Source organism: Bauldia litoralis (assembly GCF_900104485.1).
Taxonomy (GTDB): Bacteria; Pseudomonadota; Alphaproteobacteria; order Rhizobiales; family Kaistiaceae; genus Bauldia; species Bauldia litoralis.
On record NZ_FMXQ01000005.1, the window covers coordinates 1 to 230686 of the forward strand.

The 230686-nt window shown below is 66.1% G+C and carries 202 protein-coding genes, 1 tRNA gene and 1 pseudogene (1 of these 204 cut by a window edge); 94 read left to right on the forward strand and 110 right to left on the reverse strand.

Annotation, left to right across the window (positions count from 1 at the left end):
• Window positions 1-75: 75 nt before the first annotated feature.
• The 4 genes and pseudogenes from BLT60_RS12470 to BLT60_RS24045 all read left to right on the forward strand — a co-directional run bounded on the left by BLT60_RS12470 (window position 76) and on the right by BLT60_RS24045 (window position 2356).
• On the forward strand, window positions 76-1140 hold the full coding sequence (locus BLT60_RS12470; RefSeq protein ID WP_090876805.1) for an ATP phosphoribosyltransferase regulatory subunit: 1065 nt from the start codon (window positions 76-78) through the stop codon (window positions 1138-1140).
• Window positions 1137-1817 (forward strand): annotated as a pseudogene (gene hisG / locus BLT60_RS12475) (ATP phosphoribosyltransferase); the annotation flags it as partial. The gene BLT60_RS12470 and the pseudogene hisG, both read left to right, overlap by 4 nt.
• A gap of 201 nt (window positions 1818-2018) precedes the next feature.
• Window positions 2019-2180, forward strand: a complete 162-nt coding sequence (locus BLT60_RS12480; RefSeq protein WP_090876807.1) for a DUF1127 domain-containing protein — start codon at window positions 2019-2021, stop codon at window positions 2178-2180.
• 14 nt (window positions 2181-2194) lie between these two features.
• On the forward strand, window positions 2195-2356 hold the full coding sequence (locus tag BLT60_RS24045) for a YjiS-like domain-containing protein (RefSeq protein WP_139167824.1): 162 nt from the start codon (window positions 2195-2197) through the stop codon (window positions 2354-2356).
• A gap of 72 nt (window positions 2357-2428) precedes the next feature.
• Here the strand turns inward: BLT60_RS24045 and BLT60_RS12485 are convergent, their stop codons facing one another.
• Window positions 2429-3064, reverse strand: a complete 636-nt coding sequence (locus BLT60_RS12485; protein WP_090876808.1) for a DNA-3-methyladenine glycosylase I — start codon at window positions 3062-3064, stop codon at window positions 2429-2431.
• A 298-nt stretch (window positions 3065-3362) separates the two neighbouring features.
• Between BLT60_RS12485 and BLT60_RS12490 the strand changes: the two genes are divergently transcribed.
• The 3 genes from BLT60_RS12490 (at window position 3363) to BLT60_RS12500 (ending at window position 6463) form a co-directional block, all read left to right on the forward strand.
• Window positions 3363-4016, forward strand: a complete 654-nt coding sequence (locus BLT60_RS12490; RefSeq protein WP_090876809.1) for a L,D-transpeptidase — start codon at window positions 3363-3365, stop codon at window positions 4014-4016.
• Window positions 4017-4325: 309 nt separating this feature from the next.
• Entirely contained in the window at window positions 4326-4862 is a 537-nt protein-coding gene (locus BLT60_RS12495) for a L,D-transpeptidase (RefSeq protein WP_244521268.1), read from the forward strand.
• Between the two features lie 119 nt (window positions 4863-4981).
• Window positions 4982-6463, forward strand: coding sequence for an MDR family MFS transporter (locus BLT60_RS12500; RefSeq protein ID WP_090876810.1), 1482 nt, complete (start codon window positions 4982-4984; stop codon window positions 6461-6463).
• 7 nt (window positions 6464-6470) lie between these two features.
• On the opposite strand, the gene aceB is transcribed toward BLT60_RS12500, so the two are convergent.
• From aceB to BLT60_RS12530, 7 genes are all read right to left on the reverse strand, one after another.
• Window positions 6471-8081: a malate synthase A gene (gene aceB, locus BLT60_RS12505; RefSeq protein WP_090876811.1), complete on the reverse strand. Its 1611-nt coding sequence runs from the start codon at window positions 8079-8081 to the stop codon at window positions 6471-6473.
• 154 nt (window positions 8082-8235) lie between these two features.
• The gene (gene sbmA, locus BLT60_RS12510) at window positions 8236-9516 is read right to left on the reverse strand and encodes a peptide antibiotic transporter SbmA (RefSeq protein WP_090876812.1); all 1281 of its coding nucleotides are present in this window, start codon (window positions 9514-9516) and stop codon (window positions 8236-8238) included.
• A 161-nt stretch (window positions 9517-9677) separates the two neighbouring features.
• Entirely contained in the window at window positions 9678-10937 is a 1260-nt protein-coding gene (locus BLT60_RS12515) for a YbiU family protein (RefSeq protein WP_210185608.1), read from the reverse strand.
• 31 nt (window positions 10938-10968) lie between these two features.
• Window positions 10969-12279: a glycolate oxidase subunit GlcF gene (gene glcF, locus BLT60_RS12520; RefSeq protein WP_090876813.1), complete on the reverse strand. Its 1311-nt coding sequence runs from the start codon at window positions 12277-12279 to the stop codon at window positions 10969-10971.
• 9 nt (window positions 12280-12288) lie between these two features.
• Window positions 12289-13488 (reverse strand): glycolate oxidase subunit GlcE, encoded by a 1200-nt coding sequence (gene glcE / locus BLT60_RS12525; protein WP_090876814.1) that lies wholly within the window; start codon window positions 13486-13488, stop codon window positions 12289-12291.
• Window positions 13489-13513: 25 nt separating this feature from the next.
• On the reverse strand, window positions 13514-13678 hold the full coding sequence (locus BLT60_RS24365) for a hypothetical protein (protein ID WP_175478413.1): 165 nt from the start codon (window positions 13676-13678) through the stop codon (window positions 13514-13516).
• A 69-nt stretch (window positions 13679-13747) separates the two neighbouring features.
• The gene (locus BLT60_RS12530; RefSeq protein WP_090876815.1) at window positions 13748-15190 is read right to left on the reverse strand and encodes an FAD-linked oxidase C-terminal domain-containing protein; all 1443 of its coding nucleotides are present in this window, start codon (window positions 15188-15190) and stop codon (window positions 13748-13750) included.
• Between the two features lie 146 nt (window positions 15191-15336).
• Here BLT60_RS12530 and BLT60_RS12535 point away from each other — a divergent pair, with 146 nt between their 5' ends.
• The 3 genes from BLT60_RS12535 to BLT60_RS12545 are packed head-to-tail and all read left to right on the forward strand — an operon-like array spanning window position 15337 to window position 18212.
• The gene (locus tag BLT60_RS12535) at window positions 15337-16116 is read left to right on the forward strand and encodes a (Fe-S)-binding protein (RefSeq protein ID WP_090876816.1); all 780 of its coding nucleotides are present in this window, start codon (window positions 15337-15339) and stop codon (window positions 16114-16116) included.
• Window positions 16117-16119: 3 nt separating this feature from the next.
• Window positions 16120-17547: a LutB/LldF family L-lactate oxidation iron-sulfur protein gene (locus BLT60_RS12540; RefSeq protein WP_090876817.1), complete on the forward strand. Its 1428-nt coding sequence runs from the start codon at window positions 16120-16122 to the stop codon at window positions 17545-17547.
• Window positions 17544-18212: a LutC/YkgG family protein gene (locus BLT60_RS12545; RefSeq protein WP_090877144.1), complete on the forward strand. Its 669-nt coding sequence runs from the start codon at window positions 17544-17546 to the stop codon at window positions 18210-18212. Before BLT60_RS12540 ends, BLT60_RS12545 begins: the two co-directional genes overlap by 4 nt.
• A gap of 30 nt (window positions 18213-18242) precedes the next feature.
• Here BLT60_RS12545 and BLT60_RS12550 read toward each other — a convergent pair whose 3' ends face one another.
• The 4 genes from BLT60_RS12550 to BLT60_RS12565 all read right to left on the reverse strand — a co-directional run bounded on the left by BLT60_RS12550 (window position 18243) and on the right by BLT60_RS12565 (window position 21186).
• The gene (locus tag BLT60_RS12550; protein WP_090876818.1) at window positions 18243-19217 is read right to left on the reverse strand and encodes an AraC family transcriptional regulator; all 975 of its coding nucleotides are present in this window, start codon (window positions 19215-19217) and stop codon (window positions 18243-18245) included.
• Window positions 19218-19357: 140 nt separating this feature from the next.
• On the reverse strand, window positions 19358-19639 hold the full coding sequence (locus BLT60_RS12555; protein WP_175478414.1) for a PAN domain-containing protein: 282 nt from the start codon (window positions 19637-19639) through the stop codon (window positions 19358-19360).
• A 38-nt stretch (window positions 19640-19677) separates the two neighbouring features.
• Window positions 19678-19935, reverse strand: coding sequence for a hypothetical protein (locus BLT60_RS12560; protein WP_090876820.1), 258 nt, complete (start codon window positions 19933-19935; stop codon window positions 19678-19680).
• A gap of 288 nt (window positions 19936-20223) precedes the next feature.
• Window positions 20224-21186 carry a YHYH protein gene (locus tag BLT60_RS12565; protein WP_090876821.1) on the reverse strand — a complete coding sequence of 321 codons (963 nt, stop codon included), beginning with the start codon at window positions 21184-21186 and terminating at the stop codon, window positions 20224-20226.
• A gap of 45 nt (window positions 21187-21231) precedes the next feature.
• Here BLT60_RS12565 and BLT60_RS12570 point away from each other — a divergent pair, with 45 nt between their 5' ends.
• On the forward strand, window positions 21232-21690 hold the full coding sequence (locus BLT60_RS12570; RefSeq protein ID WP_090876822.1) for a MarR family winged helix-turn-helix transcriptional regulator: 459 nt from the start codon (window positions 21232-21234) through the stop codon (window positions 21688-21690).
• A 16-nt stretch (window positions 21691-21706) separates the two neighbouring features.
• On the opposite strand, the gene BLT60_RS12575 is transcribed toward BLT60_RS12570, so the two are convergent.
• From BLT60_RS12575 to BLT60_RS12600, 6 genes are all read right to left on the reverse strand, one after another.
• Complete coding sequence (locus tag BLT60_RS12575; protein WP_090876823.1) at window positions 21707-22540, reverse strand: amino acid ABC transporter permease; 834 nt, start codon at window positions 22538-22540, stop codon at window positions 21707-21709.
• Between the two features lie 181 nt (window positions 22541-22721).
• Complete coding sequence (locus BLT60_RS12580) at window positions 22722-23516, reverse strand: transporter substrate-binding domain-containing protein (protein ID WP_090876824.1); 795 nt, start codon at window positions 23514-23516, stop codon at window positions 22722-22724.
• 84 nt (window positions 23517-23600) lie between these two features.
• The gene (locus tag BLT60_RS12585; protein ID WP_175478415.1) at window positions 23601-24671 is read right to left on the reverse strand and encodes a fatty acid desaturase; all 1071 of its coding nucleotides are present in this window, start codon (window positions 24669-24671) and stop codon (window positions 23601-23603) included.
• A gap of 91 nt (window positions 24672-24762) precedes the next feature.
• Window positions 24763-25014 carry a hypothetical protein gene (locus tag BLT60_RS12590; protein ID WP_090876825.1) on the reverse strand — a complete coding sequence of 84 codons (252 nt, stop codon included), beginning with the start codon at window positions 25012-25014 and terminating at the stop codon, window positions 24763-24765.
• 46 nt (window positions 25015-25060) lie between these two features.
• Window positions 25061-25357: a hypothetical protein gene (locus BLT60_RS12595; RefSeq protein WP_342028592.1), complete on the reverse strand. Its 297-nt coding sequence runs from the start codon at window positions 25355-25357 to the stop codon at window positions 25061-25063.
• A 43-nt stretch (window positions 25358-25400) separates the two neighbouring features.
• Window positions 25401-26099 carry a type 1 glutamine amidotransferase gene (locus tag BLT60_RS12600; protein WP_090876827.1) on the reverse strand — a complete coding sequence of 233 codons (699 nt, stop codon included), beginning with the start codon at window positions 26097-26099 and terminating at the stop codon, window positions 25401-25403.
• A gap of 83 nt (window positions 26100-26182) precedes the next feature.
• Here BLT60_RS12600 and BLT60_RS12605 point away from each other — a divergent pair, with 83 nt between their 5' ends.
• Window positions 26183-26905 (forward strand): metallophosphoesterase, encoded by a 723-nt coding sequence (locus BLT60_RS12605; RefSeq protein WP_244521269.1) that lies wholly within the window; start codon window positions 26183-26185, stop codon window positions 26903-26905.
• Window positions 26906-26968: 63 nt separating this feature from the next.
• Here BLT60_RS12605 and BLT60_RS12610 read toward each other — a convergent pair whose 3' ends face one another.
• Both BLT60_RS12610 and BLT60_RS12615 read right to left on the reverse strand, forming a co-directional pair.
• Window positions 26969-27628 (reverse strand): peroxiredoxin, encoded by a 660-nt coding sequence (locus BLT60_RS12610; protein WP_090876828.1) that lies wholly within the window; start codon window positions 27626-27628, stop codon window positions 26969-26971.
• Between the two features lie 172 nt (window positions 27629-27800).
• Window positions 27801-28679, reverse strand: a complete 879-nt coding sequence (locus BLT60_RS12615; protein ID WP_090877147.1) for a LysR substrate-binding domain-containing protein — start codon at window positions 28677-28679, stop codon at window positions 27801-27803.
• A 168-nt stretch (window positions 28680-28847) separates the two neighbouring features.
• Here BLT60_RS12615 and BLT60_RS12620 point away from each other — a divergent pair, with 168 nt between their 5' ends.
• The 12 genes from BLT60_RS12620 (at window position 28848) to BLT60_RS12675 (ending at window position 40627) form a co-directional block, all read left to right on the forward strand.
• A complete protein-coding gene (locus BLT60_RS12620) occupies window positions 28848-29159 on the forward strand; it encodes a DUF1127 domain-containing protein (RefSeq protein WP_175478416.1) in 312 nt (103 codons plus the stop codon).
• A 137-nt stretch (window positions 29160-29296) separates the two neighbouring features.
• Window positions 29297-30049, forward strand: coding sequence for a 16S rRNA (uracil(1498)-N(3))-methyltransferase (locus BLT60_RS12625; RefSeq protein ID WP_090877148.1), 753 nt, complete (start codon window positions 29297-29299; stop codon window positions 30047-30049).
• Between the two features lie 87 nt (window positions 30050-30136).
• The gene (locus BLT60_RS12630) at window positions 30137-30976 is read left to right on the forward strand and encodes a hypothetical protein (protein ID WP_139167826.1); all 840 of its coding nucleotides are present in this window, start codon (window positions 30137-30139) and stop codon (window positions 30974-30976) included.
• On the forward strand, window positions 30954-31556 hold the full coding sequence (locus BLT60_RS12635) for a hypothetical protein (protein WP_090876831.1): 603 nt from the start codon (window positions 30954-30956) through the stop codon (window positions 31554-31556). Before BLT60_RS12630 ends, BLT60_RS12635 begins: the two co-directional genes overlap by 23 nt.
• Before the next feature lie 90 nt (window positions 31557-31646).
• Entirely contained in the window at window positions 31647-33017 is a 1371-nt protein-coding gene (locus BLT60_RS12640) for a glutamate--cysteine ligase (protein ID WP_090876832.1), read from the forward strand.
• Window positions 33018-33113: 96 nt separating this feature from the next.
• Window positions 33114-33965 (forward strand): universal stress protein, encoded by an 852-nt coding sequence (locus tag BLT60_RS12645; protein ID WP_090876833.1) that lies wholly within the window; start codon window positions 33114-33116, stop codon window positions 33963-33965.
• Window positions 33966-34227: 262 nt separating this feature from the next.
• Window positions 34228-34785, forward strand: a complete 558-nt coding sequence (locus BLT60_RS12650) for a glutaredoxin family protein (RefSeq protein ID WP_090876834.1) — start codon at window positions 34228-34230, stop codon at window positions 34783-34785.
• Window positions 34786-35286: 501 nt separating this feature from the next.
• The gene (locus BLT60_RS12655) at window positions 35287-36132 is read left to right on the forward strand and encodes an ATP-binding cassette domain-containing protein (RefSeq protein WP_090876835.1); all 846 of its coding nucleotides are present in this window, start codon (window positions 35287-35289) and stop codon (window positions 36130-36132) included.
• Window positions 36129-37187 carry an ABC transporter permease gene (locus tag BLT60_RS12660; protein ID WP_090876836.1) on the forward strand — a complete coding sequence of 353 codons (1059 nt, stop codon included), beginning with the start codon at window positions 36129-36131 and terminating at the stop codon, window positions 37185-37187. The genes BLT60_RS12655 and BLT60_RS12660 overlap by 4 nt, the downstream gene beginning before the upstream one ends.
• Before the next feature lie 109 nt (window positions 37188-37296).
• Window positions 37297-38295 carry a substrate-binding domain-containing protein gene (locus BLT60_RS24585; RefSeq protein WP_210185609.1) on the forward strand — a complete coding sequence of 333 codons (999 nt, stop codon included), beginning with the start codon at window positions 37297-37299 and terminating at the stop codon, window positions 38293-38295.
• A gap of 242 nt (window positions 38296-38537) precedes the next feature.
• Window positions 38538-40085: an exodeoxyribonuclease VII large subunit gene (gene xseA, locus BLT60_RS12670; RefSeq protein WP_090876838.1), complete on the forward strand. Its 1548-nt coding sequence runs from the start codon at window positions 38538-38540 to the stop codon at window positions 40083-40085.
• On the forward strand, window positions 40085-40627 hold the full coding sequence (locus BLT60_RS12675; protein ID WP_090876839.1) for a hypothetical protein: 543 nt from the start codon (window positions 40085-40087) through the stop codon (window positions 40625-40627). The genes xseA and BLT60_RS12675 overlap by 1 nt, the downstream gene beginning before the upstream one ends.
• On the opposite strand, the gene BLT60_RS12680 is transcribed toward BLT60_RS12675, so the two are convergent.
• The 4 genes from BLT60_RS12680 to BLT60_RS12695 form a co-directional block, all read right to left on the reverse strand.
• A complete protein-coding gene (locus BLT60_RS12680; protein ID WP_090876840.1) occupies window positions 40628-41194 on the reverse strand; it encodes a GNAT family N-acetyltransferase in 567 nt (188 codons plus the stop codon).
• Between the two features lie 33 nt (window positions 41195-41227).
• Window positions 41228-41473, reverse strand: coding sequence for a c-type cytochrome (locus BLT60_RS12685; RefSeq protein ID WP_090876841.1), 246 nt, complete (start codon window positions 41471-41473; stop codon window positions 41228-41230).
• A 135-nt stretch (window positions 41474-41608) separates the two neighbouring features.
• On the reverse strand, window positions 41609-43690 hold the full coding sequence (gene pbpC / locus BLT60_RS12690) for a penicillin-binding protein 1C (protein WP_090876842.1): 2082 nt from the start codon (window positions 43688-43690) through the stop codon (window positions 41609-41611).
• 65 nt (window positions 43691-43755) lie between these two features.
• On the reverse strand, window positions 43756-49251 hold the full coding sequence (locus BLT60_RS12695; RefSeq protein WP_090876843.1) for an alpha-2-macroglobulin family protein: 5496 nt from the start codon (window positions 49249-49251) through the stop codon (window positions 43756-43758).
• A 434-nt stretch (window positions 49252-49685) separates the two neighbouring features.
• Between BLT60_RS12695 and urtA the strand changes: the two genes are divergently transcribed.
• From urtA to urtE, 5 genes are all read left to right on the forward strand, one after another.
• Window positions 49686-50918: an urea ABC transporter substrate-binding protein gene (urtA, locus tag BLT60_RS12700; RefSeq protein ID WP_244521270.1), complete on the forward strand. Its 1233-nt coding sequence runs from the start codon at window positions 49686-49688 to the stop codon at window positions 50916-50918.
• An 83-nt stretch (window positions 50919-51001) separates the two neighbouring features.
• Window positions 51002-52612, forward strand: coding sequence for an urea ABC transporter permease subunit UrtB (gene urtB, locus BLT60_RS12705; protein ID WP_090876844.1), 1611 nt, complete (start codon window positions 51002-51004; stop codon window positions 52610-52612).
• Window positions 52609-53799, forward strand: coding sequence for an urea ABC transporter permease subunit UrtC (gene urtC, locus BLT60_RS12710; protein WP_090876845.1), 1191 nt, complete (start codon window positions 52609-52611; stop codon window positions 53797-53799). Before urtB ends, urtC begins: the two co-directional genes overlap by 4 nt.
• 4 nt (window positions 53800-53803) lie before the next feature.
• Entirely contained in the window at window positions 53804-54556 is a 753-nt protein-coding gene (urtD, locus tag BLT60_RS12715) for an urea ABC transporter ATP-binding protein UrtD (protein WP_090876846.1), read from the forward strand.
• 313 nt (window positions 54557-54869) lie between these two features.
• Window positions 54870-55565, forward strand: a complete 696-nt coding sequence (gene urtE, locus BLT60_RS12725; protein ID WP_090877150.1) for an urea ABC transporter ATP-binding subunit UrtE — start codon at window positions 54870-54872, stop codon at window positions 55563-55565.
• A 23-nt stretch (window positions 55566-55588) separates the two neighbouring features.
• Here the strand turns inward: urtE and BLT60_RS12730 are convergent, their stop codons facing one another.
• The 3 genes from BLT60_RS12730 to BLT60_RS12740 all read right to left on the reverse strand — a co-directional run bounded on the left by BLT60_RS12730 (window position 55589) and on the right by BLT60_RS12740 (window position 58478).
• Window positions 55589-56869 (reverse strand): TRAP transporter large permease, encoded by a 1281-nt coding sequence (locus BLT60_RS12730; RefSeq protein WP_090876848.1) that lies wholly within the window; start codon window positions 56867-56869, stop codon window positions 55589-55591.
• Complete coding sequence (locus BLT60_RS12735; protein ID WP_175478419.1) at window positions 56869-57372, reverse strand: TRAP transporter small permease; 504 nt, start codon at window positions 57370-57372, stop codon at window positions 56869-56871. The genes BLT60_RS12730 and BLT60_RS12735 overlap by 1 nt, the downstream gene beginning before the upstream one ends.
• 125 nt (window positions 57373-57497) lie before the next feature.
• Window positions 57498-58478, reverse strand: coding sequence for a C4-dicarboxylate TRAP transporter substrate-binding protein (locus tag BLT60_RS12740; RefSeq protein ID WP_090876850.1), 981 nt, complete (start codon window positions 58476-58478; stop codon window positions 57498-57500).
• A 232-nt stretch (window positions 58479-58710) separates the two neighbouring features.
• Between BLT60_RS12740 and BLT60_RS12745 the strand changes: the two genes are divergently transcribed.
• Window positions 58711-59487: a GntR family transcriptional regulator gene (locus tag BLT60_RS12745; protein WP_090876851.1), complete on the forward strand. Its 777-nt coding sequence runs from the start codon at window positions 58711-58713 to the stop codon at window positions 59485-59487.
• Here BLT60_RS12745 and BLT60_RS12750 read toward each other — a convergent pair.
• Window positions 59446-60459 carry an NAD(P)-dependent alcohol dehydrogenase gene (locus tag BLT60_RS12750; protein ID WP_175478420.1) on the reverse strand — a complete coding sequence of 338 codons (1014 nt, stop codon included), beginning with the start codon at window positions 60457-60459 and terminating at the stop codon, window positions 59446-59448. The genes BLT60_RS12745 and BLT60_RS12750 overlap by 42 nt on opposite strands.
• 112 nt (window positions 60460-60571) lie before the next feature.
• On the opposite strand from BLT60_RS12750, the gene BLT60_RS12755 reads away from it, so the two are divergent.
• Window positions 60572-61459 (forward strand): LysR family transcriptional regulator, encoded by an 888-nt coding sequence (locus BLT60_RS12755; protein WP_090876852.1) that lies wholly within the window; start codon window positions 60572-60574, stop codon window positions 61457-61459.
• Window positions 61460-61468: 9 nt separating this feature from the next.
• On the opposite strand, the gene BLT60_RS12760 is transcribed toward BLT60_RS12755, so the two are convergent.
• The 6 genes from BLT60_RS12760 to BLT60_RS12785 all read right to left on the reverse strand — a co-directional run bounded on the left by BLT60_RS12760 (window position 61469) and on the right by BLT60_RS12785 (window position 67767).
• The gene (locus BLT60_RS12760; protein WP_090876853.1) at window positions 61469-62263 is read right to left on the reverse strand and encodes an enoyl-CoA hydratase; all 795 of its coding nucleotides are present in this window, start codon (window positions 62261-62263) and stop codon (window positions 61469-61471) included.
• A gap of 18 nt (window positions 62264-62281) precedes the next feature.
• A complete protein-coding gene (locus tag BLT60_RS12765) occupies window positions 62282-63931 on the reverse strand; it encodes an acyl-CoA synthetase (RefSeq protein WP_090876854.1) in 1650 nt (549 codons plus the stop codon).
• A 107-nt stretch (window positions 63932-64038) separates the two neighbouring features.
• Complete coding sequence (locus BLT60_RS12770; RefSeq protein WP_090876855.1) at window positions 64039-64992, reverse strand: ring-cleaving dioxygenase; 954 nt, start codon at window positions 64990-64992, stop codon at window positions 64039-64041.
• Between the two features lie 70 nt (window positions 64993-65062).
• Entirely contained in the window at window positions 65063-65692 is a 630-nt protein-coding gene (locus tag BLT60_RS12775; RefSeq protein WP_090876856.1) for a 2-dehydro-3-deoxy-6-phosphogalactonate aldolase, read from the reverse strand.
• Window positions 65689-66636 (reverse strand): 2-dehydro-3-deoxygalactonokinase, encoded by a 948-nt coding sequence (locus BLT60_RS12780; protein ID WP_090876857.1) that lies wholly within the window; start codon window positions 66634-66636, stop codon window positions 65689-65691. The genes BLT60_RS12775 and BLT60_RS12780 overlap by 4 nt, the downstream gene beginning before the upstream one ends.
• A 105-nt stretch (window positions 66637-66741) precedes the next feature.
• Window positions 66742-67767: a substrate-binding domain-containing protein gene (locus BLT60_RS12785; protein WP_090877152.1), complete on the reverse strand. Its 1026-nt coding sequence runs from the start codon at window positions 67765-67767 to the stop codon at window positions 66742-66744.
• A 394-nt stretch (window positions 67768-68161) separates the two neighbouring features.
• On the opposite strand from BLT60_RS12785, the gene BLT60_RS12790 reads away from it, so the two are divergent.
• The 9 genes from BLT60_RS12790 (at window position 68162) to BLT60_RS12830 (ending at window position 78008) form a co-directional block, all read left to right on the forward strand.
• Window positions 68162-69520, forward strand: coding sequence for an ABC transporter substrate-binding protein (locus BLT60_RS12790; protein WP_090876858.1), 1359 nt, complete (start codon window positions 68162-68164; stop codon window positions 69518-69520).
• A 142-nt stretch (window positions 69521-69662) separates the two neighbouring features.
• A complete protein-coding gene (locus BLT60_RS12795) occupies window positions 69663-70664 on the forward strand; it encodes a carbohydrate ABC transporter permease (protein ID WP_090876859.1) in 1002 nt (333 codons plus the stop codon).
• 1 nt (window position 70665) lies between these two features.
• Window positions 70666-71817: a carbohydrate ABC transporter permease gene (locus BLT60_RS12800; protein ID WP_090876860.1), complete on the forward strand. Its 1152-nt coding sequence runs from the start codon at window positions 70666-70668 to the stop codon at window positions 71815-71817.
• 15 nt (window positions 71818-71832) lie between these two features.
• A complete protein-coding gene (locus BLT60_RS12805) occupies window positions 71833-72930 on the forward strand; it encodes an ABC transporter ATP-binding protein (RefSeq protein WP_090876861.1) in 1098 nt (365 codons plus the stop codon).
• A 182-nt stretch (window positions 72931-73112) separates the two neighbouring features.
• Window positions 73113-74570: a siroheme synthase CysG gene (gene cysG, locus BLT60_RS12810; protein WP_090876862.1), complete on the forward strand. Its 1458-nt coding sequence runs from the start codon at window positions 73113-73115 to the stop codon at window positions 74568-74570.
• Window positions 74571-74588: 18 nt separating this feature from the next.
• On the forward strand, window positions 74589-74921 hold the full coding sequence (locus BLT60_RS12815; RefSeq protein ID WP_090876863.1) for a DUF2849 domain-containing protein: 333 nt from the start codon (window positions 74589-74591) through the stop codon (window positions 74919-74921).
• A gap of 78 nt (window positions 74922-74999) precedes the next feature.
• Window positions 75000-76661: a nitrite/sulfite reductase gene (locus BLT60_RS12820; protein ID WP_090876864.1), complete on the forward strand. Its 1662-nt coding sequence runs from the start codon at window positions 75000-75002 to the stop codon at window positions 76659-76661.
• Window positions 76648-77403, forward strand: a complete 756-nt coding sequence (locus tag BLT60_RS12825) for a phosphoadenylyl-sulfate reductase (protein WP_090876865.1) — start codon at window positions 76648-76650, stop codon at window positions 77401-77403. The genes BLT60_RS12820 and BLT60_RS12825 overlap by 14 nt, the downstream gene beginning before the upstream one ends.
• A 98-nt stretch (window positions 77404-77501) precedes the next feature.
• Window positions 77502-78008, forward strand: coding sequence for a DUF934 domain-containing protein (locus BLT60_RS12830; RefSeq protein WP_175478421.1), 507 nt, complete (start codon window positions 77502-77504; stop codon window positions 78006-78008).
• Window positions 78009-78030: 22 nt separating this feature from the next.
• Here the strand turns inward: BLT60_RS12830 and edd are convergent, their stop codons facing one another.
• Complete coding sequence (edd, locus tag BLT60_RS12835) at window positions 78031-79845, reverse strand: phosphogluconate dehydratase (protein ID WP_090876867.1); 1815 nt, start codon at window positions 79843-79845, stop codon at window positions 78031-78033.
• A gap of 163 nt (window positions 79846-80008) precedes the next feature.
• On the opposite strand from edd, the gene BLT60_RS12840 reads away from it, so the two are divergent.
• Window positions 80009-80257: a hypothetical protein gene (locus BLT60_RS12840; protein WP_139167827.1), complete on the forward strand. Its 249-nt coding sequence runs from the start codon at window positions 80009-80011 to the stop codon at window positions 80255-80257.
• A gap of 1 nt (window position 80258) precedes the next feature.
• Here the strand turns inward: BLT60_RS12840 and zwf (BLT60_RS12845) are convergent, their stop codons facing one another.
• A complete protein-coding gene (gene zwf, locus BLT60_RS12845) occupies window positions 80259-81737 on the reverse strand; it encodes a glucose-6-phosphate dehydrogenase (RefSeq protein WP_090876869.1) in 1479 nt (492 codons plus the stop codon).
• Window positions 81738-81853: 116 nt separating this feature from the next.
• Here zwf (BLT60_RS12845) and BLT60_RS12850 point away from each other — a divergent pair, with 116 nt between their 5' ends.
• From BLT60_RS12850 to BLT60_RS12860, 3 genes are all read left to right on the forward strand, one after another.
• Window positions 81854-82750 (forward strand): SMP-30/gluconolactonase/LRE family protein, encoded by an 897-nt coding sequence (locus BLT60_RS12850; RefSeq protein WP_090876870.1) that lies wholly within the window; start codon window positions 81854-81856, stop codon window positions 82748-82750.
• 137 nt (window positions 82751-82887) lie between these two features.
• Window positions 82888-84315, forward strand: coding sequence for a hypothetical protein (locus tag BLT60_RS12855; protein WP_090876871.1), 1428 nt, complete (start codon window positions 82888-82890; stop codon window positions 84313-84315).
• 21 nt (window positions 84316-84336) lie between these two features.
• The gene (locus BLT60_RS12860) at window positions 84337-84657 is read left to right on the forward strand and encodes a YciI family protein (protein ID WP_090876872.1); all 321 of its coding nucleotides are present in this window, start codon (window positions 84337-84339) and stop codon (window positions 84655-84657) included.
• Window positions 84658-84714: 57 nt separating this feature from the next.
• Here the strand turns inward: BLT60_RS12860 and BLT60_RS12865 are convergent, their stop codons facing one another.
• A complete protein-coding gene (locus BLT60_RS12865; RefSeq protein ID WP_090876873.1) occupies window positions 84715-85479 on the reverse strand; it encodes a calcium-binding protein in 765 nt (254 codons plus the stop codon).
• A gap of 184 nt (window positions 85480-85663) precedes the next feature.
• Window positions 85664-86899 carry an OmpP1/FadL family transporter gene (locus tag BLT60_RS12870; protein WP_090876874.1) on the reverse strand — a complete coding sequence of 412 codons (1236 nt, stop codon included), beginning with the start codon at window positions 86897-86899 and terminating at the stop codon, window positions 85664-85666.
• A gap of 203 nt (window positions 86900-87102) precedes the next feature.
• On the opposite strand from BLT60_RS12870, the gene BLT60_RS12875 reads away from it, so the two are divergent.
• Entirely contained in the window at window positions 87103-88527 is a 1425-nt protein-coding gene (locus tag BLT60_RS12875) for an MATE family efflux transporter (RefSeq protein WP_425285004.1), read from the forward strand.
• 54 nt (window positions 88528-88581) lie between these two features.
• Here BLT60_RS12875 and BLT60_RS12880 read toward each other — a convergent pair whose 3' ends face one another.
• From BLT60_RS12880 to BLT60_RS12920, 9 genes are all read right to left on the reverse strand, one after another.
• Window positions 88582-89496 (reverse strand): c-type cytochrome, encoded by a 915-nt coding sequence (locus BLT60_RS12880; RefSeq protein ID WP_090876875.1) that lies wholly within the window; start codon window positions 89494-89496, stop codon window positions 88582-88584.
• A gap of 106 nt (window positions 89497-89602) precedes the next feature.
• Entirely contained in the window at window positions 89603-91060 is a 1458-nt protein-coding gene (locus BLT60_RS12885) for a multicopper oxidase family protein (protein WP_090876876.1), read from the reverse strand.
• 92 nt (window positions 91061-91152) lie between these two features.
• On the reverse strand, window positions 91153-92322 hold the full coding sequence (locus tag BLT60_RS12890; RefSeq protein WP_210185611.1) for an ABC transporter permease: 1170 nt from the start codon (window positions 92320-92322) through the stop codon (window positions 91153-91155).
• Window positions 92323-92698: 376 nt separating this feature from the next.
• A complete protein-coding gene (locus BLT60_RS12895) occupies window positions 92699-93649 on the reverse strand; it encodes an ABC transporter ATP-binding protein (protein ID WP_244521248.1) in 951 nt (316 codons plus the stop codon).
• On the reverse strand, window positions 93646-94605 hold the full coding sequence (locus tag BLT60_RS12900) for an HlyD family secretion protein (RefSeq protein ID WP_090876877.1): 960 nt from the start codon (window positions 94603-94605) through the stop codon (window positions 93646-93648). Before BLT60_RS12900 ends, BLT60_RS12895 begins: the two co-directional genes overlap by 4 nt.
• Window positions 94602-95333: a CerR family C-terminal domain-containing protein gene (locus tag BLT60_RS12905; protein ID WP_175478422.1), complete on the reverse strand. Its 732-nt coding sequence runs from the start codon at window positions 95331-95333 to the stop codon at window positions 94602-94604. Before BLT60_RS12905 ends, BLT60_RS12900 begins: the two co-directional genes overlap by 4 nt.
• A gap of 382 nt (window positions 95334-95715) precedes the next feature.
• Window positions 95716-96993, reverse strand: a complete 1278-nt coding sequence (locus BLT60_RS12910; protein WP_090876879.1) for an NAD(P)/FAD-dependent oxidoreductase — start codon at window positions 96991-96993, stop codon at window positions 95716-95718.
• Window positions 96994-97021: 28 nt separating this feature from the next.
• The gene (locus tag BLT60_RS12915) at window positions 97022-97495 is read right to left on the reverse strand and encodes a cupin domain-containing protein (RefSeq protein WP_090876880.1); all 474 of its coding nucleotides are present in this window, start codon (window positions 97493-97495) and stop codon (window positions 97022-97024) included.
• A 28-nt stretch (window positions 97496-97523) separates the two neighbouring features.
• Entirely contained in the window at window positions 97524-98921 is a 1398-nt protein-coding gene (locus BLT60_RS12920; RefSeq protein WP_090876881.1) for a glutamine synthetase family protein, read from the reverse strand.
• A 203-nt stretch (window positions 98922-99124) separates the two neighbouring features.
• Between BLT60_RS12920 and BLT60_RS12925 the strand changes: the two genes are divergently transcribed.
• The 4 genes from BLT60_RS12925 to BLT60_RS12940 are packed head-to-tail and all read left to right on the forward strand — an operon-like array spanning window position 99125 to window position 103198.
• Complete coding sequence (locus tag BLT60_RS12925; protein ID WP_090876882.1) at window positions 99125-100222, forward strand: polyamine ABC transporter substrate-binding protein; 1098 nt, start codon at window positions 99125-99127, stop codon at window positions 100220-100222.
• A 52-nt stretch (window positions 100223-100274) separates the two neighbouring features.
• Window positions 100275-101426 (forward strand): ABC transporter ATP-binding protein, encoded by a 1152-nt coding sequence (locus tag BLT60_RS12930; RefSeq protein WP_090876883.1) that lies wholly within the window; start codon window positions 100275-100277, stop codon window positions 101424-101426.
• 7 nt (window positions 101427-101433) lie between these two features.
• Window positions 101434-102375: an ABC transporter permease subunit gene (locus BLT60_RS12935; protein ID WP_090876884.1), complete on the forward strand. Its 942-nt coding sequence runs from the start codon at window positions 101434-101436 to the stop codon at window positions 102373-102375.
• A gap of 1 nt (window position 102376) precedes the next feature.
• The gene (locus tag BLT60_RS12940; RefSeq protein WP_090876885.1) at window positions 102377-103198 is read left to right on the forward strand and encodes an ABC transporter permease; all 822 of its coding nucleotides are present in this window, start codon (window positions 102377-102379) and stop codon (window positions 103196-103198) included.
• Here BLT60_RS12940 and BLT60_RS12945 read toward each other — a convergent pair.
• Window positions 103195-105069 carry an AsmA family protein gene (locus tag BLT60_RS12945; RefSeq protein WP_090876886.1) on the reverse strand — a complete coding sequence of 625 codons (1875 nt, stop codon included), beginning with the start codon at window positions 105067-105069 and terminating at the stop codon, window positions 103195-103197. The two genes, BLT60_RS12940 and BLT60_RS12945, sit on opposite strands and share 4 nt — an antisense overlap.
• A 151-nt stretch (window positions 105070-105220) precedes the next feature.
• Between BLT60_RS12945 and BLT60_RS12950 the strand changes: the two genes are divergently transcribed.
• Both BLT60_RS12950 and BLT60_RS12955 read left to right on the forward strand, forming a co-directional pair.
• Window positions 105221-107179: an acetoacetate--CoA ligase gene (locus BLT60_RS12950; RefSeq protein ID WP_090876887.1), complete on the forward strand. Its 1959-nt coding sequence runs from the start codon at window positions 105221-105223 to the stop codon at window positions 107177-107179.
• 198 nt (window positions 107180-107377) lie between these two features.
• The gene (locus BLT60_RS12955) at window positions 107378-108967 is read left to right on the forward strand and encodes a TadE/TadG family type IV pilus assembly protein (RefSeq protein ID WP_090876888.1); all 1590 of its coding nucleotides are present in this window, start codon (window positions 107378-107380) and stop codon (window positions 108965-108967) included.
• Window positions 108968-109510: 543 nt separating this feature from the next.
• Here the strand turns inward: BLT60_RS12955 and BLT60_RS12960 are convergent.
• Together BLT60_RS12960 and BLT60_RS12965 are read right to left on the reverse strand one after the other, a co-directional pair.
• Window positions 109511-110614, reverse strand: coding sequence for a linear amide C-N hydrolase (locus tag BLT60_RS12960; RefSeq protein ID WP_425285005.1), 1104 nt, complete (start codon window positions 110612-110614; stop codon window positions 109511-109513).
• Window positions 110615-110963: 349 nt separating this feature from the next.
• Complete coding sequence (locus BLT60_RS12965) at window positions 110964-114206, reverse strand: sensor histidine kinase (protein WP_090876889.1); 3243 nt, start codon at window positions 114204-114206, stop codon at window positions 110964-110966.
• Window positions 114207-114422: 216 nt separating this feature from the next.
• On the opposite strand from BLT60_RS12965, the gene BLT60_RS12970 reads away from it, so the two are divergent.
• Together BLT60_RS12970 and BLT60_RS12975 are read left to right on the forward strand one after the other, a co-directional pair.
• A complete protein-coding gene (locus BLT60_RS12970) occupies window positions 114423-114788 on the forward strand; it encodes a phasin family protein (protein WP_090876890.1) in 366 nt (121 codons plus the stop codon).
• Window positions 114789-114949: 161 nt separating this feature from the next.
• Window positions 114950-115447, forward strand: a complete 498-nt coding sequence (locus tag BLT60_RS12975; protein ID WP_090876891.1) for a phasin — start codon at window positions 114950-114952, stop codon at window positions 115445-115447.
• 82 nt (window positions 115448-115529) lie between these two features.
• Here the strand turns inward: BLT60_RS12975 and BLT60_RS12980 are convergent, their stop codons facing one another.
• The 4 genes from BLT60_RS12980 to BLT60_RS12995 are packed head-to-tail and all read right to left on the reverse strand — an operon-like array spanning window position 115530 to window position 118087.
• Window positions 115530-116066 (reverse strand): GNAT family N-acetyltransferase, encoded by a 537-nt coding sequence (locus tag BLT60_RS12980; protein WP_090876892.1) that lies wholly within the window; start codon window positions 116064-116066, stop codon window positions 115530-115532.
• A gap of 6 nt (window positions 116067-116072) precedes the next feature.
• Window positions 116073-116636, reverse strand: coding sequence for a helix-turn-helix domain-containing protein (locus BLT60_RS12985; protein ID WP_090876893.1), 564 nt, complete (start codon window positions 116634-116636; stop codon window positions 116073-116075).
• Between the two features lie 51 nt (window positions 116637-116687).
• Complete coding sequence (locus tag BLT60_RS24050) at window positions 116688-117236, reverse strand: hypothetical protein (RefSeq protein WP_139167829.1); 549 nt, start codon at window positions 117234-117236, stop codon at window positions 116688-116690.
• A gap of 38 nt (window positions 117237-117274) precedes the next feature.
• Window positions 117275-118087, reverse strand: coding sequence for a hypothetical protein (locus tag BLT60_RS12995; RefSeq protein ID WP_090876895.1), 813 nt, complete (start codon window positions 118085-118087; stop codon window positions 117275-117277).
• Between the two features lie 180 nt (window positions 118088-118267).
• On the opposite strand from BLT60_RS12995, the gene acpA reads away from it, so the two are divergent.
• From acpA to BLT60_RS13020, 5 genes are all read left to right on the forward strand, one after another.
• On the forward strand, window positions 118268-119764 hold the full coding sequence (gene acpA / locus BLT60_RS13000; protein ID WP_090876896.1) for an acid phosphatase: 1497 nt from the start codon (window positions 118268-118270) through the stop codon (window positions 119762-119764).
• A 111-nt stretch (window positions 119765-119875) separates the two neighbouring features.
• Window positions 119876-119951 (forward strand) — tRNA-His (locus tag BLT60_RS13005).
• A gap of 496 nt (window positions 119952-120447) precedes the next feature.
• Window positions 120448-121533 carry a substrate-binding domain-containing protein gene (locus BLT60_RS13010; RefSeq protein ID WP_090876897.1) on the forward strand — a complete coding sequence of 362 codons (1086 nt, stop codon included), beginning with the start codon at window positions 120448-120450 and terminating at the stop codon, window positions 121531-121533.
• Window positions 121534-121627: 94 nt separating this feature from the next.
• Complete coding sequence (locus BLT60_RS13015) at window positions 121628-123883, forward strand: ABC transporter permease (RefSeq protein ID WP_090876898.1); 2256 nt, start codon at window positions 121628-121630, stop codon at window positions 123881-123883.
• Window positions 123876-124667, forward strand: coding sequence for an ATP-binding cassette domain-containing protein (locus tag BLT60_RS13020; protein WP_090876899.1), 792 nt, complete (start codon window positions 123876-123878; stop codon window positions 124665-124667). The genes BLT60_RS13015 and BLT60_RS13020 overlap by 8 nt, the downstream gene beginning before the upstream one ends.
• Before the next feature lie 110 nt (window positions 124668-124777).
• Here the strand turns inward: BLT60_RS13020 and BLT60_RS13025 are convergent, their stop codons facing one another.
• The 10 genes from BLT60_RS13025 to BLT60_RS13070 all read right to left on the reverse strand — a co-directional run bounded on the left by BLT60_RS13025 (window position 124778) and on the right by BLT60_RS13070 (window position 137348).
• Window positions 124778-126433 (reverse strand): GMC family oxidoreductase, encoded by a 1656-nt coding sequence (locus BLT60_RS13025; RefSeq protein WP_090876900.1) that lies wholly within the window; start codon window positions 126431-126433, stop codon window positions 124778-124780.
• 34 nt (window positions 126434-126467) lie between these two features.
• On the reverse strand, window positions 126468-127994 hold the full coding sequence (locus BLT60_RS13030) for an FGGY-family carbohydrate kinase (protein ID WP_090876901.1): 1527 nt from the start codon (window positions 127992-127994) through the stop codon (window positions 126468-126470).
• Window positions 127987-128829 (reverse strand): class I fructose-bisphosphate aldolase, encoded by an 843-nt coding sequence (locus BLT60_RS13035; protein ID WP_090876902.1) that lies wholly within the window; start codon window positions 128827-128829, stop codon window positions 127987-127989. The genes BLT60_RS13030 and BLT60_RS13035 overlap by 8 nt, the downstream gene beginning before the upstream one ends.
• Window positions 128820-130541, reverse strand: a complete 1722-nt coding sequence (locus BLT60_RS13040) for an FAD-dependent oxidoreductase (protein WP_090877157.1) — start codon at window positions 130539-130541, stop codon at window positions 128820-128822. The genes BLT60_RS13035 and BLT60_RS13040 overlap by 10 nt, the downstream gene beginning before the upstream one ends.
• Window positions 130542-130584: 43 nt before the next feature.
• Complete coding sequence (locus tag BLT60_RS13045; protein ID WP_090876903.1) at window positions 130585-131574, reverse strand: aldo/keto reductase; 990 nt, start codon at window positions 131572-131574, stop codon at window positions 130585-130587.
• Between the two features lie 19 nt (window positions 131575-131593).
• Window positions 131594-132565 carry a sugar-binding transcriptional regulator gene (locus BLT60_RS13050; RefSeq protein ID WP_090876904.1) on the reverse strand — a complete coding sequence of 324 codons (972 nt, stop codon included), beginning with the start codon at window positions 132563-132565 and terminating at the stop codon, window positions 131594-131596.
• The gene (locus tag BLT60_RS13055; protein WP_090877158.1) at window positions 132562-133593 is read right to left on the reverse strand and encodes an ABC transporter permease; all 1032 of its coding nucleotides are present in this window, start codon (window positions 133591-133593) and stop codon (window positions 132562-132564) included. The genes BLT60_RS13050 and BLT60_RS13055 overlap by 4 nt, the downstream gene beginning before the upstream one ends.
• 5 nt (window positions 133594-133598) lie before the next feature.
• On the reverse strand, window positions 133599-134627 hold the full coding sequence (locus tag BLT60_RS13060) for an ABC transporter permease (RefSeq protein ID WP_090876905.1): 1029 nt from the start codon (window positions 134625-134627) through the stop codon (window positions 133599-133601).
• Window positions 134624-136135: a sugar ABC transporter ATP-binding protein gene (locus BLT60_RS13065; RefSeq protein WP_090877159.1), complete on the reverse strand. Its 1512-nt coding sequence runs from the start codon at window positions 136133-136135 to the stop codon at window positions 134624-134626. Before BLT60_RS13065 ends, BLT60_RS13060 begins: the two co-directional genes overlap by 4 nt.
• 187 nt (window positions 136136-136322) lie before the next feature.
• Complete coding sequence (locus tag BLT60_RS13070) at window positions 136323-137348, reverse strand: sugar ABC transporter substrate-binding protein (RefSeq protein ID WP_090876906.1); 1026 nt, start codon at window positions 137346-137348, stop codon at window positions 136323-136325.
• A 436-nt stretch (window positions 137349-137784) separates the two neighbouring features.
• Between BLT60_RS13070 and BLT60_RS13075 the strand changes: the two genes are divergently transcribed.
• Window positions 137785-138528, forward strand: a complete 744-nt coding sequence (locus tag BLT60_RS13075) for a glycoside hydrolase domain-containing protein (RefSeq protein WP_139167830.1) — start codon at window positions 137785-137787, stop codon at window positions 138526-138528.
• Between the two features lie 22 nt (window positions 138529-138550).
• Here the strand turns inward: BLT60_RS13075 and BLT60_RS13080 are convergent, their stop codons facing one another.
• The 9 genes from BLT60_RS13080 to nanR all read right to left on the reverse strand — a co-directional run bounded on the left by BLT60_RS13080 (window position 138551) and on the right by nanR (window position 149066).
• A complete protein-coding gene (locus tag BLT60_RS13080) occupies window positions 138551-141100 on the reverse strand; it encodes an HAD-IC family P-type ATPase (protein WP_090876908.1) in 2550 nt (849 codons plus the stop codon).
• 195 nt (window positions 141101-141295) lie between these two features.
• Window positions 141296-142396: an ABC transporter ATP-binding protein gene (locus BLT60_RS13085; protein WP_090876909.1), complete on the reverse strand. Its 1101-nt coding sequence runs from the start codon at window positions 142394-142396 to the stop codon at window positions 141296-141298.
• Window positions 142397-142409: 13 nt separating this feature from the next.
• The gene (locus BLT60_RS13090; RefSeq protein ID WP_090876910.1) at window positions 142410-143255 is read right to left on the reverse strand and encodes a carbohydrate ABC transporter permease; all 846 of its coding nucleotides are present in this window, start codon (window positions 143253-143255) and stop codon (window positions 142410-142412) included.
• The gene (locus BLT60_RS13095; RefSeq protein WP_090876911.1) at window positions 143255-144196 is read right to left on the reverse strand and encodes a carbohydrate ABC transporter permease; all 942 of its coding nucleotides are present in this window, start codon (window positions 144194-144196) and stop codon (window positions 143255-143257) included. Before BLT60_RS13095 ends, BLT60_RS13090 begins: the two co-directional genes overlap by 1 nt.
• 136 nt (window positions 144197-144332) lie before the next feature.
• Window positions 144333-145991: an extracellular solute-binding protein gene (locus BLT60_RS13100; protein ID WP_090876912.1), complete on the reverse strand. Its 1659-nt coding sequence runs from the start codon at window positions 145989-145991 to the stop codon at window positions 144333-144335.
• A gap of 157 nt (window positions 145992-146148) precedes the next feature.
• Entirely contained in the window at window positions 146149-147198 is a 1050-nt protein-coding gene (locus BLT60_RS13105; RefSeq protein ID WP_090876913.1) for an NAD(P)-dependent oxidoreductase, read from the reverse strand.
• Window positions 147199-147207: 9 nt separating this feature from the next.
• Window positions 147208-147990, reverse strand: a complete 783-nt coding sequence (locus tag BLT60_RS13110; protein WP_090876914.1) for an HpcH/HpaI aldolase family protein — start codon at window positions 147988-147990, stop codon at window positions 147208-147210.
• 63 nt (window positions 147991-148053) lie between these two features.
• Window positions 148054-148359, reverse strand: coding sequence for a putative quinol monooxygenase (locus tag BLT60_RS13115; protein WP_090876915.1), 306 nt, complete (start codon window positions 148357-148359; stop codon window positions 148054-148056).
• Window positions 148359-149066, reverse strand: coding sequence for a transcriptional regulator NanR (gene nanR, locus BLT60_RS13120; protein WP_090876916.1), 708 nt, complete (start codon window positions 149064-149066; stop codon window positions 148359-148361). Before nanR ends, BLT60_RS13115 begins: the two co-directional genes overlap by 1 nt.
• Window positions 149067-149173: 107 nt before the next feature.
• On the opposite strand from nanR, the gene BLT60_RS13125 reads away from it, so the two are divergent.
• From BLT60_RS13125 to BLT60_RS13190, 14 genes are all read left to right on the forward strand, one after another.
• Entirely contained in the window at window positions 149174-149638 is a 465-nt protein-coding gene (locus BLT60_RS13125; RefSeq protein ID WP_090876917.1) for a (2Fe-2S)-binding protein, read from the forward strand.
• 49 nt (window positions 149639-149687) lie between these two features.
• Window positions 149688-152090, forward strand: coding sequence for a xanthine dehydrogenase family protein molybdopterin-binding subunit (locus BLT60_RS13130; RefSeq protein WP_090876918.1), 2403 nt, complete (start codon window positions 149688-149690; stop codon window positions 152088-152090).
• Between the two features lie 15 nt (window positions 152091-152105).
• Window positions 152106-152906: an FAD binding domain-containing protein gene (locus BLT60_RS13135; RefSeq protein ID WP_090876919.1), complete on the forward strand. Its 801-nt coding sequence runs from the start codon at window positions 152106-152108 to the stop codon at window positions 152904-152906.
• Between the two features lie 99 nt (window positions 152907-153005).
• Window positions 153006-154961: a D-apionate lactonase family protein gene (locus BLT60_RS13140; RefSeq protein WP_139167831.1), complete on the forward strand. Its 1956-nt coding sequence runs from the start codon at window positions 153006-153008 to the stop codon at window positions 154959-154961.
• Window positions 154962-154963: 2 nt separating this feature from the next.
• Window positions 154964-156301 (forward strand): amidase, encoded by a 1338-nt coding sequence (locus tag BLT60_RS13145; protein ID WP_175478423.1) that lies wholly within the window; start codon window positions 154964-154966, stop codon window positions 156299-156301.
• Between the two features lie 151 nt (window positions 156302-156452).
• A complete protein-coding gene (locus tag BLT60_RS13150) occupies window positions 156453-157403 on the forward strand; it encodes a shikimate dehydrogenase family protein (protein ID WP_090876922.1) in 951 nt (316 codons plus the stop codon).
• A 244-nt stretch (window positions 157404-157647) separates the two neighbouring features.
• Window positions 157648-158745 (forward strand): sugar ABC transporter substrate-binding protein, encoded by a 1098-nt coding sequence (locus tag BLT60_RS13155; RefSeq protein ID WP_090876923.1) that lies wholly within the window; start codon window positions 157648-157650, stop codon window positions 158743-158745.
• A gap of 128 nt (window positions 158746-158873) precedes the next feature.
• Window positions 158874-159875 carry an ABC transporter permease gene (locus tag BLT60_RS13160; protein WP_090876924.1) on the forward strand — a complete coding sequence of 334 codons (1002 nt, stop codon included), beginning with the start codon at window positions 158874-158876 and terminating at the stop codon, window positions 159873-159875.
• The gene (locus BLT60_RS13165) at window positions 159872-161401 is read left to right on the forward strand and encodes a sugar ABC transporter ATP-binding protein (protein WP_090876925.1); all 1530 of its coding nucleotides are present in this window, start codon (window positions 159872-159874) and stop codon (window positions 161399-161401) included. Before BLT60_RS13160 ends, BLT60_RS13165 begins: the two co-directional genes overlap by 4 nt.
• An 8-nt stretch (window positions 161402-161409) precedes the next feature.
• Window positions 161410-162369, forward strand: coding sequence for an ABC transporter permease (locus BLT60_RS13170; protein WP_090876926.1), 960 nt, complete (start codon window positions 161410-161412; stop codon window positions 162367-162369).
• 17 nt (window positions 162370-162386) lie between these two features.
• A complete protein-coding gene (locus tag BLT60_RS13175; protein ID WP_090876927.1) occupies window positions 162387-163178 on the forward strand; it encodes an SDR family NAD(P)-dependent oxidoreductase in 792 nt (263 codons plus the stop codon).
• 73 nt (window positions 163179-163251) lie between these two features.
• Window positions 163252-164262 carry a LacI family DNA-binding transcriptional regulator gene (locus tag BLT60_RS13180; RefSeq protein ID WP_175478424.1) on the forward strand — a complete coding sequence of 337 codons (1011 nt, stop codon included), beginning with the start codon at window positions 163252-163254 and terminating at the stop codon, window positions 164260-164262.
• Window positions 164263-164277: 15 nt separating this feature from the next.
• Window positions 164278-165678 (forward strand): FGGY-family carbohydrate kinase, encoded by a 1401-nt coding sequence (locus BLT60_RS13185; protein ID WP_090876929.1) that lies wholly within the window; start codon window positions 164278-164280, stop codon window positions 165676-165678.
• Window positions 165675-166385, forward strand: coding sequence for a class II aldolase/adducin family protein (locus BLT60_RS13190; RefSeq protein ID WP_425285006.1), 711 nt, complete (start codon window positions 165675-165677; stop codon window positions 166383-166385). Before BLT60_RS13185 ends, BLT60_RS13190 begins: the two co-directional genes overlap by 4 nt.
• Before the next feature lie 12 nt (window positions 166386-166397).
• Here BLT60_RS13190 and BLT60_RS13195 read toward each other — a convergent pair whose 3' ends face one another.
• Window positions 166398-168866 (reverse strand): plasma-membrane proton-efflux P-type ATPase, encoded by a 2469-nt coding sequence (locus BLT60_RS13195; protein ID WP_090876930.1) that lies wholly within the window; start codon window positions 168864-168866, stop codon window positions 166398-166400.
• Between the two features lie 159 nt (window positions 168867-169025).
• Window positions 169026-169631: a DedA family protein gene (locus tag BLT60_RS13200; RefSeq protein ID WP_090876931.1), complete on the reverse strand. Its 606-nt coding sequence runs from the start codon at window positions 169629-169631 to the stop codon at window positions 169026-169028.
• Between the two features lie 171 nt (window positions 169632-169802).
• Between BLT60_RS13200 and BLT60_RS13205 the strand changes: the two genes are divergently transcribed.
• From BLT60_RS13205 to BLT60_RS13240, 8 genes are all read left to right on the forward strand, one after another.
• Window positions 169803-172130: a glycoside hydrolase family 15 protein gene (locus BLT60_RS13205; protein ID WP_090876932.1), complete on the forward strand. Its 2328-nt coding sequence runs from the start codon at window positions 169803-169805 to the stop codon at window positions 172128-172130.
• Window positions 172131-172265: 135 nt separating this feature from the next.
• Window positions 172266-174257, forward strand: a complete 1992-nt coding sequence (tkt, locus tag BLT60_RS13210) for a transketolase (RefSeq protein ID WP_090876933.1) — start codon at window positions 172266-172268, stop codon at window positions 174255-174257.
• Window positions 174254-175333, forward strand: a complete 1080-nt coding sequence (tal, locus tag BLT60_RS13215) for a transaldolase (protein ID WP_090876934.1) — start codon at window positions 174254-174256, stop codon at window positions 175331-175333. The genes tkt and tal overlap by 4 nt, the downstream gene beginning before the upstream one ends.
• Window positions 175334-175379: 46 nt before the next feature.
• Window positions 175380-176393, forward strand: a complete 1014-nt coding sequence (gene gnd, locus BLT60_RS13220) for a phosphogluconate dehydrogenase (NAD(+)-dependent, decarboxylating) (RefSeq protein WP_090876935.1) — start codon at window positions 175380-175382, stop codon at window positions 176391-176393.
• Window positions 176394-176440: 47 nt separating this feature from the next.
• Complete coding sequence (gene zwf, locus BLT60_RS13225) at window positions 176441-177817, forward strand: glucose-6-phosphate dehydrogenase (protein ID WP_090876936.1); 1377 nt, start codon at window positions 176441-176443, stop codon at window positions 177815-177817.
• 20 nt (window positions 177818-177837) lie between these two features.
• Window positions 177838-178428 carry a histidine phosphatase family protein gene (locus BLT60_RS13230; RefSeq protein ID WP_090876937.1) on the forward strand — a complete coding sequence of 197 codons (591 nt, stop codon included), beginning with the start codon at window positions 177838-177840 and terminating at the stop codon, window positions 178426-178428.
• Complete coding sequence (gene pgl, locus BLT60_RS13235) at window positions 178429-179127, forward strand: 6-phosphogluconolactonase (protein WP_090876938.1); 699 nt, start codon at window positions 178429-178431, stop codon at window positions 179125-179127.
• The gene (locus tag BLT60_RS13240) at window positions 179120-179845 is read left to right on the forward strand and encodes an ROK family protein (RefSeq protein ID WP_139167832.1); all 726 of its coding nucleotides are present in this window, start codon (window positions 179120-179122) and stop codon (window positions 179843-179845) included. The genes pgl and BLT60_RS13240 overlap by 8 nt, the downstream gene beginning before the upstream one ends.
• 27 nt (window positions 179846-179872) lie before the next feature.
• On the opposite strand, the gene BLT60_RS13245 is transcribed toward BLT60_RS13240, so the two are convergent.
• The 16 genes from BLT60_RS13245 to BLT60_RS13320 all read right to left on the reverse strand — a co-directional run bounded on the left by BLT60_RS13245 (window position 179873) and on the right by BLT60_RS13320 (window position 195865).
• Window positions 179873-180121 (reverse strand): hypothetical protein, encoded by a 249-nt coding sequence (locus BLT60_RS13245; protein WP_090876940.1) that lies wholly within the window; start codon window positions 180119-180121, stop codon window positions 179873-179875.
• Window positions 180122-180315: 194 nt separating this feature from the next.
• Window positions 180316-181509: an enolase C-terminal domain-like protein gene (locus tag BLT60_RS13250; RefSeq protein WP_090876941.1), complete on the reverse strand. Its 1194-nt coding sequence runs from the start codon at window positions 181507-181509 to the stop codon at window positions 180316-180318.
• A gap of 118 nt (window positions 181510-181627) precedes the next feature.
• The gene (locus tag BLT60_RS13255; protein WP_090876942.1) at window positions 181628-182614 is read right to left on the reverse strand and encodes an ABC transporter permease; all 987 of its coding nucleotides are present in this window, start codon (window positions 182612-182614) and stop codon (window positions 181628-181630) included.
• On the reverse strand, window positions 182611-183585 hold the full coding sequence (locus tag BLT60_RS13260; RefSeq protein ID WP_090876943.1) for an ABC transporter permease: 975 nt from the start codon (window positions 183583-183585) through the stop codon (window positions 182611-182613). Before BLT60_RS13260 ends, BLT60_RS13255 begins: the two co-directional genes overlap by 4 nt.
• Complete coding sequence (locus tag BLT60_RS13265; protein WP_090876944.1) at window positions 183582-185117, reverse strand: sugar ABC transporter ATP-binding protein; 1536 nt, start codon at window positions 185115-185117, stop codon at window positions 183582-183584. Before BLT60_RS13265 ends, BLT60_RS13260 begins: the two co-directional genes overlap by 4 nt.
• Before the next feature lie 89 nt (window positions 185118-185206).
• Window positions 185207-186199, reverse strand: coding sequence for a substrate-binding domain-containing protein (locus BLT60_RS13270; protein ID WP_090877162.1), 993 nt, complete (start codon window positions 186197-186199; stop codon window positions 185207-185209).
• A 102-nt stretch (window positions 186200-186301) separates the two neighbouring features.
• Window positions 186302-187216 (reverse strand): sugar phosphate isomerase/epimerase family protein, encoded by a 915-nt coding sequence (locus tag BLT60_RS13275; RefSeq protein WP_090876945.1) that lies wholly within the window; start codon window positions 187214-187216, stop codon window positions 186302-186304.
• Between the two features lie 28 nt (window positions 187217-187244).
• The gene (locus BLT60_RS13280; RefSeq protein ID WP_244521250.1) at window positions 187245-188756 is read right to left on the reverse strand and encodes a mannitol dehydrogenase family protein; all 1512 of its coding nucleotides are present in this window, start codon (window positions 188754-188756) and stop codon (window positions 187245-187247) included.
• On the reverse strand, window positions 188753-189535 hold the full coding sequence (locus BLT60_RS13285; RefSeq protein ID WP_090876947.1) for an SDR family oxidoreductase: 783 nt from the start codon (window positions 189533-189535) through the stop codon (window positions 188753-188755). The genes BLT60_RS13280 and BLT60_RS13285 overlap by 4 nt, the downstream gene beginning before the upstream one ends.
• Before the next feature lie 112 nt (window positions 189536-189647).
• A complete protein-coding gene (locus BLT60_RS13290) occupies window positions 189648-190547 on the reverse strand; it encodes a MurR/RpiR family transcriptional regulator (RefSeq protein ID WP_244521251.1) in 900 nt (299 codons plus the stop codon).
• 120 nt (window positions 190548-190667) lie between these two features.
• Window positions 190668-191321 (reverse strand): DUF4286 family protein, encoded by a 654-nt coding sequence (locus BLT60_RS24370; protein ID WP_090876949.1) that lies wholly within the window; start codon window positions 191319-191321, stop codon window positions 190668-190670.
• Between the two features lie 11 nt (window positions 191322-191332).
• Window positions 191333-192136: an IclR family transcriptional regulator gene (locus BLT60_RS13300; protein ID WP_175478426.1), complete on the reverse strand. Its 804-nt coding sequence runs from the start codon at window positions 192134-192136 to the stop codon at window positions 191333-191335.
• Window positions 192137-192150: 14 nt separating this feature from the next.
• Window positions 192151-193662: a tripartite tricarboxylate transporter permease gene (locus BLT60_RS13305; RefSeq protein ID WP_244521252.1), complete on the reverse strand. Its 1512-nt coding sequence runs from the start codon at window positions 193660-193662 to the stop codon at window positions 192151-192153.
• A 10-nt stretch (window positions 193663-193672) separates the two neighbouring features.
• Window positions 193673-194170 (reverse strand): tripartite tricarboxylate transporter TctB family protein, encoded by a 498-nt coding sequence (locus tag BLT60_RS13310; protein ID WP_090876951.1) that lies wholly within the window; start codon window positions 194168-194170, stop codon window positions 193673-193675.
• 36 nt (window positions 194171-194206) lie between these two features.
• Window positions 194207-195202 carry a Bug family tripartite tricarboxylate transporter substrate binding protein gene (locus BLT60_RS13315; RefSeq protein ID WP_090876952.1) on the reverse strand — a complete coding sequence of 332 codons (996 nt, stop codon included), beginning with the start codon at window positions 195200-195202 and terminating at the stop codon, window positions 194207-194209.
• Window positions 195203-195262: 60 nt separating this feature from the next.
• On the reverse strand, window positions 195263-195865 hold the full coding sequence (locus tag BLT60_RS13320; RefSeq protein ID WP_090876953.1) for a DJ-1/PfpI family protein: 603 nt from the start codon (window positions 195863-195865) through the stop codon (window positions 195263-195265).
• A gap of 273 nt (window positions 195866-196138) precedes the next feature.
• On the opposite strand from BLT60_RS13320, the gene BLT60_RS13325 reads away from it, so the two are divergent.
• Genes BLT60_RS13325 through BLT60_RS13335 form a run of 3 tightly spaced genes read left to right on the forward strand, consistent with a single transcriptional unit; the run spans window position 196139 to window position 198909 of the window.
• Window positions 196139-196873, forward strand: a complete 735-nt coding sequence (locus BLT60_RS13325) for a FadR/GntR family transcriptional regulator (protein ID WP_090876954.1) — start codon at window positions 196139-196141, stop codon at window positions 196871-196873.
• On the forward strand, window positions 196870-197661 hold the full coding sequence (locus BLT60_RS13330; RefSeq protein ID WP_090876955.1) for an SDR family NAD(P)-dependent oxidoreductase: 792 nt from the start codon (window positions 196870-196872) through the stop codon (window positions 197659-197661). Before BLT60_RS13325 ends, BLT60_RS13330 begins: the two co-directional genes overlap by 4 nt.
• Before the next feature lie 12 nt (window positions 197662-197673).
• Window positions 197674-198909 carry an enolase C-terminal domain-like protein gene (locus BLT60_RS13335; protein WP_090876956.1) on the forward strand — a complete coding sequence of 412 codons (1236 nt, stop codon included), beginning with the start codon at window positions 197674-197676 and terminating at the stop codon, window positions 198907-198909.
• Window positions 198910-198952: 43 nt separating this feature from the next.
• Here the strand turns inward: BLT60_RS13335 and BLT60_RS13340 are convergent, their stop codons facing one another.
• Window positions 198953-199744, reverse strand: coding sequence for a crotonase/enoyl-CoA hydratase family protein (locus tag BLT60_RS13340; protein ID WP_090876957.1), 792 nt, complete (start codon window positions 199742-199744; stop codon window positions 198953-198955).
• Window positions 199745-199824: 80 nt separating this feature from the next.
• Here BLT60_RS13340 and BLT60_RS13345 point away from each other — a divergent pair, with 80 nt between their 5' ends.
• Window positions 199825-200406 (forward strand): TetR/AcrR family transcriptional regulator, encoded by a 582-nt coding sequence (locus BLT60_RS13345; protein ID WP_090876958.1) that lies wholly within the window; start codon window positions 199825-199827, stop codon window positions 200404-200406.
• Here BLT60_RS13345 and BLT60_RS13350 read toward each other — a convergent pair.
• The 13 genes from BLT60_RS13350 to BLT60_RS13410 form a co-directional block, all read right to left on the reverse strand.
• Window positions 200378-201202 (reverse strand): SMP-30/gluconolactonase/LRE family protein, encoded by an 825-nt coding sequence (locus tag BLT60_RS13350; RefSeq protein WP_090876959.1) that lies wholly within the window; start codon window positions 201200-201202, stop codon window positions 200378-200380. The genes BLT60_RS13345 and BLT60_RS13350 overlap by 29 nt on opposite strands.
• Window positions 201199-202998: a CoA-transferase gene (locus BLT60_RS13355; protein ID WP_244521253.1), complete on the reverse strand. Its 1800-nt coding sequence runs from the start codon at window positions 202996-202998 to the stop codon at window positions 201199-201201. Before BLT60_RS13355 ends, BLT60_RS13350 begins: the two co-directional genes overlap by 4 nt.
• 136 nt (window positions 202999-203134) lie before the next feature.
• Entirely contained in the window at window positions 203135-204148 is a 1014-nt protein-coding gene (locus BLT60_RS13360; protein ID WP_090876960.1) for an aldose epimerase family protein, read from the reverse strand.
• A gap of 297 nt (window positions 204149-204445) precedes the next feature.
• Complete coding sequence (locus tag BLT60_RS13365; protein WP_090876961.1) at window positions 204446-205243, reverse strand: enoyl-CoA hydratase/isomerase family protein; 798 nt, start codon at window positions 205241-205243, stop codon at window positions 204446-204448.
• Between the two features lies 1 nt (window position 205244).
• Window positions 205245-206462: a CaiB/BaiF CoA transferase family protein gene (locus BLT60_RS13370; RefSeq protein ID WP_090877168.1), complete on the reverse strand. Its 1218-nt coding sequence runs from the start codon at window positions 206460-206462 to the stop codon at window positions 205245-205247.
• An 11-nt stretch (window positions 206463-206473) separates the two neighbouring features.
• Window positions 206474-207259: an SDR family NAD(P)-dependent oxidoreductase gene (locus BLT60_RS13375; RefSeq protein WP_090876962.1), complete on the reverse strand. Its 786-nt coding sequence runs from the start codon at window positions 207257-207259 to the stop codon at window positions 206474-206476.
• Between the two features lie 11 nt (window positions 207260-207270).
• On the reverse strand, window positions 207271-208269 hold the full coding sequence (locus tag BLT60_RS13380) for an ABC transporter permease (RefSeq protein ID WP_175478427.1): 999 nt from the start codon (window positions 208267-208269) through the stop codon (window positions 207271-207273).
• A complete protein-coding gene (locus BLT60_RS13385; RefSeq protein ID WP_090876963.1) occupies window positions 208253-209770 on the reverse strand; it encodes a sugar ABC transporter ATP-binding protein in 1518 nt (505 codons plus the stop codon). Before BLT60_RS13385 ends, BLT60_RS13380 begins: the two co-directional genes overlap by 17 nt.
• Window positions 209760-210758: an ABC transporter permease gene (locus BLT60_RS13390; protein WP_244521254.1), complete on the reverse strand. Its 999-nt coding sequence runs from the start codon at window positions 210756-210758 to the stop codon at window positions 209760-209762. The genes BLT60_RS13385 and BLT60_RS13390 overlap by 11 nt, the downstream gene beginning before the upstream one ends.
• A 58-nt stretch (window positions 210759-210816) precedes the next feature.
• Complete coding sequence (locus tag BLT60_RS13395; RefSeq protein ID WP_090876965.1) at window positions 210817-211848, reverse strand: sugar ABC transporter substrate-binding protein; 1032 nt, start codon at window positions 211846-211848, stop codon at window positions 210817-210819.
• Between the two features lie 53 nt (window positions 211849-211901).
• Window positions 211902-212750 (reverse strand): IclR family transcriptional regulator, encoded by an 849-nt coding sequence (locus tag BLT60_RS13400; protein ID WP_244521255.1) that lies wholly within the window; start codon window positions 212748-212750, stop codon window positions 211902-211904.
• A complete protein-coding gene (locus BLT60_RS13405; protein WP_090876966.1) occupies window positions 212747-213913 on the reverse strand; it encodes an ABC transporter substrate-binding protein in 1167 nt (388 codons plus the stop codon). Before BLT60_RS13405 ends, BLT60_RS13400 begins: the two co-directional genes overlap by 4 nt.
• Window positions 213914-214051: 138 nt before the next feature.
• Complete coding sequence (locus tag BLT60_RS13410) at window positions 214052-214786, reverse strand: TetR family transcriptional regulator (RefSeq protein WP_090876967.1); 735 nt, start codon at window positions 214784-214786, stop codon at window positions 214052-214054.
• A 133-nt stretch (window positions 214787-214919) separates the two neighbouring features.
• Between BLT60_RS13410 and BLT60_RS13415 the strand changes: the two genes are divergently transcribed.
• Entirely contained in the window at window positions 214920-215810 is an 891-nt protein-coding gene (locus BLT60_RS13415) for an NAD(P)H-binding protein (protein ID WP_090876968.1), read from the forward strand.
• 59 nt (window positions 215811-215869) lie between these two features.
• On the opposite strand, the gene BLT60_RS13420 is transcribed toward BLT60_RS13415, so the two are convergent.
• Window positions 215870-216517, reverse strand: a complete 648-nt coding sequence (locus BLT60_RS13420; RefSeq protein WP_090876969.1) for an SGNH/GDSL hydrolase family protein — start codon at window positions 216515-216517, stop codon at window positions 215870-215872.
• A gap of 125 nt (window positions 216518-216642) precedes the next feature.
• Here BLT60_RS13420 and BLT60_RS13425 point away from each other — a divergent pair, with 125 nt between their 5' ends.
• From BLT60_RS13425 to BLT60_RS13460, 8 genes are all read left to right on the forward strand, one after another.
• Window positions 216643-217824: a sugar ABC transporter substrate-binding protein gene (locus BLT60_RS13425; RefSeq protein ID WP_090876970.1), complete on the forward strand. Its 1182-nt coding sequence runs from the start codon at window positions 216643-216645 to the stop codon at window positions 217822-217824.
• A 220-nt stretch (window positions 217825-218044) separates the two neighbouring features.
• Window positions 218045-219586, forward strand: coding sequence for a sugar ABC transporter ATP-binding protein (locus BLT60_RS13430; protein ID WP_090876971.1), 1542 nt, complete (start codon window positions 218045-218047; stop codon window positions 219584-219586).
• Between the two features lie 13 nt (window positions 219587-219599).
• Window positions 219600-220601 (forward strand): ABC transporter permease, encoded by a 1002-nt coding sequence (locus tag BLT60_RS13435; RefSeq protein ID WP_090876972.1) that lies wholly within the window; start codon window positions 219600-219602, stop codon window positions 220599-220601.
• A gap of 4 nt (window positions 220602-220605) precedes the next feature.
• Window positions 220606-221325: a FadR/GntR family transcriptional regulator gene (locus tag BLT60_RS13440; RefSeq protein WP_090876973.1), complete on the forward strand. Its 720-nt coding sequence runs from the start codon at window positions 220606-220608 to the stop codon at window positions 221323-221325.
• On the forward strand, window positions 221325-222365 hold the full coding sequence (locus BLT60_RS13445) for a Gfo/Idh/MocA family protein (RefSeq protein WP_090876974.1): 1041 nt from the start codon (window positions 221325-221327) through the stop codon (window positions 222363-222365). The genes BLT60_RS13440 and BLT60_RS13445 overlap by 1 nt, the downstream gene beginning before the upstream one ends.
• A complete protein-coding gene (locus BLT60_RS13450; protein ID WP_090876975.1) occupies window positions 222362-223153 on the forward strand; it encodes an acetoacetate decarboxylase family protein in 792 nt (263 codons plus the stop codon). Before BLT60_RS13445 ends, BLT60_RS13450 begins: the two co-directional genes overlap by 4 nt.
• A complete protein-coding gene (locus BLT60_RS13455; protein ID WP_090876976.1) occupies window positions 223150-223464 on the forward strand; it encodes an L-rhamnose mutarotase in 315 nt (104 codons plus the stop codon). The genes BLT60_RS13450 and BLT60_RS13455 overlap by 4 nt, the downstream gene beginning before the upstream one ends.
• 4 nt (window positions 223465-223468) lie before the next feature.
• A complete protein-coding gene (locus tag BLT60_RS13460) occupies window positions 223469-224239 on the forward strand; it encodes an SDR family NAD(P)-dependent oxidoreductase (protein ID WP_090876977.1) in 771 nt (256 codons plus the stop codon).
• A gap of 9 nt (window positions 224240-224248) precedes the next feature.
• Here BLT60_RS13460 and malQ read toward each other — a convergent pair whose 3' ends face one another.
• The 4 genes in view from malQ to treS are tightly spaced (at most 26 nt apart) and all read right to left on the reverse strand, a layout consistent with a single transcriptional unit that may run on beyond the window.
• A complete protein-coding gene (malQ, locus tag BLT60_RS13465; protein WP_090876978.1) occupies window positions 224249-226135 on the reverse strand; it encodes a 4-alpha-glucanotransferase in 1887 nt (628 codons plus the stop codon).
• Window positions 226132-228210, reverse strand: a complete 2079-nt coding sequence (glgX, locus tag BLT60_RS13470; RefSeq protein ID WP_090876979.1) for a glycogen debranching protein GlgX — start codon at window positions 228208-228210, stop codon at window positions 226132-226134. Before glgX ends, malQ begins: the two co-directional genes overlap by 4 nt.
• Window positions 228211-228236: 26 nt before the next feature.
• Window positions 228237-230456: a 1,4-alpha-glucan branching protein GlgB gene (glgB, locus tag BLT60_RS13475; protein WP_090876980.1), complete on the reverse strand. Its 2220-nt coding sequence runs from the start codon at window positions 230454-230456 to the stop codon at window positions 228237-228239.
• Window positions 230446-230686, reverse strand: the 3' end of a protein-coding gene (gene treS, locus BLT60_RS13480; protein ID WP_244521257.1) for a maltose alpha-D-glucosyltransferase. The gene runs 3119 nt beyond the window's last position; the window shows 241 of its 3360 coding nt (coding positions 3120-3360); the start codon falls outside the window, past its right edge; the stop codon is at window positions 230446-230448. Before treS ends, glgB begins: the two co-directional genes overlap by 11 nt.

The window sequence follows — 230686 nt, forward strand, 5'->3', positions numbered from 1 at the left end:
CGCCCTTCGGGCGGTCCCCCCTCCCCGCATGCGGGGAGGGATCAGCGCTGGCGCTTCGGACCGCGGTTCCGCCGCATGACCGACTACGCTCCCCTCCGCGATCTCTTCACCGAGGCCGGCTACGGCTTCGTCGAGCCGCCGATCCTGCATGACGCCAACGTCTTTGTTGAACTGGCGGGTGAGGACCTGCGCCGCCGGCTGTTTCTCACGCAGGCGGCCGACGGCGCCGAGATGGCGCTCAGGCCCGACTACACGATCCCGGTCTGCCTGCATCACCTCGCCAACGGCCCGGCCCGGCGTCGCGCCGGCTATGCGTATCTCGGCCCGGTGTTTCGCCAGCGTCGCGACGAGGCGAGCGAGTTCGTCCAGGCCGGCGTCGAATCCCTCGGCCGTACCGACCGGGTCGCCGCCGACGCCGATACCCTGGCATTGGCGCTGGCCGCGGTCGACAGTCTCGGCGTCCGCAAGCCCACGGTCCGGATCGGCGATGCCGCGCTGTTTGCCGCGGTCCTCGCCGGCCTTGATCTCAGCGCGCCCTGGCAAAAGCGCCTTGCCCGGACCTTCGGCGACACCGGGCGGTTGAAGGCCCAGATCGCCCGCGCCGCCAGGGGCGTGCCGCACCGGCAGGCAGCGACCAGCCGCGCCGCGGCGCGGCGCAAGGCGGCCGAGATGCTCGCCGCCACCGGTCTCGGCACGATCGGCGGCCGCACCGCCGACGAGATCGCCGCACGGACGGTCGAGAAGGCGGCGCTCGCCGCCGGCATCGGCGCACGGCCGGCGCGCATCCTCGGCCGCTTCCTCGATGTATCGGGCCCGGCGGTTCCGGCGCTGAAAGAGCTTCGCACCCTCCTCCGCCGCAGCAGGATCGACGCGGAAAAGGCGCTCGACGGCTTCGAGGCACGGCTCGCCGCCTTCGAGGCGCGCGGCATCGCCCTCGACCGCCTCACCTTCGCCGCCGATTTCGGCCGACGCCTCGACTATTACACCGGCTTCGTCTTCGAGATGCACGCGCCGCGCGGCGCCCGGCCGATCGTCGGCGGTGGCCGCTACGACCGGCTGGTCGCGCTGATCGGCGACGGCGGCTCGGTGCCGGCGGTCGGCTTCGCCATCTGGCTGGACAGGATCGGAGCCGGCCGATGAGCGCCCCCCTCGTCATCGCCATCCCCTCCAAGGGGCGGCTGCAGGCCGATGCCGCGAAGCTCTTCGCCAGGGCCGGTCTCGACATCCGCCAGGAAGGCGCCGAGCGCAGCTATCGCGGCACCATCGTCGGGGTGAAGGGGCTGGAGGTCGCCTTCCTGTCAGCGCCCGAGATCGCCCGCGAGATCGGCGCCGGCGCAGTGCATCTCGGCATCACCGGCCGCGATCAGGTCGAGGAGGCGGTGCCCGACTTCGCCGAGCGGACCGAAATGCTGCTGCCTCTCGGCTTCGGCCATTGCGATGTCGTCGTCGCGGTGCCGGAGGCATGGATCGACGTCGTCACCATGGAAGACCTCGACGACGTCGCCGCCGACTTCCGGCCGCGTCACGGCCGGCGGCTGACGGTGGCCACCAAGTATATCAACGTCACCCGTCGCTTCTTCGCCGGCCACGGCATTGCCGACTACCGGATCGTCGAGAGCCTCGGCGCGACCGAGGGCGCACCGGCGACCGGCGCCGCCGACCTGATCGTCGACATCACCTCGACCGGCGCGACGCTGCGCGACAACGGTCTGAAGATCCTCGCCGATGGCGTCATCCTCAAGTCGCAGGCGCACCTTGTGGCAAGCCGCACGGCCGCCTGGGACGCAGCCCAGCGGCGGACGCTGGACAAGGTCCTGAGCCCACTCCGCACGTTGATCGGGACGTCGGCGTAGCCCCGAAAACGGGCACCTGCCGCCCACGCGCCCCGGGTCGCGGCCTCACCGTGCCATGCGCTCTCGCCCGTCGAGCCGCGCTCCGGATGCATTGCTGCGTTGCAGCATCCGCTCTTTTGCCAACCGGCGTAACGCCTACATTCCGGCCAGCAAAGGAGACAGCCAATGTCACGTTTCTCGAACTACTTCGCCGGGTTTTCCGAGCGCTTCAAGGCCGCCCGGTTCAACCAGGTGCTGAACCAGATGAGCGACCGCCAGCTCGCCGACCTGGGCGTTACCCGCGCCGACATTCCGCGGCATGCCCGCGAGATGGCGCACCGGACCTGACAGGACCAAAGACCATGAACGCATTTGCCAAACTCTTCGGCGGCATCGCCGATGGCTTCCGGGTTGCGCAGCTCCATAGCCAGCTCGACCGGATGAGCGACCGCCGGCTCGAGGATATCGGCCTCAACCGCCAGGACCTGCCGCGCAAGGCAATGGAATGGGCGACCCGTCGCTGATCCACGCCTGCCAGACAAGACCCTGAAGACTCGGGCGGCCAACAAGCCGCCCTTTGTCTTTCCAGGGCGTCGTCACGACGGGCGCTTGAAGGCCTTTCGCTGGCGTTCGACCGCGGCCCGGCAGAAGCAGCCCTCGACGTGGTCGTTGACCACCCCGACGCCCTGCATGAAGGCGTACATCGTCGTCGGGCCGACGAAACTCCAGCCGCGTTTCTTCAGGGCTTTCGACAGGGCCAGCGATTCCGCCGTCTTCGGCATCGCCCGCAGAGTTTCCCAATCCAGCCGCTTCGGCCGCGTTTCCGGGGCCGGCTCGAACCGCCAGACAAAGGCGGCCAGCGACCCCTCCTCCGCAACCAGTTCGACGGCCCGGCGTGCGTTGTTGATCGTCGATTCGATCTTGCCGCGATGGCGGACGATGCCGGCATCGCCGAGCAACCGTTCGACATCCTTGTCGCCGAAACGGGCGACCTTGCGGAAGTCAAAGCCCGCAAAGGCTTTGCGGAAATTCTCCCGCTTGCGCAGGATGGTCAGCCAGGACAGGCCGGACTGGAAGCCCTCGAGGCAGATCTTCTCGAACAGCCGGGTGTCGTCGTTGACCGGACGCCCCCACTCCCCGTCGTGATAAACGGCATAGTCCGGCGTGCTGCCGCCCCAGACGCAGCGTTTCTTGCCGTCCTCGCCGACCGTCAGTCCCTCGGTATCCGCCATGGCCCTCTCCTCGACGGCCCTTGTTCGCACGAGTCGACCGAGACCGGAAGCGATGGGCGCAGCGCTCCTGACACGCTTCGTTAACCCCTGGTTAACCATAAATCCGTCGGAAAGCGGCGTGTTGCCCGGGACAAGGTTTCGTTCACCATTCGGTTGGGTTTTTGCTTCAAGCTGCGATTTCGGAACGGCTCAACGAAAACACCACCCGGGACAGCGTCGTCATAACCCGGCCGTTTCCAATCGATTTTTGCAGCCGGCCCCCGCGCCGGCCGCTTCGACGCGCAAACCGGGTAGGTGCATGAAGAGTCTCGTTACCGTTGCCGCGCTCTGCGCGTTCGCATTCGCCGGCACGGCGGAAGCCGGCCAGGGGTTCAGCGTGCCCCGCCCGCCCGCCGTGTTGAGCCCCGACCTCGCCTCGCCATGGCTGCGCCAGACCGAGCCCGGCGGCCGGCCGACCGTCTCGCGCAAACGCACCACGGTGCGCGCCCGGGCGGCTCCGCCCCCGATCGCACGGCAGTTCCTGCCGACCATGGTCCGCTATTCCGGCCCCGAAGCGCCAGGCACCATCGTCATCGACACCAACCGGCGATTCCTGTTCCTGGTCCTCGATGGCGGCAAGGCCAAGCGTTACGGCGTCGGCGTCGGGCGCCCGGGATTCTCCTGGGCCGGCGCCCATACCGTCACCGCCAAGGCCGAATGGCCGACATGGACGCCGCCGGAAGAGATGCGCCAGCGCGAGCCGCACCTGCCGGTTTCGATGGAAGGTGGCCTCGACAACCCGCTTGGCGCACGCGCCCTCTATCTCGGCGACACGCTCTACCGCATTCACGGCTCCAACCAGCCCTGGACGATCGGCCAGGCGGTCTCGTCCGGCTGCATCCGCATGCGCAACGAGGACGTGGTCGATCTCTATGACCGCGTCCCGGTCGGGACCCGGGTCATCGTCATGTAAATCGCCGCACCGGGGACGGGGAAGCGGCCACCTGGGGGCCGCGCGGCAAGGGGTCGCTCGCGGGGATGCGCCGGGCGGCCCCCTTTTTGTGTTCACCGCAACTTTATCGATGACCGGTTGTTGCTTGCCCGGACTCCCGGTAGTCTGATCATGGGTAACGGGATCTGCAGGCGCGTTCTTGGCGGCTGGACAGGCGTGGGGAAGCTCCAGATGTTGGTCAGACGAATCGCATTCGCGTTCGCGCTGCTTGGCGCCGCGGTCATGGGACTGCCGGCCGAAGCGGGCTTTTTCCGCGATCTCATCGCCAACATGCAGACGAATGGCGGCGGCAACGGCAGCTCTTTCTATCCCGAGGAAGTCTCGAAAAACCGCGTCGCGCCGTTCCGCTACCGGCGCCAGACCGTCGATTTCAAGACCAGCCAGAAGCCTGGCACCATCGTCATCAATACCAATCAGCACTTCCTCTATTATGTGCTCGGCAACAATCGCGCCGTCCGCTACGGGGTGGGCGTCGGTCGCGACGGTTTTGGCTGGAACGGCACGGTAACCGTCGGCCGCAAGGCCGAATGGCCGACCTGGACGCCGCCGCCGGAGATGATCGCCCGCGAAAAGAAGCGCGGCCGCATCCTTCCCGCGCAGATGGAGGGTGGCATCCGCAACCCGCTTGGCGCGCGGGCGCTCTACCTTTACCAGGGCGGTCGCGACACGATCTATCGCATCCACGGAACGTCCGAGCCCTGGACAATCGGCCTCAACGTCTCGTCGGGCTGCATCCGCATGCTCAACAAGGATGTGATCGACCTCTACAACCGCACCAAGGTCGGCGCCAAGGTCGTCGTTCTCTAGAAAATCGGTCGCAGGATCGTTATATCGGTCGTCTATCGATCGTTTCGCCGCCGCGGTGCTGATTGCGGCAGCGATCGTTCGTTGTTCCCTCCGAACCGCGAATTCAGGCTGACCCGTCGATGACCACTCCCGCGGCGCCCACCGGCGCCACCATCGGCCATGCCGAGATACGGATCATCCTGGTCGGCGTCGTGCTGGCGATGCTGCTCGGCGCCCTGGACCAGACCATCGTCGTTACCGCCCTGCCGACCATCGGGCGGGAGCTCGGCAATGTCGAAAGCCTCTCCTGGGTGGTCACCGCCTATCTGGTCACCGCGACCGCCGTCACCCCGCTCTACGGCAAGCTCAGCGACATCCACGGCAGGCGGGTGATGCTGATGGCGGCGATCTCGATCTTCCTGGTCGGCTCCATCGCCTGCGCGCTGGCGCCCAGCATCAGCTGGCTGATCGCCGCCCGCGCCTTTCAGGGTCTCGGCGGCGGCGCATTGATCTCCCTCGGGCAGACCATCATCGGCGATGTCGTCGCGCCGCGGGAACGGGGGCGCTACCAGGCCTATTTCGCCGCCGTCTTCACCACCGCATCGATCGCCGGCCCGGTGCTTGGCGGCTTCTTCGCCGAATACCTGCACTGGTCCTTCATCTTCTGGATCAACCTGCCGCTGGGCATCGCCGCCTACCTGATGACCAGCCGGGTCCTCAAGCTCCTGCCCCGCCACGACCACCCCCATTCACTCGACCTGATCGGCGCCGGCCTGATGCTGATCGCGACGATCTCGCTGCTGATGGCGCTGACCTGGGGCGGCAGCACCTACCCCTGGGCGTCGGTCGAGATCATCGGCCTCTTCGCCGCCTCGGTCGCCGGATGGGGCCTGTTCGGCGCCCGCCTCGCCAGCGCCGAGGAGCCGTTCATCCCGCTCAGCGTGCTGGGCAATTCGGTGGTGCGCAACGGTGTCGGCGCGATGTTCTTCGCCGTCGGTTCGCTGGTCGGCCTGTCGGTGTTCATGCCGCTCTATTTCGAGGCGGTCCTCGGGCTCTCGGCGGCGGCATCCGGCGTCGCGCTCATCGCCCTGATGGGCGGGGCGGTGACCGGCGCGACGATCTCGGGCCGCATCATGGTCCGCTACACCCGCTACAAGTGGACGGCGGTCGCCGGCCTGGCGCTGGCGACCGTCTTCACGACGGCGCTCGCCTTCTGGCCAGCGTCCCTCTCCTTCGTCGGCGTCGAGATCCTTCTCGCCGTCATCGGCATGGGACTCGGGACGATCTTCCCGATCGCCACGACGGCGGTCCAGAACGCCGTGCCGCTGCGCCAGCTCGGAACGACGACCGGTGTTCTCAACTTCTTCCGCTCGCTCGGCGGCGCGATCCTGGTGCCGGTCTTCAGCGCCATCTTCCTGGCCTCGGTCGCCGCCGGCGGCGACCTTGCCTCGGTGCAGACCGTGATTCTCGAAGGCTCGCGCAACGGCGTCGATTTCGCCCATGTCTTCACGGGCGTCTTCGCCGCCGCCGCCGTGGCCCTGCTCCTCGCCTTCTTCTTCCAGCTGGCGATGAAGGAACTCCCGCTCCGCAGCCAGCTCGACGTCGTCGCGGAAAGCGGCTAGCGCCGCCCTACTCGATCAGCTTGTAGGCCGGCAGGGTCAGGAAGGCGACGAGCTCGTCGGCGGTCGAGAGCGTGCGGAACAGGTCGATCGCCTCGGGGAAACGGCCTGCGGCGTAGTTGTCGGGACCGATCTCGCCCTTCACCCGCTCCATCTCCTCGGCAAGGCAGGTCTCGAAGAGCTCCTTCGTCGCCTTCTCGCCGCCGTCAAACGTCGCCTCGAAATGCAGTTGCTGCCAGATCTGCGAGCGGCTGATCTCGGCGGTCGCCGCGTCCTCCATCAGGTTGTAGAGCGGCACCGCGCCACGGCCGCGCAGCCACGCCTCGATATACTGGACGCCGACGCGGATATTCTCGCGCATGCCGTCGACGGTGCGCGTCCCCTCGTGGACCTTGAGCATGTCCGCCTGGCTGACGCTGACCTCGCTCCGCAGCTTGTCGAGCTGGTTCGGCGTCGGCATGTACTTGTCGAAGACCTCCATCGCCACCGGCACCAGGTCGGGGTGCGCCACCCAGGTCCCGTCGTGGCCGTTCTTCGCCTCGCGCTCCTTGTCGGCGCGGACCTTGGCGAAGGCCGCCTCGTTGACTTCCGGATTGCGACGGTCGGGGATCTGCGCCGCCATGCCGCCCATGGCGAAGGCGCCGCGATGGTGGCAGGTCTTGATCAGCAGCTCCGAATAGGCGTCGAGAAAGGCCTTGCCCATCACCACCTTGCTGCGATCGGGCAGGAGGTATTCGGGCTTGTTCCGCAGCGTCTTGATGAAGGAGAAGATGTAGTCCCAGCGGCCGCAGTTGAGGCCGGCCATGTGCTCGCGCAATTCGTAGATGATCTCGTCCATCTCGAAGGCGCCCGGCAGCGTCTCGATCAGCACCGTCGCCTTGATGTGCTGGCGCGGCATCTGCAGCATGTCCTGGGCGTGGGTGAAGACGTCGTTCCACAGCCGCGCCTCGTGATGGCTCTCCATCTTCGGCAGGTAGAAATACGGCCCGCTGCCCTGGGCCAGCGACTTCTTGGCGTTGAGGAAGAAATAGAGCCCGAAGTCGAACAGCGATCCCGACATCGGCTGGCCGTCGACATAGAGGTGATCCTCCGGCAGGTGCCAGCCGCGCGGCCGGACCAGCAGGACGGCCGGCTTGTCGGAGAGCTTGTAGTCCTTGCCGTTGGTCGGATCGGTGAAGTCGATCTTGCCGTCCCAGCGATCCTTGAGGTTGATCTGGCCCTCGACCTGGTTGGCCCAGGTCGGCGAGGTCGCATCCTCGAAGTCGGCCATGAAGACCTTGGCGCCGGAGTTCAGGGCGTTGATGATCATCTTGCGGTCGACCGGGCCGGTGATCTCCACCCGCCGGTCGAGGAGATCGGCCGGGATCGGCGCGACCTTCCAGTCGCCGTCGCGGATGTGCTTCGTCTCCTCGAGGAAGTCGGGCAACGCGCCGGCGTCGAGCGCCGCCTGGCGCTCCTCGCGGCGTTTCAGCAGCTTCTGCCGGGTGGTGTCGAAGCGGCGATGGAGGTCGGCCAGAAAGGCGAGGGTCTCGTCGTTAAGGACCTCCTCGTAGCGGTCGCCCCAGGCGCCGCGCACTTCCACACCGGGCACGTTGATCTTCGCTGCTTCGACGCCGGACATTCACCCCACTCCGCGTTTGTTTCGTGATGGCCGAGGCCATTGGCGTCGTTATGGCACAGGCCGGAGCCGGACTGAACCAGCGACGTGGCCGAAATCTGCGCCATATCGCCGGCCAAACCCGCCATTCGCCCCGGATCGGCGTTGCCGGCGGCGCCTAGGCCGGCCCCGCCATCGCTTCCTTCTCGATGTCGGGCAGCGGCTCGTTGTCCAGCGTCGCCTCGAAGGCCTTGAGGCGCTTGTAGATCGAGATCAGCTCGACGATCGTCGTCCACGAATTGACCAGATACTGGAACGAGGATTCGACCCGGCCGAAGGCCCGGATGATCTGCTGCATGACGCCGAGCGTGAAGCCGGCGGCAAGGATCGTCGGCGCCAGCGCGATATAGGGGATCAGCACGCCCGCCTGCAGGTAGCCGTAGCGGACGACGTTGAAATACAGGTAGTTCCAGTAGATGCGGAAATAGTTGCGCCGCACGTCGGCATAAAGCTCGTTCAGCGTCGGCGGCTGGGCGCGGTCGGCGTTGTCCTCGCCGAAGACGAGTTCCTTGCGGTAGGCGGCCTCGACGCGCTGGTTGCGGAATTCCAGTCCCGGCAGGCGGATGCCGGCGATCGCCAGGATACTGGTGCCGAAGGCGGACCAGACGATGGCGACGAAGACAAGCGCCTGCGGCACCTCGCCGATGATCGGCAATTCCTTCACATGGACCGACAGCCCCCACAGGATCGGCAGGAAGGCGAGCAGCGTCATCACCGAGTCGATCAGGGCAACGCCGAGGCCCTCCATGATCGAGGCGAAGCGCATGGTGTCTTCCTGGACGCGCTGCGAGGCGCCCTCGATGTGGCGGAGCCGGCCCCAGTTGGCGACGTAATAGTCGTTCATCGCCGTCCGCCAGCGGAAGATGTAGTGGCTGACGAGGAAGCGGGTCAGCACCGCGACGGTGATCGCCACCAGCGCGATCCCGGCGAAGGTGGCGATCTCGCCGTAGAAGGCGGCGGGCTCCACCGACCCGGCCTCGCCCAGCGCCGATTGCACCATGTTGTAGAAGCGGCCGAACCAGTCGTTGATCATCACGTCGACCTGGACCTGGAACCAGGTGACGAAGATGATCACCGCCGAGGCGACCACCGACCACCAGAACCAGCGGTGCGGCGACGCGAAGGCCCAGAAGGCGCAGAACAGCGCCGAACAGAGGAACATGTACTGGTAGGCCCAGAGATCGGCCGCGAAGCCGCTCTGCGCGGCAAAGCCCGCTTTCGCCACGTCGTCGGCGGTGTCGGGCAGCGCTACCGGGTAGCCGTAGCCGAAGATGTCGCCAATGGTCAGCGATGGACCAAGGTCGCGGGCGAACAGGTACCAGGCCGCCATGCCGACCGCCGCCCAGACGATCGCGGAGAGGAAGAACAGCTTGGGCTTCGGGAAGAAGGACGAGAACACGGAGGTCGCCTCTTTCTGTCACGGGGGCGCAGGATCGCGCCCGGGTCCCGGCGATGGCAGCCGGCAGGCTACGATGGGCGATGCCCATGGCGGGCGCAATGCCGGCCCGGGCCGCATAAGTGCTGGAATAGAAAAAAGCGCACGCGCAACGTGCCGGCGCCTCACCAGGGCTCGAGACCGTACTGCTTTCGCCCGATAGGGGTCAGGTCGTCGATCGTCGCGCGGTCGATCCAGTCGGTCTCGTAGTCCTCCGCGATAAAGTCGCTGGGGCTGCCGCCGCGCAGGAAGGCGCGGCCGCAATCCACGCCATAGGCGGCGTTCTTCTCGCAATAGGGGCTGACCGGGATATACATCACGTTGCCCCAGCGCTCCTGGGCGCTGACTTCGGCGACGGCGTGGATGACGTCGCTGTGCCACCACACGGTATCGCCCGGCTCGATCGCCGGGATCGGCGTCAGCGCCGGCATCAGGAGGGCGTGGTAGCTGTCGCTGATCGGCAGCGCCTGGCCATTTGCCGCACCGCAGAGATCGTCGGCGGCGACATCCTCTTGCAGTGCCCGCAGCAGCACATGGGTCATCGCGTCGGGAATGGGCACGACATGCAGGACCCCGTCCTCCGGCTGCATCGCCGACAGCGCCGTCCAGCCCTGGAAGGTGCGGAAGGCCGAACATCCCGTGTCGGAGGCGTATTCATGGATGGTGGAGCGGTAGGCCGCGTCCCAGGGGTCATAGGCCTGCCACTCGCCGGCGAAGATGTGACGGAAGGCCTTCTGGTACTCGGGCAACAGCCAGCGCTCGATCGACCCGGAATCGGTATGCGGCGAGAGCCCTCGTGACGACGAGCCCGGCTCGCGTCGACGGATGCGGTCGGGATAGCCGGTGTCGCGGGTCGGGTCGAACCAGACCTGCCCCTCGGACTCGGTCTTCCAGAAGCCGTTGAGGAACGAGCGGACAGCGACCATCCGCTCGTCCTGCCGCGCCTTGATCTGCGGCTTCGACCAGTAGATCGGGTAAATCTGCGGCTTGCTCGAGGCGAGGCCGGCGAACACCTGGTCGGCCGGGCCGCGATAGGTCTCGGCGAACCGGTTGGTCTCGAGATAGGCGGCGATGTCGCGGTCCCACTGCTCGGCCTCGGGACGATCGAAGGTTCCCTTGACCACCGCGCAGCCGCGCTCCCGCACCGCTGCCACCATCTCCTCGGGCACCGTCCCGCCAGCGATGTCGTCGAAATCGATGACCGGAAACACCACCTTCCCCGCCGCGCGTGCCTCGACGACCTCGGCGACCTTGCCACGCATCGCCGCCTCGACATCGGCCAGCGCCGCGCCGACGTCGCCGATCTGGTCACGCAAACGCTGCTTGGTGTCACGGATCGCCCCCGGCAGATCCTCGGGCAACGGCGTCATCATGATGGGCGGCATGTGAGGTCCCTCGCGTATCGAGTCGTGGCGCCTATCGCAGCCCGGCGAGTTTTTCCGGGCGCGGGCCGCCATAGGCCCAGTCGAGCAGTTCGACGGTATGGACGACCGGCAGGTCGGTGCCGGAGCCTATCTGGGTGATGCAGCCGATGTTGCCGGCGGCGACCAGTTGCGGGGCGGTCGCCTCGATATGGCCGACCTTGCGGTCGCGCAACTGGCCGGCGATCTCCGGCTGCATGAGGTTGTAGGTGCCGGCCGAGCCGCAGCAGATGTGACTCTCGGCCGGCTCGCGGATGACGAAGCCGGCCTTGGCAAGCAGCGCCTTGGGCGCGGCGGTGACCTGCTGGCCGTGTTGCAGCGAACAGGCGGCGTGATAGGCAACCGTCAGGCCGCTCGCCTCGGTCGGTTCGCCGAGACCGATCAGGTCGAGATACTCGGTCACGTCCTTCGCCAGCGCCGAAACCGCCGCGGCCTTGTCGGCATAGGCGGGGTCGTTGCGCAGGATGAAGCCGTAATCCTTGACCGTCGTGCCACAGCCGGAGGTCGTGACGATGATCGCGTCGAGCCCGCCGTCCTCGATGACGCGGGTCCAGGCGTCGACATTGCGCCGGACCTGAACGTGCGACTCCTCCGCCCGGCCCATGTGGTGGACGAGCGCGCCGCAGCATCCTTCCCCCTCGGCCAGCACCACCTCGACACCCTGGCGGGTCAGGAGCCGGATCGCCGCGTCATTGATGCCGGGATCGAGCACCGACTGGGCGCAGCCGCGCAGCACCACCACCCGGCCCTTCCGTTCGCCCTCCGGCCGGAAGACGCCGGGCCGGTCGGCATTGGTCCGTGGTGGCAGTGTAGCGGGCGCCAGGGTCAGCATCGGCGCAACTTTAGATAGCCCCGGTATCCGCTTGAAAACACTTGCAAAGGGTCGCACGAACCAGGCCCCGATCAGGGCGACGCGGAAGCGTCCTGGATAAGGCAGCACCGCCGCCAGCAGCGCCCGCGTCATGCGGTCGAGCAAGGGCCGGTGATAGGTCTCGTGGATGCGGGCGCGGGCGTGATCGACGAGGTGCATGTAGTCGACACCGGACGGACAGGTGGTCATGCAGGCGAGGCAGGAGAGGCAGCGATCGATATGGGTCGTCACCTCCTCGTTGGCGGGCTTGTCACCCTCCAGCATGTCCTTGATCAGGTAGATGCGCCCGCGCGGACTGTCGAGCTCGTCGCCGAGCAGCAGATAGGTCGGGCACGTCGCGGTACAGAAACCGCAATGCACGCAGGTGCGGAGAATCTTCTCCGACGTCGCGACATCGGGATCGGCAAGCTGGGCGAGGGTAAAATTGGTCTGCATGGTCTGGCTTCACACACCCGCATACATGCGGCCGGGGTTGAGGATGCCGGCCGGGTCGAAGCGCGCCTTGAGCTTGCGCGTCAGGTCCATCAGCGGCGGGGCGAGCGGCTGGAAGACGTCGGTGGCAAGGCGCACCGCGTCGCTTGCCTTTACCAGCGTCGCGTGGCCGCCAAGCGGTGCGATCGCATCGCGGATGACGGCGGCCCCGGCGTCGAAGCCGCCGGTCTCGGTCGCGATCCAGACCAGCCCGCCGCCCCAGTCGTAGACCACCCGGCAGGCGAAGGCGGCGCGGGCGGCCGCGGCGATCGCCGGACCGTCGCTCGGCTTGACGGAAACCTTCCAGACCGCCGCGTCATCCGGCGCGCCCAGCGCCTCGAGATCGCCGACCGCCCGCCACAGCGTCCGCGTCGCGTCGGCGTCGAGCGACTCGGTGGCGCCATAGGGGGCCAGCAGGGCAACAAGGTCCTTCATCCGCTCGTCGACGGAGTCGGCAAAACCCTCGAGGCGGATCAGCGTCCGGGCGACATCGCCGTCGCCTGCCGGCAGGTGCGCCGCGCCGGTGACGGAGAAGGGCGAACCGAGAGCGGTCGACAACGCTTCGACGGCGCGGTCGTCGTCGAGCCCGTTCAGCACCAGAGTGACCTCCGTCTCCGGCGAGGGCTGGACCTTGAAGGTCACCTCGGAGAGGACCGACAACGTGCCGTAGGAACCGGCAAGGAACTTGACCAGGTCGTAGCCGGTGACGTTCTTCATCACCCGGCCGCCCGACTTGATCAGCGCGCCGGCCCCGGTCACGGCGCGCAGGCCGATCAGGCTGTCGCGCGCGGCACCGACCTGGATGCGGCGCGGGCCGGAAACATTGGCGGCGGCGACCGCGCCGATGGTCGGCGTGCCTTGCGATCCAAACAGCCGGCGGTGGTCGACCGGTTCGAAGCCGAGCCGCTGGTTCTGCGCCGCCAGCGTCGTCTCGATTTCGGCAAGCGGCGTCCCGGCCCGCGCCGAGATCACCAGTTCGGCGGGCTCATAGAGGGTGATGCCGGTGAGGTTGGCGGTCGACAGGCTCTCCGCCGTCTGCATCGGCCGGCCGAGCCCGAGGCGCGTCGCACCGCCGGCGATGGCAAGCGGTACTGTGCGCGCGCCCGCGTCGGCGACAGCCTCGACGAGCTGCGCCTCGTCGTCGGGCGTGGTGACCGGCGCGGCTATCGACATGGCCGCCCCGCACGCCCGTCGAGGGTCAGGTCAGCAGCGGGCTGAAATGGACGCCGAGATAATACGGCCAGACGACCAAGGCCCAGACCCCGCGCCAGAAGCTGAGGTCGAGATACCCGAGCGTGAAGAGCCAGCCGGCGAACCAGAGCAGACCGATGGAACTGTGCTGTTCGATCTTGATCTTCTGCATGCCGGCCATCATAGGCGCGACCGCCGTTCCCGCAATTGATATGACTCAAAGGTGTGTCCTGCATGAAATTCAGGCTGAAACGGCCGGGCGGCCTTCGAGGGGGAAGACTTTCGCCGGGTTGAGTTTCCAGCCGGGATCGAAGACGCTCTTCACCTGCATCTGCTGGTCGAGATCGACCTGCGTGAACTGCTCGCTCATCAACTCGCGCTTCTCGATGCCGACGCCGTGCTCGCCGGTCAGGCAGCCGCCGACCTCGACGCAGACCTTGAGGATGTCGCCGCCGGCCAGTTCGGCCTTCTCGAGTTGGTCGGGGTCGTTCATGTCGTAGAGGACGAGCGGATGCAGGTTGCCGTCGCCGGCATGGAAGATGTTGGCAACCGCCAGCCCGTAGCCCTCGCAGATCGCGGTGATCCGGCTCAGCACTTCCGGCAGGCGGCTGGTCGGGATGACGCCGTCCATGCACATGTAGTCGGCGATGCGGCCCATCGCGCCGAAGGCCGACTTGCGCCCCTTCCAGATCGCGGCACTCTCCGTCGCCGATTGCGAGATGCGCAATGTCGACGGCTTGAAGGCCTCGGCGATTCCGGTGATCCGGGCGATCAGGTCGGCGATCTCGGCCTCGGAGCCCTCGACCTCGATGATCAGCAGCGCCTCGACGTCGAGCGGATAGCCGGCATGCGCGAAGGCCTCGCAGACCTTGATCGCCGGCCGGTCCATGTATTCGATGGCGACCGGGATGATGCCGGAGCCGATGATCGCGGCGACGCAGGCGCCGGCGGATTCGGCCGAATCGAAGCCCATCAGCATCGGCCGCGCGCCCTCGGCGGCGCGCAGGATGCGCACGGTCGCCTCGGTGACGACGCCAAGCTGGCCCTCCGAGCCGATGACCAGGCCGAGCAGGTCATAGCCGGCGGCGTCGCATTCGCTGCCGCCGATATCGACGATCGTGCCGTCGAGCATCACCATCCGGAGGCCGAGGATGTTGTTGGTGGTGACGCCGTATTTGAGGCAATGGGCGCCGCCGGAATTCATCGCGATGTTGCCGCCAATCGTGCAGGCGAGCTGGCTCGACGGGTCGGGCGCGTAGAAGAAGCCCTGCCCCGCCACGGCGTTGGTGATGTTGACGTTGGTGACGCCGGTCTGGACCCGCGCCACCCGGTTCGCATAGTCGATGTCGACGATCCGGTTGAGGCGGGCGAGACCGAGCACCACCGCGTCCTCCGACGGCAGCGCCCCGCCGGAGAGCGACGTCCCGGCGCCGCGGGCGATCACCTTGGCGCCGGTGCCATTGAGAAAGGCGAGGACTTTCGACACTTCCTCGGTCGATCCCGGCAGCACCACGGCCAACGGTACGGCGCGATAGGCGGTCAGCGCGTCGGTCTCGTAGGCGCGGCGTTCGTCCTCGGTGGCGATCACGTGTTCGGCCCCGAGAATCGCGACCAGGCCCGCGACGATCTCGTCGCGACGGCCGATCACGGCCTCGTCGATCGCCGGCATGGCTATATGCGTCATCGGTGCTGTTGCTCCCTCGCGCCCCATGATATCCGAATGATGGCGTGCCGCCACCCAATCTGCGTGCAGATCGAGTTGATCAGGCAATGCCCGGCCTGCTATCGACTGGTACAGCGACGCGAAAATCCCGGAAAATGCGAGGAAGAATGGCGGACGAAAAGGCGCGACGGCCGAAGGTGGGGCTTTTCGTCACCTGTCTTGTCGATCTCTTCCGCCCGACCGTCGGTTTCGCCGCGGTCAAGTTGATCGAAGCCGCAGGTTGCGACGTCGAGGTACCCGCCGCCCAGACGTGTTGCGGCCAGCCCGCCTTCAACTCCGGCGACGATGGCGACACCCGCGCTATCGCCCGCGGCGTCATCAAGGCCTTCGAGTCCTACGACTATGTCGTCGCCCCGTCCGGCTCCTGCGGCGGCATGCTCAAGCTCCATTACGCCGGGCTGTTCAACGACGATCCGGCCTGGAAGGCGCGGGCCGAGGCTTTCGGCGCCAAGGTCCATGAACTGGTCAGCTTCCTCACCGACGTGCGCGGCATGAAGGACGTCGCCGCCCGCTTCCCGGGATCCGTGACCTATCACGACTCCTGCGCCGGCCTGCGCGAACTGGGCATCCGCGACCAGCCGCGACAGTTGCTCGGCTCCGTCGAGGGTCTCAAGCTGGTCGAGCTGAAGGACGCCAATGTCTGCTGCGGCTTCGGCGGCACCTTCTGCGTCAAGTATCCCGACATCTCGAATGCGATCGTCGAGCGCAAGACCGAGGAGATCGTCGCGTCCGGCGCCGAAACCCTGCTGGCCGGCGACATGGGCTGCCTGATGAACATGGCCGGCAAGCTGCAGCGCGAGAACCGGTCGGTGTCGGTTCGCCACGTCGCCGAAGTGCTGGCCGACATGACCGACGTGCCGCCGATCGGCGAGACGCGGGAGTCCTGATCGATGGAAATCACCTCCAACACCTTCAAGAAGAACGCCCGCGAAGCGCTTGCCGACCCGGCCTTGCAGCGGGCGATGAGCCATGTCCGGTCCGGCTTCATCGACAAGCGCGCCCGGGCGGCGGCCGCCCTGCCCGAATTCGACGAGATCCGCGACACCGGTCGCGACATCAAGAACCACACGCTCGCCCATCTCGACCTCTATCTCGAGGCCTATGAGGACCGGGTGCGCAGCGCCGGCGGCGAGGTCCATTACGCCGAGACCGCCGAATCCGCGCTGGAGACCGTGCTTGGCATCTGCCGCAAGGCCAACGCGAAGACCGTCACCAAGGGCAAGTCGATGATCGCCGAGGAGATCGGCCTCAACGAGTATCTCGAGGAGCATGGCATCGAGCCGGTCGAGACCGACCTCGGCGAATACATCATCCAGCTCCGCCACGAGGGGCCGAGCCACATCATCGCCCCCGCCGTCCACCTCAACAAGGACCAGGTCGAGGAGAGCTTCCGCGCCGCCCATACCGACCTGCCGGCCGATCGCGACCTGTCGGAGCCGACCTCGCTGCTCAACGAGGCCCGCGGCATCCTGCGCGAGCGGTTCCTGGCCGCCGATGTCGGCATCACCGGCGCCAACTTCCTCGTCGCCGAGACCGGCACCTCGGTGATCGTCACCAACGAGGGCAATGGCGACCTCACCCAGATCCTGCCGCGCGTCCATATCGTCGTCGCCTCGATCGAGAAGATCGTCCCGACGCTCAACGACGTCAGCCAGATCATGCGGCTCCTCGCCCGCTCGGCGACCGGCCAGGACCTGTCGGTCTACACCACGTTCTCGACCGGCCCGCGCCGGCCGGACGACCCCGACGGCCCGGACGAATACCACGTCGTCATCCTCGACAACGGACGCTCCGAGATGCTCGGCTCGGAGTTCAAGGAGGCGCTGCGCTGCATCCGCTGCGGCGCCTGCATGAACCACTGCCCGGTGTACCAGGCGGTCGGCGGGCACGCCTATGGCTGGGTCTATCCCGGGCCGATCGGCGCGGTGCTCGATCCGCAACTGATCGGCATCGAAAAGGCCGGCAACCTGCCCAACGCCTCGACCTTCTGCGGCCGCTGCGAGGAAGTCTGCCCGATGCGGATTCCCCTGCCGAAGATGATGCGCCACTGGCGCGAGAAGGAATTCGAGCGTCACCTGTCGCCGGCCACCGCCCGCTACGGCATCGGCTTGTGGGCCTTCTTCGCCAGGCGGCCGCGGCTCTATCAATGGGCGACGCGCTGGGCGATGCGGGTCTTGGCCAACGGCGCCATCGGCAAGGGACGCTATACGTCGCTGCCGCTTGCCGGCGGCTGGACGAAATACCGCGACTTCCCCTCGCCGGAAGGCGATGGCCGGACCTTCCAGGAACAATGGGCCGCGCGTCGGAAATCGGCATGAGCGACCGCGAGACCATCCTCGGCAAGATCCGCCGGTCGCTCGCCGTCGACACCAACGATGTCGGCCGCCGCGCCATCGTCATCGCCCGGCTCGAAGGCACGCCGCGCGGCATCGTGCCGAAACGCGGCCAGTTGCCGGCGGAGCAGCGCGTGTCGTTGTTCAGCAAGATGGCCGAAAAAGTGTCAGGCAGCGTCGGCCGCGTCGCGAAGCCGGAAGACGTGCCGCGCGCCGTCGCCGAATTCCTGCGCGAGAACAACCTGCCGGCAGCGATCCGCACCGGCGGCGATCCGCTGCTTGCCGGCATGCCGTGGGACGACACGCAGGTCGAGGTCTCGCACGGCCCGAGCGATGGCGGCGATCCGGTCGGACTGAGCCACGCCGTCGCCGGCGTCGCCGAGACCGGCACGCTGGTGCTGACCTCCGGGCCGGACAACCCGACCACCCTCAACTTCCTGCCCGAGACCCATATCGTCGTCGTCGCGGCGGAGGATATCGCCGGCGACTACGAGACCGTATGGGACGACCTCCAGAAACGCCACGGCAAGGGCCACCTCCCCCGCACCGTCAACCTCGTCACCGGCCCCTCGCGCTCCGCCGACATCGAGCAGACCCTCTTGCTCGGCGCCCATGGTCCAAGACGTTTGCACATCGTCGTGGTGGGTTAGGCGCGCGACCTCCCGACTGCAGCCGCACCGTCAGCCTGCCTTCCGCGCCTCCGTCGGGTTCATCCCGAAGCGGCGCAGGAATGACCTGTTGAAGTAGGAGATGTCGCCGAATCCGCAGTCGATCGCCACCTCGGCGATCTTCAGCCGGCGGCTGCCGGGGGCGGTCAGTCGTTCCATTGCCCGCTCCAGCCGGGCTGCCAGCATCAGCGACGAGAAGGTCTCGTCGACCTCGGCGAGCAGCTTGCGGATGTAGCTCTCGGAGACCCGCATGTCCCGCGCCAGATCGCCGATGCGAAAGTCGCGGCTTGCGGCGTTCTTGCGTATCGCGATGTGCACGACCATGCGTCGGGCGGCGCGTATCCCGCGATCCTGCGCGACGTGCCAGGCGTCCCGGTTGGTGCCGATGGCCAGCGCCGCGAGGTCGAGAAGGTGCTCCTGCACGGTGGACACCGTCGCGGGCGTGAGCGTCACCGTCTCGCCAAGGACCATCCGGCTGTAGCCCAGCAGAAGACGCAGGGCGTCGCTGTCGGAAGGCACGACGGTGCCGAGCAGCAGGTCGATGTCGGCAACGCGCTCGGCGAGGCGTTCGACCGGCAGGTTAAGTGTCATGAACGTCCCGGCTTTTGACAGGGTTCGCCCGACCTCGCTCGACCGGCGCACGAGGCAATCCCCGGCATCGAGCGTCTCGTCGAACCGGCCCTGTTCGACCCTCAGCGTCGTATTCTCGGGGATCAGCATGACGACGTCGCCGTTGCCGTCATCCAGCAACGATCTGTCCCGGGCGCAGGAGATCGCACTGATCTCGCCGCGGCTTACCGAGACGTCCCCGACGCTTTGAAAGGCTGCATCGTAGAAGAGCGGATCGTCGTCGAGCGGCGCCATGTCGAGACGGACAATCTTGCGCCCGAACTCCTCCCGCCAGATCTCCAGCCGATCCCGCGCCGGCAGCATCTCGGTGGAAAACCGAACGGGTTTGCCGATCGGCGTCGCCTCGTCGCCTGCCATGGTTCGCCGCCGCCCCCTGACCACCGCCTCGACCGGTAACCGACGGATACCGGTGCGACCGAACGATGGACGGCGTTCAGGTTGGCGTCAAGAAGCCCGGAAGGCGACGGCCTTCCGGGCAGGCAGGGACGATGAGACGGTCAGAGTTCGCCGCAAAAGCCGCGCTCGGACTCCTCTTTCTTGAACACGCCCTTGATGAGCTTGCACTGTCCCGGCATCGAAGAATCGAAGCTGTGCGGCAGGAAGGACCAGCTGTCACAGCCGTCGGTCGTCTTGCAGGCTTCGACGCATGCCTCGGGATCGGTGAAGGTGTCGACGAAACCGACCTGGTCGACCGGCGTGATCGAACACTTCTCGAAGTCCTGTGCAGCCACCGGCCCGGCGACGCCGAGCGCCAATGCGGCTATGATCACTGTCTTCATGCTCTTCTCCTCTTGCATCTTCAGGGTTCCGGCGCGGCTCACAGGCGACCGCAATAGTCGCGATCGTCGTCCACCTCTTCATCCACCGCCGCCATCAGACGGCACCATCCCGGACCGGTCTCGGGACGGAAATTGTGGGGGGTATACGACCACGCGGCGCAGCCTTCCGTCTCGACGCAGGCGGCTTTGCAAGCCTCTGCCCCAACGATGTCATAGGCGCTCGCGATGAGGCCGGCCTTCGGGTAGAATCGACAATGCTGCTCTTCCGCGCCGGCCTGTACCGCGAAGACCGCCATCCCCGCCGCCAGCCATGTGCCATGGAAAAGTCGCCGCACGCGATCTTGCCTCCGTCCGCTCCGCCGCTAACAGATTGCCGATGTCCGCCGGTTTGTCTTGGACTCACCGGGACCGCGACTTGTCCGTAACGCGACGGGGGACGGTGTGGACGCGGGCTTGCCATCGGAAAAGCCGTGCGCGCTCGGCCGCCCACCTCACGCATCGCGAGACGGTGCGGACGCAGGCGATCGAAGACAGGAGGCTGACGATCGGAACGAAGGCCCCGAGGGGACGGACGCCGGTTGGCGCTACTGCGGCGGCGGCGGCGGGCGTCCGTTCTGCGCGCCGATGCCCATGGCGGCATTGGTGACGAAGTTGTCCCGGGCCGTGACACCGACCAGGCAGGTGGGCAGGTTCGGGAAGGCCTCGGACGCGTGGTAGTGATAGACCGGCGTATCCGACCCTGCCGTCATCCCGACATGGCCGCTGCACTGGTCGAGGTCGTTCGGTACCGTCCCGTCCATGTCGGCGGAGCCGTACATCGCGTAGCCGTCATAGGCATATCCGAACAGGTCGGATGGCGACGTTTCGTGGACGCAGTCGGCGTCGACATGCTCGTGCGTCAGCGCCGTCTCGATGTCGGTCGCCGTTGCATGCCAGTGGTAATAGCCGCCGGGATCGACATGGCCGCCGCAGGTGTCGAGCGCCGGCAGGTGCCCGGTCTCCAGGACAGACGGCGCATCGGCGAAGATCGGCACGCCGTCGAGCGCCATGCCGACCAGCGCGACGGTGCCGAGATCGGTCACCGCGTCCGCCATCTTCGGTTCGGTCGGGATCAGCACGGTCGTCTCGACATCCGTGTCGAGCGTCGCCTCCAGGCACGTATTGCCCTCCGGTCGCTGGCCGGAGCCCGGGTCCGAGATGTTGATGACCCCGTCGGCATCGTAGAAGGTGTAGCCCTGCTCGCTCAGCATGCGGAAGAATGCGCCATCAAGGCGATAGGTCCCCGGATTGTCGCCATCCCAGACCCAGAGGCCGCCGGTGTCGTCGATCGTCTCCGGGCAGAATGGCCCGATCCTGAACGCCTCGCCGGGAAAGCTGGTGACGAGTTGCAGGCACTCCGCCGCCGAACCATCCGTCAGCGTGCAGTCGACGATCGCCGGCGCGGCTATCGCGTTGGCCGCCAAGAAGTCCTCCGCGTCGGCGCCTTCTGCCTGCGCCGCCATCGTTGACAGGATCAGTGCGACGCTCGCAAGAAACACATTTCGCATCGAAAATCCCTTTGCATCCGCAAATTGTTAGGATACTAATAGTAAATGCAACGACGAAACGCAAGCCTGCACCTGCTCCTCCATACCGCCCATCTCGTGGAAGAAGCCCTCCGGGACGATTTCGCGGCCATCGGGATTCAGCCCCGGCAGGCGCGGGTGCTCGACACGCTGGAACGCCTCGGCTCGGTCACCCAGGCCGAGATGGCCCGTGCCCATAGCGTCACGGCCGCCAGCATGAGCACCATGATCGACCGGCTGGCCGATGCCGGCCTCGTCGAGCGGCGACAACATCCGCAGCGCCGGCGCGATCACATCGTCAGCCTCACCGCCAGGGGACGCGACCTGCTTGGCGCTGTCGACCAGGTCTGGCAGCGGTGCGACGAACGGATCGAGTCATTGATCGGCAAGCGCCAGGCAAAAGAGTACTTCGCCACGACCCGCGCGTTGCGTGACGGGCTGGGGGGCGAGGCACCGCACCGGCGCGCTGCGAAGACCGCCGGCTGACGCCGCGCGGTCGCCGTCAGCGGTCCGTCCGCTTCATTCTCGCCTCCAACCCGCGCACCAGCAGCGACAGGCTGACGGTCATCACCAGGTAGAGGTAGGCGACGACGTTGTAGGTCTCGAAGAAACGGAAGGTCGAGGCGGAATAGACCTTGCCGAGCTGGGTGATGTCCTGGACGCCGAGCGCCGAGACCAGGGCCGAGTCCTTGATCATCGCGACGAAGTCGTTGCCGAGCGGCGGCAGCACGGTCCTCACTGCCTGCGGCAGCACGACCTTGCGCATCACCGCCCAGCGCTTGAGGCCCAACGACTCGGCCGCCTCGACCTGGCCCTGCGGCACCGCCTCGATGCCGGCGCGAAAAATCTCGGCGATGAAGGCCGAGTAACTGATGGTCAGCGCGAAGATCGCCCGCCAGGTCATGTCGAAATCACGCACGCTCATCGCCGGGAACCAGCCGGCGTCGATCAGGCCGCCGAAGACCCAGTTCCACAACGCGACGATCTGCGGCGCGCCGACGAAGGCGACATAGAACAGAAAGACGAGGATCGGCACGCCGCGGACGATCTCAATGTAAAAGGTCGCGATCTCGCGCAACACCCGGTGGCGCGACAGCCGGCCGAGGGCAACGACCAGCCCCAGCGTCATTGCGAAAGCAAAGGCGACGATCGACACCCACAGCGTGACGACGACGCCCTTGCGCAGCGCGTTGAAGATCGTCGCGTAGTCGCCGTCGGCCGAGATCAGCCAGGCGAAGACGACGCCAAGCAGGATGATCGCCAGCAGCCAGTAGGGAATCTCGCGGCGCGGCGCCCGGGCGCGACCGGGGCGTGGGGCGCCGTTCACCTCTCCCATGGGGAGAGGTCGACGAGCGATCGAAGACTGCGAGGCGGGTGAGAGGTCGACGTGTCGGGCCTTGTCCGGCGACTGCGACACCCCTCACCCGGATCGAGCCGCTGCCGCGTTTCGATCCGACCTCTCTCGATGGGAGAGGTGAGCCACGAGCGGGATGGCGCATGGGGCAAGAAGAGCGGCCTCACTGCTGGCTCTGGTACTCGAAGAACCACTTCTGGTTCAGCGCGTCGATCGTGCCGTCGTCCTGCATCGACTGGATCGCGGCGTTGAACGGCTCGACGAGATCGGAGCCCGGCGTGAAGATGAAGCCGAAGGCCTCTGCGCCGAGCGGGTCACCGACCACCATGAAGGAGTCCGGCGAGGCGCCCATGTAGCCGGCCGCACTGGTGGCATCCATCAGCACGGTGTCGACGTCGCCGGATTTCAGCGCCTGGACAGAGGCGCCAAAGGTCTCGAACAGCTTGATGCGGGGGTTGGCCTCGTCGCCGTCGAGGACGCTGTAGACGGCGGTGTAGAAGTTGGTGGTGCCGGCCTGGGCGCCGACCAGCAGGTCGCCATCTTCGGCGAAGCTCGCGGCGTCGGCGAAGCGGTCCTCGTCGGCGCGGACCAGCATGAACTGCTCGGAAATCATGTAGGGGTCGGAGAAATCGACCTGGGTCTGGCGCTCGGTGGTGATGGTGATGCCGTCCATGCCGACGTCGAACTGGCCTTCCCGCACCGCCTGGATCATCGTGTCCCAGCTTGACAGGCCCCACTCGACCTTGAGGTTGAGCCGGCTGGCGATCTCGTTGACCGCGTCATATTCCCAGCCGATGCCTTCGCCGGTCGCCGGGTCGACGAAGTTGAGCGGCGTATAGGCATTCTCGGTGACGGCCTTGATCACCCGGCCATCGAGGTCGGGAAGCCCGGCGGCGCCGGCGACGGCCGAAGAGGCAGCGATCAGGGCGGCGGCGATCAGCGTTCTGGAAAATAACATGGGACGACTCCGGAGCGTGGGGGTTCGCTCCCAAGTCTAGCCCCGTGATGGCGTCGAGAGAAGCCGGCGCGCGGCCGCGGGCGCTCAGGCGCCGGCGGCGCTTTCGCCGGGGGTCGACAGGGCCGCCCGTTGGCGGAGGCCAGCGGCGGTCTGCCGACGCAGGTCGCGGAAGGAGATCAGTCGGCGGTTTCCCTCGTCCCACAGCGCCAGGCGGACGCAGGCAAAGCTCTGCCAGAAGGTCAGGCGGCCGAGGTCGTGCAGTTCGGGATGGCTGCGCAGGACTTCCGGCAGCCGGTAATAGGGAATGCGGCTCGCCAGGTGATGGACATGGTGGATGCCGATATTGGCGCTGAACCAGCGCAGCACGCCGGGCAGGTCGTAGTGCGAGCTGCCATGCAGCGCCGCCTCGGAGTGCCGCCAGTCGCCCGCCTTTTCCCAGTGCGTCTCCTCGAACTGGTGCTGGACGAAGAACAGCCAGACGCCGATGGTCGCGGCGAAGATCAGGATCGGCAGCTGGATGATCAGGAACGGCCCGACACCGATCAGCCACATCAGGCCAGCGGCGATCGCTAGGATCGCGGCATTGGTCGCCATCGTGCTGACCCAGGGGCTCCATCCCGCCCGCATCAGGCCGATCGGCAGCCGCTGCTCGAGGATGAAGAGATAGCCCGGCCCGAGGCCGAAGAGTACGGCCGGATGGCGGCTCAGCCAGTAGAGCAGGCGTCCCCAGCGGCCGCGTTCGAGATATTCGTCGACCGTCAGCGTGGTGACGTCGCCGATCCCGCGCGAGTCGAGATTGCCCGAGGTCGCGTGATGGGCGGCGTGGCGTCGCCGCCAGTAGTCGTAGGGGGTGAAGGTCAGAACGCCGATCACCCGGCCGACCCAGTCATTGGTCACGCGGCGGCGAAAGAAGGAGTCGTGGCCGCAATCGTGCTGGATCAGGAACAGGCGAACCAGGAAACCGGCCGCCGGGATCGCCAGCAGCAAGGTCAGCCAGACGCCGACAAAGGTCAGCGCCGCCCACATCGTCGCCCAGAGCGCGATGAAGGGAACGGCGGTGATGACGATTTCGACGATGCTGCGCAGCGGGCTCGGCTCCCGGCAGCGCGCCAGCGTCTTTCTCAAGGCACTCTCGTCGACTGTCCTGGCGTTCACGGTGCTGCCTTCTCAAGAGTCGGCGACCGGCCGCAGCCGGGCAGCGGTAAGGAACCCGTCGGGCGGGCGAAACGCATCAACCGTCGTTCCATCAGGAAACGGCCTTGCGGGTCAGGGGGTAGTCGGCGCCGTCGTAGAGGCCCTGGATCTGGCCGCGCTCGAACCGCTCTTCACCAACCTGGAGGGTGGTGAAGCCGGCGGAGGCGACGCCGAGTTCCTCGACGGCGAAGGAGATGGCCTCGGCCGCTGTCGGGAAGCGCCGATAAACCATCTTGCGGTTAGACCGCAAGCTGCTGTTGTAGAAGAGCTCGGCGGGGGCCGAATAGTCGAGGTCAGCCTGCATCGGGTTCGCGTACCGGATCGCGGGCGGGCGCGGCTTCGCGCCAGCTTCAGATCGCAGCCTTTGGCGGGTTGAGTTGATCTTCGGCCGCCACCCGCTCGTTGCGCTCCAGCTCGCTCTTGATCCGATACTGGAATTGCCCTTCCTCGGCGGGAAGGAGCCGGACGATTTCGTACTCGCCCTGCGCTGCGGTTGTGCGCACTCTATTGTAGTATTTTACTTTCTGGCCGACAGAAAATTTATGATTTTGCATTTCACAAATATAGAGACCGGCTGAATACTTACAAGAAAAAACCAAGAAAACTTGGGAAAATAGCGCGCCTAAAAGGGCGACAAATCGTCCCAAGCGCGTGCAACGACACGGTTATCCGCCTTTGCCGTGCGTCGTGTCAGATCAGCGCGACCCAGCGACGCGCCAGCGCCGCGCCCAGCGCGTCGGCCGCCCCGCCATGACGCGCCGCCTCGGTCGGGTGGCGGTCGAACCAGTCCGGCGAATGGGCAGCGATTTCCGGCGCAAAGGCCGCGTTCCATTGCGATACCAGCGCCCGGTCGGCCTCGAAGTGAAACTGGACGCCATAGACGGCGCGGCCAAGCCGGAACGCCTGGATTGCGGTCCGGTCGCTGCTGGCCAGATGCGTCGCCCCCGGCGGCAGGGTGATGGTGTCCGAGTGCCAGTGAAAGACAGGGGCGCGGTCGCCGAGCGCCGCCATCAGCGGGTCGTCGCGCCCGGCCGGAGTCGGTTGCACCGGATGCCAGCCGAATTCGACCGGCCGGCCGAGGATATTCTCGGCGCCGTGCCCCCGCGCCACGAGCTGCGCGCCGAGGCAGATGCCGAGCACCGCCTTGTCCGCGTCGCCGAAAGCGCGGCTCAACGCGGCCAGCGCCGGAAGATAGGGATGCGCGTCGTCATCGAGCGCCGTCTGCTCGCCGCCGAGAATGACCAGCGCATCGTGGCTATCATGCCCGGCCGGCAGCCCCTCGCCGTCAAAGGCCCGGACGAGGTCGATATCGGCCGCCGCATCGGCCAGCGCGACGCCGACCAGCCCGAGCGGGGTGGCACGGTAATTCTCGATCACCAGGACGCGCATGAACGGTTTTCCCCGGGGCAGGACGCGGCAGAGGCAGGACTGTTAGCATGGCGGCGAAGCAGTGCGGGAGTTTCGTGACAGAGATGAAGGTCGGAAAAGCAAGAACGCCGGACGGGATGCGGCTCTACGCCATCGGCGATGTCCACGGTCGCGACGATCTGCTGTCCGAAAACCATCGGAAGATTGCGGCCGACCTCGCCGAGCGGCCGGTGGCGGATCACCGCATCGTCCATGTCGGCGACTATGTCGATCGCGGCCCCGACTCGGCCGCCGTCATCGACCGCCTCGCCGGCCTCGTCGATAACGGCCACGTCGTCTGCCTGCTCGGCAACCACGACCAGATGATCCTCGACTTCCTGGCCGATCCGGTCGCGGGCGCGCCGATGTGGCTGATGAATGGCGGCGAGGCGACCCTGCGCAGCTATGGCGTCACACCGGACGGCTGGCGCGAGTCCGATCGTCATGTCACCGACATCCGGGACCGCTTCGCCGAGGTCTTCCCCGCCCACCACCGGACGTTCATCGAGGAGCGCCCCTGCACGATCCAGTTCGGCGACTTCTTCTTCTGTCACGCCGGCATCCGGCCGCGCGTCCCGCTTGACCAGCAGATCAAGCAGGACCTGATCTGGATCCGCGACGATTTCCTGCGCTACGGGCGCCAGCACGATGTCGTCGTGGTCCACGGCCACACGCCGTCGAAGCGCCCGGAGGTTCGCCCCAACCGCATCAACGTCGACACCGGCGCCGTCTTCGGCGGGCCGCTGACGACGCTGGCGCTGGAGGGGACCGACCACCGGTTCCTCTAGCGCCATGAAAAAACGGCGCGCCCGCGAGGACGCGCCGTCGATCGATGCCTGCGACGGCCGGGATTACTTCGGCTGCGGCACGATGCGGATATAGGGCTTCGGCTCCTTCCAGCCGTCCGGCCAGATCTTCTTGGCGTCGTCGTTGTTGACCGAGCCGGCGATGATGACGTCCTCGCCTTCCTTCCAGTTCGCCGGAGTCGCCACCTTGTGCTTGGCGGTGAGCTGCAGCGAGTCGACGACGCGGAGGATCTCGTCAAAGTTCCGGCCGGTCGACATCGGGTAGGCGAGCATCAGCTTGATCTTCTTGTCCGGGCCGATGACGTAGACGGTGCGCACCGTCTGGTTGTCGGCGGCGGTGCGGCCTTCCGACGAGTCGCCGATGCTGGCGGGAAGCATGTCGTAGAGCTTGGAGACCTTGAGTTCCGGATCGCCGATCATCGGGAAGTTCGGCGCGACGCCCTGTGTCTCGGCAATGTCCTTGGCCCATTCGCCGTGCCGACCGACCGGGTCGACGCTGAGGCCGATGATCTTGACGTTGCGCTTGTCGAAATCCGGCTTCAGTTTTGCCGCGGCGCCGAGTTCGGTGGTGCAGACCGGGGTGAAATCCTTCGGGTGCGAAAAGATGATGCCCCAGGAATCGCCCAGCCACTCGTGGAAGCGAATGTGGCCATCGGTGGTCTCGGCCTCGAAATCAGGCGCGGTGTCGCCAATGCGCAAACCCATCGTCGTCTCTCCTCTTTGTGATTATGGGGTGGATTTAAGCTCGCAAGGCATTCGCTTCAAGCGAGGAAATGGCGTGGGAAACGGCCAAAAAGGAATGGAATGGCCGTAACGGGAGGCGTCTGAGATAGGTGTTCCGGGGGCCCTCGTCTGTGACTCGTTTCACTTGACCCGGTCACTCGGCGGCAGCAGGAACCGAGAGGTTGTCGAGCGAGGAAACGATATGCTCGGCCAGCGCGTCGATCAGCGGCGATGACGGCCGGTGCCAGGAGCGAACGATGCCGATCTCGCACATCGGCAGGCGGGGGAAGCCGTCACTCTCCCCGAGCACCCGCATCCCTGGCCGCAGCGCCGACTCGGCCATGGTGGTGATCGCCAGTCCCGCCGATACCGCGGCGCCGACGGCCGTCGAGTTGCTGCTCTGGTAGAGGACGCGGAACTTCCGTCCGGCCTCGGTCAGGGAATCAATCGCCGCCGCCCGCCACAGGCAGGGCGGCTTGAACAGCGCCAGCGGCAGCACCTCTTGGTCCTCCGGCGAATGCTGCGCCGAGGTGACCCAGAGGAGCGGCTCGTGGCGGATGACATCGACCGCGCCCTCGCCGCAGTTGGTGACGATGGCCAGATCGAGTTCGCCGGCCCGCACCTGGTTGATCAGGTCCATCGACTGCTCGCACACCACCGACACCTCGACACGTGGATTCGATCGCGAGAACCGCGCCAGGACCATGGGCAAAAACCGCTCGGCGTAATCGTCGGGCGTGCCGAAGCGGACGTTGCCGCTCAGCTCCGAGTCGTCGAAGGCGGACAGCGTCTCCTCCGAGAGCCGGATCATCCGCCGCGCATAGCCGAGCAGCCGTTCGCCGTCCTCGGTCAGCCGCGAGGCGCGACCGTCGCGCATGAAGATCGGCTTGCCGATCCGCTCCTCCAGACGCCGCATCTGCATCGAGACCGCGGACTGGGTCTTGAAGACCACGTCGGCCGCCTTGGTGAAGCTGCCGGTCTCGGCGATGGCGACGAAAGTCCGGAGCTGGTCGAGGTCGAGATTGGCGGCCATGGGGTCCTCGTCGCACGCATCAGGATCGTTGATGATCAACATTAGAAACATTCGTTGGAATGATCAATTGATCGGATGCATGTTTCGGGTGTCGCAAGCACACGGTGTTCCGGACAATGCCGGTACGGGTCGCTTGGACGACGCTCGATACAAGATCAGGAGGCCATCATGGCCACGACCGAATTCACCGCGCCGGCGGCTGCCGGCGGCAGTTTCTTGCGCCTTGTCGGAGCCGGAGTTTCGCGCCTTGCGGTGCTTTGGCGTTCCTACCAGAACCGCCGGGAGGTTGCCCGTCTGCTGTCGCTCGACAGCCGGATGCTCAGCGACATCGGCGTGACGCGCGGCGACGTCGAATCGGCCATGGCCATGCCAATGCCGGACGATCCGTCGAGCCACCTCGCGGCGCTTGCCCATGAGCGCCGTGCTGCCCAGCGCGCCACCTACGAAGCGCAGCAGGTGCGCGCCGCGCGGCGCGGCTGACCGCCGGGACACCCGCTTTCGCGGAGTCGCCGGTCCCCTGGGGCTCCGTACACACTGGCCCGCCCTCACCGGCGGGCCTTTTTTTGCGCCGGCGATGGTTGCCAGCGGTGGCCGCGGGGGATATCGGCGGTGTCGTCATGGCGCGCTACGATTTTCGCACCCACCGCCTCTTCGTCGACCAGGAGCTTGCTCCCGGCGCGCGATGTCCGCTCGACCGCAAGCAGGCCAACTATCTGGTCAACGTCCTCAGGATGAACGACGGCGACGGCCTGCTGGTGTTCAACGGCCGGGACGGCGAATGGCGGGCGACGCTGGCCAGCGAGAGCCGCAAGTCCCACGTGCTTGTTGTCGATGCGCAGGAGCGGCCCCAGCCCGCGGCGCCGGACCTGGAATATCTCTTCGCCCCTCTCAAGCAGGCGCGACTCGACTACATGGTCGAGAAGGCGGTGGAGATGGGCGTCGGCCGCCTGCGCCCGGTCCTCACCCAGCACGGCCAGGTGAGCCGCATCAACCGGAGCCGCATGGAATCGAATGTGATCGAGGCGGCCGAGCAATGCGGCATCCTCGCCATCCCCACCGTCGATGACCCGGTTCCGCTGACGACGCTGCTCGATGCCTGGCCCGATGCCGAGCCCGGACGGCGCCTCGTCTTCTGCGACGAAGGCCATCCGGGCGACAATCCCCTCACCGTCCTGTCGCAGCTCGCGCCGTCACCGCTCGCCGTGCTGATCGGCCCGGAAGGCGGTTTCTCGGCCGGCGAGCAGGAACGCCTGCGCAGTCTGCCCTTCGTCACCCCCCTCCCCCTCGGCCTCCGCATCCTGCGCGCCGACACCGCGGCGGTCGCCGCGCTGGCGCTGGTCCAGGCGACGCTGGGGGACTGGCGCTCGTGAGTTGTATATTTTATTATTAGACCTATAAGTTGCATTATAGGTTCAACGCCAGTATCCTTCCCACGAACGATTGAGGGAGGTATGGCAATGCGGTTCAGATCTTTCCGCACCTTCGCAGCAGTTTCCTCGCTCCTGATGTCACCGGCCGTTGCCTTCGCTGGTGACTCCTATTGCGAAGCTTTCGGTGCGCGACTCATCCCGAATCATCTGTACGCCGCTACCTGCCCTTCCGCTCGGTGCCTCGTCGACTTGACCGGCCGTGGATCGAAGCCCGTGCTGAAACGGGGCGCTTCTTATTACTTCATGCTCGCGCTCGGCGGCGACCTGCCGCCTCGGAGCGCGGTGGTGATCAAGGCCCGCTACTGGAACATGGCGCAGCCCGCAAAGAAAATGAGATCGGTGCATATCAGCCGAGAAGAAACCGACATCGGCTGCAAGGGGGAGTCCCTTCCGCGGTACCCATCCCAGGATGAGGCCGAGGTTTCCCTGCGCGGCTACGATAACTATCACCGGTTCGGCTTTGCCGGAGTCGACGACCGACGCAAACTCAATCGCTTTCATTTCTCCTATGATGACGGGACCCGGTGTGTTTCGACCAACAGCCGGCAGAACCGACGGCAATTCCTGCTTCATTCCCACGACTACCAGCCCGGATTCTTCGGTACGCTCGCAGCCCGTTCCGGCCTGCGTTCGAGCTATGCCCTCGCGGACACCAATCCCGACTACAAGAAGATTGTCAGCTACGAAAAAATCTCAGTGACGCTCGGCGCCTACAATCGCCGTACCAACATCTCCGCATGCGTAGGGTTTGCCGCAAAGACCACCTTCGATGGCGTCGACCTCGAATTCGTCGACCTGAACCGGAACCTTCCGCGCTCGACCATCTCAGCCATGAAGACTTGGTATGTCCCCTTTGCCGCCCGCTAAGGCCGGTGGCACTTTAGTCCGCTCGCTTCTGGATGTTCTCAAACACGCCTGGAACGTCCCCATCCCCAAAGCCGGTGCGGCCACTGTTGATTCCACGCTTCAGGGTTACCGGGGTTACGCGATCATCGCGGTGTTCTTCGCCGTTTTCGTTGCGCGCGGCGGGCCGGCAAGTGACGATGAACTTGGCGTAAATCTTCTCTCATCGAGCGCCGCGTCGATCGTCGCAGGCGTGCTCGACGGACTATTTGGCAAGAACCGAATCCTTATCCAATTCAATATCATCGTCACAATTGTTGTTCTTACATTGACTTTTATCGTCGCAGACACCCTCACCATCGGGACTAACTGGTACGAGCATGTCGCGGACGATTACGACTGGTATGTTCCTGGCCTGATCTTGGCTGCCCCCATCACTTGGATGTTGCTGGTGATAAAGGCCGGCGTCCAAGCCTGCGGCGTGAGCGCCGCTATGGTCACGCAGGCCATCCTTATCGTGATCGTCGCATCGATGGTTCTGGCAGTTCTGCTTTCGATCGGCGACGGCACATACAACGAACTCAATGATTGGCTTTCCGGCTGACGGGCTCCCGGTCACAATCGCCAATCTGGGAGTTGTCGGCGGCAGTTGCCGTCGCTAAGTTCGTCGCCCTGTCTTCTGGAAAGAGTATGAATGGCCCGCGACGTCTCTGACGCGACGCCGATCGTTTCGCGCGACCAACTCGTCGAATCACTCGCCTCCGGCTGCAAGCCGGCGAGCCGGTGGCGCGTCGGGACCGAGCACGAAAAATTCGGCTTCTACCTCGATACCTGCGCCCCGGTTCCCTACGAGGGGCCGCGCGGCATCCGCAAGCTGCTCGAGGCGATGGAAGGCCTGCTTGGCTGGCAGCCGATCTACGATCACGACAAGATCATCGGCCTGACCGACCCGACCGGCCTCGGCGCTATCTCGCTCGAGCCCGGCGGCCAATTCGAGCTCTCCGGCGCGCCGCTTGAAAACGTCCACCAGACCTGCCGCGAGGTGAACGGCCACCTCGCCCAGGTCCGCGAATGCGCGACGCCGCTCGGCATCGGCTTCCTCGGCCTCGGCTCGTCGCCGAACTGGACGCTGGCCGAAACGCCGCGCATGCCGAAATCGCGCTACGACATCATGTCCCGCTACATGCCGAAGGTCGGCACCCGGGGCCTCGACATGATGTACCGGACCTGCACCATCCAGGCCAATCTCGACTTCTCCAGCGAAGCCGACATGGTGCAGAAGATGCGCGTCGCCGTTGCGCTGCAGCCGATCGTCACCGCGCTCTTCGCCAACTCGCCCTTCACCGAGGGCAAGCCCAACGGCTTCCAGTCGTGGCGGTCCTGGGTGTGGCTCGATACCGACAACGACCGCTCGGGCATGGTCCCGTTCGTCTTCGAGGACGGCTTCGGCTTCGAGCGCTACGTCGACTGGGCGCTCGACGTGCCGATGTATTTCGCCAAGCGCGGCAATACCTATCACGACGTCGCCGGCGGCGATTTCCGCGACCTGATCGACGGCAACCTCAAGGAGCTGCCCGGCGAGACCGCGACGGTCTCCGACTGGGAGAATCACCTCACCACCCTCTTCCCCGAGGTGCGGCTCAAGCGCTTCATCGAGGTTCGCGGCGCCGATGGCGGGCCGGGCCGGCGGATCTGCGCCCTGCCGGCGCTGTGGGTCGGCCTGTTTTACGACCAGGCGTCGCTGGACGGCGCCTGGGACATCGTCAAGGACTGGACCACCGAGGAGCGCCAGACGCTGCGCGAGGCGGTGCCGACCACAGCGCTCGCCACCCCCTTCCGCAACCGCACCGTTCGCGACATCGCCCGCGACGTCATTGGCCTCGCCCGTGCCGGCCTCACCCGCCGCGCCCGCCTCAACGGCGAGGGCGACGACGAGACCATGTTCCTTTCGTCGCTGGAGGAGATCGTTGCGACCGGCGAAACGCAGGCCCAGACGCTGCTCCGCCAGTATGAGACGGAGTGGAACCACGACATTGGCAGGATCTACAAGGACTACGCCTACTGAGCGCCGGCCCGCGCCTTTGATCCCGCGCAAGGCCACGGCGGCCGGCAACGCCTAGAGTGAGGTTCACGCACCCCATCGGGAAAGAGGAGTTCGGCCATGTCGCAGACCCAGGGTTCCACGATTCGTGACATCCTCGTGGTTGTCGATCTCGGCGGCGAGAGACGCGCCACAGTCGTCGCAGCCGACCTTGCCCGGCGCACCGGCGCCCACCTGACCGGACTGTCGCTGGTCTACGACCCGACCATCCCCGTATACACCTTCGCCGCGCCGATCCCGACCGACTTCGTCGTCGCCGCCCGCGAGCAGAGCGAGACCGAGGCAAAGGCGGCGATGGCGGCCTTCGAGGCGATCGGCCAGCGCGCCGGCATCCCGATCGAAAGCCGCCTCGGCGAGACGCTGACGGGCGACGGTTTTCTGGCCGTGATCCGCAACGCCATCTTCGCCGATATCGCCGTCATCGGACAGGACGACCCGGACCGCCCCGAACCCAGCCGCGATACCTTGATCGAGGCGCTTCTCTTCCAGGCGGGCGTCCCAACGCTGGTGGTTCCCTTCGCCGGGGTCAGCGAATTCGTGCCGGACAAGGTGGTGATCGGATGGAATGGCAGCGCGGCCGCCGGTCGCGCCGTCCGCGCCGCGATGCCGCTGCTCGCCACCGCGAAGGAGGTCCTGGTCGCCATGGTCGACGAAGGCCGGGAGCAGGTCGGCGAACCCGGCGCCGACATCGGCGCCTATCTCGCCCGCCACGACCTCAATGTCACCGTCCGCACCATCGGCGACATGCCGAACGGCGCCGGCCAGGCGCTCCTGTCATTCGCCGCCGACGAGGAGGCCAACTGGATGGTGATGGGCGCTTACGGCCATAGCCGGATCAGGGAATTCCTGCTCGGCGGAGCCACCCGCCACATCCTCGCCAACGCGACTCTGCCAATCCTGATGTCGCACTGAGCGGACGGCCACGATCGCCCTGGACCAGTTCAACGCTTAAGGATCGTCCGACCGCCCTCGCGGCGCGCGCAAGGCCGCGAGTGTCAGGCGTTGAGCGCCGCGGATCGCTGGTTGCCGCGGACTCCGACCTGCTGAATCCAACAGCCAGCCACCGGAACCGGCAACCGCGCGCAGGGTTGACCGTCGGTTACCCGCGTCCAACTACCTTGTCGGCGCCATCGTTCCGGCACCCTTTCCAATCCCCGAGTCATGAGAGAGCACGATGACGAAAGAGTCCCTCCGCCAGACGCTCATCGACCTGTTCACCGCGACCGCCGAGGCCCATCACGAGGCTTATGCTGCGACCGACGGCAACGATCCCGAGTGGCCGCTCTGGTATGCGGAGCATCTTCACGCGCCGCTGACGGAAGCGCTGGATGCCGGGTTCACCCGCAGCCTGCTCGTCTACTGCCTGATGAATGCCGACCTCGAACAACAGGCCCGGTCGCCGGACACCGCGTGGCAGGCCTTCTACGCCGATCATTTCATCGAGCATTTCGCCGCCTCCGACGCGCCGGCGGTCGACAAGCTGGCGCTCTACACCTCGGCCTATTGCCCCTTCTCGCGAATGGTCGAGCGGTCGATCGAACAGTTGGGGATCGACGTCGAGCGCCGCGACATCAACGCCGACAGCGCCCACCGCGACGCCCTCGTCGATGCGCGAGGCCGCGCGACGGTCCCGGTCCTCCACATCGACACCGGCGACGGCCAGCGCTGGATGCCGGAATCGCGCGACATCATCCGCTACCTGGAACACACCTACGGCAAGCGCGCCGCCTGACGTCGTCTATCCTGGTGAGCGTTCTTCTTGGCCGGAGCAGGTTTCCGTTCGCGGGCTCCCGCCGCGCCACTCATCAACGAGGCCCGGTTCGGAGCGGAATCGTTTGGATAGAATGGCCGCATTTGGCCCAAAGCTGCCGTCCGAGTCAGTCCCGACGACCGCCCGCCCTTGACGCAAGGCAGCCGTAACCTGGCGCGATCAAAAGGGGCCTGATACGGCCCCTCCGAACGTGCTTCCAACCTGAGCCAGATCGTCCATCGGATGGATGTCCGCTCCCGAAATGGAGCCATCCTTCGAAGCGCCACCGGTTTGTTCGCCATCGTGAGGTTGCACTGCGGCCATTTGCCTCAATCGACGTCCTGTGGTGTCATCGAGAATGGGCGGTTGCGGGGAACCTTCGAAAACAGTCTCCAAGTCCGGTCGAGCCAGACGCCAATCGTGTCTTCGTGTTGACAAGGAGGACTGTGAGACCATGCAGAAGCCCAACCCGCTCTGTCCGCAATGAGCGTTGCCCAGGACCACCCGGCAAGCGAGGTTCCCTCCTCAGGGGAGCGTGGCCGGTCGCAGGAGGGCGAAGAGCCTCCACTTCTCTCGGTTGTCGGTCTTGAGAAATCCTATGGCGGTCTGAAGGCGATCGACGGGGTCAGCCTGACGATCGAGAAGGGCGAGATCGTCGCACTGGTCGGCGACAACGGTGCGGGCAAGTCGACGCTCATCAAGACGATCTGCGGCGCGCTCAGGCCCGACGCCGGGGACATCTTCTTGCGCGGAAAGCCGGTCGATTTCGGCAGTCCCAAGGATGCCACCGATGCCGGGATCGAGACGGTGCACCAGTCGCTCGGCCTGGTGGACACGCTGACGGTGCCGGAGAATGTCTTTCTCGGTCGTGAAGAAACGACCCGGCTGTTCGGCCTGTTTCCGCAGCTCGATCTGGGCAAGATGCGCGCCGAAACGCGAAAGCTTCTGGAGCGTTTTGGGATCTCCGTGCCGACCCTGAACGAGCCGGTGTTTCGGTTGTCCGGTGGCCAGCGGCAGACGATCGCCATTTCCCGCCTGCTTCTGTCCGAGCCAAGCCTTTTGATCATGGACGAACCGATGGCCGCTTTGGGGGTGGACGAGGGGCGTCGCGTCCTGGACCTCGTGGTCAACCTGCGTGACGAAGGGATCGCCGTCCTGATGATTAGCCATAACCTCGAGCACGTGTTTCAGATCGCCGATCGGATCGCCGTCTTGAAGAACGGCAAGCTGGTTGGCGTCGTGTCCACCTCTGACGTGAGCCGCGAATCGGTGGTGGGGATGATCACCATGGGTGTCGCCTCGATCGACCCTAAGAGGACAGATCGATGACAGAAACAATCGCGGGCGATACGGTCGGCGGTGCCAAGCTGATCGGGACCGCCGATCGCCGGTTCCCGCTCGATGGGCTTGGCCTGACCCTGGTCATCGTGGCGCTCGGCGTGATCTTCACCCTGATCAATCCGCGCTTTGCCAGTGTCGACAACTTTCTCAATATCCTGACACAGGCCTCCACCTATATCATCGTCGCCATGGGGATGACTTTCGTCATCGCCAAGGCCGGCATCGATCTGTCGGTCGGCTCGATGCTGGCGCTGGTCACCTGCGTCTTCTTCGGGTTCATCGACGATGGCATGGCCTGGGGGCTCGCGCTGGTCATCATGTTCGCGCTGGGTGCCTTGCTCGGCGCCTTCAACGGCATTTTGGTCGCCTTTCTCGCCGTCCCGGCGCTGATCGCGACGCTCGGCACGATGGTGGCCTATCGTGGCCTGGCGCTACTGCACTCGTCAGGCAAGCTCTACTACGGCCTGCCGCTGGAGATCGTCTGGCTGGGGCAGGGTCATATCTTCGGCATACCGGTCCCGGTGGTGATCGCCGCTGTCTTCGTCGCTTTTTCATGGTGGCTGTTCAACCGGACGCCGTTTGGCGTGCACTGCCGCGCGGTCGGTGGCAATCGCGAAGCCGCCCGGCTTTCCGGGATCCGGGTCAGCCGGATCGAGGTGCTGGTCTACACCTTTTCCGGGATCTGCGTGACCATCGGCGGCCTGATCTGGATGGCGCGCATCGATGGCACCCAGGCGACCTTCGGCACCGCCATGGAGATCCATGTCATCGCTGCGACGATCATTGGCGGCACGAGTCTGTTCGGCGGGCGCGGCACCATCTACGGCACACTCGCCGGCGCAATCCTGCTCACCATGCTCAACAACGCTCTGGTTATCGCCGGTGTGGAGTTCTTCTGGCAACTCGTCGCGATCGGGGTGATCGTCGTCATCGCCGTGACGGTGAACAACATTCGGGAGAACAGGATCACCTGGCTTGAAACGCTTCGGGTTCGGCGTAACCAGGCGCGGAACCGATCGGTGGCGCGAGGCAGTATCGCATAGGGCCGACGAACACTCCAGGACCTGCGCCGACCCGCGGCCTGCCTACCCGTGATCCGGGTTCGGATGATCACGGTGAGAAAAAGAAAATGCACCAAGGGAGGAAATGACGATGATAGCCAAATTGACCCGCCGCGTTGTCGCGGGCGTTGCCGTCGCGCTGCCGCTCACCGGATACGGGCTTGCCGACATGGCCAGGGCCGACACGATCGAGATCGCCTATCTCTCGCCGTCGTTCGACGTGTCAGACGCCTGGGAACGGGTCTATTACGCGATGAGCGGCCGCCTCGACGAACTCGGCGTCGACTACAACGTCCAGCAACTTGCTGTCGCCAATGCCACCGACCACGCCGGTCAGTTGGCCCAGATCGAGAGCGTCATTCAAAAGGGTGTCGATTACGTTTTCCTCGGCGCGACCGAGTACGAATCGGCGATTCCCGGCCTGCGTAAGCTGAAGGCAGCCGGCATTCCGACCGTCGTCTACAACTTCCTCGAACCCCACGAAGACGAGCAGGCCCGGGCGATGCGCTATATCGCCTTCGACCATGAAGAGGGTGGTCGTCTCGCCGGCGCCTGGGCCGCCCTGGCATTGGACGGCAAGGGCAAGATCGCGATCCTGCAAGGTGTTCCCGGCGTGGTAAGCGACCAGCGCATGAACGGCTTCCGGTCGGTGGTCGACAACTTCCCGGATATCGAAGTGGTGGTCGGGGTTCACACCGATTTCGATCGGGTCAAGGCCTTCGACGCAACCCAGAATCTCCTGGCCGCCCAAGACGACATCGACCTGATCTACGGTGTCTCGACCGCCGTCGGTCTTGGCGCTGGTCAGGCAATCCGTCAGGCGGGCAAGTCGGACGAGATCATGTCGATGGGATTTGGCGGCACCGGCGACGAGATCACTGCGATGGCTGAGGGATGGCTCAGCGCTTCGCCGCTGCGCTGTATCGACGACAGTGGTGTCGCTGTCGCCGATGCGTTCGTCCAGCAGATGAATGGCGAGGACGTCTCGGTGGTCTGGTCGGGGCCGTTCAAGATGATCGACGCCGATACCGACGCCGCCGCCATGATCGAGCACTGCACCCGCTATTCGCGCCCGGCAATGGGGCGTTAGTCTGGCGCTTCCATGAGAAGCCCGTGAGCGGTCGCCGCCTTGTCGACCGCTCACGGACATCGCAGCAGCCTTGCTGTCCTCGTCGAGGGACAAGGCGACGACTGCTCTCCAAACACTGCCAGGCCCGACCCGCCGACATCGCGCTGAGCCTGGCTCTGGTGCGTTTGCTGTCCATAACCGAAGACTATCGGGGTGTTCCTCCACCCCTTGACCGACTCTCCCGCAAACGGCACCAGTGGCGCATGAGCACGCCGGCAAAGAACGTCATCGACTATTCCGTCTCCGAGATTTCCGGCGCGGTGAAGCGCGCGGTCGAGGATGGCTTCTCCTATGTCCGGGTTCGCGGCGAGATTTCGGGGTTTCGCGGCCAGCATTCGTCGGGCCACTGCTACTTCTCGCTGAAGGACGACAAGGCGCGGCTGGAGGCCGTGGTCTGGCGGACCGCCTTCGGCCGGCTGAAGTTCAAGCCGGAGGAAGGCATCGAGGTCATCGCCACCGGGCGCCTCACCACCTTCCCGGGCCAGTCGAAGTACCAGATCGTCATCGACGCGCTGGAGCCTGCCGGCATCGGCGCGCTGATGGCGCTGCTCGAAGACCGCCGCAAGAAGCTCACCGCCGAGGGGCTGTTCGACGACGCGCGCAAGCGGCCGCTCCCCTATCTTCCCCGCGTCATCGGCGTCGTCACCTCGCCGACCGGCGCCGTCATCCGCGACATCCTCCACCGCCTCGCCGACCGCTTTCCCGTCCAGGTGCTGGTCTGGCCGGTCCGCGTCCAGGGCGACACCTCGGCAGCGGAAGTCGCCGCCGCGATCCGCGGCTTCAACGCGCTGGCGCCGACCGGCGACATGCCGCGCCCCGACGTCATCATCGTCGCGCGCGGCGGCGGCAGTCTCGAGGACCTGTGGAGCTTCAACGAGGAGGTCGTGGTTCGCGCCGCGGCGGACTCGACGATCCCGCTGATCTCGGCCGTCGGCCACGAGACCGACTGGACGCTGATCGACCAGGTCTCCGACCGCCGCGCGCCGACGCCGACGGCGGCCGCCGAAATCGCGGTGCCGGTGCGCAGCGAATTGCTGGCGACGGTCGATACCCTTGCCGCCCGCCACCGGGGTGCCGCCGGCCGCCTGATCGAATCCGCCCGGCGCGACCTGCTCGCCGCCGCCCGCGCCCTGCCCCGCGCCGACGATCTGCTCGCCATTCCCCGGCGTTCGCTCGACGATCTCGGCAGCCGCCTCGGTCGCGGCCTCATCGCCAATGCCCGCACCCATCGCGTCGCTTATGAGCGCAGCGCCGCGCGGCTGTCGGTGACCGGGCTCGAACGCTTCCTCGCCCAGGGCAAGGAGCGGGTCGCCAATCTCGACGACCGGAGCGGCCGGGCGCTGCGGGTCGCATCCGAACGCCGCCGCGCCGATCTCGCGGCGACGGCCAGGCGGCTTCGCCCGCAGCCGATCCGCGAGCAGATTGCGCGGGACCAGACCCGGCTCAAGGATGCCGCCACCGCGTCAGAGCGCTGCCTCGTCGCGCTGGTCGATCGCAACCGGCGGCAGCTCGGCGCGCTCGACCAGCTTCTCCGCTCGCTCTCCTATCGCAACGTGCTCGCCCGCGGCTTCGCCCTCGTCAGGGCCGGCGATCGGCCGATCCACGCGGCCGGCGAGGTGGCGTCGGGCGCTGCCCTCGACATCGAGTTTCACGACGGTCACGTCTCGGCCGTTGCGACATCGGGCGGCCCCGCCCGCAAACCGCCGCGCAAGCCGCCCGGCCCGTCCGGGACACAGGGAAGCCTGTTCTGATGGCGATTCAGGGTGCGTCCGCACCCGTCACGATCTTTCGCAATCGCCCCCGGGTCCTGCTGCTCTTCGTCGTCCTCGCCCTGATCTTCATCGTCCAGGGCATTGCCACGGCAGGCTATTTCGCTTTCTTCGACGACGGTGCCGGTTTTCAGTTCGCAGGCATCGGCCTGGCGCTGTTCGTCATTCTGATCGGCGTGCTTTTCGGCGGCTATGCCCTCATCCGAATCCGCGATCGCCACGCGCCAATCGCCATTGATTCCAATGGCTTGCAAGATCAGATCATCTCGTCCCGACCGATCCCGTGGTCCGACATCCGCAACCTGCGGATCTTTCCTTCGCCGCGCGGCGGTCCGTCGATCGTCTTCGATCTCGCCGAAACCGCGGAAATCCAGGCCGGTGTCTATCGCCGGGCGCTGATCGAAGCCGGCCTCAACCGCGCCGCGGGCGGCTACTCCTACCACCTCCACCCGGCCGGAACCGACGCCAGCATCGAGAGCCTTATCGCTGCAATCCGGCCCTTTGCGGCCATCGACGGGGCCTGATCAGCCGAGGTCCAACCGCATCACCCGGCGACGGATGCCGGCCGCGCCGATCTCGGTGAAGCCGGCCTTTTCAAAAGCCGGCACGAAGCCCATGAAGCGGTAACTCGGGGCGTCCGGCGGAACCGGATAGGCTTCCACCACCGTCGCACCGGCGTCGCGGGCGTGATCCACCGCCGCCGCGATGAGACGGTAGACCATCCCCTCGCCCCGCCGCTTGCGCGGCACCCAGAAGCAGACGATCGACCAGATCTCCTCGCCGGGATTCGCTTCAGGACCGCCCAGATTCCGGTAGGTTTCCCGCGGCGCTATCGAAACCCAGGCAAGCGGATTCCCGGCCTCGTAGGCGATCAGTCCGACCGGCGTCCCGGCATCGATCCGCGCCATCATCTGCCGCTTGCGGCCGGCGCTGTCGTTGTTCCTTGCCTCGGCGGCGGTGCGGCGCCAGACCATGCACCAGCAATGCTTCGGCGCGCCGGGCGAAGTGAAAAGCGCTTCGAAATCAACGCGATTGCCCGCCGTGACGGGACGGAAGGTCAGGTCATGCGAAGAGACAGAGGGGCGCGCCATCGGCGGGACGCTAGCGCAGGATCGGCGGGCTTTCTACTTCCGCAGGCTGCGGATATAGGCCACCAGATCCCGGATATCGCCGGGCGGCACGATCAGGTTCGGCATGGTCGGATGGGGGGTCTGGAAGAAGGAATAGAGGGCAAGTTCCGACATGGCCGGAACGTTGGCGATCTCCGAGAATGCCGGCGCGCCGTAATACGGGCTGTCGTAGTCACCCCGGTCGATGGCGTGACATTCCGTACAATTCGCTTCGGCGTAGAGATAACCGCGTTCGGGCACACCGACTTCGGCCGCGCCAGCTGACCCGACGGCTGCGGAAAGACACAACGCGGCTATTGCAAATCGCACGAGACCAAAACCTCCCTGAACGCGCAGGCTCGGCCGATCGCTGCCCGCCGGCATTGATCCAGGTCACTATTCGACGAAGACGGTCACGCGATCGGAGCGGCCAGAGGAATCGACGACCGACAGGGTGACGAAGCCGGGCCCGTCCGGCTGCCAGCGCTCGGACCGGTTGAAGGGATTGCGGCCGACCGGGGAGCCGTTGGCGAAGAAAGTGAAGGGCGGCGCGCCGTTGCGCACCTTGATGACCAGCGGCGACGGATCGCCGATCCGGATGCCGAGGTCGACGGTGACACCCTCCAGCGGAAAGGCGATCTGCGGGCCGCTGTCGCGCGCCACCACCGACTCGTCGGGATGGCGGAAGCGGCGGAGCGGCGGCGGCAATTCGCCGGTCGAGGCAACCAGAACACCGGGCGGCGCCCGCTTGAGCGGTACGCGTCGCGGGTCGACCCGGTTGAACGCCTCGAAGAGGATCGGGGCCGCGCCGGTGATGCCCGAAAGCCCCGGAACCGGCGTCCCGTCGGGACGCCCGATCCAGACGCCGATGACATGGCGTCCGTCGAATCCGATCGCCCAGGCATCGCGGTAGCCGTAGGACGTACCGGTCTTGTAGGCGACGAGCCCCGGCGACCCGTTGGACGGTGGCGGCACGTCGGCCAGGATGTCGGCAACCTGCCAGGCGGCATCCGGCGACAGCACCGGCGGCCCGGCTTGCGTCAACGGCACGTAGGGGGCGTCGGCGATGCCGTCGCGCAACGTCAGGGGCATGCCGCCCCGGGCGATCGCCGCATAGAGCTGGACGAGGTCGTGCAGGCTGACGCCGACGCCGCCGAGACCGACGGCCAGCCCCGGCGCCGACAGTTGGGGCATCTCGGATGTGACATTTGCCCGCTTCATCCGCGCCACCAGGCGCGCCGGGCCGACCGCATCGAGCACGACGATGGCCGGAACGTTCAGCGATTGCGCCAGCGCCTCGCGGATGGTGACCGTGCCGCGGTAGCCGCCATCGAAATTGCGGGGCGCATAGCCGCCGAAGCCGGTCGGCCGATCTTCGATCAGGCTCGACGGGTGGGCCAGCCCATCCTCGAAAGCCAGGCCGTAGATCAGCGGCTTCAGCGTCGAGCCCGGCGAACGAATGCCGCGGGTCATGTCGATGGCGCCGGCGCGGCCTTCCTCCAGCAAACCGGCCGAGCCCACCGAGGCGAGGATCTCGCCGCTGCGGTGGTCGGCGACGACCATGGCGATCGACAGTTTCGGGCCGAGCGCCTTCACACGGTCATGGGCAAGGGATTCCAGCGACGCCTGCAGGTCGCGATCGATCGTCAAGGTGTGGACGGCCGCTTTCGGATCCGCCGCCACGGCTTGCTCGGAGAGGTGCGCGGCGAGCATCGGGAAGGTCCGCCGCGCGGTCGGCACCCGCTCACCCCTGGCGGCATTCGCCTCCTCCTCCCCCAGCACGCCGGCCAGCACCAGCCGGTCGAGAACACGATCGCGCGCCGCGCGCGCGGCATCGGCGTCGCGGTCCGGCCGGCGAGCTTCCGGCGACTGCGGCAGCGCGACGAGCAGCGCGGCCTCGGCGATCGTCAGCCGCGTCGGTTCCTTGCCGAAATAGGCGAGGCTCGCCGCCCTCACACCCTCGATGTTGCCTCCATAGGGCGCGAGCATCAGGTAGAGGGTGAGAATCTCGTCCTTGGAGAACCGGCCCTCGAGCTTTCGCGCCATCAGGATCTGGCTGAGCTTGGCTTCCGCGTTGCGCGTCGGCTCGCCCTCAAGCAGGCGGGCGACCTGCATGGTGAGGGTCGAGCCGCCGGACACGATGCGGCCGCCGGCGAGGACGAATTGGCCCGCGGCGCGCAGAAGGGCGCGGAAGTCGACACCGTCATGATCGGCAAACCGGCCGTCCTCGTAGGCGATCAACATGTCGAGGAAGCGCTGGTCGACCTCCGGCTTCGTCACCGGCAGGCGCCAGCGCCCGTCGGCGATGGTGAAGGGGCGGAGCAGCCGGCCGTTGCGATCGAGGACCACGGTCGAGGTGGCGACCGAAGCAGGGTCCGGCGGCGAGGGAAGACGCGCTTCGATATCGCCGACGACCTTCAGCCCGAGGATGGAAACGCCGGCGCCAAGGACGACGACAGCGGCAGCGGCGACCGCCACTGCGCGCCACCAGCGCCTTCGCTTCCGGGTCGTCTCGCCAGGCACTGGGCGGTCCTCCGGATCGGCTACCGGGTCGTGCCAACCACCTCGACGGTCGCGGCAGCGGTGCGCGCCCGCAGATATGGCCGGTACATGTCCTCGACCGTCGCGCCGGGCTGGGCGTAGACGCCCGGCGACACGGCGCGCATGGCGTAGGCGATGCTGAACTGCAGCGGATCGCCGGAGTCACGGTCGATCGCCGCGACGAAGCGGTCGGTGCGCGCCTCGGTATGAGCGGCGTTACGGGTCACGTCGAGCCAGTCGAAGGCCGTGACTTCGCCGCTGACCGAGATGTTGGGATTCTCGATCTCGTAGCCGGCGGGGATCGGATCGACGACGAGGAGCTGACCGTTGCGGCCAAGATCCGCCGTCACCGTCAGAACGACAACGACGCGGTCATTCTGGGCCACCGCGGCGATGTCCATCGGCTCGCCATCGGGGGTGTAGTAGCTGCGCCCGATCTCGAAGCCTTCGCCGCCCGCCGGCTCGGGGACCACGGTCACGCCGGTCGTCGCCACGACCGCGTCGAAGGTCTCGGCGCCGGGATTGGTGATGACGATCGGGCCAGCCTCGATCAGCGCCTGATCGAACTCCTTGAACACCGGGCCGGGAACGGCGTCGCCGTCGATATCGAAGGTGGCATCGGCCGCTTGCTCGATCAGAGCCGCCGCCGCCATCAGCATCCAGGCGTCTTCCTGGGTGCTGGTGTAGCGACGACTCTCATAGGCGCGCGAGACGTCGTCGGCGAGCAGCCGCAGGTCGCGGACATTGATGTCGTTTTCAGCGGCCAGCGCCAGCACCGCCGCCTTGTCGCGGAGATTGCTGCCGTAGTCGCCGCGCCATTCGTCCCCGCGGCTTCGGTCGAGATGGGAAAAGGCGACCTTGAAGGCCTCGTCCGCCCGGCGACGATCGCCATACTGCGCGAGCGCCGCGCCGATCTGCGCCTTGGCCAGCGCCGTGCCGAAGGCGCCGATCTTGGTCTCGGCGTAGTAGCGAAGGTCGCCGATCGACGCGCGGCCGTTGCGGGCGAGAACGTATAGCGCATAGGCGATGGCCTCGCCGCCATTCTGGAAATCATCGGCATAGGCAATGCGATTGGACAGGTTGTCGACGGCAAGCCCGGCCGGAAGTTCCGGAACCGCGTAGCCCTTCTCTGCGGCGCGGGTCAGGAAGTCGGTGACATAGGCGTCGAGCCACAGGCTGTCGGAGTAATAGGGTCCCCACAGGCCGAAGCTGCCGTTGGACGACTGGTTGGCAAGTATGCTGCCGATCGCCTTCTGCACCCGCTTCTGGACGGCGGTGTCCGAGGCGATGCCGATCGATGCAGCGACCTCGTCGAGATAGACCAACGGCATGGCGCGGCTGGTCAACTGCTCGGTGCAGCCATAGGGATAGCGGTCGAGCGAGGCGAGGATGCCGGCGACATCGAGCCGACCGGCGCCACCCACCGATACCGTTACCGAGGCGGTGCCGGGAACGAATTCGTAAAGCGGTTCGGCGTCGATGGTCAGCGTCCCGCCGGGCGCCATCGCGACGATGTTGCGCCGGGTGACGGGCTCACCGGGCGGACGGATGCCGAGCACCAGTTCCTTCGGCAACGTCTCGCCGGACGGCAGTTCGAGCGTCACGTCGATGGTGTAATCGCCGATCATCTCGCCGGCGATCGGCACGTTGAAACGGGCGCGGGCCTTCTCGTCCAGCGTCACGGTGCGTTCGAGATCGCCGGCGTCGATGCCGACGCCCGCGCCGGCCGCGACCACCAGCCGATAGTCGCCGGCCGGGCCGGAGACGTTGTTGATCTCGACAAGGAGACGCGAGGTGTCGCCGGTATGGAGGAAGCGCGGGATGCTGGCGCTGACCACGACCGGATCGCGGACCAGCACGTCCTTGACGCCGTGGCCGACACCGGCCGCCGACCAGGCCATCGCCATGACGCGGACGGTGCCGTTGAACTCCGGCAGCTCGAAGGAGACGGTCGCCTTGCCGTCCTGATCGACCGCGACGATGCCCGAATAGAAGGCGACCAGCTTCTCGGTCGGCGGCGGTGCGGCCAATCGATTGCCGCCGCCATCCCCACCCGAGCGGATCGCGCCGGGCACGCCCTGCATCCGGTCGATGAGCAGGCCGTAGAGATCGCGGATCTCCATGCCAAGCTTGCGCTGGCCGAAGTACCAGTCGTCGGGCGCCGGCGACTGGAAGTCGGTGAGGTTGAGGATCCCGACATCGACGGCGGCGACGGTGATGAAAGCCTTGGTGCCTGGCTCGAGATTGTCGATCGCGACCGGGATGGTCATCGCCTGGCGCGGCCGGATTTCGTCCGGCATGTCGATGGTGACATCAAGATCGCGGTGGCCGGGTTCGACCTTGGCCCAGGTCAGGCCGAGGGCGCGGGCCGGCATGCGCTTGGCCGGGATGTCCATCGGCCGGTAGAGCGCCGCGGTGACGTATGCGCCCGGACCCCACTGGTCGGTGACCTCGAGATCGACGGTGGTGCCGTCCTCCGGCACCTCGACGGCCTTGGTGGTGATCAGGCGATCGTCGACGACGCTGACCAGCGCGATGCCGGCAAAGCGCGGATCGAGCCGCAGCTTGGCGGTGTCGCCGATCCGGTAGGCCGGCTTGTCGAGTGCCACGGCAAGGACGTCCGGCGTCTCGGAGCCGGCGTCGGAGACGTACCAGCCGGCGTAGAAGTCGAAGCTGCTGGCCGCCGCCTCGTCACCGCCGCGCATCACGGTCAGCCGGTAGCGGCCCCAGTCGACCGGGGCGGAGACCGATGTCGGCGCGTCGGCCGAAACGTCGATCTCGCCGGACTCGATGCGATGCGGCGTGGTGATCAGTTCGTAGTTCCAGGTGCCGCTCGACCGGTACCACTGGTAGTCGGTCTCGATGCGATCGAGCGTCCAGGTCAGCCCGTTGGCGGCGATCCGCTCGCCCTCGGGCGAGACGAGGATGACGTCGAAGCCGGCGGAGGTGTCTTCCTCGACCTCGTCGCCCTCGAATTGCGGCTTGATGCCGATCAGCGGCGTTGCCGGCCTGACCGGCAGCGACAGCGTCCGCTCGACGGCGCGGCCGTTGGTGTCGGCGAGGCGCACGATAATCCGGGCATCGAAGGGATGGGTCGACACCGGCAGGTCGTCGGGCAGGCCGACGCTGAGGGTCGCCTTGCCGGCCTCGTCGGTGGTCGCGGCGAGGTCGATCGGCCGGCGGACCGGCTCGACGGAATCGTCGGCCAAACCAAAAGTGTAGCCGTTGAAACCGGCGAGCCCCTTGGCCGGCCGGACGTCGATGTCGCCGTCGACCGACAGGCCCGGCGCCGGCGCGCCGTAGAGATAGCGCGCCTCGAGCTCGACGATCGCCGGGGCGACGGCGCTCAGCGCCTCCGATTCTGTCGACAGTTCAAAGGCGAGGCGTTCCGGCACGAAGTCCTCGACCAGCACCGAGGTCTCGGCCACGGTCCGCCCCTTGGGATCGGCATAGAGCTTGACCTGCCACGAGCCACGCATCGCGTTGGCTTCGAGCGGCACGGACGCGGAATAGCCGCCGAGCCCGCCATCCGACAGCGTCGTCTTCAGGTATTCGACGCCATCCGGCCGCTCGATCACCATGGTGATCGGCAGGTCGGTGACGGCATCGGCGCGGGCGTCGCGGACAAGCGCGGTGAGGTTGACGGTTTCGCCCGGGCGATAGATGCCGCGCTCCGGCGTCAGGAAGACGTCGAGCGGGCCCGGCGCCGGCCGGCCGTCGACACCGCGATCGGAGAGGTCGAAGGCCGAGCGGGTCAGGTCGATGAAGGCGAAGTCGCCCTCCGCCGTCGTCGCGTCGATCAGTTGCGGCGCGGTGCCGCCGGTGCCGCGGGCGAGGCCGGGCTCGAAGCGGGCGTAGCCGTCGGCGTCCGTGGTGGCTTCGCCGAGGATGTCATTGTTGGTGGCGACCAGTCGCAGCTTGACGCCGGCGACCGGCTCGGCCGTCGACAGCGAGCGGACGAAGGTGCTGACCCCGTCGCTGCCCGACAGCGTCGTCAGCCCGAGGTCGGAGACGATGAACCACTGGGTGGCGAGGCTGCCCCATTCCTCGGTGTCGAGTTCGGCCTTGGCAGTGATCGCGTAGACGCCCGGCTTGAGGCTTGGCAGCGCGTCGCTGATCGGCACGGCGGTGGTGATCGTCTGGTTCAGTTCGGAGGCGATGACGATCTCGCCTTCCCAGACCTTCTCGCCTTTCTGGTTCTCGATATTCTCGGCCGTGTAGGGCGCGAGCTTGCGCAAGAACTCGTTGTCGCGCAGGGCGTTGGCCAGGCCGCGCTCGCCGATCCGGTAGATGGCGGCCTGGGCGATGTCGGTGTTGACGGAGACCAGCGGGATCGAAGCGCCTTCGCCGGCCGGCAGCACATAGGCATTGCCGGCGAAGCCGACCCACGGCGCGCGGTCGCGGACAAAGACGTCGAGTTCGGTCGGGCGGGCCAGCGTCTCGCCATCCGCCGCGGGCAGGCCGCCGCGAACCCGGATGTGATAGCGGCTGCCATGCTCGACGCCGCCAATGCAGATCTGCCGCTGGGACGGCTCGATCGCCAGTCCCTCGCCATTGTCGACGACGATGTAGTCGGCAAGCCCCGGCTGCGATACCGGCAGGTCGTCGGAGAAGGTGATGCAGATGCGCGGATTGGCGACGTCTGCATCGACTTCGTTGGAGACGATGCGGAAGCCATGCTCGGCAATCACCTGTTCATAGGCATTGCGGACGGTCGGGTTCTCGCGGAGCGCCAGGCTCGCCCGGTAGGCGCGATAGGACGGCTTCCAGATTTCGCGGAGACGAAACCCGTCGCCGATCGTCTGCAGCGCCTTGGCTTCGTTGGTCGCCTCGTCCGAGCGGATAAAGGCGTTGATGCCGGCCGCCGTGATATCGGCGTAGGAGCGCTGGCGGTCGGTCCAGTTGTCCGGCGAGCGGGCCCGGCTGGCGATGGCGAAGTCGAGCCAGACGCCCGGATTGTCATCGGCGATGGCCAACGCCCGGCCATACATCTGCGCGGCAAGATCGAAATTGCCGGCGCGGTAAGCCTCCGTCCCCTGGGTGCGATAGGCGTCATAGGCGCCGATGCCCGGATCGAAGCGCCGGCGGAGCGATCCGGCCAGTTCACGCGCTTCGTCGACATAGCTGCCAGGAACGAAGTCGAGTTCACCGAGGCGTCGCTCCTGGAGGCCCGGCGTCAGGTCGACGGTCTCGACGATCCGGCCGGCGATGGCGTTGGTCGCGTCAGCAAGCACGCCGAAGTCGGACTTGAGGAAGCACCAGCCGGCCTTGGTGTTGTAGGTGAAGGCCTGGCACTGGTCAGCGTCGAGGCATGTCGACCGGCACATCGCGAGGGTGACATCCGGCAGCGTCTGGTAATCGAAGCCGGGATAGTCGGCCTCCGGCGTCTCGATGACGCGAAGTTCGCCGGCCTGGCCGGGCCCGCCTGCGGCAAGCGCCGCGACGGCAATTGCAAAGCCGAAAAACAGATGACGTGCCGCATGGACGACGTTGCGCATCGAACTGACTCCCGCTGCCGTCCCGCCCCTAGGACGATTTGGCGGCAGCTTATGCGCGCGTTGTGACGCGGTAAAGGCGTGGCTTCACACCCGCCAGACCGAATCCTTTCAACCGCTTAACAAAGTCGCGGCGCGAATTGCACAATTCGTCGTCACTTTCTTGCTGCCTATTTCACAGGCATTCACGGCTCCAGATTGTGCGGCGGGTATGCATCTCGCGTCGGCGGGCCGAGAGGCCCTTCCCTGTTCCATCGGCAATCCCGGCCCCGGAAAGAGTTGGTACGCTTCTTGATAACTCTCACCCCGTGCAGCGGTGCGAACCAATCAATCCGCGCAACAGACACAGGAGAGAGAGTTCCATGGTGATGGATAGGGGAATGGTTCGGCGGACGGTACTTGCCGCCACATTGGGGGCGGGCGTCGCGCTTGGAAACATGATGCCGGCGGCAGCTCAGGATGACACGATCAAGGTCGGCATCCTGCACTCGCTCTCGGGAACCATGGCGATTTCCGAGACGACCCTGAAAGACGTGATGCTGATGCTCATCGAGGAGCAGAACAAGAAGGGCGGATTGCTCGGCAAGCAGCTTGAGGCCGTCGTCGTCGACCCGGCTTCCGACTGGCCGCTCTTCGCCGAAAAGGCCCGCGAACTGATCAGCCAGGACAAGGTCGCCGTCGTCTTCGGTTGCTGGACCTCGGTCAGCCGCAAGTCGGTTCTGCCGGTCTTCGAGGAACTGAACAGCCTGCTCTTCTACCCGGTCCAGTACGAGGGCGAAGAGAGCCAGCGCAACATCTTCTACACCGGCGCCGCGCCGAACCAGCAGGCGATCCCGGCGGTCGATTACCTGATGGACGCCGAGGGCGTCGAGCGTTGGGTTCTGGCCGGCACCGACTACGTCTATCCGCGCACGACCAACAAGATCCTTGAGGCCTATCTCAAGGCGAAGGGCGTCGCCGAAGAAGACATCATGATCAACTACACGCCGTTCGGTCACTCCGACTGGCAGACGATCGTCTCCGACATCAAGGCCTTCGGCTCGGCCGGCAAGAAGACCGCGGTCGTCTCGACCATCAACGGCGATGCCAATGTTCCCTTCTACAAGGAACTCGGCAACCAGGGCATCAAGGCCGAGGACATTCCGGTCGTCGCCTTCTCCGTCGGCGAAGAGGAACTGGCCGGTATCGACACCGGTCCGCTGGTCGGCCATCTCGCCGCCTGGAACTACTTCCAGAGCGTCGAAGACCCGGCCAACGAGGAATTCATCGCCACCTGGAAGGAATTCACCGGCAATCCCGATCGCGTCACCAACGACCCGATGGAAGCCCATGTCATCGGCTTCAACATGTGGGTCAAGGCGGTCGAGAAGGCCGGCACCACCGATCCGGATGCGGTGATCGACGCGATGATCGGCGTCACGGTTCCGAACCTGACCGGCGGCTACTCGGCAATGATGCCGAACCACCACATCACCAAGCCGGTGCTGATCGGCGAGATCCAGGACGACGGACAGTTCGAGGTTGTCTGGGAGACCCCCGGCCTCGTTCCCGGCGACGAGTGGTCCGACTACCTGCCTGACTCGAAGGACCTGATCTCGGATTGGCGTGCTCCGATGTCCTGCGGCAACTTCAATGTCGCCACCGGCAAGTGCGGCGGCAAAGGCACCTAGACTGCGATGCCTGAATGGGGAGGCCGGTGGCTCCGGCCTCCCCGCTTTTTCTCTGCTGCAACATTTTTTAAGTAGTCAAACGGATGCGCATTCTCATCCAGGTCGTTCTGGCGACGGTCCTTGCCCTGGCTGCCATCTCTGGCGCCAAAGCACAGGACGCTGACCTCCGCGACCTCATCAACGGACTGGCGGTCGGCGGCTATTCCGAGACCGAGGAACAGATCGCAGCACTCGCCGCCACCGGCGATCCGGCGGTCGTCCCCGTGCTCGAGGCGCTCGCCGAGGGCGACGTCTATGCCCGCAAGTCCGACCGAATGGTTTTCATCGCCGAGAAGGTCGGCTCAACCTACACGCTGACCGACCCACTCACCGGCGAAACGGTTGACGAGGTCGCCTCCGGCGCAATCGACAAGATCAAGGTCAACAATCGCCTGCGGCGTGCCATCCGCACCGCGCTCGGCGCCCTCACCCTGATGAGCCCCGACGCCGGCACGCGACGCGCGGCCGCAGAGGCGATCTTCCAGAGCGGCGATCCCGACGCGATCGAACTGATCGACGCGGCGATCGAGCAGGAGCAGAACCCGTCCATCGCCAAGCTGATGCGCGAGGCACGGGCTGCGGCGGTCCTCAATTCCGACCTCTCCGACGAGGAGAAGGTCGCGGCAATCGAAGTCATCAAGACCCGCAGCGGTCGCGATTCCCTGTCGCTGCTCATTCCCCTCACCGAAGTCGAAGGCCCGGTCGGCGCTGCGGCGACGGCCGCGGTGTCCGCCATCGAAGGCGAACTGGCGATGTGGGATGCCGCCCAGAATGTCTGGTACGGCCTTTCGCTCGGCTCGGTTCTGCTCCTCGCCGCCATCGGGCTGGCCATCACCTTCGGGGTGATGGGCGTCATCAACATGGCGCATGGCGAGATGGTGATGATCGGCGCCTACACGACCTTCGTGGTGCAGGAGATCATCCGCAGCAACGCGCCCTGGCTGTTCGACTCCTCTCTGTTCATCGCCATCCCCCTCGCCTTCCTCGTCGCCGGCGCGGTTGGCGTCGCGATCGAGCGCGGCGTCATTCGCTTCCTCTACGGGCGGCCGCTCGAGACGCTTCTGGCGACCTGGGGCATCTCGCTGATCCTCCAGCAGGCGGTGCGGACGATCTTCGGCCCTACCAACCAGCAGGTCGGGACGCCGTCATGGATGTCCGGTTCGTTCGAGATCGGCCTGTTGCAGATCACCTATAACCGGCTGGCGATCATCGTCTTCGCGCTGATCGTCTTCTTCCTGCTGATGGCGTTCCTCAAGCGCACTCCCTTCGGCCTGCAGATGCGCGCCGTCACCCAGAACCGGCAGATGGCCAGCGCCATGGGCATCCGGACCCCCTGGGTCGACGCGATGACCTTCGGCCTCGGCTCAGGCATCGCCGGCATGGCCGGCGTGGCGCTGTCGCAGATCGACAATGTCAGTCCCAACCTTGGCCAGAGCTACATCATCGACTCCTTCATGGTGGTGGTCTTCGGCGGGGTGGGCAATCTGTGGGGGACGCTGGTCGGCGCCTTCACCCTCGGCATCGCCAACAAGTTCCTCGAGCCCTATGCCGGCGCCGTGCTCGGCAAGATCCTGGTGCTCGTCTTCATCATCCTCTTCATCCAGAAGCGCCCGCGCGGCCTGTTCGCGCTTCGCGGCCGGGCGATCGAAGCATGATCGGTTCCTTCATCCGCAACGGTTTCGACCGAAGCGCCTTCTTCGTCATCCTGGTGCTTGTCGCGGCCGCCTTCGTGGTCCCGGCGCTCGCCCTCTACACGACGCCGGCGAGCCCGTTCCACATACCGGGCTACGCGATCCCGCTGATGGGCAAGTACCTGACCTACGGGCTTCTCGCCCTCTCGGTCGGCCTGATCTGGGGCTATTGCGGCATTCTCTCGCTCGGCCACGGCGCCTTCTTCGCGCTCGGCGGCTATGCGATGGGGATGTACCTGATGCGGCAGATCGGCACCCGCGGCGTCTATGGCGACCCGGTGCTGCCGGACTTCATGGTGTTCCTTAACTGGGACGAACTGCCGGTCGCCTGGTACGGCTTCCAGTCGTTCCCCTATGCCATGCTGATGGTGGTGCTGGCCCCGGGAATCCTCGCTTTTGTCTTCGGGTGGTTCGCCTTCCGCAGCCGGGTGACCGGGGTCTATCTGTCGATCATCACCCAGGCGATGACCTTCGCGCTGATGCTCGGTTTCTTCCGCAACAACCTCGGTTTCGGCGGCAATAACGGGCTCACCGACTTCAAGGACATCCTCGGCTTCAACATCCAGGCACCGGAGACCCGCGCCGCCCTCTTCGCCGCCTCGGCACTGGCGCTGGCGCTGGCATATCTGATCTGCAAATCAATCATTTCCTCGCGTTTCGGCAAGGTGATCGTGGCTATTCGCGATGCCGAAAGCCGGACGCGATTCCTCGGCTACCGGGTCGAAAACTACAAGCTGGTGGTGTGGGTCCTCTCCGCCTGCATGGCCGGAATCGCAGGCGCTCTCTATGTTCCGCAGGTCGGGATCATCAATCCGGGCGAGTTCGAGCCGGCCAATTCGATCGAGGTGGTGATCTGGGTCGCGGTGGGTGGCCGGGGGCTGCTGGTCGGACCGATCGTCGGGGCGATTGTCGTCAACTTTGCAAAGAGCTGGTTCACCACCGGAGCGCTGGCGCCGTACTGGCTGTTTGCGCTTGGCGGGCTGTTTGTCGGGGTCACGCTGTTCCTGCCCAAGGGCATCATGGGCACCCTGGGCGGCGGCTGGACGGCCCTGAAACAGCGGCGGGCGTCGGCCGCGGCGGAAGCGGGCGTCTCCGTGACGGACACGGACGGCCCGGACGGCGGCCGTCTCAAGACCGAACCGGCGGAGTAGGCGGATGAGCGGACCGGAAACCGAAACCCTGCTCTATCTCGACGGCGTCTCCGTCTCCTTCGACGGGTTCAAGGCGCTGAACGAATTGTCGCTGATCATCCAGGCCGGAGAGATGCGGGCGATCATCGGACCGAACGGCGCCGGCAAGACGACGATGATGGATGTCGTCACCGGCAAGACGCGGCCCGACACCGGCACGATCTATTTCGACGGCAATGTCGACCTGACCAAGCTCGACGAAGCGTCGATCGCCGAACTCGGCATCGGGCGGAAATTCCAGAAGCCGACGGTGTTCCAGCATCACACCGTCTGGGACAATCTCGAGCTGGCTCTGGCCGGCCGGCGCGGCACCTTCGCCGCGCTGTTCCGGCGCGAGGGATCGAGCGAGCGCGAACGGATCGAGGAACTGCTCGGCATCATCCGGCTCGGCGAGCTTCGCGACATGGAGGCCGCCAATCTCAGCCACGGCCAGAAGCAGTGGCTGGAGATCGGCATGCTACTGGCGCAGGAACCGAAGTTGCTGCTGGTTGACGAGCCGGCCGCCGGCATGACCGACGCCGAGACCGAGGCGACCGCCGACCTGCTCAAGGAAATCGCCAAGGAGAAATCCGTCGTGGTCGTCGAGCATGACATGACCTTCGTCCGGGCGCTCGGCGTCAAGGTGACGGTGCTGCACGAAGGCTCGGTGCTGTCGGAAGGCACCATCGACCATGTGTCGGAAGACCCCCGCGTGATCGAGGTTTATCTCGGACGATGAGCTGGTTCACTCGCACATCGGAATACGCGTCCTTCGAGGCTCCGCTGCACAGAGTACCTCAGGATGGCGAGGTGAGCGCTAGCGGCAAGTTGCGTCTGGTCTCTTGGCCTTCGGGGCAGCACGCCCCCGTCGCCATCCTGAGGTGTGAGGGCGCAGCCCGAGCCTCGAAGGACGCAATGACCTTGATCCCAAACGCCGCCGCCATTTGGAGAGCCGCATGAACGAGCAATCGGAGGCCGTTGTCGCGGAACAGCCAGCGCCAATCGCGGCGGCATCGTCGCCGGCTGTGGAAACAAAAACAGCCGGCGAGCCGATCCTGCAGGCGAAGAATGTCGACCTGTTCTACGGCGCCGCCCAGGCGCTGTGGGACGTGTCGCTGTCGGCGGAGGCCGGCAAGGTGTCGGCGCTGATGGGGCGGAATGGGGTCGGCAAGACGTCGTTCCTGCGCGCCGTCGTCGGCGAGCAGCCTATATCCGGTGGCTCGATCCTCTTCGACGGCAAGCCGCTCGGCCGGATGGCGCCGCATGACCGCGCCCGGCTCGGCATCGCCTATGTGCCGCAGGGGCGCGACATCTTTCCGCTGCTGACGGTGAAGGAGAATCTCGAGACCGGCTTCGCGCCGCTGAAGCGCGCCGACCGGACGATCCCGTCGGACATCTTCGACCTCTTCCCGGTGCTCGACTCGATGCTGCGCCGACGCGGCGGCGACCTGTCCGGCGGGCAGCAGCAGCAACTCGCCATCGCCCGGGCGCTGGTCACGCGGCCGCGCCTGCTGGTTCTCGACGAACCGACCGAGGGCATCCAGCCGTCGATCATCAAGGATATCGGCCGCGCCATCGAATACCTGCGCGACAAGGGGACCATCGCGATCCTGCTGGTCGAGCAGTATTTCGACTTCGTCCATGAACTCGCCGACACCTTCGCCGTGCTGGACCGCGGCCATGTTGTCGCCAGCGGCACCCGCGAGGACCTCGACCCGGAGAAGGTGCGCCGGCACCTGACGGTTTAGGCGGGCACCACCATCCTCGCCGGCTACATCAGGTGGTCGGGCAGGAAGAGGACGAGGTCGGGGACGAGCGCCAGCGCGGTTATCAGGATGGCCATGGCGAGGATGAACGGCCATGACCAGCGGACGAATTCGGCAAAGCTGCATTTGATGATGCCGCAGACGGTGTACATGATGACGCCGACCGGTGGCGTGTTGCCGCCCGACGTGGCGATGATGATCATCACGACGCCGACATGCACCGGATCGAACCCTTGCGCGACCAGCGCCGGCAGGAGGAGCGGCGTCAGCAGCAGCACGTTGACGGTCGCCTCCATCACCATCCCGGCAACGAACAGGATGAGCAGCACGGCGAGCAGCGTCAGGTAGGGGTGGCCGGCGAATTCGGTGAGGAAGCCGGTGATCGCCGCCGGGGCCTGCTCGATGGTGATCGCATGGCCGAGGACCGCCGCCATGATGATGATCAGCATCACCATGCCGATGTCGACGACCGAGTGGTTGAGCGCCTCGATCAGCGACCTGACGGTCATCTCGCGATAGACCACGACGCCGATGACCAGCGCATAGACGACGACGACGGCGCCGGCCTCGGTGGCGGTGAAGAATCCGAAGCGGAAGCCTACCAGCAGGAAGACGGGAAAGACCAGCGCCCAGAAGCATTGGCGGAAACTCACCGCCAGTTCGCGGAAGGTGGGGCGGGCCGGGAGTTCGGGCTTGTAGCCGCGCTTGTGCGCGATGATCGAGGTGACGGTCATCAGGGTCGCCATCATCAGCAGGCCCGGGACGACGCCGCCGAGCAGGAGCCGGCCGATCGAGACTTCCGAGATGAATCCGAACAGGATCAGTCCGATGCTTGGCGGGATCGTTGCGGTAATCACCGATGAGAAGGCGATCACCGCGGCGGTGAAGCCCTTGTCATAGCCACGCTCGGCCATTGTCGGGCCGAGGATCCGCGCCTCCATCGCGGCATCGGCGACGGCGGCCCCCGAGATGCCGCCCATAAGGGCGGACAGCACGATCGACACCTGGGCGAGACCGCCCGCCATCCAGCCTGTGAGCAGCCGCGCGAAGCGCAGCAGGCGCTCGGTGATGCCGCTGGTGTTCATCAGGTTGCCGGCGAGAATGAAGAAGGGCACCGCGAGAAGCGGGAAGGACAGCGTCGCGCCATACATGCGCTGGATGGCGACGGTCATCGGCATGTAGTCGGTGAACAGGAAGGCGGGAATCGTGGCGAGCGCCAAGGCGAAGGCAACCGGCACGTTGATGAACAGGAACAGGAAGAACAGGATCGCGACCGTGGTCAGCATCACATGACCTCGGAGGCGTTGTGGTCGGCCGGCGGTTCCTCGCGATGGCGAATGCGATGGATTGCCTGCTCGATCAACGTGACCATCATCAGCGCGAAGCCGACGGGCAAGGCGGCTGTCGCCACCGAGGACGGCAGGCCAAGCATCGGCATCGGTCGCCCCGCCGTCATGCTGGCAAAACGGAAGCCGTTGAGGATGAGCAACGCCAGCAGCGCCGCGAGCAGCAGGATGACGACCATGTCGAGAATGAAGCGGGCGCGCACCGGCAGCAGGCTGGCGAGAATGTCGATCGAGAAGTGGCCGTGGCGCTGGAGGGTGAGGTCGGCGGCAAGCATCGACACCCAGATGAACAGCGCCTGGGCGACTTCATCCGACCAGATGACCGGATGGCCGCCATAGCGGCCGACCGCGCCGGCAAAGACGATGGCGACGAGGATGACGAGCAGGCCAGCGGCGGCCGTGCGCTCGACGAAGCGCAGCACATTCAGGGCGCGGGCGATCATGGACGACGCAGGTCCCATGCGAGCGACGAAGGGATGACGACCGGCCGGTTCACGGATGACAGCGGGCGGCAGCGAGACGTGCCCCGCCGCCGCGCGGCGACGGCGGGGCGATCATCGGGAAGCCGTCAGTTCATGACTTCCTTCTGGACCTCGGCGATCAGGTCGGTCAGCCCGAGTTCCTCATAGACCGGCTTGACCGCTTCGCGGAACGGGGTCGTATCGATGTGCGCGACCTTGACGCCGGTAGCCTCGATGTCGGCAAAGATCTTGTCGGCGCCTTCGACATTCATCTTCAGCGCTTCCTTGCCCCAGCGGACCGCCTCTTCCTTGACGATCGCCTGATACTCCTCAGGCAGCGACTTGAACCAGGCGTCGGAAACCACAAGGCCGCTCATCAGGTAGATGTGCTCGGTGACGGTGATGTCGCTGACCACCTCGAAGAGCTTCGCCCCCCAGATCGCGGCGGGCTGGGCCTCGGCGCCATCGATCACGCCGGTCTGGATCGACGGGTAGACCTCGGCCCAGGCAAGCGGCGTCGGCACGGCGCCCATGGCACCGATGGTGGCGATCCACAACGGCTGACCGATGGTCCGGATACGGACGCCTTCAAGGTCGGCCGGCGTGGTGATCGGCCTCTGGGTCAGCATGTTGCGCGCGCCCTGATACCAGTCGAAGGAGAGGATGGTCAGGCCGGTCTTGGCCGCCAGTTCCTCGTTCCATTTGGCGAAGGTCGGGCCGTTGACGAAGTCGTCAAGCTCCTCGACGCTGGCGAAGGCATAGGGCGCGGCAAGGACGTTGAACGCCGGCACGAACTGGCCGAAACGCGACGCGTCGCCGAAGGTGCCGACATTGGCCCCGGCCTGCGCCTGATCCACCATGTCCTGGGTGTCGCCAAGCTGCGAGTTGGTGAAGATCTGGACCTCGACATTGCCATCGGTCCGCTCCTCGATCGACTTCTTCATGCCCTCGGCGGCAATGCTCAACGGATCGGTCGGCGCGAGCACGTGGCCGAGCCGCAGGGTGTAATCGGCCGCCATCGCGGCATGGGGAATGGCTGCCAGGCTCACGGCCGCGGCCGCGGCGAACAGCGTCGCTCTCAGGTTCATCGGTTTCCTCCCTGGAAATCGCTAACGATTGGACTGGATCCGGACCGCCCTTCCCGGCAGCCCGCTCCCGAACGGCACCCGACCCTTGGCAAAGACGTGAAGCGCGGGATCCGCCCCTTTGCTTTCTAATGCACTAGTATGGTAGCGCTATTTGGTCGCCCCTTGTCAACAGGCCGCTTGGCGAAAAGGGCGTCCGCCCGGTTTCCGGGTAGACAAGTGACGGAGCCAATTAATGATTCTCAACCGACGACGGTCCATCGCCGACCAGATATACGATGAGTTGCGGCGCATGGTGGTCCAGCTCGACCTCCAGCCGGGCCAGGCGCTGTCGGAAAAGACCACGGCGGATTTCTTCAAGGTCAGCCGGACGCCGGTCCGCGAGGCGATCCTGCGGCTGGCCGACCACGGGCTGGTGACGGTCGCTCCGCAATTCGGCACCTTCATCGCAGCGATCGATCCCGACGAGGTGCGGCAGGCGCAGTTCATGCGCGAGCACCTGGAGGTGGCGATCGCCCTCAGGCTTTGCGGCATGGACAATCTCGACCTGTCGCCGGCGCGCAACCTCGTCATCCAGCAGAACGCCGTCGCGTCGAGCGGCGACTTCGCGCGCTTCACCGGGCTCGACGACCAGATGCATGCGTGGCTGTTCGACACGGCCGGGATGGGGCGGCTGTGGAGCGCGATCCACGTCAAGAAGGCGCATCTCGACCGCATCCGCTTCCTGCATGTGCCGGAGCCCGGCAAGATCAGACAGGTGGCCGAACAGCATGTCGCCATCCTCGACGCGATCGCAGCGCGCGACCAGGCGACGACCGAGGCGCGGATGCGCGAGCACACCTCGGGCTCGGTGAAGTATCTCGAGACCCTGCTGGTCGAACGGCCGGAGCTTTTCGATGCGCCGCGGCATAGCCGGGCGCGGCCGGGGGCGGTGGAGGGAAGCGCTCCCCCCTCGCCACCCGGCCCTCTGTCAGGCGGCGCGGATGCCGGACTCGACGGCGGCCGGGACTGATGCGGGCGCTACCGTGACGACGACTGCGCCGGTCTTGTGGCGGCTCTCGACGCGGCGGTGGGCGTCGGCGATCCGGCCGAGCGGGTAGCGGCTGTCGATGACCGAGCGGAGTTCGCCGCTTTCCATGAGCGGAGCAAGAAAGGCCAGATCCTCACGGCTGTCGCCGCTGACGCCAATCACCACCTTCGGGCCGCCGGTCATGCGGCTGACCAGCGCCTGGCGGATTTCGCGCGCGCCGAATTCGAGCGGGACGAAGACGCCGGTCTTCGCCAGGACGCGCTTCGCGGCGGCGAAGGTGGTGGTGCCGGCAGTATCGATGACGATGTCGTAGGTCTCACCACCGCGGGTATAGTCCGCCTGCGTATAGTCGACGACGTGGTCGGCGCCGAGCGAACGGACGAGGTCGACATTCGCCGTGCTGGTGACGGCGGTCACCTCGGCGCCGAAGTGTCTGGCGAGCTGCACCGCGTAGCCCCCGACGCCGCCGGAAGCGCCGGCGACCAGAACCTTGTGGCCGGGCTGGATTCTGGCGAAGTCGCGCAGGAAGACCAGGGCGGAGACCGCCCCGAAGGGGATGCTTGCCGCCTCGTCATAGCCGACGGCTTCCGGCTTCGGCACGACCGGGCCATCCTCGGCGATCGCCACATATTCGGCATGGGCGCCATCGCCGGAGAAACCGAAGACCGCATCGCCCATCCGGAAACGGGTGACCTTGTCGCCGACCGAGACGACCCGGCCGGAAAACTCGACGCCGAGGATTTTCTTCTTCGGTGCGAAGAGGCCCATCATCAGCCGCCCCGGCAGCCACATGATGCCGGGAAAGGCCGAGGCACGGATACGCCAGTCGGCGGTGGTCACCGTGGTGGCGAAGACCTTGACCAGGATCTGGTTGTCGGCGATTTCGGGGCGCGGAACGTCCTTGACCGCGATGACGTCGGCGGACCCGTATTTCTCGAAGACTGCGGCTTTCATCGATCTGTCTCCCGTCTGGATGCGATTATGCGTCGGTTTGTGACGGGAGATATATCCATGCACATTTCTTACAGGAATTGACTGAATTCGTTCGGATGATATGCGTTTTCGCATGGATTGGCGATCGGTCACCTTCGACTGGAACCGGGCCCGGGCGTTTCTGGTGACGGCCGAGGAAGGCTCGCTGTCGGCGGCGGCGCGGGCGCTGGGCATGACCCAGCCGACGCTCGGCCGGCAGGTCGACGCGCTGGAGGCGGAACTCGGCGTGGTGCTTTTCGAGCGCGTCGGCCGGGGCCTGACGCTGACACCGAGCGGGCTCGACCTGCTCGACCATGTGCGGGCGATGGGCGAGGCCGCCAACCGGATGTCGCTGGCCGCCTCGGGCCAGTCGCAGTCGCTCGAAGGGCCGATCTGCATCTCGGCCGGCGAGGTCGATGCGGCCTTCCTGCTGCCGCCGATCCTTGCCCGGCTGCGCGCGGAAGAGCCGGGTATCACCATCGAGGTGGTCGCCACCAACGCGACCAGCGACCTGCAGCGGCGCGAGGCGGATATCGCCATCCGCAGCTTCCGGCCGACGCAGCCGGACCTGATCGCCCGCAAGGTCCGCGACGGCCGGGGGCGGCTCTACGCGACGCCGGGTTATCTCGATCGGGTCGGCAATCCTTCGGCTACGGACGATCTCAGCTCCGTCGACTTCATCGGCTTCGACCGCACCGACGAGCTGATCGGCTATCTCAACGGGCTGGGGCTGAAGCTGACCCAGGCCCATTTCCCGCTCGTCAGCGCCAACCAGCTCTTTCAATGGGAGGCGGTGAAGCAGGGGCTGGGGATCGGGGTGATGAGCGAGGATGTCGGCGACGCGGAGCCGCTGGTGCGGCGCGCGCTGCCGGACCTGGCGCCGGTGCCGTTCTCGATCTGGCTGACGGCGCATCGCGAGTTGAGCACCAGCCGGCGGATGCGCTTCGTCTTCGACCTGCTGGCCGAGGGACTGGCGCGGTGACGGCCGGCGTCAGCCGGTGCGACGCCAGGCGGGCGGGCGCTTGTCGATAAAGGCCTGGACGCCTTCCAGCGCCGCCTCGTCCATCATGTTGCAGGCCATCGCCTCGCCGGCGATGACATAGGCCTCGGCGATGCCGGTCTCGACCTGGCGGTAGAACTGTTCCTTGCCGATGGCGATGGCGACGCGCGGCTTGTCGATAATCCGCGCGATCAGCGCGTCGACCTCGGCGTCGAGGCTTTCGAGCGGCGCGACGCGATTGACGAGGCCGCGCGCCTTCGCCTCGGCGGCATCGATGAAGTCGCCGGTGAGCAGCATCTCCATCGCCTGCTTGCGCAACACGTTGCGCGACAGGGCGACGCTCGGCGTCGAACAGAACAGGCCGTAGTTGACGCCGCTGACGGCGAAGCGCGCGTCATCGGCGGCGACAGCGAGATCGCACATGGCGACGAGCTGGCAGCCGGCCGCCGTGGCAATGCCGTGGACGCGGGCGATGACCGGCAGCGGCAGGCGCTGGATGGCGAGCATTGTCGCCGTGCACTGGCCGAAGAGGTCTTCGTAATAGGCCTGCGATGGCGCGGCGCGCATCTCCTTGAGGTCGTGGCCGGCGCAAAAGGCCCTGCCCGCCCCGGCGATGACGACGATGCGGGCCGTCTCGTCGTCGGCGACGCGCTTGAGCTCGCTCTGAAGGGCGGCGAGCATTGCCTCGGAAAGGGCGTTGAAGGCGCGCGGCCGGTTCAGCGTCAACCGCACCACGCCATCGGCATTGCGCTCGCTGAGGACGATGGGGGCTTCGGTATCGGTCATGGCACTGTTCCTGGCGGGCTATCCGATTGCGGCGGTCGACTGCGCGCGCTTGCGCAAGAGGTGTTTCTGGATCTTGCCGGTGGCGGTCTTTGGAATCTCTTCGAAGCGGACGGCGCGCGGGATCTTGAAGCCGGCGAGATGCTTGCGGCAATGGGCGATGACGTCTTCGGCGGTGACGTCCGCGCCGGGGGCGAGCTCGATGAAGGCCAGCGGCGTCTCGCCCCATTTCGGATCGGGCATGGCGACGACCGCGCAGGCGGCGATGGCGGGATGACGGAAGAGCGCGTCCTCGATCTCGATCGACGAGATGTTCTCGCCGCCGGAGATGATGATGTCCTTGCTGCGGTCCTTGATCTTGACGTAGCGGTCGGGCTCCATCGCGGCGAGGTCGCCGCTGTGGAACCAGCCGCCGCGGAAGGCCGACTCGGTCGCGGCGCGATCCTTCAGGTAGCCCTTCATGGTGATGTTGCCGCGGAACATGATCTCGCCCATCGTCTCGCCGTCGGCGGGGGTTTCGGCCATCGTGTCGGGATCCATCACCGTCATCCCCTCCTGGAGCGGATAGCGGACGCCCTGGCGCCCATTGAGGCGGACCTGCTCGGCCAGCGGCTCCTTCTCCCAGGACGGGCGCTTCACGCAGACCGAGGCGGGTCCGTAGACCTCGGTCAGGCCGTAGACATGGGTGATGTCGAAGCCGAGCCTGGCCATGCCCTCGATCATCGCGGCGGAGGGCGAAGCGGCGGCGACCATGCCCTTGACGCGGTGGTCGATGCCTTCGCGCAAGGCGGGATCGGCGTTGATCAGAAGGGTGTGGACGATCGGCGCGCCGCAATAGTGATCGGCCTTGTGGTCGCGGATCGCGCCCAGGATCGCGGCGGCCTCGACCTTGCGGAGGCAGACATGGGTGCCGCCGAGCAGGGCCATCGTCCACGGGAAGCACCAGCCGCTGCAATGGAACATCGGCAGGGTCCAGAGGTAGACCGAGAAGTTGGGCATCGCCCAGGTGACGACGTTGGAGACTGCGTTGAGATAGGCGCCGCGATGGCTGGTGACGACGCCCTTCGGCGCACCCGTCGTGCCGGAGGTGTAGCTGACGGCGATGGCGTCCCACTCGTCCGGCGGCCCTTCGAGCACGGCGAGCGGCGGATGGGCGGCGAGCAGCGCCTCGTATTCATCGGCACCGAGGCGGTCGCCGGGGCCGGTATACTCGCTGTCGCAGACATCGACGACCCTCAGCGTGCGGCCATAGTCGGCTTCGAGGATGCGCAGCGCCTCGGCGACGACCGACGAAAACTCACGATCGGTGAGGAGGACCGAAGCCTCGCAATGGTTCATCTGGAGGGCGAGGAGACCGGCATCGAGGCGGGTGTTGAGGGCGTTGATTACCGCGCCGAGCGCCGGCACGGCGTAGTGGGCCTCGATCATCTCCGGGGTGTTGGCAAGCATGGTGCTGACGGTGCCGCCGCGCTCGACACCCATCGCGCGGAGGGCGGCGGCGAGGCGGGCCGAGCGATCGCGCAGCGTCGCCCAGTCGTAACGGCGGGCGCCATGGATCATCGCCGGCAGGTCGCCGTAGATCTCGGCGCTGCGCTCGACGAAGCTGACCGGCGAGAGTGCCGCGAAATTGGCGGGGTTGCGCTCAAGCCCCTCGTCGAAAATGCCCGCCATGGTCCCGGTCGTCCTCCCTCGCGCTTGCGTCGCGGCGACTATGTCACGGAGGGCGGCGTTTGCCGAGAGCGCCGGGGCGGCCGTCCCACCGCCCCGGCGTTGTCAGATCAGGTGGCGCCCGCCACGGCCGCTTCCGGCTCCAGCGGCGGCAGCGCCGCCTCGATGCCGGGCCGCCGCGGCTCGAGGAAGGGCGGCAGCTTCAGCGTCGAACCAAGCGCGGCGAGCGGCTCGTCGACGGCGAAGCCCGGCTGGTCGGTGGCGATCTCGAAGAGGACGCCACCGGGCTCGCGGAAATAGACCGACCGGAAATACTGCCGGTCCTTCTGCTCCGTCGGCCACAGCCGGAATTCGTCGGCGAGCTTGCGCGCCATCGCGGTCTGGGCGGCATCGTCCGCTGCCCGGAAGGCGATGTGATGTACGGACCCCTTGCCCGAACGGCCGGGCAGGAAGCCGCCCACCTCGTGGATGTCGACGACGCCGCCAAAGGGTACGCCCTCCGCCTGGAAGCGGTGGACGCCCTCCTCGTTGCCCGCCTCGGCAAAGCCGAGCACACCGGTGAGGATCGCCGCGGTCGGGGCCGCCTGCTCCAGCATCAGCGTGACGCCGTGGAAGCCGCGCACCGCGTGCTCGGCCGGGACGTCGCCATTGTCCCAGGCAGGCTCGTTCTCCGCGCCGGCGACGCCGACCAGCGCGAGGCTGGTGCCATCGGGATCAGTGAAGCGAAGAACCGGCGCGTCGAAGCGCCGGGCCGGCGACTGATGGGAGACGCCCTTCTCGACGAAGCGATGCAACCAGTAGCCCATCGACGCGGCGGGAACGCGGAAAGCGGTCTCGCTGGTCTCGCCGATGCCACGGCGGCCGGCGGCGGCATGCTCCCACGGGAAGAAGGTGAGGATGGTGCCGGGCCGGCCCTCTTCGTCGCCGAAATAGAGATGCCACGTCGTCGGGTCGTCGAAGTTGACGGTCCGCTTGACGAGGCGAAGGCCGAGGAGGCGGGTGTAGAAATCGACGTTGCGGTCCGCCCTGCCCGCGATGGCGGTAACGTGATGAATGCCGGTCATGGCCGAGCCTCCGGTTGTCGGGGATGGCCCTCTAGATAGGAACGCGGCCGATCCCCAACCAGTGGCAGGCTCAGCCGGCGGCGCATGCCTCATATGCGGCGACCATATCGCGCGCCCTGGCGCCAACGTCTTCCGCCGTCATGCCCGGCTTGTAGAGGCTGGAGCCGATGCCGAAGCCGGCGACACCGACCTTGAGGTAGTCACCGAGATTGGAGGCGTCGACACCGCCAACGGCGAGCAACGGCACGTCCGGCGGCAGGATGGTGGCGATCGCCTTGATGCCGGAGGGGCCGAGCAGGTCACCGGGGAAGAACTTCAGCGCGTCGGCGCCTGCGCGAATGGCGGCAAGCGCCTCGGTCGCGGTGAAGACGCCGGGGAAGGACGTCATGCCGGCTGCCTTGGTAGCAGCGATCACCGCGGCGTCGCAGTTGGGCGAGACGACGATGCGCCCGCCGGCGGCAGCGACCGCGTCGACCTGTTCGACCGACAGGACGGTGCCGGCGCCGACCACCGCCCGGGTGCCGGCAGCGCGCGCCATGATGGCGATGCTGTCGAGCGGATCCGGCGAATTGAGCGGCACCTCGATCAGGCCGATGCCGGCGGCGACCAGCGCCTCCAGGACCGGCGCGGCCTCCTCCGGTCGGATGCCGCGCAGGATGGCGACGAGGGGCGGATGACCGGCGAAGATGGCGTCATTCATGGCTGCGTTCCCTGCGGCAGAAAGTCGATTTCGCGCGCCAGCCGGGTCAGGCCGGCGAGAACCATTTCCGTACCGTCGAGGGTCTCGGTCGCGATCCCGGCGACCTCGAAGGCCTTCCGATAGGCGCGGGCCAGCGACCGGGCGCCGACGATGCCGACGGCACCGGATTCGGGCAACCGGCCGGCGGCGCGGGCGGCGGCGATCTCGCCGCCGATGACCAGGCCGGAAAGATAGGCGCGGTTGGCGTGCTGGTCGGTGCCATCGAGAAGCTGGCGGGCCCGGACCGAAAAGATCGCGGCGAGGAAGGGCAGCCCCTCTTCTACGGTGCGGCGGACGCCGAGGGCGAAGTCCTCAAACGTCGAGAGGTCGCCATCCCCGGCCGTCACCGAATGGCGAAGGAAGGAATGGCTGGTGAAGAGGTGGAACAATTCGCCGGTCAGGAAGGTCTGGAAATCGGCGATGGCGCCATCCTGCATCGTCGCCCATTTGGAATGAGTGCCGGGGAGGATGGCGAGGCCGTCATAGCCGCCGTCGCGACCGAGCAGCCCGACCATCTGGGTCTCCTCGCCACGGATGACATCGCCGTCGCGGTCGGCCGAGCGGACCATGACGCCGGGAACGATGGCGACGGGGCGACCGGCGGTCGTCTCGAAGCGCAGGATACCGGCGGCGATGGCGGCGGGCGTTGCCGGGCAGGTGACATACGGCACCTCGCGCCAGCCCTGGCGGCTGCCGATCATCCCGGCCATCAGTGCCGGCACCTTCGGCCAGTCGGCGACCAGCCGCTCGAAGGCCGCCTCGTGGCCACCCGCCGCGACACTGCCGATGCCATCGTCGCTGCCGGCCTCGGCGAGCGTCGCGCCGTCGGCGGCGAGCAGCATCGCGCGGAGGTTGGTCGTGCCCCAGTCGACGACGATCAGCGCGGCATCTTCCCTTGCAGTCATTCTCGAAGAGATCCTTCCATCACGGCGCAGCCGTCCCCGAAAATCGGGAGCGTTTTCGATAGCGGGCTTGTGTGGCAAGCGCCGACGCGCGTCAAGCCGGGCGGATCAGCGGCCGGGGGCCGGCCCGGTCGAGCCGCGGATGACGAGATCGACCGGCCAGAGCTCCTGCAGCCTGGCGGGCGGATGGCCGGTCAGGAGATCAATGGCGATCTCGGCGACGCGGGTGCCGGCCGAGCGAATCGACGAGCGGGTGGTCGACATCGGCGGCACCATGCGGTCGGCATTGAGGAAGGGGAAGACGTCGTCATGGGCGATGATCGAGACGTCCTTGCCGAGTTCGAGGCCGGCGGAGCGCAGGGCGCGGAAAGCGCCGAGGGCCAGCATCATCGAACCGACGACGATGGCGGTGGGCGGCGGCTGCTCGGCGAGGAAGCGCTGCGTCGCGCGGTAGCCGAACTCGTCGGTCATCGTGCCATTCGCCATCAGGCGCGGATCGGCCTCGATGCCGCGCGACCTGAGCGCCTCGCGATAGCCGCCCTCGCGATAGATCGCATAGGTGAAGCGCAACTCGCCGTTGATCAGGCCGATGCGCTCATGGCCGAGATCGAGAAGGTGGTTGGTGGCGTGGCGGAAGCCGCCCTCGTTGTCGATGTCGAGCCAGGCATGGGCCGCCGCCTTCTCGCCGGTTCGGCCGTGAATGACGAACGGAAAGCCGAGCTTGAGCAGGAGCGGAACCCGCGGATCGTCGACCATCGGGCTCGACAGGATGATCGCATCGACGCGGGTGCCGGCCGCCATGCGGCGGTAGCTCGCCATCTCGTCGTCGCCGGTGGTCGGCGACAGGACAATGTCGATCTCGTCCTCGACCAGGCGCTCGCCGATACCGGCGAGGAATTCGACGAAATGGGGATCGACGAGGAGATTGCGGTTGGTCGGCAGCACCGCGCCGATCGCCCCGGCGCGCCCGGTCGCGAGGCGTCGGGCGCTGGCGTTGGGGCGATAGTCGAACTGCCGGGCGACCTCCAGCACACGCTGCCGGGTCTTCTCGTTGACCTCGGGATAGCCGTTGAGGGCCCGGCTGACAGTGGTCGGCGACAGACCCAGCCTTTCGGCAAGGTCCTTGAGCTTGATCAATGCAAACTTCCTCCCGCCACTATTCAAAGCGCTTTCAAATCGGGACGCAAGGGCCTGGTCCTTCGGCACGGCCGGCGACGCTCGCCCTTCAAGGCTGGCTCGCGGCCGACGATCCGACCGGAAACCACAAGTATCCGGAACTGGCGGTTTGGCTCGATTATTCTCGTTTAACGCTCGACCGACCGCCCCACTGACGCGAATCGGCGGCTTGACTCAATCGGACCTTGTCGGCGATGATCATGGCCAAAGCGCTTTGAATTGGATTTGCGTTTCAGACGCCAGAGCGTTTTCGAGGGAGGAGCTTCGACGCGTGCCGCTTTCCGCCATTTCCGGCGGACGGACGTCCGTGTCCTGATCCTCCAGGTCAGAAGTCTTCAGGGAGGTTCACGCAATGAAGCTTCGTCTCACTCTCCTTACCTTTGCAGCAGGAATCGCGCTGACCGCCGGATCGGCGACGGCGCAGGATCTCAAATACCCGATCGGCGAGGACACGCGGTTCAACTGGAAGAGCTACGAGGACTTCGCCGCCAAATACGATTTGAGCGGCCAGACGCTTTCGATCTTCGGCCCGTGGCTCACGGGCGACAAGGACGGCTTCGAAGCGGTGCTCGCCTACTTCGCGGAGGCCACGGGCGCCACGATCGAGAATGCCGGCTCCGATTCCTTCGAGCAGCAGATCGTCATCGACACCCAGGCCGGAAGCCCGCCGAATATCGCGATCTTCCCGCAGCCGGGCCTCGCCGCCAACCTTGCGTCTAAGGGCGCACTGGTGCCGCTCGGCGAAGAGACCGAGAAGTGGATGGTGGACAACTATGCGGCCGGCCAGTCCTGGGTCGACCTCAGCACCTATCCCGATAAGGACGGCAACCGTGAGTTCTTCGCTTTCCCGTGGAAGGCCGACCTCAAGAGCCTCGTCTGGTACGTGCCGGAGAATTTCGAGGATGCCGGCTACGAAGTCCCGCAGACGATGGAAGACCTGAAGGCGCTCACGGAACAGATCGTCGCCGATGGCGGCACGCCGTGGTGCATCGGGCTCGGATCGGGCGGCGCCACTGGCTGGCCAGCGACCGACTGGGTCGAGGACCTGATGCTGCGCACGCAGCCGCCGGAAGTCTATGACGAGTGGGTTTCCAACGAGATTCCGTTCAACGATCCGCGCGTCGTTGCGGCGATCGACGAGTTCGGCTGGTTCGCCAAGAACGACGACTATGTCGATGGCGGCGCGGCAGCGGTCGCCTCGGCCGACTTCCGCGACAGCCCGAAGGGCCTCTTCTCGTCGCCGCCGAAGTGCTACATGCATCGTCAGGCGTCGTTCATCCCGGTCTTCTTCCCGGAGGGGACAGAACCCGGCACCGCCGACTTCTTCTACTTCCCCGCCTATGCGGAAAAGGATCTCGGCAAGCCGGTGCTCGGTGGCGGAACGCTGTTCGCCATCACCAAGGACTCGGAAGCCGCCAGGGCTTTCATCGAGTTCCTGAAGACGCCGATTTCGCATGAAGTCGCGATGGCGGACTGGAGCTTCCTGACCCCGCTCAAGGGGGTCAACACCGATGTCTTCCCGAGCGACACGCTGAAGGGGCAGAACGAGATCCTGCTGGGCGCGACGACGTTCCGCTTCGACGGATCGGACCTGATGCCGGGCGCGATCGGCGCCGGAACCTTCTGGACAGGCATGGTCAACTACGTCGGCGGCGAATCCGCCGAGGACGTGACGGCGGAAATCCAGAAGTCCTGGGACGCCATCAAGTAGGCGACCGACACCACATACCGGGCCGGCTGTCAGCCGGCCCGGATTTCCACAGCCAGGGGACGGGGTTGTGGCCGACGGTCGGAATTGACCGTAGGATCAAGAAAACGGTCGGCGGCGGTCCGGCCAGAGTTGGGGGGAACGGATGCAGCAACTGCTGGGCGCCCTCGTGGCAATCGTGCTGGGTGTTGGCGCGTGTGCCCTCTACTATTTCGCCGCAAACACCATTCTCGACCTCATCTTTCCGTTTCGCGATGCCAGCCCGCGCGCCGTCCGCAACCAGAAAATCTCCTCGGTCATCCGTCCGTGGCTGTTTCTCGGACCGGCGCTGCTCGTGCTTGGCGTCTACCTTGTCTACCCGGTCTTCGACTCGATTCGCCTGAGCTTCTATGACCGCAGCGGCGAGGAATTCGTCGGCCTGTCCAACTATGTCTGGGCGTTCGGCGACACCAGCTTCCGCAGTTCGATCTTCAACAACCTCCTGTGGCTGATCGTCGTGCCGGCGCTGAGCACAGGCTTCGGCCTGCTGATCGCCTATCTCACCGACCGCATCTGGTGGGGCAATATCGCCAAGAGCCTGATCTTCATGCCGATGGCGATCTCGTTCATCGGCGCCAGCGTGATCTGGAAATTCATCTATGACTACCGGAGCGAGGGATCGACGCAGATCGGCCTGCTTAACGCCATCGTCGAGGGACTCGGCTTCGCGCCGGAGGCGTGGATCACCATCCCCTTCTGGAACAACTTCTTCCTGATGATCATCCTGGTCTGGATCCAGACCGGCTTCGCCATGGTCATCCTCTCGGCGGCGCTGCGCGGCGTTCCCGACGAGACGATCGAGGCGGCGATCATCGACGGCGCCAGGGGCTGGCAGCTCTTCTTCTACATCATGATCCCGCAGATCTGGGGGACCATCGCCGTTGTGTGGACGACGATCACCATCCTCGTCCTCAAGGTCTTCGACATCGTGCTGGCGATGACCAACGGGCAATGGGACACGCAGGTGCTGGCCAACCTGATGTTCGACTGGATGTTCCGCGGCGGCGGCGACTTCGGCCGCGGCGCGACCATCGCCGTGGTCATCATGATCGCCGTCATCCCGATCATGATCTGGAACATCCGGCGCATGAACGCGGAGGAACGGTGAGATGAGCGGGATCGCCGGCCAGGGCCGCACGGGCAACGGTATTGTCCACATCGCCGTCCTGGTGATCGTCATCCTCTGGGTGATGCCGACCTTCGGGCTGCTGGTCAGCTCGCTGCGTGACAAGGATCTCCTGGCGGTGTCCGGCTGGTGGACGGCGCTGACCACCACCGAACGCAACGAAGTCGGCCGCGCCAACCCGCCCGCAGACCAGGTCGAGGAAGCGCCGGTCTACGTCATCTCCGGCAACCTGTTCGAGGCCGATGGCGGCGCGGAGGTGACGCGCTTCGGCATCTCGATCCAGGACCCGGAAGCGTTCGATGCCGGGACGACGGCGGACCTCAAGGACGGGGGAACCGTCACGATCAACCCGGACGGCTCCTACCGGCTGACGTCGCCCGAACCGTTCGAGGGGTCGCGGGGGCAACGGCTGTTCTATACCGCCGCCTTCCCACCCGAATTCACGCTGCAGAATTACGAGGAGGTGCTGAGTTCCGAGGGGATCGGCCAGTCCTTCATCAACTCGCTGACGGTGGCGGTTCCAGCGACGATCATCCCGATCCTGATCGCGGCCTTCGCCGCCTATGCGCTGGCCTGGATGAAATTCCCCGGTCGGGCCTTGCTGCTTTCGGTGGTTGTCGGGCTGCTGGTGGTGCCACTGCAGATGTCGCTGATACCGCTGCTCAAGCTCTACAACGACGTCGGCGAAATCTTTGGGGTGCCGGCCAAGACCTATGTCGGGATATGGCTGGCGCATACCGGCTTCGGCATGCCGCTCGCCATCTACCTGTTGCGCAACTACATCCGCGGCCTTCCCGGCGAGATCATGGAATCGGCGCGGATCGACGGGGCCAGCGACTTCGACATCTTCATGCGGATCGTGCTGCCGCTGTCGATGCCGGCGCTGGCCGCCTTCGCGATCTTCCAGTTCCTGTGGGTGTGGAACGACCTGCTGGTGGCGATGGTCTTCCTGTCCAACAGCTCCGACCAATTGGTGCTGACCGGGCGGCTGAGGGAACTGCTTGGCTCGCGTGGCGGTAACTGGGAAATCCTCACCGCCTCCGCCTTCGTTTCAATCCTCGTTCCGGTCGCTGTGTTCTTCTCGCTGCAGCGGTTCCTCGTCCGCGGGCTGCTCGCGGGCTCCGTCAAAGGGTGATCAAGGTAGGACATCATGGCAGCCGTTGAACTCATCGATCTCAAGAAGTCCTTTGGCGCGGTCGACGTCATCAAGGGCGTCGATCTCGACATCCAGCAAGGCGAATTCATCGTCTTCGTCGGCCCGTCGGGATGCGGCAAGTCCACGCTTCTGCGATTGATCGCCGGACTCGAGGAGATCACCAGCGGCACGCTGAAGATCGCCGACAACGTGGTCAACGACGTGCCGCCGTCGAAGCGCGGCATAGCCATGGTGTTCCAGTCCTACGCGCTCTATCCGCACATGAGCGTCTTCAACAACATGGCCTTCGGCATGAAGCTGGCCCGGGCCAGCAGCGACGAGATCCAGAAGCGGGTCAGCGCGGCGGCCGAGATGCTGCAGCTCACCCCTCTCCTCACCCGCCTGCCGCGCCAGCTCTCCGGCGGCCAGCGTCAGCGCGTCGCGATCGGCCGCGCCATCGTCCGCGATCCGCAGGTCTTCCTGTTCGACGAGCCGCTGTCGAACCTCGACGCGGCGCTGCGCGTCGCCACCCGCATCGAGATTTCCAAGCTCAACGAGCGGATGGTCGACACGACGATGATCTACGTCACCCACGACCAGGTCGAGGCGATGACGCTCGCCGACCGCATCGTCGTGCTCAACGCCGGGCTGGTCGAGCAGGTCGGTACGCCGATGGAGCTTTATCTCCACCCCGACAACCTGTTCGTCGCCCAGTTCATCGGCTCGCCAGCGATGAATGTCGTGCCCTGCGTCATCGAAGCGGGCGGCGAGTCATCGGTGGTGCGGGCGGAGGGCGGCAACCCGGTCACCACCGACGTGGCGGTACCCGGCAGCGCCAAGGGCAGCAAGGGCATGGTCGGCGTCCGGCCGGAGGACCTCAAGCTTGCCAATGGCGGCGAGACGATCTTCACCGGCACGGTCGAGATCGTCGAGAAGCTCGGCGAAGTGACGCTGATCTACGTCAAGGTCGGCAATTACGAGGAGCCGGTGCTGGCCAAGCTGGTCGGGATCGTCGACGTCAATCGTGGCGAAACGGTCGAGCTTGCGGCGCTGGCCAAGGACCTCCACGTCTTCGACGACAAGGGCAAGGCCTACAAGCGCAAGCGGACATGAGCGCCGGCAGAGCGGTTTCCGTCTGATTAGGCGCCGCCGGCTGGATTCTTTTTCTCCCAGGGCCGGAGAGATTGGAACCGCCGGCTTCGTTCGCCCGCCCCCTATTCACTAAATCTCTTCACGAGGAGAAACGCCTCCCCGGCCTACCGTCCGGGCCGGGCGCTTCCGTCGTGGAGACCTGAATGCCCGAGAGCCAGCGCAAACTTGGTGTTTTTCCCGCCTTTCACAAAGTCGAGGGCCGCCGCGTCGTGGTCGTCGGCGGCGGGGAAGAAGCCGCCGCCAAGGTCCGGCTCCTGTCCGAGACCAAGGCCGAGATCGTCGTCTTCGCCGCAGCGCTCGACAAGCAGACTGGGGTCGACCTGATCGCCGCCCATGCCGACTGGCAGGCGCGCCTGCCGACCGTCGAGGACCTCGACGGCGCGGCACTGGTTTTCGCGGCGACGGGAGCCCAGGAAACCGACTGCGCGATCCGGGCTCTGGCCCATCAGGCTGGCGTGCCGATCAACGTCGTCGACCGGCCGGAGCTCTGCGACTTCTATACGCCCGCTCTCGTCAACCGCGCACCGCTGGCGGTGGCGATCGGCAGCGAGGGCGTGGCGCCGGTGCTTTCCCGCCACGTCCGGGCGCGGATCGAGGGATTGCTGGCGCCGGCCTTCGGCGACCTTGCCGGGCTCGCCGACAAGCTGCGCGAAACCGTCACCCGGTCGCTTGCCACCGTCACCGACCGTCGACGCTTCTGGGCGCGCTTCTTCTCCGGCAGCGTGGCGCAGAACGTCTTCGCCGGCCGCATGGACGAAGCCGAGGGCGAGGCGCGGCGAATGCTTGAGATCGCACCGAACCTTTCGGGCCACGTGTCGCTGGTCGGCGCGGGACCGGGGGCGGAGGACCTCCTGACTCTGCGTGCCCAGCGCGCCCTGCAGGAAGCGGACGTCATCCTCCATGACCGGCTGGTGCCGGAGGCGATCGTTGCCCAGGGCCGCCGCGACGCGCGGCGCATCTATGTCGGCAAGGCCAAGGGCAACCATTCGCTGTCGCAGGACGAGATCAACGCGCTGCTCGTCCATGAAGCGAAGAAGGGCAACCGGGTCGTGCGCCTGAAGTCCGGCGATCCGCTGATCTTCGGCCGCGCCGGCGAGGAAATGGCGGCGCTGCGGGCTGCAAACGTTTCCTTCGACGTCGTGCCCGGTATCACCGCGGCTTTCGCGGCAGCGGCGGAAGCCGAGATTCCGCTGACGCTGCGCGACCAAGAGGCGGGGAGCGCCGACGGCGCGACAGGGAAACGGAGAGGCGCCTCGTCGCTGGTCTTCGCCACCGGCCATGACGCCGACGGCGATACGCTGCCCGGCTGGGCGGGACTGGCGCTGACCGGCGCGACGGTCGCGGTCTACATGGGCCGTTCGGTCGCCGCCCGGGTCGCGGCACGGCTGATCGAATCCGGGATCGCGGCCTCGACACCGGTCGCGGTCGTCGAGAACGCTTCGCGCGCCGACCGCCGGGCCTATGCCGGGCGGCTCGACGAACTGGCGGGCATCGCGGCGCGGCCGGACATGACCGGGCCGGTCCTCTTCATCATCGGCGAGGTCGTTGCCGAAGGCGCGATCGCCGCCGCGCCGGCGCCGCTTTCGGCACTGGCCGCCTAGAGTTTCGGGAGAACGCGCATGTTCAAGGCAGCGACATCCGGCCCCGCCAAGGTGGTCACCGCCAACCGGCTGGACAACGGGCTGGTGGTCTTCCTTGACCCGCAAGGCGGGTGGACGCTCGACATTGCCGAGGCTCGGATTTTGGACGACGACGAGATCGACGCGGCGCTGGCCTATGGCAAGGAGCAGGACGACGCGCGGATCATCGTCGATTCCTACGCAATCGACGTGCAGGTAACCGACGGCCTCGCGGTGCCGGTGCGGCTGCGCGAAAAGATCCGCGCCGAGCGCGGGCCGACCATCGTCTACGGCGAGGCGGAACGCACGAAGCTGACCGCCGCGGCGGACTAGACACGGGCCGCCGCGCGAACGCGACGGGGAACGGTAAGAGGCGAGGAGCGCCGCAAGGCGCGACAGGGAACGAAGAGAATGTACCGCTACGATGAGTTCGATCAGGAGTTCGTCACCGAGCGCGTCGCGCAGTTTCGCGGCCAGGTGGAGCGGCGTCTTTCGGGGGAATTGACCGAGGACCAGTTCAAGCCGCTCCGGCTGATGAACGGCGTCTACCTGCAGCTTCATGCCTACATGCTGCGGATCGCGGTGCCCTATGGGACGCTGAATGCCGAGCAGGTGCGGATGCTGGCCTTCATCGCCCGCAAATACGATCGCGGCTACGGCCATTTCACCACCCGGCAGAACCTGCAGTTCCACTGGCCGGCGCTGAAGGATGTGCCGGATATCCTCGAGCACCTGGCCAGCGTCGAGATGCACGCGATCCAGACCTCCGGCAACTGCATCCGCAACGTCACCGCCGACCAGTTTGCCGGCGCGGCCGCCGACGAGGCGGTCGATCCCCGGCCCTACGCGGAGATCCTGCGCCAATGGTCGTCGCTGCATCCGGAATTCGTCTTCCTGCCGCGCAAGTTCAAGATCGCGGTGACGGGGGCAGAACGCGACCGCGCCGCGATCCAGGTCCATGACATCGGCCTTCACGCCAAGCGCGACGAGAGCGGACGCATCGGCTTCGCCGTCTATGTCGGCGGCGGGCTCGGCCGGACGCCGATGATCGCCCACAAGATCCATGACTTCCTGCCGGAGGAGGACATCCTCTCCTACTGCGAGGCGATCCTGCGGGTCTACAATCTCTTCGGACGGCGCGACAACAAGTACAAGGCGCGGATCAAGATCCTCGTCCACGAGACCGGCGCGGAGGAAATCAAGCGCCAGGTCGACGCCGAGTGGGAGCGCATCCGCCACTCGGCGCTGGCGCTGCCGGATTCGGAAATCGAGCGCATCCAGGCCTATTTCGCGCTGCCGGCGGACCTGACGCCGCGGCCGGCGGAGAGCGTCGTGCTCAACCGCGCCCGGGTGACCAATGCCGGCCTGAACCAGTGGATCGACCAGAACGTCGTGCCGCACAAGATCAGCGGTCACGCCATCGCGACGATCTCGCTGAAGCCGATCGGTGGGACGCCCGGCGACGCGACGGCCGAGCAGATGGAACTGGTCGCCGACCTCGCCGAACGCTACAGCCACGGCGAGATCCGGGTCAGCCACGAGCAGAACCTGGTGCTGCCGCACCTGGCGCTGGACGACCTGCCGGCGGTGTATGAGGCGCTGGAGCGGGCCGGGCTCGGCACCGCCAATGCCGGGCTGGTGACCGACATCATCGCCTGCCCCGGCCTCGACTATTGCGCGCTGGCCAATGCCCGCTCGATCCCGATCGCCCAGCGGATCTCCGAACGCTTCGGAAGCCAGGCGCGGCAGAACGAGATCGGCGACCTGAAGATCAAGATCTCGGGCTGCATCAACGCCTGTGGCCATCACCATGTCGGCCACATCGGCATTCTCGGCGTCGAGAAGAAGGGCGAGGAATTCTACCAGCTGACGCTTGGCGGCTCCGGCGACGAGACGACCTCGATCGGCGAGATCATCGGCAAGGGCTTTTCCAGCGACGAGGTGATCGACGCCGTCGAGACCGTCGTCGACACCTACCTCGCCCATCGCGCCAACGCCGATGAAGATTTCCTCGCGGCCTACCGCCGCCTCGGTCAGGCGCCCTTCAAGGAAGCGCTCTATGGCGCGACATGACGCCATTGCCCTTGCGATTGATCCGGACAACGGGGTCCGGGCCGAAGCGGCTGCGCTGAACGCGCGCTACGGGGAGCTCGACGCCCATGCGGCGGTCGAGCTCGCCGTTGGCGAGCTGTTTCCCGGCAAGGTGGCGCTGGTCTCCAGCTTCGGCGCGGAATCCTCGGTGCTTCTCCATGTCGTCGCCGAGATCGACCGCACGGTTCCGGTGATCTTCCTCGATACCGGGCGACTGTTCGCCGAGACGCTGGAATACCGGACCAAGCTGGCCGAGGCGCTGAAGCTCGAGGACGTCCGCACGGTGACGCCGGACCGGGAGCGGCTGGCCGGCGACGACCCGCACCGGGCATTGTGGATGACCAATCCGGACCTTTGCTGCCACATCCGCAAGACCGAACCGCTGAAGCGGGCGGTCAAGGATTTCGACGCGTGGTTCACCGGCCGCAAGCGCTTCCAGAATTCGCAGCGCGCCGCGCTGCCGCTGTTCGAGGCGGAGGGATCGCGGATCAAGATCAACCCGCTGGCGGCATGGTCGGCCGAGGCACTGAAGGCCTATGCGACCAAGCACCAGTTGCCGGAACATCCGCTGGTCGCCAAGGGCTATCCATCGATCGGCTGCGTGCCCTGCACCAGCCGGGTGACCGGTGACGAGGACCAGCGCTCCGGCCGCTGGCGCGGGCTCGACAAGACCGAATGCGGCATCCACGAGCCGCTGTTCGAGACGGACGGCAGCGGGATTTGAGGACCGCTCGATGCTCCGGGCAATCGGAGGACGACAGTGGTGGGGGCAGAACGGACGTGCAAATGTTGGAACCGGCTTTGAACGAGACAGAACAAGACATGCCGCTTTGGAAGAACGGGGAATTCGTCGCCAATGACTGGCGGACCGTCGAGGACGAAGCGCCGATCCCGGACGGCGCGCCGACCTTCGTCAGCCTTGCGCGATGGCGGGCGGAGCGCGAGACGCTGAGCGCCCGTAACGCGCCGCTTGGCCTGCTGCTGGCGCCGGACAGCGACTGGCGCGACATCGTCGCCGACCTGCCGCACTTCGCCGCGATCGCCGTCAGCGTGCCGAAATTCGCCGACGGGCGGGCCTTCTCGATTGCCCGGCTCCTGCGCGACCGCGACGGCTATGCGGGCGAGATCCGCGCCGTCGGCGACTACTTCATCGACCAGGTACCGCTGATGACCCGCGTCGGCATCGACGCCTTCCAGACGGAAGATCCGATCCTGATCAAGGCGCTGGAGAACGGCGAATGGCCGGAGGTGACCAACTACCTCCAGCCGGCGCTGGGCCCGAAGGAAGTGCCGGCCGGAACGCGGCCCTGGGCGCGCAAGCGGGGCTGAGGATGTCTCTGCGGATGCCCGCCTAGAGCACCCCTGCCCCCATCTCCGCCGGCTGGGCGTTGGCGCGGAACATGCGGAACATCTCGCGGCCGAGGCCGAATTCGTTGCCGGAAAGATCGGCGACGGCGGCCTCGCGGGCGTTGAACTCCGCCTGATCGACAAAGACATGCAGACGGCCGCGCGGCGGGTCGACGCGGACGATGTCGCCGTCGTGGAGCTTGGCGATCGGGCCGCCATCGGCGGCTTCCGGCGTGACATGGATCGCCGCCGGCACCTTGCCGCTGGCGCCTGACATGCGGCCGTCGGTGAGCAGCGCCACCTTGTAGCCGCGGTCCTGCAGCACGCCGAGGGTCGGGGTCAGCTTGTGAAGCTCCGGCATGCCGTTGGCCTTGGGCCCCTGGAAGCGGATGACGGCGACGAAGTCGCGCTCGAGCTGGCCGGCGCGGAAGGCGTCGCTGAGCTCCTCCTGCGAATGGAAGATCAGCGCCGGCGCCTCGACAACCTGATGCTCCGGCTGGACCGCCGAAACCTTGATGACGGCGCGGCCGAGATTGCCATCGAGCAGGGCCAGGCCGCCCTCCGGCGAGAAGGGATCGGAGACCGGGCGCAGCACCGTCTCGTCGCCACTGGTGGTGCGGCCCTCGTTCCAGACGATGCCGCCATCCTCGCCAAGCGTCGGCGTCTTCAGATAACCGCTGAGGCCGCTGCCCCAGGCCGTGCGCACGTCCTCGTGCAGCAGGCCTTCGCCGAGCAGTTCGCGCATCAGGTATTGCATGCCGCCGGCATTGTGGAAGTCGTTCACGTCGGCCTTGCCGTTCGGATAGACGCGGGCGAGCAGCGGCACGACCTCCGACAGATCGGCAAAGTCATCCCATGTCAGCCGGATGCCGGCGGCCTTGGCGGCGGCGACGAGATGGAGGGTGTGGTTGGTCGAGCCGCCGGTGGCATGAAGGCCGACGACGCCGTTGACGATGGCGCGTTCGTCGATGACGGCGCCGACCGGCGTGTATTCGTTGCCCTGGGCGGTGATCGCCAGGGCGCGGCTGGTGGCGGCGCGGGTCAGCGCATCGCGCAGCGGCGTGTCGGGATTGACGAAGCTGGCGCCCGGAATATGCAGGCCCATGATCTCCATCAGCATCTGGTTGGAGTTGGCGGTGCCGTAGAAGGTGCAGGTGCCCGGCGCGTGATAGGACTTCGCCTCGACGTCGAGGAGCTCATCCCAGGAGATCTTGCGCTCCGCATAGAGCTGGCGCGCCTTGGAGCGGGCCGGATTGGGCATGCCGGAGGGCATCGGCCCGGCCGGGATGAAGACCGCCGGCAGGTGGCCGAAGGTCAGCGCCGCGATCAAGAGGCCCGGGACGATCTTGTCGCAGATGCCGAGATAGACCGCCGCGTCGAACATGTCGTGCGACAGGCCGATGCCGGCCGCCATGGCAATGGTATCGCGGGAGAAGAGCGACAGCTCCATGCCGCCCTGGCCCTGGGTGACGCCGTCGCACATGGCCGGGACGCCGCCAGCGACCTCGGCGACGCCGCCGGCCGCGCGCGCCGCTTCCTTGATCAGGTCGGGATAGCGCTGGTAGGGCTGGTGGGCTGACAGCATGTCGTTATAGGCGGTGATGATGCCGATATTCGGCGCCGTCTCGCCACGCAGCGCCGCCTTGTCGCCCGGGCCGCAGGCGGCAAAGCCATGGGCGAGGTTCGAGCAGGACAGCTTGGTCCGGTTCGGCTTGCGCTCGCCGGCAATGGCTATCCTCTCGAGATACTGGCCGCGGCTGGATTCGCTCCGCCTGGCAATGCGTTCGGTCACTTCTCCGATTCGGGCGTGAAGCGTCATGTCATGGCCTCCTGGCGCGAGGCGACGGGATTTCGCAATCGCGGCTCGCTGGTAAAGATATGCTCGGCGCCACCGATCTCCATAGTCGGCAGTGCTGAATTTCGCGGCACCGATTTATGTTCTATTCTCGGCCGAACACACATCATCGGCATGGGGGTCCTGCTTGGCGAAGAAACCTGAAAGCGCCGCAGAGCACATGATCCGCTTCCTGGCGCTCGGCGTACCGACCGTTTCGCGGATCATGGCGGTGGCGCTGGTCGTCGCTGCGATCGGCATCGCCTTCTTCGGGGTCGGCAACTATCCGAGCGACGACGATCGCGCCATCGTCGCCCTGATGCTGGCGGTCTTCGCCCTCGTCGCGCTCGGCATCGGCTTCGCGACGCCGGCGATCATCCGGCGGCTCCTGCCCTGACCTACTCGGCCTCGTCGTGCCAGGTGTGGCCCTCGCGCTCGATCAACGCCACCGAGGCCGACGGCCCCCAGGTTCCAGCGGTATAGCCCTTGGGCCGCTCGCTCGAATGATCCCACGCCTCGGCGATCGGATCGATCCAGCGCCAGGCCGCCTCGACCTCGTCGCGACGCATGAACAGGGTCTGGTTGCCACGAATGACGTCGAGGATCAGCCGCTCATAGGCATCCGGGCTGCGCACCTTGAAGGCCTGGGCGAAGCTCATGTCGAGCGGCACGTAACGCAGCCGCATGCCGCCTGGGCCGGGATCCTTGATCATCAGCCACAGGCGGACGCCCTCGTCCGGCTGCAGGCGGATCACCAGCTTGTTCTGCTGCAGCGCGCCGGCGCCCTGGTCGAAGATCGAATGGGGAATCGGCCGGAAAGAGACGATGATCTCCGACATCCGCGCCGCCAGCCGCTTGCCGGTCCTGAGATAGAAGGGAACCCCGGCCCAGCGCCAGTTGCCGATCTCGGCCTTGATGGCGACGAAGGTCTCGGTCTTGGTATCCTGGTTCTCGACCTCGCTGGTATAGCCGGGCACGGAGCCGCCCGGCCCGGCACCGGCGCGGTACTGGCCGCGCACGGTGGTGGACGCGGCGTTGGTCTCGGTGATCGGGACAAGGCTGCGCAGGACCTTGAGCTTCTCGTCGCGAACCGAATCGGCGTCCATATGGGCCGGCGGCTCCATGGCGACGAGGCAGAGGAGCTGCAGGATGTGGTTCTGGACCATGTCGCGCAGCGCGCCGGAGGTATCGTAGTAGCCGCCACGGCCTTCGACACCGAGGGTCTCGGCGACGAGGATCTGGACATGCTCGATGCTGGCATTGTTCCACAGCGGCTCGAACAGCGTGTTGCCGAAGCGGAGCGCCATCAGGTTCTGGACGGTCTCCTTTCCGAGATAGTGGTCGATCCGGTAGATCTGGCTCTCGTCGAAGACCGAGCCGACCGCATCGTTGACCGCGCAGGCGGAGGCGAGGTCATGGCCGATCGGCTTCTCGATGATGACCCGGGTCTCCGGCGTGACCAGGCCTTCCTGGCCGAGGCGCTTGCAGATCGTGCCGAACAGTTCCGGCCCCACCGCGAGATAGAAGGCGCGGATGCGGTCCTTGCCCTCCTCCAGCACGGCGGCGAGCTGGTCCCAGCCGGCATCGCCCATGGCGTCGACGGTGACGAAATGGATCCGCTGGAGGAAGCTCTCGACCGCCTCGGGCTGCCGCTCGTCGGCCGGGACATGCTCCTCCAGCGCCTTGCGGGTGGCGGCGCGATACTCGTCGTCGCTCAGCGGGCGGCGCGAGATGCCGATGATCCGGCCGGTCGGCGGAATCTGGCCGTCGCTATGCCGCTGGAACAGGGCGGGCAAGAGCTTGCGATAGGCCAAATCGCCCGACCCGCCGAAGACGACGAGGTCAAACGGGTCCACGGCAATGATACGGCTGGTCATGGTCGAGATCGCTCCTCTGGCGTCTTTCCGGTTCCGGCGGTTGCGGTCTACACTGCCCTGCACAATTTTGGCAGGGGTCCTGCCGCTAAAAAACAAGGCAGGGTAGGCAAAGCGACATGGCAGATGTGGAATGTCTGGTGCCGGCAGGCGACTGGACCGGCGAAGGCGCGGTCTGGCATGCGGGCGAAAAGGCCCTTTATTGGGTCGATATCAGCCGTTTTCTGGTCCATCGCTACGATTCCGGGCAGAAATCCACCCGAACATGGTTCTTTGACCGCCCGCCGACCGCGCTGGCGCTGACCGACCGCCCCGACACGCTGCTGGTGGCGCTCGGCGGCAGCCTCATCCTGTGGCAGCCGGGCAATGACGCCCGGGCCGACCTTGCCCTTCCCGAGGACAATTGGCCGCGGGCGCGGCTGAATGACGGGCGGGCCGACCCGGCCGGCAACTTCTGGGCGGGCTCGATGCAGAACAATGTCGGCGCGACCGGCAAGGGCATGCCGATCGACGACGAGGCGGCCGGGCGGCTTTTTCGCATCGCCTCCGACGGCACCGTCACCGTCGTCAAGACCGGCATCGGCATCAGCAACACCTTCTGCTGGAGCCCGGACGGCACGCTCTTCTATACCGGCGACACGCTGGCCGGGACGATCTCGGCCTGGGACTATGACGCCACGACGGGGGCGATCGCCAACGAGCGGCCCTTCTTCGGCGGCTTCGAGCGGGGCGCGCCGGACGGCTCGGCCGTCGACAGCGCGGGCTACCTGTGGAACGCCCGCTACGGCGGGGGATGCATCGTCCGGGTCAGCCCGGCCGGTGATGTCGACCGCGTCATCGAGATGCCGGTCGACAATGTCACCACCTGCGCCTTCGGCGGGCCGGATCTGAAGACCCTCTACATCACCACGGCGACCGGCGGGTCGCGCGACGACCTGCGCTTCGCCGGCGGGCTGTTTGCCCTGCCGGTCGATGTCCCGGGACTCGATGAGAACCGGTTCCGAATCCGGAGCTGAAGCCGATCACCGCGGCCGGGCGGGGATCGTTCAGGCGACGTTCAGGTGGCCGCCACGAAGCTGCCGCCTTGCATTGCCAGCCTCGACACGGCTTCCGCGCTCTGGAAAAAGGGCGCGCCAGACAAACGGGTCCACTCATGACGCATCGCACCAGCCTTCTTGCCTCGCTCGCCGCCCTGACGATTGCCGCGACCGCCTCGCCGGCGCTCGCCGACAGCCGGATCTTCACCGCGCACAGCAACCAGGACGGGGTGACAATCGAGCAGGCCTTCCGCAATGGCGACGAGCTGGACATCGTCGGGCGCGGCGAAGACTCGACCCTCTTCCGCATCGACAGCCCGAGCACGCCGGTCGGCTGCGCCAACCGCATCGAGTTCGTTACCTCGACGGGCGAGCGCATCGACCTGGTGTCGGACATGTGTGAGCTCAACTGGGAAGTGACGGTCAAGGTCCAGCCGGCGAAGGTCGTCGAAACACCGACGGCGCCGGAAGTTCCGGCCGTGCCCGTGGTTCCCGAAGTTCCGGCCGCTCCCGGCGGCAGCGAGGAGATCGTCGCCCCGATCGACGGCGCATCGCTGTCCCAGGTGGTATCCGTGGCGGTCGACGATCCGGCGCTGACGATCATCGCGGTGCGGCTCGACGGCAAGCCGGTCAACATCATCGGCCGCAAGGGTGGCGCGGTGCAGTTCGAGATCACCGGGACCGACGAGGGGATCGCCTGCGACCGCGAGCTTGGCGTGATCTTCTCGAACGGCAAGCAGGTCACCCGACAGACCAATATCTGCCTCAACGACTGGTCGATCATGGTCGCCACCGGGGCCGAGACGCCGCCGGCCCCGCCGGTGGCCGCGTTGCCGCCATTGGCGCCGACGGAAGAGATGGTGTGGATCTTCTCGACCTTCGAGAACGGCGCCTCGCTCGGCCACGGCATTCCGGAGACCGACGCCAGCGATTTCGGCGCGGTGTGCACGCCGCGCTCGGGACGTATCCTGATCACCCTGCTCGACGCCGGTGTCCCCGGCCTGACGCCAGGCAGCCCGGTGCCGATCAGCATCTCCGGCGGTGGCTTCGCCCGCACCTATGCCGGCGTCGGCTCGCCCTTCGACGAACTGGCCGGAGCCTCCCTGCCGCAGGTCGAGGTATCGGCGAAGGACGAATTGTGGGACGCGATCGTCCGCGAGAAGGCGCTGAATGTCGCGGCCGGGCCCTCGCCCTTCGTGCTGTCGCTCCAGGGCAGCGCCGGACCGGCCCGCGAATTCCTTGCCATGTGCAGCGACGTGCCGGTGGCCGCGCCGCAGCCGCCGCGGCCGGGCCCTGCGGTCGGGCCGGGAATCGTCGCCAATTATTACTGCGCCGACGGATCGGCCTTTGCCGTGACCTATAACGGGCCGCAGCAGATCGCGACGCTTGCCCAGGCCGGCGCGCCGCCGCTGACCTTGCGCTGGGACCCGAACGGGCCTATCCCGCGCTACACCGCCGGTCCGGCCCGTCTCGTCCTGCGCGACGACAGCGAGGTACGCTGGAGCCGTTTCGGTGGGCCGGCTCTGTCGTGCCGGCAACGCTGACCGTTTCTGGAGAGACCACCCATGTTCTTCGCCGTCTTCGCCACCGACAAGCCGGGATCGCTCGAAACCCGCATGCAGAACCGGCCGGCGCATCGCGCCTATGGCGACCGCTACGACCTGCCGGCGCGCAAGATCATCGGCGTGCCGCTGACCGAGGATGACGGCGAGACGATGAATGGCTCGCTGCTGGTGCTGGAGGCGCCGAACCGGGCGGCGGTCGAGGCCTATCTCGCCGAGGACCCCTATGTGAAGGCCGGGCTGTTCGAGCGGACCAGCGTCGTCGCGGTCCATGGCAGCTTCGAGATGATCCGCGACCTGCTCCTCGAAGACGAGGAAGAGTAACGGCGGCGCCGGGAGACCCCGGCACCGCGCGTCCATGCCTGCCTAGATTGACGCGGCTCAGGCTACGAAGAGATCGCCGGCATCGAGGTTGGTGCCGGCCTTGAGCTGCGCGAACTGCACCTGCGCGGCACCGCCATTGCCGTCGGAATCGTAGTAGAGCTTGCCGGAATCCTTATCGTAGACGAAGCGCTGCGCCGCAGTTGTTGCGGACGGTCCTTCGTGGAACAGGGCAGCGTCGAGCTTTCCCTTCGAGCCGATGTCGTCGAAGACGGCGTTGTCGACCTTGATCTTCTCGCCCGCCTGCAACTTGGTGATCGTGCTCACGCCGGTTTCGGGACCCGACTTGAAGATATACTGGTCCTTGCCCTTGCCGCCGTTGAGGATGTTGTCACCCTCGCCGCCGTCGAGCTTGTCATTGCCCTTGCGGCCTTTCAGAGTATCGTTGCCGTCGTAACCGCGAAGCGTGTCGTTCTTCTGCGATCCCTTGATCAGATCATCGCCGGAGAAGATGGACTGAAGCGCTTCGTCGACGCTGGTGAAGGTCATCGCCTCGGCGATGGTCAGGCTCAATCCCGTGATCTTGTAGACAAGATCGCCCTTGAGATAGGCGTCCAGCGCCTCAATCGTTCCAGTCGTCGGGACCTTCAGTCCGAACGCCTCGACATATTTGAACCCGCTGCCCGAAACGTCGACCTTGATCTTGCCTTTGCTCGCCTCGAACCCATCGGGCTTTGTCTTGGATATTTCTTCCGGCGCCGTGATAACGGCGATGTCCTTCAGCGTTCCGGACTTGATCTTGCCCTTTGCAACAAACTTTACCATCGGATACCCCTCCCACATTGGTTAACAAAAGATAAATGACGGCTGCTGAAAAAACAAACCGGGTCGGCTGGCGCCGGCTGACGGCGAACTATTCAGCGCAAGCAGTTCAGCTGAATGAAAGCCGCCGTGGGGACTGAGAAAGGCGGCGCGCGGGGGGACAATTGGTTTACGACAGCGCCCCGGATCACCAGCGGCCGGTCAGGCTGACCCCGACGATGTCGAGGTCGTTCTTCATCGTTGCCTTCAGCGTGCCCTGGAGATCGGCGACATCAATCGTCGCGTCGGAGAACCAGACGTGGCCGTAGGAGGCCGAGAGCGTCATGCCACTGTCGAACCGATGCGTCAGCCCGAGTCCGAGGATGGTGCGATCGCCGTCGGGGCTCACCGTGTTGGCAGCGCCCGAGGCGACCGCGTTCTCGAAACCGAGACCGACACTCAGACTTGTCCGGTCGGTGGCCTGGTAGCGACCGCCGGCCGAGACGAACCAGGTGTCCTTCCATTCCTGGGCGCGGACGACATCGGGGAAGACCTCGTCGAAGCGGATATGGAAGCCGTCGAAGACGCTCCAGTCGCTCCACTGGACCTCGCCGAGCAGGGTCAGGCGGTCGGTCAGGTCCTGCTCCAGGCCGGCGCTGACGACGGCGGGCGTGCTGAGGTCGAAATTGACCGGGATCGCCAGGCCCGAGGTTCCTATCCCGACCGCGCCGCGAATACCGTGCGCGACCTCCGACCGGTAGCCAAGCCCGACCCGGGTGCCGGGCAGCGGGTCCCAGGTCAGGCCGGCGGTCCAGCCGAGGGCGACGTCGCTGCCGGTGAGAAACCCGCGATCGGTGGTGAAGGGGACGACCTCCATGCGCTGGTTGTCGACGTCCATGCCCTGGATATTGAGGCCGAAGGCGAAGGCGAAGCGGTCGCCGACCCGGTGGGCGATGGTCGGCGTCAGGCTCCAGGTGACCATCGAGGTCTGGAGGAGCTGGAACTCGCCCGCCCAGTGCGGCCGGCTTTCGATCTTCACCGCGAAGGGGGCGCTGAAGCCCATGGCGATGGTGGTCCTGTCGCTGACCTGATGGGAGACATAGATCGCCGGCGCGACAGCGTCGGCGGCCAGGCTGCCCGAATCGCCAAGGGACATCAGATCGGCCCCGGACGGCGCCGTTGCCTCGCTGGCGTGGATCGAGACGTCGGGGAAGAACATCCGGCCGTCGACGGTGACGACCGTCCCGGTGAGGTCGGCGATCGTCGCCGGGTTGTAGAACATGGAGGAGGCGTCGCGGCCGGCGGCCGACGCGCCGGCAAAGGCGCTGCCCATCGCCGCGGTGGACTGCTCGCGGACGAAAAATCCGCCGGCCCCGGCCGGAGAAACCCCGGCCGCAAGCCCCATGGCCGCCGCAGCCGCCATCCAGCCACAGACGCGATGCATCCAACTCCCCCCTAGTCCCGAAGGGAGCGTAGACGCTGGCCACGGCTCCGGTCAAAGGCTTTGGATTCGCCCAACCCCACACGAGGCCGGCGTTATCCTCGCAGAGATCGTCCTGGCGTTTTCGGAGCCCCTTTCGGGCAATTGCAAGCAGCCCCCCAATTAGGCGGTAGCGCGAGCGCGCCGGGCGGATTACAAGCGCGACCATGACCGACATTGTCAGGCCAGTACCGGCCGCGCGGGGAGCGTGGGCCATGGAAGCGCGCGCGATGGTGGCGCTCGCCTGGCCGTTGGTGCTGACCAACGTGGCGCAGGTGGCGCTCGGCTTCACCGACGTGATCATGATGGGCTGGCTCGGGCCGGAGGCGCTGGCCGCCGGGGCGCTGGCCACCAACCTCAATTTCGCCTTCCTGATCTTCGGCATCGGGCTGGTCACCGCGACCGCGCCGCTGATCGCCATCGAGCTCGGTCGCAACCGGCATTCGGTGCGCGACGTGCGGCGCAGCGTCCGCCAGGGGCTGTGGGCGGCGATCACCATCTCGATCCCCTTCTGGTTCGTGCTGTGGCACGGCGAGGCGATCATGCTGGCGCTCGGCCAGGAGCCGGCGCTGGCGGCCGAGGGCGGGCGCTACCTGCGCACCCTGCAATGGGGGCTGCTGCCCTTCCTCGGCTATGTCGTGCTGCGCAACTTCGTCTCGGCGCTGGAGCGACCGCAGGCGGCGATGTGGGTCGGCGGGCTGGCGGTGATCCTCAACGCGATGGTGGTCTATGCGCTGATGTTCGGCGCCTTCGGCCTGCCGGCGCTCGGGCTGACCGGGGCCGGGATCGGCACGACGATCGCCAATCTCTTCCTGTTTTTCGGGCTCGTCTTCGTCGTCTCGGTCGACCGGCGCTTCAAGCGCTTCCAGCTCTTCGGGCGTTTCTGGCGGCCGGATTGGGCGCGGTTCCGGGTGCTGTGGCAGCTCGGGCTGCCGATCGCCTTCACGCTGGCCTTCGAGGTGACGATCTTCAACGCCTCGGCCTTCCTGATGGGGCTGATCGGCGCCGACTCGCTGGCCGCCCATGCCATCGCCATCCAGCTCCCGTCTGTGGCCTTCATGGTGCCACTCGGCCTCGGCATGGCGGCGACGGTGCGGGTTGGCCGGGCCTATGGCCGCGGCGACCGCGAGGGCATCCGCCGCGCCGGCTGGACCGCCTTCGCGCTGGCAATGAGCTTCGCCTGCGTGACGGCGGCGGCGATGCTGTTCGCCGGGCGGCCGCTGGTCGGCATCTTCCTCGATCTCGGCGATCCGGCCAGCCAGACGGTGATCGGCCTTGCCGTGACCTTCCTGATCTATGCCGGGCTATTCCAGTTCTTCGACGTGGGCCAGGCGATCGGCACCGGTATGCTGCGCGGGCTCGGCGATACCCGGGTGCCGATGATCTATGCGGCGATCGGCTACTGGGGCATCGGCATGCCGCTCGGCATCCTGCTTGGTTTCTGGACGCCGCTGGCCGGCGCCGGCATCTGGATCGGCCTGGCGACTGGCCTTGGCGTGGTGGCGATCCCCCTGATGATCCGCTGGATTAGGCGAGATGGGCTGGGCCTGACGACGCAGCCGCCGCCGGACGCGAAGCTGACCGCTCCATAAAAAAGAGCCGTCCGGCATTCGCCGGACGGCTCGAAACCGAAACCGGCCGCCTGTTTACGGGAAGGCGGTCTTCTGGAATTCCGTGCGTTCCACCTTGTTGACGATCGGCGGGATGGTCCGGACATAGGCGACCACCGCGTCGAGGTCCTCCGGCGTCATGTTGGCGAAGAACGGGAACGGCATCGGCGGCGAGAGATGCGTGCCATCCGGCCGGACACCCTGGGTGATCGCCTTCTTGATGTCTTCGTCGCTCCACTTGCCGAGGCCGGTCTCGGGATCTGAGGTGATGTTCGGCGTCGACACCACCGCTCCCGGCGCGAGCTGGATCATGAAGCCACCGGCGCCGAGGGCGTTCGCGAAATCGGGAACACCGTTGGCGTCCGGGCCGGTGTGGCACTCGAAACAATGGGACAGGGCGTTGACGATATAGCCGCCATAGGCCACCTGGTCGCTCGGATCCGGCGCCGGCTCGCCCTTGGCGGGGGGCATAGGCTGCTGCGGAAATCCGTAAGTCGATTCCGGCACCTCGTTATGAACCCCCTTGACGGTGCGCAGGTAGGCGACGATCGCCTTCACATCGTCGTCCGACATCATGTTGTAGCTGGGTACGGGCATCGGCGGGAAGATGATGTCCCCTTCCGGCGTCGTCCCCTCGCGAATTGCCGTGATGATCTCTTCGTCGGTCCAGGTACCGATCCCGGTCTCCGCGTCCTGCGTGATGTTGGCCGCGTAAGCGTCGATGCCCGTGTCGACGATCCGGAAACCTCCGGCGAACTCCTTGCCGGGAACGGGTGACATGTCCTCGGCGCGGGTATCGTGGCAATTGCCGCAAGCCACCGGGCCGTTCATCAGATACTCACCGCGCTTGACCAGCGCGTCATCGTCCTGCGCAGTTCCCGGCAACGACGACGCGACCAGCAGGGTCGTTGCGGCAATGAAGGCCTGATAAGATGACTTACTCCGTGACATGGGTGCCTCCCAATCATCAGTGGAGCAATTTTCTACCATTCAGAACTGTTCCAAGGAAGCGACGTTCGATCGGTGACGGGCGCCCGATACACAATCCTTGCGTGTGTCAGGCGACTTCGACGTAGCCCATCATTCCGGTCTCCTGGTGCTCGATGACGTGGCAATGGAACATCCATTTGCCGGGGTTGTCGGCGACGAAGGCGACCTCCACCGTCTCCTCCGGCATGAGCAGCACCGTATCGGCATGATGGACCGGAATGTCGCGCTTGTTGGAACTCAAGACCTTGAAGCTGTGCCCGTGGATATGGATCGGATGCATGATCTGGCTGGCATTCTCCAGCGTCAGGACATAGGAGCGGCCCAGTCGCAACACGGCCAGCGGCGGCGGGATGACGGCATGATCCCGCCCCGGCCACTCGACGCCGTTGATCGTCCAGAACGCGTCCGTCGAAAGGCAGAGCGAGCCGAGGAGCATTCGTTCGACCGGATCGTCGGTCACCGGCAGCGCCGTGCCCTTGCCGGCAGCGAAGGAGAATGTCAGGCGTTCGGCCGAGGCGAGGTCCGGCTCGGCGATCCGACCGGCTCGTAGCGGCCGGGGGTCGAAGGCCTGCGCGCTCCCCGCCGGCCCCGCGCCGACCAGGCGGGCCAGCGGTACGACCGGATCGACGCGGCGGTCGACTAACCGGGCGACGCCGCCTTCGCGGGGGGAACGTATCACCAGGTCGAGGCGGCTTGCCGGGGCCAGCAGCCAAGACGTGAGCGCGAAGGGCGGCACCGCGATACCGTCTATCGCGATGACGGCCGCATCGGCATCCTCGATCGCGATCTCCATGACGCGGGTGCGATCGCTGTCGATCAGGCGCAGGCGGCAATCGGCGGAGGCCGGAAGCCTGATTTCCGTATCCGTGCCGCCGTTGGCGCTGCGCAGGTTGCCATAGGTGCCGGCCTTGCTAGCACCGCGCGTCGTGCTGAAGCTTCGGAACGTCCCGTTGTCGAGATCAATCGGCCAGTCGCACAGCAGAACCGTCTCGTCGGCCGCGTAGGGCTCGGTCGTGTCACCGTCGACGATCAGGATTCCGACGAGGCCCCGCCCCAGTTGCTCGGCGGTGTTGCAGTGGGTGTGGAAGAAGAAGGTGCCGGTATCCGGTGGCACGAAGCTGTAGCGGAAACGCTGGCCCGGCTCGACCGGCGGCTGGACGAGATAGGGCACACCGTCCTGGTCGTTAGGCAGGCGGATGCCATGCCAGTGGATCGAGGTGTGCTCGGTCTCGCCTGGCAGACTATTCTCAAGCAAGACGTCGAGCCGATCGCCGAGCGACAGGCGGGCGACAGGCGGCCAGGCGCCGTCGGAGAACGTCCACATCGGCATCCGGTGACCGGCGAAACAGGGTAGTGCCGTTGGCCGCTCCGCTGCCGTGAAGTCGAGCCGCACCACGCTGCCCGCCGATGGATCGGCGGGGGCAGGCAGCGGACTGCCCATGGCCGTGCCGCGGGCGACACCAGCGACCGCGGCGCCCGAGGCGAGGCAGGCGGTTCCGGCGAGGAAATGGCGGCGCGTGAGCATGGGCGTGAGCAACCCCGGAGTCGAACAGCAGCCTGGACACTGAGCGAGGACGGAGACTGCTGCCTCCCGCGGCCAAATTCAAGCCGGCCGGCTCAATCCAGCGTCCGCCGATAGCGCAACAGAGCGATGCCGGCGACCACCCCCCAGAAGACAAAGAGCGGCCAGATGTTGTTGGCGACTTCCGGCAGGCCGCCGCCCTTCAGCATGACGCCGCGCACCACCCGCAGATAGTGGGTGAGCGGCAATCCCTGGCCGAGGACCTGCGCCCAGTCCGGCATGCCGCGGAAGGGGAACATGAAGCCGGAAAGGAGGATCGACGGCAGGAAGAAGAAGAAGGTCATCTGCATCGCCTGCATCTGGTTGCGGGCGATGGTCGAGAAAGTATAGCCGAGCGTCACATTCGCGGAGATGAACAGCAGCGTGACGGCGAGCAAGAGCCACATCGGCCCCTTCATCGGCACGGCGAAAAGCACCGCCGCGGCCAGCAGGATCACCGCCACCTGGACGAAGCCAAAGCCGATATAGGGGACGATCTTGCCGATCATGATCTCGTAGGGCCGGGCCGGCATCGCCATCAGGTTCTCGATCGTGCCGCGCTCGACCTCGCGGGTCAGCGCCAGCGCGGTCATCAGGATCGTCGTCATCGTCAGGATGGTGCCGAGCAGGCCGGGGACGATGTTGTAGGCGGTGATGCCTTCCGGATTGTAGAGGCGGTGGACGACGACATCGACCGGCAGGGTGCCGGGGGCGAGGAAGGCGAGCGACCCGGTGGTCTGGACCGCCAGCGCCTTGCCGACGATCTCGTCGAGCTGGCCCAGGGCATTGGCGGTGGCAGCGGGGTCGGTGGCGTCGGCCTCGACCAGCAATTGCGGGCGCTCGCCGCGGACCAGCTTGCGCTGGAAGTCGACGGGGATCGTGACGATGTAGTTGATGTCGCCGCGCGCCAGCTTCTCCCGCGCCGCCGCCTCGCCGGTCGCCTGCGGATCGACCTCGAAATAGTCGGAGAGCTGCATGCCGGTGACGATGGCGCGGCCGGCCGGGCCGTTGTCGGCGACGATGACGGCGGTCGGCAGGCGCTTCGGGTCGGTGTTGATGGCGTAGCCGAAGAGCACGAGCTGGAGGATCGGCACGCCGATGATCATGGCGAAGGTCAGCCGGTCGCGGCGCATCTGGATGGTCTCCTTGACCATCACCGCCATGATGCGGGTCCAGGAGAACGCGCGGAGCTTCTTTCGGCCGGTCGAGGCCGGGAGCGCGGTCATGACGCAAGTGCCGGGGGTTCGCGGGCTTCGCCAGCCGGGTGTGCGTCCTTCGAGGCTCGGGCCTTGCCCTCGCACCTCAGGATGGCGAGGGGGGTGCTTGGGGGAGCGACGACCACCGATATCCGGGCATCATGAAACCACCCACCTCGCCATCCTGAGGTGCTCCGCGCAGCGGAGCCTCGAAGGACGCAGCGGCTTGTGCCCCGGGGGGGCGCTCCCTCCACCACCCTTCGGGCGGCCCACCTCCCCCGTGAACGGGGGAGGACAAGCCATGACCTCGACACTGCGACGCTCCCCCGCGCGCGGGCGCGGCGCGATCGGGGAGGAACCGGTGCGAAGCGATGGTGGCGAGGGCGCTCCCCTTGCCTCACCGGCCTCACGCCCTCGCCTCCGGCTCGCTGCCATCGAAATTGTCGGCGGTCTGGCCCATCAGGCGGATGAAGACGTCCTCGAGGCTGGTGGCGTCGGGCTCGGCGGTGGCGCCGGTGCCGGCGATCGCTTCGTTGACGGCGCGTTCGAGCAACTGCTGGTCGGTGCCGACGACATGCAGGTCGTTGCCGAAGGAGGCGACCTGCTCGATGCCGGGACGATCGCGCAGGCGGCGGGCAAGCGTCGCGGTGCCCCCTCCCCTGACGACGAAGGTATGCAGGCCGGAGGCGGCGATGACTTCCGGCACCGTGCCGCGGGCTACGACGCGGCCATAGGCGATGTAGACGATGCGATGGCAGCGCTCGGCCTCGTCCATGTAGTGGGTCGAAACCAGCACAGTCAGGCCGCTGTCGGCGAGGTCGTGGATCTCGTCCCAGAACTCGCGCCGCGCCTTGGGGTCGACGCCGGCGGTCGGCTCGTCGAGAAGCAGGAGTTGCGGCTTGTGCATGACGCAGGCGGCGAGCGCCAGCCGCTGCTTCCAGCCGCCGGACAGTGTGCCGGCGAGCTGGTGCTGGCGGTTGGTCAGGCCGAGCTGCGCCAGCGTCCGGTCGACATGCCCGGCGCGCGGCGTCAGGTCGTAGAGCCGGGCGACGAAGTCGAGATTCTCCCGGATCGTCAGGTCCTCGTAGAAGGAGAAGCGCTGGGTCATGTAACCGACCTCCAGCTTGATACGGTCGGCCTCGCTGGTGATGTCGTAGCCGAGGCAGGTGCCGCTGCCGGCATCGGGCTTCAGCAGCCCGCAGATCATCCGGATGGTGGTGGTCTTGCCGGAGCCGTTGGGGCCGAGGAAGCCGACGATCTCGCCCCGCGCGACGGTCATGTCGACCTGATCGACGACCGTCTTGCCGCTGAAGACCTTGGTCAGGCCCTCGATGTCGATGATCGCCGCGCCGGTCACGACCCGGCTCCGGGCACGAGCGCGACATCGACGGGCTGGCCGACCTTGAGGAGCGCGGCCTCGCCCAGCGGCCTGGCATCGACCCGGAAGACCAGCTTGTCGCGGTTGTCCTTGGAGTAGATGACCGGCGGCGTGAACTCGGCCTCGGTGGCGATGAAGGTGATCTCGGCGGTGAGACCGTCCTCGCAGTTGTCGCAGGCGACGGCGACGGTTTCGCCGAGCTCTACCCCGGCCAGCATCGGTTCGGGCAGGAAAAAGCGGATCTTCTTGTTGGCCTCGGGCAACAGCGAGACGACCGGCTGGCCGGCGGCAACCCGCTCCCCGGGCTCGAAGAAGGTTTCCTCGACGAACCCATCGGCCGGCGCCAGCAGGGTCCGGCGGTCGAGGGCGATATGAGCCTGGGACAAGGCCGAGTCGAGGACGGCCACGTTGCGCTCGGCCGCGTCGATCTCCTCGGCGCGGGCCGGCAGCCGGGCAACGTCGAGCTGGCGTTCGATGGCCTGGAGCTTGGCCAGCGCGGTGTCACGCCGGGCCGTGGCATCGTCGACGGCGGTATTGGAGACGACCCCTTTCTCCCGAAGCTGAACCTGGCGGGCATGATCCTCGTCGGCGAGCTTGAAGGCAGTTTGCGCCTCGCGGAGTTCCGCCTCGATGACGCTGATCTCCTCCGGCCGCTTGCCGGAGAGCAGGTTGGCGAGTTGCGCCCTGGCCTGGGCGAGGCGTGCTTCAGCGCCGGCGATCGCCTCCTCCTCGTCGGACGAATCGAGACGGGCCAGCACGTCGCCCTCGGCGATCATCGCACCCGCCGTCGCCGGGCGCTCGACGACCCGGCCGGGGGTCTCGGGCGAGACGTAGACATAGGTGCCTTCGACATAGCCCTGGAGGGACTCGTCGTTCGACCCGAAGCAGCCGGCCAGCAGCCCCGCGGCGCAAAGGACAACCGGCCGGGTCCTCATGGCGTCGCCTCACTGTCGAGGATCGCCGCGACCTGGCGCAAGACCTGTCGCTTGATGTCGGCGCGCTGCGTCTCGCCGACCGCCGACCACTCCATGCGGCGCAGGACCAGCGCCTGCGCGACCCGAAAGACGAGGATCTGGCCCATCATGGTGAAGACCAGGAGTTTGATCGCCTCGTCTTCTTCGTTGCGGCCAAGGATCGTCGCGACCAGCCGGGCGCAAAGCGCGTGGGCGCCGCCCATGAAACCGTAGATGACGTCGAAGGCGCCGGTCGGCTGCAATTGCTCCCGGACGATGAAGCGGGCCCAAAGCTCCGCCTCGTCGTCGCCAAGGATCACGTCGACATAGGTCGCGAGCATCGTGAGCAACATGGCGCGGGCGGCTTCGGGGGTGGCCGCGGCCTCGGGGGCGGCGGCGGCGGCCATTGCCGGTCCGACGAGACTGCCTGTGCGCTCGACGATGTATTCGGCGACCGCGTTGTGCAGCTCTTCCTTGCCACCGAAGTGGTAGACGATGGCAGCGAGATTGGCATCGGCCTCGCGCGCGATCTGGCGGGTGGTCGCGCCCTCGTATCCCTCGCGCCCGAAGACATCGAGGGCGGCGGCGATGAGGCGGGCGCGGGTCTCGGCACCGCGATCGCGGCGGGCGCGGCGATAGTGACGCGACCCTGTTGCGGTCTGTTCCAGCGGTTCTCCGGCTTCGCGACCGCCCGGCGACGTTTTTTCCACTGACGATGTCATCCCTGTCGAATCCTTTGATCGTATTTCACTCACACGAATGATTATTGAAGTCAATCGTTTGATTTAATATCGCCTGATGGTGTGAAGCGGTGTGTCCCGTGCAATGAGCCTGCCAGCACGAGACGGGATTGGCCAAGGTGCAGAAGGTTGTCCCAGGTCGTGGCTGATCGGCGCGGGACGCGCGGCTAGGTGCAGCGGGATGATCCAGGTGTGACGGGCGGGCTTGTGGCGTGGCCGTGCCGCCCCCGCTGGACCGGATCCGGAGTGGCTGGCCCTTCCGGGCCAGACCTGCGGTCGCCAGATCGGTCGCAATATGCCGACACGAACTGGCAGGCTCCGGACCTCCGGGACGACGAGAACCGGGATCGATCTAGAGCCGGTCGCGGAGGGCGTACCACGACATGCCGGCGACCAGCGCCGGGTAGCGGAGGAGCCGGCCGCCGGGGAATGGCGGACAGGGCAGCGCGGCGAAGGCGTCGAAGCGCGAGGCGTCGCCGGCGATGGCATCGGCGATCAGCTTGCCGGCGAAGGGCGCCAGCGCCACCCCCTGCCCCGAATAGCCGGCCGCGACATACACGCCCGGCCGAAGCCGCCGGACGAACGGAAGCCGGCGCATGGTGATCGCCAGCCGTCCACCCCAGGCGTAGTCGACGCGCGTGCCCTTGAGTTGCGGATAAATGGTGAGCAGGTGGCGGGTGACGAAGGCGGCAATATCGGTCCGTTCGCTGCGCGCATAGGACTCGCCGCCGCCGAAAATCAGTCGGCCGTCGGCTGTCGGTCGGAAGTAGTAGACGACGAAGCGGGTATCGGAGACCGCAGCACCTCCGGGGATCAGGCCGCCCGGCCGGCCGGCGCCGATCGGCGCGGTCGCCAGGATGTAATTGTCGATCGGCATGACCCGGGCGTCGGTCTCGTCGTCGATGCCCTCGATGTAGCCGTTGCCGGCGAGGATCACCGTGTCGGCGGTGACTCGGCCCTTGTCGGTTTCCACCATCCAGCGGCCGGACTTCGCAACCCGGGTGGCGCGGGTGCCCTCGAAGATGCGGGCGCCGGCTTTCGCGGCGGCACGGGCGAGGCCGCGGGCGAATTTCAGCGGATCGAGATGGCCGGCGCCGTTGTCGAGGCGGCCGCCGAAGTAGCGGTCGGTGCCGATGGCGGCGGAGACCGCCTCGCGATCGAGCCACTCGACGGCCTCGTAGCCGTAGTCGCGGCGCAGCGTCTCGACATAGGCGCGTTCCTCGGCGACGAGACGCGGCTTGTGCACCGCCTCGATCAGGCCAAGCCGCCAGTCGCAGTCGATGCGGTGGCGGGCGATCAGGCCAAGGGTCAGCGCCTTGGCCTCCTCGCCGAGACGCCACAGGCGGCGAGCATCGTCCGGGCTGAACTGCGCCGCCAGCCAGTCCTGGTCGCGGCGCTGGCCGGAATGCATCTGGCCGCCGTTGCGACCGGAAGCGCCCCAGCCGACGCTGTTGGCCTCGACGACCACCGCATCGACGCCGCGCTCGGCCAGATGAAGGGCGGCCGACAGGCCGGTATAGCCGCCGCCGATAATGGCGACGTCGGCACTGACCGGCTCGGCCAGCGTCGGATAGACCGGCACCGGATCGGCCGAGGCGGCGTACAAGGATGGCGCGTCGGGCAGCCTCATGGGGATCGCGCCTGCCGGCTATGCAGTCTCACGTCTTGCGCGGCTCCGGGGGATACGGCGTGCCGTCACGGTGGGTGTAGCCCTGGCCGGTGACGGCGACGAGGTCGAGGCCAGGATAATACGCCTTGCCCTCGGTCATCCGGGTGCCGACCTCGAGCAGGACGACATCGGCCTGCGAGCGGTTCTGGAAGCAATGGCCGACCTCATCGCCTGCCTTGAACCCGGCGGCGTCGCCGGCCTGCAGGATTTCCTCGCCGTCGTCGGTCACAAGCGTGACCTCGCCTTCGAGAACGTAGATGAGTTCGTCCTCGTCGGTGTGCCAGTGGCGCTGGCTCGACCAGGCGCCCGGCGGCAGACGGCAGAGATTGACGCCGAACTGGGTGAGGCCCGCGGCGTCGCCAAGTTTGATCTTTCGACGCTTGCGGCACGGCGCGTCATAGGGCGGCGGGTAGACCGTTCCGTCCGACTTCGGGGCCGCTTCCACATCGATCTTCTTCGCCATGCGGCACCTCCTTTCCGGCAAGCGCCGATCAGACGTTCAACAGCAGGTATTCGCGCTCCCACGGGCTGATGACCTGCATGAAGGTCTCGAATTCCGAATGCTTGATCGCCCGGTAGGTGCCGACGAAGGCCTTGCCGAAGATATCGACCAGTTCCTCGCATTCCTCGAACAGCGCCAACGCCTCGAGCAGGCCGCGGGGGAGATCGATCTCGTCGACATTGGCGCCGCCGCTGACCGGTTCCGACGAGGAGACGTTGCCAACCATGCCGAGGTAGCCGCAGGCAAGCGAGGCGGCGATCGCGAGATAGGGATTGGCATCCGAGGACGGGATCCGGTTCTCGACGCGCCGGGCGGCGGGTGACGAGTTCGGTACGCGCAGGCCCACGGTGCGGTTGTCGTAGCCCCACTCGGTGTTGACCGGCGCTGAGACCCCGCGCTGGAGGCGGCGATAGGAATTGACGTAAGGAGCGAGGATCGACGTCACCGCCGGCAGGTATTTCTGCGAGCCGCCGATGAAGGAGAAGAAGGCTGGCGTCGGCTCGCCATCGGCGTCAGAGAAGATGTTCGTACCGGTCTCGATGTTGTTGATCGACTGATGGATGTGCATCGCCGACCCCGGCTCGCCGGACATCGGCTTGGCCATGAAGGTGGCGTACATGTCATGTCGCAGCGCGGCTTCGCGGATAGTGCGCTTGAACTGGAAAACCTGATCGGCCAGCCCCAGCGGATCGCCGTGGCGCAGGTTGATCTCCATCTGCGCGGCGCCCTCCTCGTGGATCAGCGTATCGATCTCGAGACCCTGCTTCTCCGAGAAATCGTAGATATCGTCGAAGAGGTCGTCGAACTCGTTGATCGCGGCGATGGAATAGGACTGGCGGGCGGTCTCGGGCCGGCCGGAACGGCCGGTCGGCGGCGCCAGCGGGTAATCCGGATCCTTGTTGGGGCGCACCAGATAGAACTCGATCTCGGGCGCGACGATGGGTCGCCAGCCGCGCTTCTCGTAAAGCTCGATCACGCGGCGCAGGACCTGGCGCGGAGCGATATCGACCGGCGTCCCGTCGGCGTAGCGGGCATCGTGGATCAGCTGGGCCGTCGGATCCTCCTCCCACGGCACCACCGCCAGCGTGCTGAGGTCCGGGTCCAGCAGGACGTCGCGGTCGGCTTCGTCATTCTGGAAGAGGTCATCGTCGTGCGGCCAGTCACCCGAGATGGTCTGGGTGAAGATCGATACCGGCATCGACATCACCGGCCCGGCAAGAAACTTGCTGACCGGCATCATCTTGCCGCGGGCAACGCCAGCCTGATCGGGGACGACGCATTCGATATCCTCGATGCGGCGGGCGGCAAGCCATTCGCGAGCCTCTTCGAGCGAGGCGACGCCGCTGGCGCGCTCGGGCGTTTGTTCTTCCGTCTCTTGGTTGGGCAAGAATCACCTGTTCAGCGGACGCCGGTTACGCAGATCGCGTGGCCCGTCCCCACGGGTATCCGCGAGCGTGGGAAGGAAGACCTGATTTTGCTCGCTATTTGCGCGCCGGGCAACAGAGCTTGAGCAACAGCCCTAGTTGTCGCCAATCCTGTTTGACTCTAACGTGATCGCGCGACCGCACAGGATGGAGATCGGACCTGATCATGTTTGCCCCCCTTAGCCGTTACCCGCTCGCCGCGGCGGTCCTCGCCGCCTCGATCGCCGGTGCCCTCGCCGAAGACAAGGTAGTCAATGTCTATAACTGGTCGGATTATGTCGACGAAGAGGTGCTCGCCGCCTTCACGGCCGAAACCGGCATCGAAGTCGTCTACGACGTCTATGACAACAACGAGATCGTCGAAACCAAGCTACTGGCCGGCGGATCCGGCTACGACGTGGTCGTCCCGTCGGCGCCCAACGTCGCGCGGTTGATCCAGGCGGGCGCGCTGCAGAAGCTCGACAAGTCCAAGATTCCCAACCTGGTCCACGCATGGGAGGCGATCACCGCCCGCCTGTCCGGCTACGATCCGGGCAACGAGTATGCCGTCGACTATATGTGGGGCACCACCGGCTTCGGATACAACGTCGCCAAGATCGCCGAGCGCATGCCGGACGCGCCCGTCGATTCCTGGGCGATGATCTTCGATCCCGAAGTCGTCTCGAAATTCGCCGATTGCGGCGTCTATCTCCTCGACACGCCTGAGGAATTGATCCCCGCCGCCCTCAACTATCTGCACCTCAACCCGGATTCCAAGGAAACGGCCGAGATCGAGGAAGCCGCGAAGCTGCTGAAGACCATCCGGCCGTATATCGAGAAATTCGACTCCTCCGAATACATCAACGCCCTGGCCAATGGCGACATCTGCCTGGCGGTCGGCTATTCCGGCGATGTGCTGCAGGCGGCGGACCGCGCGGCGGAAGCAGGAGCGGGCGTCGAGATCCAGTATGTGATCCCGACCGAAGGCGCCGCGATGTGGTTCGATTCCTTCATCATTCCCTCCGACGCGCCGCATCCGGACGCGGCCCATGCCTTCATCGACTTCATGATGCGCCCGGAATCGGCGGCAGCGAATTCCAACTACGTCTATTACGCCAACGGGAATCTCGAATCCCAGTCGCTGCTCTATGAGGACGTCATCGGCGACCCCGCGATCTATCCCGGCCAACAGACGATCGACGTGCTCTATACGACCACCAGCCACCCGCCGCGTGTCCAGCGGATCGTGACCCGCGCCTGGACCAACGTGAAGAGCGGCAGTTGATGGAGCGGAGGCCGGCCGAGCGCCGGTCTTCACTTTAGGGATCGGGGGGGCGATGGCGGCTAAGGCAGTTGGTCCGGTCAAACGGTCGTTCGCGCCGTGGAGAGACCCGGCATCGGCTCCGTTTATTGAATTTCGCAATGTTACCAAACGCTTCGGCGATTTTGTCGCCGTCGATGACCTTACCCTGACGATCTACGAGCGCGAATTCTTCGCGCTGCTCGGGCCGTCCGGCTGCGGCAAGACGACATTGATGCGGATGGTCGCCGGCTTCGACGAGCCGACCGTCGGCGAAGTCCTGCTCGACGGCCAGAACCTCGCCGGCGTACCGCCCTACCGGCGGCCGACCAACATGATGTTCCAATCTTACGCCCTGTTTCCCCACATGACGGTCGAGGCCAATATCGCCTTCGGCCTCAAGCAGGACCGGATGCCCAAGGCCGACATCGCGACGCGGGTCGAGGAGATGCTGGCGCTGGTCAAGCTGACGCCGTTCGCCAAGCGCAAGCCGCACCAGCTTTCCGGCGGCCAGAAACAGCGGGTGGCGCTTGCCCGGTCGCTGGCGCGCAAGCCCAAGGTCCTGCTCCTCGATGAACCGCTCGGCGCGCTGGACAAGAAGCTGCGCGAGGATACGCAATTCGAGCTGGTCGATCTTCAGCAGAAGCTCGGCCTCACCTTCCTGATCGTGACGCACGACCAGGAGGAGGCGATGACGGTCGCCGACCGTGTCGCGGTGATGGACCAGGGGCGGATCATCCAGGTGGCGACGCCGGCCGAGGTCTACGAGCAGCCGAATTCGCGCTACGTCGCCGACTTCATCGGCGACATCAACCTGCTCGAGGGGCGGATCACCGTCTGCAACGACGGGTTCATCCGGCTCGATTGCGGCGTCGGCGGCGGCACGGTGGAGGTCGACCAGACGATGGATGCGACACCTGGCGAAAATGGCTGGTTCGCCATTCGCCCCGAAAAGATGACGCTGTCGCTCGACCCGCCGGAGAACCCGACCGTCAACTGCATCGCCGGCGACGTCTGGGACATCGGCTATCTCGGCGACGTTTCGATCTACCATGTCCGGCTGGCCGGCGGCGCCACGGTCAAGGCAACGGTCACCAACCGCACGCGGCTGGTCGAGCGGCCGATCAGCTGGGACGACAAGGTCTGGCTGACCTGGCCGCGCGACGCCGGCATCGTGTTGACGCGGTAGACGGACGATGAGCGCCACCGACCGATCGGCACCGCCAACACCGGGAAACAGGCCGAACCCGGCTCGCTGGCTGGTCGTCGCCGTCCCCTATCTCTGGCTCTTCCTGCTCTTCCTCGTTCCCTTCGTCATCGTCATCAAGATCTCGCTGTCGCTGACGGCAATCGCCCAACCGCCCTACACGCCGGTCTTCGATCTTGCCGGCGGCATCGGCGGCCTGATCGACGGCATCAGTGAGTTCACCGTCGAGAACTACCTGTGGCTGACCGAGGACGCGCTCTATGCGCGGGCCTACCTGTCGAGCCTGACGATCGCGCTGGTATCGACGGCGCTGGTACTGCTGGTCGGCTATCCGATCGCCTATGGCATGGCCCGGGCGCCGAAGGGGCTGCAGCCGACCCTCTTGATGCTGATCATCCTGCCGTTCTGGACCTCCTTCCTGATCCGCGTCTATGCGTGGATCGGCATCCTCAAGAAGGAAGGCCTGCTCAACCAGCTGCTGCTGTGGATCGGGGTCATCAGCGAGCCGCTGACCATCCTCAACACCAATACCGCCGTCTATATCGGGATCGTCTATTCGTACCTGCCGTTCATGGTGCTGCCGCTCTATGCGGCGCTGGAGCGCATGGACCGGACGCTGCTGGAGGCGGCGGCCGATCTCGGATGTCCGCCGATCCGCGCCTTCTGGAAGATCACCTTCCCGCTGTCGCTGCCGGGCGTCATCGCCGGATGCTTCCTGGTCTTCATCCCGGTGACCGGCGAGTTCGTCATCCCGGACCTGCTCGGCGGCTCCGATACGCTGATGATCGGCAAGACGCTGTGGGCGGAGTTCTTCGCCAACCGCGACTGGCCGCTCGCCTCGGCGGTCGCTGTGGTGCTGCTCGTCATCCTGGTCGTGCCGATCGTGCTCTTCCAGAATCACGAGATGAAGCGCGCCGAGCGGGAGGCGTGAGATGAACAGCCGCACCTCCTGGTTCAACGTCACCTCGGTCACGCTGGGGCTCGCGTTTCTCTACCTGCCGATCCTGCTCTTGATCATCTATTCCTTCAACGAGTCGCGGCTGGTGACGGTGTGGGCGGGCTTCTCGACGAAGTGGTATGTCGAGCTTTTTTCCAACAAGGGCCTTCTCGACGCCGCCTGGGTGACGCTCCGCGTCGCCTTCTTCTCGGCCACTGTCGCGACCGTGCTGGGGACGCTGGCGGCGATCACCCTGGTCCGCTTCGGACGCTTCTACGGGCGGACGTTGTTCTCCGGCATGATCTACGCGCCGCTGGTGATGCCCGACGTGATCATCGGCCTGTCGCTTTTGTTGCTCTTCGTCTCAGTCGATTTTGGCCGAGGCTTCTGGACGATCGTTCTGGCCCACATCACCTGTTCGATGTGTTTCGTCGCCGTCGTCGTGCAGTCGCGGCTCGTGGCCTTTGACCGCAGCCTCGAGGAGGCGGCGCTCGATCTCGGTTGCCCGCCAGTCAAGACCTTCTTCCAGATCACCCTGCCGCTGATCGCCCCGGCGGTGATCGCCGGCTGGATGCTGGCCTTCACCCTGTCGCTCGACGACCTCGTCATCGCCAGCTTCACCACGGGCCCGGGCGCCACGACACTGCCAATGAAGATCTACAGCCAGGTACGGCTGGGCGTGACACCTGAAATCAACGCGGTCAGCACGATCATGATCGGGCTGGTGTCGATCGGCGTCATCACCGCGTCGCTGATGACCAAGAGACGGCAAGCGTCGCGCATCCGCGCCGAACGCCAGGCCGCGGCAAACCGCTAGCCGTCGCCGGGAACCACAGGCTCGTCGGCTGGCGTCATGTCGCGCTCGACCGGCGGGCCGAGATCCGGCGCCACGCTCCAGTCATCCCAGGTGCCGCCAATGCGGAACGGAACGTCCGATGCGGCGCCGCCATTTTCCGGGTCGACCAGCGTCAGCGTGCCACGCGCCTCGATGGTCGGATCCAGGAGCCCTGCCCGGCCCGTGAGCCGGAGGGAATAATCGTCGCCATCGGCGTGGAGGTCATCCGTGGCGACCACCCCATCGCCGAAGGCCAGGGTTGCGCCGGCAGCGACAAAGGCGGTCGAGCCGGTGAAAGCGAATTCGCCAGGGGCCCGGACCGCCTCCGGCAGCGCTGCGAGGTCGATGCCCTTCAGGACCCCGTTGTCGATGGCCACCCTGGCGGTACCGGCAAGCGTCTCGAAGACATCGCCCCAGGTCTCGCCGCGCGCCTTCGCGTCGACGGTGGCGGTGCCAACCCCGGTCAGCGCGTCGATATCGGCAAGCTGGCCAAGCATCTCGGCAACCAGCACATCCTGGACCCGGACCTGTCCGGTGGCGGTCAATGCGTCGCCATCCATGACCAGCGCCAGCCGGCCGTCGGCCGTGCCTTCCTCAAGTTCGGCCTCACCGACATTGATGACGAGTTCGCCATTCTTGAGCGTTACCGTCGCGCCTGTGCGGCCGATCTCGGCATTTCCGGCGATCAGTTGCGATGTCGACAGGCGAAGATCGACGGCGCCGACCGCGTCGAGCGGCAGCCGCGCCGGCACCAGTTGCCATGCGCCGGCCGACGTCAGCCCCGCATGGGCGGCTTCGACATAGGGTGAGAGATCCAGCGAGTCGAAGGCAAGCGTTCCGGAGACGCCAAAGGCGTCCTCCCCGACGGCGACGCTGAGCGCCCCTTCGGCGGCATTGCCGTCGAGTTCGAAGGTCGCGTCGGCGATCGACACCGAATGGCCAATCCAGTTGATGCGGCCGTCGATGGCGCCCGCGCCAAGAATAGCGCCAGTGCCCATCGGGTTGCCCAGCCACTCGACTACCCGGCGCACAGACGGTGTCGTCAGCTTGATGTCACCCTCGAGTTGCGTGCCATCCAGTTGCAGAGCGCTGCCGGCAAAGGACAGGCGCAGCGGCGTCGCCGAGAAGCCGAAGCGCAGCGCCGAGCTGCCACCGGCCAGCAAATCGAGCGGCGCATCGACGCTGCCATTGAACTCGACGGGCTCGCCCCGCCAGATGAAGGACCCGTCGCCGGCCGCCATCTGAGAGGTGCGTGTCCAGTCGAAACTCGCGACGACCTTGTTCAGCTCTTCCTTCCGGCCGGTACGGCGGTCGGTGTAGCTGATGATGCCGTCGCGGATCGCCATGCGCCCGAGCCGTACGTCAGCGAGGGGCGACGGCGGATCGACCTCGTCGGTCACACCTTCCTTGTCGCCCTTCGACATCTGGCTGCCGATGACGCCCTCGGCCATGATCCAGTTGCCCCGGCCATCGGCATCGGTGCGCAGGTTGATGCGCGGATTGCTGAGGCGGAAGCGGGCGAATTCGAGCCGGCCGAGAAACAGCGGCAGGATCTCGAGCTTGGCCGTCATCGTCTCGACCGCGATGAAAGGCTCGTCGCCCATGCCCTCGGGATTTGACAGCTTCGCATCGTTGAGGCGAACGGTCAGATAGGGATAGAGGCTGATATGCGGTTCGCCGCGGAACGTGAACTCGCGGCCGGTCCAGTAGGCGATCTGGTCGACGATGCGCGACTTGACCACGGCCGGCGAAATGACCAGCGGCGCTGCGACGGCGAGCGCAACCAGCACCCCGACTACGGCCAGGGCACCAATCACAAACCGTCTTGCGGTTTTGGGTTCGCGTTTTCCCATCCGCCGGCTTCCTCTTGACTACCCCCGCACCGGATAGGAAGAAACCCCCGAGTCTGCAAGGAGTTTCTTGATTTCTGCCAGCGGCTTCCGGTCGCCTTGCGGCGGCGGGGCCGTTGCGGCAGCGTGGCATTATACAAAGGAGTCCCACGACTTGGGCGAACAGGACAACCGGCCGCTCTGGCAGCCCTCGCATACCGGGGACCTGCCGATCACGCGCTTTGCCCGCGAAGCCGAAACGCGCGCGGGCCGTGCGCTTGGCGACTACGATTCGCTTCACGGCTGGTCGGTCGAAGACCCTGCCGCCTTCTGGGACCTGCTCTGGGACGTCTGCGGCGTGATCGGCGACAAGGGCGATCGCGCGGCGATCGACCTCGACCGGATGCCGGGGGCGCGGTTTTTTCCCGACGCCCGGCTCAACTATGCGGAGAACATGCTTCGCCGTGGCGACGACGCCGATGCGCTCGTCTTTCGCGGCGAGGACCGGGTCGAGAGCCGGCTGAGTTGGCGGGACCTCAACGAACTGGTGTCGCGGCTACAACAGGCGCTCGCCGACTTCGGCGTCGAACCGGGCGACCGCGTCGCCGCGTTGATGCCGAACATGCCGGAAACCATCGCCGCGATGCTCGCCGTCGCCTCGATCGGCGCGGTCTGGTCGTCCGCCTCGCCCGATTTCGGACCGCGGGGGGCGCTCGACCGCTTCGGGCAGATCGCGCCCAAGGTGTTCATCGCCTGCGACGGCTACTATTACGCCGGCAAGACCATCGCGGTTGCGGACAAACTCAGGGAGATCGTCGCCGGCCTGCCGGACGGGATGGCGGTCATCGTCGTGCCTTATCTCGGGCGCGCCGACGAGGTCGCCGCGAGCCTGCCGAACGGCCGCAGCCTCGACGCGGCGCTGGCGAGCTACGAGGCCAGGCCGGTCACCTTCCGGCGGATGCCGTTTTCCCATCCGCTCTACATCCTCTTCTCCTCCGGGACGACCGGCGTACCGAAATGCATCGTCCATTCGGCCGGCGGCACGCTGCTGCAACACCTCAAGGAGCACCACCTGCAAAGCAGCGTCGTGCGCGACGAGCGGGTGTTCTACTTCACCACCTGCGGCTGGATGATGTGGAACTGGCTGGTGTCCGGCCTCGGCATGGGCGCCACCCTGCTGCTCTATGACGGCTCGCCCTTCCACCCTTCTCCCGAAGTGTTGTTCGACTATGCCGTCGCCGAGCGGATGAACGTCTTCGGCACCTCGGCCAAGTATATTGACGCAGTGAGGAAGTCGGGCCTGCGGCCGATCGAGCACTTCGACCTGTCGACGGTCAGGATGATGATGTCCACCGGCTCGCCGCTCGCGCCGGAGAGCTTCGACTTCGTCTACGAGGCGATCAAGCCGGACATCCACCTCGCATCGATCTCCGGCGGGACGGACATCGTGTCCTGCTTCGTCCTCGGCGTGCCGAACAAGCCGGTCTGGCGTGGCGAGATCCAGGGACCCGGCCTCGGCATGGCGATGGATGTCCTCGACGAGGACGGTACGCCAATGGCGTCCGGCAAGGGCGAACTGGTCTGCAAGCGGCCCTTCCCCTCGATGCCGATCGGCTTCTGGAACGATCCGGACGGCGTGCGCTACCGGGCGGCCTATTTCGAACGGTTCCCCAATATCTGGTGCCATGGCGATTTCGCCGAATGGACCAGGCACGGCGGCATCGTCATCCATGGCCGGTCGGACGCGACGCTGAACCCGGGCGGGGTGCGGATCGGCACCGCCGAGATCTATTCGCAGGTCGAGGCGATTCCCGAGGTCGTCGAAGCGCTGGCAATTGGCCAGGACTGGGAGGACGACGTCCGCATCGTGCTCTTCGTCAGGCTCAGTCCGGGCGCCACGCTCGACGACGGTCTGGTCGCCCGAATCAAGTCGGCAATCCGCAGCGGCGCCAGCCCACGCCATGTCCCCGCCCGCATCGTCGCGGTGGACGACATTCCGCGCACCAAGTCCGGCAAGATCGTCGAACTGGCGGTTCGCGAGGTTGTCCACGGCCGCCCGGTGAAGAACATGGAGGCGCTGGCCAATCCGGAAGCGCTTGCCCTCTTTCGGGACCGTAAAGAACTCGCCGATTGAGGTTTCGGCCTCCGCAACCCGCAATGACGGCGTTAATCTTAATACAGTGTATCTTATTAGAATGAAAACTCGGGTGTCGGGTAAATCTATTGTTCAGCTAATAACAATTGTCTTCTGTACTTTAACGACTCGTTAACTGGACCTGCTCGATTCTGTGCCGAATATACAGGCGGCTTTCGCGGCCCGGAGTAGCAGGCAATGTCCATTTTCCAACGATTTAACCGCGATGACGACGGAAACGTCGCCGTGGTCTTCGCGTTGGCTCTCATCCCACTGTTCGGCGCGGTCGGAGCGCTCGTCGACTATACAAGGGTTAGCGACGTTCGCGCCGAACTCGCATCGGCGACGGATGCCGGACTCCTCGCGGTCGGCAGCCAGCCTCCCATGTCGGACAAGGAAGCCTACTCGACCGTCAACTCCTGGATCGAGACCCATGTCCAGCCGGAGTATGACGGCACCTGGACGCTCGACTCCGTCGTCCAGGAGAAGGGTGGCCGGATCACCGCCACGGTATCCGGCGAGGTCCAGACGACCATCGCCAAGGTGCTCGGCGTCCAGACGATTCCGATCAGCATCACCTCCGAGGTGGTCAGCTCGATGGGCAAGGTCGAGGTCGCGCTGGTGCTCGATAACACCGGATCGATGGCCAGCAACAACAAGATCGGCAAGCTGAAGGACGCGGCGAACGCGCTGGTCGATACGCTGGCCGATGCGGTGGTCGATCCCAGCGATCTCAAGATCGGCCTCGTGCCCTTCTCGCAGACCGTCAATGTCGGGCCGGAATACAAGAATGCCGACTGGCTCGATATCAAGGGCGAGTCGGACTCGGCCAAGAGCCTGTTCCTCGGCCAGGAAGTGAATCGCATCAAGCTGTTCGAGGACCTGGGAGAGACCTGGGGCGGCTGTGTCGAGACCCGCGCCGATTACGAGGCGACCGATACGCTGCCGGTCAAGGGCAAGCCGAACACGCTCTACGTGCCCTTCTTCGCGCCCGACGAGCCCGGCTTCAAGGGCGAAGGCGATAACGGCAAGGGCGATCTCGACTACAATAACAGCTATCTCGACGACAAGCCGATCGAGGACGTCAAGGCCAGTCTCGAGGCGCTCAATCTGCCGAAGATCGATGACATCCTCAAGCTGCCCGACTTCCGGCTGCTGCAGGGTGAACTCACCAAGTATGTCGGCAAGCCGACCCTCTATACCGGCACCGCCGACACCTTCAGCTACGACTACGGTCCGAATTCCGGCTGTGAGATGGCGCCGATCCTGCGCCTGACCAAGAATCCGGACGAGGCCAAGACGGCCATCGGCAAGATGATCGCCAACGGCAACACCGACATCCCGATCGGTGCGACCTGGGGATGGAACGTGCTCTCGGACAGCGGTCCCTTCGGCGACGGCGTTGCCTACGGAACGCAGGACTGGACCAAGATCATGGTCCTGATGACCGACGGCAACAACGAGAACCACGTCGGCAACGAGGAGAACAAGTCCTACTATGCCGGCCCCGGCTATGTCTGGCAGGAGCGGCAGGGTGTCCCGGCCAGCAACACCAACAAGTCGGAACGGACCAAGGCGCGCGACAAGAAGCTCGTCGAGATCTGCACGGCGATGAAGGCGAAGGGGATCATCATCTACACGGTCCGGCTTCAGAGCGGGTCGAGCGAGATGCTCAAGAACTGCGCCACCTCGCCCGACTACTTCCACGACGTCGACAGCGTCTCGAAGCTGGTCGCCGCCTTCGAGGACATCGGCAGCTCGATCGAGAAGCTGCGCCTCGCCCGGTGACACCCCGGCTTTGTGAGCGAACAGAAGGGCTGCCCCGAGGGGCGGCCCTTCTCGATTCCGGGTGCTTGGCAGGTGATCGCTGTCGGGCCGGCGACCACGGGCGGCCTGGATCGCGGCGGGTCGGGTACGCGATGGGTCCCGCCGAACCTTGCGACATCTTGAGGAGCTTGTCCGCTCGTCCCCGCGAATGCAGGGATCCAGTCCTCAGGCCGGGTGCCAACGTTCAGTCGGCCACGCATCCGTTCCCGACGCCGCCTGGGTCCCCGCTTTCGCGGGGATGAGCGGCTTGGGGGGACCACGTCATGCCCGGGCTTGCGCCCTAGCATCCATGTCATTGTGTTTGCCGTTTGCCCGTCGGGTTGGATGGTGCCGCAGGGTCACGAGGCCGGGTCAAGCCCGGCCATGACGGTGCGCGGAACAGCGGGTGCCGGCTGTTGCCTCTGCTGACAAGCGTGCCCTGAAACGAAAAACGCGACGCCCATGGGCGCCGCGTTCTTTCTGTAAAATGCGGTCGGACGGCCGGGCCGTCCGATCGGTTGTCGATCAGTTCGTGGACGGGTCGGCCTGGAGCCACTGGAAGGGCTCGGCTTCGACGAAGTGTTCCGCGGCGTTGCCGGCGTAATATTTGCCACCGGCGATCGGCAGCTTCTTGGCCGGCGCGCCGGCCGACAGGTCGAGATCGGCCATCTCCACCCAGAAGGCGTTCGGGGTGGTGGCCGAGTCGAAGAGGTAGACCTTGTTCTTCTGGTCGGCCACCGTACGCCACAGGGTGGAGGCGATGTTGGGCGAGCCGGGCGTGGTGATGCCAAGCGGAACGCTGACCGAGCGCATCACGGAGACCACCTCGGCGGCCGCCTGGTTGGCGTAAGTGCCATCCGGAACGGCGGTGATGAAATTCTTGTCGATTTCGGTCGGGACCGCGCCGAGCAGGAACGAGGCGCGGGCGAAGCGGTCGGCCGCGCTGTTGGTGCCGGGCAGGAACTCCAGGCCACCAATCTTCTCCCAGTAGGAATTGAGGGCGAGCTGCTGGTCGTAGGTCGGCGAGTTGGTCATCACCTTGTACTGCTTGCCGTGATGGATCACGAGCTCGCCGTCGATATATTCCAGGATGGCGGAATCGCCGGAGGCGTCGGAGATCGACAGATGAAGCGTCGCGGCCGAGCCATTCGGCAGCTTCGGGGCGATGATACGGAACGGCTGCTTCTGCAGACCGTCGACTGCCTCGGCGACTGTGGCGTAGTTATCGAGCACATACTGCGCCCACAGGCCGATCGACATCGGCGGCTTGTCACCGACCTTGCCGTACTGCGCTTCGGCCAGATAGAGCATGTTGGCCACTAGGCCCTTCTCGTTCATGCCGTCGGCGCTTGCGATGTTGTAGGCCGAGGCGATGACACTGCCGTATTTGGAAACCCACTTGGGCGAGTCCGGCCCGGCCGCTCCGTCACGGGCCATGCCGGCCGGGAAAGCCCAGAGATCCGTCGCCATGTCCTGCATCCAGTCCATCGACCGGCCAGTCATGACGACATCCTCGGAACCGACATAGAGGGTGCGGGTGCACGCCTGTGCGATTGAGGGCAACACGGCCGCGCTGGTGAAAAGCGCCGCTGCGATCAGGTTCAAGGACTTCATACGGTTGAATTTCATGTACTTATTGCTCACGCTGGAATGACAGCCGATCCGCGGCTTCGTGGAGGTATCCCACCGTTTTATGCTTATGCGGACCTGATGTAGGAGCGGTTAACAGCGAATACCCGACTACTTCGCGGTTAATCACTGGCCAATTATTTGTAGGCAATCGTATTGATTGCTTTTTTCTGAGTTCCACTAAAATACATCTGACTTCCGTAACTTCTCACTCGGGTTCCACCCCGAGCGACTTTAAATAGAATTCGAACGAACCTTCGCGACAGTCCGGTCGTTCACCGATCGATTAACAAGGCCGGCCGAAGGTCGATCGCGATCATTGTGCGCCTGGCGCTCGCCGGTGGCTGCCCTAGCCGGCCAGCACGCGCGTCGTCGGGAAGGTGATGCGGACCAGGGTGCCCTGGGCGGGAACGCTGTCGATGGCGAAGGTGGCGCGGTTGGCTTCGACAAGGGCCTTTGTGAGCGGCAGGCCGAGGCCCGTCCCCTCGCCCATCCGGCCGGAAGTCGCGACCTGGCGGAACGGCTTCATCGCCGTGTCGATATCCTTGTCGCTCATGCCGATGCCGGTATCGCGGATGCGGACGACCACTTCGCCGCTCTCCTCGATCGCCGTAGCGACGATCACCTGACCGCCGGCCCGGGTGAACTTGATGGCATTGGACAAGAGGTTGAGCAGGATCTGGCGGAGCGAACGGAGGTCGGCGACGACATTCGGCAGGGTGGCCGACAGCGAGGTGCGGATGATGATCCGCTCGCGGTTCGCCTGCGGCTGCATCAGCGCGACGCACTCCTGAATGGTGGCGTTGACCGGCACCGACTCGAAGTTCAGGTCGAGCTTGCCGGCCTCGACCTTGGACAGGTCAAGGAGATCGTTGATCAGGCTCATCAGGTGCTCTCCGGACAGGTGGATGTCGCGGAGGTAGCTCTTGTAGCGATCGTTGCCGACCGGGCCGAAACGCTCGGCCATCATCACCTCGGAAAAGCCGATGATGGCGTTGAGCGGGGTGCGGATCTCATGGCTGATGCGGGCCAGGAAATCGGACTTCTGGGCATTGGCGGCCTCGGCCGCGTGGCGCGCGGCGACGAGTTCCTCCTCGACATTCTTCCAGTGGGTAATGTCCCGGAGGACGGCGCAATATTTGCCGGAGTCGGTCAGCCGGCCGATGGTCATGAACAGCGGGATCAACCCTCCCCGCGGCACCCGGCCGATGACCTCGCGGCCATCATTCAGGACGCTGGCGACGCCGTTGGAAGCAAGGCCGTCGAGGTAATCACGAGCCGGCTTGCGGCTCTCCTCGGCAAGCAAATCGGTGAAGGGCCGGCCCTTGAACTCGCCGGCCTCGACACCGAACAGGGCCTCGGCCGTGCGATTCATGCCGTCGACGCGGCTCTCGGAATCGATGACCACGACGCCGTCCGTCGCGGTGTCCAGCATCGCCTCGAGCTCGCGAATGCGCGGCTCGACCGAAACGAGGTCGGCCGGGGCTTCGGCCGGCGGCGCGTCGAGTGTTTCCTCGACAGGCGGCGGCGGGTTGGCGACCTCGACCAGGGACAGCATCAACGCGGTCGACCCTGCCCAATTGACGGCATGGAGCTTGGCGTCGACGGCAATATCGGAGCCGTCGCTGCGGGCGGCGCGGAGCGTGCCGGCCGCAAGCGGCCGGGTCGCCCAATCGCCGCCATCGGGGAAGATCGCCTCGGCGCCGCCGGCGGCCAGAAACGCATCGAGCGTGTCATAGCCGAGCAGGTCGAGCAGCATGCGATTGGCGAAAAGGGTCCGGGCATCGCGGTAGATGGCAATGCCGACCGGCAGCTTGTTGAGGAGCGGCGTCTCGACATCGGCGGCCGGCACGCGGACGCCCTTGCGCTTGCCGACGCCAGTGTCTCCCGCGGACTCGTTCTCCCTCTCGACGCCGAGCGCCTCGGCGATGCGGCGGAAGGCGTCCTGCTCAGATCCGGAAAGGCGCTTCGGCAGGATACGGGTCGGCGTCTTGGCCAGATGCACGACGTTGGAGGTCTCGACGGGCACCGGGTCCTTCGTCGCTTCAAGCGGAGGCGCGGCGGGTTCGTCGGCGGGCGTTTCGATGTCGGCATCGTCGCCCGGGTCTTCGGGGCCGGGTTCCGGCACCTCGATATAGCCGCGGCCGCCCTCGATCATCGCGCGGGCATATTCATCGAGATCGGCGCCCGGCGGCGGCAGGAAGGACGGCGGCGCCGCGGCCTTTTCGGTTGTCGGCGGCGCTTCGGGCACGGTCGGGGATTCGTATGTCTCGACAGGTTCCGGCGGTTCGGGCGACTCCGGCGGCGCGACGACGGTCGCGACCGGCGCGTCGTCCGTCACGGTCGGCTGCTCTTCCGGCGTCGGCGTCTCCGGTTCCGGCGCGGCCGGTTCGACGGCGGGCTCCGGCCGCTCGTCGGGGCGACGGTCGTCGAGACGAATGACGCCGAAGCCGCGATAGCCGCGAAAGACACCCTCGCGGGAGAAATCGGGGACGCCCGTCAGGTCGACGGCGACGCGCTCGGGCGCCTCGGCCAGCGGCCAATAGACGGTGTGCGAGAAACGGGCGAGCCCGGCCAGGGCCTCGGCGAGATGATGTTCGCCATCAAGCGAAAGCCGGCTTGCAAGGTCGCGCCAGGCTTCGCCGACGGAGGGAGCATTGGCCGCGCCGACGTCGGCTGCGAGGTCGCCCGAGACGAAGGCAATGGCGTGGTCGGCGTCGCTCTGCCACAGGAAGCGCCGGACCGGGGATGGCGCGGGCGGCGGCGCGGCCGGGGCGGCTTCCAGCGCGGCCGGCGCCTCGGCGACGGCCTCCGCGGGCTCCGGTTCAGACGCCGCCGCCAGTTCCGGCGCCTCGGCGACCTCGGTCGCGGCCGGTTCGTCGAGCGGGATCGCGAGCGGCGGTTCCGGCTGCGTCGCCGCGGCGCGGGCTTCCTCCGGACCAACGATCAGCAGGAAGAGCCTCTCGTCGCCCACCGCAACCCGGGCCACACCAGCCGGGCGATCGGCTGCGGAGACCGCGATCGCGGTGCGCACGACACGCCGGTCTCCTTCGGCGGCCTCGTCGACCAGCGCGTCGATCGCGCCCGAGGCCGACGCGAGAGCGTCGAAGCCGCCCGATGCACCGAGGACGCGGGCATCGCGATCAAGGATGGCGACGAGACAATTGTCGGAGGCGATCGCGTCGGCGAGGCGTTCGGCGCGGGTCGACAATGACTCTCGGTTCGCCGCGATCGAACCAACCGCCAGCACACCGCGGGCGCCACCGCCGAGATCGAGCCGGCGGCAGGCGGACGGCGACGCAGACTGGCGGACCCCGAAATTGAACCGCAGGATTTCGAGCCGCGGCTGGTCGAGCGGCAGGGTCTTGGCGAGGCGAGCAAGGCCGCGGGTGGTGGGGCTCGACGGCGAAAAGCGGCGGTCAAGCAGCGCGCCCATCCCGGCCTCGCCGAAGAAGGCGACCCCGGCGGCATTCGCCCACAGGATACCCGTCCCGTCGCCGCGAAAGACGAATGCGGGGCGAGGATCGAGCAGGACCGCGCCCACCGCCGGATCGGCAGCGAGGTCGAGATAGGCATGCGTCTTGCCGTTCATGCGGCGTCCGCCCCGTGGTCAGTGGCCGCCCGCCGCGCCAACCGTCCTTAGTGCTTAATCAACTGTTAATACAGTGGGGATCGGGAACGGTCCACGCAATCGGGCCAATTTGCGCCAGTTGGATTCGTCCTTGGTTAATCCCGCAGTTTGGCGTTGGCCGGCCGAAGGCATATCTTTCGCCGGTAGGCTGGAAACCGCAACAAGGAACAAGCCGTCATGCCGCGCACACCCTTCGATATCCCCGACCAAATTCGGGAGATGACCGACAAGAGCGTGAACCAGGCGAAAAAAGCCCTGGAACAGTATCTCGATGCGACCCAACAGGCCGTCTCAAAGGCCGAAGGCTCGACCCGATCGGCCCAGGAAGGCGCCGCCGAGGTCAACCGCCAGGCGCTGGCCTTCGTCGAGGAAAATGTGGCCTCGTCCTTCGACCTCGCCCAGCGACTGGTCCAGGCCCGCACCATCGAGGAGATCGCCGCGCTGCAGAAGGAGTATTTCGCCAAGCAGATGCAAAACCTGACGGAACAGGGCAAGAGCCTCAGCGCGATGATGGAGCGCGCAGCGGGCAAGGCCAAGGGCTGAGCCGGCAGGCCAGGCAGGCTTCGCCGCCACCAAGAAATCTTGTGCGTTGCAATATTTATGTTGCAACGCACAATGACCTTCACTATGTTGGGTTCATCAAGGACGGCATGCGAGATCGTGACCGGTCCTTCCAAGAACCAACATTCCGTGGAGAATTTTTCATGGCCACTACCAAGACCGCCAAGACGACCAAGGCTTCGACCCCGGACTTCACCGCGATGCCCAATCCTTTCGAGGCTTTCACGGTCAACACCCCGTCCTTCGACGTGCCGGCCGCTGCCCGCGATTTTGCCGAAAAGGGCATTTCGCAGGCTCGCGAGACCTACGCCAAGATGAAGGCGAACGCCGAAGAGACGACCGACCTGGTCGAGGACACCTACGAGACCGCCCGCGAAGGCGCCTTCACCCTCGGCGCCAAGGCGCTCGACGTTGCCAAGGCCAACAGCGACGCGACCTTCGCTTTCGCCAAGGACATGTTCGGCGCCAAGACCTTCGCCGACGTGATCGAGATGCAGACCACCTTCGCCCGCCAGCAGTTCGAAGCGACGTCCGCCCAGTTCAAGGACATGCAGGAAACCGCGCAGAAGCTTTTTGCCGCGACCACCAAGCCGGTGAGCGCGCATGTCGAGAAGACCTTCAAGGACATGAAGGTCGTCTAACGACGCCTTTCATCTTCCTCCCAGCAAGCGGCCCGGATCGACACGATCCGGGCCGCTTCGCGTTTGGGCCGGCGGATGCGGATCAGAGCGGCTTGAACATGATGGTCGTCGAATCGAGCCGGTCGACAAAGGGATCGCGGCAGTAGCCGGGGATAACCCCGACGGTCCGGTAGCCGAGGGTGGCGTAGAGCGGCTCGGCGCTGTCGCCGGTGCGGGTATCGAGGGTGAGGAGGCTCCGGCCGCACCGCCGCGCCTCCTGCTCGATCGCCGCCATCAGAGACCGGGCGATGCCGCGCCGGCGCATGTCAGGATGAACCATCAGCTTGTTGACCTCGGCCCGATGCGGCTGGTTGGGCGGGGTGTCGATGCCAAGCTGGACGGAACCGACGATATGGCCGTCGCGCTCGGCGACAAGCACGATCCGGCCGCCGGCAGCCACCCCCGGGACCACGATCTCGCGCCAGAACGCCTCGGCCTCGTGGGCCCCAAATGGCAGGACGAAATTGATGCTGGCGCCGGCGTGAACGCAGGCATGGAGCAGCGCTCCGAGTTCGCTGATGCGCTCTTGTACGTCGTCGGGCGAAAGCATCCTGATCGCGGTGGCGATTTCGCTTCTCATGTCCCCTCACACGATGAAGAGCACATACCGGGCGCCGCTTCGCTTCGGCGTGGTGAAGGCGCTCGGACCAAAGAGCCTGTAGCGCAGGCAGTCTCCCGGGCGAAGATCGTGCCGCTCGCCACCGACCGCCACCTCAAGCCTGCCGTCGAGCATCACCAGGTGATGCTCGAGACCCTGCCGCGGCGGGCGCGCGTAGGCGATATGGGTCGCGGCATCGAGTTCGCATTCAAGAACCTCGCCGGCGAGTGGACGAGCTGGCGGTGAAACCGAGCGGCGGCGGAAGCCGATTTTCGGATCCCGCCACACAGCCTGTGCGGCGCGGCCGACAAGCGGCTCGTAGTTGTCCTCGACCATCGCCATCAGCCGCGACATCGGCATGTCGTAGGCGGCGCAGAGCCTGCCAAGGACCTGGGCGGTCGGGCTGACCGCCGCATTTTCAAGCCGGGAAAGCGTGGCACGGCTGACACCGCTCCGCTTCGCCAGATCGTCAAGCGACCACCCCTGCCCGGCTCGCAACTCCCGGAGCCGCCGGGCGAGACGCTCATCGACCGAGGTTTCGTGCGCTTCCATATTCGGGAATATTTCCCGAATTCAGGAAATGGTCAACCGTATCGTAGATCGCTAACTCGGCCCCGGAATCTGATAGATCACCGGTTTGTCTGCCCCGAATTCGCCGACCGCGCCTTGCAGCGCCTTGAATCGATCCGGATCGAATTTTCCGGGGTTATCGGAAAGCCATGTCTCCAAGGGCACGGTCTTGAATTTCTCGATGTCGAATGTGTAGGGACCTTTGCCGACGGTCGTTTGATCCTCGGCTTCGTCAGGGGCCGGTTCCAAGACAAAAGGCTCACTGCCAGCGCCGGCCGGCTGGAAGACGAGCGGCTGGTCGCTATCGCCTGCGAAACCTTGGGGCCCGAACACCAGTCCACTGCTCGTTCCGGACCATGGAACATCACCCAAACCCACGGCGGATCGGGCCGCGTATCCAAGCTCGTAGCCCTTTACCAATCCACCACAAAAAGCATCGCCCTGCTCGGTTTTGAGCCTATCGATGCAGGATTGGTAGAGGTTGGCCGGGGCCGAGACTACCGACCCAGCGCTCAGCACGAAAGACCATCCCGCGAAACCCGCGAGCAGAGTGTTTTTTATCGTCGCACCCATTGCTTTCATCGAACCTCCTGTCCCCATCTGGGTTTTGGCGGCCTCCTCTATATGCAAAAAGAGGGATCCGGAGCGTGTTTCAAGCACGCCTTGTCACCCAAGTTCGCCGCGTCCTTCACTTCCTCCGGCGCGTCGTGGGGACGCTGTCCGAAGTCCTCGTAGGGGGATGGGAAAAAGAGCGGCCGATCCATCGTTCGGATGATCGAATTCCTGTCGACCGAGGTATTGAGCGCCCAGATCACGACGAAGGCTCCGAAGCCGCAGAGAAAGAGGCCGGGGAATTCCGAGAGCAACTTGCCGGTGACCTCGGTCCCCTTGCTGAGGTCGAGGCTCCCCGCCCCGCGAATCCGCGCAAATATGAAGGCTCCGCCGAGGACGACAAGGCTCAACCCGATCAGTTCTGCGATGATCATGACGGTGAGGCGGGCCGCGACCAGAGATTGCGACCGTTCGCTTCGCAGGAACTGGGCATCTGATTCCATCACAAGTTGGCCCAGCAGTTCGACTTTCCTTTCGTCGACGATGGGGAGCGTCGTCAGTGCCCCGATTACAGCCTCGACTGGCGTGACGCGCGCCGATGTCTCGATCCGGTCGAGTTGGAAATAGAGAAGCCACAGCATTCCGGCCACAAACCCGACGGAGCAGACGACAACCGCTCCGGCAGCAAATGCCCCAACCCGCAGCGTGAAAGCGGGATCGCGGTCTTCTAACGGCGTTTCGCCAGTACCGCTCGTCCCAGCAAGATCGCCTTTGGCCGAGTCTTCGACTATTTCTGATTCGGGCTTTGGCGCCGCCTCGACATTCGGTCCGGAAGATTTGCCCTCTTCGAACTTTTCGCTCCCCGCATTCGCATCCGTCATCGCTCACCCCGATGGCTTACTGACCGTCCTGCCGCAAATGGAGGATGCATGATTGGATAAACTCATAGGTTGCGTCAATACTTATAATGCCACCTCTATTTTTCGCGTGATCGGCGCGCTTCGTAACAGGCCCAAAGTTTGGTTTACTGGCTCTGTGCCACCAAACGAGGCGAGGAGATCATGAGACGGGTGATTGCGGCGGTGGCCTGTGCGGGGCTGTGGGTCGGGCCGGGCGCAGCGGAGGATGGCCCCCTCCCCGACGGGTTCGACGCGATCGAGACGATCGTCGTGATCTATCTCGAAAATCGCGGCTTCGTGCACCTGCTGCCCGAATTTCCCGGCGCGTCGGGGCTCGCCGCGGCGGCCGGCGAGACGCTGGTCCAGCGCGACCGCGACGGTTCGGTCCTGGCCCATTTGCCGCCGGTGTGGAAGCCCGACGATTCCCGGCCGGACCGCAACAGGAAGCAACCGCCGGAGCCCAACCCGGCCTATCCGCTCTCCATGCCGAACGCGCCCTTCCGGATCGACCTGCCGCCCTACAGCAAGCCGGCCGACATCCTGACCGAGGTGCCGGTCCACCGCTATTACCAGAACCGGATGCAGATCAACGGCGGCAAGAACGACATGTTCGTCGCCTGGACCGACGTCGGGTCTCTGGCGATGGGCACCTATGCCGGGCCGGGCACCCACCTTTACGAACTTGCGCGCCAATACACCCTGGCCGACCAGTTCTTCATGGGCGCCTTCGGCGGCTCGAACTTCAACCACTTCTATCTCGCCTGCGCCTGCTCACCGCTGTTCGAGAACGCGCCGGAGAGCATGAAGGCGGTCGTCGACGAGGCCGGCAACCTGAAGCTTGCGGCGGATTCGCCGAAGTCGGCCGTCGACGGTCCGCCGAAATGGGTGCGCGACGGCGCACTGGCGCCGGACGGGCACGTCATCAACACGGTCCAGCCGCCGTATCAGCCGAGCGCGATCCCACCCGCCAAGGGCGGCGACCCGGCGCTGGCCGATCCGGCCGGCAACCCGCTGCCGCCGCAGTCATTGCCGACGCTCGGCGACCGGCTCTCCGGCAAGGGGATCGACTGGGCCTGGTATGCGCAGGGCTGGGATATCGCGCTGGCCTATCGCGGCGTCATCTACAACACGATCGGCGCGGTCGACTTCCAGCCGCACCACCAGCCCTACAACTACTTCGTAAACTACGCCCCGGGCACGGCGGCGCGGGAGAAGCACCTCCAGGACATGGAGGACTTCTGGACGGCCACCGAAGCCGGAACCCTGCCGCCGGTGGTCTTCATCAAGCCCGACGGCAAGCACAACCAGCATCCCGGCGAGAGCACGATGTCGGCCGGCGACCTGATTCTCGGCACGATCGTCAACACTCTGCAGCGCAGCCCGCAATGGCCCAATATGGCGATCATCGTGACGCATGACGAGAATGGCGGCTTCTGGGACCCGGCGCCGCCGCCGGCCGGCGACCGCTGGGGACCGGGCTCGCGGATTCCGACCGTGATCATCTCGCCCTTCGCCAGGAAGGGCTTCGTCGACCACACGACCTACGACACGACCTCGATCCTCGCCTTCATCTCGAAGCGCTTCGGACTGGACCTCCTGCCGGGGATCCGGACGCAGTTCGGCGACCTTCGCAACGCCTTCGAATTCGCGGAGGAATAAGGCGGCAGGGGGCGGAATCGAAACCTCCGGCGGCGATCGAAAGCCACGGCGCGCCGGCGTGCGTTTGTCCTTGAACCGACGCGGCTTTGCTTCTAGGTTCCGCCACAACGTGCAGCCGTAGCTCAGTTGGTAGAGCGCCGGATTGTGGATCCGTAGGTCGCTGGTTCGAGCCCAGCCGGCTGTACCACGCAAACTCCCAATATCTTGCCCCTGTTCGATCTTCTGCAATCTGTCGGCGGTTCCGCCGCCTGGCGGAGCGGCATCGACGTGAATGCCTGGAGACGGACCGCGCAACAGCGGTAGTCGCCGCAGACCGGCTTCCTGCCTGCATTGCAGCGGAGGCAGCGACGGTCAGGGGCCGAACTCCCTTGCAGTCAGGCGACAGGACCCGTTCTCCTGCGATCAGGATCGCATGGAGTCGCTCGGGTGCGTACCTCATCCGCAATTATTCGTAGGATGTATAATGCGTGCAGATTGCCGGATCTACACGACAGCGGAGTGCAAATGAAACCGTCACGGGCTTCCGGCGGCAATCGAAGAAATCCCGGTACCGGTAACGTCTATCATTGCAGAGCTCTCAATCGCTAATATTGATTGTCATTATCTATGCAATCGGCTTATTCTCCCGGATCGCACAATAGTGTGATGAAAGCGCACAAGACGCGAAACACTGGGAGGAACCAATGAAGAATTTTCTTGCCTCGCTCGCCGTGGGCGCCGCTGTGACTGCCCTTGCCGCCGGTAGCGCGTATGCGCAATCCGGCTCGGTCGCCAACGCCGTCGGCGGATACAGCTTCGATGACGCCGCGAAGGAAGCTGACGGAACCAAGGGCTTCCATTCGAACGACGGCGTATTGACCTTCGCGATTGTCACGCACACGGCCGGCAACGGCTTCTTCGATCCGGTCTATGCCGGCGCACTCACCGCCGCGAACCTGATCGGCGCCAAGATCCTGCTTCTCGGATCGGAGTCGCCGGTCGACGATCCGGCCCGCGCGATCGAGATCACCAACCAGATTCTGCAGGATCCGAATCTCGACGGCCTGATCATGACCACGCCGCAGGCTGGAGCGTATGACGACATTGTCCGCGCCGCCGAGGACCTGGGCATCCCGATCGCCACTACCAACTCGTTCGACGGCGGGATCCTCAACCGCAATGGCATCAGCCACACCGGTCAGGATGCGTCTGCCGCGGCGATCGCCGGCGAGGCGCTGGTCAAGTGCCTGATGGACAACGGTGTCGAGGGCGGATCGATCGTGCTCCCCAACTCGACGGCGATGGGCAACATCGAAGTCAACAATCGCGTGTCATCGGCCTATGGCGCAATTGTCGCCGGGCTCCAGGCAGCCGGAAAGCTCGACGCATTTACCGTTGACGCCGGGCCGGAAGGCGTTGGCGTCGATGCCGACCCGAACGATCCCGTCAACGCGATCGTCGGGCTGTTCGAATCGCGTGGCGATGTCGTCGGCGCGTTTGCCGGCAACAACGTCTTCACGCCGGCGCTTGCCCAGGCTGTTGCCCAGACCGGAATGACCGGAAAGATCTGCGCCTACGGGTTCGACCTTGGCCCCGCACAGCAGGAAGCCCTCAAGGCAGGCAACCTGACCGGCGCGCTCGGTCAGCAGCCCTTCCTCCAGGGGTTCTGGCCTGTCATGCAGCTCTATCTGGAGATCGACCGCGGCATTTCGGCGGCCAACCTGGACACGCGCGCTCAGCTCGTGACCAAGGACAACGTCGCCGCCGTTGGCAAGCGCTTCGAGAACTAGGCGCTGCGCTGACAGCCTGAATTGAAAGGGCGTCGCGAGAGAGTCCGCTCTCTTGCGACGACCCTTGTCTGATTCCGTCCAGAGATTTTCCGTGATGACGACAGTTCCCTCCGGGCCCGGCCGCCGGCCGATGCAGCTTATCGGCGGCTGGGAAGCCGGTCTCGCGATCATGATGGTCCTCCTCTACGTCGTGGGCACCATTCTGAACCCGAGATTCTTCGGCTCCGCCGACGCCCTCATGTCCCTGCTTCGCGACAGCGCGCGGTACGGGGTCATGGCAGTCGGCATGACCTTCGTCATCGCCAACAAGGATCTCGACCTCTCGGTCGGCTCGACTTTCGGGCTGGTGGGTGTCGTCTTCGCCCTCGTCTTCAACACCGCGCACTTCGACATGGGCGTGGTTCCGGCCATCATCGCCTGCATCGTCCTGGGGACGATCATCGGCCTGACCAACGGCGTCCTGGTCACCTTCCTTCGTGTCCCGGCCTTCATCGCGACGCTGACGATGCTGTTCATCGGACGCGGATTCATTCTGGGACTGACCGGCGGGCAGTCGATCCTCTACCCGATCAAGGCGCGCGACTATCAGTGGTTCTTCAACCTCGGCGAAACGAACGCCTGGGGCTTCAACAACCAGATCTTCATCGCTCTCGCCGCCGTCGCCATCGGCGCGGTCGTTCTGGCCAAGACCCGGTGGGGCTACGAGACCTTCGCGACCGGTGGCAACGAGCAGGCGGCGATCTACGCCGGGATTCCCACGCGGTGGGTTCGGATCCGCGCCTATCTGCTTTCTTCGTGGTGCGCGACGATCGCCGGACTGATGGCCGTCGCCCAGGACAAAGGTACGTCGCCGCAGACCGGCCTGATGGCCGAGCTTATCGTCATCGCTGCGGTCATTATCGGCGGCGCTTCCATCCTTGGCGGCCGCGGACGGATCATCGGTTCGTATTTCGGCGCATTGCTGGTCTTCCTGATCAACAAGGTGCTTCGCGAAAGCTGGCCGATCACCCGCACCGTCGAGATCAACGGTGTCGAGGTCCAGGTGCAGTCGACGTTCACGCTGCCGGCTGGCGCCGTTCCGGCGTTCATCGGCATCCTGCTGATCATCGCGGTCCTGATAGAACCGTATGTCATCCGTCGGCGCGTCCCGGAGCGGCTTTGGGCCAAACTGAGGGGATTGCCGCCGCCGCCCGCGGCCGATGCCGGCGGAGTGGCGATCGAGGGCGTGCAGACCAAGGGTGCGATGGCATCCGACATGGCCTACGACGCGCGCGGCATCGGCAAATTCTTCGCCCGTCGCGATGCGCTGGCGATTACCCTGGCGACGCTCCTGTGGGTGATCGGCCTGGCCCTCAGGCCCGATTACTGGTGGCACCTGCCCAATACCTTCGCCCTCCTCCTCAACTATACGGAGGTCGCTCTCATCGCGGTCGGCCTGACCTATGTCATCGCCGCCGGCGACATCGACCTGTCGGTCGGCGCGGTTCTGGCCCTCTCCGGCAGCGTCACGGCCTACGCGCTGAAGGTGGTCGGGCTCGATCCCGGCACGGCAATCGTCATTGGCCTCTGCGTTGGCTTGCTGGCCGGAACGATCAACGGTGTCCTGACGGTGATGTTCGGCCTGCCAGCCTTCATCGCCACGCTTGGCATGTTCTACATGGCGCGGGGCGTTGCATCATGGATTACTGCCGGGCAGCAGCTCACCGGCTGGTCCGAGTATTTCAATGTCCTGGGACGGAAGATCGGCGACATCCTCGAACTCTATGGCCTGCCCGATCCCGGCGGCTTCCTGGGGGCACTTGCGGATGTCGTCAGCGTGCAGACCGTCTGGATGATCCTGGTGGCAGTGATCGCGGGCACGGTGATCGGCTTCATGCCCTACGGCCAGAGGCTCTACGCCACCGGTGGAAATCGTCGCGCCGCGGACTATGCCGGCATCAACACCGGCCGGGTGCGGTTCTTCGCCTTCCTCTTCTGCGCGCTCTGCGCTTCGATGGCTGGCCTGATCAACATCGCCTATTTCCGCAGCTTCAACCCGATCGCCGGCCAGTTCAGGGAACTCGACGGGATCGCTGCGGTGATCATCGGCGGCGGCTCGATCTTCGGTGGCTACGGCACGATCATCGGCGCGCTCGCCGGCGCCGGTGTCATCACGCTCATCCGGGCCCTGCTCCAGCTCAACGTGGAGGGCTTCTCGATGCCGCAGCATTGGGTCAACGTCTTCCTCGGAGTCATCCTGATCATTGCCGTGCTCATCGACATCTGGGTCCGTCAGGCAAACATCATTGGCGAGTTGCGGGCGAGCCTGCGAATTGCCCGGAGGAGAAAGAAGGAAGACGCGAATGTCTGAAACCACCGTCAAGCCGACGCCGATTATCCAGATGCAGGGGATCCACAAGTCGTTTGGTGCCGTACAGGCGCTCGGTGACGTCAATCTGAAGCTATATCCGGGAGAGGTCCTCGGCCTGGTTGGCGACAACTCGGCCGGCAAGTCGACGCTGATGAAGATCCTGACCGGCGCGTATCATCGCGACACCGGCTCGGTGCTGGTCGACGGCAAGGCGACCCATTTCAGGAACCCGCATGAGAGCCGCGACTCCGGGATCGAGATGATCTACCAGGACTTCGCGCTGTGCGGGAACATGGATGTCGGCCAGAATATCTTCCTCGGGCGCTGGCCGCGCCGTGGTCCCTTCGTCGATCGCAAGACGATGTATTCGGAGGCCGACAAGGTCCTCAAACGACTCAAGGTCGACGTCAATTCGGTCTTCCAGAGGGTCGAGAGCCTGTCAGGCGGCCGCCAGCAGTCGGTTGCCATTGCACGCGCGATCTCGTTCGATCCCCGCGTCGTCATTCTCGACGAGCCGACGGCAAACCTGTCGGTGATGGCGACCGAACGCCTGCTCGAGACGATGCTGGAACTCAAGAAGCACGGAGTTGCCCAGATCATCATCTCGCATCGGCTCCAGGACATCTTCGCGGTCGGTGACCGGGTGATGGTGCTGAAGCGCGGCGAGAATGTCGGCGACCGCTTCATCGCGCACACCACCGAACAGGAAGTCCTGCAGATTATCGTCTCAGGTACACCCGAGAACGCCCTGACGGCGGAACAGGCTGTGGCCGAAGCCGCTTGAGGGGCGGTCAGGACGCGGGCACGGCAAGACTCCATGCTGCGGGAAAGAACCCGCCGACGCCGATCATGATGATCGACTCCGACCTGCTGCCGGCATGACGCCCGGTGTGGCTATGCGATTGACGATTTCGCCCGCTGGCGCACGACCGGGTCCTTGTGCCCGGCGCGAATCAGGTCCGCAGCCTTCTCGGCGATCATGACCACCGGCGACGCCGTGTTGCCCGAGACGATCCGCGGCATGACCGAGGCATCGACCACGCGCAGCCCGTCAAGGCCGTGGACCCGCAGATCGGCGCCAACGACCGCGTCTGGGTCGGCGCCCATCCTGCATGTGCCGACGGGATGGAAGATCGTCGTTCCGATGTTACCGGCCTGCTCGATCAACGCCTCTTCCGACTGGTATTCAGGACCGGGGAGGATTTCTTCGGGGTGGTAGGGCGCAAGCGCTTGCGCCGTCATGATCCGGCGAGCCTGCTGAAGCGACCTGGTGGCGACGATCCGATCGGCGTCCGTGGAGAGGTAGTTCAGCCGGATCTCCGGCTGCTCGTCGGCGTCGGTCGAAACGGCATGGCACGCCCCGACACTCTCGGGCCGAAGGTTGCAGACCGACACTGTGATCGCCGGGAAGGAATGGAGCGGATCGCCCAGCCGATCGGTCGACAGCGGCTGGACGTGATACTCGAGGTCCGGCGTCTCTTTCGATGGGTCCGACTTCGTGAACATGCCGAACTGGCTCGGCGCCATCGACATCGGCCCGCTCTGGCTGACCAGGTATTGCAGTGCGATCCCCGCCTTGCCGGCCAGGCTGTTCACCCGGGTATTGAGCGTTCTGGCATTCCTGACCTTGAAGACGGTCCTGAGTTGCAGGTGGTCCTGCAGGTTTTCTCCGACCCCGGGCAATGCGTGCCGCACTGCCACGCCAAGCCGGCGTAGCCGTTCGGGCGCGCCGATCCCCGACAATTCCATCAGCTTTGGGCTGTTGATGGACCCAGCGGCGAGGATGACCCCGGCCCCGGCCCTTGCCGAATGCTGTTGGCCATCGCGTCGGTAGACGACCCCGGCAACGCGCTTGCCCTCCATCAGCAGGGTCTGGGTCATGGCGTGGGTGACGACGCGGAGGTTCTTCCTCTTCATCGCCGGACGGAGGAACGCCTTCGCAGCGTTCCACCGCACACCCCGGCGCTGGTTGACCTCGAAGAAGCCCGAGCCCTCATTATTACCGTCGTTGAAGTCCTCGCGGGGCAGGATGCCGAACTCGCTGGCGCCTTCCTGGACGGCGCGCAGGATGTCCCAGGACAGGCGCTGCCTCGCGACCTTCCACTCACCGCCGGCGCCATGCAGGGGCGTCGCGCCGCGGTAGTTGTCCTCCGACTTCAGGAAATAGGGCAGGACGTCGTCCCAGCCCCAGCCGACATTGCCCATCTGCCGCCAGCCATCGTAGTCGGCCGCCTGGCCGCGCATGTAGATCATGCCGTTGACCGACGTACAGCCGCCAAGCAGCTTGCCGCGTGGATAGACGAGGCTGCGACCGTTGAGACCGGGCTCCGCAACGGTCTTCATCATCCAGTCGGTGCGCGGGTTTCCGATGCAATAGAGATAGCCGATCGGAATGTGGACCCAGTGATAGGCGTCGTTGCCGCCGGCCTCCAGCAGCAGCACCTTGACCGCCGGATCCTCGGTCAGCCGGTTTGCCAGGACGCAGCCGGCGGTGCCAGCGCCGACGATGATGTAGTCGTAGGTGTCGCGGTCCAATGCGGCTCCGTTCATCGCCGGCCGCTCCGCACTGGAAAGCCGACGGCCGTCATTGTGCCGCTGCCTCGCAACCGGCGAGCCGCTGTGCTGTCCAGAAAGGCTTCATCGCCTCTGTCAGATCCCGGTACAGCCGGTAGCGGCGGTCATAGTGCGCCTTCATGTCCGGGTCCGGCAGAAACACGGCCCGGACGCGGGTCATGGACGACACGCCGTCTTCAAGGCTCTCGAACAGGGTGGCGCCAACCCCGGCGGCGATCGCGGCGCCAAGCGCCCCGGCTTCCACGGTGGTCGACACGGTGATCTTCACGCCGAGGCAATCCGCCATCATTTGCGGCCAGACGGCACTCCGCGTGCCGCCGCCCGACATCACCGCCTCGTTGAAGGAAATACCGGCCCCTGTCAGGACCTCGATATGGCGACGATGCTCGAAGACGACGCCTTCGTATAGCGCGCGCAGCACGTGCCCTTCGCCATGCCAGCCGGCAAGGCCATACAGGCCGCCGCGCGCCGAGGGAGCTTGGCCGGAACCGTAGATATACGGATGGAAGACGGGATCGTCGGCCGCCGGACTGACTTCGGCGATCCTCTCATTGCACCAGCCGAACGGATCGTCGTGGTGTCCGTGGCTCTCGACGAATTCGCGCACGTACCATTCGAGATTGGCCGCCGACGTCGCGCTCGACTCGATGTTGACGAACCGGCCCGGTCCAAAGGTGGAGACCATGAAGACGTCGGGGTCGATCGCCGCGGTGTCCGAGAAAACCTGGTTGATGCTCCAGGTTCCGGCGACGATCGACGCCTGTCCGGGGGCGACGACCCCGGAACCGATCGCCGACGCGATCACGTCGAAAAAGCCTGCGACCACGGGTGTCCCGGCGACAAGGCCGGTCTGACGCGCCGCCGCGTCGGTAATGCGACCGACGACGTCGACCGGCTGGGCCGGGCGCGGCATCATCGCGGCCGCATCATCCAGCCCGTAGAGCGACAGGAGGTCCGCGTCGACACGGGCTTCCGGCATGCGCAACAGCCCGCAGCCGCTGAGGTCGGAAATATCCGACGTCCGGTTGCCCGTGAGCCGGAAGGTGACGAAGTCCTTGCACAGGAAGGCGGTCGATGTTGCGTCATACACGTCCGGCCGGTTTGCCTTGACCCAGGCGAGGAGCACGGCGGTTTGCGCAGGCCACGGCTTTTGCAGACAGGCGGCGTGCAGCGCGTCGCCATTCCGCGCCGTCAGGTCTTCCGCCAGGTTCGCGGCGCGGCTGTCGAGGGACTGGATGCCGAGAATGGCCGATCCCTCGTCGTCGATCAGGTAGAGGCCGTTGCCGTGTCCGGCACAGCCGATCGCGGCAATCCTTGCCGGGTCGATCCCGGCGTCAGCGATGCAATCGCGGATCGCGGTGCTGGCGTCGCGCCAGAGGTCTTCGGGATTTCGCTCGACATAGCCCGGTTGAGGCTGGTCGGAGACGCTCTGCCGGGCGCAGCGGGAAAGCTGCCGTCCGTCCCGGTCAAAGAGCACTGCCTTGGTGACCGTGTTGCCCGCGTCGAGCCCAAGCAGCAGCGGCCCGGTGTCATCCACGATTATAGATGTCCCATGCTTCCTCGCCGGACGCGCCGTTGTGGATCATCGCCATCAGGGCGGCAACGACGGCCCGTGGATTTGCGTGCTGATAGATGTTGCGGCCATAGACCATGCCGTTGGCGCCCTGCGCCATCAGCCGCGCGGATTTCCGCAGAACCGTCTCGAGATCCTCCTTGCCGCCGCCGCGTACGAGGACCGGGCATCGGGCGGCTTCGACGACGCGGTGAAAGTCGTCGGGGTTCTCGGTCGGATCGGCCTTGATGATGTCCGCACCCATTTCCGAGGCAAGCCGGACCAGGGTCACGATCTTGTCGGCGTTACCGTCCACCTGGTAGCCGCCGCGCACGTCGTTGGGCAGCATCACCAGCGGCTCGATCATCAAGGGCATTCCGTATTTGAGGCAATCGGCCCGGACACGAGCGATGTTGCGGACGCACTGGTGAAAGAGATCGGGCTCATCCGGCAGCATGAAGAGGTTGACCACCACGCAGGCGGCATCCATCTCCAGCGCCCCGATGATGGGCTCGTCTTCGTTCTGGAGCTGGGACCACATCACGCGGTGGCGCTGGTCGTTATAGGGGTTGCCCATGTCCAGACGCATGACCAGCGCGGGCTTGTCCCTGCCCTCGCAGTTCTGCAGCAGGTCGGCCTGGCCATAGGCCATCTGTATCGCATCGGGCCTTGCCGCGACCAGCGTGTCCACGACGGCGGCCATGTCCTCGAGACCGACCATGAAGGACGGTTCGTTGCAGACGCCGTGGTCGATGGCGACGTCGAGGCAACCGCCGTGGCTGAACAGGCGCTTCATTCGCGCCTTGTTGCTCACACGCATTCTTCTCTCCTGTCGGTCTGATTGTCGGCGTCGGCGAGATGGACGCCGTGGTAGTCGCGAAGATCGGCCACGACTTTCTCCCGTTCGGCCAGGGACTCCTCGTCGCTCCAGCCCATGACGGCGGCGGCTATGGCCGCCAACCGATCGAGAAGGGTCAGCGACAACCGGCCAGTGATCGCGAGATCGGTGCGGCGCAGAACGAGATCGCCGAGGTGGATCACCTGCTCATTCCGACACAGGTAATCGATCTCGCCGCTGGTATAGGCGCAGCCGGGAACCAGCGGCGCATCGTCCGGATATCCGGCGCAATGCGCCTCGACAGCCTCGCCGTTCGTTCCATAGCGGTCGACAAGATGCGCGGCGCGGGATTCGTCGATCCCGAAGCGATGCATGAAGAGGCGCACGAGATCGCGGGACTCGGCGGGAAAATCCTTCCCGCCGCCGATCGGTACCGCCTCGCTGCCGCGTTGGCGCGCAATGCCAAGCTCATGGAGAACGTCATCGGCGGCCTGTGCGGCGAATGCACGGAAGGTCGTCCACTTGCCGCCGACCATGCATATCTGCGGCGGGGATCCGTCGATGCGCTGGGTGAAATGATCGCGGGAGATGCGCCCGGTGAAAGCCTGCTGGCTTCGCGGCAGCGGGCGGATGCCACTGAAGCTGAAAACGATATCGTCGGCGCTGTTCGGTATGTCGGGGAAAAGGCGTTGGAGAGCCTCTAGAATGTAGTCCCGCTCGTCATCCTCGCAGCGCACGCGTCCCGGTTTCTCGACCCGTATGTCGGTCGCGCCGGCGAGCACGTTGCCCAGGTAGGGAAAAGCGATGCAAACACGGCCATCAGTGTTCTCGAAGTAGAACATATGGCCGCCAAGCGCCTCGCGGAGCGCCGGATTGTCGATCACCAGATGTGATCCCTTGGTTCCCGCGACCAGTCTTTCCCCCTGGCCTTCGAGCGCGTCCCTCGTTTCGTCGAGCCAGGCGCCGGTCGCGTTGACGATCACCCTTGCGGTCACCGATGCGCGCAATCCGGTCGTGCCGTCGGCCAGTTCAAGTCCACCATCGGCGCTCCGCTCCAGCGTGGCGTAATTCATTGCAGCACAGGACGGCGCGATTCCTTCCGCGTCTGCGATAAGTTCCATTCCCAGACGCTCGGGATGGCTGATCCAGGCATCGTAGTAGGTCGCCGAGAACCGGATCCTGGCGTTCAGTCGCGGCCACTTCCGCAAGGTGGCGGCCCGCCCGCGGAAGATGTGCCGCGGCATGGCGCGACGCTTTCTCGTAAGCCAGTCGTAGACGGCGAGGCCGATCCTGATCGGGACGGCGCCGCGGCTTGATGGTTTGCCCGTACCGCCGAAGAAGGCCACCGTCGAATTCAGCAGGCCGGAGAAAACACCGACGATCGGTATCGTGGTCGGCAGCGGGTGGACCATGTGCGGCGCGGTCTGAAGCAGGGCGTCGCGTTCGACCAACGACTCCCGGACCAGCGAAAACTCGCCATTCTCGAGATAGCGAAGCCCGCCGTGGATCATTCGCGAGGGCGCGGCGCTGCAGCCCGAGCAGAAGTCGGCTCTCTCCACGAGCAGAACCCGCAGGTGCTGCAGCGCCAATTCACGAAAGGCGCCAATCCCGTTTATGCCGCCGCCCACCACGATCGCGTCAAACGCGCCGTCGGCGACGATCCGGTCGAGCTTGTCGGTTCGGGATGTCGGCATGGCTTCGCGTACCGGCAGCGCCGGGCTGGTCACGCCTCCCGTCTCATGCTGCCTCTCGATCAAGCCCGACGAGATGACGTTCGGCAGCAGAGGCGATCCGCCCCAGGTCATCCTCGTCAAGCCGGATGCGGCCGGCTCGCGCGTTCTCGATTGCCTGCTCGGGGTTGCGGGCTCCGCATAGTGCAAAGGTGATTCCGGGCTGCCGCAACGTCCAGGCGATGACGAGCTGCGCCGTGGTGGCCGCATGTCGAGCGGCCACCGGCGCGATGTCACGGACGAAAGCGGCGACCTTCTCGCGATTTCCAACCGAGAACATCGGGTTGTTCTTGCGCAGGTCGTCGCCGTCGAAGGTCCGTTGCGGGCCAATGCGACCCGTGAGGAGTCCGAGCGCCAATGACGAATAGCTCAGCATCGACACCCGGTTTTCGATGCAGAGAGGTAGCAGGGTCGACTCAATGCCCCGCTTCACCATCGAATACTCTTCCTGGAGCGCGTCGAGCTTGCCGGTGGCGAGGTAAGCGTTGACGTCATCGACGGAGGTGTTGCTCGCGCCGATCGCCCGGATCTTGCCCTGTGCCTTGAGTCGTTCGAGCGCCTCCATGGTCTCGGCAATGGGCGTCGTCGAATCCTGCCAGTGCGTGATGTAGAGGTCGATGACATCGGTATCGAGACGCTTCAGGCTCTGCTCGACTTCGTAGACGACGGACTCCTTGCCGAGGTAGCGATGCACCGGCCGGCCTTCGTAGTCGAAGAAGTGGTTGCCCTGCCGCGTGTGCCATACGAGACCGCATTTCGTCGCCAGCACGACCTTGTCGCGGCGACCCTTGATAGCGCGGCCGACAATGCTTTCGGAGACGCCCTGGCCATAGGCGGGAGCCGTGTCGACAAGCGACAGCCCCGCGTCGATCGCCGCATGGATCGCGGCGATCGCGGCCTTTTCGTCGGTGCCGCCCCACATCCATCCGCCGATCGCCCATGTGCCGACGCCAACCGCGGAAGCCTCGATGCCGGAAGCGCCGATCGACCGCGTCATCTGTTCGTCCAGAACTTGTTCAGGCAACACGAACCTCACTTTCCAGAACTGTCTCGGCCGTGTGATCGTCGACGACCAATGCGTTGATGTAGCCGCCGTTGAGCGCGGCCATGATAGGACCGACCTTTTCTTCACCGGAAGCGACGCCGATCCGGATGGGGATGCTCATGGCCTCCTGCGGCGGCAGGGCGACAAGGCGCGAATTGAGTTCGGTCTTGGCCAGCGATCCATCGCCGTTGATCAGGTGTCCGAGGAACTCGCCGCGAACGCCGCGCTCCACGAGCTTGATCCGTTCACTCTCGGGAAGCGGCTGGGCAACGTAATAGGTCGCGTTGGGACCAACGACCGAGCCGATGCCAACCACCGCGACCGCGGCCTTGCGCGAGACATCCATGACGTCGCGCACCGCGCGGACCGACATCAGCAGGTCGCGCTCCGCCGGCGTGTCCGCGTGGAGCGGAGCATGGATCAGGGTCGCGCGGCCGCCGAGCTTGTCGGCAAGCCGGGTCGCGATGTGATTGACATCGGTATAGTGCTGGCCCTGCACGCCGCCGGTCATCGGCGCGACGTTCACGTCATAGGCACGGTCAACGGAAAGATTGTCGATCACCGCCCCGAGCGCCTTGCCGCCGGAGATGGCGATCGTATCGCCGTCGCGGATGGAATCGACCAGCATTTCGCCTGCCTGCTTGCCGACCTGGTTAAGCGTGGTCTCGGCATTGCCGGTCACCGCCGCGACAACACTGCAATATCTGAGGTCCCATCTCATCGAGAGCTTGCGCTCCAGCTCGAACAGGGGCTGGAACGGGCTGTTGATGGTGATGTGCACCATGCCCAGTTCCCGCCCCCTCTTGATCAGCCGGTTCACCTTGGCTGAGGATAGGCCGAGCTCGGTAGCGACTTCGGATTGAAGCTTGCCCTCGATGTAATGGAGGGTAAGCACCCGCGCCATGAGCCGCAGGCTCTCGGAGTCGATGCCGGCAATGCTCATGAAACGACCTCCTTTCGACTGATGAGGTGGTTCGACGCGGCGGCGGCCAGGAGCGCCAGGCCGATGAGAAGCGTCTGGAAATAGGCCGGCACGAGTATGAGCATTCCCACAGTAAGCGCCATGATGATCAGCGCGCCAATGAACGAGCGGAGGACCCTGCCCTCACCGCCGGCGAACGCGGTGCCGCCGATCAGCACGGCTAGGATGGCGGAAAGTTCCATCCCGTCTCCCGAAAGCGGATCGCCGAGTGACATGAAGCTGGATCGCGCAATGCCGGCAAGCGCCGCGGTCATACCAACGATCACATAAAGCAGAAAAACGATCCGTCCGGTGTTGATGCCGGACAATCTTGCCGCTGTCGGGTTGCCGCCCGTCGCGGCGGCGTATTTGCCAAGCAGCGTCCGATTCTGGGCGACGACAAGCACCAGGGTGACCCCGACGGCGACCCAGAAGGCCGCGGGAAGGCCGAGCATCACGCCGATCCGGCCGTAGGAGTTGAACCAATCGGGCATCGACAGGCCGCCGCCGGACTTGATCGCCGACACGCCGTCCTCGACGAGAAGCAGGGCGATACCCTTGTAGAGGCTCAATGTGATCAAGGTCGCGATGACCGGTGTTATCCCGAGCCGAACGACCAGAATGCCGTTGATGGCCCCAAGACCGGCACCGACGACAAGCGTGAGGGCGAAGGCGACCGGAAACGGCAAGCCATGGATGGCGAACAGTGCATAGACGACCGCGCTGAGGCTTGCGGCGCTCCCCACGGACAAGTCGATATAGCCCGATACCATGAGCAGCGTGAAGGCGCCGACCAGCGTCAGCAATGGCGCCGATATCCTGAGAATGTTGATGATGTTGTTCTGGTTCAGGAAGTTGCCGCGCTCGAAGAGATCGAACCTGTCGAGATTGGCGGCGCTGAGCACGACGACCACGGCGACGAGCACCAGGTAGATATAGTAGCTGCGCAGGAAGCGGGCGACGGGGCCGCCAGCCGGCCGGGATTGTGCATAAGCGGGTGTGTGGGACATCGAGCTCACCGGTTCCTGCGGGCGAGCGCCCAGGTCTGCGTGACGATCGCGAGGAACACGGCGACCGCCTTGAGGATGAACTGCCAGTCCGGCGACAGGATCATCCCCGTCGCGGCCGTGGTCACGACCGCGAGGATGAGAGCGCCGAAGAACATCCCGATCACCGAGCCGAAGCCGCCGGCGATGGCGACCCCGCCCAGCAGGGCCGTCACCAGCGCATCGAATTCCATCAGCGTGCCGCGGTTCGAGTATCCGGACCTGAACTCGGAGGCCAGAAGGATTCCCACCGCCCCGGCGATTCCGGCACTCAGCAGATAGAGGTAGGTAAGGTGTTTCGCCCGGTCGATGCCGGAGAGCCTGGCGGTCACGGGATTCGCGCCGATCCAGTAGGTGAGTCGACCGAACACCGTCTTCTTCTCGATGAAGATGGCGACGAGGAGAAGAACGACCATCAGCACGACGGGAAGACGCACCGACGTTCCGAACATCGTCAGGTTGCCAAGAATACCGAACTCGGGAGGCAGGTTCGTGTTGCGTTGGGAGCCCTGGGTGATGACCTGCGCAATACCCCGGGCGAGCATCATCGTCCCGAGCGTTACGATGATCGACGGCACGGAAAAGCGAACGACGAAGAGCGCGTTCAACGCGCCGACCGCCAGGGCACCGCCAAGCGCGCAGACGATTGCCAGCCAGTAGGGAAAGCCAAGTCCCGTCGAGAGGGCATTGTTCCCGTCGGCCGACTGGGCGAACCAGACCGCGAGGACCCCGGACAATGCGACCACGCCTCCGACGGAAAGGTCGAAATTCCCGGACACGAGGAGAAATGTCACGCCGACACCGAGCGAGATGACGGCCCAGTTGTTGGTCACCAGGTTGAGCATGGTGAGCGGCTGGAAGAAATTCGGCACAAAGACCGATGCGATGAGAAACAGCCCGACGGCGACGCAGGCGACCAGGGAGGCGATGAACGTCTCGTCGCCCATGCGGTGGTCGGACCCCAGCACCCCTTCAGCCTTGACCGGATAAGCGGTCATGGCGCTACGCTCCCGCCGCCGCCGGTTACGACATTGAGGATATGGGCCATGTCGACATCGGGGCCGTTGGCGATTTCGGCTTCCAGTGCGCCGGAGAACAGGAGGAAAATCCGGTCACAGATGCCGAGCACTTCCTCAAGTTCCGAGGAGAAAACCGCGACCGAGGTTCCCTTGTTGGCGAGGTTCCGGATGATCTCGTAGATTTCCGTCTTGGCGCCGACGTCAACGCCGCGCGTCGGCTCGTCGAGCAGCAGCAGATCGGCATCGGCGAAGAGGCATTTGGCGAAGACGACTTTTTGCTGGTTCCCGCCTGACAGCTTTTCCGTGTGCTTCTCGATCGAATCCGTCGCGATGCTGAGCTTTCGCACATAATCGACAGCGGCCGATCGCTCATCCGCACTGCGGAAAATGCCGGCATCGGACAGCCGCCTCAGATTCATCACCGAAATATTCTCGCGGATGGTCAGGGTTGTGAACAAACCCTGGGTGCGCCGCTCTTCGGGCACCAGGGCAATGCCCGATGCGATCGCCTGCTTCGGCGACCCTCCGATCTTCCTGCCCTTGAAACGGATCTCGCCGGAACATTGATCCGCGCCGAAAAGGGCCCGTGCGATCTCGGTCTTTCCGGCTCCGACCAGTCCATAGAATCCGACGATCTCGCCCCGGTTGATGTGAAAGGAGACATCCTTGAGCAGATGGTTGTTCAATCCCGTCGCGGAGAGAACCGCCTCATCGCCGACCGTGGCGCGCGGCACGTAGTCCTGAAAGACCGAACGGCCGATCATCATTTCGATCAGCTCGGAACGTCCGGCGACTTCCGGTAGCGGCTTGGTGGCAATGTGTTTTCCGTCGCGCAGGACCGTGACCGCGTCACCCAGCTCGAAGATCTCGTCGAGCTTGTGGGAGATGTAGATGACGGTCACGTCCGAGTCCCGCAGGCGGCGGATCACGCCGAAGAGACGCTCGACCTCCCGCTCGGACAAAGCCGCCGTCGGCTCGTCCATGATGATGATGCTGGCGCCGGACGAAGCGGATCGCGCGATTTCGACAATCTGCTTCTGCGCGACACTCAGGGAGGAGACCCGGGCCGACGGATCGATCGAGGGCTCGATCATCGCCAGCGTTTCGACCACGCGCCGATCGAGATCGGACTCGACCAGGAATCCGAAACGCGCGCGCTCCATTCCCAGCGTCAGGTTCTCGTGAACGGAGAGTTGGTCGACGACATGGAGTTCCTGGAAAAGCGTAGCTATGCCGCCTTCCCGTGCCTGGTGTGGATTGGTGGGCTGATACGCGCTGCCGTCCACTCGCATGGTTCCGCTGGTCGGCTGCAGAGCTCCCGTCAGCATCTTGACGAGGGTCGACTTGCCCGCGCCATTCTCGCCGACAAGGCAGTGCACGGTGCACCGCTCGACCGCGAAACTGACATCGTCGACCGCCCTCACGCCGGGATAGTCCTTCGTGAGTCCTTCGACCGAGAGGATTGGCGATGGCTGCTCGCCTGTCACAAGCTTGTCCTCCAAGCGGAGCGCAGCATCACGTCGTCTCGCAGCGCCTTCGTGGCCGACCGGTGTCAGCGAACGGTATCGGCAGCGCCGTGAGGGATGCTTCGATGAAATCCGGGACAGAGGCCTGGCGGCCGGGTTCGATCGTCTCGTCGACCAAACGCCGGCCGTCCAGGCTGACTGGCGGTCGTTACTCGCCGAACTGGGCGGCGAGCCACGCCTCGGCTTCTTCCTTCGGCATGCTCCAGTAGGAGACGGTGTATGCCTTGTAGAAGTGCTCCTCGGCCGGATCACTGCTGGCGGCGACCTTGCCGTCAACGACATCCATGATCAGGTCGATCCTCCCCTGCGCGGTCTCGATCGGCGGAAGGCCCATGGAGACCTTCAGGCTCGAGTTCGGGTCATAGACCTGGTCGAACTCGACGGAATCGAAGTCGACGCTGGCGACGATCTCGGTCAGCGGCTTGCCGTCTTCGAACTTGCCCCGGCCGATCTGGGAAAGGCCGGCCATGGTCCCGACGGTCAGGTTGGACGCTTCGGAGTAGATCAGGTTGACCTCCGGCCGCTGGGTGAGCAGGTCGACGACGATCTGCTTCGCCGCTTCCTGGCCGGCGCTGGCGTCCAGTGCACCGAGATTCTCGGCATCCGGAGCGACCGACAGGACACCCTCGACAAACGGGGCGGTCCGGCCCGAATTCACCTCGGTATGGTTCGGCCATCCAAGCTGAACCATGACGATCGGCTTGTCAGGATGCGCTTCCTTCCAGGCCGTCGCCATCTCCTTGCCCATCTCGAAGGAAACGCCGGCTTCGTCGCTGCGCGCGGTCGGTATACCGGAATCGGTGATCGGGCTGAAGAAGGACGTCATGACGATGCCCTCGCCCAGGGCTTCCTTGACACCGGGCGTCGCTGCTTCCGCATCCCAGATATGCAGGGTCGCTGCGTCGAAGCCGCCGGCAACCACCTGGTCGATGTTCTGGGTCATGACGGCCGAGTCCGCCTGACCGTCAAAGACGACGACTTCCGCACCGTACTTCTCCAGGCCGTAGCGCTCGGCTTCGGCCGCCTGCGACTGGTGGAAGACGTTCGACAGGTCGGAGACGAAAAACGCGATCCGCTTGCCATCCTCGGCCGCTGCGCCCGTGCTTGCCGCGGCGATGAACGACGAGGCCAGCAAGCCCGCCGAAAAGAGTCTGATTTTCTGGTTCGTTCCCATTCACACATCCTCCCATTGCCATGATTGCGTGAGGCCACATGGCTTACGGCCCTCGTTCTCTCCGCCAGCAACCAGCTCCTCCCTGGATCTGGTAATAATTGCGGACTTCGATATTTCTTTCGAACATTGGAAGAAATGTCAATAAGAGGATTTTATTTCATGCGCGATCATGGCCCGTCCCCGCACCCGATACGCGCTGGCATGTCCTGACTTTTGCTTCGCTCCCGGTATGTCGTCCGCGTCTCGAAAGCACGCCGCTTTTCAACGAAAACTGGGCGGAGCTGGCGTTCTCTGCGGGTCAGCGACGTGAATCAGCCGGCGCAATTCGGAAAATGCTCGCAGCTGCCGCGCAGCCGTTGCGGCCTTAACTGATCGTTACCGGTCGGCGGTTAGTTTTCGTCGAAATGGCTCTATCCAGGTGACGGCGGAGACAGACGTGTTCAGGCGAGCGTGTTCTTCACTTACCGCGGCGGTGCTGGTCGCCGCCCTCGGCGGCGACGCAATCGCCTCCGGATCGCACAAGTCCGAGGACCATTGCTACGCCGGCAGCGGCGTCATGGCAGCCGACACGTCGCAGCCGGTGACCAGTGTCTTTCTCAAGAAGATGCGGCAGGTCGGCGTCCACACCATCATCCGCTACTTCGACCACAAGAACGAGACGATCCCCGGCAAGACGCTGACCTTCGACGAGCGGATGCAGATCGCCGAGGCCGGGTTTCACATCCTGGTGGTCTTCCAGCACTGGGGACAGCGGATCTCGACCTTCCGCGATCCCAAACGCGGAAAATCAGACGCGATCCGGGCGCTGACGCTTGCCCATGATGTCGGCCAGCCGGTGGGCAGCGCCATCTATTTCGCAGTCGACGGACCGTGGTCCAATACCAAGGACATGGCCGACATCACCCGCTATTTCACCGATGTGCGGCGCAGCGTCGCCGAGCGCGGCAACCTCTATCGGGTTGGCGTCTATGGCAGCGGCCAGGTGTGCTCCGCCATCCTCGACCAGGGACTCGCCGACTATTGCTGGCTGGCCAATGCCAGGGCATGGCCCGGCTACAACGCCCACCTCGCCTCAGGCCGTTGGCAGATTCGCCAGCTGATGCCCGGCAAATGCGGAGACCGCGAAGTCGACTTCAACCTGCTGCCTTCCCGCTCGGCCTATTTCGGCCAGTTCCGCTAGGCATTCCGTTCCCAACCGATGCTCAGGGCGATGTCGACTGCCTGTCGCGTGGCGCCGACGCGAGGCCGAGAAAGCGCTCGAACCAGCGGAAGCGCCAGTTGAGCAGGAGAATCGCCGTCCATAGCGGCAGGACGGCGGCGACGCTGAGATAGACGCCCGGGCCGACGGTGATCAGCCCGAAATAGTCGGCGAGCGTGCCGTTGACGAGAACCACCCCGAAGACGACCGCGAGAGCCCCCGCCATGATGGTCGGCCGCTTGTCGGGCGTGACCTTGGGCACCCAGCCGGTGAACAGGCGGATCGGCGGGGCGAGGAACAGGATCAGCACGAAGGCGGTGAAGGTGATGAACATCGACAGCGCCGACTGCGCGACGATGGTTGCGGCGGCCTCCGCAAATTCCGGGCCGTCATCGACGCTCAGTCCGGTGACCCGCTCGAAATTCTGAAGCCCGAAATCCGGAATGTTATAGGCCTGCACGTCGATCTGGACGCGTTCGAAATGAAACGTGTAGAGGCCGACGCCGAAGACCATGGTCACCACCGCGACCGGAATGACAAAGCGCACCAGCTTACGGATCAGGTCCTCGGCCAGAACGACCGGCCGCGCCCACAGGGTCAGGAAAAACGTGGGGATGCCGACCGTGAACAGCGTCAGGGCCATCTGGGCGGGCTCGAAGGGGAAGGTCAGCCCGAGCATGGTAATGGCGATGATCGCCAGGATCGAACTGGCGACCCGCGACAGGAACAGGAGAAGCGCGGTGGTCATGCCGGAGAGGACCCGCTGGCCCTCGGAGAAGGCAGCGCGCAGCGGCTGGAAATCGTCGTTGAGGAGGACGATGTCGGCGACGTTGCGGGCGGCGGCGCTGCCGCTGTTCATCGCGATGCCGAGTTGGGCCTTCTTCAGCGCCAGGACATCGTTGACGCCGTCGCCGACCATCGCGACGTGATGGCCCTTGGCGATCAGCGCGGTGACGATCTGCTCCTTCTGGGCCGGGGCGATACGGCCGAAGACATCGGTCTCTTCGACAGTGGCGGCGAAATCGGCGGAATTTAATCCGGCCAGATCCGGACCGGAGACCAGCCCCTCGACCGGCAGGTCTGCCTGGCGGGCCAGCGCCGCGACGGTGTTCGGATCGTCGCCGGAGATGATCTTCAGCCTTAGCCCGAGAGCGGCGAAGGCCGCGAAAGTCTCGCCGACATTCGGCCGCAGCACGTCGGCGAGGATGACCAGGCCGAGCGGCTGGAGCGGCGGCAATCCTGGCGCGTCGTCATCGCCGGAAAAGGCGGTCTCCTCGGTGCTCCCAGCAAAAAGAAGAACACGCAGGCCGGACTCCGCGATGGTCGCGACGCGGCGGGCGAGATCTTCGGTTGCCGCCGAGCGCGCGAGATGCGGGACGAGCATCTCGTAAGCGCCGAGCGCATGGACGCCGGCCAGCGGCCCGGTGGCGAAGGCGACGGCGCTCCATTTCCGCCCTGACGAAAAGGCGATCACGTTGTCCGGCGTCAGCGCATCGCCGGGCAGGCCCGCTGCCAGCGCGGTGGTCGTCTGGTTGGGCGAGCCGACACTGCGGGCATAGGTGCCGATCAGCGAACCGAGCTGGTCCTGACTCTCCTCTCCGATGGTCTCGATCCGGTCGAGACTCAGGGCGTTGGTGGTCAGCGTGCCGGTCTTGTCGACGCACAGGATATCGGCATCGCTCAACGACTCGACCGCATTGATCTGCTGGACCAGCGCGCCCTGCCGGGCGATGGCAGCGGCACCAAGCGAATAGGCGACAACAATGACGAAGAACAGGCCGTAGGGCACCTGCCCCGAAAGCACCGCGGCGAGTTGGACGATGCGCGTGCCGGGGAGATCCTGCAGCAGCGCCGACACCAGGATGGTGCCGCTCATCAGCACGACGATCAGCATGACGAGACGGACGGCGAAGTCGATCTGCTTCTGCAGCGGCGTCTTGATGAACTGGAAGGCGCGGGCCTCGGCGGTCAGCTTGTTGGCATAGCTGTCGGCGCCGACGACCTCGGCCTCATAAGTCCCCTCGCCGCTCAGGCAGATGCTGCCGGACAGCAGCGGGTCGCCGACCGACTTGCGGACCGCCTGCGACTCGCCGGTCAGCAGCGACTCGTCAACTTCGAGAACGCCGCCATCGATCAACGAGCCATCGACGAGGACCTGGTCGCCGGGACGGAGGCGGAGATGATCGCTCTTGACAATTTCGTCCGGGTCCCCGGCCCTTTCCACGCCGCCGCGGACCAGCTTCACCTTCGGACGGTTGAGAAGGGCGATGCGGTCGAGCTGACGCTTGGCGCGCAACTCCTGGACGGTGCTGATGATGGCGTTGACCAGGCCGAGCCCGACGCTGGTCATCGCGTCATTCCATTCGCCGAGAACGATCAGCGCGATGCCGATGGTGAAGAGGATGTTGTTGAAGAAGGAGAAGAGATTGGTGCGGATGACGGTGACATAGGACCGGCTCGTGGCGATCCGCACCGCGTTGCCTTCGCCGCTTTCACGACGCCGGGTGGCTTCAGCCTCGCTCAGGCCGCCGGTCGTTGCAACGTTCTCAGCCACGGCGAGCGAGACGTGCGGTGCGATGAGGGGCGTCAGCCTTGCGAGGGGTCATCCGGGCTCCTTCCCGGCATTCCTAGCATCTGTCGCTTGGCGAAAGTCTAATCAATCTGGCCGCGCAGTTACGACTGCCCCTCCCCAGCAAGAGCCCGGGCCGGAGGCGCACCGGGCCGGAGGCAAAACGGCAAGGCCGTTTCTTCAGATCGCCTTTTCGCTGGCGGCGTCGAAAAGCGAGGCGCGGTTCAGGTTGATATCGACGGCGATTGTCTCGCCCGGGCGGCTGACATCATGGGCCTCAAGCTCGGCCATGACCGGCATGCCCGCCAGCTTGAACGTGGCGTAGGAGCGCGATCCCGTTGGCTGGAGGAGGTCGATGGCGACCTCCTGCCGTAGATGCCCCGGCCCGAGATCCTGCCCCTTGGCCCGGCTGACATGCTCCGGCCTGACGCCGAGAATGACGGACATGCCGTTCGTCGCACCAGCGAGCGGCCGATCGGCCGGCAGCGGGATCACCACGGCGCCATCGCCCAACGCGACCGCGGCACCCTTATCGCCGATCTCGAGGCGACCGGGCAGGAACGTCATTTTCGGCGACCCGAGAAAGCCGGCAACGAAGATCGAGGCCGGGCGCTCGAAGAGATCGAGAGGCGCGCCCTGCTGCTCGATCACCCCGTCACGCATCAGGACAATCCGGTCGGCCAGCGTCATCGCCTCGATCTGATCGTGGGTGACGTAGATCATCGTCGTCGAGATGTCCTGGTGGAGCCGCTTGATCTCGCCGCGCATCTCGTCGCGCAACTGGGCATCGAGATTGGATAGTGGCTCGTCGAACAGGAAGATGCGCGGGCTGCGGACGATGGCGCGGCCGATGGCAACGCGTTGGCGCTGGCCGCCGGAAATCTGGCGAGGAAGGCGATCGAGCAGGTCGGTGATGCCAAGCATCTCGGCGGCGGCGCGGACACGACCGTCGATCTCGGCCTTCGACATCTTCCGGGCCTTCAGGCCGAAGCCGATGTTCCGGCTCACCGACATGTGCGGATATAGCGCGTAGTCCTGGAACACCATGGCGACGTCGCGATCGCGCGGGCGCATCTCGTTGACGACCTCGCCAGCGATCTCGATCTCGCCGTCGGTGATTTCCTCGAGCCCGGCGATCATCCGCAGCAGCGTGCTCTTGCCGCAGCCGGAGGGGCCGACGAGAACAGTGAACTCACCATCCGGAATCTCGAGGTCGATTCCACGCACCGCGTGGAAAGCACCGTATTTCTTGTGCAGGCTCGTTATCTTGACTTCGGCCATTTCCGTTCAATCCCTAACCGCGTACCGCGCCGAGCGTCAGCCCGCGTACAAGATGTCGTTGCGCCAGGACCCCCAGGGCGATCGACGGCCCAAGGGAAACGATGGAAAGCGCGGCTGCTTCGCCGTATTGCGCGCCCTGAAAGCTGAGGAACGAGCGGAATACGGTCGGCAGCGTGAATGCGTTCTTGCTGGTCAGCAGCAGAGCGAAGAAAAACTCCGTCCAGCAGGCGATGAACGCAAACACCGCCGCGGCAACGATGCCGGGTGCGGCGAGCGGCACCGCGACCGTCCAGAAGGCCCGCCAGCGGGTGCAGCCATCGACCAGCGCCGCTTCTTCCATCGACCGCGGCATCTGCCGGAAATAGGCGAACATCATCCAAACCGACACCGGCAGCGTGAATACCGTGTAGGCGAGGATCATGCCGAGATGGGTGTCGTAGATGCCGATGCTGCGATAGATGAGAAAGATCGGCAGGATGATGGCGATCGGCGGCAGGAAACGCTGCGACAGCACCCAGAAGGACAGGTGCTGGCCGCCGGTATTGTACCGGGAAAGGCTGTAGGCCATCAGCGTCCCGAACAGGGCCGAGAGCACCGTCGCCGCCGACGAGATGATGATGCTGTTGATCAGGCCTTCGAGGCCCCGATAGGTGAAAAGCGCCGCGGTGTAATGAACAATCGTCGGCTCGTCCGGGAACCACACCGGCGGAATCGCCAGATAGTCGCTGCTCGGCTTGATCGACGTGTTGAAGACCCAGTAAAGCGGCACGATCACGAAGATGACGAAGAAGCCGAGAAGCAGGATGCGGCCGATCGGAACTGAACGATAACGGCGGCGGCGGATCGGACGGGCAGGCATCAGTTCGTCTCCGCCTTGAGCAGCCGCCGGACCAGGAACACCACCACCAGCGCCGTGAAGATCAGGAAGAGCCAGCTTCCGGCCGTCGCCTGGGACAGATGAAACTGGGTGAAGCCGATCGTGTAGAGATAGTAGGAAGCAGTGTAGGTGCTGGTTCCCGGCCCGCCGCCGGTCATGATGAAGATCGTGTCGAACAGCCGGATCGCGTCGAGCAGCCGGAAGGTGATCGCCAGCAGGATCATCGGTCCGAGATGTGGAACGGTAATCGACCAGAACACTTGCCAGGGACCGACGCCGTCGAGTTCGGCCGCCTCATAGAGATTGGGCGGGATCGCGGTCAGGCCGGCAAGCAGGATGACGAACATGAACGGCGTCCATTGCCAGACATCGGCCAGAATGAGCGAGAAATAAATGTACGGGCTTTCCGTCAGCCAGCTGATGGTCACCTCGTTGCCGAGGAGCGCGCTGAGCACGTAGTTGGTCGGGCCGAACGGCCTCTGCAGCAGAAGCGTGAAGGTCTGGCCGACGATCACCGGGCTGATGAACAGCGGCACGATCAGGATCGACATGATCAGGCCGCGGCCGGGAAAGCTCCGCATCATCGTCATGGCAACCGCGAAGCCGAGGATGAACTCGATGGCGACGCTTGAAAAGGACAGGAACGCCGTGAGGACCAGCGACCAGCGGGCGACGGGATCGGCGATGACCCGCTCGAAATTCTTGAAGCCGACAAAGGCGTGGCCCGGAACCTGGAAATCGAAATTGATGAACGAGACGACGAGCGAGTAGACCAGCGGATAGATCGACAGCGCCAGGATGAGAAGAACCGCCGGCGCGACCAGGACCCATTTGAAATGGCGGTCCGCCCACTCGCCGAAGCGAGACAGTTGCGGCGGCAGTCCTGCCGCCTCGAGACGCCTGATGACGTTGGTCTCGGACATAGTCCCCCCACACCCTCTTGGCCGGCTGCCCGGCTCATCTTCTAGAGGTTCGTCGCGACGGCCGCCCCGCCGCCGCGACGATGATCGTTGCGGCGAACGGCCGGTGCCTAGTGGCCGGCCATTCGCCAACGGTTGCTCAGTCGAGCTTCACCGCCATGCCCAGCTTCTCGACCGTATGGTCGGCCGTCGAGCCCGGCAACTTCAGGAACTCCTCGTAGAATGCCTTCTGCGAGTCGACCCCGAGACGGTCGGTCGTGTCGTTCCACTCGGCCGCCGCGGTATTGAGCGCGGTCTGCGGATCGGCGCCGGCCCACACATCGGTCGCCATGCGGTCGAGGCTCAGGAAGTAATCCTGGGCACCCGGCATGATCAGATCGAGGACGCCGACATTGGCGGAGTTGTTGAGATTGACCAGATACTCCTTCGCGTCCGGCCACAGTTCCGCATAGAGATCCGACTTGAAGTGCGACAGGCGGTAGGGGTCCCGCAAAGCATATGGCAGCATCACCCGGGCCAAGGAGACCGGTGGCGACGTTATCCACTGCATGAACAGGTAGGCTGCTTCCGGATTGGCCGAATCGGCCGCCAGGGCCTTGTTGAACCCGGTCGCGTGTTCCGGATTGCCCGGGACGACCGCATATCCGATCTTGCCCGCGACCTCCGACTGCGGAATGAAGTTGATCGCCGTCGCGGTCTGCGAATAGCCGGCGGTCATGCGCCCGGTCGGAGGCCACGAGTAGATCATCGCCACCTTGCCGGTGAGGAAGGCCGCCCACAACGACACTGCGTCGAGTTCGTTGTTGCCGGGGATCGAGGCGGTATTGGCCGCGATCATGTTCTCCAGCGTCTTGAGGCCCGCCGGTCCGGCAATACCGGCCTGCATGTTCTCATCGAACAGCTCGCCGCCATTGGTCCGGAACTGCTGCATGAAGTCGAAGTGGTTGCCGGGGCTGCCCGCCTTGCGGAAATGCCCGGCACCATAGACTTCCGGCGCCATCTGGTCGGTGATGAACTGCGCGGTCTGGGCGTAGTCCTCCCAGGTAGTCGGCACCGCGAGCGGCTTGCCGAACTTGGCCTGGTAGGCCTCCATCATCTTCGGATCCTCGAAGATGTCCTTGCGGTAGTAGAGGGCGAACATGTCGCCATCGTCGAAGAAGCCCCAGATCTTGCCCTTGTAGGTCGGCAGGGCTTTGTAGAGCGGGTGGTAATCCTCGAGATCCGCCAGGTTCATATACTTGGCGATGTAGTCGTCGAGCGGTGCGATCACGCCGCCATCGGCGAGCGACGGTGTCCATGCCGGCGAGATGTCGAGAACGTCGAAAGCACCCGATCCGGCAAAATGCTCGGCGACCGCCTTCGAGTACATGTCCGGGTTCGCCAATTCCGCCACGCTTGACGTGATGCCGGTCATGTCCTGCCACATCGGGCCGGAGAAGTTGCGCGGGTCGAGCGCCTGCAGTCCGGCTTCATAGGTCATGTTGAGGTTGACGCCGGCAAATTGCTTCGCCGCCTCGACCGCCCGGTAGGCCGAGCCATCCTTCGGACCCACGGTCGATGCTTCGAGAGCCAGGGCCTGTGCCTTGCCGAGCGGCGTGCTCGGATCGGCGAGTTCAAGCTCGGCCTGGGCAAGTGCGAAGGTGCTGACCGATGACAGCAGCGCGCCTGACAGGGGCAACATGCCTACCATCTGGCCAAACCGTGTGATGAAGCTTCTCCGGGTCGGTTGGCCCGTGAGAAATGCGTCGACTTCCTCCGCCAGGCCGGCGTCGAAATCGCGCTTTTCGCGATCGTTCATTGCTTCAGTCTCCTCCCGTTGCGGATGTTCCCGGCGGCGACGCCACCGGCACTCCTGCTTGTTTGGGTTCCCGACCAGCAGGCGCTTCTGGCCGAGTCAGTCCCTTCCGGCTTCGACTTCTTTGTGTCCGCGCGCCCGAGCCTTTCGCCGTGTCCTCCTAGCTGCCGAAACGCCGGCCGAAATCGGCGAGGCGCTTCTTCCAGATGTCCGAGGCGAGAACGTCGCGATTAAGGAGGCCGCGCGGCTCACGCCCATGTTGAATATCCAGCACCGCCCTGACGTCGGCGGCGCCGTTGCCAGCAAAGCACTGGTCGGTCCAGCACAAAGCATGCGGTGCAAGAATGACATTGTCGAGCTTGAGGATCGGATCGTCCGGATCCGGCGGCTCCTGCTCCAGGACATCGAGTCCCGCGCCGGCGATCCGCCCTTCCTGCAGGGCAACCGTCAACGCCTTCTGGTCGACGATCGGGCCACGGGCCGTGTTGATCAGGTAGGCGGTCGGTTTCATCATCGCCAGCCGCTCGGCGTTGACGATGTGTCTGGTTTCCGGCGTCAGCGGACAACTGACCGACAGGACATCGGCGCGGCGGAAAAGTTCCTCCAGATCGACCAGTTCGATGCCGAGTTCGGCCGCGACCGCCTTGTCGGCAAACGGATCGTGGGCGATGAACTTCATGTCGAAGGGTTTGGCCATCCGATAGGCCTCGGCGCCGATATTGCCGATGCCGAGCGAGCCGAAGGTCCGGCCGACGAGGCCGACGCCCATGTGATCGGAACGCCGGGCAAAGCCCGCCGCCGCTTCACGGGTGAGCTGGTCCTTGATCATCAGCTTGCCGGTCAGGGCGAGCATCAGGGTGATGATCGAAACCGCGACCGGGCGGCGGACGCCGTCCGGCGTGATGACGACGCCGATGCCGGCTTCGGTGCAGGCGCCGACATCGACCGTGTCGTAGCCAACGCCGAAGCGAGCGACGACGGCCAGCCGACCGCTCTTCGGTATGCTTTCCTTCGAGAAGCGATGGATCAGCAGGATAAGCGCATCGATGTCCTCGAGCTGGGCGGCGCGAAGCGGGCTCTCCGACTCCAGGAAAACGACCTCGACACCGGGCGCATTGCGCAGTGGCTCGATGTCGAAATCCGGATAGGTCGGCGTGCCGTCTTCCTTTCTGAAGTCGCCCGACAGGGCGACACGGAATGTATCAGCCATGACCCGCGCTCACTTCACCTTGCACTTGTCGCGCAGCGCTGCGATGCCATCGGCAATCGCAGCCTGCAGGAGCCAGACATCGCCCGAATAGCAGACGAAATCGAAGCCTTCGTTGTAGATGTCGACGCCGCCCTGCACCGACTGGGTCAGTCGGCCGAGCGACTTCTTGTGGCGCTGCGCCGCCGCGACCGTGGTCTTGATCGCCTTCTTGAACTTCGGATGGTCGAACTCACCGGGAATGCCGAGCGAGACCGACAGATCGAAGTGCCCGACCCAAAGGCAGTCGACGCCGTCGATCGCCGCCATCGCATCGGCATTATCAACGCCCTCTTCCGTCTCTATCTGGCAGAAGAACGTCGACCGCTTGTTGGCCGCCTTGAACTTGTCGGCGACGGTGCCGGGGCGGTAGCCGTCATGCGCCACACCAAGGGCGACGCCACGCTTGCCGGCGGGGTGATACTTCATCGCATCGATGATACGGCGGACTTCATCGACATTGCCGACCATCGGAAGCATCACGCCCTCGGCGCCCATGTCCATGGCGCGCGCCACGTGATGATACTCGCGCGACGGTACCCGCACGATCATCGGCAACGACGCGGCTTCCATGTAGCGCACCGCGCTCTTCACGGTTTCGAAGCCGAACCCCGAATGCTCCATGTCGAAAAGGACGAAGTCGCACCCGGCGGACTTCAGGATATGGCCTATGCCCGGCGTTGCGAATTCGACGATGAAGTTCCCGAATTTCGGGGACTTCTTGCCGATCATCGACTTGAGGCCCTTTGCCGCCATCTTGATTCACTCCCTTTTTGACGTGTCCCGGTGCTGTCGACCGGGTTTCACCCGACGTTGCGCTTAACCGCTCCCCTCCAGGACGAGAGCAAATTCGACGACCGACTTGGCGGCGACAAGGTCGCTGCTGTCCCGGTCGAAGCTGAGAAAATGGTCCGTCTGCATGTGCGCGTCGAAAGCGGCGCGATCGTCATAGATCTCGTAGAGCACGATGCGATCGTCTTCGCCTTTCGGCTCAAGCACGTCGAAGCGCCTGCACCCGGGCTCGCGCGCCACAGAGGCACGCGCATTATCGTCGATGAGCCGGCGAAAGGCGCCGCGCGCGCCCGGCTTGAGGCGAAAATCGACGAGGATTGCGTAGTCGGCCATCACTGCACTTCACTGACGAGGGCGTAGCGGCGCGAAACGTATCCGAGATGGTCGCGCATGGCGCGCTCGGCCGCATCCGGATCGCGGGCGGCGACCGCCTCGAAGATCGCCTTGTGGGCTGCGAAGGAAATCTTGTCGACGCCCGGCGCCAGCGTCGTCTTGCGCTGCTCGTGCAGCCATTCGGCGAAGGCGGCGTGGATGGCGGTGAAGATCGGATTGCGCGGGATCAGCGCCAGCACATAGTGGAAGGCGACGTCGGTCCGCTCGAAGGCGGCGAAATCGCCGAGCGTGGCGCGGTTGTCCTCGAGCGCGGCTTCGAAATCGGCGATGTCCTCTTCGGACGCATGGAGCGCGGCGTGGCGCGCCAGTCCGGCCTCGAAGAAGATGCGCACATTCTGGAAATTCTGGATGCCGTCCGGCGAGGAGAGCATGTGGCGGGCAGTCACCGACAGGCCGTCCATGACGGATTGCGGGGTCGGCCGCGTCACCCGCGCCCGTGTGCCGGAGCGCAACTCGACCAGGCCGAGTTTCTGCAAATGGAAGAGCGCCTCGCGGACCGCGGGCCGACCGACGCCATAGGTTTCCATCAACTCGCGCTCGGAGGGAAGCGGGTCGCTCGGCGCGAAATCGCCACCGGCTATGCGTTGCTCAAGCCGCTCCGCGACGTCCTCATAGAGCTTGCGTTGGCGAATGGCTGATGGCGACATTTGGTATACCTGTAATGCCAGTTATGGTATCTTGCGTCGTGCCGGCGGTCAATCGACTATCGGCCAAGCCGGACAAACCGGCGAGGAAACATCGAAGGGAGGTGCCAATGACAACGGTGGCAATGACCGTGAACGGCAAAGCCGTATCGGTCGACAGCGAAGACCGCGCCCTGCTCGTGGAGGTGCTTCGCGAGAAGCTCAATCTGACCGGGACCCATGTCGGTTGCGACACGTCGCAATGCGGCGCCTGTGTCGTCTTGGTCGACGGGGTTGCGGTCAAATCCTGCACGATGCTCGCGGCGCAGGCCGACGGGAGCACAGTCGAGACCATCGAGAGCCTCGCCAAGAACGGCGAACTCCATCCGATGCAGGTTGCCTTCAACGAAAACCACGGACTGCAATGCGGCTTCTGCACGCCGGGGATGATCATGACGGCGGTCGACATGGTGCGCCGTCGCGGCAAGACCCTCGACGACACGACGATCCGCCACGAGCTGGAAGGCAACATCTGCCGCTGCACCGGCTACGTGAACATCGTCAAGGCCATCAAGGCCGGCGCTGCAAGAATGTAAGATCGCTATCGCCCGGGCGACAGCCGGGCCCGAGGGGAGGAATTCGGCAATGGCAAAAGACGGAATCGGCGCCAGCGTCCTGCGCAAGGAGGACCGACGCTTCACCACCGGTCAGGGGACTTACACGGACGACGTGAATCGCCCAGGCCAGCTTCACGCAGTTTTCGTGCGCTCACCGCACGCCCACGCGACCATCAAGTCGGTCGATCTCACCGCGGCGCGCGCGATGCCGGGCGTCGTCGCCATCCACACCGGCGAGGAACTCGCCGAGGGCGGCATCAACAATCTGATCTGCGGATGGGGGATCACATCCAAGGACGGCACGCCGATGAAGATGGGCCCCTACCCGCCGCTCGCCATCGGCAAGGTGCGCTTCGTCGGGCAGCCGGTACTCGCCGTCGTCGCCGAGAGCCGCGGCCAGGCAGAGGACGCGGCCCATGCGGTCGAGGTCGATTACGATATCCTGCCGTCGGTCACCCGCCTTGCCGACGCGCTGAACCCCGATGCACCCGCCGTCCACCACTTCGAGGCGGACGGCGCGGTCTGGGAGCATGGCCAGCCGCCGAAGAACCTCATCTTCGACTGGGAGTTGGGGGATGCCAAGGCGACGGACCAGGCGTTCGCCAAGGCCAAGCACGTCGTCAAGATCGACGTCGTCAACAACCGGACGGTCCCGAGCGCAATGGAGGCTCGCGCCGTCGTCGCGGAGTACGCTTCGGCGGGCGAGCATTTCACGCTGTGGAACACGACGCAGAATCCACATCTCTTGCGGGTCGTGCTGTCGGCCTTCATCAACGTCGCGCCCGAGCACAAGCTGCGGATCATCGCCCCCGACGTCGGCGGCGGATTCGGCTCGAAGATCTTCACCTACTCGGAAGAGGTCGTTTGCCTCTGGTCGGCGAAGGCGACCGGCCGCCCGGTCAAGTGGGCGTCGAGCCGCAGCGAAGCTTTTCTTACCGATGCGCATGGCCGAGACCACATCACCACGGCCGAGATGGCGTTCGACGAGAACCACAAGATGCTCGGCCTCAAGGTCGATACCATCGCCAATCTCGGCGCCTATATGTCGCTCTTCGCGTCGCTCATCCCGACCTATCTCTATGGACCGCTGTTGTCCGGCCAGTACGCGATCCCGGCGATCCACTGCAATGTCCGGGCGGTCTACACCAACACGGTGCCGGTCGACGCGGTGCGCGGTGCAGGGAGGCCAGAGGCGACCTATGTCCTCGAACGCCTGATCGAGACCGCCGCGCGCGAACTCGGAGTCGATCGCGCCGAACTTCGCCGCAAGAACTTCGTCCGCACCTTCCCGTACCAGACCCCCGTCCTGTGGCAGTACGACTCGGGCGACTATGACGGGCTGCTCGACAGCGTCCTGGCGAAGGCCGACTGGAACGGCTTCCCGGCCCGCAAGGCGGAGTCGGCCAAGCGCGGCAAGCTCCGCGGCATCGGCCTGTCCTGCTACATCGAAGCCTGCGGCGTCGCGCCGTCCTCCGCCGTCGGCGGGGCGCTCGGCTGCGGCGTCGGCATGTGGGAGATGGCCGAGATCAAGGTCAACCCGGTCGGCACCGTCGAGGTCTTCGTCGGTACGCTTGGTCATGGCCAGGGCCACGAGACGACGTATGCGCAGATCGCCGCCGATCGTTTCGGCATCCCGATCGACTCGATCTCGGTGATCGAAGGCGATACCGACAAGGTGCAGCAAGGAATGGGCAGCTACGGCTCGCGCACGGCCGGCAACGGCACCTCGGCAGTGTCCAAGGCCCTCGACAAGGTCGAGGCCAAGGCCAAGAAGATCGCAGCCCATCTTCTCGAAGCCTCCGAGGACGACATCAAGATCGAGGATGGCAACTTCGTCATTGCCGGCACCGACAAGAAGCTCACCCTCACCGAGGTGGCGCTCGCGGCCTATGCTTTCCACAAGCTGCCGACGGACATCGAGCCGGGCCTCGACGAGAAGGCTTATTTCGACCCGGTCAACCTGACCTACCCGGCCGGCGCCTTCGTCTGCGAGGTGGAGGTCGACCCGGCAACCGGCACCACCGAGATCGTGAATTTCACCGCGGTGGACGACTTCGGCAACGTCATCAACCCGATGATCGTCGAGGGCCAGGTCCATGGCGGCGTCATCCACGGCATCGGCCAGGCCCTGCTCGAAGAGGTGGTCTACGATCCGGACAGCGGCCAGTTGATGACCGGCTCGTACAACGACTACTGCATGCCGCGGGCCGACAACCTGCCGACCAACTTCGAACTCGCCTTCCAGGTCACCCCGAGCCCGAGCAACCCGCTCGGCGTCAAGGGCTGCGGCGAGGCCGGGGCGATCGGCGCGCCGCCGGCGATCATCAACGCGATCACCGACGCCATCGGCACCAACGATCTCCAGATGCCCGCGACCGCGGAGAAGGTCTGGAGAGCGCTGCAAGGCGTGTCGGCCAAGAACGCTGCCTAGGGAGGGAGAAAGATCATGCACGAGACCCGTTATCACCGCCCGAGCAGCCTCGACGAGGCCGCGAAAATCCTCTCCGCTTCGGCCGACGGCCGCTACCTGTCGGGTGGCCAGACGCTGATTCCGACGATGAAGCACCGGCTCGCCGAGCCGACCGACCTCATCGACCTGACTCGGCTGGCCGAACTCAAGGGCATCTCCGAAAGCGGCGGGGCGCTGACCATCGGCGCGGCGACGACCCATGCCGAGGTCGCCAGTTCGGACGCGGTCAGGAAGGCGATCCCGGCGCTTGCCGCGCTCGCCGGCAAGATCGGCGACCCGGCCGTCCGCCACAAGGGGACGATCGGCGGCTCGATCGCCAACAACGATCCGGGGGCGGACTATCCGGCCGCGGCGCTCGGCCTCGGCGCGACAATCCACACCAGCAAGCGCGCGATCGCCGCCGACGACTTCTTCAAGGGCATGTTCACGACCGCCCTTGAGGATGGAGAAATCGTCACCAAGGTCAGCTTCCCCATCCCGACCAAGGCAGCCTACGAGAAGTTCCACAACGCGGCCTCGCGCTATGCCCTGACCGGCGTCTTCGTCGCGGTGACCAAGGGCGGCGACGTCCGCGTCGCGGTGACCGGCGCTGGAGCCAGCGGCGTGTTCCGGGCGGGGGGCATCGAGGCGGCCTTGTCGAGCACGTTCGCGGCGGATGCGATCGGTGGCGTTGCCATCGATTCCTCCGACCTCTTGTCCGACATCCACGGCTCGGCCGACTATCGGGCGAACCTGATCAAGGTGATGGCCGAGCGGGCCGTCGCCGCGATCGCCTGAACGCCGTTCTGACGGCGCACCAGGACGAAACGAACTGAGGGGGAATGCGGCGACCCACGGGTTGCGGCATTCCCCTCTTCCTTGCGGGGGGACAGGATGATGAACACGCAGGCAATCAAACTCTTCGGAACCGACGAACCGGCGCCCACGCAACGGCTGCTGACGGCGGGACCGATCACCGCGACACTGGAAGACGGGCAGCTTCGCTGGATTCGGATCGGCGATGCCGAGGCGGTCCGCGCCATCGGCTTCCTCGTGCGCGATCGCAACTGGAGCACACCGACCCCGGAGGTCAGCGACCTGACCGTCAAGGAAACGCGTGGCGGCTTCAAGGTCGCGTTCGATGCGCTGTGGCGGACCGCGGACGGAACCTTCTCGGCGCGTCTCAGCTACACGGCGAAGGCCAGTGGAACGCTGACGTGCGAGGCCGTCGGCGCGCCGGCCCAGGATTTCCAGACCTGCCGCACCGGCTTCGTCATCCTTCACCCGCTCAAGGGTTTCGTCGGCAAGCCGGTGACGATCGAGCATGCGGACGGTTCGGTCGCGACCTCGACGGTGCCGGAAGAGATCGTCCCGGACCAGCCGTTCCTGCTGGTGCGGGCGATGACCCATTCGCCTCTGCGCGGCGTCAAGGCGGAACTGCGCATGGAAGGCGACACCTGGGAGACCGAGGACCACCGCAACTGGACCGACGCCTCCTTCAAGACCTATAGCCGGCCGCTGTCGCTTCCCTACCCCTACCCGATCGCCAAGGGCGAGGAAGTCCGCCAGTCGGTGACGCTGACATTCACCGGCAAGCTGCCGAAAGCGCCGGCCGAGGGATCCGGGCCGGTCACCGTCAAGCTCGGCGAGGCGTCGGGCAAGATGCCGCGGATCGGCGTCAGCGTTCTTCCGGAGGATGCGCGGGCAGCCGTTCGTGTTGCGCCGCTGGTCAAGGCGGCCGGCGTGCAGCACATCAACTGCCGCATCGACCTGCGGGATCGTGGCTGGGACAAGCCGCTTGGCGACTATGCCAAACTGGCGAAGGAAACCGGCGCGGAGGTCGTGCTCGAGATCATCATCCCCGGCGACGACACGCCAGCCAGGGAAATCGGCGCGGCGGGCAAGGCGGTGCGCGCGGCGAAACTGAAGCCGGCAGCGGTGGTGGTAACGCCGGCGGCGGATCTCAAATCCTACCCGCCCGGCACGCCCCATCCCGACGGGATACCGACCTGGGAAGCGGTCGCATCCGCGACCCGGCGGACCTTTCGCACTGCCCGCATCGGTGGCGGCATGCTGTCGAACTTCACCGAGCTCAACCGGAAGCGGCCGCCGAACAAACTCTTCGATTTCATCACCCACCGGACCTCCGCGACAGTCCATGCCGCCGACGACCGTTCGGTGATGGAGACGCTCGAAGCGGTCGGGCAGATCATCCACTCGACCAGGGCGATCATTGGAAAGACGCCCTACCGGATCGGTCCCTCGCATATCGGCAACAGCTTCAATCCTTATGGAGCGGCGGTCAGCGAAAATCCGAATGGCGGCCGCGTCACCATGGCCCGCGTCGACCCGCGCCATCGCGGGTTGTTCGGCGCGGCGTGGCATCTCGGCTATCTTGGTCAGGTCGCGGATGGCGGGCTTGAGGCGGCGACGATGGCTTCTCCCGTCGGCGAGTTCGGCATTGCCTATGCGAAGCAGAAACATGCTCAGCCGTGGTTCGACACGACACGCGGCGCCAAGGTCTACCCGGTCTACCATGTCATCCGCGGCATCGCCGGGGCGGCCGGCGCCAGGCACGTTGGGGCGGTCTCCGCCGATACGGACCGCGTTCGCGTCCTCGCCTGGAAAAAAGGAAAGACGACCCATGTCTGGCTCGCCAGCCTTCGCGACGAGACCGTCGACGTGAAGCTGCGCGGCCTGCCGAAGGGTAAGGCGACGCTGATGATGCTGGACGCAGAAAGCTTCGAGGCGGCGGCGCGCGACCCGTCCTTTGGCGACGTGGGCGAGCCCTTCAAGGGCTCCAGCGTCACGCTTGGCCCCTTCGCGGTGGCGCGGCTCGACATTACGGGGTGATCGTGGGCGCCGAATCGTCCGTTTCGCGGACCGAAGCCTGTCTCGACCGCATCGCGCGGCTCGATCCGGACCTGCGGGCATTCATCACGGTCACCGGAGAAACGGCGCTGGACGCAGCGCGGGCGGCCGATGCGGCAACGCGGGAGGGGCGAAACACAGGCCTGCTTCATGGCGTCCCGATCGCAGTCAAGGACTGCATCGATGTCGCCGGCGTGCGATGCACTCACGGGTCGGCCTTCTTCGCCGGGAACATATCTGCCGTCGATGCCCCGGCGGTCGCCAGGCTGAGGGCGGCGGGCGCGGTCCTGATCGGCAAGGCCAACATGCACGAATTCGCCTATGGCGGGACGACGCAGAACGCGGTCTTCGGCGGCTGTCGGAACCCCTGGGACATGACCCGCATTCCCGGCGGCTCCAGCGGCGGGTCGGCGGTGGCGATCGCCGCCGGGCTGGCCGAGGGCGCGCTCGGCAGCGACACGGCCTCGTCGATCCGGATGCCGGCGGCGCTGACCGGAACGACGGGACTGAGGCCGACCGGCGGCAGTGTCTCCGCCGACGGTGTCCTGCCGGTCAGCCCTCCGCACGATACCGTCGGGCCGATGGCGCGGAGCGTCGGCGAGGTCGCCCACATCCAGGCCGCGATCCTCGACGAGACACCGGCGGCGGCGCGTGGCGTGACGCCGGCCGGGCTGCTCAGCCGGTTGGATGACGGGGTCTCCGGGCTTCGGCTCGCCGTTCCCGACGACTTCTTCTTCAGCGAGGCGGACCCGGGTGTCGCCGAGGCGGTGCTCGCCGCCGCGCGGGTTCTCGAAGAGCGCGGTGCGCGTCTCGTCACCAGAGCCATCGCTGGTGCGGCGGAGGTGCAGGCGAACATGATGCCGGTGCTTTTCGCCGATGCCGCGAGCTTCCACCGGGAACGGCTCGCGACAGAGCCGGAGACCTTTAGCGCCGGCGTGCGGAACCGGCTGCGGCCGGGACTGGACATGACGGCGATCGACTACGCGGAGCGGCTCCGCTGGCTGGAGGCATGGCGGACACGCTGCGATGCCTTCTTCGACGACGAGGCGGACGCGATGATCACGCCGACCGTTCCCATCACCGCACCGGTGATTCAGGACGACGCGAATCTCACCTTTGTGTCGAGCCGGCTCAGCCGCTTCTGCTGGGCCTGGGCGGCGGCGCGCGCGCCGGCCCTCTCGGTCCCCTGCGGCTTCGCCGAAGGGCTGCCGATCGGCATGCAGATCGGCTCCGGGCGCTGGCAGGACGCCCGCGTCCTTGCCATCGGCCACGCCTACCAGCAGGCGACCGACTGGCACCGGATAACGCCGGACCTGGCCTGACCGGACCCCTGTCCCCTTGCATCGCCGGTGAAATTCCTCGGCGGGACGGTTGATCCGACCGCCCTTCTAGGCCGATGAAAGGACCGGTAGTATTACCGCCTACCCCGCGATCCAGCGCGGCTCGGCATTCCCATCGAAGAGGCAAGACACCATGACCGCGTTCACGCCGGCTACCGCACCGACGATCTATTTCATCGGCGTGACCACCGGCCAGTCGTCGATCCTCAAGGTGTTTCCAAAATGGGCGGAGGCACTCGGCCTCGCCGACGCCCGGATCGTCGGCATCGACCTACCGCTGCATGCGCCTCGCGACGATTACCGGCGCGTCGTCTCGTTCATCAAGGACGACCCGCACTCGCGCGGCGCGCTGGTGACGACCCACAAGATCGACCTCTTCGACGCCTGCCGCGACCTGTTCGACGAGATCGACCCGCTGGCCCGGCTCACGGAAGAAATGAGCTGCGTGTCGAAGCGCGACGGCAGGCTGATCGCATCGGCCAAGGACCCGATCACCGGCGGGCTGGCGCTCGACGCCATCGTTCCCGCCGGCCACTTCGGCCGGACCGGGGCGGAAGCTTTCTTCATGGGCGCCGGCGGCTCGACCGCCGCCATCACCTGGCACCTGATGCAGGCCAAACGCGGCGACGACCGACCGTCTCGCATCACCATCTCCGATGTCAGCCAGCCGCGACTCGACGCCTATGAGGCGCTGTGCGAGCGCTTCGATACCGACATCCCTGTCGAGACCGTGCTGGCATCCGCGGCGCAGGACAACGACCGGGTGATGGGCGACCTTCGGCCAGGGTCGCTGGTGGTCAACGCCACCGGCCTCGGCAAGGATGGGCCTGGCTCGCCGATCAGCGACGCCGCCGTCTTCCCGCGCGACGGATATGCCTGGGAACTGAACTATCGCGGCGACCTGGTCTTTCTGCGCCAGGCGCGCGCCGCCGCGTCACAGCAACCAATGACCGTCTCGGACGGCTGGGTCTATTTCCTCCACGGCTGGACGCGGGTCATCGCCGAAGTCTTCGCCATCGATATCCCGACCTCCGGTCCCTTGTTCGAACAATTGTCGGATATCGCGGTGCCGCCCGGCCGCTGATCGCCCGGCCATCCCGAGTCGCCTTTTTCGACGATGGACGTGACGGCGCCAGTCGTCCGAATCCCGCCCATATCGGCCTCGACACGGGCGGTTTTCCCCCGAAACCATCGACAAGCGCGCCGATCGTATTGACAGCGAAAAGCCATCGTGCATAGCTATGCACGGCCGAAAAAACGCTGTTCGATCCAATCAACAACAACCGACGTCGATGGCCACGGTGTCTCTCTAGGGTGGAGATTTGGTAATGGTGAAGAAACTCATCGACCATGCAATGAATCGGCGCGTCGGGCGCCGCGACTTCCTCAAGGGTGCTGCGGCCGCGGGTGCGGTTGGCGCCTTCCCGGCGATCATCACCCGTTCGGCCTTCGCGTCCGAGCACCCAACCGTTGTCAACTCGATCCGGTCGCTGTCCAACCCCTATCACGCGACATGGAATGCGGGCGGCGCGGCTTTCGCCAACTCGGTCGGCGCCGACTACGTGACGCTCGTCACCGAAGGCAACAGCGAGAAGGGCATCGCCGACATCAAGGCGATCCTTGCCAAGACTGGCGGCAACTGCGTCGTCAATGTCGATCCCAACGACGCCCCGGATGCGCGGCCGATCGTCGAGGCCTGCAAGGACGCGGGCGCCTATGTCGTGACACAGTGGAACAAGCCGGCCGACCTGCATCCCTGGGACTACGATCCGAACTACGTCGCCCACATCTCGTTCGACGGCGTGCCTTACGGCAAGGCCATGGCCGAGACCCTGATCAAGGCGATGGGCGGCAAGGGCGGCATCGTCGCTCTCGGCGGCATCGAATCGAATACCCCGGCCATCGCCCGCAAGGCCGGCCTGATGCAGGCGCTTGAGGCGAACCCGGATGTCGAGCTTCTCGACTTCCAGGTTGCCAACTGGTCCGAGACGGAAGCGCTCGAGAAGACCAACGCCTGGCTGACCCAGTTCGGTGACCAGATCTCCGGCATCTGGGCGGCGAATGACGGCATGGCGCTTGCCGCCGTCGAGGCGCTTCGGGCCGACGGGCGCGCCGGTACGGTTCCGGTCACCGGCATCGACGGCATCCAGCTCGCGGTCGAGGCGATCCTCAACGGCGAGATGGCCGGCACCGTCGCCTGGGACCCCTTCTGGCAGGGCGGAATGGGCCTGTCGATCGGCTACCATGCCAAGACCGGCGGCTTCGACCCGACGACGGAACCGAAGGACCATCGCGAGTTCTACGGCAAGGGCGTCATCATCACCGCCGACAGCGCGCAGTCGTATTTCGACAACAATATCGCTGCCGAGCCGACGCTCGACTGGAACGACATCTGGGGCCGGGTCAACGGCCAGATCGTCTACTGAGCCAGACTGTGTGAGCGCGCTCCAGCGCGCTCACCTCCTCCCGTTGCGAACCGTCTTGTCCCGGATTGCCGGGGCGAGACGGGTCGTGGCCCGGCTGTTCCCTGCTGTCTAGAAAGCGAAAGCCCGAGATGTCCCTGGACACATCCGCAAGCGCGACGGATTCCGGCGCGACCCCGCGTCCGCGCCGATGGCGGATCGCGTCCTGGGCGCCGGTCATCGTCCTCGTGGCGCTGTGCATCATCATCGGGCTGATCAACCCGAATTTCTTCAGCTTCGGCAATTTCGTCCGCATGAGCCAGACCGCGATGATCCCGCTGGTGCTCGGGCTCGGCGCGACCTTCATCATCCTGATGGGATCGATCGACCTTTCGGTTGAAGGCATCCTGACGCTCGGCGCGGTCATCCTGTCGATGCTGGTGCTGAACGGCGCCAACGCCAACGACCTCGGGATCTTCGGCATCTTCATCGTCCTGGCGGTCGGCGCCTCGGTCGGCTTCATCAACGGCGTCATCCATGTCCGTCTGAAAGTGCCGTCCTTCATGACGACGCTCGGCGTCTGGTTCATCGGCGTCGGGGTGGCCAATGCACTGCTCGGCGGCATGGCGACGCGGATCAACTCGCCGATGATCCGCGGCCTGGCGATCGACCGCTTCCTCGGATTCCCGTGGGGCGTATGGCTCGCCCTGCTCTGCTTCGTCATCGCCCTGGTCATCCAGAACTACACGCGGCTGGGGCGCTATATCTACGCGCTCGGCGGCGGCGAGGAGCTTGCAGAACTCTCTGGCATCCCGGTCGGGCGTGTTCGCATCATGACCTTCACGCTCGCCGGAATCTTCTACGCGGTCGGCGGCATTCTCGCCGCCGCGCAACTCGGCCTCGGCAACGCGCAGATCGGCAATGGCCGCCTGTTCACGACGATTACCGCGGTGGTGGTCGGCGGCACGGCGCTGACCGGTGGTCGCGGCGGCGTCCACCAGACCCTGATCGGCGTCCTCATCGTCGTCGTGCTCAACAACGGCATGGTGCTGATGGGGGTCAAACCCAGCGTCCAGATCGGCGTGCAGGGCCTGATGATCATCGCGGCCGTGGCGCTGTCGATCGACCGCAAGCTGATCCGGATCGTCAAATGAGCGAGAGCCCCGCAACAACGCCCGCCCTGGCGCTGGTCAACGTCGACAAATACTTCCCCGGCGTCCATGCGCTGAAGGATGTCTCGATCGAGATCCAGCCCGGCGAGGTCGTCGGCCTGATCGGCGAGAACGGCGCCGGCAAGTCGACGCTGATGAAGATCCTCAGCGGCGTCTACCAGCCTGACTCCGGCTCCATCCTGATCGCCGGCGAGCCGACCCATATCGCCAGCGCCGCCGATGCCAACCACAAGGGCATCGGCATGGTGTTCCAGGAGCAGTCGCTCCTGACCAACCTGACCGTCGGCGAAAACATCTATCTCGGCAACGAGGCGCAGTTCACGCGCTTCGGCATCGTCGACTGGAACGCGCTCTATGCGGCGGCGTCGCGGCAACTGGCCAAGGTCCAGGTCGATGTCGACCCGCGCATGCGCTCGGAAGACCTCGACTTCGCCGCGCGCCAGATGGTGGAGCTGGCCAAGGCCCTGACGCTCGAGGACCTTGCTGGCGGACACCTGGTCATCCTGCTCGACGAGCCGACATCGGTGCTCGAACGGGCCGAGATCGAGGTTCTGTTCGCGCGGGTCCGGGCGCTGAAATCGCGCGCCTCCTTCATCTTCGTCTCGCACCGGCTGGACGAGGTGCTCGAGCTTTCCGACCGCATCTACATCATGAAGGACGGCGCGGTCGTCGGCGACCTCAAGTCCGGCGAGGCGGAAGTCAGCGAGTTGCACCAGTTGATGGTCGGCCGCAGCCTGCAGTCGGAATATTACCGCGAGACGCTGCAGAAGCCCTATCGGGACGAGGTGCTGGTCGAGGCGGAGGGGCTGTCGCTCGGCACCGCTTACAAGGATATCAGCTTCAAGCTCCATGCCGGGGAAATCCTCGGCATTGCCGGGGTGATCGGCTCCGGCCGCGAGGAACTGACCCGCACGCTGGCCGGCTTCGCGCCGCATGACGGCGGCCGCCTGCGCGTCGGCGACCGCGATGTGCGGCTGCGCTCGCCGGCCGAAGCGGTAGATATCGGGCTCGGCTACATTCCGCGCGAGCGGCGGGTCGAAGGGCTGGTGCTCTTCCTCTCGGTCGCGGCCAACATCACGCTTGGCGACCTCGGCAGCCTCGCCCGCTTCGGGCTGATCAATGCCGGCGAGGAGCGCCGACTGGCGTCGAAATGGTCCGAACGGCTTAATGTCCGCACGCCCAGCATCAACACGCTCTGCCTCAACCTGTCCGGCGGCAACCAGCAGAAGGTGGTGCTCGCCAAGTGGCTGAACGCCAAGGCGAGGATCCTCATCCTCGATCACCCGACGCGCGGTCTCGATGTCGGCGCCAAGGAAGAGGTCTACGAACTGGTGCGGGCGACCACCGCCGAGGGGGTCGCGGTGATCCTCACCTCCGACACGCTGGAGGAGACGATCGGACTCAGCCACACGGTGCTGGTGATGCGCGACGGGACGATCACCCATCGCACCGAAGCCGCCCCCGGCGCGAAGCCGCGGCAGGTCGATCTCATCGGACACATGGTCTAGGGGTAACGATGAACGCACTTGTCGAGAAAATCGGCGCCGACCGCATCCGGCAATGGCTGCCACTGGCAACGCTCGTCATCCTGGTCGTTGCGATCGGCATCGTCGAGCCGACCTTCCTCCAGCCCGCCTCCCTGCTCCAGCTCGCCAGCGACACGGCGGTGCTCTTCATCCTCGCGACCGGCGTGACCTTCGTCATCATGCTCGGCGGCATCGACCTGTCGATCCAGTCGATGGCGTCGCTGGCCAGCGTTATCGTCGCGCTGACCATCACCCGGCTGGGCTATGGTTCCTTCGTCCTGGCGGTGGCGGTCGGCGCGCTGGCCGGGCTGCTCTCCGGGCTCGCCCATGTGAAGCTGCGGATTCCGTCCTTCATCGCCACGCTGGCGGCGGGCGGCGTCCTGTTCAGCACGGCTCTGGTCATCTCCGGCGAACGCTCGATCACGATGGGCGACTCGGCGCGGGCTCTGCAGGAGTGGATCACCGGCACCGTCTTCGGCATCCCGAATGTCGTGATCGTTGGCCTGATCGTGCTGGCCATCGCCCATACGCTGCAGAGCAAGACGCGCTTCGGCCGTTACAGCGCGGCGATCGGCGCCGGCGAGCCGGCCGCCTATGCGTCCGGCGTCAAGGTCGACCGGCAGAAGATCTTCGCCTTCATCCTGTCGTCGGGGTTCGCGGCGCTTGCCGGCGTCATCCTCGCCGGCAGACTGTCGAGCGGTTCGCCGACACTTGCCGCGGAGCTGCTGCTGCCGTCGATCGCGGCGGTCGTTGTCGGCGGGACGGCGATCACCGGCGGCGTCGGCAGCATCTGGCGCACCCTGGTCGGGGCGCTGATCATCTCGGTCGTGCGCATCGGCATGACCTTTCTCGGCGTCAACATCTTCGCCCAGAACATCGTCTTCGGCGCAGTGTTGATCCTCGCCGTCGCCATCACGATCGATCGGTCCAAAATCCCGATCGTCAAATAACCAGCAGGAGCAATGCAATGGACCTCGGTCTTCGCGACAAGGTAGCAGTGATCAGCGGCGGCAGCATTGGCATCGGGCTCGCCGTCGCCAAGGGTTTCGCGGCGGAAGGCGCGAATGTCGTCATCACCGCCCGCAACACCGAACGGCTCGAAGCCGCGCGCGAAGAGATCGCCTCGGCCGGCAAGGTCAAGGTCCTGACCGTGGCCAGCGACGTCGCCACCGCCGAGGGTGTCGATGCCATTGTCGCCGCCGTCGAGAAGGAATTCGGCGGCGCCGACATCCTCCTCAACAATGCCGGTTCCGGCAGCAACGAGACGATCATGGAAGCGCCGGACGAGAAATGGCAGGCCTATTGGGACCTGCACGTCATGGCGGCGGTCCGGCTGGCCCGGGGACTGGTGCCTTCGATGAAGAAGCGCGGCGGCGGCGTCATCCTCAACAACGCCTCGATCTGCGCCTCGCAGCCGCTGTGGTACGAGCCGATCTACAACGTCACCAAGGCGGCGCTGGTGATGCTGTCCAAGACGATGTCGACGGAATTCGTCAAGGACAATATCCGGGTCAACGCGGTCAATTGCGGCTTCGTGCTGACGCCGGACTGGATCAAGACCGCCAAGCAGCTGACGGCCGATAGCGGCGGCGACTGGCAGGGCTATATCGACAACCTCGCCAAGGAGAACGCGCCGATCGGCCGCTTTGCCTCGCCGGAGGAAGTCGCCAACTTCTTTGTTTTCCTCTGCTCGGATCGCGCGAGCTATTCCGTCGGTTCGACCTACTTCATCGATGGCGGGATGCTCAAGACGGTCTAGGACCGGGCGGGTCGGGCATTGTGCACCGCGAGAAGGAGGTGATATCCCGACCGGCTCACTGGTAAGGCAGGCAATGAAACCCAGCCGGAGATACCCTTCTTCAACGGATGTCGCCCGGCTGGCCGGTGTTTCCCAGTCTGCGGTCTCGCGGGCCTTTTCCGAGGGCAAGAGCATCTCGGACGAGACCCGGCAGAAGGTCTTCGAGGCGGCGAAGAAGCTCGACTACAGCCCGAGCTTCATTCCGCGCATCCTGCTCAACCACCGCTCGCATCTGGTGGCGGTCGTCATCAGCGGGACCAGCAATCCCTTCTACGCCAACGCCCTGGAAGCCTTCACCATGGCGCTGCAGAAGGACGGCTATCAGGTGCTGCTCGTCCATATCGAGAGCGACCACTCGCTCGACGGGGCGATCCCGAAGCTGGCGAGCTACCGGGTCGATGCCATCGTCAGCGCCCTGCCGGTGCTGTCAAAGGCAGCGGCGCGGGCCTTTGCCCGGATCAAGATCCCGACCATCTCCTTCAACACGCCGATCAAGAACCGCTGGGTCGCCTCGGTCTGCTCGGACAATGTCGGCGGAGCCGGCGCCGTTGCCGACCTGTTCGTCGCCCGCGGTGCGCGGACCTTCGGGTTCATCGCCGGCTCGGATGGCAGCTTCGCCAGCGACGAGCGACTGAGCGGCTACCGCGACCGGCTCGGCAAGCATGGCTTCGACACGGTCGAGATCGCGACGGCGGATTTCCAGTACCAGGGCGGCCATGACGCGGCGCTCGCGCTTTTCAGCAACGGCAACGGGCCCGAAGCGATCTTCTGCGCCAACGACCTGATGGCGATCGGCGCACTCGACGCCGTGCGGCGGGCACTCGGCCTGCGGGTGCCGGAGGATGTGCTGATCGCCGGCTTTGACGACGTGCCGGAAGCCTCCTGGGGCGCCTATGACCTGACGACGGTGGTCCAGGACGGGCCGGCGATGGTTGCCGAGGCGATGAACATCCTCAATTCGATGCTGGCCTCGACCGGATCGGTTGGCGGGCCGATGCGGGTCGTACCCGGCACGCTGATTGAACGATCAACGACACTCAGATAGACCCTACGCGCTCCCATGAAACACGTCGCAGTCCTCGATATCGGCAAGACCAACGTCAAACTGTCCATCGCGACAGGCGACGGGGTCATGCTCGAATCGGTCTCGACCGGCAATGAACTGCTCGCCGGTCCGCCCTACCTCCATCCCGACGCGGAGGCGATCGAGGCCTGGTTCCTCGACCAGCTCGGCAACCTGGCCCGCCGCCATACGATCGACGCCGTCGTCGCCACGTCGCATGGGTCGCTCGGCGCCCTGGTCGGCGGGGGGCGTCTGTTGATGCCCCCGGTCGATTACGAAAACGAGCCTTCCGAGGCGCTCAATCGACGCTATGCGGAGCTGGCCGGGTCGCTGGCCGACTGCGGCAGCCCGATCATGCCGGGCTTCGCCCACATGGCCCGCCAGATGCTGTTTCTCGAGACGGAGTGGCCCGAAACAGTCGCGGAAGCAGAGCATTACCTTGGTGGACCGCAATACTGGGCGTGGCGACTGTCGGCCATCGCCGCCAGCGAAATCACCTATCTCGGCGCTCAATCCCATCTCTGGAACGTCCGCAAGGCGCGATACCTGCCGATCGTCGCGTCGCGCGGCTGGCAGCGGCTGTTGCCGCCGATCGAGCCGGCCTGGCGGAGGCTCGGCGCGATCATGCCGGACCTGGTGCGCCGCCACGGCCTCCCGGAAGGCATCGGCGTGCTTTGCGGCATCCACGATTCCAGCGCCAACTTCTACCGCTACCAGCAGGCCGGGCTCAGCGATGTCGCGCTGATCTCGACCGGCACCTGGATCGTCGGGCTCGGCGACATCAGGCGGCCGGACGATCTGGTCGTTTCGGAGCAGCGGCTCTGCAACGCGGACGTTCATGGCAAGCCGTTGGCCGGCGTGCTGGCCATGGGTGGCCGTGAGTTCGCGGCGCTCGCCGGTGACGCGGGCGAGGGCACGGCCGATGTCGCGGACGTGGCACGCCTGCTGGCGGGCGGGACAATGCCCCTGCCCTCCTTCAGCGACCACGACGTGCTCTTCCCGGGCACGGCGGGCAAGGGCCGCATCGACGGGCCGCAGCCGGCCACGCCCGGCGAACGGCGGGCGCTGGCGCTTCTCTATGTCGCGCTGCTGACCGACACCTGCCTCGACGTCCTGGGCGAGCAAGGCACGACGGTGCTCGACGGCTCCTTCGTCCGGGACCCGCTCTATCCTGCGCTGGTCGCCGCCCTGCGGCCGAAACGGCGGACGCTTTTCAATACCGAGGCCAACGGCACGGCCTCGGGCGCCGCCCTTCTGGCCAGCCACGATAGCCGTGACGGACCGGCGCCCGTTGACCTGCGGACGCCAATGGACATTGACCTTCCCGGCCTTGCCGACTACGCAACCCGCTGGCGCCGCGCAACCGGCGGCAGCCTCCCCATAGCCAAGGACACATGACGATGACAGAGACGGCGAGCCACGCCTCGCGGGCCGACATGGTGGATATCTGCCGGCGGATGAATTCTTCCGGCATCAACCAGGGAACCGCGGGCAACCTGTCGCTGCGGACAGGCGACACCTTCCTCATCACGCCGAGTTCGCTCGCCTATGACAAGATGGAGCCCGAGGATATCGTCGAGATGGATTTCGACGGGACCTACGAAGGCCGGCGGCGGCCCTCCTCCGAATGGCGTTTCCATCGCGACATCCTGGCGGCACGCAAGGACATCAACGTCGTCCTGCACTGCCACTCGATCTACGCGACGACGCTGGCGGTCCATCACAAGACCATCCCGAGCTTCCACTACATGACCGGCGTTGCCGGCGGCACGACGATCCGCTGCGCCAAATACGCCACTTTCGGCACCCAGGCGCTGTCCGACTACGCGCTCGAAGCGCTGGAGGGGCGGCTGGCCTGCCTGCTCGGCCAGCACGGGCAGATCTCGCTCGGCGCCGATCTCGAAAAGGCGCTGTGGCTCGGCATCGAGGTCGAGACAATCTCGCGGCTCTATGTCCAGGCGCTGACGCTCGGCGAGCCGCCGATCCTCTCCGACGAGGAGATGGCGCGGGTACTCAAGCAGATGGACCAGATGAGCTACGGCCAGGCGCCCGATCTCGAAGGCGTCAACGACACCGCGCGACCCCGCCAGGCGGCCGACGCGTAGCGGCGATCCCGTTCAGCCGGCCCCGGCGGCGCCCTGCGCCGGCCGGGCCGCCGGCGGAACGTCGTCCCTTCCCCGGCGCAGGAAACGGTAGAAGGTGATCTTGACGACGCTGTTGATCAGGAACCAGACCAGCGCATAGGCCCAGACAAGCAGCGCCAGCTCCCAGCCGATCGGTGTGACGGTCCATCCATAAACCGCCGCCAGCGTGCCGAAGATCTGTGTGGTCTCCGCGACGACGATCAGCCGCCAGTTCGGCCAGGGCCGCTCCCAGATCGCGCCAGTGTTGCGGGTCAGGTAGATCGTCAGGTGACCGGCGACCAGCAGCTTGAGGAAGATCAGCGTCTGGATCGTCTCGCGCGGCAGGTGCATGTATTCCTCGGCGATCCAGAACAGGCCGAAGGAGGCGACGACGCCGAGCACGCCGAGGATGAGACTGAGCGACAGGACGCGATGCATGTCCCAGCGCACAGGCTTCGCGGCGACCGGCGCATTGTCGTAGGCAATCATCATGATCGGGAAGTCGTTGAGGATCGCCAAGAGCACGATCATCACGGCGGTGACCGGGTAAAAGTTGAAGACGATGATCGACAGGGTCATGAACAGCAGGACGCGCATCGTCTCGGCGATCCGGAAGATCGCGTAGCTGTTCATCCGCTCGAAGATCTTGCGGGCTTCCTCCATCGCACTGGTGATCACCGACAGGCCGACGCCGGTCAGCACAAGATCGGCGGCGGCCCGCGCCGCGTCGGTCGCGCCGCTGACGGCGATACCGACATCCGCCTGCTTCAGCGCCGGCGCGTCGTTGACCCCGTCACCGGTCATCCCGACGATGTGGCCCCGCGCCTGCAACTCCTTGACGATCCGGTACTTGTGCTCCGGAAAGACCTGCGCGTAGCCGTCGGCGGTCTCGATATCGACCGTGCCGATCGGTTTGCCGTCCTTGTCGAAAGCCTTGTCGGCCGCGATGATATCGGTACCGAGGTCGAGCTTGCCGGCGATCTCGCGGGCGATCGCAACATGGTCGCCGGTGACCATGCGGATATCGAGGCCCATCGATCGGGCGCGATGGATCGTTTCCAGCGCGTCGTCCCGCGGCGGATCGAACAACGGCAACAGGCCGAGATACCGCCACTTGCCGTCCTTGTCGGTGCGCGCGACGCCGAGCGTGCGGTAGCCCTTGGCGGCGAGCGCATCGGTGTTCTCCGACACCTTCGCCGTCAGGTCGGCATCGGCGCCGACCAGATCGAGGATCGCCTGCGGTGCGCCCTTGGCGACCGAGAAGGTGCCGCCGCTTTCGGTGACGTCGGCTTCAGCGCGCTTGCTGACGGGATCAAAGGGAACGAATTTCGCGACCGTGAAGGGCTTCAGCGCGCCGGCATCGGGCAGGCCCTTGACGATCGCCTGGTCGATCGCGTCCGGGCTGTCCGACTGCGAGGCGAGCGCCGCCGACAGGATGACTTCGCCGGCGTCCTTGGCCACGAAGGCGATGGGGTCGCCGAGCGTCAGCTGGTTCTTGGTCAGCGTCCCGGTCTTGTCCGAACAGAGGATGTCCATGCCGGCCATTTCCTCGATCGACTCCAGCCGCGAGACGATCGCCTTCATCCGCGCCAGCTTGACCGCGCCGACGGCCATGGTGACGGAGAGCACGGCGGGCAGCGCCACGGGGATCGCCGCGACCGTGAGGATCAGCGCGAAGAGGATGGTCTCGACAAAGGGGTCGCCGCGGACAAAGGCGACGGCAAGGATCACCGCGACCAGCGCCAGGGTGACGAGGATGAGGAAATTGCCGATCCGCATCACCGCCTGCTGGAAATGAGACTTGGCGCCGGCCGTCTCGACCAGCTTGGCGGTGCGGCCGAAATAGGTGGCGGCGCCGGTGGCGGTGACGATGCCCTTCATCTCGCCCATCTTGGCGAAGGCGCTGGAATAGGCGATATCGCCGACCGCCTTGTCGACCGGCAGGGACTCGCCGGTCAGCGCCGACTGATCGACGCTCAGGTAGTCGCCTTCGACAAGCGTCACGTCGGCCGGGATGATGTTGCCGAGGCGGATGAGGACGACGTCGCCGGGGACCAGGTCGGCGGCGTCGATGTCGCGCCATGCGCCGTCGCGCAGGACGTGGGCCTTGAGGGCGAGGTTCTTCTTCAGCGCGGCGATGGCGTTGTCGGCCTGAAACTCCTGCCAGAAGCCGACGCCGGCATTGATCAGCAGCATGATGGTGATGATCGCGAAGTCTTCCCAGCGCTGGACAGCGGCGGAAAGAATCGCGGCGGCCTCGATCATCCAGGGAATGGGGCCCCAGAAGAAGGAGAGGAACTTGAGGAGCGGGCTGCTGTGCTTCTCGCCGATGGCGTTCGGCCCGTGCTCGGCGAGAAGGCGCGCGGCTTCGGCCTGGGTGAGGCCCGTCTTGAGATCGGTCTTCGGAACATCAGCCGGCGCGGACGCGGCGGTTGGCTCGGTCGCGGTCTTCGGGTCCATCATGCCCCCTTCCAGACGTTCGGAATGCCAGGTCGGCTTCGATCGACGCGGAAAGACCTACAAAGCGCCGGCTTTCCGCCGGCAGGCATTGGTTACCGAGTTGTATTACGGTTTTGTGTATACCCGGAAGAAAGGTGCGGAAAACGGCCCCGGGACAGCGACTTAGCCGCGCTTGTGCCGGCGGTACCGCACGACGCCATATGTGCAGATGGCGAGCGCGCCGAGGACGAGCGCCGCGATGCCGACGCCGTGAAGCTTGTCGAGATGGGCGAGCAGATTCGAGAAGCGGGAGCTCAGGAAGAGCCAGACGCCGACCCAGAGCGCCGCGCCGATCGCATTGGCGATGGCGAAGCGCAGCCACGGCATGTGCAGGCTGCCGGCAATCAGGCCATTGAGCTGACGCAGCGGCACGATGAAACGGGCCGCGGCGACGATGAAGACGCCATAGCGGGCGAAGGTTGCTTCGAAGCCCGCCATGCGCGCCTCGTTGAGCCCGATATGGGCGCCGAACTTGCGAATCGCCTTCTGCCCGAACCATCGGCCAAGTGCATAGCCGGCATTGTCGCCGAGGAAGGCACCGGCCCAGGCGACCAGGAACAGGGGAAGGAGGTCGGCGTTGCGGATGCCGGCCGCGGTGCCGACAGCGACCAGAAGGGTCTCGCCGGGCAGTGGCGCGCCAAGCGATTCGAGGGCGATGACGAGAAAGATGACCGGCGCGCCATGGGCGATGACGAAGTTGGCGAAATCGCCGACATAGGTGGACGCCACGAAAGTCTTCCTTCACTGCGGCGCCGGAAAGCGCCGTGCCATTGAGACGACGAAGCCGGCAAACTCATAGCTTAACAGTCGCGCCACGCTAATCTGAAATTTGTCGCGACGGCGTTGGCAGCATGTGATACGGGGCAAAAAAGTCTCGGTTGCTGGCGGCAGGGTGACGATATGGGCGAAGCTGCATTCGGAGCGCCGGGCATTGCGCCCACATGGGCATCCAGCGACAAGGACTTCGTCACCTCGGCGCTCGGCAACTCCCGGCTCTGGGTGACGATCGGCCATGGCATCATCAACGAGGTCTACTGGCCCTCGACCGGCCGGCCGCAGATTCGCGACCTCAGCTTCTACCTGATCGGCGACGGCCGCTGGATCGACCTCAAGCGGGTGCGCCAGTATGAACTGTCCAAGCCCAAGCCCTACCTGCCGCTCCTGACCATCGCCCATACCGGCGACGACTACCGGCTGACCGTCGAGGTGCTTCCCGATCCGCTGCGCGACGTGCTGCTGCTGCGCTACGAGGTCGAGGGGCCCTATCGGCTCGGCATCATCGCCGCGCCGCATCTCGGCACCAGCGGCTATGACAACACCGCATGGATCGAGGATGGCGAGGCATACGCTGCCATCGATATCGGGGCGATGTGCCTGACCGCCGACGTACGGATGGACGATCTCAGCGTCGGCTATGTCGGCGCGTCCGACGGCTGGCAGGATCTTGCCCGCAACGGTCGTTTCACCTTCAACTTCGACCGCGCCGAGAGCGGCAACGTCGCCCTGTCGGCGTCGCTTGCGGACCGACAGGGGGTGATCGCGCTCGGCCTCGCCCCACAGGCGAAGAGCGCGCGCACGCTGGCGCGATCGGCGCTTGCCGCCGGCTATGCGACGATCCGCCAGGGGTTTCTCGACGAATGGGAAGCGTGGGGCAGCAAGCTCACCCTGCCCTCGCCGGAGCCGGGCCTGGCATCGGAGGCGCTGATGTCGGCAACGGTGCTCAAGTGCCACGAGGACCGCATGTATGCCGGCGCGCTGGTCGCCAGCATGAGCACACCATGGGGCAACCAGACCAATACGCTCGGCGGCTACCACCTCGTCTGGCCACGCGACGCAACGCTGGCCGCCTTCGCGCTGCTTGCCGCCAACGAGATCGCAGACGCCCGGCATATCCTCGCCCACATGATGGCGGTCCAGTTGCCGGACGGGCATTGGCCGCAGAACTATTTCCCGAGCGGCCAGCCGTTCTGGACCGGCATCCAGCTCGACGAAACCGGCTTCCCGATCCTGCTGGCGGCAAAGCTGCGCGAGATCGGCGAGGACGATGCGCCCGGCGTGCGGGAGATGGTGCGCGCGGCGGTCGGCTCGATCGCCCGGCACGGTCCGTCGAGCGACCAGGACCGCTGGGAGGAAAACCCGGGAATCAGCGCCTTCACCGTCGCGGTGGTGATCGCCGCGCTGGCGGCCGCCGGCCCGTGGCTCGACGACGGCGAGCGCGACTATGCGCTCGACCTCGCCGACGACTGGAACGAGCGGATCGAGCAGTGGTGCTACGTCGCCGATACGCCAATGGCCAAGCAGGCCGGCGTCGCGGGCTATTACGTCCGCATCGCGCCGCCCGAGAAGGATGGCGGCGTCACCGGCAACGTGCTGCTGCGCAATCGCAACGGCCAGATGATCGAGGCGTCCTGCCTGGTGGCGCTCGACTTTTCATGGCTGGTGCGGCTCGGCCTGCGCAAGGCTGACGATCCGCGCATCCGGGACACGATCAAGGTCGTCGACAGCATGCTGCGGGTCGAGACGCCGTCCGGCGCCGTCTATCGCCGCTACAACGACGACGGCTACGGCGAATATGACGACGGTCGCGCCTATGACGGCAACGGCGTCGGGCGCGCATGGCCGCTGCTCACCGGCGAACGCGGCCACCTGGCACTGCAGGCCGGCGAGGACCCGATCGAGTATCTGCGCACCATGCACCGCTGTGCCAGCCCCGGCGGGCTGCTGCCGGAGCAGGTGTGGGACGCCGAGGCGATTCCGGAACGCGAGCTTTTTCCCGGTCGGCCGTCAGGCAGCGCGATGCCGCTGATCTGGTCGCATTCGGAGTTCCTCAAGCTGCTGATCGCCCGTGACCGCGGGCAGCCGGTGGAACTGCTCGACGTCGTGCGCAAACGCTATGGCAAGCGGGTGCCGAAGGCGAAGCGGACCCGCTGGCGCAACGAGACGCCGATCGCGACGCTGGCCGCCGGGCGGACGCTGGTGATCGAGGACCGCCATCCCTTCACCCTCCGCTTCGGCTGGGACGGCTGGCAATCGGTGGAGGATCTGCCGGCCGAGCCGTTGCCTTTCGGGCTCTGGGGGGTCACCATTGCACCCGACAGTTTGAAGGGGCGGTCGGCGTTGAATTTCACCCGCCGCTACGGTGAAAACTGGGAAGGGCGCGACCATACGGTTGCCATTGCCGCGAAGCCCAAGCCCCAGATCCTGCATCATCGCAAACGGACGACCTGATTGCCGGGTACGAAATGTTTAGAATGACCTGCGACAAGGGCCCTGCATCGGGGCAACCCATCGCCCCTGCCTGAATTTCCGAGGATCATTCGATAGCCTGGCGACCAGGGCCGGTGCGCGAGGAAGGGAAAAACCATGTCCGACACTTCCGACCTTCGCAGCCAGCAGGAGGCGATCAACGCCATTCGTTTCCTGGCCGTAGACGCCGTCGAACGCGCCAATTCAGGGCATCCCGGCACGCCAATGGGGCTGGCGCCGCTGGCCTATCGGCTTTTCACCCGTCATATGCGCCACGACCCGGCGGCGACCGACTGGCCGGATCGCGACCGGTTCGTCCTGTCCGGCGGTCACGCCTCGATGCTGCTCTATGCCAGCCTGCATCTTTCCGGCTACGACCTGTCGATCGACGACCTCAAGCAGTTTCGCCAATGGCAGTCGCGGACGCCCGGCCATCCCGAACGCGGCGTGACGCCGGGGGTCGAGATCACCACCGGCCCGCTCGGCCAGGGCTTCGTCAACGCCGTCGGCATGGCGCTGGCCGAGAAGATGCTCGCCGCCCGCTTCAACCGTCCGGGCCTCGACATCGTCAACCACCGGACATGGGCCTTCTGCGGCGAAGGCGACATGATGGAAGGGATGACCAGCGAGGCGTCGTCGCTGGCCGGCCGGCTGCACATGGCGCTCGGCAAGCTGACCGTCTTCTTCGACGCCAACCACGTGACGCTCGAAGGCCAGGCCGACGAGGAATTCACCGAGAATGTCGCCGAGCGCTTCGACGCCTACGGATGGCATGTCGCCCAGATCGCCGACGTCAACGACCTCGACGCGATCGACAAGGCCATCGCCAGCGCCACGGCCGAGACGGAGCGGCCGAGCCTGATCATCGACCATAGCCACATCGGCTACGGCTCCCCGGTCCAGGATACGGCCAAGGCGCACGGATCGCCGCTCGGCGAGGCGAATGTCGCCACGACCCGCGAGACCCTCAACTGGCCCTACCCGCCCTTCGAGATTCCCGACGCGGTCTACGCCGACTGGCGCAACCAGGTGGCGGAGCGGGCCAAGTCTCATGCGGAGTGGAATGAGTTGATGGTTCGCTACCGCGCCGACAACCCGACCGATGCCGAAGCATTCGAGCGGGCAATGTCCGGCACGCTGGCCAAGGGATGGCGCGACGCGCTGCCGGTGTTCCAGCCGGGCGAGCGGATCGCGACCCGGGTCTCCGGCGGCAAGGCGCTCAATGCCTTCGCGCCGGTGGTGCCGGAGCTTGCCGGCGGAACGGCTGACGTGCTGTCGTCGACGCACACCGCCGTCATCGGCTCGGGCGACGTCAACCAGGGCGACTTCTCCGGCCGCAACATCCATTTCGGCATCCGCGAACACGCGATGGGCGCGATCTGCAACGGCATGGCGGCCCATGGCGGCATCCGGCCCTTCTGCTCGACCTTCATGTCGTTCCGCGACTACATGGTCGAGCCGATCCGGCTGGCGGCGATGATGGGCCTGCCGGTGGTGTTCGTCTTCACCCACGATTCCATCGGCCTTGGCGAAGACGGCCCGACCCACCAGCCGATCGAGCATCTGGCCAGCATGCGGGCGACGCCCGATTTGCGGGTGATCCGCCCGGCCGACGCCAATGAGGCGGCGCAGGCCTGGGCCGAGGCGCTGGCCCATGCCGGACCGACGGTCATGGTCCTCTCGCGCCAGGGCCTGCCGACCCTCGACGCCAACCTTGTCGATGTCAGCAAGGGCGCGACGGTGGTCGCCGCCGGCGACGACGCAGCGATCATCGGCACCGGTTCCGAGGTCGAGATCGCGATGAAGGCGCGCGAACTCCTCGCCCGCAAGGGCATCAACGCCCGCGTCGTCTCGATGCCCTGCGTCGAGATCTTTCGCGATCGCCCGGCCGTGGAGCGGGCGAAAATCCTGCCGCCGGAGATGCCGACGGTCGCAGTCGAGGCGGCTGCGCCGTACAGTTGGTATGAGTTCGCCGACGATGTCGTCGGCCTGACCCGCTTCGGCGCCTCGGCGCCGGCGGAGACCCTATATGAGAAACTCGGGATCACACCCGAAGCAGTCGCGAAGCACGTTTCGCGCCTGATCGAACAGAGTGAGGTGAGGCCATGAATCCCCTGAAATCATTGCACGATGCCGGCCAGAGCATCTGGCTCGACAACATCCGCCGCGAGTTGCTCGATAGCGGCACGCTGGCGCGCTACATATCGGACCTTTCGGTGACCGGGCTGACGTCCAACCCGACCATCTTCCAGCACGCGATCGCCGGCAGCGCCGACTATGACAACGCGATGCGCAGCCGGATCGGCAAGGGGCTGTCGACCGAAGAGCTGTTCTTCGAGATCGCGCTGGAGGACATTACCGCCGCCGCCGACCTTTTCCGGCCGATCCACGACGCCACCGGCGGCGTCGACGGCTTCGTCTCGCTCGAAGTCTCGCCGACGCTGGCCGACGACACCGAGGGGACCATTGCCCAGGCCAAGCGGCTGCATGCCGCGGCGGCCCGGCCGAACGTCTTCATCAAGGTTCCGGGCACCGAGGCCGGTCTCGTGGCGATCGAGGAACTGACCGCCGCCGGGATCTCGATCAACGTCACCCTGCTCTTCTCGCGCGAGCATTATCTCGACTCGGCCGAGGCATTCATGCGCGGCCTCGAGCGCCGGGTGGCGGCCGGACAGGACCTGAACGTCCATTCGGTCGCATCGCTGTTCATCTCGCGCTGGGATGTCGCGGCGTCGAAGACCCTGCCGGAGGACCTGCATAACAAGCTCGGCGTCGCCATCGGCAAGCGCAGCTTCAAGGCCTATTGCGATCTCCTGGAATCCGATCGCTGGAAGAAGCTTGCCGCCGGCGGCGCATTCCCGCAACGGCTGCTGTTCGCCAGCACCAGCGCCAAGGATCCGCGGATTCCGGACACCTTCTATGTGACGGCGCTGGCCGCGGACAACACGGTCAACACCATGCCGGAAGCGACGCTGCTCGCCTTTGGCGATCACGGCAAGCTCGACGGCGTGCTGGCGGCTGACGGCGGCGACGCGGAAGAGACGATCGCCGCCATCACCAAGGCCGGCCTCGACGTCGATGCGCTCGCCGCCCAGCTGCAGATCGAAGGCCGCGATTCCTTCGACGACTCCTTCAAGCAGCTCCTCGACAGCATCGAAGCCAAGGTATCGGCGCTCGCCGCCTGAGCGCCGCTACCCACACCGAAGTCCAACGATCGGAAGGAATGAATCCATGCAACTCGGGATGATCGGCCTCGGCCGCATGGGGGCCAACATGGTCCGCCGCCTGATGCGCGACGGCCACGAATGCGTGGTCTTCGACGTCAACCCCGCCGCGGTCAAGGAACTGGCCGGCGAAGGCGCGATCGGCGCCACCTCGATGGAGGACTTCGTCTCCAAGCTGACCAAGCCGCGCGCCGCATGGATGATGGTGCCGGCCGCAGTGGTCGAGGAAACGCTGGCCCAGGTCGCCCCGCTGATGGAAAAGGGCGACATGATCGTCGACGGCGGCAATTCCTACTACCGTGACGACATGGACCGGGCCAAGCGGCTGGAGCCGACCGGCGTCCACTATGTCGATGTCGGCACCAGCGGCGGCGTCTGGGGCCTCGAGCGTGGTTTCTGCCAGATGATCGGCGGCCCGGACGAGGCGGTGAAGCATCTCGACGGGGTGTTCGCCTCGCTGGCGCCAAAGATCGAGTCCGCACCGCGCACCCCCGGCCGCGACAAGGTCGGCGGCACCGCCGAGCATGGCTACCTGCATTGCGGCCCGAGCGGCGCCGGCCATTTCGTCAAGATGGTCCACAACGGCGTCGAATACGGCGTGATGGCTGCCTATGCGGAAGGCCTCAACATCCTGCGGAGCGCCAATATCGGCACCAAGAAGCAGGAAGTCGACGCCGAGACGACGCCGCTTCGCGATCCGGAATATTACCAGTTCGACCTCAACATTCCGGACGTCGCCGAGGTCTGGCGGCGCGGCAGCGTCATCGGTTCGTGGCTCCTCGATCTCGCCGCCGAGGCGCTGCTCGAAGACCCGCATCTCGACAACTACGAAGGCCGGGTTTCGGATTCCGGCGAGGGTCGCTGGACGATCAAGGCGGCGATCGACGAAGGCGTGCCGGCCCATGTCCTGTCGTCGGCGCTCTATGAGCGCTTCTCCTCGCGCGGCAACGCGGACTTCGCCGACAAGGTGATGTCGGCGATGCGCTACGAGTTCGGCGGTCACCTGGAAAAGAAGCCCTGATCGACCGAGGCCCCTGACCAAAGCGAACCAACAGGCAGCGAAAGAATATGGCTCAAGCGAAATCCGATGCCCTGGTGCTGTTCGGCGCGACGGGGGACCTCGCCCACAAGAAGACCTTTCCGTCGCTCTATTCCATGGTGCGGCGGGGCATGCTGGACGTGCCGGTGATCGGCGTCGCCTTCGAGGACTGGACCATCGACCAGCTGATCGCGCGGGCGCGCGACGGCATCGTCAACGACAAGGGATCGGTCGACGAGGCGACCTTTGCCAAGCTGGCCAAGCTGTTGCGCTATGTCAGCGGCGACTATCGCGACCCGGCGACCTTCCAGCGGCTGAAGGAGGCGCTCGATGGCGCTGCGCGGCCGCTCCACTATCTCGCCATCCCGCCGAACATGTTCGAGACGGTGGTGCAGGGCCTGCAGCAATCGAGCTGCGCCACCGGCGCCCGGCTGATGGTCGAGAAGCCCTTCGGCCGCGACCTCCCCTCGGCGCAATGGCTGAACCGCATCCTGCACCTCGCCTTCGACGAGTCGTCGATCTTCCGGATCGACCACTATCTCGGCAAGGAAGCGGTCCAGAACCTGCTCTACTTCCGCTTCGCCAACTCCTATCTCGAGCCGATCTGGAACCGGAATTACGTCGAGAGCGTCCAGGTGACGATGGCCGAGGACTTCGGCGTCCAGGGTCGCGGGCATTTCTACGACGATGTCGGCGCCATCCGCGACGTCATCGAGAACCACCTGATGAACGTCCTCGTCATCCTGGCGATGGAAGCGCCGGCCGGCGATTTCGAGGCCGGGCTGATCGACGAGAAGGTCAAGGTTTTCAAGGCGATCCGGCCGCTGGACCCGGCCGACGTGGTGCGCGGCCAGTTCGAGGGCTATCGCGACGAGCCGGGTGTCGCCAAGGACTCGCAGGTCGAGACCTTCGCCGCCGTCCGGCTGTTCGTCGATTCCTGGCGCTGGGAGGGCGTGCCCTTCTTCATCCGCGCCGGCAAGAACCTGCCGGCGCATGTGACCGAGGTCGTGGTCCGCTTCCACCGGCCGCCGCTCGACGCCTTTGGCGAACAGCAGGACGGCCAGTGCAACTATGTCCGCTTCCGGCTCAGCCCCGAGGTCGTCATCGCCATCGGCTCGCGCAAGAAGGCGCCGGGCGAGGAGATGAAGGGCCAGCAGATCGAGCTGATCGCTCGCGACGACGTCAAGGACGAGATGGAGCCCTATGAGCGGCTAATCGGCGATGCGCTGGACGGCGACGACTCGCTGTTCACCCGGCAGGACGCCAGCGAGATCGCCTGGCGGATCGTCGACCCGATCCTCGGCAACAAGGTCCCGGTCCACCCCTACAAGCCGGGCACCTGGGGACCGACGCAGGCGCTCAAGCATCTCGTCCCGCCGAATGGCTGGGTCGACCCGAAGCCCTGAGCCGGCCGGGAGGCGCGACGATGGACGATCACCGGGAGCTCTGGCTCTTCCGCCATGGCGAAACCGAGTGGAGCAAGTCCGGCCAGCATACGGGCCGCACCGACATCCCCCTCGACAAGGCCGGCGAAGCGCGGGCCCGCGCCATCGGCCGCCGGCTGAAGGGACGGCCTTTTTCGCTGGTGCTGTCGAGCCCGCTGATCCGGGCCGTCGAGACCTGCCGGCTGGCGGGCTATGCCGACGGCGCCGAACTCGACAATGACCTGATGGAGTGGGACTACGGCCATTACGAAGGCCGGAAGACCGCCGACATCCGCAAGGAGCGGCCGGGCTGGCTGATCTGGAAAGGTGGCGTCCCCGGCGGCGAGACCGTCGACCAGGTCGGCGAACGGGCCCGGCGGGTCATCGAGCGCGCGCTGGCCGCCGACGGCGACGTCGCGCTGTTCGCCCACGCCCATATCCTGCGCATCCTGACCGCCTGCTGGCTCGGCCTGCCGCCGGTCAACGGGCAGTTATTCGCGCTCGGCACCGCGACGGTCAGCGTCCTCGGATTCGAGCATGACTACCGGGTGATCGTGCGCTGGAACCAGAACAGCCACCTGGTGGAGGTCTAGATGCAGGTCGAGGTTTTCGACAACGCCGAGGCGGTCGCCGCGGAAGGCGCCAGGCGCATCGCCGCGGCGGCGCGCACGGCGATCGCGGCGCGGGATCGCTTCACACTGGCGGTCAGCGGCGGCCATACGCCGTGGATCATGCTGGCGGCGCTGGCGAAGGAGGACCTGCCGTGGAGCAAGGTCCAGCTCTTCCAGGTCGACGAGCGGGTCGCCGCCGACGACAGCCCCGACCGCAACCTCATGCATCTGCGGCAAAGCCTGTTGTCGGCCGCCCCCCTGCCCGAAGCGAACCTGCACGCCATGCCGGTGCTGGCCAGCGACCTGACCGTCGGCGCGGCCGACTATGCGAGGACGCTCGAAGGCGTGGCCGGCTCGCCGCCCAGGCTCGACATGATCCACCTCGGCCTCGGCCCGGACGGCCACACGGCCTCGCTGGTGCCGAACGACCCGGTGCTCGACGTGCGCGACCGCTGGGTGGCGACGACGCTCCCCTACCAGGGGCATCCGCGGATGACGCTGACCTACCCGGTGCTCGACAATGCCGGCGCGCTGCTCTTCGTCGTCACCGGGGCGGAGAAGGTCGACGCATTGGCCAGGCTGCGGCAGCATGACCCGGCGATTCCGGCCGGGCGGCTCGATCCGGCAAGACTACTCGTCCTGGCGGACGAAGCGGCGACAGGGAGACCCGACAATGGCTAGAGCGACAACCCGAACCAGCACCACGAAGGCCCGTGCGGGCAAGGCGAGCGCACCCAAGGTGCTGTCGATCGATATTGGCGGCAGCCACGTCAAGATCCTGGCGACCGGCCGACGCGCCAAGCGCGCCGTCGACTCCGGGCCGAAGATGACCGCCGAGCAGATGGTCAGCGACGTCAAGACGCTCGCCGAAGGGTGGGACTATGACGTCATCTCGATGGGCTATCCCGGACCGGTGGTGCATAACCGGCCGGTGGTCGACCCGGCCAACCTCGGTCCCGGATGGGCCGGCTACGATTTCGAGACCGCCTTCGGCCATCCGGTCAAGGTGGTCAACGACGCATTGCTGCAGGCGATTGGCAGCTACGAGGGACGGCGGATGCTGTTTCTCGGCCTCGGCACCGGGCTCGGCTCGGCGCTGATCGTCGACAACGTCGCCCAGCCGATGGAACTGGCGCATCTCCCCTTCAAGAAGAAGAAGACCTTCGAGGACTATGTCGGCGAGGCGGGGCTGAAACGCCTCGGCAAGAAGAAGTGGCGGCACGAGGTCTTCGAGGTGGTCGAGCGGCTGCGCGCGGCGACGCAGCCCGACTATATCGTCATCGGCGGCGGCAATGTGCGGATGCTCGACAAGCTGCCGCCGGGCTGCCGGCGCGGCGACAACGCCAATGCCTTCAAGGGCGGCTTCCGCCTGTGGGACAAGGACGGCGTCGTCGCCTGACCGGCGACCCTGCGTCCCGCACCCGGCCTAGCGGATAAAGAACCGCGTCTCGCAGCCATTCGCCGCGCGGCCCCACCAGAAATCGCCCGTCTCGTCGTGGCCGGACGAGGCAAATTGCTGCAGATGGAGCTTGATGGCGGCGGCGGCGGCCTGGCGGTCCGGAAACTCGCCGGTGAAGTCGCCTTCGTGGACGCATTGCCCGTCGCGGTTCATTTCCTCGACCTTGACGATGACCGCGCCCGACCGATCCCGGTCCGAACTGGTGTGCGACGGCATGATCCCATGTCCGTTTTGCAAGGCCGATCCGACGCCGGACGCTCAGACCCGCTTGTCGGGCCATCACCCAGGGATCGACCTGTTCGAGACAGACTGCGCCGTGCGACGGGCCTTTTCAAGGCGGGCCACGATCTCCGCTGCCTCGTGACCGGCGTCGTCGGCGCACCGATCGGCGCGCCGACGACGCCAAAGCCTCAGCCGGGACCGCCGAAGGTCAGCGTATCGGTGGCGTTGGCGGTGATGAAATCCCAGTCGTAGACGACGCCGAGACCGGGACCGTCGGGAACCGGAACGCAGCCGTCCTCGCCGATCGCATCCGGCTGGTCGGAATAGTCGGGTCCATAGACCGGCGGCACGACATTCGGCATGTCGGGGCCGACCAGCGCCATCTCGTAGAAGCGGGTATTCGGCGTCGCCGCCATCACTGCGCGATGGGCCGGACCGCAAGCGTGGTACTGGACATCGAGACCGAGGGCCATGCAGAAATTGGCGATCTTCAGCGCGCCGGTGATCCCCATGTCGTATTCGGGATCGGCGTGGATGATGTCGCCGCCACCAGCCATCAGGAAGGCTGCCTTGGCCTCGAGGCCGCGAACGTGTTCGCAGACGAGCAGCGGGGTCTTCAGCCGTTCGCGGAGCCGCTTGTGGCCCTCGACCGCGCCGCCGGTGTCGCGATAGGGATCCTCGTACCAGAGGTAGTCGGCCTCGTCGCAGGCATGGCCGACATAAAGCGCGTCGAGCCAGGTCCTGAGTTGCGACGCCGGATCGATCATCAGCGGGAAATCGTCGCCGACCGCCTCTCGGACACCGAGCAGGTTCTTCGCTTCCAGCTTCGCGTCGCCGCCGTGCCAGCCGTGGATCTTGAAGGCGGAGAAGCCCTGCTCCTTGCAGGCGACGGCGTAGTCGGCAAAGGCCTTGGGGGTGTCGAGGCCGCCCTTCTCGTCCTGACCATGATAGGTGCTGGCATAGGTCGGCAGCCGGGTGCGGTAACCGCCGATCAGCGCGGAAACCGACGTGCCGAGGCGCTTCGCCTGCAGGTCCCAGAGGGCAATGTCGAGCGGTCCGTGGCCCATGTGGTCATAGGCGCGGACCTCGCGGCGAAGGTCCTGCCAGATCGCTTCGCGGGTATCGGGATTGCGGCCAACGAGGTGCGGGGCCAGCATCGCCGCCTGGGCGAAGGACGCCGGGGTGCCGATCCAGTGGGTGACATACTCGCCGCGAGCGCCGTCTTCGGTCTCGATGCGGACGGCCCAGCGCTGGCTGGAAATGGTGCTGCCCTTCCTGGCAACGACGTTGCCGACACCGGCGGCGCCATGGGACGGCAGTCCCAATCCTTCGGTCTCAAAGGCGAAACGGATCAGTTCGACCCGGGCAATCCGGTTTGGCACAACAGTCTCCCTAAATGACGGCTTCGTATGGCCGGTTCGGCAAATCGATGATGGGCAGGGTTATACCCCGCCCCGGGGGCATTTTGCCAACAACCGGCCGCGGAAAAACGCCCGCCGATCAGGAGTCTTCGGTGATCCGGATATAGGCCGCGGTGACGGCGAGGATGATCAGGCCGAAGAGGATGCGCCGCGAGCCCTCCGGCATCTGGAGAATGGTCAGCAAGGTGGCGAGAACCGTCAGGATCAGCGCGCCGATGATGGTGCCGGTGTAGCCGCCGCGACCGCCGAAGATCGACGTCCCGCCGATCACCGCCGCGGCAACCGAGGGCAGGAGCAGCGGCACGGCGAGCGACAGCGACGGCGCCTTGATCAGGCCGACATAGAGCAGGCCGGCGACACCGGCCAGCAGTCCCGACAGGACGTAGAGCGCGACGATCACCTTCCAGTAGTGAACCCCGGCGATGCGCGTCGCCTTCTCGTTGTCGCCGACCGCGTAGAGCAGCCGGCCGAAGCCGGTGCGCCGGAGGATGAAGATGATCAGCAGGGCGAGCGGCACGAAAAGCGCCAGCGCGTTCGGTACGCCGTAGGTGCGGCCGGTGCCGAGCCAGGCGAGGATATCCGGGATGGACGATCCGGTGGCGATCACCGTGCGCTGGTAGACCTGCAGCACGCCGGTGCCGATCAGGCTCATGCCAAGGGTCATGATCAACGGATGCACCCGGAAGATGCCGACCCCGATACCGTTGGCGAGGCCGATCAGGGCGGCGGGGACCAGCGAGATCAGGATGGCAATCGCCGGGTCGTGGGTGCCGACCTGCGTCGCCATGATGAAGGCGCTCATCGTCGCGATGACGCCGACCGAGAGGTCGATGCCGCCGGTCAGCATGGTCATCGTCTGGCAGCCGGCGAGGATGGCAAGCGGGATGGCGAACTTGATGGTGTTGGCGACCCACCGCTCGTTGACGATGCCGGGCCGGAGGATCTCGAGGACGACGACCAGGCCGATCAGCAGGATGATCAGCGGGATCAGCGGCCGGTCGGCCATGAAGCGGCGCACGCGACGGCCAAAGGGCAGGGTTTCGGGGGTCCGGGCAGTGTCACTCATGTCGAACGGCTCCGCAGGGCGACAAGCGCGCCGAGCATGACGACGATCACCATGATTGTCCCCTCGACGATGGTGGCGGCGTTGGGATCGACGGACAGGAAGGTGAGATCGCTGCGGACGAGGCGGAGAATGAAGACCGCGACGATGGGGCCGACCAGGCCGCCCTGCCCGCCGCCCAGCGTCACGCCGCCAAGCACGACGGCGGCGACGCTGGCGAGAAGATACGGCCCGGGGATCGGCGCGCCGATGCCGGTGCTCATGGTGAGGACCAGCCCGCCCATCGCGGCGAACAGCCCACCAAGCGCATAGGCGGCAATGCGGGTGCGGCTGACCGAAACGCCGCTGCGGAAGGCGGCGAGGCTGTCGCTGCCGATCGCATAAATCGACAGACCGAGGCGCGACCGGACGACCGGGATCCAGACCACGGCAAGACAGACGACCAGCAGTACCAGCGCCGTCGGTATCCAGTCGGTGATCGCCGTCGGCACCCCGGGCACGGCGAAGGTTCCAACAAGCAGCGCCTTCAGCCAATCGGCGGCGCCGCCACCCGGCGCGTTGAGGACCAGCAGCGCGGCCCCCTCCCAGACGAAGAGCATGGCCAGCGTGACGACGATGTCGGGCACCCGGGTGATGACGATCAGCGCGCCATTGATGGCGCCGAGCAGGACACCGAGCAGCAGGACCATCGGCACGACGAGGATGGCGAATTCCTCGCTGGCGCCATCCATCAGGGTGGCGGCGGTGACACTGGTCAGCGCCATCATCGAGGCGATCGAGAGATCGATGCCGCCGGCGATGACGACGGGCGTCTGGGCCGCCGCGGCAAAGGCGAAGGGCAGCACCGCGAGGGTCAGCGAAATGAAGGCCGCCGAGCCATAGTCCGGCTGGATGGCGCGGGTAAAGACGAGGAGCAGGCCGAACAGGACGAACAGGCCGAAGACCCAGCCGTTGCGGCGGATGAAACGGCTCATGACGGCGCGCCCACGACTGTCTCGGCGCCAGGTGTCGCGCCGGCATCGGCCCGCGCCAAGCCGTAGGCGGCGCGCATCAGCGCCGGCTCATCGGCGATTTCCGCCGGCAGGATGTCGACGACCCGGCCGGAGAAGATGACGACCGCGCGATCACAGACCAGTTGAACCTCCTCCAGTTCGGATGTGTAGAGAAGGACCGAATGGCCCTGCCCGGCAAGATCGCGCAGCAACTGGTAAATCTCGCGCTTGGTGCGGATATCGATACCGCGGGTCGGATCGAAGCAGAGGATGGTGCGGGCGCCGGTGGCGATCCAGCGGGCGATGGTCACCTTCTGCTGGTTGCCGCCGGAGAGCCGCTGGACCTCGCTCTGGGCGCGGGTGTCGATCTGAAGGCGGGCGATGGCGCCATCGACTTCCTTGCGCTCCATCTTCCTGTCGATCGGCCCCCAGGCCTTGACGGGAGCACTGAACGGCAAGGCGATGTTCTCCTTGACCGAACGCTGCATCAACAAGCCATCGGTGCGGTTTCCCGGCACCAGCGCCAGGCCCTCGGCGATCGCATCGGCGGGGTGGCGGAACCGGACCTCGCGGCCGTCGACGGCGATCGTCCCGCCAGATGCCCGGCGCATGCCCGCCAGCGCCTCGAACAGCTCGTCCTGCCCCTGCCCTTCCAGCGCGACGACGCCCAGCACCTCGCCATCGCGCAAATCGAAGGAGACATCCTCAAGCTTGGTGCCGACGCGCAGGCCGGAGACTCGCAGCCGCGGCGCCGCGGCTGGCGCGCCCTCGGCCGGTGCGGCATCGGCTTTCCGGACGATGGCTCGCGCCTTTTCGGCCGGGGCGCCGAGCATCAGTTCGACGATCTTCTCGTCGGCGCCGGGCGCCATGTCGACAACGCCGACCGTCTCGCCGTCGCGGAGCACGGTGGCGCGGTCGCAGAGCGCCGAGATTTCGAGCAGGCGATGGGAAATGAAGATCACCGAGCGGCCGGTCTCGCGCTGCCGCTTGATGACGTCGATCACGCGCTCGGCAAGGTTGGCCGGCAGCGCCGCGGTCATCTCGTCGAGAAGCAGCACGTCCGGCTCGATCGCCAGGGCGCGGGCCAGGTCGAGGACGCGCAGGACGGCCAGCGGGATGTTGCGTACCGTCTCGCGCATGTCGAGATCCGGAATGCCGAGCTCCTCGACCCATTTGCGGAAGGGCGGCACCGGGGTGCCGGTCAGCCGCAGGTTGGCGGCGACGTCGAGATCGGGGATCAGCGCCGGCTCCTGGTAGACCGACACCAGTCCGGCGCGACGCGCGTCGGCCGGTGAATTCACGTCGCGGGCCTGGCCGCGGATCAGGATGGTGCCGGCGTCGTGGCGGATCGCGCCGGTGAGAATCTTCACCAGCGTCGATTTGCCGGCGCCATTGGCGCCCATCAGGGCGTGGACTTCGCCGGGCCGCAGCGACAGCGATGCGTTGCGCAGCGCGGCGACTGCGCCGTAGTTCTTGGCGATGCCCGTGGCTTCGAGAAGCAGGTCGCTGGTCAAAGGCTCACTGTCTGTCCGGATCGAGAAAAGGGGAAACGAGGCGCGCAGCCGATACAGCCGCGCGCCCCGATGTCATGCGATGAACAGGATTACTCGCCCGGTCCGTCGCAGGCGATGATCTGTTCCTTGGTGTAGGTCGTCCAGTCCGGGATCGAGATGCTGACCGGCCACTCGGGATCGAGCGACGGATCGGCAGCCGCGGCCAGCTGGGCCTTGCCCGCGTCCGTGGCGTTCTCCCAGAGCTCGGGATCGACCAGCACGGTCTGCTCCGACGGGGTCTCGCCGCCGAGGATCCTGAGCGCCAGCGTCACGCCGGCACCGCCGATCGAGCCGGGGTTGGTGACCGCCGCGCCGACGAGGCCCTCGACATCGTTGAGCTGGCCGACGAAGCCGGCGTTATCGGCGCCGACGACCGGCACCAGGTCGACTTCGGATTCGACCAGCGCGTCGACGATGACGTTGTCGATGCCGGAGGTCCAGATGCCGTCAAAGGGAATGCCGGAGGCGATGAAGTCGAGGATCTGCTGCTTGCCCTGATCCTGCTGCCAGCCGGTGAAGACCTCCTGGGCGATGTTGATGTCCGGATACTCGGCCAGCGCCTTCTTGAAGCCCGTGTCGCGATCCGTATCGGCCGAGGCGCCGGCGGCACCGCGCATGTAGATGATGTCGCCCTCGCCGCCAACCTGCTCGAACAGCCACTTGGCGCCGAGATAGGCGTACTGCTCCTGGTTGTTGGAGATGACATAGGCCGACGGCTCGGTGACCGCCTGATCGACGGCGACCACGACGATGCCGGCATCGGTGGCTTCCTTGATCGCCGGGTTGATGCCCTCGGGATTGGCCGGATTGACGACGATGGCGTCGACGCCGGCGGCGATCAGGTTGCGGATATCCTCAAGCTGGCCGGCCGCATCGGTGTTGCGGTGGGCGATGTTGAGGGATTCGACATTGCCGGAGGCGAGCGCCTGCGCCTTCATCGCGCAGATCATTTCCTCGCGCCAGCCGTTGCCCTGCACGGTGTTCGAGATGCCGATGGTGTAGCTGTCGGCGGCCAGGGCCGGGACGAGGCTCGAGGCCGCCATGGCGGCGGTGGCGAGGGTCGCCAGTCCGAGATGTCTTGCCTTTTGCATGGGTATTTCCTTTCCTCCACTCTGGGTTCGTTCAACAGTCGCCCGTCGTCTCTCTCACTTGACGTAGGGGCGCAACACGTCACGGGCGAGCAGGAAGCCGCGCTTCACCAGCTCGTCGGTGCCTTCGAAATTCCGGTCCTCATGCTCGATGACGACCGGACCGTCATAGCCGGCGCGATAAAGGCCGGAAAAGATCACGCCCCAGTCGACGTCGCCGAGGCCCGGCATGCGCGGAACCTGCCAGCCCATGCCGGACGAGAAGGTGCCGCGCTCATAGAGGCCGTCGCGGTCGATCATCACATCCTTGCCGTGGGCGTGGAGTATATGGGCGCCGAATTCGCGGATGAAGCGCTCCTGGTCGATCATCTGCCAGACAAGATGCGAGGGATCGAAATTCATCCCGACATCGTCGCCCCAGGTCTCGAAGATCCGGCGCCATATGTAAGGGGAATAAGCGATGTTATGCCCGCCCGGCCACTCGTCGTAGCTGAAGATCATCGGGCAGTTCTCGAAGGCGATGGTGACGCCGTGGTCGCGGGCGAAGCGGATGACATCCGGCCACAGCTTGAGCGCATCGTCCCAGTTGGCGTCGAGATGCTTCGACTGGTCGCCGCCGCAGAAGGTATTGACCACCGGCACGCCCATCTGGCCGGCGGTGACGACGACGTTCTTGAGGTGATCGACCACCGTCTCGCGATGTGCCGGATCGGGGTGCAACGGGTTCGGATAGTAGCCCAGCGCCGAGATCGAAATGTCCTTCGCGGCGAGTTCCGCGACAATCTCCTTCGCCTGGTCGGCGGACGTATTGGCAACGTCGATATGGGTGGTCCCGGCATAGCGGCGGGTCGGGCCGGAGGTCTTTGGCCAGCAGGCGATTTCCAGCGTCTCGAAGCCGACCGAATTCGCCCAGTCGGCGACCTCCATCAGCGGCGTATCGGCAAAGGGCGCGGTCAAAAAGCCGAGCTTCACGTTGTCCTCCCTGTCTTCCTCGGTCCTGTCATCGGCCTGCCTGCACGGCCGGTTCGTTCAACAGGCTTCGAACATAGGCGATCGGATCGTCCGAAAGGAGTCCGTCGAGATGCCGGGCGATCGTTGCCTTGAAGCCGGCATTCTCGAACAACTCCCTGGCGAACAGGCGGTCGTCCGACAGGACCTCCGCCGCCAGCGCCGCGCCGTCCTTGCCGACCCGGTCGGCGATCGCCGCGACCCGGTCGCTATACGGATCCTCCACCGTCCAGCGCCGACCGAATCGCTTCGAAGCAAAGGCGAGATAGACGATCCAGCCGGCGACCGCCAGCGACAACAATTCGACGCTTTCGTTGCGGCCAAGGCGCTCGCGGATCGGGTTGATGAAGCGCTGGACGAGCTTCTGCGATCCGTCGGTGGCGATCTGGTGGTTGCGATGGCGGATGGCGGTGTTGCGCAGCCGGCTGAAGGTCTGCTCGACATAAGGCCCCGGCGCCATGCCCGGCACCGGCGGCAGGGTCGGCACGCTTTCCTCGAGCAGCATGCGACGGACGAAGGCGGTCAGCGTCTCGTCCCGCATGTCGTCGCAGGTAAATTCATGACCGGCGAAAAGCCCGAGGTAGCAGAGCGCCGACTGGGCGGCATTGAGGACGCGCATCTTGAGCAATTCGAAGGGCTCGACGTCATCCGCCCAGGTCGCGCCAGCCAGGTCCCATTGCGGAACGCGACCGGCGAACCGGTTCTCGATCACCCACTGACGGAACGGTTCGCCGACGACTGGAGCGCGGTCGCGGTAGCCGTAGGTCTGCTCGATCATCTGGCGATCGGCCTCGGCCGTCGCCGGGACGATCCGGTCGACCATGGTCGAGGGGAAGGCGACGTTGGCTTCGATCCAGGCGGAAAGCCCGGCTTTCCGCCGTTCGGCGACGGCGCGGACGACGCCACCGAGGATAGCGCCATTGGAAGGAATGTTGTCGCAGCTTACCAGCGTCACCGGCCGACCATGCGATTGCATCCGCCGTTCCAGCGCCGTCGCCAGGATGCCGGGCAGACTCTTCGGTTGGGCGGGATTGGCGAGGTCATGGGCGATATCGGGGTTTGCTTCATCGAGAAGCCCGCTCGCCGGCTTGTGGCAATAGCCCTTCTCGGTGACGGTCAGCGTCACCACCTCGATGTCCGGCGAAGCGAGCACGTCGAGCGCCGCGCCGGCATCGTCCTGCGCATCGACGGTCGAGACCATGCAGCCGATCACCCTGGCATCGACCCGGTCGTCTTCGCGAAGCAGGCGGGTATAGAGCCCATCCTGTGGCTTGAGCGTGTCGGCGAGATGCGGTTCGCGGATGTTGATGCCGACGACGCCCCAGCGATCGAAACGCTCGCCAAGCAGGTCGTCGGTGAACTCACCCTGGTGACAGCGATGGAAGGCGCCGACGCCGACATGGGCCATGCCGACGGCAAGGGCATCGCGATCGTAGGCCGGACGGCGGACGGCGGCCGGAATGGCGCCGAGGGTCGCGGGATCGAGGGACGGCAGGCCGCTCACTTGTTCACTCCGACGACCCATTGCTCCTGGTCGACCAGCGCACCGGTCATCGGCCCGCCGGCGTCGCTGAGCATGAAGACCGTGAGATTGGCGATGTCCTCGGGGACCAGGAGGCGGCCGAAGGGAAGCGACTCCTCCGCCTCCTTCACCCACCCCTCGCCATGGCCAAGCGTCTCGGCCTGCATGACCTTCTCGGCCGGCGTCAGGGTCCAGCCGACGTTGATGCCGTTGACGCGGATACGGTCCCAGCGATGGGCATTGGCGGCGTTGCGGGTCAGGGTCGCCAGGGCGCCCTTGGTGGCCGAATAGACGGCGAGCTCCGGCGTGCCGCAATGGGCATTCATCGACAGGATGTTGACGATCGAGCCGCCCTGCTTGCGCTCCCGCATCGCCTTGATCGCGTGCTGCATCAGGAAGAAGGGCGCCCGGGCGTTGACGTCGAAGAGCCTGGTCCACATGTCGATGTCGGCATCGAGGAACGACGCCCGGTCGGTCAGCGCCGCGACATTGGCAAGGCCGTCGATACGGCCGAAGCGGGCGAGGCAGGTGGAGACGAGCTTTTCCGGCGCGTCCGCGTCGGCGAGATCGGCGGCGAGGAACTCCGTCTCAACACCAGCTTGCGAGAGGCGCTCGGCGACGGCGTTGCCGCGAGTGGCGTCACGGCCGGTGAGCATCAGGCCGGCCGCGCCGCTCTTCGCGGCGAGATCAGCGATCGTCTCGCCAAGGCCCTGGGTCGCGCCGGTGATCAGGATCACCTTGCCGTCGAGCCTTGCCTCCATGTCCGGGTTTTCCTCCCTGGAACAAAGTTTCTATTTTTTTCAATATGGAAGATATGTGCTTTTTGGTCAATCGGCGTTTTCGCGCCGTCGTCGACGGAAGCTCTGGCGGTATCTACACGTCGCGCGCGGCGACGACCCCGTTGACCAGTCCCATGCCGACGGCGAGCGTCGCTGCCAGCGAGCGGAAGCCGGCGAAGTCCGATTCGATCACTTCAATCCAGGCATCGGACAACTTGACCAGCGGACTGAAGGTGCTGTCGGTGATCGAGACGATGCTGGCCGAGCGCTCACGGGCAGCGGCGACGAGTTCCGGCGTGATCGAGTTATAGGGGCTGAAGCTGACGGCGAGCACCGCGTCGCGTTTACCCAGACAGCCGATCTGGTCGAAGGCGGTCGAGCCGACATTGTCGATCAGCACGTTGCGCACCCCCTGCTGCGACAGGGCGAGCGAGACATAGGCGGTCACCGGAAAGGCGCGCTTGCTGCCGATCACATAGATCAGGTCGGCCGCCGCCATGATGGCGACGATCCGCTCGAAGGCGTCGAGATCGAACCCCGCCTCGATGCGGCCGAGGGAAGCCTGCGAGGCGGCGACGAGGCCGTTGACGAAATGGGTGTTGGGATTGGTCCCGGTCGGGCGACCGCGGCCGCGACCGTTACGCTCGCGCCCCTCCGGCCAGGAGCCCTTGACGTGTTCCTTGAAGATTTCCTGGAAGTCCGAGAAGCCGGCGAAGCCGAAGGTCTTGGCGAACCGCACCAGGGTCGAGGGCTGGACGCCGGCCTGGGTGGCGACACTCGAAATCGTGCCGAGCGCCACGTCGCCCGGATGCTGCCAGAGAAAAATCGCCACCTGTCGCAAGCGCTTGGGGAAATGGACCGTGCCCGAGGAGAGGACGGCCCGCAGTTCCTCATAGGTCCGCGGCCGGGCATAACCCAGCGCCGCGCCACCCTTCTCGCCCTCGGCTTTCTTCGATGACGAACGCGCCCGGCTTCTGGTCGGTGACTGGGCCACGATCCACCTTTCGGATTGCCGCCGGCGCGCTGGCGCCGACGGTCATGGCCGCGGATTCTTAAGGAGGGAAACGCCCGGATACAAGTTCGGCGCCGTGGGAACGACACCCCCGATCGCGTTTCAGGCGGACGCCAGGGCGAATTCGACGGCGTACCGGTCGGCGGCGATCCGCCCGGCGCCGGGGAAAAGTGCCGCGGTTTCCGCCGCCAGGTCGGGGATGGCATTCTCCGACGCAGCCTCCACCACCAGCACGATATCCGGCGGCGCTTCGTCCGGCGCCCGGAGGCTTCGCTCTGCCGTGACGCGCTGCGTGCCGGCGGCGTCCGAGGCGACGACCGCGACCGCGACGACGCCGGGACGCGCCAGCGTTGCGGAAAGCAGCGGCCGGAGCGTTTCAGCGTCTGCATCCATGCCGGGGGACCAGATCCGCGTCGTGCCTACGGCCGCACCACGCCCCTCCCCCACCGCGGCGACGACGTCGCCGGCCATGCGCTGCGTGGCGCGAAAGCTCGGCAGAATTCCCACCGTCCGTGGCGTCGGTGAATCGAGCCGGGCGAGATAGGGCTGGCTGGAGAAGACCGATGCGGTGTCCGCCTCGTAGAAGGTCAGCCAGCGCGGCGCGGCATCGGCGCTGAACAGCCGCCGGCCGTGCCGGAATCCGGGGACGGCGACGCGCTCGGGGATATGTTCTTCGTCGTGCCAGCCACGAAATGTCGCTTCCGCGCCGGGGGCGATATCGTTCCAGATGAGCAGGGCGCCGGAGCCAGTCTTCACGGGGTCGATCCTCAGGAGGCGCGCGCTGTGGCGAGCGGGGTTGCGTGACGACGGATCGGCCACAGGTTGCTGATCCGCGCCGCGGATGCCTGGAGCATCGGCACGATCGCCTCCATCCGCTCCGGCGTCATCCGGGCGCTCGGACCGACGACGATGATCGACGCGACCACCACCTTCGGCTGCTGGGGGTCGAATACCGGGACGGCGACGGCGTTGACGCCAAGGGCGGCTTCCTCGATCGCGGTGGCGTAGCCTGCCTCCCGGCAGCGGCGGAGCGAGGCGACCAGTTCCTCGATCGTCGTCGCGGCGTTGGGGCCGACTTCCTCGGTCGTCGGAAAGCCTTGCGCCAGCACCAGCCGCACGGCTTCATCGTCCGACATCGTCGACAGCCAGGACTTGCCCGCCGCCGTCGCATACGGGACGGCCTGGCGGCCGAGATTGCCGTCATAGCGCAGGCCGGCGCGGGCGCCCTGCGCCTCGACGATCCAGGTCATCTGGTCATTCTCGAGAACGGCAAGGCGGACAAGTTCACCGGATTCGCCGGCCAACCGATGCAATTCCGGGTAAGTCACCTCGCGCATGCCGGTCGCGGCGAGATGGCCAAAGCCAATGATCGCCATGCGCAGCGTCGCGAGATAGTTCTGGGTCTCGGGATCCTGCTCGACATAACCGCGGGCGACCAGCACCTGCAGCAAGCGGTGGGCGGCAGGCTTGCTCATGGCGACGCGATCGGCAATGGCGCCGAGCGCCAGGGGCCGTTCGGACGCCTCGATCAGTTCGAGGATATCGATCGCCCTGTGGAGTTGGACAGACACCGGCCTACTCCCCCTCAGCCAGACGCGCCGTCTGCGACGCTGCGACGGCCGAAGATTCGCCCGCCCAGCCGCCGCGCGGCGGGAACCGCGGCGAGGATCGTCAGCAGGCAAAGGGCGATCAGCGCCAGCGAGATCGGCCGGCCGAGGATCGCGGTCGGGTCGCGCTCGAACAGCACCAGCCCGCGCCGCAGGTTCTGGTCGATCATGCCGCCGAGGATGATCCCGAGGATCAGCGGCGCCATGGGGTAACGCATCATGCGCATGAGAAAGCCGAGGATGCCGAACGCCATCATCACGTAGACGTCGAAGAGTCGCTGCGACAGAGCATACGGCCCGATCAGGCAAAGCGAAAAGATCACCGGCGTCAGGTATTCCTTGGGGATCTTGAGGACGGCGACCAGCGGCCGGGTCAGCAGGAGACCGAGGACCGCCATCGCGACGCTGGCGAAGACCAGGATCCAGACGACGTTGGCGACGAAGCCGGGATTCTCGATCATGATCATCGGCCCCGGCCGGACATTGTGGATGAACATCGCGGCCAGCAGAACGGCGGCCGGCGCCGAGCCGGGCACGGCCAGGGTCAACGCGGGAATGATGGCGCCGGGAAGTGCTGCGCTGTTGGCAGTCTCGGCGGCGATGAGGCCGTCCGTCGAGCCCGTGCCGTATTCGGCGCTGCGGCGGCTGTAGCGGCGGCCGGCGGCGTAGGAAATCCATGCCGCGACGTCCTCGCCAACGCCGGGGATGATGCCGATGGCAGTGCCGATGATGCTGGAGCGGCCGGCCGTGACGCGGCTTCGCCACAGGTCGCCGACGCAGGAAAGGACGCTCGTCCGGTCGGCCATGGTCGTCGCGGCGCGCGCCTTCCCGCGGCCCATCGACACCAGCAGTTCGGCGACACCGAAGGCGCCGACCATCGCCGGGATCAGCGCGATGCCGCCGGACAGTTCGAGGCTGCCGAAGGAGAAACGCTCATAGGCATGCATCGCCTCGAGTCCGACCATCGCGACCAAGAGCCCGAAAAAGCCGGAAATCCAGCCTTTCAGCGGGTCCTCGACCGAGGTCATGGTGCCGGCGATGAGGATGCCGAAGATACCGAGCAGGAAATATTCGAACGAGCCGAAGCGCAGCGCCACCTCGGCCAGCATCGGGGCGATCAGGTAGAGGCAGAGCGCGCCGAACAGGCTGCCGACCAGCGAGGCGATGGTGGCAAGGCCGAGCGCTCGCGAGGCCCGCCCGGACACCGCCATCGGATAGCCCTCGACCGCGGTCGCTGCATTGGCGGGGGTGCCGGGAATGTTGAGGAGAATGGCGCTGCGGCTGCCGCCATAGATGGTGCCGACATAGAGGCAGATCAGCACCAGGATCGCCTGGTCGCCGCCCATGCCATAGGTCAGCGAGGTCATCAGGGCCAGGCCCATCGTCGCCGTCAGGCCCGGCAACGCGCCGATCACCATGCCGCCGAGGGTTGCCCAGAGGACGTTGACCAGCGTTTCAAAGGTGGCGAGGCCGACTAGCGCATCGAGCACGATTCAGTCCTTAGGGAAGGCGGACGAGGAAGACGGTTTCGAACAGCGCCGGGATCAGCAGTCCTGTGATCAGGACGATGAAGGCGACCGCCAGCAGCTTGCGAACCAGCGCCTGGCCGGTAATCCGCCAGTCGAGGAAGAAGGCGGCGAAGGCCAGGGTGAAACCGCCGGAGACCAGACGGAAGTCGATGCGGCCGACCAGCGCGACGGCGATGAGCATCAAGACCAGCGTGGTCGCGATGCGCCCGGCGCCGGCCGAGGCGGTTCGGGCTTCACCTTCGGCACCGTGTTTCCGGGCCGAGCGGATGGTGAGGATGGCGCCGCACAGGAGCAGCGCGGCACCGATGACGGCGGGGAAAATGCCGGGCGCCGTCAACGGATTGACGTTACGCTCGACAAAGGTCGGCATGCCTGCCGAGATGACGACGACGGCAAGGCCCAGGGCGGCGATCACGACTCCGGTCGCGAGGTCCGCCCTTGCCAGGGCCTTGCCGTTCCATTCTTCCATGGCGGGATCGTGTTCCCGTCTTCCGTTGGCGCCGGCTTATTCGGCCGGGCGCATGATGCCGAATTTCTCCGGCGATTCAGCGGCTTCACCGCGATCGAACAGGCCCCAGGCGGCGGCGGCGATCAACGGATCGGCGGCGGCACGGGCGGCTTCCGGCGCCATCGGCGCGACGCCGCAACCGCGGGTCTCGCAGAGATTGGCGAGATCCTTGGAGTTCGACACGACCTCGACCCAGGCCTTGGACAGGGTGTCGATGACCTCGTCCGGGGTGCCGTCGGGCAGGTAGATGCCGACGAAGTTCTCGGTCGGCGGCAGGTCGGGGAAGTCGTCGGAGATCGGATGGATCTTCTGGTCGCCGAGGATGACGGCGGTGCGGCCGATGGCGGCGAGCGGCTTCAGCCGGCCGGCGCGGATCATCTCGGCCTGCTCCAGCGACAACTGCGTGGTTGCCTGGGCCTCGCCGGAAACGGTGGCGAGAATGGCCGGATTGCCGCCGTCATAGACCAGCTGCTTGGGGTCGATACCGGCGACCTGGGCAATGGCGCCGAGCGCCGAACCGCCCGAGGAATTGGGGCCGGCGGTGGCGATGAGGAAGGCGTCGCCCTGCTCCTTCACCGCGTCGACAAAGCCCTGGACGCTGTCGATGCCGGTATCTGGATTGACCGACAGGATCGAGCCGATCGAGGCAACGAGGAAGGGGCTCCAGTCGTCGATGCCGGTGTCGAGCATGCCCATGACGCCATAGGTGCCGATGTCGCGGACACCGCCGGAAAGCCAGGTGTAGCCATCCTTTGTCGAGTCCATCACGGCCTTGGTGCCGACCGAGCCGTTGGCGCCGGCCTGGTTGACGACCACGACCTTCTGGCCGAGCACCGGCTCAAGGTCGTTGGCGATGACGCGGACGACGAGATCGGTGACGCCGCCGGCCGGATAGGGAACGATGACAGTGATCGGCTTGTCGGGCTTCCATTCGGCCTGGGCCATGGTCATCGAGGCGACGATCATCCCGGCGGCAACGAGCAATTTCTTCATGTCGGTTGGTTCCTCCTTCTGGGTATTTTCTTGAGTTTTTTCAGTCCGTTGGAACGGTACTTACTCAGCGGCGGCGGCAACGGGCGAGCCGGCCTGCCGCTTCTCGCGGTCCGCCTCGAGCCGGCGAATCCACGGGCCCATGTAGTGACCGTGATCGTGGAAGGTGCGGCCGGAAAACAGATTGCCGTCGATGACGCAGGGCTCGTTGACGAAGATGCCGCCACAGACCTCGAGGTCGAACTGGCACTTCGGCACGGTGGCCATGCGGCGGCCACGGACGCGGTCGGCCCGGGCAGGAATTTCGACGCCGTGACAGACACTTGCGACCGGCAGCGACTGGTCGAAAAAGTACCGGGTGATGCGGATCAGATCGGGATCGTCGCGGATGTATTCAGGGGCGCGACCGCCGGAGAAAAAGATGCCGGCATAGGCGGTCTCGTCGATGTCGCGGAAGGCGATGTCGGCCTTGAGCTGGTAGCCCTCCCACTCGCGGGTGATGGTCCAGCCGGGGCGGACCTCATGCAGCACCATCTGGAAAATCCGGGCTTCGGGACCGGCGACCACCGGCTCGAAACCCGCTTCCTGCAAGCGAAAATAGGGATAGAGGGTATCGACGGTCTCGGTGGCGTCGCCGATGACGATCAGGACTTTTTCTTTTGTCATTGAACAACATTCAAAAATGAAACGATGTTCAATTCTGGAGGCCCGCGCTTCGGGAGTCAATGCGGAATCCGTATCCGAGTAGCCGAATGGCGAGTGTCTCCCCCTTCCCCGAGACAGTTGCGGATGGCCTGCGGGCGGCCGTCGGGCGGCCCGGAAACACCGGCGGACGTCGCCAGGGACGACCGGAGGCGCGACGCGACGCGCGCGTCCCATGAATCACGGTGGCATCATGTGAATTATTGAGTTATTGAGTCTGAAAATGGAGCAGAAATCGTGACTGTCGTCGATCGTCCCGGGGCACCGGTCTCTCTGTCGAGCCACCTGACCCGCGAAGTGATGTCGCTGATCCTCGAACAGGGATTGCGGCCCGGCGACCGGCTGCCGAGCGTCAAGGACCTCGCCGAGCGATTCTCGGTGGCGACGCCGACGATGCGCGAGGCGCTGCGGATGCTCCAGATGGCCGGCAACCTCGACATCCGCCACGGCTCCGGCATCTATGTCAGCCGGGCCGAGCCGCGGCTGATGCTGACCAACCCCTATGCGGGGACGCTGAGCACCGGCACGATCCTCAACCTGCTTCAGGCGCGGCTCCTGATCGAGCCGGCGGTGGCGGAGCTCGCCGCGATCCAGGCGAACGAGAAGCACCTCGACGACCTGGGCGACCTGCTGGCGGAAGCCGAGACGCACCTGTCCGGCCACGACACCGACGACGCCGTTCTCGGCGTGGTCAACATGCGCTTCCACCGCGCCATCGCCGAGGGCTCGGCCAACAGCGTTCTGGCCGACGTGGTCTTCAGCCTGACCGAGGTGCACATCAAGGAGCAGATGGCGGTGCTCGATCTCTACAACAACCGGCGTCGCGACCACGAACAGCACAAGCTGATCTTCGACGCGCTGCGGGCGGGCGACCCCTCTGACGCCCGGCGGCTGATGCGCGACCACCTGGAGGACGTCATCTCGGTGATCGAGACGAAGCTGGCGGCGGCCGGCAAGACGGAGCGGACATGAGCGACGAGAAGGAATTTGCCGGCAAGGTGGCGCTGGTCACCGGCGGCGCGATGGGCATCGGCGCGGCGGTCTGCGACCTGCTCGCCGAACGCAGCGCCAGGGTCGCCGTGGTCGATCGCGACGCGGTCGCGGCAACGGACGTCGCCAGCACCCTGATCGGGCGCGGGCTGGAAGCGCGGGCGATCGCCACCGACGTTTCGTCGGGCGCCGAGGTCAGCCGCTGCGTGGCGGAGATCGTCGACGCCTGGGGGCAGATCGACATCGTCTCCAACAATGCCGGCATCCAGCGCTACGGCACGGTCGAGTCGACGACCGAAAGCGAATGGGACGAGGTGATCGACGTCAACCTGAAGAGCGTCTACCTGGTCTGCCACCACGCCATCCCGCACCTGAGGAAGACGCGCGGCGCGATCGTCAACATGGCGTCGGTGCAGTCCTTCGCCACGCAGCGCGGCGTCGCCGCCTATACGACCGGCAAGCACGCGCTGATCGGCCTGACCCGCTCGATGGCGCTCGACTTCGCCGAATACGGGGTGCGGGTCAACGCGGTGGCGCCGGGCAGCGTCGACACGCCGATGCTGCGCTGGGCGATCTCGCTCGACGAGAACCCGCAGGCGCTGACCGAGGCGATCCGCGACATGCATCCGCTCGGACGCATCGCCGATCCGAAGGAGATCGCCGAGACGGTCTGCTTCCTCGCCTCCCCCAAGGCATCCTTCGTCACCGGATCGACCCTGATCGCCGACGGCGGGCTGCTGTTGCCGATCAGCGGCGCCCCAAAAGACTGAGAGACCGACACCATGAAGATCACCGACATCAATGCGACGACCGTCGCCATGCCGCTCGAGGCACCGCTGCGCCATTCCAACGGCGCCCACTGGGGTCGCTTCATCCGGACGCTGGTCGAGATCGAGACCGACGAGGGACTGACCGGCGTCGGCGAGCTGGGCGGTGGCGGTCAATCGGCGGAAGCGGCGATCGCCGGGCTGAAACCCTACCTGATCGGCCACGACCCGCTGCAGCTCGAGCAGTTACGCTGGAAGATCATGAATCCGGTCGGCTCGCTCTACAACAACCGCATGCAACTTCACGCGGCGATCGAATTCGCCTGCATGGATGTCGCCGGCAAGTTCCTGAACATCCGCGCCTGCGACCTGATCGGCGGCGCGGTGCGCGAGGAGGTGCCTTTCGCGACCTACCTCTTCTATCGCTACCAGGGCCGGGACGGCACGGCCGGCGAGATCACCCCCGACGAGATCGTCGCCCATACCAAGGACCTGGTGGCGAAGCATGGCTTCAAGACCCACAAGCTGAAGGGCGGCGTCTTCGCGCCCGACCACGACATCGAGGTGATGCAGGCGCTGGGCGAGGCCTTTCCCGGCGACGGTTTGCGGCTCGACCCGAACAGCGCCTGGACGGTCGAGGAAAGCATCCGCGTCGCCAGGGCGATCGGCAACCTCAACAACGAGTATCTGGAAGATCCGGCCTGGGGGCTGGAGGGGATGCGGCGGGTGCGCGAGGCGATCGACATGCCGACGGCGACCAATACCGTCGTCGTCAACTTCGAGCAGCTCGCCGCCTGCATCCGTCTCGAAGCGGTCGACGTGATCCTGCTCGACACCACCTTCTGGGGCGGGCTTCGCCAGGCCTACAAGGCCGGCCAGGTCCTGGAGACCTTCCAGTGGGGGGCGAGCGTCCATTCGTCCGGCGAACTCGGCGTGCAACTTGCCACCATGCTGCATCTCGGCGCGGCGCTGCCCAACCTCGGCTTCGCCGCCGACGCCCACTACCACCACCTGACCGACGACGTGATCAAGGGCGGCAAGATGCATTACAAGGACGGCAAGATCGCCCTGCCCAAGGGGCCCGGCCTCGGCGTCGAACTCGACCGCGACAAGGTGGCCGAATATGCCGAGTACTATCGCGAGGTCGGCGGCTACGCCTACGACCGCGACCCGGCGCGGCCCGACTGGTATTCGATCACCCCCGAACGGCGCTTCGCCGACCCGGCGGCCGGGGCGGCGATGCCGGGGTAAGGCGGGGCTCCTTGCCGCGACGAAGGCGGCTGCATCTGCACCGCTACGTTCCCGAGTAGACCGGTTGGCGACGTTCGATCCACGCGGTCAGGCCCTCCAGCGCGTCGGCCGTGCCGGCCATCCGGGCGAACTGCTCCCGCTCTATCGCCAGCCCCTCGTGGATCGTCGTGTTCAGCCCACGGGTCACGGCACCGATGATTCTCGAAGCGGCGAGCGGCGAATGTTGCAGGATACGCTCGGCGAGCGAAAAAGCCGCCGGCAACAGGTCCTGATGGGGCACCACCGCATTGACCAGCCCCAGCTCCAGGGCACGCTGCGGCGTGAAGGCATCGCCGGTCAGCAGGAGTTCGAGCGCCCGCTTGCGACCGGCCAGCCTCGGCAGCCTCTGGGTTCCGCCGAATGTCGGCGGGATGCCGATCCGGATTTCAGGCTTGGCGAACATCGCACGATCGCTGGCGATCGCCAGGTGCACGGCCTCGGTGATCTCGCATCCGCCGCCATAGGCGATGCCATTGACCGCAGCGATGACGGGCCTGGAGAAGGACTCCAGCCTCGCCGTCATGGCCTGGCCGCGCCGGCAGAACTCCCTGACGGCTTCTTCGGCGCCACGCCTGATGCTTTCGGTAAACTCGTGGATATCGCCGCCGGCCGAAAATGCCCGGTCGCCGGCGCCGGTGAGGATGACTGCCCGGATGCCGGGCTCGCCCTCGATCCGGTCGAGAAGCGCCAGCAGCCTGTCGTTCGTCGCATAGTCGAGCGCGTTGAGCCTCTCCGGGCGATTCAACGTCAGCACGGCAATTGCGCCGCGTTCTTCAACCGTGACCCGTTCGGACATCGCACCTTCCCTTCGCCTTGACTTGAAGGGACGCTAGACCCGATCTTTCACGAAATACACTCACTGGACAGTATACATCCATGGCTCGCGACGGCACCGCAACGAAGGCCCGCATCATCAAGGCGGCAAGCCGGCTCTTCTATACCGACGGCATTCGCGCGGTGAGCGTCGACGCCGTCGCCGAGAAGGCCGGGGTGACGAAGAAAACCCTGTACTACCATTTCCGCAGCAAGGACGACCTGGTCACCGCGTATCTGCAGGCCCGGGACCAGCCGAACCTGGACGCATTCCGGCGGTGGTTCGACGAAGCCGATGGCGGGCTGGGCGACAAGGTCTTTGCGATCTTCGACGGCGTCGCCAGGGCGGCAAGGCGGCCGAGTTGGCGCGGCTGCGGGTTCCTGCGGACCGCGGGGGAACTGGCAAACCAGCCGGGACATCCGGCGATCAAGGCCGGCGTCGCCCACAAGAAACGCTTCGAGGCCTGGCTGGCGGGCGAGTGCTCGGAGGCCGGCCTCACAGCGCCGGAAGTGGCCGCGCGGCGGCTGGTGATCCTGATGGATGGCGCCTTCGCCGGCTCGCTCATCCACCGGGATCCGGACTACATCATCGAGGCCGGCCATGCGGCCAGACTGCTCATAGCGACGACAGGTCGATCTCGGTGATGTGCCAGCGGCCGAGATTGGCCGTGTACATCTTTGCGCCCTTCAGGGCGACGTTGGTGGGATGGGCGATGGTCGTGGCGTGCGGGTCCTCGATCAGGAGTTCCAGCGGACCGCCGTCGCGCCAGCGATAGATGCGGCTCGGCTCGTAGCAGGAAATGTAGAGCGTGCCGTCCGGGCCGAAGGCGAGCCCGTCCGGCACGTTATGGACATCGGAGATAACGCGGCGGAGCGCGCCGGCAGAGCCATCGGATTCGATCGGCACGAGGCTCACCGCCGGGGCGAAGCTTTCGATGACATAGAGGCCACTGCCATCCGGCGCCATCGCCATGCCGTTGGCGAAGCGGGTCGGCCCCTCGCACCAGACGCCGCCCTCGCCGGTGGCAAGGTCGTAGCGGTAGATGCCGACGCCCGGATCGCCGCTGCTGTCGGAGACGTAGAGGCAGCCGCGCGCCTCGTCGATCACCGGATAGTTCGGCACCTTGATGCCGGAGGCAGCGAACTTGTCGAAGGCGCCGGTCGCCGCGTCGTGGCGGAAGATCGCCGCGTGCTTGAGATCGCAGGCGAAGCAATTGCCGGCGCTGTCGAAGGCGATGCCGAGCAGGAATCCATCGCTCGATCCCATGCGCTCGACCCTGGTGCCGTCGGCATCGATGCGCAGCAATTCGCCGACCTCGTTGCCGCACCAGATTGAACCGTCGGCATGGACGGCGACGCCTTCGGGATGGGCGACGCGGGGATCGGAAAAGATGCCGTCGAAGAAGACTCGGGCGGCGGAGATATCGAGCAGCGGTTTCATGCGGCGCTTCCTTTTGGCGTGGTGCGGGCGGCGAGAAAGGCGACGAGGTCGCGATCGAGGGCGACGATCTCGTCGAGCAGCCCGCCGCGATTGCGCGAGCCGACGAATTCGAGCCGGCGGAGGCCGAGCGGATCGATGCGCTCGCGCAGGATTTCCAGCGTCTCGGTCGACACCGGCGGGATCTCCTCGCAGTCGGGCGCGAAGACGACCGGGAAGCCGGTCGCCTCGACGATGCGCTCCCGGGTGACCCCGGCGAAGGTCTCGACAACCACCAGTTCGCGCGACTCGCTGTCGAGGGCGAAGACGCAGAGGTTGGTGATCAGCTTGACGGCGCCGGGGCGGTAGCCCTGCGCCGCGCGCTCCGCATCGGTGACATAGGCGCGGCCGCAACTCGCGATATCGACCGTATCGACGAGGGAAAGCTTGCGGTGCCCGGTGACGTAGATGACGTAGTCGCGGTGCATGTTGGCGACATCGGCCATGCCGCCCTGCCCCGGCAGACGGATGCTGCCGCCGTCCTTGCGGCGCAGCGCGATGTTGTTGACCCGGGCATGGCGATCGACCTGGGCGGCGGCGATGATCTCGTGGGTGACGGCGCCGCCCTGGTAATAGGCCGAATAGGTGTCGTCGCCGCCGGCATGGGCGGCCGCCGTCTCGGCGTCGAAGGGCTCGATCAGGCTGAGCGTCATCGGGCTCGGCGCGATGTCGAGATGGCCGCAGGACATGGTGGCGACGATCATGTCCGGCGCATGGGTCGCCTTGGCGAGGCGGTAGGCGACATTGGCGAGCGGCGACACGGCGCCGGCGCTGGCGAAGGAGTCGTTGTCGAGCTCGGCGGCGATGCGCACCGCCATCGCCTCGTCGGGGGACGCGGCGGCGGCGCCACGATTGATCGCGACGGGGAAGCGGACACCCGATGCGGTGGCGGCGGGGATGCGGGCCGCGGCGCGCCTGTCGGCGGGAAAGCGAGAGGCGGGCAGCGCGAGCGACCGGGAAAGCGGGGCGTCCGACGCGAATGCGGCGTGGAGCGCGGCGTAGTCGGTGACGTAATCCGGCAGGCAGGAGGTCGGCCAGGCGCCGCCTTCGACTTTTGCGATTGCCGTGATGCGGTTGCGGGTGAGGACGGCGTGGCGATCGCCGCGGGCCAGCTCGCCGGCCGGGACGATCTCCTCGACGGTGACCAGCACCTTGCGGGCGGCGGCGACCATCGGCCAGTCGAGGGCGCGGGCGCCGACGATGGCGACGTTGCCGGTCTCGTCGGCGCGCGGCGCGTGGAGGATCACGGTATCGAGGCGGAGCGGCGGGATGACGCCGACCGTCTCGCCGCTGGGCGCGTCAGTGATCGTGCCGGCGCCGGGAATGCGTTCCATCATGTCGGAGCCGGCGGGCCGCTGGAACGGCATCAGCGGCAGGTTCTGCTCGGTGGCGCGCAACGCCTGGATCATCGCCAGCGCCGTCCAGTCGTTGACCGGAACGGTGCCGGCCTCGGCAGCGGCGCGGAAGCGCGGCGGCAGTCCGAAGATGTCGAGGCTGGAGAAGCAGATATCGATGCTGGCGATCGCCTGCGCCTCCAGAAGGATCTCCAGCGGCAAGCCGCCAGCCCAGGAGACATAGGCGAGGTTCTTTGTACCCCGCGCGGCGATGGCGTTGAGGAGGGCGATCGGCAGGCGGGCGAAATGGTGGCCGCCGACGCCGAAGGTCTCGCCTTCCGCGACCATCGCGGCGAGGCCGTCGAGATTGGTGACCTGCGGACGGTTGGGCTTGACCAGGCTTTCGCGGAGCGGGGCATCCGTCACGGGTTCGGGTCCCCTTCGTTGACGGGCGCGCGGTTGGCTTCCCTGCTCGCCTTCGGCTCGACAAGAGGCAAAGCCCTCTCCCGCGAGGGGAGAGGGAAAGGGGCGGCGCGGTTGTTGGTGTGGGTTCGCAGCGGCATCAGAGCGGTTCCGCGGCGATGCGGTAGCGGGTGACGAAGGGCTCGCCGGCCTTGAAGGCGAGCGCCGTCGGGGTGCCGGACAGGCTGATGGGATTGTCCGCCTGGGCGGTCGGCGGGCCGAGGCCGAAGGGCGAGCAGATCGGCTCGATGCCGATGGCGATGTGGCGCCCGTTCCACGGCGCCATCTTGCGGCCGGCGTTGCTGTACCAGAGGAGGAGGCTGGGGAAATGCTCCTTCTGCCAGGTCAGGCGGACGCGGTAGCCCTCCGCCTCGTTGGCGAGCGCCGCCGTGCCGTCGATGCCGTTGAGCTGCAAAAGTTCCTCGGCCTCGGTGGAGAGCGGCAGGCGGCTGGCGTCGACGACAGTGCCGAAACGGCCGGGGACCTTCTCGAGATCGTCGAAGCGGGCGTCGATGGCGAAGAGCGGCGCTGCCGGCTCGACGGTGGATGGATAGGTCAGGCCGTGATCGAAGCGGCCGGGCTCGAGCCGGGCGCCGCCGACGGCGAGCGGCAGCCGGAACACCGGGTGCAGGCCGATCGGCAGGCGACAGTCCTCGCGGACTTCGACGCGAAATTCGCAGTCGATCGCCGGGGCGTCCGGGTCGGGCGTGACGGTGCGCTCGACCCGGGCGATCGGGCTCGATTCGGGATAATCGAGGGCGAGCTTCAGCGCGCCGTCGCCGGCCGACTGCCACTGCCAGTCGGTGTTGGAGGAATGGCCGTGGGCTTCCTCGCCCGGATCGGCGGGCCGGATGGCGGCGGCCCAATCCGGCGCAAAGCCATCGGGCGGGACGGAGTAGCCGAAGGGGACGCACGGCCACTCGCCGCGCAGCTTCCGCAGGATGCCGGGCAGGTCTTCGGTGCCCGCCTCGCCGGCCCATGGGGCGACTTGCATCGGGCTGACCTGGCGGCCATCGGCGAGGAGGAAGGTGACGGGGGCGAGCATGGCGCCAAGGCGCTGGACAGTCAGCGCGCCATGCGCCCAGCCGAGACCACGATACGGGGTGTCAGTCATGGGTGGGGGCTCCCTTTTGAGTCGGACGCGACAGTTCTCCCCTCTCCCATTGGGAGAGGGCTTTGCGGCTTGGCGAGCGGAGCGAGGTTGGGCGCAAAGGGTGAGGGGCGAGAGCGACGAGGTTATTGCGTCCACGCTTCAGCCCCTCACCCTTGCGGCCTAGGCGTCTCGGTCGCTGCGCTTCCTGCGACGCCAAGGCCGCAAGCCCTCTCCCAATGGGAGAGGGAAATACCAGTGATGTCGCGGTTATTCGTTCAGTGGGCACTGAACCACGCTGCCGACGGCCCGGCACCGGGGTCAGCCTCGTTTTTCGCGCTCGCGGGCGGCGCTTTTCTCGGCGAATTCGCGGACGCGGGCCTTGGCGAAATCGGTGCGGAACAGGCTGCGGACGGCTTCGCCTTCGCGGTCGAGGCCGGCGGGGAGCTCGTTGCGGGTGGCGAAGTGGACCAGCGTCTTCAGTTCGCGGATCGCATCGGGCGAGGCGGTGGCGAGTTCGCCGGCAAGCGCCAGGGCGCGGGGCATCAGGTCGTCGGGCTCGGTCACCTCGGCGACCAGGCCGTAATCGACGAAGGTCGCCGCGGGCAGCATGGCGCCGGTGAGGAGCAGGTAGGCAGCGCGGTTGGCGCCGAGCTTTGCGACGCCGCGCTGGGTGCCGCCGCCGCCGGGGACGAGGCCGAGCTTGACCTCGGGCAGGCCCATCTTGGCCTTCGACGAGGCGATGACGATGTCGCAGCACAGCACCATCTCGAAGCCGCCGCCGAGGGCATAGCCGTTGACCGCGGCGATCACCGGCTTGGGATTGTCCTCGATCGCCGCATACATGGCACGGCCGCGGGTCTGGAAGTCGTCGAAGGCGCTATCCGCCTGGCCGGCATATTCCTTGATGTCGGCGCCGGCCATGAAGCCCCTGCCCTCGCCGGTCAGGACGATGACGTTGACCTCCGGGTCGCGGCCGAGGTCGAGAAACGCCTCGGTGATCTCCGCCATCATCGGCGTGCTGATCGCGTTGAGCTGGTCGGGGCGGCGGAAGGTGACCACCGCGACCGCGCCGTGGCGGTCGACCGACAGGCTTTCGGGCGCGGCGGGGGCGGCCATCTCAGGTCTCGATCGTCATGTCGCCATCGGCGACAAGGGAATCGATATCATCGGGCGCCATCCCGAACTCGGCGAGGATCTCGCGGCCATGCTCGCCGATCAGCGGCGCCGGGCGCTCGATCACCGGCTGGGTCTCGCTCATCCTGATCGCCGGGGCGACGACGCGAACGGTGCCGCCCCTGGGGTGCTCGTAAGTGGTGAGCATGTTCATGTGCCTGACCTGCGGGTCCTCGGCAGCGGTGCGGATGTCGTTGACCTGGGCGCACCAGATGTCGACGGCGAGCATGCGCTCCAGCAGTTCGGCCGAGCCGTATTTGCGGGTCTCGGCGTTGACCTTCTCCCAGACCTCGTCGCGCTTGTCGTAGAGGGTGGCGAGGTCGTCATAGACGGCGAGTTCCGGCGCCTCCAGCACCTCGTAGAGCGTCTTGAACGGGCTCATGGCGATCGAGACGTAACCGTCCTTCGTCTCGTAGATGCCGAAGGGCGCCTGCATGCCGGGATGGCCGATGCCGGAATTGGGGCGCTTCAGGTCCTGACCGAGATTGAGGACAGCGACATATTCCTGCGCCAGATGCGCAAGCATCCCCGCCAGCAGATTGACCTCGATCTTCTGGCCCTTGCCGGTCTTCTCGCGCCAGTAGAGCGCGCCAAGGATGCCGTAGACCATGTTCATCGCGCCGATCTGGTCGGCAAGGCCGGCGCCAGCCGGCACCGGGGCCTGGTCGCCGCGGCCGGTGTTGTCGATCAGGCCGGCCAGCCCCTGGATCAGCATGTCCTGGCCGGGGCGATCGACATAGGGGCCCTCCTCGCCATAGCCGGAGCCGGAGCAGTAGATGATGCGCGGATTGACGGCCTTGAAGTCCTCGTAGCCGTAGCCGAGACGATCGAAGACGCCGGGACGGAAATTCTGGACGACGACATCGGCGGTCTTCGCCATCTCCATGATCAGGTCATGGACCTTCTTGCTCTTGAGGTTCAGCGCGATCGACCGCTTGTTGCGGTTCCAGGCGAGGAAGTTCGGGCTTTCCGAACCGCCGACCCATTTGGCGAAGAAGGTCATCGACCGGAACATGTCGCCGGAGCCGGCGCGCTCGATCTTGATGATGTTGGCGCCCATGTCGCCGAGCAACTGGGTGGCGAAAGGCCCCTGCAGCAGGTGGCTGAAATCGAGGACGGTGACGCCTTCGAGAGCGCGCTGGACGGGTGGCTCGCTGGTCACGATATTCTCCGTCACACGAGGTCCGGCACGAAACGCGGCGCGGCGGTGAGACCGCCGTCGACGCGCAAATCGATGCCCGTGGTGAAGCCGGCGGCGTCGCTGGCGAGATAGATGGCGGCCTCGGCGATCTCGCTCGGCTTCCCGATGCGGCCGACCGGGTGCATCTTGATCCAGGCGCGCATGACATGCTCGCCGAGATCGGCGATGACCTTCTCGTTCATCGGGGTGTTGATGGTGCCGGGCGAGATCGAGTTGACGCGAACATTCTGCGGCCCGAACTCGACCGCCATCTGGCGGGTCATCGACATCACCGCGCCCTTGGCGCCGGCATAGGCGGTCCAGCCGTCGAGGCCGATGTGGCCCTGGGCCGAGGCCATGTTGATGATGACGCCGCCGCCCTGCTCGATCATCTGCGGCAGGGCATGCTTGCAGCCACGGAAGACGCTGGTGAGGTTGATCGCGATCAGCTTGTGCCACTGCTCGTCGGTCATCTCGTGAACCGGGAAACCGCCGATGGCGACGGCGGCGTTGTTGACCAGAATGTCGAGCCGGCCGCCCTTTTCGATGGCGGTGCCGATCAGGGTCTGGATGTCCTTGTCCTCGGCGACATCGCAATGGACATAGTCGGCCCTCAACCCCTCGTCGCGGAGCGAGGCGGCGAAGGTCTCGCCCTTCTTGTCGGAGATGTCACCGATGAAGACATGAGCGCCCTCACGGGCCATGCCTTCGGCGATGGCGTGGCCGATGCCGTCCGCCGCGCCGGTGATGACCGCGATCTTGTCCTTCAAGCGATCCATTGTTTCGCCTCCTAGCCTGCGCGACGACGCTTCATTTCGTCGAAAGCGACCGCGATGATGATGATGATGCCGGTGATAACGAGTTGCCACTCCGTCGGCAGGTCGAGCATGCCGAGGCCGTTCGACATGAAGGCCAGAATGAGGACACCGAGGGCCATGCCGAGCAGCGAGCCAATGCCGCCCGACAGGCTGACGCCGCCAAGGACGACGGCGGCGACAACCTGGAACTCGAAGCCGATACCGGCAAGGTGCACGGCCGAACCGAGGCGCGAGGCGAGCAGGATGCCCGAGATCGTCGCCATGACGCCGGAAATGACGAAGCAGATGAACTTGACGCGCTTGACCGGGAATCCGGCGAGCCGGGCAACCTCGGCATTGCCGCCGACGGCATAGACCTTTCGGCCGAAGGGGCGATAGCTCATCACGTACATGAAGATCAGCAGCAGGACGAGCGCGATGATCGCCGGCCATGGCACCACGCCGAGGAAGCGCTCGTTGCCGATGATGAAGAAGCTCTCGAGGTAGATGTCATCCGGGATCGCGGTCTTGCCGGTGTAGAGGTAGACGCCGCCGCGAAGGATGAAGAGCATGCCGAGCGTGACGATCAGCGAATTGATGCCGACATAGGCCGACAGGTAGCCGTTGATGCCGCCGACGATCAGGCCGAGCAGCAGCGCGGCGGCAAGGCCCAGCCACAGCGAGCCGGTGGCGTTCATCACCTCGATCAGGGGAATGGCGACCGCAGCCTGCAGCGAGCCGACCGAGATATCCACCTCGCCCGATATGAAGACGATGGCGACGCCGATTCCGGCGATCATCACCAGCGAGCCCTGGCCGAGGACGTTGGTCAGGTTGCGAACGGTGAAGAAATATTCCGACGTGAAGGAGAAGAAGGCGATCAACGCGAAGATCGACAGGACCAGCGCGATCTCCTGACGCCGGCCGAGCATGGCGAAGGTATCGGTGACATGACCGCCCGACCGGGCGGCGAGGCTAGACGATGGCGGCATTGAGGATCTTCTCCTGGGTCGCCTCGTCACGGCTGAAGGAACCGGTGATGCGGCCCTCGCCCATGACCATGATGCGGTCGCTGAGGCCGAGCAGCTCGGGCATCTCGGACGTCATCATGATGATCGCGTGGCCATCGGCGGCGAGCTGGTCGATCAGCGCGAAGATCTCGGACTTGGCGCCGACATCGATGCCGCGCGTCGGCTCGTCGACGACGATGACGCTCAGCCCCTTCAGCAGCCAGCGGGCGAGCAGCACCTTCTGCTGGTTGCCGCCGGAGAGGTTCTTGATCTCCTGGTAGAGGCCCGGCGTGCGGATGCGGAAGCGATCGACATAGGATTGCGCCGCCTCGCGCTCGCGCCGCTCGTCGATGAAGCCGCCACGGGCGAAACTGCCCAGCGCGGCGAGGCTGAGATTGTAGACCACCGGCAGTTCGAGCATCAGGCCCTCGCCCTTGCGGTCCTCGGTGAGAAGGCCGATGCCGAGCGAAACGGCGGTGCGGGTGTCATGCGGGCGAAGCGGCTTGCCACCGACCGCGATGGTGCCGCTGTCGATCGGATCGAAGCCGACAATTGCCTTGGCGAGTTCGGTGCGGCCGGCGCCCATCAGGCCGAAGAAGCCGAGTACCTCGCCGGAATAGACCTCGAAGGAAATGTCCTCGAGCTTCTCGGTCCCGACACCCTTGACCGAGAGCGCCACCTTGTCGGATGCCTGACCGCGGCTGCGCGGAAACAGGTCGTCGATCTGGCGGCCGATCATGTCCTGGATCAGCGTCTCATTGGTGTGATCGGCGATCGGCTTTGTCGAGATATGGCGGCCGTCGCGCAGCACGGTGACCGTGTCGGCGATCTCGAACACCTCGTCGAGCTTGTGGCTGACATAGATGACGGCGATGCCGAGCGAGGTCAGCCGGCGGATGACGGTGAAGAGCAGCGCCACCTCGTTCGGCGTCAGCGACGAGGTCGGCTCGTCCATGACGACGATGCGCGCCTCCTGGGCCAGCGCCCGGGCAATCTCGACCATCTGCTGCTGGCTGATCGGCAGGGTGCCGGTGCGGGCCGAGGTGTCGACGTCGAAGCCGATGCGTTCGAACAGCGCCTTCGCGTCGCGGCTGATCTTGCGCCAGTCGATCGAGCCGGTGCGGCCGGTCGGATACTCCTCGAGGAAGATGTTCTCGGCGACTGTGAATTCGGAGATCAGCGCGATCTCCTGGAAGACCACCTTGATGCCCTGGCGCAACGCATCGGCGGGGCCGGACAGCGTCGTCTCGCGGCCGGCGATGCGGATGGTGCCGGCATCCTTGCCGTAGACCCCGGCGAGGATCTTGATCAGCGTCGACTTGCCGGCGCCATTCTCGCCCATCAGGGCGTGAACCTTGCCGGCCTCCAGCGTCAGGTCGACATTGTCGAGGGCGATGACGCCGGGGAAATGCTTGCCGATGCCGGTCATCGCCAGCGGCGGCACGGCGGCGACGGTGCCGGCCATGGCGGCTTCAGCGGGCATCGGCGCGCCTCCGCAGGATGTCGAGATAGATGGCAAGGATCAGGACGACGCCGGGGACGATCATCTGCAGGTCCTGGTTCCACTGCAGGATGATGATGCCGTTGTCGATGATCTTGAGAATGAAGACGCCGAGCAGCGTGCCGATCAGGGTGCCGCGGCCGCCGGACAGGCTGGTGCCGCCGAGGATGACAGCGGCGATGACGGTCAGCTCGAAGCCACGGCCGGCGGTCGGCTGGCCGGCATTCATCAGCGAGCCGAGGATCAGGCCGGCGACGCCGACCAGCGCGCCGGTGAGGACGAAGGCGAAGAGCTTGAGCCGGGTCGAGCGCAGGCCGGAGAGGCGCGCGGTCTTCTCGTTGGCGCCGACGGCATAGAGGTAGCGGCCGAGCGTCGTGTGGCGGAGCACGACATAGGAGGCAACGAAGATGATCGCCGCGATGATGACCGGGATCGGCACCGGGCCGACATAGCCGGCGCCGATATCGACGAAGGACGCGATGTGATGGTGGTTCTGGATCGCCTCGCGGGTGTAGAGGAACACGCCGCCCTGGAGGATCATCATCGTGCCGATGGTGGCGATCAGCGAATTGACCTTGAGCCGGGTGACGACGACGCCGTTGACGAGGCCGACAAAGGCGCCGAAGGCGATGCCGGCGACCGCGCCGAGAAAGACGCTGTCGGTGAGATTGATGACGTCCATCGCGACGACGCCGACGAAAGCCAGCGATGCGCCGACGGAGAGATCGACCTCGGCGGTGATCAGCAGCATCGTCATGCCGCAGGCGACGATCAGCACCAGCGCGACCTGGCGCAGGATGGCGATGATATTGGCGCCCGAATAGAATTGCGGGACGACCAGCGAGATGCCGACGCAGATGATGACGAGCGCGGCGACGAGGACGATCTGACCGTTGCTGGCCAGCGCGCCGACGAGGCTTCCCGACGTCGGGGGGCTTGAGACTTCGGTCACCATTTTGGTCAATGCCATCTTCGGGTCCTGCCCGGGGCCGCGAACGGCCCCGGACGGTTTCGCGTCAGTGGCTGCCTTACTTGAGGTCGGCAGCGGTCTTGGTGCACTTCTCCGGCGGGACCAGCGCGTTGACCGCATCCCACTTGATGGAGCGCGTCGAGCCGTCATAGTCGTAGTAGGTCGACCATTCGTCGCCAACCATCGGCGCGGTCGGGCTGACGATATGCTCCGGGACTTCCTCGCCGTTGAAGACCTTGATGGCGGCTTCGATGGCGGTGTAGCCGTTCTTCTCCGGGAACATCGCGGCCTCGATGCGGTAGGACGGCTCGTTCTCCATCGCGTTGATGAAGGCGAGACCCTCGCCACCGGTGCCGACGACGAGCAGGTCGTCCTGCGACTTGCCGGCGGCCTTCCAGGCCTGGAGGCCACCCAGCGACGACGAGTCGTTGATGCCGTAGATGATGTTGATGTCATCATTCTGGGCGAGCGCCGCGGTCGACACCTCGAGCGAACGGTCGGGGTTGCCGCCGCCGTCGAGGTCATGGACGAGGGTGGCATCCGGGATCTCGGTGCGGATACCGTCCATGAAGCCTTCCGAACGCAGCACGGTCGCCGACAGGAGCGGCAGGCCGACATTCATCACCTTGGCGACGCCGTCGAGATTTTCCTTGGCGTATTTGCCCGCCTCGACGCCGGCGTCGTAGCCGGTGTCATAGTCGCAGATGGCGACCATGGTGGTCATGCCCTTGACCGGGTTGCCTTCCAGCACGACCGGCATGCCGGCGGCCTTGGCACGACGCAGGAGCGGCACGACGCCTTCCTCGTTGACCGGCGTCAGGATGAGAACGTCAACGCCCTGGGCGATGAAATCCTCGGCGGCGGAGACCTGCTTGGCAACGTCGAGATTGGCGTCCTTGACCTCGACGGTGATGCCGAGTTCCGCACCGTGGTCCTTCATGCCCTTGATGACATTCTGATACCACTCATGGGTCGCGTAGTTCACCACGTAGCCGATACGCTTCGGGGTATCTTGAGCGATTGCCGGCGCGGCCATGACGGCGACGAGCGCCGTGCCGGCTGCCAGCAGTCCGAGGATCGATTTCTGCATTGACTTCCTCCCAGTTGTCTCGCGCCAGCGGGGGATTGGGGTTGAGGGGGCTCTCACGATCTGCCGGCGGGTTTGCCGGCGTCGTCGGGAGCGCCGAGGGCGCGCGAGATTTCGAGTGCCGTCGCCTGCGCATGCCTCAAGACCGTCTGACGGTCGAAGCGCGCATGGGTCTGCGGCAGATAGGGAACGGTGAGCGCCGCCGCGGTGGTCCCGGTGTGATCCCGGATCGGCAGCGAGATATTGGTGCAGCCTTCGACGGCGAGCGAGGGGCGCATCTCGTAGCCCTGCGCCTCGATGTCGGCAAGGCGCTCGGCGAGATCGTCGCCCCCGGCCTGCGGATCCTCGGCCAGCAGCCGGGCGACAAGCTGATCGCGGTCGGGCTGCGGGCGGCTGGCGAGCAGCACCGCGCCGGAGGAGGTCTCGAGGATCGGGAATTGCGAGCCGAGCGCCACCGAATAGCGCATCGGCAGCGGCGACTCGACCTGGACGACAATCAGCACCTGCAGGCCGTTGAGGACGACGAGGTGACAGCTCTGGTCGGAGTCCTGCGCCAGGGCGCGCATCGCCGGCAGCGCGGCATCGACGAGGCGGTTGACCGGCGGGTGCTTGTGGGCGAGCTCAAACAGCTTGAGCGACAGCCGATAACGGTCCGAGCGCGGGGCGCGGACGAGATAGCCGCGCTTCTCCAGAAGCTGGATGATCCGGTAGATCTCGTGGATCGAGCGGCCGAGGCCGAGGGAAATCTCGGTCTGGGTGACGCCATCCGGATTGCCGGCCATGAACTCCAGGATGTCGAGCGCCTTCTCGGCGGCCGGCGCCTTGTAGGCCGGGCGCGAGGCGGACTCGCGCGGCTCGGCCGACGATTCTCCGTCCATGCTGAGGATGCGCGGATCGTCGTTCACGCCGGGCTCTCCGCAAGAGCGCCAGCGGTCTCGGCGTGGCGGGCGTTCAGCCAGTCGGCCAGATCGCTCGCCGAAAGCTCGCCCTTGATCGCCGCCTGGGCCTGCTGGGCGCAGGCGCGGAAAAAGGTGATGAAGCCGGGGTGGGTGCCGCGCAGATACGAACCCTGAAGGGTGGCGAGCGTATCGGCGAAGAAATTGCGCGTCGCCTCGTTGACCGCCGCATCGGTCCAGGCCGCAAGCGAACCCGGCTGACCGCCGGCCGTGACATAGTCGCCGCGCTGGTAATCGGCGCCGCAAAGATGAAGCGCGTAGGCGACGGCCGCGTCGCGGTTCTGCGAGAAGGCGCTGACGCCGATACCGGCGCCGCCGAGCAGCGATCCCTTCGGCGGCGTCGCCGGGATGTCGGCGAAACGCAGATGCGGGGCCTCGGCGCGCGACGCGTAGTTCACGTAGCCGAAGGCGAAGGGCACATAGACGACGTCATCATGGGCGATCATGTGATCGAAGCAGCGGATCGGGTTCCACGACCAGGAGGACGGATGGGACAGAGCGGCGAGTTCGCGGAGGCGATCGACAATCTCGGCGACGGCATCGTGGCCGAGAAAGACCTCCGGCGAAGCGCCGATGACATGACCGCTCGACTCGGCGCCGGTGATGATCAGGCACATGGCGTCGGTCGGCACCAGCGGCAGGCCGAGATGCTTGCCGCTCGCGACGACCTTGCGGCCGAGGGTGACGACCTCCTCATGGGTGCGCGGCGGGGCGTCGGCGAAAGCCTCGAACAGGTCAGGACGATAGGCGGCGACCTGGGCGGCGGCGTCGATGGGCAGCGCCCACTGGTGCCCGCCCGACTGATAGGACTGCCACGACTTGCCGACCGAGTCGGCTTCGAAGGCGCGCTTCGTTTCGCGATCGAGGTAATCGTCGAGCGGAACGAGCAGCCCGTCACGCGCGATCTCCCCGACGAAGGGATGATCGAAGACGACGAGATCGTGGGTCCTGACCGCTTCGTCGAGGCGGCCCTCGCCGAACTCATAGAGGCTGCGGCGATCCCAGTGGATTTGGTGATCCGGATGCGCGGCCTGCCAGTCCGGGATGCTCGCGTCGAGCGGCCCCCAGCAGCGCCGATGATCCCATGCCAGTCCCTTGAGCGTGACGCTCATTCGACGTTCCCCGACCCTTGCGACCGATCTTCGTGCCGGCCTGAGGAAAGGCTATGTCGGTTTTTTCACATATACAAGTCGTTTTTTTTGGTGCCGGAGATATGCGCGTATCACCGCCGGGGCCGCAGCAGAGACCCATCAAGTCGGGATCGTATCAGCAAGGCGATCGAGCCATTCTTCCAGCAGCAGTCGCTCGTTGGCGGTCAGCACCGTCGCCTCCTGCAGCACCGCGCGTAGCGCAATCGCAGCAGCAGCGGGACCGGCTTTCTCGATCACAGGCACTTCGGCGGTTATGTGAGCCAGGACCGCCTCCCGGGCCGTCGCCGACAGTCCGGGATCGCGTCGGTCATCCGGCTCGGCGAGAAGGGTCAGTACGGTTCCGGTGCCCGCCGCCTGCAGCAGACCGACCGCCCGCGCCTCACTGACCCGAAGACGACCCGCGCGCGCGATGTTCCTGACCCGCCGTTTGAGCACGTCAATTCCCGCATCGGCCGCGGGCGAGCGCCGGCGCGCGTGCGGTGCACTGCTGATGATCTCAAACAGGGCCGGATGGGCCAGACCGAAAGCGACGTGCATGTCCCAGCCATCGCGAAGGTCCTGCACAGGATCAGGGTGCGGTTCACGCGCCGATTTCTCCGCGATGTACGCGGCCAGAACCTGCTCCGCGACCGCGTCGAGGAGCCCGCGCATGTCGCCGAACAGCCGATAGATCGTTGGCGCCTGGACCGCGGCGGCCGCGGCCACCGCTCGGGTCGTGGCGGCATCGCGGCCGCCCTCTGCGAGAAGTTCGGCCGCGGCAGCGATAATGCGGCCACGCACCTCATCCCGGGAAACGCCGGCTTCAAGGCCGGTATCGACGCCAAGATCGCTCATTTGCTCACCATAACGGGCTGGTGTTTTCATCGATAGCGAAAATTTGTTATCGAGTATTTTCTATGATATTGATTTTTTGATATCATTGATAACATCAGCGCCGACGTCGGCTGCGGCCTTACAGGAGACTGTCATGATCATCGTTACCGGAGCCTCGGGTCATCTCGGACATGCGATCGTGGAGAACCTCGTTGGCCGCGTTCCCGCGAACCAGGTCGTTGCCAGCGTCCGCGATCCGGAGAAGGCCGCCGATCTGTCGGCACTCAGCGTCGAGGTTCGTCACGGCGATTTCGACGATCCGGAAAGCCTGAGGCGCGCTTTCGAGGGCGCCAGGCTGGTTCTGATCGTTTCTTCCAACGCGCGGTCAACGGGGGGCGATCCCCTCGCGCAACATCGCGCGGCCATCGAGGCGGCGCGGGCGGCAGGGGCGGAGCGGATCATCTATACGAGCCAGATGGCCGCCAGCCCCTCCTCCGTATTCCCTCCAGCACTCGACCACGCCGCGACCGAAGACATGCTGCGGCAGTGTGGAGTGGCGTGGACATCGCTTCGCCATGGCTTCTACGCGGCGAGTGGCATCATGCTGATGGGCGACGCGCTGAAGACGGGTGTGATCGAGGCGCCGGCTGACGGCAAGATCGCCTGGACGGCGCATGCGGATCTGGCCGAAGCGGACGCCGCAATCGTAGCGAAGATTTTCCTTGGAAACGGGGAGCGGTTCGACGGGCCAACGCCACCGCTCACCGGGTCGGAAGCGCTCGACCTCGCCGACCTCGCCGGCATCGCGTCGGCGCTCTGCAGCCGTCCCATCCGCCGACAGGTTCCCAGCGACGAGGACTTCTCGGCGAAACTGGCCGCGCGCGGCGTGGCGAACACCGTCGCGAGCATCGCGCTGGGACTTTACGTCGCCAGCCGAAGGGGCGAATTCGCGGCGGTCGATCCGATGCTGGAACGCCTGTTGAACCGACCGCCGATTTCCATGCGCGACGTCATCGCTGACCACATCGCAGCCAGCCGGGACTGAAATCGGCCGGGCGCGCGGGGGCGAACCCGGCCTCCCACCGGCAGGCGAGGAGACAGCGGTCAGGCGGCGGGAAGAATCGCCGTCACCATGTCCGCGACGGCGAGGCCGAGCTTGCGCTGACCTTCGGCATCGAGATGGATGCCATCGACCGGGCTCGACTCGACGATGGTGCCGGCGTCGAGGAAGGCGACATCGCGGTCTTTGGCGACCCGCGCCATCTCGATGGCGAGGCGCTGCGATTTCTCCGTCGCGCCCTCGAACATGCCGGCGAGCCAGGTCAACCGGGCCAGCGGCGCCGGGCTGATCAGCAGCACCGCCGGGGGCTTGCCGAAGGGCGGGCAGGCTGAATTTTTCGCCGCGTCGATGAGAAGGCCGGCGCCATCGGCGATGTCGTCGGCGGTCATCGACAGGCGGTACTTCAGGTCGTTGGTGCCGAGCTTGACGATCAGGAGATCGAGCGGCGCGTGGGTTTCGAGAACCACGGGGAGAAATTTCAGGCCGTTCTTGTGAGGGCCCTCGATCGGATCGTCGAGGCAGGTGGTGCGGCCGTTCATGCCTTCCTCGATCACCGTATAGCCGGCCCCGAGCTTGTCGCGCAGGACGCCGGGCCAGCGCTGCCCTGCCGGAAAGCGCTGCGGCAGGATGCGGCCCTCCATCGGCACGGCACCCCAAGTGTTTGAATCTCCATAACAAACGATTGTCGGCATCGCCTCCCCCCTGGTTTTGAGCGTTATCCCGCTTGGCAAAATTTCCAATGCGGACTATCAATGAAGAGAACTTAACTGGTCTGACCAATTACAAACAAGGTCAGCCTTTCTGGGAGGAAGATACAATGCGCATGCATGCTGTCCGCATGATTCTGTCCGGCGCCGCCCTGGCGCTGATGACGTCCGTCGCTCCGGCGCAGGATTTCCACGGCTTCACACCGACCGGCTTTTCGGGCGACATGCTGGCCTCCGACGCGCTGAGCGCGATGGTGGTCGACGCGATGAAGGCCTCGCCGCCGAAGAATGGCGACAAATACGTCCTTGCCTTCGCCAATCTCGACCGCGGCATCTCCTTCTGCTCGAAGGTCGAGAAGGGCATCCTGGCCAATGCCGAGGCCGCCGGGATCGAGGTGGTCGTCGCCGACAACAATCTCGACGGCGCCACCGCGCTGACCAATGCCGAGAGCTTCATCAACCGCGACGTCGACTACGTGATCGAGTTCCAGACCGACGCCAACTTCGGCGCGACGATCATGCAGAAGATGGAAGCCGCCGGCATCAAGGTCACCGCCATCGACATCCCGATGCCGGGCTCGACCTTCTTCGGCGCCAACAACCCGAAATCGGGCTACATGGGCGGCGTCTATCTCGGCCAGGCGGCGATCGCCAAGTTCGGCGCCGACAAGGTCAAGGAAGGCTACTTCATCCTCGGCGACCTGCCGCAGTCGGGCGCGGTTCCGGCGATGCGGACCGGCGGCCAGCTGGCCGGCTTCCTTGCCGCGGTCGAGGGCTTCCCCGAGGACCACGTCATCACCATCGACACCAAGAACACCCTGGAAGAGAGCTTCGCCCAGACCAACAACGTGCTCGGCCGGATTCCGGAAGGCGTGCCGATCATGACCACGGCGATCAACGACCAGGCAACAACCGGCACGATCCGCGCCGTGAAGCAGGCCGGTCGCGAGGACGACCTGATCGCGGTCGGCATGGGCGCCGACGAACTGGCGACGATGATGGCCGAACCGACCTTCATCGCCTCGGTCGGCTACTTCCCCGAGCGCTACGGCAACTTCCTGGTGCCGATGGCGCTGTCGGAGCTCGCCGGCAACGACCTGCCGCCGACGGTGCTGATGACCCATGTCATGGTCGACAAGGGCAATGTCTGCGAATACTACCCGGACTTCGAGTGTGTCGACGGCGCGGGCCTCGAGATCGACTTCCCGCAGGACGCCTTCGAGGCGCATCTCGCCGAAATCCGCAAGTCGCCGGACATGGCCGACGCGCTCGACCTGATCCCGAGCGAGTAAGCAAGCGTCGGAGGGCCGGGCCCAACCCGGCTCTCCCGTTCGGCGGAGGAAGGGTTGCGGGTGAGCACCATTGCGCTCATCCCCGCGCAAGCGGGGACCCAGGTTTTTCTCCCCGACTCCCTCTGGCCGCGCACTGCACCTTCTGGATCCCCGCTTGCGCGGGGATGAGCGGTTGAAGTTGAACTCGCGCAGTTTTCTTCCGGCAATGACAGGCTGATCGATGGCGGACAAAGCAAAGACAGTGCCCCCTCCCCGCCTCGAGATGCGCGGGATCGGCAAGTCGTTTGGCGGCGTGGCCGTGCTCAGCGATGTCGAACTGACCGTGGCGCCCGGCGAGGTGCTGGCGCTGCTTGGCTCGAACGGGGCCGGCAAGTCGACGCTGGTGAAAATCCTGACCGGGGTCTACACGCGCGACGCGGGGACGGTTCAGGTCGACGGCGAGACCAGCGTCTTCCCCAACCCGCGCGCCGCGGTGACGGCGGGCGTTCGCCTGCTGCCGCAGGAAATTTCGGTGATGGGCGACATGACGGTCGCCGAGAATATTTCGCTGGCCGACCTGCCGGTGCGGCGCGGACCGGGCTTCGCCATGGTCGACGACCGGACGATGCGCGAACAGTCGCGCGCCCTTCTCGACCAGCTCGGCTTCTCCTCGATCGATCCCGACGCGCTGGTCAAGCGGCTGTCGGTGGCGGAGCAGCGGATCGTCGAGATTGCCCGGGCGCTTGCCGGACAGGCGCGCGTGCTGGTGATGGACGAGCCGACCGCGGCGCTGACCGAGCAGGAGGCGGAGATGATCTTCCGCATCATCCGCCGGCTCAAGGAGCAGCAGGTCGCGGTCATCTACATCTCGCATTACCTCAACGAGGTGTTCGAGATCTCGGACCGGATCGCGGTGCTGCGCGACGGGCAGAATGCCGGCACCTTCGACACCGCCTCGGCCTCGCGCGGCGAAGTGCTGGCGGCGATGCTCGGCCGGGTCGCCGGCGACCTCTACGACATCAAGGGCAGCGGCGAGACTGGCGACGAGGTGCTGACCGTCAGCGGGCTGACGGTGCCGGGCAAGCTCGACGGCGTGGATTTCTCCGTGCGTGGCGGCGAGATCGTCGGGGTCTTCGGGCTGATCGGCTCGGGCATCGAGACGCTGGGCCGCGCCATCTATGGCGCGCTCGGCCCGGCGACTAGCGGAACCATCCATGTCACTGGCAGCGCCTATCGCCCTGAGTCAGCAGGCAAGGGCAAGGCGCGCGGCATCGGTTTTGTCGCCGCCGACCGCAAACACGAAGGCATCATCGGCGATCTCACCGTGCGCGAGAACATGGTGGTGCCATTCCAGCACCGCTACGTCCACGGCCTCTTCGTCTCGCAATCGGCCGAGACCGAACAGGCGAAGCGCTGGATCGACCTGCTCGGCATTCGCACCCGCGGGCCGGAGCAGGTGATGCGGACGCTGTCCGGCGGCAACCAGCAGAAGGTCTGCGTCTCGCGCTGGCTGGTCGACAGCGTCAAGCTGCTGATCCTCGAGGAACCGACCCGCGGCGTCGACGTCGGCGCCCGCCGGGAAATCTACCTTGAATTGCGGGCGCTGGCCGACCGCGGACTCGCGGTGCTGGTGGTCTCCTCCGACGTCGAGGAAGTCGCCGGGATCGGCGACCGGTCGATCGTGCTCGATCGCGGCCAGGTCGTCGGCCGCTTCGACAAGGGGACGCCCCCCGCCACGCTGATGGCCGCGACGGCCAACGACCCCGCCTTCAACGCCGCATAACGGAAGCCGCCAGATGTCCACCGCCAACTCCACCCCCGCCGCTGCCGGTTCGACGCGCGGGCCGTTCCTCACCTTCCTCGGCCGGCCGTCGTCCGGCGTGGTGATGCTCTTCGCCTTCTACATCCTGCTGCTGCTGGTCTTCTCGCTGCTGTCGCCGTTCTTCATGACGGTGCGCAACATGATGGCGATCGGCTCCAACATCGCCTTCATCGGGCTGATGGCGGCGGCCGGGACGCCGCTGATCATCGCCGGCGGGCTCGACCTCTCGGTGGCGGCGATCGCCGGCCTGGTCGGCGTGGTCATCGCCGTGCTGCACGGCGACTACGGCATGAATATCTGGCTGGCGGCGGTGGTGGCGATCGGCCTCGGGGCGCTGGTCGGCGCGGTCAACGGGCTGTTCACCACGCGGCTTCGCCTCAACCCGCTGATCGTCACGCTCGGCATGATGAGCATCGTCTCGGGCGCGGCACTGATCCTCACCGGGGGACTGACCAAACCGCTGATGGTGCAAGGCTTCAACTGGATCGGCCAGGGGCGGATCTTCGACATCCCCTTCCCGCCGATCCTGATGCTGGTGGTCTTCATCGCCCTGTCGATCGTGCTCAGGCGGACGCGCTTCGGCCGCTTCGTCTACGCGGTCGGCGGCAACCCGGAGGCCAGCCGGCTGATCGGGCTGCCGGTCGAGCGGGTGCAGATGGCGCTCTACATCCTCTCCGGTATTTCCGGCGCGGTGGCCGGCCTCGTGCTGGCGGCCATGCTCGGCGCGGCGGCGCCGGCGGCGGCGGCGCCCCACCTCCTGACGGTCATCGCCGCGATCATTCTCGGCGGCACCAGCCTCTATGGCGGACGCGGCAGCGTCTGGGGTACGCTGCTGGCGGTCCTGATCCTCGGGACCCTGAACAACGGTCTTACGCTGAACGACGTGTCGAGCTTCTGGCAGGACGTGACCAAGGGCGTCGTGTTGATGCTCGCGGTGAGCCTCGACCAGATCCGGACGCGCGCGCTGGGGGAATAACCAGGTGTCCGACACCCCGATCTCCGCCATATCCCCGGTCGAGCGCCACTCGGTTGCCGACCAGGTGGCGAAGAAGATCCTCGACCTGGTGCGGACGGGGAACCTCAAGCCCGGCGACCAGTTGCCGCCCGAGCGCGACCTGGCGCAGATGCTCCAGGTCAGCCGGCCGAGCCTGCGCGAGGCGATGCGCGGCCTGCAGATCCTCGGCGTGGTCAAGTCGCGGCAGGGCGGCGGGGCGTTCATCACCTCGCTCGAGGCCGACGACCTGCTGGCGCCGCTGCAATTCCTGATCACGCTGAATTCCGACAACGTCCACGCGCTCTACGAGTCGCGCATCCTGGTGGAAGGCGGCATCGCCCGGATGGCGACCGAGCGGCTGACCGGCGCCGACATCGCCCGGCTGGAGGCGATCGTCACGCTGCAGACCGACCTGATGAACGATCCGCTCGGCTTCCGGGTCTCGGACCTCGAATTCCACCAGACGATCATGGATGCCACCGGCAATCCGTTCCTGGTCCGCGTCTCGCATTCGCTTTATGTGCTCGGCATGGAGTATCGTCGCGCCGCTTCGGAGACGCCGGGGGTGCTGCGACAGTCGCTGGCCGATCACCAGCAGATCGTCGCGGCCTTCTTCAGCCGCGACCCGGACGCAGCGGAGAAGGCGATGATCCGGCACATGGAGAACGTCCACCGCTCGACGCTTGAGGCGATGGGAGCACCCTGATGAGTGACAAGGCACGGATCGGCGTCATCGGCGCGGGCTGGTGGGCGGTGGTCAACCATATCCCCGTGTTGCAGCAGAATCCGGACTGCGACGTCGTCGCGGTCAACCGGCTTGGCGCCGACGAACTGGCGGCTGTGCAGAGCCAGTTCGGCATCGCGCAAGGCTTCGAGGATTATCGCGAGATGCTGGAGACGGTCGAGATGGACGGTGTCGTCATCTCCTCGCCGCACATCCTGCATTTCGAGCACGCCAGCGCCGCCCTCGCCAAAGGGTGCCACATCCTCGTCGAGAAGCCGCTGACCACCAGTACCGCCGATGCGCGGGCGCTGGTCGACGCGGCGAAGGCGGCGAAGCGCGAGATCGTCGTGCCCTATGGCTGGAACTTCAAGCCGATGGCGGCCGAGGCGGCGCGGCTGGTGGCCGGGGTGGGCCGGGTCGAGCATGTCGTGCTGCAGATGGCCAACGCCCTCGACGACCTGTTCGCCGGGCAGCCGATGCTGGAAACCGAAGGCGCGATGTTCCGCCCGCCGCCCTCGACCTGGGCCGATCCGAAACGGGCCGGCGGCTTCGGCTGGGGGCAACTCGTCCACGCGCTCGGCCTGCTGTTTCGCGTCGTCGACATGGAGCCGACGGAGGTCTTCGCGGTGACGGGGCAATCGCCGACCGATGTCGACTATTACGACGCGGCGGTGGTCCGCTTCGCCAACGGCGCGACCGCCTCGGTCTCGGGTGCGTCGACCCTGCCGAAGGGGCGGCCCGTGCAGATCGACCTCCGGATCTTCGGCTCGGAGGGGATGCTGGTCCTCGACATCGAGCGCGAGCGGCTGGAGCTGCGCCGCCGCGACGGCAAGGACGAGGTCATCGACCTGGCTCCCGGCGACGGCGCCTATTCCTGCGTCGAGCCGCTCAACGTGCTGGTTGACCTCTGCCTCGACCGGCCGACCGACAATGGCGCGCCGGGGCTGGTCGGCCAACGGGCCATCGAGGTGCTGGACGCGATGTACCGCTCGGCGGCGAGCGGACGGATGGAGGCGGTGTGAGCAAGGACCTGCGCAATGGCGGCCTCGACCGGCTGACCGTCGAGGACATCGTCAAACCCGGATTCTCGACGCCCTGGGACGCGCCGACGATCCCGCCCTTCCCCTTCACCTTCCGCGACGTCGAGGTGCTGTCGCTGGTGTGGCGAACGAGCGAGGCGGCCGTCGCGCGGCTGCTGCCGCCGCCGCTCGAGCCGACCAGCGACGTGGTGGTGGCGCATATCTACCGGATGAACGACACCGAGTGGATCGGGCCCTATGGCGAATCCAACGTCTCGGTCGGCTGCCGGATGGCCGGGACCGACATCGCCGGGTCCTACTCGCCCTATCTCTTCCTGTCTTCCGAGGTCGGCGTGTCGCATGGCCGCGAGGTCCACGGCCAGCCGAAGAAGCTCGGCCATCCGAGGATCGAGCATCGCGGCGACCTGGTGGTCGGCACGGTCGAGCGGAACGGCATCGACATCGTCACCGGGACGATGGCCTACAAGCAGCGGCGCGACACGCTGGAGAGCCTGACGCGGCACTTCGACTTCGCCGAGAACATCAACCTCAAGGCGGTCGATCACATCGACGGGCGGCCGGCAATCCGCCAGTTGACGGCGCGGCGGCTCGGCGAGGTGGTGGTGCACGAATGCTGGAGCGGCGCCTCGACGGTCGAGCTCCGGCCCAACGCCCAGGCGCCGGTCCACCGGCTGCCGGTGGTCGACATGCTCGACAGCTTTCACTGGCGGGCCGACTTCACGCTGGTGCCGGGGCGGATCATCCACGATTATCTCGGAGACACGCCATGACCCAATATGCCTGGGTGCTCGAAGTCCGGCCGGGCTACGAGGAGGAATACAAGAAACGCCACGACGAGATCTGGCCGGAGATGCTGGAGACGCTGACCAGGTCCGGCATCCGCAACTACTCGATCTTCCGGCACGGGCTGACGCTGTTCGGCTATTTCGAGACCGACGACCTGGAGGCGACGATCGCCTATCTCAAGGACGATCCGGTCAACGCGCGCTGGGGCCAGTCGATGGCGCCGGTGATGAAGATCGAGGTCGACGAGCGGACCGGCTTCCCCTTTCTGCTGCCGCTGCAATGGCACATGGACTGACCGGGTGACGCTCGACGGAGAGATCGCGCTGGTTACCGGCGCATCGCGCGGCATCGGGGCGGAGATCGCCAGGGCGCTTGGCCGTGCCGGCGCAGCGGTGGCGGTGACGGCGCGCCGGCAGGCGGCGGCCGAGACCGTTGCCGACGGCATTGTCGCCGAGGGCGGCAAGGCCATGGCGCTTGCCTGCGATGTCGGCGACCAGGCCTCGATCGCCACGGCGGTGGCCGAGGTCACGGAACGGCTCGGAGCGCCGACCATCCTGATCAACAATGCCGGGGTGATCGATCCGCTCGGCGATTTCCATGCGATCGACATCGCCGACTGGTCGACGAACCTCACCGTCAACCTGACCGGCCCGGCGGTGGCCGCGCAAGCGGTGCTGCCGACGATGCTTGCCGCCGGGCGCGGCACGATCGTCAACATCTCGTCGGGCGTGGCGCAATTTCCGGTCGCCGGCTGGGGCGCCTATTGCGTCGCCAAGGCGGGGCTGATGATGCTCGGCCAGGTGCTGGACGCGGAATATGGCGACCGGGGAATCCGGGTCTTCGGACTGGCGCCGGGACTGGTCGACACGGACATGCAGGGCACGATCCGCGCCGCCGGCGTCGGGCCGACGGCCGGGATGACCCGCGAGCAACTGACGCCGCCCGAGGAACCGGCCGATGCGGTGGTGTTTCTCTGCGGCGCGGGGGGAGACGCCTTCACCGGGCTGGAACTCGACCTCCGCGACGCGGACTTCCGGGCCGCCCTTGGCCTCGATCCGACCGGCGGCTGATCGCGCGGGTCAGCCGATCGCCGGACGCTCGGCCCGCATCGCCGCGGTGATCGCGCCGAACAGCGGCAGGCCGGCGATATCCTCGACCGTGACCGGCAGCTTGCGCTGCCAGTTGGGGTGCTCGACCGTCGTGCCGGGAACATTGACCTGCTCGACCATGCCGGTGACATCCTCCGCCGCGACTGTCACCAGCCGGCACGGCGTGCGGGCGACCAGGCGGTGCAGCGCGACGGCGACCTCGGACGGCAGTTCGACCGGCGCCTCGGCGTCGTCATGCATCACGGCCCGCATCGTCTCGGGAAGCAGTCCCTTGTCAGCCAGGAGGCCGAGCAGGCGGCGGCGCTCATGGCCGCGCTGCTCGAAGAGCTGGTCGAGATTGTGGGCCTGCAACACCCCGGCGGCATCGAGAACCTCGAGATCGCGGCCGCGCCACCAGCCGGCCAGGGTGTGGAGGTCGTGGATGGTCAGGCAGGCCATTGCCTCGCGCGGGTAGTCCTCGGGCGGAATGAAGAAGTCCTCCCTCTTCTCGAAGAAGAGGACGCGATAGCTCTGCATCTCGGCGGCGCGCATCGCCTCGCGGAAGCCGGTCGGCACGACACCGAGATCCTCGCCGATGACGATGGTGCGGCGATGGCGGGAGACGTCGGCGAGGGTCCGCAGCATCGCCTGAAACGGGTAGTGGACATAGACGCCGTCGGCAGCCGTGAAGTCGCGGGCGATCCAGTAGAGCCGGTAAAGGCCCATGGCGTGGTCGATGCGCAGCGCGCCGGCATGGCGCAGCACGGTGTCGAGCGCCTGGCGGTAGGGCTTGAAATCATGCCCGGCGAGGCCGCTCGGCGACAGCGGCGCCAGCCCCCAGTCCTGGCCGGCGGCATTGAAGTAGTCCGGCGGGGCGCCGATGCGGGCGCCGGGAACGACCAGGTCGGGATCTGCCCAGGTGTCCGAACCGTCCGGCGCGACGCCGACGGCGAGATCGAGATACAGGCCGATCCGCATGCCGGCGGCGAGCGCCCGGGCCTGCGCACCGGCGAGCTGGCCATCGGCCAGCCATTGCAGCCAGGAGTGAAAGGTGACGCTGTCGGCGTGGTTGCTGGCGAAGCTGCGCACCGCCTCGGAGCCGGGGTCGCGGTAGACGTCGGGCCAGTTATGCCAGGTGGCGCCCTGCCCGCGCTCGACCATCTCTTCCGACAGGGCCTCGAACAGGGCGTGGAGGTAGAGCGAGCGGCCGCGCTCGGCAACGAAACCGGCGAAGGCGGCGGCCTCGGCCTCGGAGGCGCGGTCCTGGAAGAGCCGGAACAGGAAGCCCAGCGCCTTGCGCTTGATCGGCCCGACGGCCGCGTAGTCGATCAGGTCGCCTCCCCTGATCTCTTCGGGAATATCGAGCGCGTCGCCAAGCGCCTCGGCGCCGGAGACCTTGTCGACGGCGATGTAGAGCGGGTTGAGGAACTGGCGGCTCGACGGGAAGAAGGGGCTGCAGCGATCGGGCGCGGCCATGAACAGGGCGTGGAGCGGATTGACGCCGAGGAAATCGGCCCCGGCGGCGGCCGAGGTTTCCGCCATCAGGCCGAGATCCTCGAAATCGCCGATGCCCCAGTTGCGGGCCGAGCGCAGGCTGTAGACCTGGCAGGTGACGCCCCAGCAGCGGCCGTGATCGAGCCAGCCCGGCACGTGGCAACTGACGCCGGGCGGGGCTTCCAGCGCCGCGTCCTTCATCGGCGAGACGATGGCGAGGCTGGTCGCGACATCGGCATCGGTGGCGGCGGCAATGCCCATGGCGCCGAGGACGGCGCGCACGGCATCGTCCGACACCTTGACCTTGTCGCCGGTCATCGACACGAAATCGTGGTCCAGGCCGGCGCGCGCGGCGAGCTTATGGAGGTCGTCGCGAGCGCTCATCCGCACTTCCCGCACAGCATGAGCAGCGAACGGCCGTCGAGTGGCACCGATGCCGCAGCTTCGACCGTGCGGTCGGGCGGATCGATCTCACCGGTTGCCGTATCGACGATCACCCGCCACCTCCCCGATGCGCTGCCGGGCAGAACGAAATCCATCGGCGCATGGTAGGCATTGACGAGGATCAAGAGTTCCTCGTCCGGCTGGTTGAGCAGGAGGCCGACGACCTTGGCGCGGCCGTCGCCCCAGGACGCATCGTCCATCTCGGCGCCATCGGGACGGAACCAGACGACGTCGCGGGTGCCGTTGTCATCGACCCTGTCGCCGTGCAGGAACTTGCGGGTGCGCAGGATCGAATGCCGCTGGCGGATGGCGATCATGCCGCGGACGAATTCGAAAAAGGCCTGGTCGCGCTCGCCGATATCCGACCAGGCGAGCCAGTTCATCTCGTTGTCCTGGCAATAGGCGTTGTTGTTGCCGTTCTGGGTGCGGCCGATCTCGTCGCCCATCAGCAGCATCGGCGTGCCCTGCGAAACGAGCAGCGTCGCCATGATGTTGCGGCGCATGCGATCACGCAAAGCGAGGATCTCGGGATCGTCGGTCGGCCCCTCGACGCCGCAGTTCCAGCTGCGGTTGTCGTCGTGGCCGTCGCGGTTGTCCTCCTGGTTCGCCTCGTTGTGCTTCTCGTTATAGGCCCAGAGATCGGCGAGGGTGAAACCGTCATGGGCGGTGACGAAATTGACGCTCGCCCACGACTTGCGGCCGTGGTGATCGAAGAGATCGGCGGAGCCGAGGACGCCCGAGGCAAAGGCCGGCAGGCACTCGTCATCGCCCTTCCAGAAGCTGCGCATGGTGTCGCGATAGCGGCCGTTCCACTCGGCCCAGCCGGGCGGGAAATTGCCGAGCTGGTAGCCGTTGGGGCCGAGGTCCCACGGCTCGGCGATCATCCGCGCCCGCTGGAGGACCGGGTCCTGGCGGACCGCGTCAAGGAAGACGGCGTTGGGATCGAAGTGATCGTATTCGCGGCCCATCGACGAGGCGAGGTCGAAGCGGAAGCCGTCGACATGACATTCCTCGACCCAGTAGCGCAGCGAATCCATGACCATCTGCAGCACCCGGGGATGGCGCAGGTTGACCGTGTTGCCACAGCCGGTCGTGTCGAAATAGAAGCGCTTGTCCTCGGCCAGCATGTAGTAGCTGGCGTTGTCGATGCCGCGGAAGGACAGCGTCGGGCCAAGCTCGTTGCCCTCGGCGGTGTGGTTGTAGACGACGTCGAGGATGACCTCGATGCCGGCGTCATGGAGCCGGCGGACCATCACCTTGAACTCGTCGATGCCGGCACCCGGCGACAGGTAGCGCGGCGCCAGCGAGAAGTAGTTGACGGTGTTGTAGCCCCAGTAGTTGGCGAGCTTCTTCTCGACCAGATAGCGGTCGTCGAAGAAGGCCTGGACCGGCATCAGCTCCAGCGCATTGACGCCGAGATTGACGAGATGGTCGATGACGCGCGGATCGGACAGGCCGGCGAAGGTGCCGCGGATGCGTTCCGGCAGGTCGGTGCGCCGGGCGGTGATGCCCTCGACATGGGCTTCGTAGAAAACGGTATCGGCCCATTTGCGCTTCGGCGGCTGGTCGTCGCCCCAGGTGGCGGCGGTATCGACGACGACGCATTTCGGCACGACGAAAGCGGAATCGCGGCGGTCGATCTGGAGATCGGCGCGCGGCGAGCCGACCCGGTAGCCGAAACAGGCGTCATGCCAGCGGATGTCGCCATGCAGCGCCTTGGCATAGGGGTCGATCAGCAGCTTGTTGGGATTGAAGCGGTGGCCGGCGGCCGGATCGTAGGGACCGTGCACCCGGTAGCCGTAAAGCTGTCCCGGGCGGACATCCGGCAGGTAGCCGTGCCACACCTGATGGGTGTATTCCGGCAAGGCGATCCGGTCGGTCTCGCGACGTCCGTTCGAATCGAACAGGCACAGTTCGACCTTGGTGGCATTGGCCGAGAACAGGGCGAAATTGACCCCCGCTCCATCCCAGGTTGCGCCTCCAGGATGAGGGGAGCCGGGCTCGACGCGCAGCATCGTCAGTATCTCCAGAAAAGGTCGCTCTAAGCGGAATGCTCGAAGACGACGGTCGCCAGCGGCGGAATCGTGAGCGATAGCGACGCCGGTCGACCTTGCCAAGGGGTCGGATCAGCCATCACCTCGCCCCCGTTTCCGACGTTCGAACCGCCATAGGCGGCGGCGTCGGTGTTGAGCCTTTCGACCCAGCGACCCTGGCGGGGAACGCCGAGCCGGTAGCCCTCGCGGACGACCGGGGTGAAGTTGCAGACGACGAGGACCGGCGGGTCACCGTCGTTGCCATAGCGGAGATAGGCGTAGACGCTGTTGGCGGCGTCGGTCGCCTCCACCCACTCGAAGCCGGCGGGATCGGCGTCCTTGACGTGCAGGGCGGGGATCTCGCGATAGATCCGGTTGAGGTCGCGGACCAGCGACTGGACCTCGCGATGCGGCGCCTGGTCGAGGAGATGCCAGTCGAGCGACCGGTCGTGGTTCCACTCGCGCTCCTGGGCAAACTCGCCCCCCATGAACAAGAGCTTCTTGCCCGGGTGGGTCCACATGAAGCCGAAATAGGCGCGCAGGTTGGCGAATTTCTGCCACGGGTCGCCCGGCATCTTGCCGATCAGCGAGCCCTTGCCATGAACCACCTCGTCGTGGCTCAGCGGCAGGACGAAATTCTCGCTATAGGCATAGTGGATGCCGAAGGTCATCTGGTGGTGATGATGCTTCCGGTGGACCGGCTCGTGGCTCATGTATTCGAGCGTGTCGTGCATCCAGCCCATGTTCCACTTGTAGCCGAAGCCGAGCCCGCCGCCGTCGACCGGGCGCGAGACCTGCGGCCATGACGTCGATTCCTCGGCGATGGTGGTGGTGCCGGGATGCTCGCCGAAGGTGGCGGTGTTGAGCTCGCGAATGAAGCCGATCGCCTCGAGATTTTCGCGGCCGCCGTGGACATTCGGAATCCATTCGCCGGCATTGCGCGAATAGTCGAGGTAGAGCATCGAGGCGACGGCATCGACCCGCAGCGCATCGATGTGGAAACGCTCGAGCCAGAACAGCGCGTTGGCGATCAGGAAATTGCGGACCTCGTTGCGTCCGAAATTGTAGATCAGCGTGTTCCAGTCCTTGTGGAAGCCGAGCCGCGGATCCTCATGCTCGTAGAGCGCGGTGCCATCGAAGCGCATCAGGCCGTGGGCATCGCTCGGGAAATGCGCCGGCACCCAGTCGATGATGACGCCGAGGCCCGCCTCGTGGCAGCGATCGACGAATTCGGCGAAGTCCTCCGGCGTGCCGAAGCGGCTGGTCGGCGCGAACAGGCCGACCGGCTGGTAGCCCCAGGAGCCGTCGAAAGGAAACTCCGACACCGGCATCAGTTCGAGATGGGTAAAGCCTATGTCGGTAGCATAGGCGACGAGCTGGTCGGCGAGATCGGCATAGCTGAGGTAGGCGTTGCCGTCCTTGCGCCGCCACGAGCCGAGATGAACCTCGTAGACCGACATCGGCGCGGCTAGACCCTGGCGCTCCTGACGCTCGGCCAGCCAGGCATCGTCGCGCCACTGATGGGTGTCGGCGGGGACGATGCGCGAGGCGGTGGCCGGCGGGTGCTCCTGGGCAAAGGCGATCGGATCGGCCTTCAGCGGCTGGAGGCGACCGTCGGGGCCGAGGATCTCGTACTTGTAGGTGGCGCCCGGCTCGACACCGGGAATGAACAGCTCCCAGACGCCGATATCGAGGCGCTTGCGCATCGGATGGCGGCGGCCGTCCCACTGGTTGAACTCGCCGACGACGCTGACGCGGCTGGCATTGGGCGCCCAGACGGCGAAGGCGACGCCGTCGACATCTTCCATCCTGCGGGGATGGGCGCCGAGGCGATCGTAGACGCGGCGATGGCGGCCCTCGGCGATCAGGTGGACATCGAGATCGCCGAGAATCGGCGGGAAGCGGTAGGGGTCCTCGGTGCGCCAACTGGCGGCCGCGTTGGCGCATTCGACCAGATAGGGGAACGGGCTGCGGCGGCGCGGCACCGGCCCGGCGAAGAAGCCGGCGGGGTGGAGCTTTTCGAGGGTAGCCACCTCGCGGCCGGTCTTCTTGTCGATGACCTTGGCCTCGTCGGCGCCGGGCGAAAAGACCCGCACCGAAACCGGGCTGTCGGGATGGGCGTGCATGCCGAGGATGGCGAAGGGATCGCCATGGCGCGCATCGACCACCGCTTCGATCGCGGCGTCGTTCGGTCTCCAGACCGGGGCTTTGGTGATCTTACGCGCCATCAGAATCGGCTTCCCGCGTGAGAATCCCGAGAAGGCCCCGGATCGGGATCGGGATCCATGTCGGCCGCGAGGCGGCCTCGTAACGGATCTCGTAAGCGGCCTTCTGGATCAGGAACAGGTCGAGCATGGCATCGCGCGCCGCCTGGTCGGTGGGCAGGAAGCCGACCGAATCGGCGACCTCCCAATAGGCGGCGAGGAAGTCGGCGCTTGCCTGGTCGCGCCAGGCATTG

Excerpts from the sequence above, each read along its gene's own strand:
- BLT60_RS13170 (WP_090876926.1), top strand. The coding sequence starts at position 161,410 with ATGAACGCACTTGTCGAGAAAATCGGCGCCGACCGCATCCGGCAATGG.
- BLT60_RS12555 (WP_175478414.1), bottom strand. The coding sequence starts at position 19,639 with ATGAAGACAGTGATCATAGCCGCATTGGCGCTCGGCGTCGCCGGGCCG.
- BLT60_RS12615 (WP_090877147.1), bottom strand. The coding sequence starts at position 28,679 with ATGGCCGCCAATCTCGACCTCGACCAGCTCCGGACTTTCGTCGCCATC.
- BLT60_RS12885 (WP_090876876.1), bottom strand. The coding sequence starts at position 91,060 with ATGCTCACGCGCCGCCATTTCCTCGCCGGAACCGCCTGCCTCGCCTCG.
- urtA (WP_244521270.1), top strand. The coding sequence starts at position 49,686 with ATGATGCCGGCGGCAGCTCAGGATGACACGATCAAGGTCGGCATCCTG.
- BLT60_RS12675 (WP_090876839.1), top strand. The coding sequence starts at position 40,085 with ATGGCGATTCAGGGTGCGTCCGCACCCGTCACGATCTTTCGCAATCGC.
- BLT60_RS12755 (WP_090876852.1), top strand. The coding sequence starts at position 60,572 with ATGGATTGGCGATCGGTCACCTTCGACTGGAACCGGGCCCGGGCGTTT.
- BLT60_RS12900 (WP_090876877.1), bottom strand. The coding sequence starts at position 94,605 with ATGAGGACCCGGCCGGTTGTCCTTTGCGCCGCGGGGCTGCTGGCCGGC.
- BLT60_RS13310 (WP_090876951.1), bottom strand. The coding sequence starts at position 194,170 with ATGGAAGAATGGAACGGCAAGGCCCTGGCAAGGGCGGACCTCGCGACC.
- BLT60_RS12965 (WP_090876889.1), bottom strand. The coding sequence starts at position 114,206 with ATGAACGGCAAGACGCATGCCTATCTCGACCTCGCTGCCGATCCGGCG.
- BLT60_RS12735 (WP_175478419.1), bottom strand. The coding sequence starts at position 57,372 with ATGATCGCCCGCGCCCTGAATGTGCTGCGCTTCGTCGAGCGCACGGCC.
- BLT60_RS12980 (WP_090876892.1), bottom strand. The coding sequence starts at position 116,066 with ATGAGAAGCGAAATCGCCACCGCGATCAGGATGCTTTCGCCCGACGAC.
- BLT60_RS12625 (WP_090877148.1), top strand. The coding sequence starts at position 29,297 with ATGGCGCGCTACGATTTTCGCACCCACCGCCTCTTCGTCGACCAGGAG.
- urtC (WP_090876845.1), top strand. The coding sequence starts at position 52,609 with ATGATCGGTTCCTTCATCCGCAACGGTTTCGACCGAAGCGCCTTCTTC.
- BLT60_RS12515 (WP_210185608.1), bottom strand. The coding sequence starts at position 10,937 with ATGCCGCCCATCATGATGACGCCGTTGCCCGAGGATCTGCCGGGGGCG.
- BLT60_RS13445 (WP_090876974.1), top strand. The coding sequence starts at position 221,325 with ATGAGTGACAAGGCACGGATCGGCGTCATCGGCGCGGGCTGGTGGGCG.
- BLT60_RS12655 (WP_090876835.1), top strand. The coding sequence starts at position 35,287 with ATGAGCGTTGCCCAGGACCACCCGGCAAGCGAGGTTCCCTCCTCAGGG.
- BLT60_RS12695 (WP_090876843.1), bottom strand. The coding sequence starts at position 49,251 with ATGCGCAACGTCGTCCATGCGGCACGTCATCTGTTTTTCGGCTTTGCA.
- BLT60_RS12545 (WP_090877144.1), top strand. The coding sequence starts at position 17,544 with ATGAGCGACCGCGAGACCATCCTCGGCAAGATCCGCCGGTCGCTCGCC.
- BLT60_RS12650 (WP_090876834.1), top strand. The coding sequence starts at position 34,228 with ATGACGAAAGAGTCCCTCCGCCAGACGCTCATCGACCTGTTCACCGCG.
- BLT60_RS13010 (WP_090876897.1), top strand. The coding sequence starts at position 120,448 with ATGAAGAATTTTCTTGCCTCGCTCGCCGTGGGCGCCGCTGTGACTGCC.
- BLT60_RS12740 (WP_090876850.1), bottom strand. The coding sequence starts at position 58,478 with ATGAACCTGAGAGCGACGCTGTTCGCCGCGGCCGCGGCCGTGAGCCTG.
- glgX (WP_090876979.1), bottom strand. The coding sequence starts at position 228,210 with ATGCTGCGCGTCGAGCCCGGCTCCCCTCATCCTGGAGGCGCAACCTGG.
- BLT60_RS13130 (WP_090876918.1), top strand. The coding sequence starts at position 149,688 with ATGGCAAAAGACGGAATCGGCGCCAGCGTCCTGCGCAAGGAGGACCGA.
- BLT60_RS13350 (WP_090876959.1), bottom strand. The coding sequence starts at position 201,202 with ATGAAACCGCTGCTCGATATCTCCGCCGCCCGAGTCTTCTTCGACGGC.
- glcF (WP_090876813.1), bottom strand. The coding sequence starts at position 12,279 with ATGCAGACCAATTTTACCCTCGCCCAGCTTGCCGATCCCGATGTCGCG.
- BLT60_RS13155 (WP_090876923.1), top strand. The coding sequence starts at position 157,648 with ATGGTGAAGAAACTCATCGACCATGCAATGAATCGGCGCGTCGGGCGC.
- urtD (WP_090876846.1), top strand. The coding sequence starts at position 53,804 with ATGAGCGGACCGGAAACCGAAACCCTGCTCTATCTCGACGGCGTCTCC.
- BLT60_RS12580 (WP_090876824.1), bottom strand. The coding sequence starts at position 23,516 with ATGTTATTTTCCAGAACGCTGATCGCCGCCGCCCTGATCGCTGCCTCT.
- BLT60_RS13190 (WP_425285006.1), top strand. The coding sequence starts at position 165,675 with ATGACGATGACAGAGACGGCGAGCCACGCCTCGCGGGCCGACATGGTG.
- BLT60_RS12765 (WP_090876854.1), bottom strand. The coding sequence starts at position 63,931 with ATGGCGGGCATTTTCGACGAGGGGCTTGAGCGCAACCCCGCCAATTTC.
- BLT60_RS13125 (WP_090876917.1), top strand. The coding sequence starts at position 149,174 with ATGACAACGGTGGCAATGACCGTGAACGGCAAAGCCGTATCGGTCGAC.
- BLT60_RS13270 (WP_090877162.1), bottom strand. The coding sequence starts at position 186,199 with ATGGCGGCCTCGAGCCTCGTCCCGGCCCTGGCCGCCGACAGCTACACC.
- BLT60_RS13135 (WP_090876919.1), top strand. The coding sequence starts at position 152,106 with ATGCACGAGACCCGTTATCACCGCCCGAGCAGCCTCGACGAGGCCGCG.
- BLT60_RS12530 (WP_090876815.1), bottom strand. The coding sequence starts at position 15,190 with ATGACGCATATAGCCATGCCGGCGATCGACGAGGCCGTGATCGGCCGT.
- glgB (WP_090876980.1), bottom strand. The coding sequence starts at position 230,456 with ATGGCGCGTAAGATCACCAAAGCCCCGGTCTGGAGACCGAACGACGCC.
- BLT60_RS12480 (WP_090876807.1), top strand. The coding sequence starts at position 2,019 with ATGTCACGTTTCTCGAACTACTTCGCCGGGTTTTCCGAGCGCTTCAAG.
- BLT60_RS13240 (WP_139167832.1), top strand. The coding sequence starts at position 179,120 with ATGGCTAGAGCGACAACCCGAACCAGCACCACGAAGGCCCGTGCGGGC.
- BLT60_RS12485 (WP_090876808.1), bottom strand. The coding sequence starts at position 3,064 with ATGGCGGATACCGAGGGACTGACGGTCGGCGAGGACGGCAAGAAACGC.
- BLT60_RS12570 (WP_090876822.1), top strand. The coding sequence starts at position 21,232 with ATGCAACGACGAAACGCAAGCCTGCACCTGCTCCTCCATACCGCCCAT.
- BLT60_RS12745 (WP_090876851.1), top strand. The coding sequence starts at position 58,711 with ATGATTCTCAACCGACGACGGTCCATCGCCGACCAGATATACGATGAG.
- BLT60_RS13175 (WP_090876927.1), top strand. The coding sequence starts at position 162,387 with ATGGACCTCGGTCTTCGCGACAAGGTAGCAGTGATCAGCGGCGGCAGC.
- gnd (WP_090876935.1), top strand. The coding sequence starts at position 175,380 with ATGCAACTCGGGATGATCGGCCTCGGCCGCATGGGGGCCAACATGGTC.
- BLT60_RS13050 (WP_090876904.1), bottom strand. The coding sequence starts at position 132,565 with ATGAGCATTGCCGGCATCGACTCCGAGAGCCTGCGGCTCATGGCGCGG.
- BLT60_RS12800 (WP_090876860.1), top strand. The coding sequence starts at position 70,666 with ATGAGCGGGATCGCCGGCCAGGGCCGCACGGGCAACGGTATTGTCCAC.
- BLT60_RS12815 (WP_090876863.1), top strand. The coding sequence starts at position 74,589 with ATGTTCAAGGCAGCGACATCCGGCCCCGCCAAGGTGGTCACCGCCAAC.
- malQ (WP_090876978.1), bottom strand. The coding sequence starts at position 226,135 with ATGAGCGCTCGCGACGACCTCCATAAGCTCGCCGCGCGCGCCGGCCTG.
- nanR (WP_090876916.1), bottom strand. The coding sequence starts at position 149,066 with ATGTCGCCATCAGCCATTCGCCAACGCAAGCTCTATGAGGACGTCGCG.
- BLT60_RS12500 (WP_090876810.1), top strand. The coding sequence starts at position 4,982 with ATGACCACTCCCGCGGCGCCCACCGGCGCCACCATCGGCCATGCCGAG.
- BLT60_RS13020 (WP_090876899.1), top strand. The coding sequence starts at position 123,876 with ATGTCTGAAACCACCGTCAAGCCGACGCCGATTATCCAGATGCAGGGG.
- acpA (WP_090876896.1), top strand. The coding sequence starts at position 118,268 with ATGAGACGGGTGATTGCGGCGGTGGCCTGTGCGGGGCTGTGGGTCGGG.
- BLT60_RS13165 (WP_090876925.1), top strand. The coding sequence starts at position 159,872 with ATGAGCGAGAGCCCCGCAACAACGCCCGCCCTGGCGCTGGTCAACGTC.
- BLT60_RS13390 (WP_244521254.1), bottom strand. The coding sequence starts at position 210,758 with ATGGCATTGACCAAAATGGTGACCGAAGTCTCAAGCCCCCCGACGTCG.
- zwf (WP_090876869.1), bottom strand. The coding sequence starts at position 81,737 with ATGACCAGCCGTATCATTGCCGTGGACCCGTTTGACCTCGTCGTCTTC.
- BLT60_RS13395 (WP_090876965.1), bottom strand. The coding sequence starts at position 211,848 with ATGCAGAAATCGATCCTCGGACTGCTGGCAGCCGGCACGGCGCTCGTC.
- BLT60_RS12925 (WP_090876882.1), top strand. The coding sequence starts at position 99,125 with ATGTTTGCCCCCCTTAGCCGTTACCCGCTCGCCGCGGCGGTCCTCGCC.
- BLT60_RS13040 (WP_090877157.1), bottom strand. The coding sequence starts at position 130,541 with ATGCCGACATCCCGAACCGACAAGCTCGACCGGATCGTCGCCGACGGC.
- BLT60_RS13070 (WP_090876906.1), bottom strand. The coding sequence starts at position 137,348 with ATGGGAACGAACCAGAAAATCAGACTCTTTTCGGCGGGCTTGCTGGCC.
- BLT60_RS13150 (WP_090876922.1), top strand. The coding sequence starts at position 156,453 with ATGACCGCGTTCACGCCGGCTACCGCACCGACGATCTATTTCATCGGC.
- BLT60_RS12610 (WP_090876828.1), bottom strand. The coding sequence starts at position 27,628 with ATGGGTTTGCGCATTGGCGACACCGCGCCTGATTTCGAGGCCGAGACC.
- BLT60_RS12605 (WP_244521269.1), top strand. The coding sequence starts at position 26,183 with ATGAAGGTCGGAAAAGCAAGAACGCCGGACGGGATGCGGCTCTACGCC.
- BLT60_RS13425 (WP_090876970.1), top strand. The coding sequence starts at position 216,643 with ATGCGCATGCATGCTGTCCGCATGATTCTGTCCGGCGCCGCCCTGGCG.
- BLT60_RS13085 (WP_090876909.1), bottom strand. The coding sequence starts at position 142,396 with ATGGCCGAAGTCAAGATAACGAGCCTGCACAAGAAATACGGTGCTTTC.
- BLT60_RS13365 (WP_090876961.1), bottom strand. The coding sequence starts at position 205,243 with ATGGCCGCCCCCGCCGCGCCCGAAAGCCTGTCGGTCGACCGCCACGGC.
- BLT60_RS24585 (WP_210185609.1), top strand. The coding sequence starts at position 37,297 with ATGATAGCCAAATTGACCCGCCGCGTTGTCGCGGGCGTTGCCGTCGCG.
- BLT60_RS13245 (WP_090876940.1), bottom strand. The coding sequence starts at position 180,121 with ATGCCGTCGCACACCAGTTCGGACCGGGATCGGTCGGGCGCGGTCATC.
- BLT60_RS12550 (WP_090876818.1), bottom strand. The coding sequence starts at position 19,217 with ATGGCAGGCGACGAGGCGACGCCGATCGGCAAACCCGTTCGGTTTTCC.
- BLT60_RS12890 (WP_210185611.1), bottom strand. The coding sequence starts at position 92,322 with ATGACCGCGCTCCCGGCCTCGACCGGCCGAAAGAAGCTCCGCGCGTTC.
- BLT60_RS13035 (WP_090876902.1), bottom strand. The coding sequence starts at position 128,829 with ATGCGTGTGAGCAACAAGGCGCGAATGAAGCGCCTGTTCAGCCACGGC.
- BLT60_RS13025 (WP_090876900.1), bottom strand. The coding sequence starts at position 126,433 with ATGAACGGAGCCGCATTGGACCGCGACACCTACGACTACATCATCGTC.
- BLT60_RS12820 (WP_090876864.1), top strand. The coding sequence starts at position 75,000 with ATGTACCGCTACGATGAGTTCGATCAGGAGTTCGTCACCGAGCGCGTC.
- BLT60_RS13230 (WP_090876937.1), top strand. The coding sequence starts at position 177,838 with ATGGACGATCACCGGGAGCTCTGGCTCTTCCGCCATGGCGAAACCGAG.
- BLT60_RS12985 (WP_090876893.1), bottom strand. The coding sequence starts at position 116,636 with ATGGAAGCGCACGAAACCTCGGTCGATGAGCGTCTCGCCCGGCGGCTC.
- BLT60_RS13060 (WP_090876905.1), bottom strand. The coding sequence starts at position 134,627 with ATGACCGCTTATCCGGTCAAGGCTGAAGGGGTGCTGGGGTCCGACCAC.
- BLT60_RS12680 (WP_090876840.1), bottom strand. The coding sequence starts at position 41,194 with ATGGCGCGCCCCTCTGTCTCTTCGCATGACCTGACCTTCCGTCCCGTC.
- BLT60_RS13330 (WP_090876955.1), top strand. The coding sequence starts at position 196,870 with ATGAGCGACGAGAAGGAATTTGCCGGCAAGGTGGCGCTGGTCACCGGC.
- BLT60_RS12495 (WP_244521268.1), top strand. The coding sequence starts at position 4,326 with ATGCAGACGAATGGCGGCGGCAACGGCAGCTCTTTCTATCCCGAGGAA.
- BLT60_RS13385 (WP_090876963.1), bottom strand. The coding sequence starts at position 209,770 with ATGCCCGCTGAAGCCGCCATGGCCGGCACCGTCGCCGCCGTGCCGCCG.
- BLT60_RS12490 (WP_090876809.1), top strand. The coding sequence starts at position 3,363 with ATGAAGAGTCTCGTTACCGTTGCCGCGCTCTGCGCGTTCGCATTCGCC.
- BLT60_RS13095 (WP_090876911.1), bottom strand. The coding sequence starts at position 144,196 with ATGTCCGAGACCAACGTCATCAGGCGTCTCGAGGCGGCAGGACTGCCG.
- BLT60_RS12910 (WP_090876879.1), bottom strand. The coding sequence starts at position 96,993 with ATGAGGCTGCCCGACGCGCCATCCTTGTACGCCGCCTCGGCCGATCCG.
- pgl (WP_090876938.1), top strand. The coding sequence starts at position 178,429 with ATGCAGGTCGAGGTTTTCGACAACGCCGAGGCGGTCGCCGCGGAAGGC.
- xseA (WP_090876838.1), top strand. The coding sequence starts at position 38,538 with ATGAGCACGCCGGCAAAGAACGTCATCGACTATTCCGTCTCCGAGATT.
- BLT60_RS12825 (WP_090876865.1), top strand. The coding sequence starts at position 76,648 with ATGGCGCGACATGACGCCATTGCCCTTGCGATTGATCCGGACAACGGG.
- urtB (WP_090876844.1), top strand. The coding sequence starts at position 51,002 with ATGCGCATTCTCATCCAGGTCGTTCTGGCGACGGTCCTTGCCCTGGCT.
- BLT60_RS12960 (WP_425285005.1), bottom strand. The coding sequence starts at position 110,614 with ATGAAATTCAACCGTATGAAGTCCTTGAACCTGATCGCAGCGGCGCTT.
- BLT60_RS24365 (WP_175478413.1), bottom strand. The coding sequence starts at position 13,678 with ATGCAGAAGATCAAGATCGAACAGCACAGTTCCATCGGTCTGCTCTGG.
- BLT60_RS13160 (WP_090876924.1), top strand. The coding sequence starts at position 158,874 with ATGTCCCTGGACACATCCGCAAGCGCGACGGATTCCGGCGCGACCCCG.
- BLT60_RS13360 (WP_090876960.1), bottom strand. The coding sequence starts at position 204,148 with ATGACTGACACCCCGTATCGTGGTCTCGGCTGGGCGCATGGCGCGCTG.
- BLT60_RS12975 (WP_090876891.1), top strand. The coding sequence starts at position 114,950 with ATGGCCACTACCAAGACCGCCAAGACGACCAAGGCTTCGACCCCGGAC.
- BLT60_RS12635 (WP_090876831.1), top strand. The coding sequence starts at position 30,954 with ATGTCCCCTTTGCCGCCCGCTAAGGCCGGTGGCACTTTAGTCCGCTCG.
- BLT60_RS13140 (WP_139167831.1), top strand. The coding sequence starts at position 153,006 with ATGAACACGCAGGCAATCAAACTCTTCGGAACCGACGAACCGGCGCCC.
- BLT60_RS13285 (WP_090876947.1), bottom strand. The coding sequence starts at position 189,535 with ATGGAGGCAAGGCTCGACGGCAAGGTGATCCTGATCACCGGCGCGACC.
- BLT60_RS13205 (WP_090876932.1), top strand. The coding sequence starts at position 169,803 with ATGGGCGAAGCTGCATTCGGAGCGCCGGGCATTGCGCCCACATGGGCA.
- BLT60_RS13100 (WP_090876912.1), bottom strand. The coding sequence starts at position 145,991 with ATGAACGATCGCGAAAAGCGCGATTTCGACGCCGGCCTGGCGGAGGAA.
- BLT60_RS13380 (WP_175478427.1), bottom strand. The coding sequence starts at position 208,269 with ATGCCGCCATCGTCTAGCCTCGCCGCCCGGTCGGGCGGTCATGTCACC.
- BLT60_RS12855 (WP_090876871.1), top strand. The coding sequence starts at position 82,888 with ATGACGCATCGCACCAGCCTTCTTGCCTCGCTCGCCGCCCTGACGATT.
- BLT60_RS12830 (WP_175478421.1), top strand. The coding sequence starts at position 77,502 with ATGCCGCTTTGGAAGAACGGGGAATTCGTCGCCAATGACTGGCGGACC.
- BLT60_RS13415 (WP_090876968.1), top strand. The coding sequence starts at position 214,920 with ATGATCATCGTTACCGGAGCCTCGGGTCATCTCGGACATGCGATCGTG.
- BLT60_RS12875 (WP_425285004.1), top strand. The coding sequence starts at position 87,103 with ATGACCGACATTGTCAGGCCAGTACCGGCCGCGCGGGGAGCGTGGGCC.
- BLT60_RS12930 (WP_090876883.1), top strand. The coding sequence starts at position 100,275 with ATGGCGGCTAAGGCAGTTGGTCCGGTCAAACGGTCGTTCGCGCCGTGG.
- BLT60_RS12540 (WP_090876817.1), top strand. The coding sequence starts at position 16,120 with ATGGAAATCACCTCCAACACCTTCAAGAAGAACGCCCGCGAAGCGCTT.
- BLT60_RS12775 (WP_090876856.1), bottom strand. The coding sequence starts at position 65,692 with ATGAATGACGCCATCTTCGCCGGTCATCCGCCCCTCGTCGCCATCCTG.
- BLT60_RS24045 (WP_139167824.1), top strand. The coding sequence starts at position 2,195 with ATGAACGCATTTGCCAAACTCTTCGGCGGCATCGCCGATGGCTTCCGG.
- BLT60_RS13405 (WP_090876966.1), bottom strand. The coding sequence starts at position 213,913 with ATGAGCGTCACGCTCAAGGGACTGGCATGGGATCATCGGCGCTGCTGG.
- BLT60_RS13015 (WP_090876898.1), top strand. The coding sequence starts at position 121,628 with ATGACGACAGTTCCCTCCGGGCCCGGCCGCCGGCCGATGCAGCTTATC.
- BLT60_RS12560 (WP_090876820.1), bottom strand. The coding sequence starts at position 19,935 with ATGGCGGTCTTCGCGGTACAGGCCGGCGCGGAAGAGCAGCATTGTCGA.
- BLT60_RS12660 (WP_090876836.1), top strand. The coding sequence starts at position 36,129 with ATGACAGAAACAATCGCGGGCGATACGGTCGGCGGTGCCAAGCTGATC.
- BLT60_RS12995 (WP_090876895.1), bottom strand. The coding sequence starts at position 118,087 with ATGACGGATGCGAATGCGGGGAGCGAAAAGTTCGAAGAGGGCAAATCT.
- BLT60_RS12645 (WP_090876833.1), top strand. The coding sequence starts at position 33,114 with ATGTCGCAGACCCAGGGTTCCACGATTCGTGACATCCTCGTGGTTGTC.
- BLT60_RS12470 (WP_090876805.1), top strand. The coding sequence starts at position 76 with ATGACCGACTACGCTCCCCTCCGCGATCTCTTCACCGAGGCCGGCTAC.
- BLT60_RS13115 (WP_090876915.1), bottom strand. The coding sequence starts at position 148,359 with ATGGCCGACTACGCAATCCTCGTCGATTTTCGCCTCAAGCCGGGCGCG.
- BLT60_RS12750 (WP_175478420.1), bottom strand. The coding sequence starts at position 60,459 with ATGAAAGCCGCAGTCTTCGAGAAATACGGGTCCGCCGACGTCATCGCG.
- BLT60_RS13435 (WP_090876972.1), top strand. The coding sequence starts at position 219,600 with ATGTCCACCGCCAACTCCACCCCCGCCGCTGCCGGTTCGACGCGCGGG.
- zwf (WP_090876936.1), top strand. The coding sequence starts at position 176,441 with ATGGCTCAAGCGAAATCCGATGCCCTGGTGCTGTTCGGCGCGACGGGG.
- edd (WP_090876867.1), bottom strand. The coding sequence starts at position 79,845 with ATGACGCTTCACGCCCGAATCGGAGAAGTGACCGAACGCATTGCCAGG.
- BLT60_RS12870 (WP_090876874.1), bottom strand. The coding sequence starts at position 86,899 with ATGCATCGCGTCTGTGGCTGGATGGCGGCTGCGGCGGCCATGGGGCTT.
- BLT60_RS13105 (WP_090876913.1), bottom strand. The coding sequence starts at position 147,198 with ATGGCTGATACATTCCGTGTCGCCCTGTCGGGCGACTTCAGAAAGGAA.
- BLT60_RS12730 (WP_090876848.1), bottom strand. The coding sequence starts at position 56,869 with ATGCTGACCACGGTCGCGATCCTGTTCTTCCTGTTCCTGTTCATCAAC.
- BLT60_RS12640 (WP_090876832.1), top strand. The coding sequence starts at position 31,647 with ATGGCCCGCGACGTCTCTGACGCGACGCCGATCGTTTCGCGCGACCAA.
- BLT60_RS13410 (WP_090876967.1), bottom strand. The coding sequence starts at position 214,786 with ATGAGCGATCTTGGCGTCGATACCGGCCTTGAAGCCGGCGTTTCCCGG.
- BLT60_RS12590 (WP_090876825.1), bottom strand. The coding sequence starts at position 25,014 with ATGCAGGCTGACCTCGACTATTCGGCCCCCGCCGAGCTCTTCTACAAC.
- BLT60_RS13180 (WP_175478424.1), top strand. The coding sequence starts at position 163,252 with ATGAAACCCAGCCGGAGATACCCTTCTTCAACGGATGTCGCCCGGCTG.
- BLT60_RS13185 (WP_090876929.1), top strand. The coding sequence starts at position 164,278 with ATGAAACACGTCGCAGTCCTCGATATCGGCAAGACCAACGTCAAACTG.
- BLT60_RS12620 (WP_175478416.1), top strand. The coding sequence starts at position 28,848 with ATGGCCACGACCGAATTCACCGCGCCGGCGGCTGCCGGCGGCAGTTTC.
- BLT60_RS12630 (WP_139167826.1), top strand. The coding sequence starts at position 30,137 with ATGCGGTTCAGATCTTTCCGCACCTTCGCAGCAGTTTCCTCGCTCCTG.
- BLT60_RS13335 (WP_090876956.1), top strand. The coding sequence starts at position 197,674 with ATGAAGATCACCGACATCAATGCGACGACCGTCGCCATGCCGCTCGAG.
- BLT60_RS12940 (WP_090876885.1), top strand. The coding sequence starts at position 102,377 with ATGAACAGCCGCACCTCCTGGTTCAACGTCACCTCGGTCACGCTGGGG.
- BLT60_RS13315 (WP_090876952.1), bottom strand. The coding sequence starts at position 195,202 with ATGAAGAAATTGCTCGTTGCCGCCGGGATGATCGTCGCCTCGATGACC.
- BLT60_RS13110 (WP_090876914.1), bottom strand. The coding sequence starts at position 147,990 with ATGGCGGCAAAGGGCCTCAAGTCGATGATCGGCAAGAAGTCCCCGAAA.
- BLT60_RS13430 (WP_090876971.1), top strand. The coding sequence starts at position 218,045 with ATGGCGGACAAAGCAAAGACAGTGCCCCCTCCCCGCCTCGAGATGCGC.
- BLT60_RS12780 (WP_090876857.1), bottom strand. The coding sequence starts at position 66,636 with ATGACTGCAAGGGAAGATGCCGCGCTGATCGTCGTCGACTGGGGCACG.
- BLT60_RS13260 (WP_090876943.1), bottom strand. The coding sequence starts at position 183,585 with ATGAGCCGTTTCATCCGCCGCAACGGCTGGGTCTTCGGCCTGTTCGTC.
- BLT60_RS12535 (WP_090876816.1), top strand. The coding sequence starts at position 15,337 with ATGGCGGACGAAAAGGCGCGACGGCCGAAGGTGGGGCTTTTCGTCACC.
- BLT60_RS13420 (WP_090876969.1), bottom strand. The coding sequence starts at position 216,517 with ATGCCGACAATCGTTTGTTATGGAGATTCAAACACTTGGGGTGCCGTG.
- BLT60_RS12770 (WP_090876855.1), bottom strand. The coding sequence starts at position 64,992 with ATGACCGGCATTCATCACGTTACCGCCATCGCGGGCAGGGCGGACCGC.
- BLT60_RS13195 (WP_090876930.1), bottom strand. The coding sequence starts at position 168,866 with ATGATGGACCCGAAGACCGCGACCGAGCCAACCGCCGCGTCCGCGCCG.
- BLT60_RS12575 (WP_090876823.1), bottom strand. The coding sequence starts at position 22,540 with ATGGGAGAGGTGAACGGCGCCCCACGCCCCGGTCGCGCCCGGGCGCCG.
- BLT60_RS13090 (WP_090876910.1), bottom strand. The coding sequence starts at position 143,255 with ATGCCTGCCCGTCCGATCCGCCGCCGCCGTTATCGTTCAGTTCCGATC.
- aceB (WP_090876811.1), bottom strand. The coding sequence starts at position 8,081 with ATGTCCGGCGTCGAAGCAGCGAAGATCAACGTGCCCGGTGTGGAAGTG.
- BLT60_RS12790 (WP_090876858.1), top strand. The coding sequence starts at position 68,162 with ATGAAGCTTCGTCTCACTCTCCTTACCTTTGCAGCAGGAATCGCGCTG.
- BLT60_RS13455 (WP_090876976.1), top strand. The coding sequence starts at position 223,150 with ATGACCCAATATGCCTGGGTGCTCGAAGTCCGGCCGGGCTACGAGGAG.
- BLT60_RS12880 (WP_090876875.1), bottom strand. The coding sequence starts at position 89,496 with ATGTCACGGAGTAAGTCATCTTATCAGGCCTTCATTGCCGCAACGACC.
- tkt (WP_090876933.1), top strand. The coding sequence starts at position 172,266 with ATGTCCGACACTTCCGACCTTCGCAGCCAGCAGGAGGCGATCAACGCC.
- BLT60_RS13055 (WP_090877158.1), bottom strand. The coding sequence starts at position 133,593 with ATGTCCCACACACCCGCTTATGCACAATCCCGGCCGGCTGGCGGCCCC.
- glcE (WP_090876814.1), bottom strand. The coding sequence starts at position 13,488 with ATGTCGATAGCCGCGCCGGTCACCACGCCCGACGACGAGGCGCAGCTC.
- BLT60_RS12865 (WP_090876873.1), bottom strand. The coding sequence starts at position 85,479 with ATGGTAAAGTTTGTTGCAAAGGGCAAGATCAAGTCCGGAACGCTGAAG.
- BLT60_RS12915 (WP_090876880.1), bottom strand. The coding sequence starts at position 97,495 with ATGGCGAAGAAGATCGATGTGGAAGCGGCCCCGAAGTCGGACGGAACG.
- BLT60_RS12795 (WP_090876859.1), top strand. The coding sequence starts at position 69,663 with ATGCAGCAACTGCTGGGCGCCCTCGTGGCAATCGTGCTGGGTGTTGGC.
- BLT60_RS13255 (WP_090876942.1), bottom strand. The coding sequence starts at position 182,614 with ATGAGTGACACTGCCCGGACCCCCGAAACCCTGCCCTTTGGCCGTCGC.
- BLT60_RS12935 (WP_090876884.1), top strand. The coding sequence starts at position 101,434 with ATGAGCGCCACCGACCGATCGGCACCGCCAACACCGGGAAACAGGCCG.
- BLT60_RS12760 (WP_090876853.1), bottom strand. The coding sequence starts at position 62,263 with ATGACCGATACCGAAGCCCCCATCGTCCTCAGCGAGCGCAATGCCGAT.
- cysG (WP_090876862.1), top strand. The coding sequence starts at position 73,113 with ATGCCCGAGAGCCAGCGCAAACTTGGTGTTTTTCCCGCCTTTCACAAA.
- BLT60_RS12850 (WP_090876870.1), top strand. The coding sequence starts at position 81,854 with ATGGCAGATGTGGAATGTCTGGTGCCGGCAGGCGACTGGACCGGCGAA.
- BLT60_RS13375 (WP_090876962.1), bottom strand. The coding sequence starts at position 207,259 with ATGGATCGCTTGAAGGACAAGATCGCGGTCATCACCGGCGCGGCGGAC.
- BLT60_RS13340 (WP_090876957.1), bottom strand. The coding sequence starts at position 199,744 with ATGTCCGAACGGGTCACGGTTGAAGAACGCGGCGCAATTGCCGTGCTG.
- BLT60_RS13320 (WP_090876953.1), bottom strand. The coding sequence starts at position 195,865 with ATGACAAAAGAAAAAGTCCTGATCGTCATCGGCGACGCCACCGAGACC.
- BLT60_RS12805 (WP_090876861.1), top strand. The coding sequence starts at position 71,833 with ATGGCAGCCGTTGAACTCATCGATCTCAAGAAGTCCTTTGGCGCGGTC.
- tal (WP_090876934.1), top strand. The coding sequence starts at position 174,254 with ATGAATCCCCTGAAATCATTGCACGATGCCGGCCAGAGCATCTGGCTC.
- BLT60_RS12860 (WP_090876872.1), top strand. The coding sequence starts at position 84,337 with ATGTTCTTCGCCGTCTTCGCCACCGACAAGCCGGGATCGCTCGAAACC.
- BLT60_RS13045 (WP_090876903.1), bottom strand. The coding sequence starts at position 131,574 with ATGACGCGGTCGATCGGCGCTTCCGGCATCGAGGCTTCCGCGGTTGGC.
- BLT60_RS12565 (WP_090876821.1), bottom strand. The coding sequence starts at position 21,186 with ATGCGAAATGTGTTTCTTGCGAGCGTCGCACTGATCCTGTCAACGATG.
- BLT60_RS12600 (WP_090876827.1), bottom strand. The coding sequence starts at position 26,099 with ATGCGCGTCCTGGTGATCGAGAATTACCGTGCCACCCCGCTCGGGCTG.
- BLT60_RS12955 (WP_090876888.1), top strand. The coding sequence starts at position 107,378 with ATGTCCATTTTCCAACGATTTAACCGCGATGACGACGGAAACGTCGCC.
- BLT60_RS13345 (WP_090876958.1), top strand. The coding sequence starts at position 199,825 with ATGGCTCGCGACGGCACCGCAACGAAGGCCCGCATCATCAAGGCGGCA.
- BLT60_RS24050 (WP_139167829.1), bottom strand. The coding sequence starts at position 117,236 with ATGAAAGCAATGGGTGCGACGATAAAAAACACTCTGCTCGCGGGTTTC.
- BLT60_RS12945 (WP_090876886.1), bottom strand. The coding sequence starts at position 105,069 with ATGGGAAAACGCGAACCCAAAACCGCAAGACGGTTTGTGATTGGTGCC.
- BLT60_RS12970 (WP_090876890.1), top strand. The coding sequence starts at position 114,423 with ATGCCGCGCACACCCTTCGATATCCCCGACCAAATTCGGGAGATGACC.